The 230,686-nt window shown below is 43.1% G+C and carries 167 protein-coding genes, 6 tRNA genes, 3 rRNA genes, 7 pseudogenes, 1 riboswitch and 1 other annotated feature (2 of these 185 running past the window's edge); of the genes and pseudogenes, 76 read left to right on the top strand and 107 right to left on the bottom strand.

Annotated elements, in window-relative coordinates:
* Window positions 1-1,146 carry the 5' portion of an assimilatory sulfite reductase (NADPH) hemoprotein subunit gene (cysI, locus tag B0X70_RS03980; RefSeq protein ID WP_217470927.1) on the bottom strand. The gene continues 585 nt to the left of window position 1, outside the view, so the window shows 1,146 of its 1,731 coding nt (coding positions 1-1,146); the start codon lies at window positions 1,144-1,146; its stop codon lies off the left edge, out of view.
* Window positions 1,146-2,948, bottom strand: a complete 1,803-nt coding sequence (gene cysJ / locus B0X70_RS03975) for an NADPH-dependent assimilatory sulfite reductase flavoprotein subunit (RefSeq protein ID WP_040151620.1) — start codon at window positions 2,946-2,948, stop codon at window positions 1,146-1,148. The genes cysI and cysJ overlap by 1 nt, the downstream gene beginning before the upstream one ends.
* 267 nt (window positions 2,949-3,215) lie before the next feature.
* On the opposite strand from cysJ, the gene queD reads away from it, so the two are divergent.
* Window positions 3,216-3,578, top strand: coding sequence for a 6-carboxytetrahydropterin synthase QueD (queD, locus tag B0X70_RS03970; protein ID WP_036808482.1), 363 nt, complete (start codon window positions 3,216-3,218; stop codon window positions 3,576-3,578).
* Window positions 3,579-3,622: 44 nt separating this feature from the next.
* On the opposite strand, the gene queE is transcribed toward queD, so the two are convergent.
* Window positions 3,623-4,294, bottom strand: a complete 672-nt coding sequence (queE, locus tag B0X70_RS03965; protein ID WP_036808583.1) for a 7-carboxy-7-deazaguanine synthase QueE — start codon at window positions 4,292-4,294, stop codon at window positions 3,623-3,625.
* Window positions 4,295-4,464: 170 nt separating this feature from the next.
* Between queE and B0X70_RS03960 the strand changes: the two genes are divergently transcribed.
* Window positions 4,465-5,850 carry an L-histidine transporter HutT gene (locus tag B0X70_RS03960; protein ID WP_036808484.1) on the top strand — a complete coding sequence of 462 codons (1,386 nt, stop codon included), beginning with the start codon at window positions 4,465-4,467 and terminating at the stop codon, window positions 5,848-5,850.
* Window positions 5,851-6,120: 270 nt separating this feature from the next.
* Here B0X70_RS03960 and B0X70_RS03955 read toward each other — a convergent pair whose 3' ends face one another.
* The 8 genes from B0X70_RS03955 to gmhB form a co-directional block, all read right to left on the bottom strand.
* Window positions 6,121-6,903 (bottom strand): endonuclease/exonuclease/phosphatase family protein, encoded by a 783-nt coding sequence (locus tag B0X70_RS03955; RefSeq protein WP_217470926.1) that lies wholly within the window; start codon window positions 6,901-6,903, stop codon window positions 6,121-6,123.
* Between the two features lie 138 nt (window positions 6,904-7,041).
* A tRNA-Asp gene (locus B0X70_RS03950) sits at window positions 7,042-7,118 on the bottom strand.
* A 203-nt stretch (window positions 7,119-7,321) separates the two neighbouring features.
* Window positions 7,322-7,437: ribosomal RNA gene (gene rrf, locus B0X70_RS03945) — 5S ribosomal RNA — on the bottom strand.
* Window positions 7,438-7,583: 146 nt separating this feature from the next.
* Window positions 7,584-10,635 (bottom strand): 23S ribosomal RNA (locus B0X70_RS03940).
* A 168-nt stretch (window positions 10,636-10,803) separates the two neighbouring features.
* Window positions 10,804-10,879: transfer RNA gene (locus tag B0X70_RS03935), tRNA-Ala, on the bottom strand.
* A gap of 129 nt (window positions 10,880-11,008) precedes the next feature.
* Window positions 11,009-11,085: transfer RNA gene (locus tag B0X70_RS03930), tRNA-Ile, on the bottom strand.
* A 68-nt stretch (window positions 11,086-11,153) separates the two neighbouring features.
* Window positions 11,154-12,699 (bottom strand): 16S ribosomal RNA (locus B0X70_RS03925).
* The 16S, 23S and 5S rRNA genes sit together here with 3 tRNA genes alongside, the layout of an rRNA operon.
* A 379-nt stretch (window positions 12,700-13,078) precedes the next feature.
* Window positions 13,079-13,645, bottom strand: coding sequence for a D-glycero-beta-D-manno-heptose 1,7-bisphosphate 7-phosphatase (gmhB, locus tag B0X70_RS03920; RefSeq protein ID WP_217470925.1), 567 nt, complete (start codon window positions 13,643-13,645; stop codon window positions 13,079-13,081).
* Between the two features lie 196 nt (window positions 13,646-13,841).
* Between gmhB and metN the strand changes: the two genes are divergently transcribed.
* The 6 genes from metN to proS all read left to right on the top strand — a co-directional run bounded on the left by metN (window position 13,842) and on the right by proS (window position 19,489).
* Entirely contained in the window at window positions 13,842-14,873 is a 1,032-nt protein-coding gene (gene metN, locus B0X70_RS03915; RefSeq protein ID WP_046397443.1) for a methionine ABC transporter ATP-binding protein MetN, read from the top strand.
* On the top strand, window positions 14,866-15,519 hold the full coding sequence (locus B0X70_RS03910; RefSeq protein ID WP_040154155.1) for a methionine ABC transporter permease MetI: 654 nt from the start codon (window positions 14,866-14,868) through the stop codon (window positions 15,517-15,519). Before metN ends, B0X70_RS03910 begins: the two co-directional genes overlap by 8 nt.
* Before the next feature lie 65 nt (window positions 15,520-15,584).
* Entirely contained in the window at window positions 15,585-16,400 is an 816-nt protein-coding gene (locus tag B0X70_RS03905) for a MetQ/NlpA family lipoprotein (protein WP_217470924.1), read from the top strand.
* Between the two features lie 193 nt (window positions 16,401-16,593).
* The gene (gene rcsF, locus B0X70_RS03900) at window positions 16,594-16,941 is read left to right on the top strand and encodes an envelope stress sensor lipoprotein RcsF (RefSeq protein WP_418889052.1); all 348 of its coding nucleotides are present in this window, start codon (window positions 16,594-16,596) and stop codon (window positions 16,939-16,941) included.
* Entirely contained in the window at window positions 16,938-17,645 is a 708-nt protein-coding gene (gene tsaA / locus B0X70_RS03895; protein WP_036812087.1) for a tRNA (N6-threonylcarbamoyladenosine(37)-N6)-methyltransferase TrmO, read from the top strand. The genes rcsF and tsaA overlap by 4 nt, the downstream gene beginning before the upstream one ends.
* Window positions 17,646-17,770: 125 nt before the next feature.
* On the top strand, window positions 17,771-19,489 hold the full coding sequence (proS, locus tag B0X70_RS03890; protein ID WP_217470922.1) for a proline--tRNA ligase: 1,719 nt from the start codon (window positions 17,771-17,773) through the stop codon (window positions 19,487-19,489).
* Window positions 19,490-19,596: 107 nt separating this feature from the next.
* Here the strand turns inward: proS and nlpE are convergent, their stop codons facing one another.
* The gene (gene nlpE / locus B0X70_RS03885) at window positions 19,597-20,262 is read right to left on the bottom strand and encodes an envelope stress response activation lipoprotein NlpE (RefSeq protein ID WP_105395282.1); all 666 of its coding nucleotides are present in this window, start codon (window positions 20,260-20,262) and stop codon (window positions 19,597-19,599) included.
* 334 nt (window positions 20,263-20,596) lie between these two features.
* On the opposite strand from nlpE, the gene rof reads away from it, so the two are divergent.
* Window positions 20,597-20,863 carry a Rho-binding antiterminator gene (gene rof, locus B0X70_RS03880; protein WP_036781226.1) on the top strand — a complete coding sequence of 89 codons (267 nt, stop codon included), beginning with the start codon at window positions 20,597-20,599 and terminating at the stop codon, window positions 20,861-20,863.
* Between the two features lie 32 nt (window positions 20,864-20,895).
* Here rof and tilS read toward each other — a convergent pair whose 3' ends face one another.
* From tilS to rpsB, 18 genes are all read right to left on the bottom strand, one after another.
* Window positions 20,896-22,224 (bottom strand): tRNA lysidine(34) synthetase TilS, encoded by a 1,329-nt coding sequence (gene tilS / locus B0X70_RS03875; protein ID WP_046397440.1) that lies wholly within the window; start codon window positions 22,222-22,224, stop codon window positions 20,896-20,898.
* A gap of 209 nt (window positions 22,225-22,433) precedes the next feature.
* Window positions 22,434-23,393, bottom strand: a complete 960-nt coding sequence (accA, locus tag B0X70_RS03870; protein WP_036812094.1) for an acetyl-CoA carboxylase carboxyl transferase subunit alpha — start codon at window positions 23,391-23,393, stop codon at window positions 22,434-22,436.
* Window positions 23,394-23,405: 12 nt separating this feature from the next.
* Window positions 23,406-26,888, bottom strand: a complete 3,483-nt coding sequence (gene dnaE / locus B0X70_RS03865; RefSeq protein WP_036781234.1) for a DNA polymerase III subunit alpha — start codon at window positions 26,886-26,888, stop codon at window positions 23,406-23,408.
* Window positions 26,889-26,945: 57 nt separating this feature from the next.
* Window positions 26,946-27,536, bottom strand: a complete 591-nt coding sequence (rnhB, locus tag B0X70_RS03860) for a ribonuclease HII (RefSeq protein ID WP_217470921.1) — start codon at window positions 27,534-27,536, stop codon at window positions 26,946-26,948.
* Window positions 27,533-28,717: a lipid-A-disaccharide synthase gene (gene lpxB, locus B0X70_RS03855; protein ID WP_217470920.1), complete on the bottom strand. Its 1,185-nt coding sequence runs from the start codon at window positions 28,715-28,717 to the stop codon at window positions 27,533-27,535. Before lpxB ends, rnhB begins: the two co-directional genes overlap by 4 nt.
* Before the next feature lie 4 nt (window positions 28,718-28,721).
* Window positions 28,722-29,510: an acyl-ACP--UDP-N-acetylglucosamine O-acyltransferase gene (lpxA, locus tag B0X70_RS03850; protein ID WP_036812098.1), complete on the bottom strand. Its 789-nt coding sequence runs from the start codon at window positions 29,508-29,510 to the stop codon at window positions 28,722-28,724.
* 3 nt (window positions 29,511-29,513) lie between these two features.
* Window positions 29,514-29,966 (bottom strand): 3-hydroxyacyl-ACP dehydratase FabZ, encoded by a 453-nt coding sequence (gene fabZ, locus B0X70_RS03845; protein WP_036781244.1) that lies wholly within the window; start codon window positions 29,964-29,966, stop codon window positions 29,514-29,516.
* A 154-nt stretch (window positions 29,967-30,120) separates the two neighbouring features.
* A complete protein-coding gene (gene lpxD, locus B0X70_RS03840; protein WP_036812099.1) occupies window positions 30,121-31,149 on the bottom strand; it encodes a UDP-3-O-(3-hydroxymyristoyl)glucosamine N-acyltransferase in 1,029 nt (342 codons plus the stop codon).
* A gap of 3 nt (window positions 31,150-31,152) precedes the next feature.
* Window positions 31,153-31,650 (bottom strand): molecular chaperone Skp, encoded by a 498-nt coding sequence (gene skp / locus B0X70_RS03835; RefSeq protein ID WP_036812315.1) that lies wholly within the window; start codon window positions 31,648-31,650, stop codon window positions 31,153-31,155.
* 110 nt (window positions 31,651-31,760) lie between these two features.
* Entirely contained in the window at window positions 31,761-34,154 is a 2,394-nt protein-coding gene (bamA, locus tag B0X70_RS03830; protein WP_036812317.1) for an outer membrane protein assembly factor BamA, read from the bottom strand.
* Window positions 34,155-34,188: 34 nt separating this feature from the next.
* Window positions 34,189-35,544, bottom strand: coding sequence for a sigma E protease regulator RseP (gene rseP / locus B0X70_RS03825; RefSeq protein WP_217470919.1), 1,356 nt, complete (start codon window positions 35,542-35,544; stop codon window positions 34,189-34,191).
* 28 nt (window positions 35,545-35,572) lie between these two features.
* Window positions 35,573-36,421 (bottom strand): phosphatidate cytidylyltransferase, encoded by an 849-nt coding sequence (gene cdsA, locus B0X70_RS03820; RefSeq protein ID WP_036812101.1) that lies wholly within the window; start codon window positions 36,419-36,421, stop codon window positions 35,573-35,575.
* 9 nt (window positions 36,422-36,430) lie between these two features.
* Window positions 36,431-37,126, bottom strand: a complete 696-nt coding sequence (gene ispU, locus B0X70_RS03815; protein WP_228999042.1) for a (2E,6E)-farnesyl-diphosphate-specific ditrans,polycis-undecaprenyl-diphosphate synthase — start codon at window positions 37,124-37,126, stop codon at window positions 36,431-36,433.
* A gap of 283 nt (window positions 37,127-37,409) precedes the next feature.
* Complete coding sequence (ispC, locus tag B0X70_RS03810) at window positions 37,410-38,606, bottom strand: 1-deoxy-D-xylulose-5-phosphate reductoisomerase (protein ID WP_036812102.1); 1,197 nt, start codon at window positions 38,604-38,606, stop codon at window positions 37,410-37,412.
* Window positions 38,607-38,747: 141 nt separating this feature from the next.
* Entirely contained in the window at window positions 38,748-39,305 is a 558-nt protein-coding gene (gene frr, locus B0X70_RS03805; RefSeq protein WP_036781275.1) for a ribosome recycling factor, read from the bottom strand.
* 119 nt (window positions 39,306-39,424) lie between these two features.
* Window positions 39,425-40,153: a UMP kinase gene (gene pyrH / locus B0X70_RS03800; RefSeq protein WP_036781253.1), complete on the bottom strand. Its 729-nt coding sequence runs from the start codon at window positions 40,151-40,153 to the stop codon at window positions 39,425-39,427.
* A 153-nt stretch (window positions 40,154-40,306) separates the two neighbouring features.
* On the bottom strand, window positions 40,307-41,158 hold the full coding sequence (gene tsf / locus B0X70_RS03795) for a translation elongation factor Ts (RefSeq protein WP_105398868.1): 852 nt from the start codon (window positions 41,156-41,158) through the stop codon (window positions 40,307-40,309).
* 150 nt (window positions 41,159-41,308) lie between these two features.
* Window positions 41,309-42,034: a 30S ribosomal protein S2 gene (rpsB, locus tag B0X70_RS03790; protein WP_036781258.1), complete on the bottom strand. Its 726-nt coding sequence runs from the start codon at window positions 42,032-42,034 to the stop codon at window positions 41,309-41,311.
* Window positions 42,035-42,462: 428 nt separating this feature from the next.
* Between rpsB and map the strand changes: the two genes are divergently transcribed.
* The 4 genes from map (at window position 42,463) to B0X70_RS03770 (ending at window position 47,518) form a co-directional block, all read left to right on the top strand.
* Window positions 42,463-43,260, top strand: coding sequence for a type I methionyl aminopeptidase (gene map, locus B0X70_RS03785; protein ID WP_217470918.1), 798 nt, complete (start codon window positions 42,463-42,465; stop codon window positions 43,258-43,260).
* Between the two features lie 136 nt (window positions 43,261-43,396).
* The gene (gene glnD / locus B0X70_RS03780; RefSeq protein ID WP_217470917.1) at window positions 43,397-46,045 is read left to right on the top strand and encodes a bifunctional uridylyltransferase/uridylyl-removing protein GlnD; all 2,649 of its coding nucleotides are present in this window, start codon (window positions 43,397-43,399) and stop codon (window positions 46,043-46,045) included.
* A gap of 47 nt (window positions 46,046-46,092) precedes the next feature.
* Window positions 46,093-46,917, top strand: coding sequence for a 2,3,4,5-tetrahydropyridine-2,6-dicarboxylate N-succinyltransferase (gene dapD / locus B0X70_RS03775; protein WP_046394361.1), 825 nt, complete (start codon window positions 46,093-46,095; stop codon window positions 46,915-46,917).
* 214 nt (window positions 46,918-47,131) lie between these two features.
* Window positions 47,132-47,518, top strand: a complete 387-nt coding sequence (locus B0X70_RS03770; protein WP_036781518.1) for a DUF3461 family protein — start codon at window positions 47,132-47,134, stop codon at window positions 47,516-47,518.
* 57 nt (window positions 47,519-47,575) lie between these two features.
* Here B0X70_RS03770 and B0X70_RS03765 read toward each other — a convergent pair whose 3' ends face one another.
* Complete coding sequence (locus B0X70_RS03765; protein WP_110086589.1) at window positions 47,576-48,025, bottom strand: flavodoxin; 450 nt, start codon at window positions 48,023-48,025, stop codon at window positions 47,576-47,578.
* A 500-nt stretch (window positions 48,026-48,525) separates the two neighbouring features.
* On the opposite strand from B0X70_RS03765, the gene B0X70_RS03760 reads away from it, so the two are divergent.
* Both B0X70_RS03760 and B0X70_RS03755 read left to right on the top strand, forming a co-directional pair.
* On the top strand, window positions 48,526-49,146 hold the full coding sequence (locus tag B0X70_RS03760) for a hypothetical protein (RefSeq protein WP_217470916.1): 621 nt from the start codon (window positions 48,526-48,528) through the stop codon (window positions 49,144-49,146).
* Between the two features lie 58 nt (window positions 49,147-49,204).
* Window positions 49,205-49,597: a hypothetical protein gene (locus B0X70_RS03755; protein ID WP_217470915.1), complete on the top strand. Its 393-nt coding sequence runs from the start codon at window positions 49,205-49,207 to the stop codon at window positions 49,595-49,597.
* Window positions 49,598-49,711: 114 nt separating this feature from the next.
* Here B0X70_RS03755 and truC read toward each other — a convergent pair whose 3' ends face one another.
* Together truC and B0X70_RS03745 are read right to left on the bottom strand one after the other, a co-directional pair.
* Window positions 49,712-50,482, bottom strand: a complete 771-nt coding sequence (truC, locus tag B0X70_RS03750; RefSeq protein WP_217470914.1) for a tRNA pseudouridine(65) synthase TruC — start codon at window positions 50,480-50,482, stop codon at window positions 49,712-49,714.
* A 1-nt stretch (window position 50,483) separates the two neighbouring features.
* Window positions 50,484-50,816 (bottom strand): YqcC family protein, encoded by a 333-nt coding sequence (locus B0X70_RS03745; RefSeq protein ID WP_217470913.1) that lies wholly within the window; start codon window positions 50,814-50,816, stop codon window positions 50,484-50,486.
* Between the two features lie 746 nt (window positions 50,817-51,562).
* Here B0X70_RS03745 and B0X70_RS03740 point away from each other — a divergent pair.
* Window positions 51,563-51,742 (top strand): annotated as a pseudogene (locus B0X70_RS03740) (IS481 family transposase); the annotation flags it as partial.
* An 836-nt stretch (window positions 51,743-52,578) separates the two neighbouring features.
* Window positions 52,579-53,712 carry a hypothetical protein gene (locus B0X70_RS03735; RefSeq protein WP_217470912.1) on the top strand — a complete coding sequence of 378 codons (1,134 nt, stop codon included), beginning with the start codon at window positions 52,579-52,581 and terminating at the stop codon, window positions 53,710-53,712.
* Window positions 53,713-54,043: 331 nt separating this feature from the next.
* Here B0X70_RS03735 and syd read toward each other — a convergent pair whose 3' ends face one another.
* On the bottom strand, window positions 54,044-54,598 hold the full coding sequence (gene syd, locus B0X70_RS03730) for a SecY-interacting protein (protein ID WP_217470911.1): 555 nt from the start codon (window positions 54,596-54,598) through the stop codon (window positions 54,044-54,046).
* Window positions 54,599-54,745: 147 nt separating this feature from the next.
* Here syd and queF point away from each other — a divergent pair, with 147 nt between their 5' ends.
* The 3 genes from queF (at window position 54,746) to xni (ending at window position 57,906) form a co-directional block, all read left to right on the top strand.
* A complete protein-coding gene (gene queF / locus B0X70_RS03725; protein WP_217470910.1) occupies window positions 54,746-55,594 on the top strand; it encodes an NADPH-dependent 7-cyano-7-deazaguanine reductase QueF in 849 nt (282 codons plus the stop codon).
* A gap of 122 nt (window positions 55,595-55,716) precedes the next feature.
* Window positions 55,717-57,084, top strand: a complete 1,368-nt coding sequence (gene ppnN, locus B0X70_RS03720) for a nucleotide 5'-monophosphate nucleosidase PpnN (RefSeq protein ID WP_217470909.1) — start codon at window positions 55,717-55,719, stop codon at window positions 57,082-57,084.
* Between the two features lie 63 nt (window positions 57,085-57,147).
* Entirely contained in the window at window positions 57,148-57,906 is a 759-nt protein-coding gene (gene xni / locus B0X70_RS03715) for a flap endonuclease Xni (protein WP_217470908.1), read from the top strand.
* A 15-nt stretch (window positions 57,907-57,921) separates the two neighbouring features.
* Here xni and B0X70_RS03710 read toward each other — a convergent pair whose 3' ends face one another.
* From B0X70_RS03710 to B0X70_RS03675, 8 genes are all read right to left on the bottom strand, one after another.
* Window positions 57,922-59,295, bottom strand: coding sequence for a TolC family outer membrane protein (locus B0X70_RS03710; RefSeq protein WP_105395270.1), 1,374 nt, complete (start codon window positions 59,293-59,295; stop codon window positions 57,922-57,924).
* Between the two features lie 2 nt (window positions 59,296-59,297).
* Entirely contained in the window at window positions 59,298-60,626 is a 1,329-nt protein-coding gene (locus B0X70_RS03705; protein WP_181150161.1) for an HlyD family type I secretion periplasmic adaptor subunit, read from the bottom strand.
* Window positions 60,627-60,702: 76 nt separating this feature from the next.
* Window positions 60,703-62,433, bottom strand: a complete 1,731-nt coding sequence (locus tag B0X70_RS03700) for a type I secretion system permease/ATPase (protein WP_217470907.1) — start codon at window positions 62,431-62,433, stop codon at window positions 60,703-60,705.
* A 60-nt stretch (window positions 62,434-62,493) separates the two neighbouring features.
* Window positions 62,494-62,898 (bottom strand): protease inhibitor Inh/omp19 family protein, encoded by a 405-nt coding sequence (locus B0X70_RS03695; protein ID WP_217470906.1) that lies wholly within the window; start codon window positions 62,896-62,898, stop codon window positions 62,494-62,496.
* A 53-nt stretch (window positions 62,899-62,951) separates the two neighbouring features.
* Window positions 62,952-64,412 (bottom strand): serralysin, encoded by a 1,461-nt coding sequence (prtA, locus tag B0X70_RS03690; protein WP_264302089.1) that lies wholly within the window; start codon window positions 64,410-64,412, stop codon window positions 62,952-62,954.
* 1,106 nt (window positions 64,413-65,518) lie between these two features.
* On the bottom strand, window positions 65,519-66,619 hold the full coding sequence (rlmM, locus tag B0X70_RS03685; protein ID WP_036781560.1) for a 23S rRNA (cytidine(2498)-2'-O)-methyltransferase RlmM: 1,101 nt from the start codon (window positions 66,617-66,619) through the stop codon (window positions 65,519-65,521).
* On the bottom strand, window positions 66,612-67,007 hold the full coding sequence (locus B0X70_RS03680; RefSeq protein ID WP_036781562.1) for a DUF423 domain-containing protein: 396 nt from the start codon (window positions 67,005-67,007) through the stop codon (window positions 66,612-66,614). The genes rlmM and B0X70_RS03680 overlap by 8 nt, the downstream gene beginning before the upstream one ends.
* Window positions 67,008-67,070: 63 nt before the next feature.
* Entirely contained in the window at window positions 67,071-67,991 is a 921-nt protein-coding gene (locus tag B0X70_RS03675) for a transcriptional regulator GcvA (RefSeq protein WP_046394375.1), read from the bottom strand.
* Between the two features lie 554 nt (window positions 67,992-68,545).
* Between B0X70_RS03675 and csdA the strand changes: the two genes are divergently transcribed.
* Together csdA and csdE are read left to right on the top strand one after the other, a co-directional pair.
* Window positions 68,546-69,799 carry a cysteine desulfurase CsdA gene (gene csdA / locus B0X70_RS03670; RefSeq protein WP_217471668.1) on the top strand — a complete coding sequence of 418 codons (1,254 nt, stop codon included), beginning with the start codon at window positions 68,546-68,548 and terminating at the stop codon, window positions 69,797-69,799.
* A gap of 20 nt (window positions 69,800-69,819) precedes the next feature.
* The gene (csdE, locus tag B0X70_RS03665; protein WP_217470904.1) at window positions 69,820-70,299 is read left to right on the top strand and encodes a cysteine desulfurase sulfur acceptor subunit CsdE; all 480 of its coding nucleotides are present in this window, start codon (window positions 69,820-69,822) and stop codon (window positions 70,297-70,299) included.
* On the opposite strand, the gene tcdA is transcribed toward csdE, so the two are convergent.
* Window positions 70,271-71,083: a tRNA cyclic N6-threonylcarbamoyladenosine(37) synthase TcdA gene (gene tcdA / locus B0X70_RS03660; RefSeq protein WP_217470903.1), complete on the bottom strand. Its 813-nt coding sequence runs from the start codon at window positions 71,081-71,083 to the stop codon at window positions 70,271-70,273. The genes csdE and tcdA overlap by 29 nt on opposite strands.
* Before the next feature lie 48 nt (window positions 71,084-71,131).
* Window positions 71,132-72,228, bottom strand: a pseudogene (gene mltA, locus B0X70_RS03655) (murein transglycosylase A).
* Between the two features lie 224 nt (window positions 72,229-72,452).
* Between mltA and B0X70_RS03650 the strand changes: the two are divergent.
* The 5 genes from B0X70_RS03650 (at window position 72,453) to B0X70_RS03630 (ending at window position 73,533) form a co-directional block, all read left to right on the top strand.
* Window positions 72,453-72,529 (top strand) — tRNA-Met (locus B0X70_RS03650).
* Between the two features lie 28 nt (window positions 72,530-72,557).
* A tRNA-Met gene (locus B0X70_RS03645) sits at window positions 72,558-72,634 on the top strand.
* A gap of 29 nt (window positions 72,635-72,663) precedes the next feature.
* Window positions 72,664-72,740: transfer RNA gene (locus tag B0X70_RS03640), tRNA-Met, on the top strand.
* A gap of 272 nt (window positions 72,741-73,012) precedes the next feature.
* Entirely contained in the window at window positions 73,013-73,222 is a 210-nt protein-coding gene (locus B0X70_RS03635) for a type II toxin-antitoxin system RelE/ParE family toxin (protein WP_472853261.1), read from the top strand.
* Between the two features lie 11 nt (window positions 73,223-73,233).
* A complete protein-coding gene (locus B0X70_RS03630) occupies window positions 73,234-73,533 on the top strand; it encodes a helix-turn-helix domain-containing transcriptional regulator (protein ID WP_036812155.1) in 300 nt (99 codons plus the stop codon).
* Window positions 73,534-73,610: 77 nt separating this feature from the next.
* Here B0X70_RS03630 and amiC read toward each other — a convergent pair whose 3' ends face one another.
* Window positions 73,611-74,855, bottom strand: coding sequence for an N-acetylmuramoyl-L-alanine amidase AmiC (amiC, locus tag B0X70_RS03625; protein ID WP_217470902.1), 1,245 nt, complete (start codon window positions 74,853-74,855; stop codon window positions 73,611-73,613).
* A 245-nt stretch (window positions 74,856-75,100) separates the two neighbouring features.
* Between amiC and argA the strand changes: the two genes are divergently transcribed.
* Window positions 75,101-76,435 carry an amino-acid N-acetyltransferase gene (gene argA, locus B0X70_RS03620; RefSeq protein ID WP_214039821.1) on the top strand — a complete coding sequence of 445 codons (1,335 nt, stop codon included), beginning with the start codon at window positions 75,101-75,103 and terminating at the stop codon, window positions 76,433-76,435.
* A gap of 1,940 nt (window positions 76,436-78,375) precedes the next feature.
* Here the strand turns inward: argA and recD are convergent.
* From recD to B0X70_RS03580, 8 genes are all read right to left on the bottom strand, one after another.
* Window positions 78,376-80,229, bottom strand: coding sequence for an exodeoxyribonuclease V subunit alpha (recD, locus tag B0X70_RS03615; protein ID WP_036812167.1), 1,854 nt, complete (start codon window positions 80,227-80,229; stop codon window positions 78,376-78,378).
* Entirely contained in the window at window positions 80,229-83,834 is a 3,606-nt protein-coding gene (gene recB, locus B0X70_RS03610) for an exodeoxyribonuclease V subunit beta (RefSeq protein WP_418889064.1), read from the bottom strand. The genes recD and recB overlap by 1 nt, the downstream gene beginning before the upstream one ends.
* A complete protein-coding gene (gene ptrA, locus B0X70_RS03605; RefSeq protein WP_217470900.1) occupies window positions 83,834-86,722 on the bottom strand; it encodes a pitrilysin in 2,889 nt (962 codons plus the stop codon). Before ptrA ends, recB begins: the two co-directional genes overlap by 1 nt.
* Window positions 86,722-90,144: an exodeoxyribonuclease V subunit gamma gene (recC, locus tag B0X70_RS03600; RefSeq protein ID WP_217470899.1), complete on the bottom strand. Its 3,423-nt coding sequence runs from the start codon at window positions 90,142-90,144 to the stop codon at window positions 86,722-86,724. Before recC ends, ptrA begins: the two co-directional genes overlap by 1 nt.
* A complete protein-coding gene (locus B0X70_RS03595; RefSeq protein ID WP_036812175.1) occupies window positions 90,122-90,508 on the bottom strand; it encodes a prepilin-type N-terminal cleavage/methylation domain-containing protein in 387 nt (128 codons plus the stop codon). The genes recC and B0X70_RS03595 overlap by 23 nt, the downstream gene beginning before the upstream one ends.
* Entirely contained in the window at window positions 90,505-90,966 is a 462-nt protein-coding gene (locus B0X70_RS03590; protein ID WP_217470898.1) for a YgdB family protein, read from the bottom strand. The genes B0X70_RS03595 and B0X70_RS03590 overlap by 4 nt, the downstream gene beginning before the upstream one ends.
* Window positions 90,967-90,971: 5 nt before the next feature.
* Window positions 90,972-91,559, bottom strand: a complete 588-nt coding sequence (locus tag B0X70_RS03585) for a prepilin peptidase-dependent protein (RefSeq protein ID WP_217470897.1) — start codon at window positions 91,557-91,559, stop codon at window positions 90,972-90,974.
* Between the two features lie 167 nt (window positions 91,560-91,726).
* On the bottom strand, window positions 91,727-92,242 hold the full coding sequence (locus B0X70_RS03580; protein WP_217470896.1) for a prepilin peptidase-dependent protein: 516 nt from the start codon (window positions 92,240-92,242) through the stop codon (window positions 91,727-91,729).
* A gap of 373 nt (window positions 92,243-92,615) precedes the next feature.
* Here B0X70_RS03580 and B0X70_RS03575 point away from each other — a divergent pair, with 373 nt between their 5' ends.
* Window positions 92,616-92,750, top strand: a complete 135-nt coding sequence (locus B0X70_RS03575) for a type II toxin-antitoxin system HigB family toxin (protein ID WP_082300797.1) — start codon at window positions 92,616-92,618, stop codon at window positions 92,748-92,750.
* Complete coding sequence (locus B0X70_RS03570; RefSeq protein WP_217470895.1) at window positions 92,747-93,169, top strand: helix-turn-helix domain-containing protein; 423 nt, start codon at window positions 92,747-92,749, stop codon at window positions 93,167-93,169. Before B0X70_RS03575 ends, B0X70_RS03570 begins: the two co-directional genes overlap by 4 nt.
* A gap of 133 nt (window positions 93,170-93,302) precedes the next feature.
* Here B0X70_RS03570 and B0X70_RS03565 read toward each other — a convergent pair whose 3' ends face one another.
* From B0X70_RS03565 to rppH, 6 genes are all read right to left on the bottom strand, one after another.
* Window positions 93,303-93,635, bottom strand: a complete 333-nt coding sequence (locus tag B0X70_RS03565) for a hypothetical protein (protein WP_052739388.1) — start codon at window positions 93,633-93,635, stop codon at window positions 93,303-93,305.
* Entirely contained in the window at window positions 93,632-93,898 is a 267-nt protein-coding gene (locus tag B0X70_RS03560; RefSeq protein ID WP_110085946.1) for a hypothetical protein, read from the bottom strand. The genes B0X70_RS03565 and B0X70_RS03560 overlap by 4 nt, the downstream gene beginning before the upstream one ends.
* A 125-nt stretch (window positions 93,899-94,023) precedes the next feature.
* The gene (thyA, locus tag B0X70_RS03555) at window positions 94,024-94,818 is read right to left on the bottom strand and encodes a thymidylate synthase (protein ID WP_217470894.1); all 795 of its coding nucleotides are present in this window, start codon (window positions 94,816-94,818) and stop codon (window positions 94,024-94,026) included.
* A complete protein-coding gene (gene lgt, locus B0X70_RS03550) occupies window positions 94,815-95,690 on the bottom strand; it encodes a prolipoprotein diacylglyceryl transferase (protein WP_036812191.1) in 876 nt (291 codons plus the stop codon). The genes thyA and lgt overlap by 4 nt, the downstream gene beginning before the upstream one ends.
* Window positions 95,691-95,765: 75 nt before the next feature.
* Window positions 95,766-98,012, bottom strand: coding sequence for a phosphoenolpyruvate--protein phosphotransferase (gene ptsP, locus B0X70_RS03545; protein WP_217470893.1), 2,247 nt, complete (start codon window positions 98,010-98,012; stop codon window positions 95,766-95,768).
* Window positions 98,013-98,021: 9 nt separating this feature from the next.
* Window positions 98,022-98,552 (bottom strand): RNA pyrophosphohydrolase, encoded by a 531-nt coding sequence (rppH, locus tag B0X70_RS03540; protein ID WP_036812197.1) that lies wholly within the window; start codon window positions 98,550-98,552, stop codon window positions 98,022-98,024.
* Window positions 98,553-98,665: 113 nt separating this feature from the next.
* Window positions 98,666-98,770: riboswitch (TPP riboswitch) on the top strand.
* Window positions 98,771-98,842: 72 nt separating this feature from the next.
* Here rppH and thiB point away from each other — a divergent pair.
* The 8 genes from thiB to rluA all read left to right on the top strand — a co-directional run bounded on the left by thiB (window position 98,843) and on the right by rluA (window position 110,762).
* Window positions 98,843-99,856 carry a thiamine ABC transporter substrate binding subunit gene (gene thiB / locus B0X70_RS03535; RefSeq protein ID WP_217470892.1) on the top strand — a complete coding sequence of 338 codons (1,014 nt, stop codon included), beginning with the start codon at window positions 98,843-98,845 and terminating at the stop codon, window positions 99,854-99,856.
* Complete coding sequence (thiP, locus tag B0X70_RS03530; protein WP_217470891.1) at window positions 99,832-101,442, top strand: thiamine/thiamine pyrophosphate ABC transporter permease ThiP; 1,611 nt, start codon at window positions 99,832-99,834, stop codon at window positions 101,440-101,442. Before thiB ends, thiP begins: the two co-directional genes overlap by 25 nt.
* Window positions 101,429-102,136, top strand: coding sequence for a thiamine ABC transporter ATP-binding protein ThiQ (thiQ, locus tag B0X70_RS03525; protein WP_217470890.1), 708 nt, complete (start codon window positions 101,429-101,431; stop codon window positions 102,134-102,136). Before thiP ends, thiQ begins: the two co-directional genes overlap by 14 nt.
* 118 nt (window positions 102,137-102,254) lie before the next feature.
* Window positions 102,255-102,734 (top strand): Hcp family type VI secretion system effector, encoded by a 480-nt coding sequence (locus B0X70_RS03520; protein ID WP_217470889.1) that lies wholly within the window; start codon window positions 102,255-102,257, stop codon window positions 102,732-102,734.
* A gap of 2 nt (window positions 102,735-102,736) precedes the next feature.
* Window positions 102,737-103,477, top strand: a complete 741-nt coding sequence (locus B0X70_RS03515; RefSeq protein WP_217470888.1) for a hypothetical protein — start codon at window positions 102,737-102,739, stop codon at window positions 103,475-103,477.
* Window positions 103,478-104,565: 1,088 nt separating this feature from the next.
* Complete coding sequence (locus B0X70_RS03510; protein ID WP_217470887.1) at window positions 104,566-106,914, top strand: DNA polymerase II; 2,349 nt, start codon at window positions 104,566-104,568, stop codon at window positions 106,912-106,914.
* A gap of 195 nt (window positions 106,915-107,109) precedes the next feature.
* The gene (rapA, locus tag B0X70_RS03505; RefSeq protein ID WP_036812217.1) at window positions 107,110-110,016 is read left to right on the top strand and encodes an RNA polymerase-associated protein RapA; all 2,907 of its coding nucleotides are present in this window, start codon (window positions 107,110-107,112) and stop codon (window positions 110,014-110,016) included.
* Between the two features lie 95 nt (window positions 110,017-110,111).
* Window positions 110,112-110,762, top strand: a complete 651-nt coding sequence (rluA, locus tag B0X70_RS03500; protein ID WP_036812219.1) for a bifunctional tRNA pseudouridine(32) synthase/23S rRNA pseudouridine(746) synthase RluA — start codon at window positions 110,112-110,114, stop codon at window positions 110,760-110,762.
* A 236-nt stretch (window positions 110,763-110,998) separates the two neighbouring features.
* On the opposite strand, the gene djlA is transcribed toward rluA, so the two are convergent.
* Complete coding sequence (gene djlA / locus B0X70_RS03495) at window positions 110,999-111,820, bottom strand: co-chaperone DjlA (protein ID WP_036776975.1); 822 nt, start codon at window positions 111,818-111,820, stop codon at window positions 110,999-111,001.
* 184 nt (window positions 111,821-112,004) lie between these two features.
* Between djlA and lptD the strand changes: the two genes are divergently transcribed.
* From lptD to apaH, 6 genes are all read left to right on the top strand, one after another.
* Window positions 112,005-114,329 carry an LPS assembly protein LptD gene (gene lptD, locus B0X70_RS03490; protein WP_217470886.1) on the top strand — a complete coding sequence of 775 codons (2,325 nt, stop codon included), beginning with the start codon at window positions 112,005-112,007 and terminating at the stop codon, window positions 114,327-114,329.
* Window positions 114,330-114,398: 69 nt separating this feature from the next.
* Window positions 114,399-115,700 carry a peptidylprolyl isomerase SurA gene (gene surA / locus B0X70_RS03485; protein WP_217470885.1) on the top strand — a complete coding sequence of 434 codons (1,302 nt, stop codon included), beginning with the start codon at window positions 114,399-114,401 and terminating at the stop codon, window positions 115,698-115,700.
* Complete coding sequence (gene pdxA / locus B0X70_RS03480; RefSeq protein WP_040151800.1) at window positions 115,678-116,697, top strand: 4-hydroxythreonine-4-phosphate dehydrogenase PdxA; 1,020 nt, start codon at window positions 115,678-115,680, stop codon at window positions 116,695-116,697. Before surA ends, pdxA begins: the two co-directional genes overlap by 23 nt.
* Window positions 116,690-117,508, top strand: coding sequence for a 16S rRNA (adenine(1518)-N(6)/adenine(1519)-N(6))-dimethyltransferase RsmA (rsmA, locus tag B0X70_RS03475; RefSeq protein ID WP_214039839.1), 819 nt, complete (start codon window positions 116,690-116,692; stop codon window positions 117,506-117,508). Before pdxA ends, rsmA begins: the two co-directional genes overlap by 8 nt.
* Window positions 117,509-117,520: 12 nt before the next feature.
* Window positions 117,521-117,898, top strand: coding sequence for a Co2+/Mg2+ efflux facilitator ApaG/CorD (apaG, locus tag B0X70_RS03470; RefSeq protein ID WP_036812231.1), 378 nt, complete (start codon window positions 117,521-117,523; stop codon window positions 117,896-117,898).
* 2 nt (window positions 117,899-117,900) lie between these two features.
* The gene (apaH, locus tag B0X70_RS03465; protein WP_040151805.1) at window positions 117,901-118,716 is read left to right on the top strand and encodes a bis(5'-nucleosyl)-tetraphosphatase (symmetrical) ApaH; all 816 of its coding nucleotides are present in this window, start codon (window positions 117,901-117,903) and stop codon (window positions 118,714-118,716) included.
* A gap of 55 nt (window positions 118,717-118,771) precedes the next feature.
* Here the strand turns inward: apaH and folA are convergent, their stop codons facing one another.
* Window positions 118,772-119,257: a type 3 dihydrofolate reductase gene (gene folA, locus B0X70_RS03460; protein ID WP_040151807.1), complete on the bottom strand. Its 486-nt coding sequence runs from the start codon at window positions 119,255-119,257 to the stop codon at window positions 118,772-118,774.
* 178 nt (window positions 119,258-119,435) lie between these two features.
* On the opposite strand from folA, the gene B0X70_RS03455 reads away from it, so the two are divergent.
* Window positions 119,436-120,050 (top strand): LysE family transporter, encoded by a 615-nt coding sequence (locus B0X70_RS03455; RefSeq protein WP_036812237.1) that lies wholly within the window; start codon window positions 119,436-119,438, stop codon window positions 120,048-120,050.
* A 97-nt stretch (window positions 120,051-120,147) separates the two neighbouring features.
* Here the strand turns inward: B0X70_RS03455 and carB are convergent, their stop codons facing one another.
* From carB to ribF, 8 genes are all read right to left on the bottom strand, one after another.
* Window positions 120,148-123,372 (bottom strand): carbamoyl-phosphate synthase large subunit, encoded by a 3,225-nt coding sequence (gene carB / locus B0X70_RS03450; protein ID WP_217470884.1) that lies wholly within the window; start codon window positions 123,370-123,372, stop codon window positions 120,148-120,150.
* Between the two features lie 15 nt (window positions 123,373-123,387).
* Window positions 123,388-124,551, bottom strand: a complete 1,164-nt coding sequence (gene carA, locus B0X70_RS03445; protein ID WP_217470883.1) for a glutamine-hydrolyzing carbamoyl-phosphate synthase small subunit — start codon at window positions 124,549-124,551, stop codon at window positions 123,388-123,390.
* Between the two features lie 434 nt (window positions 124,552-124,985).
* Complete coding sequence (dapB, locus tag B0X70_RS03440; protein ID WP_217470882.1) at window positions 124,986-125,807, bottom strand: 4-hydroxy-tetrahydrodipicolinate reductase; 822 nt, start codon at window positions 125,805-125,807, stop codon at window positions 124,986-124,988.
* A 119-nt stretch (window positions 125,808-125,926) separates the two neighbouring features.
* Window positions 125,927-126,880 carry a 4-hydroxy-3-methylbut-2-enyl diphosphate reductase gene (ispH, locus tag B0X70_RS03435; protein WP_105395234.1) on the bottom strand — a complete coding sequence of 318 codons (954 nt, stop codon included), beginning with the start codon at window positions 126,878-126,880 and terminating at the stop codon, window positions 125,927-125,929.
* The gene (fkpB, locus tag B0X70_RS03430) at window positions 126,861-127,331 is read right to left on the bottom strand and encodes an FKBP-type peptidyl-prolyl cis-trans isomerase (protein WP_036812248.1); all 471 of its coding nucleotides are present in this window, start codon (window positions 127,329-127,331) and stop codon (window positions 126,861-126,863) included. The genes ispH and fkpB overlap by 20 nt, the downstream gene beginning before the upstream one ends.
* Before the next feature lie 5 nt (window positions 127,332-127,336).
* Window positions 127,337-127,840, bottom strand: a complete 504-nt coding sequence (gene lspA, locus B0X70_RS03425; protein WP_046394813.1) for a signal peptidase II — start codon at window positions 127,838-127,840, stop codon at window positions 127,337-127,339.
* Window positions 127,840-130,653, bottom strand: coding sequence for an isoleucine--tRNA ligase (ileS, locus tag B0X70_RS03420; protein WP_217470881.1), 2,814 nt, complete (start codon window positions 130,651-130,653; stop codon window positions 127,840-127,842). The genes lspA and ileS overlap by 1 nt, the downstream gene beginning before the upstream one ends.
* A gap of 24 nt (window positions 130,654-130,677) precedes the next feature.
* A complete protein-coding gene (ribF, locus tag B0X70_RS03415) occupies window positions 130,678-131,622 on the bottom strand; it encodes a bifunctional riboflavin kinase/FAD synthetase (RefSeq protein WP_217470880.1) in 945 nt (314 codons plus the stop codon).
* 350 nt (window positions 131,623-131,972) lie between these two features.
* Between ribF and rpsT the strand changes: the two genes are divergently transcribed.
* The gene (rpsT, locus tag B0X70_RS03410; RefSeq protein WP_036777011.1) at window positions 131,973-132,236 is read left to right on the top strand and encodes a 30S ribosomal protein S20; all 264 of its coding nucleotides are present in this window, start codon (window positions 131,973-131,975) and stop codon (window positions 132,234-132,236) included.
* 71 nt (window positions 132,237-132,307) lie between these two features.
* On the opposite strand, the gene nhaR is transcribed toward rpsT, so the two are convergent.
* From nhaR to B0X70_RS03390, 4 genes are all read right to left on the bottom strand, one after another.
* Entirely contained in the window at window positions 132,308-133,222 is a 915-nt protein-coding gene (nhaR, locus tag B0X70_RS03405) for a transcriptional activator NhaR (protein WP_040151823.1), read from the bottom strand.
* 209 nt (window positions 133,223-133,431) lie between these two features.
* Window positions 133,432-134,598 (bottom strand): Na+/H+ antiporter NhaA, encoded by a 1,167-nt coding sequence (gene nhaA / locus B0X70_RS03400; RefSeq protein ID WP_046394811.1) that lies wholly within the window; start codon window positions 134,596-134,598, stop codon window positions 133,432-133,434.
* Between the two features lie 168 nt (window positions 134,599-134,766).
* A complete protein-coding gene (locus B0X70_RS03395) occupies window positions 134,767-135,030 on the bottom strand; it encodes a helix-turn-helix domain-containing protein (protein ID WP_036812259.1) in 264 nt (87 codons plus the stop codon).
* Between the two features lie 39 nt (window positions 135,031-135,069).
* Entirely contained in the window at window positions 135,070-135,231 is a 162-nt protein-coding gene (locus B0X70_RS03390; protein ID WP_181150158.1) for a hypothetical protein, read from the bottom strand.
* Between the two features lie 348 nt (window positions 135,232-135,579).
* On the opposite strand from B0X70_RS03390, the pseudogene B0X70_RS24975 reads away from it, so the two are divergent.
* Window positions 135,580-135,739 (top strand): annotated as a pseudogene (locus B0X70_RS24975) (family 1 glycosylhydrolase); the annotation flags it as partial.
* 137 nt (window positions 135,740-135,876) lie between these two features.
* On the opposite strand, the gene dnaJ reads toward B0X70_RS24975, so the two are convergent.
* Window positions 135,877-136,998 (bottom strand): molecular chaperone DnaJ, encoded by a 1,122-nt coding sequence (dnaJ, locus tag B0X70_RS03385; protein WP_105395230.1) that lies wholly within the window; start codon window positions 136,996-136,998, stop codon window positions 135,877-135,879.
* A gap of 108 nt (window positions 136,999-137,106) precedes the next feature.
* Window positions 137,107-139,017 (bottom strand): molecular chaperone DnaK, encoded by a 1,911-nt coding sequence (gene dnaK / locus B0X70_RS03380; protein ID WP_217470879.1) that lies wholly within the window; start codon window positions 139,015-139,017, stop codon window positions 137,107-137,109.
* 313 nt (window positions 139,018-139,330) lie between these two features.
* Between dnaK and satP the strand changes: the two genes are divergently transcribed.
* Window positions 139,331-139,900, top strand: a complete 570-nt coding sequence (gene satP / locus B0X70_RS03375) for an acetate uptake transporter (protein ID WP_046394807.1) — start codon at window positions 139,331-139,333, stop codon at window positions 139,898-139,900.
* Window positions 139,901-140,035: 135 nt separating this feature from the next.
* On the opposite strand, the gene galM is transcribed toward satP, so the two are convergent.
* From galM to B0X70_RS03360, 3 genes are all read right to left on the bottom strand, one after another.
* Entirely contained in the window at window positions 140,036-141,121 is a 1,086-nt protein-coding gene (gene galM / locus B0X70_RS03370; RefSeq protein WP_217470878.1) for a galactose-1-epimerase, read from the bottom strand.
* Window positions 141,122-141,129: 8 nt separating this feature from the next.
* The gene (gene galK / locus B0X70_RS03365) at window positions 141,130-142,290 is read right to left on the bottom strand and encodes a galactokinase (protein WP_217471667.1); all 1,161 of its coding nucleotides are present in this window, start codon (window positions 142,288-142,290) and stop codon (window positions 141,130-141,132) included.
* A 69-nt stretch (window positions 142,291-142,359) separates the two neighbouring features.
* The gene (locus B0X70_RS03360) at window positions 142,360-143,412 is read right to left on the bottom strand and encodes a UDP-glucose--hexose-1-phosphate uridylyltransferase (RefSeq protein ID WP_217470877.1); all 1,053 of its coding nucleotides are present in this window, start codon (window positions 143,410-143,412) and stop codon (window positions 142,360-142,362) included.
* Between the two features lie 370 nt (window positions 143,413-143,782).
* On the opposite strand from B0X70_RS03360, the gene B0X70_RS03355 reads away from it, so the two are divergent.
* Window positions 143,783-145,414 carry a sodium/sugar symporter gene (locus B0X70_RS03355; RefSeq protein ID WP_217470876.1) on the top strand — a complete coding sequence of 544 codons (1,632 nt, stop codon included), beginning with the start codon at window positions 143,783-143,785 and terminating at the stop codon, window positions 145,412-145,414.
* A 105-nt stretch (window positions 145,415-145,519) separates the two neighbouring features.
* Here B0X70_RS03355 and B0X70_RS03350 read toward each other — a convergent pair whose 3' ends face one another.
* The 8 genes from B0X70_RS03350 to B0X70_RS03315 form a co-directional block, all read right to left on the bottom strand.
* A complete protein-coding gene (locus B0X70_RS03350; RefSeq protein WP_105395226.1) occupies window positions 145,520-146,080 on the bottom strand; it encodes a chorismate mutase in 561 nt (186 codons plus the stop codon).
* Between the two features lie 233 nt (window positions 146,081-146,313).
* A complete protein-coding gene (locus B0X70_RS03345; protein WP_217470875.1) occupies window positions 146,314-146,763 on the bottom strand; it encodes a hypothetical protein in 450 nt (149 codons plus the stop codon).
* A gap of 48 nt (window positions 146,764-146,811) precedes the next feature.
* Window positions 146,812-147,852 (bottom strand): IS630 family transposase, encoded by a 1,041-nt coding sequence (locus tag B0X70_RS03340; protein WP_217470874.1) that lies wholly within the window; start codon window positions 147,850-147,852, stop codon window positions 146,812-146,814.
* A gap of 330 nt (window positions 147,853-148,182) precedes the next feature.
* Window positions 148,183-148,965 carry a class I SAM-dependent methyltransferase gene (locus B0X70_RS03335; RefSeq protein ID WP_217470873.1) on the bottom strand — a complete coding sequence of 261 codons (783 nt, stop codon included), beginning with the start codon at window positions 148,963-148,965 and terminating at the stop codon, window positions 148,183-148,185.
* 134 nt (window positions 148,966-149,099) lie between these two features.
* Window positions 149,100-149,675: a molybdopterin adenylyltransferase gene (gene mog / locus B0X70_RS03330; protein WP_105398607.1), complete on the bottom strand. Its 576-nt coding sequence runs from the start codon at window positions 149,673-149,675 to the stop codon at window positions 149,100-149,102.
* A 91-nt stretch (window positions 149,676-149,766) separates the two neighbouring features.
* Complete coding sequence (tal, locus tag B0X70_RS03325) at window positions 149,767-150,720, bottom strand: transaldolase (RefSeq protein WP_217470872.1); 954 nt, start codon at window positions 150,718-150,720, stop codon at window positions 149,767-149,769.
* 193 nt (window positions 150,721-150,913) lie between these two features.
* Complete coding sequence (locus B0X70_RS03320) at window positions 150,914-153,361, bottom strand: hypothetical protein (RefSeq protein ID WP_217470871.1); 2,448 nt, start codon at window positions 153,359-153,361, stop codon at window positions 150,914-150,916.
* Between the two features lie 492 nt (window positions 153,362-153,853).
* Window positions 153,854-154,945 (bottom strand): MFS transporter, encoded by a 1,092-nt coding sequence (locus B0X70_RS03315; RefSeq protein ID WP_236545765.1) that lies wholly within the window; start codon window positions 154,943-154,945, stop codon window positions 153,854-153,856.
* Between the two features lie 379 nt (window positions 154,946-155,324).
* Between B0X70_RS03315 and yaaA the strand changes: the two genes are divergently transcribed.
* The gene (yaaA, locus tag B0X70_RS03310) at window positions 155,325-156,101 is read left to right on the top strand and encodes a peroxide stress protein YaaA (RefSeq protein WP_040153928.1); all 777 of its coding nucleotides are present in this window, start codon (window positions 155,325-155,327) and stop codon (window positions 156,099-156,101) included.
* 56 nt (window positions 156,102-156,157) lie between these two features.
* Here the strand turns inward: yaaA and thrC are convergent, their stop codons facing one another.
* Genes thrC through thrA form a run of 3 tightly spaced genes read right to left on the bottom strand, consistent with a single transcriptional unit; the run spans window position 156,158 to window position 160,845 of the window.
* Window positions 156,158-157,450, bottom strand: a complete 1,293-nt coding sequence (gene thrC / locus B0X70_RS03305; protein WP_217470870.1) for a threonine synthase — start codon at window positions 157,448-157,450, stop codon at window positions 156,158-156,160.
* A 3-nt stretch (window positions 157,451-157,453) separates the two neighbouring features.
* Window positions 157,454-158,383, bottom strand: coding sequence for a homoserine kinase (thrB, locus tag B0X70_RS03300; protein ID WP_418889051.1), 930 nt, complete (start codon window positions 158,381-158,383; stop codon window positions 157,454-157,456).
* Between the two features lie 2 nt (window positions 158,384-158,385).
* Window positions 158,386-160,845 (bottom strand): bifunctional aspartate kinase/homoserine dehydrogenase I, encoded by a 2,460-nt coding sequence (thrA, locus tag B0X70_RS03295; protein WP_217470869.1) that lies wholly within the window; start codon window positions 160,843-160,845, stop codon window positions 158,386-158,388.
* Window positions 160,846-160,870: 25 nt separating this feature from the next.
* Window positions 160,871-160,990 (bottom strand) — a sequence feature (Thr leader region).
* Window positions 160,991-161,654: 664 nt separating this feature from the next.
* Between thrA and arcA the strand changes: the two genes are divergently transcribed.
* Window positions 161,655-162,371 (top strand): two-component system response regulator ArcA, encoded by a 717-nt coding sequence (gene arcA / locus B0X70_RS03290; RefSeq protein ID WP_036777051.1) that lies wholly within the window; start codon window positions 161,655-161,657, stop codon window positions 162,369-162,371.
* 73 nt (window positions 162,372-162,444) lie between these two features.
* Here arcA and creA read toward each other — a convergent pair whose 3' ends face one another.
* Window positions 162,445-162,930 carry a protein CreA gene (gene creA, locus B0X70_RS03285; RefSeq protein ID WP_036777052.1) on the bottom strand — a complete coding sequence of 162 codons (486 nt, stop codon included), beginning with the start codon at window positions 162,928-162,930 and terminating at the stop codon, window positions 162,445-162,447.
* A gap of 381 nt (window positions 162,931-163,311) precedes the next feature.
* Here creA and robA point away from each other — a divergent pair, with 381 nt between their 5' ends.
* A complete protein-coding gene (gene robA, locus B0X70_RS03280; RefSeq protein ID WP_036777055.1) occupies window positions 163,312-164,187 on the top strand; it encodes an MDR efflux pump AcrAB transcriptional activator RobA in 876 nt (291 codons plus the stop codon).
* Here robA and gpmB read toward each other — a convergent pair.
* Complete coding sequence (gpmB, locus tag B0X70_RS03275; RefSeq protein ID WP_217470868.1) at window positions 164,184-164,831, bottom strand: 2,3-diphosphoglycerate-dependent phosphoglycerate mutase GpmB; 648 nt, start codon at window positions 164,829-164,831, stop codon at window positions 164,184-164,186. The genes robA and gpmB overlap by 4 nt on opposite strands.
* Window positions 164,832-164,885: 54 nt before the next feature.
* On the opposite strand from gpmB, the gene yjjX reads away from it, so the two are divergent.
* On the top strand, window positions 164,886-165,416 hold the full coding sequence (gene yjjX / locus B0X70_RS03270; RefSeq protein WP_036777059.1) for an inosine/xanthosine triphosphatase: 531 nt from the start codon (window positions 164,886-164,888) through the stop codon (window positions 165,414-165,416).
* Between the two features lie 35 nt (window positions 165,417-165,451).
* On the opposite strand, the gene trpR is transcribed toward yjjX, so the two are convergent.
* Both trpR and sltY read right to left on the bottom strand, forming a co-directional pair.
* Window positions 165,452-165,772: a trp operon repressor gene (trpR, locus tag B0X70_RS03265; RefSeq protein WP_011144939.1), complete on the bottom strand. Its 321-nt coding sequence runs from the start codon at window positions 165,770-165,772 to the stop codon at window positions 165,452-165,454.
* A 59-nt stretch (window positions 165,773-165,831) separates the two neighbouring features.
* Window positions 165,832-167,747: pseudogene (gene sltY, locus B0X70_RS03260) on the bottom strand (murein transglycosylase).
* Window positions 167,748-168,118: 371 nt separating this feature from the next.
* On the opposite strand from sltY, the gene ettA reads away from it, so the two are divergent.
* Window positions 168,119-169,786, top strand: a complete 1,668-nt coding sequence (ettA, locus tag B0X70_RS03255; protein WP_036812304.1) for an energy-dependent translational throttle protein EttA — start codon at window positions 168,119-168,121, stop codon at window positions 169,784-169,786.
* A gap of 38 nt (window positions 169,787-169,824) precedes the next feature.
* Here ettA and B0X70_RS03250 read toward each other — a convergent pair whose 3' ends face one another.
* The 4 genes from B0X70_RS03250 to serB form a co-directional block, all read right to left on the bottom strand.
* On the bottom strand, window positions 169,825-170,571 hold the full coding sequence (locus B0X70_RS03250) for an ABC transporter ATP-binding protein (RefSeq protein WP_036812306.1): 747 nt from the start codon (window positions 170,569-170,571) through the stop codon (window positions 169,825-169,827).
* Window positions 170,572-171,246: 675 nt separating this feature from the next.
* Window positions 171,247-172,482, bottom strand: coding sequence for a multifunctional transcriptional regulator/nicotinamide-nucleotide adenylyltransferase/ribosylnicotinamide kinase NadR (nadR, locus tag B0X70_RS03245; RefSeq protein ID WP_036777067.1), 1,236 nt, complete (start codon window positions 172,480-172,482; stop codon window positions 171,247-171,249).
* Between the two features lie 13 nt (window positions 172,483-172,495).
* Window positions 172,496-173,878, bottom strand: coding sequence for a DNA repair protein RadA (gene radA / locus B0X70_RS03240; protein ID WP_036812308.1), 1,383 nt, complete (start codon window positions 173,876-173,878; stop codon window positions 172,496-172,498).
* A gap of 22 nt (window positions 173,879-173,900) precedes the next feature.
* Window positions 173,901-174,878: a phosphoserine phosphatase gene (serB, locus tag B0X70_RS03235; RefSeq protein WP_036812309.1), complete on the bottom strand. Its 978-nt coding sequence runs from the start codon at window positions 174,876-174,878 to the stop codon at window positions 173,901-173,903.
* Window positions 174,879-174,993: 115 nt separating this feature from the next.
* On the opposite strand from serB, the gene B0X70_RS03230 reads away from it, so the two are divergent.
* The 10 genes and pseudogenes from B0X70_RS03230 to B0X70_RS03130 all read left to right on the top strand — a co-directional run bounded on the left by B0X70_RS03230 (window position 174,994) and on the right by B0X70_RS03130 (window position 199,029).
* Window positions 174,994-175,638, top strand: a complete 645-nt coding sequence (locus tag B0X70_RS03230) for a YtjB family periplasmic protein (protein WP_036812311.1) — start codon at window positions 174,994-174,996, stop codon at window positions 175,636-175,638.
* A gap of 468 nt (window positions 175,639-176,106) precedes the next feature.
* Window positions 176,107-177,771, top strand: coding sequence for a ShlB/FhaC/HecB family hemolysin secretion/activation protein (locus B0X70_RS03225; protein WP_217470866.1), 1,665 nt, complete (start codon window positions 176,107-176,109; stop codon window positions 177,769-177,771).
* A 59-nt stretch (window positions 177,772-177,830) separates the two neighbouring features.
* Window positions 177,831-178,607 carry a two-partner secretion domain-containing protein gene (locus B0X70_RS03220; RefSeq protein WP_217471665.1) on the top strand — a complete coding sequence of 259 codons (777 nt, stop codon included), beginning with the start codon at window positions 177,831-177,833 and terminating at the stop codon, window positions 178,605-178,607.
* Between the two features lie 94 nt (window positions 178,608-178,701).
* Window positions 178,702-185,169 (top strand): annotated as a pseudogene (locus B0X70_RS25890) (beta strand repeat-containing protein); the annotation flags it as partial.
* Between the two features lie 1,887 nt (window positions 185,170-187,056).
* A pseudogene (locus tag B0X70_RS25885) lies at window positions 187,057-190,774 on the top strand (hemagglutinin repeat-containing protein); the annotation flags it as partial.
* A gap of 1,074 nt (window positions 190,775-191,848) precedes the next feature.
* Entirely contained in the window at window positions 191,849-192,373 is a 525-nt protein-coding gene (locus B0X70_RS03150; RefSeq protein ID WP_236548281.1) for a hypothetical protein, read from the top strand.
* 209 nt (window positions 192,374-192,582) lie between these two features.
* Window positions 192,583-195,807 carry a hemagglutinin repeat-containing protein gene (locus tag B0X70_RS03145; protein WP_246593423.1) on the top strand — a complete coding sequence of 1,075 codons (3,225 nt, stop codon included), beginning with the start codon at window positions 192,583-192,585 and terminating at the stop codon, window positions 195,805-195,807.
* A complete protein-coding gene (locus B0X70_RS03140) occupies window positions 195,807-196,247 on the top strand; it encodes a DUF6392 family protein (RefSeq protein WP_246593422.1) in 441 nt (146 codons plus the stop codon). Before B0X70_RS03145 ends, B0X70_RS03140 begins: the two co-directional genes overlap by 1 nt.
* A 140-nt stretch (window positions 196,248-196,387) precedes the next feature.
* Window positions 196,388-198,652: pseudogene (locus B0X70_RS26080) on the top strand (VENN motif pre-toxin domain-containing protein); the annotation flags it as partial.
* Window positions 198,652-199,029, top strand: coding sequence for a DUF6911 family protein (locus B0X70_RS03130; RefSeq protein ID WP_217470865.1), 378 nt, complete (start codon window positions 198,652-198,654; stop codon window positions 199,027-199,029). The pseudogene B0X70_RS26080 and the gene B0X70_RS03130, both read left to right, overlap by 1 nt.
* A gap of 428 nt (window positions 199,030-199,457) precedes the next feature.
* On the opposite strand, the gene B0X70_RS03125 is transcribed toward B0X70_RS03130, so the two are convergent.
* Both B0X70_RS03125 and B0X70_RS03120 read right to left on the bottom strand, forming a co-directional pair.
* A complete protein-coding gene (locus B0X70_RS03125; RefSeq protein ID WP_217470864.1) occupies window positions 199,458-199,649 on the bottom strand; it encodes a hypothetical protein in 192 nt (63 codons plus the stop codon).
* A 110-nt stretch (window positions 199,650-199,759) separates the two neighbouring features.
* Complete coding sequence (locus tag B0X70_RS03120) at window positions 199,760-200,224, bottom strand: avidin/streptavidin family protein (protein WP_052105826.1); 465 nt, start codon at window positions 200,222-200,224, stop codon at window positions 199,760-199,762.
* A 491-nt stretch (window positions 200,225-200,715) separates the two neighbouring features.
* Here B0X70_RS03120 and B0X70_RS03115 point away from each other — a divergent pair, with 491 nt between their 5' ends.
* The 3 genes from B0X70_RS03115 to B0X70_RS03105 all read left to right on the top strand — a co-directional run bounded on the left by B0X70_RS03115 (window position 200,716) and on the right by B0X70_RS03105 (window position 203,865).
* Window positions 200,716-201,729 carry an IS630-like element ISPlu10 family transposase gene (locus B0X70_RS03115; RefSeq protein ID WP_217470863.1) on the top strand — a complete coding sequence of 338 codons (1,014 nt, stop codon included), beginning with the start codon at window positions 200,716-200,718 and terminating at the stop codon, window positions 201,727-201,729.
* Window positions 201,730-203,194: 1,465 nt separating this feature from the next.
* Complete coding sequence (locus tag B0X70_RS03110; protein ID WP_040150445.1) at window positions 203,195-203,449, top strand: FitA-like ribbon-helix-helix domain-containing protein; 255 nt, start codon at window positions 203,195-203,197, stop codon at window positions 203,447-203,449.
* Entirely contained in the window at window positions 203,446-203,865 is a 420-nt protein-coding gene (locus tag B0X70_RS03105; protein ID WP_217470862.1) for a type II toxin-antitoxin system VapC family toxin, read from the top strand. The genes B0X70_RS03110 and B0X70_RS03105 overlap by 4 nt, the downstream gene beginning before the upstream one ends.
* Before the next feature lie 95 nt (window positions 203,866-203,960).
* On the opposite strand, the gene B0X70_RS03100 is transcribed toward B0X70_RS03105, so the two are convergent.
* Together B0X70_RS03100 and B0X70_RS03095 are read right to left on the bottom strand one after the other, a co-directional pair.
* The gene (locus B0X70_RS03100; RefSeq protein WP_217470861.1) at window positions 203,961-206,006 is read right to left on the bottom strand and encodes a hypothetical protein; all 2,046 of its coding nucleotides are present in this window, start codon (window positions 206,004-206,006) and stop codon (window positions 203,961-203,963) included.
* Window positions 206,007-206,008: 2 nt separating this feature from the next.
* The gene (locus tag B0X70_RS03095; RefSeq protein ID WP_217470860.1) at window positions 206,009-210,496 is read right to left on the bottom strand and encodes a hypothetical protein; all 4,488 of its coding nucleotides are present in this window, start codon (window positions 210,494-210,496) and stop codon (window positions 206,009-206,011) included.
* A 463-nt stretch (window positions 210,497-210,959) separates the two neighbouring features.
* Here B0X70_RS03095 and B0X70_RS03090 point away from each other — a divergent pair, with 463 nt between their 5' ends.
* Together B0X70_RS03090 and B0X70_RS03085 are read left to right on the top strand one after the other, a co-directional pair.
* Window positions 210,960-212,327, top strand: a complete 1,368-nt coding sequence (locus B0X70_RS03090) for a pyridoxal-phosphate dependent enzyme (protein WP_217470859.1) — start codon at window positions 210,960-210,962, stop codon at window positions 212,325-212,327.
* A gap of 18 nt (window positions 212,328-212,345) precedes the next feature.
* Window positions 212,346-213,500, top strand: coding sequence for a trans-sulfuration enzyme family protein (locus tag B0X70_RS03085; protein WP_217470858.1), 1,155 nt, complete (start codon window positions 212,346-212,348; stop codon window positions 213,498-213,500).
* Between the two features lie 90 nt (window positions 213,501-213,590).
* On the opposite strand, the gene deoD is transcribed toward B0X70_RS03085, so the two are convergent.
* From deoD to B0X70_RS03060, 5 genes are all read right to left on the bottom strand, one after another.
* Complete coding sequence (gene deoD / locus B0X70_RS03080) at window positions 213,591-214,307, bottom strand: purine-nucleoside phosphorylase (protein WP_036811781.1); 717 nt, start codon at window positions 214,305-214,307, stop codon at window positions 213,591-213,593.
* 78 nt (window positions 214,308-214,385) lie between these two features.
* The gene (gene deoB, locus B0X70_RS03075; RefSeq protein ID WP_217470857.1) at window positions 214,386-215,609 is read right to left on the bottom strand and encodes a phosphopentomutase; all 1,224 of its coding nucleotides are present in this window, start codon (window positions 215,607-215,609) and stop codon (window positions 214,386-214,388) included.
* Between the two features lie 71 nt (window positions 215,610-215,680).
* A complete protein-coding gene (gene deoA, locus B0X70_RS03070) occupies window positions 215,681-217,003 on the bottom strand; it encodes a thymidine phosphorylase (protein ID WP_036811773.1) in 1,323 nt (440 codons plus the stop codon).
* A 73-nt stretch (window positions 217,004-217,076) separates the two neighbouring features.
* Window positions 217,077-217,856 (bottom strand): deoxyribose-phosphate aldolase, encoded by a 780-nt coding sequence (deoC, locus tag B0X70_RS03065; RefSeq protein ID WP_217470856.1) that lies wholly within the window; start codon window positions 217,854-217,856, stop codon window positions 217,077-217,079.
* Between the two features lie 460 nt (window positions 217,857-218,316).
* Window positions 218,317-219,582 carry a NupC/NupG family nucleoside CNT transporter gene (locus tag B0X70_RS03060; RefSeq protein ID WP_217471662.1) on the bottom strand — a complete coding sequence of 422 codons (1,266 nt, stop codon included), beginning with the start codon at window positions 219,580-219,582 and terminating at the stop codon, window positions 218,317-218,319.
* A 497-nt stretch (window positions 219,583-220,079) separates the two neighbouring features.
* Between B0X70_RS03060 and B0X70_RS03055 the strand changes: the two genes are divergently transcribed.
* Complete coding sequence (locus tag B0X70_RS03055; protein ID WP_217470855.1) at window positions 220,080-220,736, top strand: phosphohydrolase; 657 nt, start codon at window positions 220,080-220,082, stop codon at window positions 220,734-220,736.
* 25 nt (window positions 220,737-220,761) lie between these two features.
* Here the strand turns inward: B0X70_RS03055 and B0X70_RS03050 are convergent, their stop codons facing one another.
* Window positions 220,762-221,655, bottom strand: a complete 894-nt coding sequence (locus B0X70_RS03050) for a LysR family transcriptional regulator (RefSeq protein ID WP_036811763.1) — start codon at window positions 221,653-221,655, stop codon at window positions 220,762-220,764.
* Between the two features lie 176 nt (window positions 221,656-221,831).
* Here B0X70_RS03050 and B0X70_RS03045 point away from each other — a divergent pair, with 176 nt between their 5' ends.
* The 6 genes from B0X70_RS03045 to B0X70_RS03020 form a co-directional block, all read left to right on the top strand.
* A complete protein-coding gene (locus B0X70_RS03045) occupies window positions 221,832-223,349 on the top strand; it encodes an MFS transporter (protein ID WP_044467079.1) in 1,518 nt (505 codons plus the stop codon).
* A gap of 335 nt (window positions 223,350-223,684) precedes the next feature.
* On the top strand, window positions 223,685-224,992 hold the full coding sequence (locus B0X70_RS03040; protein ID WP_110085985.1) for a 3-dehydroquinate synthase II domain-containing protein: 1,308 nt from the start codon (window positions 223,685-223,687) through the stop codon (window positions 224,990-224,992).
* Window positions 224,993-225,001: 9 nt separating this feature from the next.
* Window positions 225,002-225,790 carry a class I fructose-bisphosphate aldolase gene (locus B0X70_RS03035; RefSeq protein WP_217470854.1) on the top strand — a complete coding sequence of 263 codons (789 nt, stop codon included), beginning with the start codon at window positions 225,002-225,004 and terminating at the stop codon, window positions 225,788-225,790.
* Between the two features lie 56 nt (window positions 225,791-225,846).
* Window positions 225,847-228,282 carry an AMP-binding protein gene (locus tag B0X70_RS03030; protein WP_217470853.1) on the top strand — a complete coding sequence of 812 codons (2,436 nt, stop codon included), beginning with the start codon at window positions 225,847-225,849 and terminating at the stop codon, window positions 228,280-228,282.
* A gap of 27 nt (window positions 228,283-228,309) precedes the next feature.
* A complete protein-coding gene (locus tag B0X70_RS03025; protein WP_110090891.1) occupies window positions 228,310-229,005 on the top strand; it encodes a methyltransferase domain-containing protein in 696 nt (231 codons plus the stop codon).
* A 40-nt stretch (window positions 229,006-229,045) separates the two neighbouring features.
* Window positions 229,046-230,686, top strand: partial view of an FAD-dependent oxidoreductase gene (locus B0X70_RS03020; RefSeq protein WP_040150430.1) — the 5' portion only. 21 nt of this gene lie beyond the right edge of the window; only the first 1,641 of its 1,662 coding nucleotides appear in the window; its start codon is at window positions 229,046-229,048; the stop codon falls past the right edge of the window.

Below are 230,686 nucleotides of genomic sequence, written 5' to 3'. Positions count from 1 at the left end.
AATTTCAGCAATGCCACTTTTCAGCGGTCTATCTGGATAGTCCAAAAGGCGACCATTCTCAATAAACAGCGTCAAATGCCATTTATCATCGATACCTTTCAGCCAGCCAATTTGATCTCCACGACCAGTAAATTCATAAGGCCGGATGGCCTCAAATTTCACGCCAGCGCGTCTCTCCACCTCTTCTTTAAAAGTATCAACACCCACCCGCTCCAAGGTATATTTGGTTTTGGCGTTCTTACGCTCAGTCCGATTGCCCCAGTCACGCTGAGTTGTCACCACAGCTTCCGCAATCGCCAACGTATGCTCAAGGGGAATATAACCAAACTCACTCGCCATACGTGGGTAAGTATTTTTATCGCCATGAGTCATCGCCAAACCACCACCCACCAGCACGTTAAAACCCACCAGCTTGTTACCTTCTGAAATGGCAACAAAGTTCAGATCGTTAGCATGTAGATCAACATCATTTTGTGGAGGAATAACCACCGTGGTTTTGAACTTACGCGGCAAATAAGTCGGCCCAAGAATCGGCTCTTCATCGGTCGTTGCGATTTTCTCCTCATCTAACCAGAGTTCAGCATAAGCTCGGGTACGTGGCAGTAAATGCTCTGAGATTTTCTTCGCCCATTCGTAAGCTTGCTGATGTAATTCTGATTGAATAGGATTCGAGGTACAAAGTACATTCCGGTTAACGTCATTTGCCGTCGCAAGTGAATCCAGTCCAACCTGATTCAGCAATTGATGCGCAGGTTTTACATTTCCTTTTAGAATGCCATGAAATTGAAATGTCTGTCGGTTCGTCAAACGGATACTGCCATAAAGGGTATTTTCCGCAGCAAACTTATCAATACCTAACCATTGCTGTGGAGTAATCACGCCACCCGGCAGACGACAGCGCAACATCATTGCATGACGTGGCTCCAATTTTTGCTCTGTACGTTCGGCTCGGATATCACGATCATCCTGCTGATACATGCCATGAAAACGAATCAACAGGAAATTGTCCCCTGCAAAACCCCCCGTTAAACCATTAGTTAAATCTTCGCTAATCGTACCTCGCAGGAAGTTACTTTCCCGCTTCATACGCTCACTGTCAGCCAGTTTACCTTCAACAATCAAAGGACCATGTTGTTTATTGTTCATTAGTACACATCCCTCTGATAACGGCGCTCAAGACGCAGTTCACTTAAAAATTCATCTGCCTGTTCGGTATCCATGCCGCCATGCTCAGAAATAATATCCAGCAACGCATGTTCCACATCTTTCGCCATGCGGTTTGCATCACCACACACGTACAGATGTGCTCCTTCTTCTATCCAACGCCACACTTCTTCACCTTGCTCACGCAGTTTGTCTTGAACATAAATTTTATGCTGCTGATCACGGGACCATGCCAGATCAATACGGGTTAACAGGCCATCTTTGACATAACGCTGCCACTCCACTTGATAGAGAAAATCTTCCGTAAAATGTGGATTACCAAAGAACAACCAATTTTTCCCTTCTGCGCCATCAGCCTCCCTTTGCTGCATAAATGCCCGAAATGGCGCAATTCCGGTTCCCGGCCCAATCATGATGACAGGCGTGCGTGGATCGGCAGGCAGACGAAAATTATCGTTATGCTCAATAAAAATACGAATATCGCCATTTTCCTGTAAGCGATCGGCTAGATAGCCAGATGCGCCACCGGTGCGGACCCGTCCGTCAATTTCATAACGAACCACACCAACGGTAAGATGAACTTCATTTTCCACTTCCGCCTGAGAAGAAGAAATTGAATAGAGCCTTGGTGTTAAAGGCCGTAGCAAATCAATAAATTGCTGAGCCTCCGGTTGAGAAGCAGCTTCTCTTATCATATCGGCGATCGGTTTATTGTGAGCGTATTGCTGTAATGCTTGTTTATCAGCAATCAAAGAAAGTAATTTTTCATCTTTCGCAAGAACAGCGTATTTTTCCACAATCACACTGGTATTTTGAGTTAACTCAACATGACCGATCAGTGCTTCCCTTAATGGCAATTTCTGACCATTAACCTCAATCTGTTCTGTTCCTTTCAACCAGAGCAAATTCAACACTTCATCCACCAGCTCCGGATCATTTTCAAACCAGACGCCCAGAGCATCACCTGGCTGATAACGCAGTCCTGAATCACCCAGATCAATTTCAATATGGCGAACATCTTTATCAGAACCACGTCCCGTTATTTTCTGACGGGTAGCTAAAGCAGCAGTCAATGGCGCCTGTTTAGTATAAGAAGTTGAGAAAATTTCATTTACCGATCTGTTCTGTGCAGAAACAATCACAGTCCCTGTCCCGGCCGGAATACGCTGTTTCAGGACTCCAGTTAATTGTTGACGCCACTGAGCCGCAACCTGTTGATATTCCACATCACCATCTACACGCTCCAGAAGCCGTTGAGCACCTAACTCATTCAGACGATTATCGAAATCTTTTCCGGCCTGGCAGAAGCGCTCATAAGAGGTATCACCCAAACCAAAAACCGCAAATGCCGTACCATCCAGCTTCGGGGCCTTTTTAGAATAGAGATATTTATATAATGCAACCGCTTCCTCAGCAGGTTCTCCTTCACCTTGAGTAGAAGCAATAATTATCAGCGCCTTCTCTTGAGCAATTTGTTTGAATTTATAATCACCGGCATTGACCAAATTGACATTGAGTTTTTCTGCCGACAAATCATCACGGAGTTGTTCAGCCAAACGACGAGCATTACCAGTTTGTGAAGCTGAAATTAATGTAATCGTCTCCTGCGCCGGAACTGCCGGAGCCACAACCTGAACTTGTGGTTGCTGATTTACCATTCCCCAAAAATAACCAGACAGCCAGGCTAATTGAGTCGGTGAAAAATCCCCAATTGCCGACTGCAAACGCGCTAGCTGTTCAGGTGAAACCGGAAGAAGTGAAATTGAAGGTGGTTTTATGCTCATTGTCCTGTGCTGCCCTTTACGATTACCAATGTCCGTTATTTTTAGTAAATAAAATAAATAGGGATGGTTTGTAAGGTTATCTCAGCGACTTGTTACTATTTAAAGAAACTATCGCAATATCAAATAACCAAAACGCCTAACCATATTTACAGATTTAATATATCTATAAAACAGTTAATAAGAGCGGTTGCAAAAAAATGAAAAAGTCAGGTTTAATTCAGAAGATCGGGTAGAATAGCGGGTTTTTTGAAGTCAGGGAGAACCACTATGAGCACAACGATTTTTAAAGATTTTCAGTTTGAAGCCGCCCACCGTCTGCCACATGTCCCAGAAGGTCATAAATGCGGTCGCCTGCATGGGCACTCATTTATGGTACGACTGGAAATTACCGGGGAGGTCGATCCTCATAGTGGCTGGATTATGGACTTTGCCGATTTAAAAGCCCTATTCAAACCCATTTGGGAACAGCTAGATCACCATTACCTGAATGATATCCCCGGACTGGAAAATCCAACCAGCGAAGTATTAGCTGCCTGGATTTGGGATAAAGTTAAACCAACAATTCCACAACTCAGTGCCGTTATGGTGAAAGAAACCTGTAATGCGGGAGCTATTTTCCGCGGTAAGTGAAACAACTTACTGCACCAGGAAACCTCCAGTGCAGTAAGCTTTTCTCAGGCGATATTCAAATATTTATGTGTTTGCATAGAAAACCGCCAATTACGGGCAATACAGGTTTCAATACATAAACGAGTAGCGTCTTCTTTCTGGCTAATAGGTTGCAGTGCAATAATACGCGATGAGTTGTCATCCAATGTCGCTAATAACTCATCCAATGCTTCAATATCTCTTTCCCTAGCAACCGGATATTTTATTTCATTAGCCCTTAGCAAAGCCTGCTGCAATACTTGGTACCCACCACGCATGTTAACTTTTGGTGAAACTGTCACCCAAGTAGTATCAGAACATTTAACATGATACGTACCACTGGTTTCTATCTGACATTGGTAGCCAAGGCTTTCTAACTCTTCGATCAGAGGTATAAGATTATAAAGGCAAGGCTCACCACCAGTAATAACAACATGACGTGCGGTATATTTCTGTTGAACAAACAGCGCTGCAATTTGCTTAGGAGATGCTTCACTCCATTCATTGCTTTCACTCGTCTTCAGCAAAATTGTTTCCAATGTCCGTTGCTTTTCCGCTTCTTTCTCCCAAGTGTGTTTAGTATCACACCAGCTACAACCAACCGGACACCCTTGCAGACGAATAAAAATTGCCGGGACTCCGGCAAAAAAACCTTCTCCCTGCAATGTCTGGAATACTTCGTTAATCGGGTAAAACATAAAAATCTCTGGTTTCATTAGGCAAGGGCGCATTATTGCAGATATCTATCCCGCGAACATCAATCTTTATGGTAAGGTACGGGGTTTGCTTCGCTTGGCTAACGTGCGACTTGTCGAGGCATTGTGTGCTTAAAATATATCTAGCACTGAGAAAGTGACAGGAATAAATAATGCAGAATAATGAAACTCAGCTGAAACGGGGTCTAACCGGGCGGCACATCCGCTTTATGGCATTAGGCTCCGCGATAGGCACAGGGCTGTTCTATGGCTCGGCAGCAGCTATTCAGCAAGCTGGACCAGCCGTATTACTCGCCTATTTAATCGGCGGTGCTGCCGTATTTATGGTGATGCGTGCATTAGGCGAAATGGCTGTTCACCATCCAGTATCCGGTTCTTTTTCACACTATGCCAGCCATTATCTCGGCCCTTTAGCCGGATTTCTAACCGGATGGAATTATGTATTCGAAATGCTGATCGTTTGCCTGGCTGACGTTACTGCATTCGGTTTCTATATGAAACTCTGGTTCCCCCATGTGGAACAATGGATCTGGGTGTTAAGCATTGTCTGCTTTATTGGCGCAATTAATCTTTGCCATGTAAAAATTTTCGGTGAAATGGAATTCTGGCTTTCGATTGTGAAAGTCACTGCAATTATCGCTATGATTATCGGCGGCATGACTATCATGATCTATGGATTCGGCCAAGAAACAGATCATGCAACCGGCATTGCCAGTTTGTGGGAATATGGCGGTTTTATGCCTAATGGCATCAGTGGCGTGATAGCTTCACTCGCCATTGTAATGTTTGCTTTTGGGGGTATTGAAGTCATTGGTATTACTGCCAGCGAAGCCAAAAACCCCGAAAAAACGATTCCAAAAGCAATCAATGCTGTCCCTTTCCGTATTCTACTGTTCTATGTACTGACTCTGTTTATTTTAATGTGTATCTATCCGTGGAATCAGATCGGTCAAGAAGGTAGCCCATTCGTACAGATTTTTTCTAGCTTAGGTATCAATTCTGCTGCCAATATTCTCAATATCGTGGTAATAACTGCGGCAATTTCAGCGATCAATAGCGATATTTTTGGTGCTGGCCGTATGATGTATGGCATGGCACAAGAAGGGCAAGCGCCTAAATCATTCACCAAGTTGAGTCGTAATGGCGTACCTTGGATGACTGTAATCGTTATGTCAGCAGTTTTGTTAATTGGAGTCATACTCAACTATCTGATTCCAGAAGAGATTTTCGTTATCATTGCCTCTATCGCAACATTTGCTACTGTATGGGTATGGTTGATGATCCTACTTTCTCAAGTTGCTATGCGCTGCAAAATGAGCAAAGAAGAAGTTAAAACCCTGAAATTCCCCGTTCCTATGTGGCCAATAGCACCTGCATTAACTATTATCTTTATGGTATTTGTTATTGTATTACTAGGCTATTTCGAGAAAACCCGTATTGCATTAATTGTGGGAATCGTATGGGTAATCTTATTATCAGTCACCTATTTCTTTAGTATAAAGAAAAATATTTTTCAAACACATCAGATAAACAAATAATTTTTACTCATAAATGCCAGATTACTCTGGCATTTATTTTAATTTATTCATAAAAGATATATTTGATATTTATTTAAATATCAATTTTACATATTAATTAAAATAAATCTTATTTTTGAAATATAAATTCATCGCAATATATAATAAATAGTTACAATAAATCAACAATGATATAATATTTTTTTAGTTATAAAATAATATTCATTTATAATGAATTAAATAAGAATTTAATTCATTATAAATAGACCAATATATTCTTATAACAAAGAATTAATGAAAATTTACAACAAGAGGGTTATGATCGGAAGCATCAGTAGGTACCACAATAGCATCAGCAATATTTAACTCTCGATAAAAAATAAAATCCAAAGGCTTACCAAACGCGATTGTCCGATAGTCATCAGTAAAAGATACCTCTTCAAGGTGTAAATATCTGGTAAAACGTTTCAAAGCATTTAATCGTTGCTTACTCCACGCATTAAAATCACCAGCCATAATTACTGGACCATTATGTAAACGAACATGAGCACCAATATTATTCAATTGGCGACTATACACATCCACACCAAAACTGAAATTTATCGCATGTACATTAATAACCATTAATTGACGATTATCCTGTAAAAGATAAACAGTGATGAGAGCTGATTTAGATAAACGTAAAAGAGGCTCTTTCTCTCTCAATGGGCAACAATAGACAGGATGAGAAGTTGCTAACGTCATTACACCAGAGGGGTGTTGTGGTAATAGAAATGCGGGAACTTGATCAGCTATCAGATAATTTGAAGTAGCAAATTCAACTAAATCAGGAGTTGTCTGCGCTTCTTGTAATAAAATCAACTGACTTTCGTTAGTTAGCTCCTTTAGAACCTTTCTCCATGAAGGACGCTGCTGCTTATAGATATTCCATACAACAACCCTAAGCTCATTTGTGCCAGTGATCAAAGGAGTACCTACAGGTAATGCATTCCCAAGCTGATGAGTCGACATAGGAAAAACACGTTCAACAGGCTGGCCCGCGACATACCTTATCGCATAGGTTTTTTTTACCACGTAAAAAACCTCTTAAATACAGAATAACTATAAAAACTATCCGATTTTATCAAATAAAATAAGGTAATTATTGATTTTAATACTCATAAACGACAAAAAACCCTGAGATTTCTCTCAGGGTTTCTCTGCAAATTAAGGTGGCGGTGCGGACGGGGCTCGAACCCGCGACCCCCGGCGTGACAGGCCGGTATTCTAACCAACTGAACTACCGCACCACCGAATTCTCTGTGATTTATATCGCTTGCTACGATATAAAACTTACATACCAACTTTTGCAGTTTACCGAACAGCTTGCTTGCCATTCACCCTTCGGACCGCCGCCCCTCGCGACGCTCAAATCCATCTACAACAGATTTGTCCTACTCACTGCTATTTGTGCTTTATGCTGCGTTTCATCGCAACACAACGCTAAAGTCAAGCCTGGCAGTGTCCTACTCTCACATGGGGAGACCCCACACTACCATCGGCGCTACGGCGTTTCACTGCTGAGTTCGGCATGGGGTCAGGTGGGACCACCGCGCTATCGCCGCCAGGCATATTCCGTTTTATTCCAACCCTTGTCTGACTCTAAGTCACCACAACCATTGGAACCAATCTCTGAACAAGCTGAAATCTGTCTCTCTTCCGGCCGCTGTCTTCTGACAACCGCCCTCTGTACGCCAAAACCCCTTCGGCGTTGTAAGGTTAAGCCGCTCGGTTCATTAGTACTGGTCAGCTCAACGCATCGCTGCGCTTACACACCCAGCCTATCCACGTCTTCGTCTTAAACGTTCCTTCCGTGACTAAAGTCAAGGGAAGACTCATCTCAAGGCAAGTTTCCCGCTTAGATGCTTTCAGCGGTTATCTCTCCCGCACTTAGCTACCGGGCGATGCCATTGGCATGACAACCCGTACACCAGCGGTGCGTCCACTCCGGTCCTCTCGTACTAGGAGCAGCCCCTTTCAATCTTCCTGCGCCCACGGCAGATAGGGACCGAACTGTCTCACGACGTTCTAAACCCAGCTCGCGTACCACTTTAAATGGCGAACAGCCATACCCTTGGGACCTACTTCAGCCCCAGGATGTGATGAGCCGACATCGAGGTGCCAAACACCGCCGTCGATATGAACTCTTGGGCGGTATCAGCCTGTTATCCCCGGAGTACCTTTTATCCGTTGAGCGATGGCCCTTCCATTCAGAACCACCGGATCACTAAGACCTACTTTCGTACCTGCTCGAGCCGTCACTCTCGCAGTTAAGCTGGCTTATGCCTTTGCACTAACCTCACGATGTCCGACCGTGATTAGCCAACCTTCGTGCTCCTCCGTTACGCTTTGGGAGGAGACCGCCCCAGTCAAACTACCCGCCAGACACTGTCCTCAGCCCGGATAACGGGCTTAAGTGAGAACATCGAACATTCAAGGGTGGTATTTCAAGGATGGCTCCATGCAGACTGGCGTCCGCACTTCCAGGCCTCCCACCTATCCTACACATCAAGGCTCCATGTTCAGTGTCAAGCTATAGTAAAGGTTCACGGGGTCTTTCCGTCTTGCCGCGGGGACACTGCATCTTCACAGCGAGTTCAATTTCACTGAGTCTCGGGTGGAGACAGCCTGGCCATCATTACGCCATTCGTGCAGGTCGGAACTTACCCGACAAGGAATTTCGCTACCTTAGGACCGTTATAGTTACGGCCGCCGTTTACTGGGGCTTCGATCAAGAGCCTCGCCTTGCGGCTAACCCCATCAATTAACCTTCCAGCACCGGGCAGGCGTCACACCGTATACGTCCACTTACGTGTTTGCACAGTGCTGTGTTTTTAATAAACAGTTGCAGCCAGCTGGTCTCTGCGACTGGCTTCGGCTCCGGGCGCAAAGCCCCTCACCTACCGCCAGCGTGCCTTCTCCCGAAGTTACGGCACCATTTTGCCTAGTTCCTTCACCCGAGTTCTCTCAAGCGCCTGAGTATTCTCTACCTGACCACCTGTGTCGGTTTGGGGTACGATTCAATGTCACCTGATGCTTAGAGGCTTTTCCTGGAAGCCGGGCATCAACCACTTCACTGCCGTAGCAGCTCGTCATCACGCCTCAGTGTTACAGAAGAGCGGATTTGCCTGCTCCTCCCACCTACACGCTTAAACCGGGACGACCGTCGCCCGGATGGCCTAGCCTTCTCCGTCCCCCCTTCGCAGTCACATTCAGTACAGGAATATTAACCTGTTTCCCATCAGCTACGCCGTTCGGCCTCGCCTTAGGGGTCGACTCACCCTGCCCCGATTAACGTTGGACAGGAACCCTTGGTCTTCCGGCGAGCGGGTTTTTCACCCGCTTTATCGTTACTTATGTCAGCATTCGCACTTCTGATACCTCCAGCGGGCCTCACAGCGCCACCTTCAACAGCTTACAGAACGCTCCCCTACCCATTCAGAGAACAGACGTCAGAATACAGCTTACAGATGACGTCCCAGTCCGGTCAGCATTTTCGCTATGGCTTCACAGCCACAGACGATTACTATCCAGAACCTGATTAATCAAACCCTTCAAGACATCATTCCGTCCTCTGTCGTCTGAAATCTGTCCTCTGAATGCCGCAGCTTCGGCGCATGGTTTAGCCCCGTTACATCTTCCGCGCAGGCCGACTCGACCAGTGAGCTATTACGCTTTCTTTCAATGATGGCTGCTTCTAAGCCAACATCCTGGCTGTCTGGGCCTTCCCACATCGTTTCCCACTTAACCATGACTTTGGGACCTTAGCTGGCGGTCTGGGTTGTTTCCCTCTTCACGACGGACGTTAGCACCCGCCGTGTGTCTCCCGTGATAACATTCTTCGGTATTCGCAGTTTGCATCGGGTTGGTAAGCCGGGATGGCCCCCTAGCCGAAACAGTGCTCTACCCCCGAAGATGACTTCACGAGGCGCTACCTAAATAGCTTTCGGGGAGAACCAGCTATCTCCCGGTTTGATTGGCCTTTCACCCCCAGCCACAGGTCATCCGCTAATTTTTCAACATTAGTCGGTTCGGTCCTCCAGTTAGTGTTACCCAACCTTCAACCTGCCCATGGCTAGCTCACCGGGTTTCGGGTCTATACCCTGCAACTACTTCGCCCAGTTAAGACTCGGTTTCCCTGCGGCTCCCCTATGCGGTTAACCTTGCTACAGAATATAAGTCGCTGACCCATTATACAAAAGGTACGCAGTCACCCTGACGAATCAAGGCTCCCACTGCTTGTACGTACACGGTTTCAGGTTCTCTTTCACTCCCCTCGCCGGGGTTCTTTTCGCCTTTCCCTCACGGTACTGGTTCACTATCGGTCAGTCAGGAGTATTTAGCCTTGGAGGATGGTCCCCCCATCTTCAGACAGGATTTCTCGTGTCCCGCCTTACTCGTCGAACTCACAGCCATGCCACCTTCGAGTACGGGGCTGTCACCCTCTCTCGCCGGCCTTTCCAGACCGTTCCTCTGATGGCATCGCTGATGCTGGTTCTGGGCTGCTCCCCGTTCGCTCGCCGCTACTGGGGAATCTCGGTTGATTTCTTTTCCTCGGGGTACTGAGATGTTTCAGTTCCCCCGGTTCGCCTCATTAACCTATGGATTCAGTTAATGATAGTGCAACGTATTGCACTGGGTTTCCCCATTCGGACATCGCCGGTTATGGCGCTTCATATCAGCTTACCGACGCTTTTCGCAGATTAGCACGTCCTTCATCGCCTCTGACTGCCTAGGCATCCACCGTGTACGCTTATTCGCTTAACCTCACAACCCGAAAAAGTCTCGGATTGTTCAGCTTGAGAGACTCCCCAATAATACCTTGTCGATATTACTGAGTGTTTCAATTTTTCAGCTTGTTCCAGATTGTTAAAGAGCAAAATAATTCGCAGCATACTGTCGCCAATATACTCTGAACTACATTTAGTATGAGTATGGTGGAGCTAAGCGGGATCGAACCGCTGACCTCCTGCGTGCAAGGCAGGCGCTCTCCCAGCTGAGCTATAGCCCCATACAGAAATAGACCGTCATCGTCTGTTCAATCAACTCGCTTAGCCGCCGGGTATTTCAACGCGAGTAACGCAGTGTGCGCCAGCACATGAGTCACGCAGCGTCTGAAAGACACCAGGATAAGTAGAGTTGGTAGGCCTGAGTGGACTTGAACCACCGACCTCACCCTTATCAGGGGTGCGCTCTAACCACCTGAGCTACAAGCCTATTACGATAACCTATTCTCTTCTTTCATCAGACAATCTGTGTGAGCACTGCACTTAACCTATCTCAGGTAAGGAGGTGATCCAACCGCAGGTTCCCCTACGGTTACCTTGTTACGACTTCACCCCAGTCATGAGCCACAAAGTGGTCAGCGCCCTCCAAAAAGGTTAAGCTACCGACTTCTTTTGCAACCCACTCCCATGGTGTGACGGGCGGTGTGTACAAGGCCCGGGAACGTATTCACCGTAGCATGCTGATCTACGATTACTAGCGATTCCGACTTCATGGAGTCGAGTTGCAGACTCCAATCCGGACTACGACAGACTTTGTGTGTTCCGCTTGCTCTCGCGAGGTCGCTTCACTTTGTATCCGCCATTGTAGCACGTGTGTAGCCCTACTCGTAAGGGCCATGATGACTTGACGTCATCCCCACCTTCCTCCGGTTTATCACCGGCAGTCTCCTTTGAGTTCCCACCTCGACGTGCTGGCAACAAAGGATAAGGGTTGCGCTCGTTGCGGGACTTAACCCAACATTTCACAACACGAGCTGACGACAGCCATGCAGCACCTGTCTCTCAGTTCCCTAAGGCACTTCGCTGTCTCCAGCAAATTCTGAGGATGTCAAGAGTAGGTAAGGTTCTTCGCGTTGCATCGAATTAAACCACATGCTCCACCGCTTGTGCGGGCCCCCGTCAATTCATTTGAGTTTTAACCTTGCGGCCGTACTCCCCAGGCGGTCGATTTAACGCGTTAGCTTCGGAAGCCACAGCTCAAGGCCGCAACCTCCAAATCGACATCGTTTACAGCGTGGACTACCAGGGTATCTAATCCTGTTTGCTCCCCACGCTTTCGCACCTGAGCGTCAGTCTTCGTCCAGGGGGCCGCCTTCGCCACCGGTATTCCTCCACATCTCTACGCATTTCACCGCTACACATGGAATTCTACCCCCCTCTACGAGACTCCAGTCAACCAGTCTTAGATGCCGTTCCCAGGTTGAGCCCGGGGATTTCACATCTAACTTAATTGACCGCCTGCGTGCGCTTTACGCCCAGTCATTCCGATTAACGCTCGCACCCTCCGTATTACCGCGGCTGCTGGCACGGAGTTAGCCGGTGCTTCTTCTGCGGGTAACGTCAAGGCCCAGCCCTGTTCAGGCTCAACCCTTCCTCCCCGCTGAAAGTACTTTACAACCCGAAGGCCTTCTTCATACACGCGGCATGGCTGCATCAGGCTTGCGCCCATTGTGCAATATTCCCCACTGCTGCCTCCCGTAGGAGTCTGGGCCGTGTCTCAGTCCCAGTGTGGCTGGTCATCCTCTCAGACCAGCTAGGGATCGTCGCCTAGGTAGGCCATTACCCTACCTACCAGCTAATCCCATCTGGGTTCATCCGACGGCGTGAGGCCCTTTCAGGTCCCCCACTTTGGTCTCGCGACATTATGCGGTATTAGCCACCGTTTCCAGTGGTTATCCCCCGCCCTCGGGCAGATCCCCAGACATTACTCACCCGTCCGCCGCTCGTCAGCAAAAGCGCAAGCGCTTTCCTGTTACCGCCCGACTTGCATGTGTTAGGCCTGCCGCCAGCGTTCAATCTGAGCCATGATCAAACTCTTCAATTCAAAGCTTGATGCTCAAAGAATTCTGACTAATTAGTTCGTAATGAATTAACTGTTGTTCACTCTTCAAGACTTTAAAACGTATTTTTTTGTGATACGGTCTTGTGAGTGCCCACACAGATTGTCTGATTAATTGTTAAAGAGCAGGCTGAATCAAAAAATCACATTCTCGTTCAGCCGGGCTGCGTATACTACGCTGTTCGCCCGCAGAGTCAAGCGCTTATTCGCTTTCCTTCTGCCTGACCTCACAATGTTTATCAGCGTTGTGTCGGTCAGTGGTGGCGCATTATAGGGAGTTCTTTGACGCTGGCAAGCATTTATTTGAAAAAAACTTTCATTTGAAGATTTTTTCTTCAACATGATGACATAAAGAACAAAAAGCCTATTTTTTGATGCCTTTAATTGCTTTAGGTAAGTCTGCAAGACTATTTATTATCAAATCAGCCGCTTGTTCAGCTTCAGTGTTAACGGGTTTACCTGTGCGAACTAATACCTTAGTGCCAATTTTTGCCAACGTCGCGGCTTGCATATCTTCGATTTTGTCACCAATCATAAAAGAAGCCGTCATATCGATACCAAGCTCCCTCTGCGCATCCAGCAACATACCCGGCTGCGGTTTACGGCAGTCACAACTCTTCTTATATTGTTCTTGAGTTGCATCTGGGTGATGAGGGCAATAATAGATGCCATCCAAATCCACACCACGATCTGCTAGCGACCAATCCATCCATTCCGTCAGTTGCAAAAACTGCTCTTCATCGAAAATGCCACGGGCAATACCTGACTGGTTTGTGACTAATACCAGTGCATACCCCATCTTTTTCAATTCAATCATGGCTTCAATGACACCATCGATAAATTGAAAATCATCTATTTCATGTACATAACCATGATCGATATTTATTGTTCCGTCACGATCTAAAAATACGGCAGGAATACCTTGTGTCACCCGATTGCTCCAAGAATGTTAAGAAGCCCTCAGTATCGCACGATTTAGCCATGAATGAGAATGCAGCAATTAATTTATTCACAGTTGACTTAGACGTCTAGACACCTTAACATCCGATCCAACGGGTGGTTTGCTTTCTCAAAAATGTTCAAGCTATCAATTTTCAAAATTTTTATAAAAACAAATAAGAATAAAAATGATAAAACTGTCTCATATCAATAAAATATTCCAGCAGGGTGCCCGTTCTATTAACGCGCTTTCAGATATCAGCCTGCATGTTCCGCAAGGGCAAATTTACGGTGTCATTGGCTCATCCGGCGCAGGTAAAAGTACACTGATTCGCTGTGTAAATATGCTTGAACGTCCAACTTCCGGGCAAGTACTGGTCGATGGTCAGGATTTAACTATCTTATCTGATGGTGATTTAACCCGTGCACGTCGTCGTATCGGCATGATTTTCCAGCATTTCAATTTGCTGTCTTCAAGAACAGTATTTGGCAACATAGCTTTACCTTTGGAATTAGATAACATTCCAAAGGCCGAAATCAAAAAGCGGGTAGACGAGTTATTGGAGCTTGTTGGTCTTACAGATAAGCATGATGCTTATCCAGCAAATCTCTCTGGCGGACAGAAGCAACGTGTTGCTATTGCTCGTGCTCTGGCTAATTCACCTAAAGTACTTTTATGTGATGAAGCAACCAGCGCTCTAGATCCCGCAACAACACGTTCTATTCTGGAATTATTGAAAGACATTAATCGCCGTCTGGGGCTAACCATTCTGTTGATTACACATGAAATGGATGTCGTCAAACGTATTTGTGATCAGGTAGCCGTTATTAGCGGCGGGCAATTGATTGAACAAGACATTGTTAGTGAAGTGTTCTCTCACCCCAAAACACCTATCGCTCAGGCATTTATTCAGTCAACTTTGCATCTGGATATCCCTGAAGATTATGTACAAAAAATGCAAAGCCACCCAGCACCAGATCTTAGTCCATTATTGAAATTAGAGTTCACCGGTCAGTCTGTAGATGCTCCACTAATTTCAATGGCTGTACGTCGTTTTGATATTGATATGAATATATTAAGTTCTCAAATCGACTATGCCGGTGGCGTAAAATTTGGTGTGATGCTAGCGGAATTACACGGTGAAAATGGCAGCGTTGAATCAACGATTAAGTTTTTACAAGATCATCATGTGAAAGTAGAGGTTCTCGGTTATGTCTGAAGGAATGATTTTATTACTGGCTAAAGGCGTCTGGGAAACTCTAGTAATGACTTTTGTTTCTGGTTTCTTTGGCTTCATTATCGGGTTGCCGATAGGTGTATTGTTATATGTCACCCGTCCCGGTCAAATTATGGAAAATAGCAAGCTCTATCGTTTTCTTTCAGCGGTAGTCAATGTTTTCCGTTCTATTCCATTTATTATTTTACTGGTGTGGATGATTCCTTTTACCAGACTAATTGTGGGAACATCGATCGGTTTACAAGCTGCCATTGTCCCATTAACCATAGGTGCTGCGCCATTTATTGCTCGTATGGTGGAAAATGCTTTATTAGAAATTCCATCGGGACTAATTGAAGCCGCCAGAGCAATGGGAGCAACCCCATTCCAGATTATAAAGAAAATTCTGTTACCTGAAGCATTACCTGGTTTGCTCAATGCAGCCACAATTACCCTCATTACTTTAGTCGGTTATTCCGCAATGGGAGGTGCTGTAGGTGCAGGTGGATTAGGGCAGATTGGCTACCAATACGGTTATATCGGCTATAATGCAACAGTAATGAATACCGTGTTAGTATTACTGGTTATTTTAGTTTATTTAATTCAATTAAGTGGTGACCGTTTAGTCAAGGCCACAACACATAAATAATAAGATCATTTTAATAGCAGTACCTGTGTCGGTACTAATAAATCAGTGTTCTATAGGGGTAAAGTATGTCTGTTAAATTAAGAACAATCGCAACTATCAGCGCTCTTTTAGGTTCATTAATTTTGGCGGGTTGTGGGCAAGAAAAACAAGACCCAAACCATATTAAAGTCGGCGTTATCGTCGGCGCAGAGCAGGAAGTTGCTGAAATTGCGAAAAAAGTTGCTAAAGATAAATATGGTCTTGATGTAGAGTTAGTAACCTTTAATGATTTTGTATTACCAAACGAAGCGCTGAGTAAAGGTGATATTGATCTGAATGCATACCAGCACAAACCCTATATGGATCAGCAAATCAAAGACCGTGGTTATAAGATGGTCATAGTTGGCAACTCTTTTGTTTATCCAATTGCGGGTTATTCCAAAAAAATGAAATCTTTGGATGAATTACAGGATGGTTCCCAAATTGCGTTACCAAACGATCCAACGAACTTAGGCCGTTCTTTATTACTGTTACAGAAACAAGGTCTAATTAAACTGAAAGATGGCATAGGTTTATTGCCAACAGTTTTAGACATTGTTGAAAACCCTAAGAATCTAAAACTAGTCGAACTGGAAGCTCCACAATTACCACGTTCACTGGATGATCAAAAAATTGCTCTGGCAATCATCAACACAACATATGCCAGCCAGATTGGCCTGACTCCAGCAAAAGATGGTTTATTCGTTGAAGATAAAGATTCTCCATATGTAAACCTACTGGTTAGTCGAGAAGATAATAAAGATGCTGAAAACGTTAAGAAATTCGTTAAGGCATATCAATCCGACGAAGTTGATGAAGCTGCCAATAAGATCTTTAATGGTGGTGCTGTGAAAGGTTGGTAATCTTTCATATTACGCTCATCGATATTAGAATAATCAGGCGGACAGATTGTCCGCCTGATTTATTATGGCATCATGTTTTCGGTATTTTTTGTTAACCTGATCTACTCGCTTAACTCTAACAGTAAAAATTCGAGGATCTATAATGCGTAGGCTACTTGCCTCTTTGTTAGCACTGTCCATAACAGGATGTTCAATGCAACAAACAACATTTACTGACTCTTCCCAGTTATCAGATATGAGACTCACAAAACTATCAACTGGCGAAAAAGAACATTTTTCCTCATCCGTAAAGCTATATACCAAGAGTGAAGAATTATTAGGTGCCTCATTTAAAGATTTAGGGATTGTTTCTGGTCAATCATGTCGCAGCTCCTTACAAGATCCACCAGCGAATATCACCGTGGCTCGCAACCAGATGATAACCAAAGCAGCTTATTTGGATGCTAACGCTGTTTTATTGCATCAATGCGAAATATTATCAGGCCAAGGATGCTACCAGATAGCGATATGTGAAGGTTCAGCCCTGCTTATCACCCAATGACCGATTTCCATTTCACGCAGATAGGGGTTATCCACTCCCCTTATAAAGAAAAATTTGCCGTTCCCCGCCAACCAGGTCTTATTGAAGATGGTGGTGGGAAACTGCTACTTCTTCCTCCCTATAATCAACCGGATGCAGTTCGTGGTCTGGAACAATTTAGTCATCTGTGGGTTATTTTTATCTTCCATCAAACAATAGAAGGCGGCTGGAAGCCAATGGTGCGTCCTCCTCGTTTAGGCGGCAATGCAAAAATGGGCGTATTCGCAACCCGTTCGACTTTTCGACCAAATCCAATTGGTATGTCTCTGATTGAACTTAAAGGGATCGAATACAAGAAAGGTCAAGTTACTCTGGAACTTGGTAGCCTGGATTTAGTTGATGGTACGCCTGTTATTGATATTAAGCCTTATTTACCTTTTGCTGAATGTCAGCCACATGCAGTGGCAGGTTTTGCACAGCAAGCCCCTTCTACCGATATGGAAGTGATATTTTCGCCTGCCGCTGAGCAACAGCTCATCTCAGTTCAAAATATTTACCCGAATTTACGCCGTTTTATCAGTCAGGTTTTGGCTCAAGATCCTCGTCCTGCTTACCGGAGAGGAGAACAGGAAAATCGGGAATATGCAGCTCATTTACTGGATTTTAATGTACGCTGGAGAATCTGTGACACATTAACCGAAGTGGTCTCCATAGATCCCCATTAAAAATCAGCATATACCCTTTTGGCATCTTAAACTCACTGGTAGACTAAAGGCTTATTTTCGTTTTTTTATTGGCTGGCAAATTTTTGCCAGTCAGAAGCAATTTGCTGCTCTAATGGAACCTAACAATGCGTACTAGCCAATATCTGCTCTCTACATTAAAAGAGACTCCTGCCGATGCGGAGGTTGTCAGCCATAAGCTGATGCTGCGTGCGGGCATGATCCGTAAACTCGCTTCAGGTCTGTATAATTGGATGCCTACAGGTATCCGTGTACTCAAAAAAGTCGAAAAAATTGTTCGAGAAGAGATGAACAATGCCGGAGCGATTGAAATATCTATGCCCGTCGTACAGCCGGCAGATCTATGGCAAGAAAGTGGCCGTTGGGAACAATATGGTCCAGAGTTACTGCGTTTTGTTGACCGAGGTGATCGTCCTTTTGTACTAGGTCCAACTCATGAAGAGGTCATCACCGATTTGATCCGCAATGAAGTCAGCTCATATAAGCAGTTACCACTGACTTTATTCCAGATTCAGACTAAATTTCGCGATGAAGTTCGCCCTCGTTTCGGTGTGATGCGTTCCCGTGAATTCCTAATGAAAGACGCTTACTCTTTCCATGCTACCCAAGTATCATTACAAGAAACTTACGACAACATGTACGAAGCCTACAGCAAAATTTTTACCCGTATAGGTTTAGATTTTCGTGCTGTCCTGGCAGACACCGGTTCCATCGGTGGTAGTGCTTCCCATGAGTTTCAGGTTCTGGCAGCCAGTGGAGAAGATGATATCGTTTTCTCAACTGAATCCAATTACGCAGCTAATATTGAATTAGCCGAAGCTATTGCCCCCGTTCATGATCGCGCAGCACCAATAGAAGAGATGCATCTGGTAGAAACTCCAAATGCAAAAACAATTGCAGAACTGGTTGAGCAATTCAATCTGCCAATTGAGAAAACCGTTAAAACCCTGATGGTTCACGCAACAGAAGACGCAGGTCATAAATTGATTGCCTTACTGGTTCGCGGCGACCACGAACTTAATGGAATCAAAGCAGAGAAATTATCTTTAGTTGCCAGCCCACTGACTTTTGCTACCGAAGAAGAGATTCGCTCAATTGTTGGCGCAGGCCCAGGTTCATTGGGACCTGTCAATCTGCCAATACCCGTTATTATCGACCGCAGTGTGGCAGTAATGAGTGACTTTGGCGCAGGCGCCAATATCGATGACAAACACTATTTCGGCATCAACTGGGAGCGTGATCTGCCGCTACCAGAAGTTGCTGATATCCGTAATGTTGTTGAAGGTGATGCCAGCCCAGATGGTAAAGGGACATTACTCATCAAACGTGGTATTGAAGTTGGTCATATCTTCCAACTCGGCACCAAATATTCTGATGCTATGAAAGCGACAGTGCAAGGCGAAGATGGCCACAATCAGATAGTCACTATGGGCTGTTATGGTATTGGTGTTACTCGTATTGTCGCCTCAGCGATTGAACAAAATCACGATGACCGCGGTATCATCTGGCCTGATGCAATTGCACCATTCCAAGTTGCTATTTTGCCAATGAATATGCACAAGTCATACCGTGTTAAAGAAGTTGCAGAGAAACTGTATGCCGATCTACGCGCTAGCGGTATTGATGTTATTTTTGATGATCGTAAAGAACGCCCAGGCGTGATGTTTGCCGATATGGAGCTTATCGGTGTACCACACACTATCGTTATTGGTGACCGTAATCTTGATAATGGCGAAGTAGAATATAAACATCGTCGCGGTGATGAAAAACAGATGCTGAAACTAGACGATGTTGTTGATTGCTTGAAGCAACAACTAGGTTGTTAATTAGGATTATTGCAGTAATTTATTGAATAGTATGGTGATAATGGTCATATCGCAACAGAGCATTTTACGTTTCTTGCCCATTATCACCATATATACTGAAACTAGAATTATTTCTTCATATTACAAGATTTCGATTTATCGAAATGGATTTTACCTGTCTGAATCAAAGCGGAATCAAATTGCCCATCTTCCATTGAAGGACGGACGCTGTAATAACCTTCAACTTCAACATAAACCGGCGTTCCACCTTCCACACCGACTTGGTGATAGCCTTGCTCCAAATCCAGACTTTCCGTTACAGCATACCGCTTACCTGTACTACAATCTGTAAACAAAGCAGCATCAGCCATATAACTGTACTCACCCGCCAGTTTCTTCGGTTTTACCCGTTGCAGTTCATAATTGAATGATGATTCAATTTTATTGCCTTCAATATCGAGCATTACCAGGTTTTCACCTTTCGGCAGATAATAAGATTTCTGGTCATCTGATTTTGTCAGGTGAATTTTCTCTCCATCTTTCGCCCATAGACCGGATTCAAAGAATGACTGGTCACCATCACGAGTATCAAGATAAGTTTGTTCCAGAATATAAGTACCGTCATTATCCAATAACAGTGTGGTATCAATACCAGAACAATCAGCGCAAGGAAGAGTACCATGAAAAGTCTGATCTACTGGCTGTGAACCCGTTTGCTGTGCTGAGTTACCTTTACATCCCATCAAAGCAGATACGCCCACTGCAACTAACGCTGTCAAAAGTTTTTTATTCACATTTATCTCCACACAGTATAATGAACTCTATAATTCTCATCTTATAAGTAACACAAGGAACATAGCGACTATTCAAGCCTAATAGCGTAAGTACTGTCCTTCTTAAGGATGTTACCCAATAATAGTAAAATAACGTGGGCTGATTTTAATACTTTTGTCAGGAACTTGCTGTGAAATAAGACTTTTATTTATTTACTGTTCAGAATGAATAACCAAAGTTATTCATTAATCACGATTGATTTCCTGTGCTATAGTCATTAACAGTGCTTTTGAGTTACAATTTTTAACAACCACGGGCGGCAATAACCGCCACTAACCATAGTGGTGAGCGAATATGTCTATAAATACTGAATATCAACCAATTAACTGTGACGACTACGACAATCTTGAGTCAACTTGCCAACATCAGCTCCATCTCCACATAAAGTTGCGGGGCGGGGAAGTTATTGAAGGAAAAGCCTGTGATTTGGTTTTAAGAAAAAAAGTTGAATACTTGATAATTGAAACAGAAGGTAAACCCCGTGAATTGCGGTTAGATCATATTGCCAGTTTCAGTCACCCTAAAATTGGCACTATTACTATTGAACACTCTGAATCTTGATAGAAAACAGCCGCCTTTGGCGGCTTAACGTTTTATTTTAACAGCGTTTTATGCCAGTTAATTGTTAACTTTTCTCTTCCTTCTGCCGCTTCACTTCCCTTGGTAACAAAAACACCTAACGCTGCTATCAATTGTTCGTTGTAATAAAGCAATGGAATTCGTTCTCTAAACCACGGAGCGACCCCAAGCTCTTGCCACAATTTTTTACTATGCCGGGAGTGTTGACGCCCCACAATACTTATCATTCCCTGGACACCAAAGCGAATAGTCACTCGTTCATTATCAGCCGGGACCCTCACTTGAATACCGCAATCAGAAATATTCAATTCTCCTAAGCGATCCGGTAATACCAAAGTATTGCAAATATCCCACTCAAGAATAGTCTCTCTCAACGATTGACACTGAGGAACCAGCCAGAGTTTTTGCTTATAACGGCGTACATCATATTTACCAAATTGTAACCGAGGCTCAGCATCAGTACGAGCAAGAGCCACCTCATGCCAAAGCCGGCTAAGCTGTTCTCGTGAAGGCATTTTCATCTCATGGTAACCAAACCAACGGCGTAACAAAGCATTTCGTTTGGCTTCTGAACATACAACCAAAGACGAAATACCCAAAGCACCATCTTGGGTTATCAGCTCTTTCAAAGACTCATTCAGTAATTCATCTAGAAGCTGTTCTTGTTCACCACATAAACTTGCACTACGAGCAGCAGATTGAGGGAAATGCGGCCAACGTTGATTCAGTAACGGCATGATATGTAAACGCAGAAAATTTCTGTCATAACGATCATCTTGATTACTGTCGTCTTCAATCCAATTCAGACGATGTTTACTGGCATACATTTCCAATTCATTCCGGCTATAGTCAAGTAACGGACGTAACAATAATGTATCAGCAAATACAGCGATTGAAGGCATAGAAGCAAGACCTGCCGGACCACTACCTCGCTTTAATGCCAGTAAAAAAGTCTCCGCCTGATCATCAAGATGTTGAGCGGTTACCAAAATTTCGTCTTTTTGTAATTCGCGCTTGAATACCTGATATCGAGCCTCGCGAGCCGCAGCCTCAATCCCCTTTTGACGAGCATCTATCGTGACTCTTGCAGAATGAAACGCCACTTGCCAGTCATCACAGATCTGCTGGCAATGTTCAACCCATTGATCTGCTTTTAGGTTTAAACCGTGGTGAATATGCATTGCTCTTAGTTGAATTTCCTGATTATGTTGATTACGCCAATTAACCAGCAAATGAAGCAAAACAGAAGAATCTAACCCACCACTGAATCCAACCAGAATTTTCTTATATTCACCAAGCTGTTTAGCCAAAGTGAAAAATAGTCGCTCATTAATGTTTGTCATTACAGATTCAAGCGTTCTCTAATGTGCAATAATATAAATTCGTTATCGCCTATTTTATTCAGTTTAAGATCACTGCCCGTTAATAACACTTTCCGTCACTTTCATTAAAAATACAAAATAAATAAAGCAGAAACAGCAAGGGATGGAAGTAGCTGAAATTTATCAGTTACAATCATTTCCATCCCTCATTCAAACAATGAGTTCAGATATCAACAATAACCATATTGCATTAAGCGCTGATATCGGCGGTCAATTAACTCTTCAGATGTCAGATGATCAAGCTCTGCCAGATCAACCAACAACTGAGCTTTCAACGACGCGGAGATTGCTTCATAGTCACGATGGGCGCCACCTAATGGCTCTGAGATCACAGTATCGATCAATTCCAATTCTTTCAAACGAGATGCGACAATCCCCATCGCTTCTGCCGCCAAAGGTGCTTTTTCCGCACTTTTCCACAAAATTGAAGCACAACCTTCTGGGGAGATAACAGAATAAGTACTGTATTGCAGCATATTCACTTTATCACCAACACCAATCGCCAATGCACCACCAGAGCCGCCTTCACCAATCACAGTACAAATAACAGGCACAGACAGGCGGGACATTTCACGCAAGTTGCGAGCAATCGCCTCAGATTGACCGCGCTCTTCTGCACCAACCCCTGGATATGCGCCAGGAGTATCAATGAAAGTAATAATTGGCAGTTTAAAGCGCTCGGCCATTTCCATCAGGCGCAAAGCCTTACGATACCCTTCTGGCGCCGGCATACCGAAATTACGGCGAATTTTTTCTTTGGTTTCACGGCCTTTTTGGTGACCAATAACCATCACTGGACGCCCATCAAGACGAGCCAGACCACCCACAATTGCTTTGTCATCAGCATAAGCACGATCACCCGCAAGCTCTTCAAAATCAGTAAAAATATGCTGAATATAGTCCAACGTATAAGGACGACGTGGGTGACGGGCAAGTTGAGCAATTTGCCAGGCACCTAAATCTGAAAAGATTTTGCGAGTCAATTCCAGACTTTTTTCCCGCAAACGTTGTACTTCTTCATCCAGATTTATATCTAATTTTTCACCTTGACGGCTAACTGCGGTTAGCGAATCAATTTTCGCTTCCAGCTCGGCAATCGGCTGTTCAAATTCAAGAAAATTCAGACTCATAACATTCCTATTTTAGTCAAATTCTAATTCTACCTGCTCATTACCCAGCAGAGTTCGCAAATCTGTCAGAAGGTTATCCGTTGGCGTTACCCTCCACGTCGCACCAAATCTTAAACGGGCGCGGGCGTCTTCCCTCTGGTAATAAAGATGAACTGGTATCGTTCCCGAACGATGTGGTTCCAATGCACTACGAAGACGGTTCAACAATTGATCATCAATTTGCCTGTCTGACAGCGAGATAGCAAGCCCACGCGCATATTTTTCACGCGCTTCACTAATATCCATTAATTCACGAGCTGTCATTTTAAGACCGCCATTGAAGTCATCAAAGCTGACCTGCCCTGTAGCAATTAATATCCGGTCTTGTTCTAACAAATGCCGATATTTCTCCAAGGCATCGGAAAATAACATAACTTCTAGACGTCCTGAACGGTCATCTAAGGTACAAATACCAATCCGGTTACCCCGTTTGGTTATAATCACTTTGGATGCTAACACTAACCCTATCACAGTCGTTACCTGACCGCGCGGTGTTGGATTCACATCTTTTAACCTCAATCCATTAGTATAGCGCTCAATTTCTTTTAAATAACGAGTAATAGGATGCCCGGTTAAATAGAGACCCAACGTTTCCCGTTCACCGTCAAGAACAATCTGTTCCGGCCATTGAGGAATATTGGCATAAGAGCGTTCCACTTCTTCTGGCTCTTCAGCTAATACACCAAACATGTCAGTCTGACCAGTAGCTTCCGCTTTAGCATGTTGATCCGCCGCTTTTAGGGCATCTTCCAGCGTAGACATCAGTGCTGCACGGTGCGGCCCCAAACGGTCAAATGCCCCTGACATGATCAGTTTTTCCATCACTCGGCGACTTAACTTCTTGATGTCAACACGGGCACATAAATCAAACAGTTCTCTAAAATAACCACCTTTCTGACGAGCTTCGATGATCGCTTCAATCGGCCCTTCACCTACCCCTTTAATTGCACCGATACCATATACGATCTCCCCGTCATCATTAACGTGGAAATGATACAAGCCACTATTGATATCAGGTGGTAAGATTTTCAACCCCATGCGCCAGCATTCATCAATCAAACCAACAACTTTTTCTGTATTATCCATATCAGCAGTCATTACCGCAGCCATGAATTCAGCCGGGTAATGTGCTTTCAACCATAAGGTTTGATAAGAAACCAAGGCATACGCAGCAGAGTGAGATTTGTTAAATCCGTAACCGGCAAACTTTTCTACTAGGTCAAAGATTTTCATTGCCAGTTGGCCATCAATACCCAGTTTTTTTGCTCCGTCTTCAAAGACAGAACGCTGCTTAGCCATCTCCTCCGGTTTTTTCTTGCCCATCGCTCGTCGGAGCATATCTGCACCACCGAGAGTATATCCTGCCAATACTTGAGCAATCTGCATCACTTGTTCTTGATAAAGGATAATGCCGTAAGTTGGCTCTAATACTGGCTGTAAAGATTCGTGCTGCCACTGTATATCCGGGTATGAGATCTCTTCCCGGCCGTGTTTGCGGTCAATGAAGTTATCCACCATGCCTGATTGCAAAGGACCTGGACGGAATAAAGCAACAAGCGCGATCATATCTTCGAAGCAATCGGGACGCAGACGTTTAATCAGATCCTTCATACCACGGGATTCAAGCTGAAATACCGCTGTTGTTTCAGCGCGTTGCAACATATCAAAGCTTTTAGCGTCACTCAGCGGAATTGCTGCAATATCAATCGGCTCCAGACCTTTCTTCGCTCTACGCGCGTTGATCATCTCTAATGCCCAGTTGATAATGGTCAGTGTCCTCAATCCGAGGAAGTCAAATTTCACCAACCCTGCATATTCCACATCGTTTTTATCAAACTGAGTAACCGGGTTCAAACCTTCTGGGTCACAATAGAGAGGCGAAAAATCGGTGATTTTAGTTGGAGCAATAACCACCCCACCCGCGTGTTTCCCGGCATTACGAGTGACGCCTTCCAATTTACGCGCCATATCTATCAGCGCCTTAACTTCCTCATCCGCTTCATAGATTTCAGGAAGTTGTGGCTCCGCGGCAAATGCTTTCTCCAGCGTCATACCTGGATCAAGCGGTATCAATTTGGAAATCCGATCAACAAATCCGTATGGATGCCCTAGCACTCGGCCAACATCCCGGATTACCGCTTTCGCTGCCATTGTTCCGAATGTGATGATCTGAGATACGGCGTCACGGCCATATATATCAGCCACATGATCAATCACCAGATCGCGTTTTTCCATACAGAAATCGACGTCAAAATCAGGCATCGAAACACGTTCAGGGTTTAGGAATCGTTCAAATAGCAGGTCAAATTCCAAAGGATCGAGATCGGTTATTTTCAGGGCATAAGCCACCAAAGAACCAGCCCCCGAACCACGTCCAGGACCTACAGGAACACCGTTGTCTTTCGACCACTGAATGAATTCCATCACGATCAGGAAGTAGCCAGGAAATCCCATCTGGTTGATAACCCGAAGTTCAACATCGAGTCTCTCATCATATTCAGGACGTTTTTCTGCACGTACTTTAGGATCCGGATAGAGAAATGCCAAGCGTTCTTCCAACCCTTGTTTAGATCTATCTATCAGATAATCTTCAGTACTCATTTCTCCCGTAGGGAATTGCGGCAGGAAATATTCACCAAGGCGAATAGTGACATTACAGCGCTTAGCAATTTCTACACTGTTCTCCAGCGCTTCAGGAATATCAGCGAATAGTTCACACATTTCCTGTTCACTACGCAGATATTGCTGAGGACTGTAATTTTTCGGGCGTTTGGGGTCGGCCAAAGTATAGCCATCATGAATCGCTACGCGAATCTCATGTGCATCAAAATCTTCGCTATCAATGAAACAAACATCATTAGTTGCAACGACTGGCAGGTTTTTTTCCGTTGCCAGTGCAACTGCGGCATGAAGATAACTTTCTTCATCTGCACGCCCAGTGCGGATCAACTCCAAATAATAACAGCCGGGAAAATGCTCCTGATAAAACTCAAGGCATTGGTCCACCATGACCTGATTACCACGTAGCAGGAATTTACCCACATCCCCCATACGGCCACCAGAGAGTAAGATTAGACCTTCTTTATGGTTTATCAGCCATTCTAGTTTAATTGTCGGACCAATCGCACCATATCCCTTCTGATAAGCCTCTGATATCAGCAACGTCAGATTATGATAACCGGTATTATTGCGCGCAAGAATGGTGAGGCTAGCGTACTCATCACCAAGCAGTTCACTTTCTACATAGAAATCAGCACCAATAATCGGTTTTACTCCTGCTCCATGAGCACTGCCGTAAAATCTCACCAACCCACACAAATTAGTAAAATCAGTGATCGCAAAAGCCGGCATACCTAACTGCGCAACCTTTTTCACTAAAGGGCTGGTTTTGGCTAAGCCATCAATCATTGAATAGTCGCTGTGAACACGTAAGTGCACAAAACGGGGTTCGGCCATATATTTATCCAGATGATATCAATTTGAAGAATAGCGGTATTCAGTCAACCAGTTTACTTAAAAGCCAATCGCTCTCTTAACTGGCGCAAAGCTTTTACGATGATGTTCTGTCGCTCCCAACTGCGCCAACTTTTCTAAGTGAAATGCTGTCGGGTAGCCTTTATGCTTAGCAAATCCATATTCGGGAAACAGTTGATCAAGCTCAGCCATTTCCCGATCTCTGGTAACTTTCGCCAAGATAGAAGCGGCACTGATTTCAGCAACCAGTCCATCGCCTTTTATCACCGCCTGTGCTGGCATGGGTAATTTAGGGCAACGATTACCATCAATCAGCACATATTCAGGAGAAATAGGCAAATTCACCACCGCCCTCTGCATCGCAAGCATAGTCGCATGCAGGATATTCAATTGATCAATTTCTGCCGGTTCTGCACGTCCTAAACTCCAGCACAATGCTTTTTCTGTGATCTCCAGATACAGTGCCTCACGGCGTTTTTCACTCAGTTTTTTAGAATCAGCCAAACCCACTATCGGCCGTAACGGATCTAAAATCACAGCCGCAGTTACAACCGCCCCCACTAACGGGCCTCGACCAACTTCATCAACCCCAGCAATCAGACCCACCTGAGGATATATAAATTCCATCATTTTCCTGCCAATTCCAACACGGCTTGTGCTGCTTGTTCGTCAGCATTACAACGAATGCTTTCATGCAAATGCAAAAATGTCTGTTTCAATACTTCAACTCTTTCATTGCCTTGTAATAACGGCAACAACTCATCTGCAAGTTTTTGCGGCTGACATTCTTCCTGCAATAATTCTTTAACTAACTCTTCACCGGATAATAAGTTAGGCAATGAAACATAAGGCGTTTTTACCAGACGTTTTGCCAACCAGAAAGTTAATGGCTTCATCCGGTAACCAACTACCATTGGACATTTTGCCAACATACATTCCAAAGCAGCGGTACCAGAGGCCAAAAGCGCGGCATCACTTGCGATCATGATTTCTCGCGCTTTGCCATCCACAAGATGAACATTCAGTTCTGGCGCAACTTCCTGCTTAATGCGCTCAAATTGTTCACGCCGTTTAGCATTCACCAACGGCGCAAATACATGCAGATCTGGTATGCTTCGCTGCAATAACTGAGCAGTTTTAAGAAAATCCGCACTCAGCATCTCAACCTCAGAATGGCGACTCCCCGGTAATAAAGCCAAGCAAACAGCCTCTGGCGGAATACCTAATAGTTCACGCGCCGCTGCTTTATTTGGTTGCAATGGCATGGCATCCGCCATCGTATGTCCAATAAACCGGCACGGAACATTAAACTTATCGTAAAACGCTTTTTCAAAAGGTAAGAAAGCGAGAACCATATCTGTGGCTTTACCAATTTTGAAAACACGTTTCTGCCGCCAAGCCCATACCGACGGACTAACATAATGAATCGTGCGAATGCCCCGCTGTTTTAACCGACCTTCCAAGGTGATATTAAAATCCGGCGCATCGATGCCCACAAATACATCAGGTTTCAGTTCAGTGAAACGGGTTGTCAGATCCTTACGTATTTTCAGCAAACGAGGCAAACGTTCGAGAACTTCAACAACCCCCATTACTGCTAGCTCTTCCATCTCATACCAAGCTTCACAACCTTCAGCCTGCATAAGAGGACCCGCCACACCGACAAAACGGGCATTAGGTACTTTTGCTTTTAAAGCACGAATCAAACCTGCACCAAGGATATCACCGGAGGTTTCTCCGGCGATTAATCCAATAGTCAGCGGACGCAGACTATCAATAGAAGAAATGGTAGCCAAAGGAGTATCCTTCATCTACTTAACGGATAATGCCGCGGGTAGAATTTGCCAAAAAATCACTGAAAATCTTTACATGCTGATTATTTTCAGCCAGCTCAGCAATTTCTTGTTGTGCTTCTTCTAACGTTTTTCCGTTACGATACAAAATTTTGTACGCATTTCTAATTGCATGCAATGACTCTTTATCAAAACCACGGCGTTTCAGACCTTCGACGTTGGTGCCAAAAGGTGTTGCATGATTCCCCTGAGCAATAACATATGGCGGAATATCCTGTACCACTCCGGAACACCCTCCCACCATAGCATGAGAGCCTATCTGACAGAACTGATGAATCGCACTCATACCACCAATGATGACATAATCCCCCAGGATAACATGCCCCCCTAAAGTACCATTATTCGCAATGACACAACGATCACCAACAATACAGTCATGAGCGATATGGGCATTAATCATCAACAAATTATCATTGCCGATTTTCGTTACACCGCCACCTTGCACGGTGCCACGATGAATGGTGACACTTTCGCGGATACGGTTACGATCACCAATTTCAACTCGGGTTGGTTCACCGTGATATTTCAGGTCCTGATTCATTTCGCCAATAGAAGCAAATTGAAAAATCTGGTTATCACGACCGATTTTGGTTATTCCATTGACAACAACATGAGATTTCAGCTCTGTACCTTCGCCAATTTCAACCTGAGAACCAATACAACAAAACGGTCCAATACGAACATTAGCACCGATAACCGCGCCATCTTCTATAATAGCGCTAGGATGTATATAAGCGGTTTCATCAATCATAGACTAGACCTCACGACGGCGAGCACACATCATTTCTGCTTCGCAAGCTACTTCTCCATCGACTTTCGCTACGCCTCTACAACGCGCAACCCCTCGACGCTCCTTAATAAATTCTACTTCTAATATCATTTGATCCCCAGGCACTACCGGACGTTTAAAACGGGCACCATCGATAGCGGCAAAATAATAGAGCTCATTTGGCTCTAGTTTACCCACACTCTTAAATGCCAGAATCCCGGTAGCCTGTGCCATAGCTTCAAGGATCAGAACGCCAGGGAAAATAGGTTTGCCGGGAAAATGTCCCTGAAAGAAGGGTTCGTTAAAAGATACATTTTTTACTGCACGTAAGAATTTACCTTCCTCAAAATCAAGAACGCGATCCACCAATAAAAACGGATAACGATGTGGAAGTAGATCTAAAATTTCTTCAATGTGCAGAGTATGATTATCACTCATCTAAATACTCTTCCTGTCAAAAAGGACTAATTGTATTAACGACACGGCCCGCTTAAACCCCAAATCCAGAGTTCCCAGGCAGGCCGCAAAATAAAACACAACCAAAAATAAAAATATAGTGCAATTAAATCTAGTACAATTAAATATAGTGCAATTACTCGTTTTCGCCTTCCAGTTTACTCTCCATTGACTTAAGACGTTTATTCATTTCATTGATATTCATGACTAAAGCTGCCGTCTTACGCCAAACTTTATTTGGTTGTGCCGGAATGCCAGAGGAGTATACACCAGGTTCAGTGATAGGACGCATCACCATACTCATTCCCGTGACTGTTACCTTATCACAGATTTCCATATGTCCATTAATTACACTGGCGCCGCCAATCATACAGTAACAACCAATTTTCAGACTACCAGCCATGATCACACCGCCAGCAATCGCCGTATTGTCACCAATGATAACATTATGAGCAATCTGACACTGATTATCGATAATGACGCCATTGCCGATAATAGTATTATCCAAAGCTCCCCGATCGATCGTCGTACAAGCGCCAATCTCAACCCGGTCACCAATAATAACTGAACCTAATTGAGGGATTTTAACCCACTTACCACGATCATTCGCATAGCCAAAACCATCAGACCCAATCACTGCTCCTGATTGGATCAAACACTGTTCACCCATTTCAATATTGTGATAAACAGAGACATTCGCCCAAAGACGACTTCCCGCGCCAATACGCGTATTTTTACCAATAAAGCAGCCTGCGCCGATAACCACATTGTCACCAAGCACAACGCCAGACTCGATAACCGCATTGGCTCCAACAGCAACATTCTTACCCAAAGTCGCCAGAGGTGAAATCACCGCAGAAGGGTGAATATCCTGTGCGGGAACCGGTGTTGTATCCATAATCTGAGCCATATAGGCATATGCCAGATAAGGATTGGCGACAACCAACGCAGGAATATTGCAATAAGGAAGATCTGACGCCTGGAGAACGACAGCGGCTGCCTGACATTCACCTAAACGCTCACGGTAACGACTGTCAGACAAAAAAGTGATCTGCTCGCTATTGGCAGAATGCATTGGTGCAATACTGGTGATAACAATATCGCCATCACCATGTAATTGTGCATTCAACTGCTGAGCTAAATCAGCCAATCGAATTGAAGACATCTATTATTTAACCTGTTTCAATACACTTGCAGTAATATTTTTGCCAGATACTGAATAAGCAACAGCATTCGCATCAATAACGACATCATAGCCTTCTTTGCCAGCAACTACTTTGATCGCGTCCTGAATACGACTTAGAATTTTGTTGCGTTCTTCCATCTCGCGACGACGGTGATCTTGTTCAAAAGCTTGAGCTTTCTTGGCAAATTCTTCACGCTTAGCCATCACATCTTTTTCCAGCTTAGTACGCTCACTGGATTTCATAGTGGAACCATCACGCTGTAATTTCTGGATCTTGGATTGCAAGTCAGTTTCCATCCGTTGCAATTCAGATGCGCGGTTTTTAAACTCATTTTCCAACTGCTTCGCAACAGCTTCGCGGGCTGGCAATTGCTGGAAAATCTCGCCAACATTTACAACGGCAATTTTGTCTGCTGCCTGAACGCCAGCAGAGAAAGCTAATGCAATACCAAAGCTTGCTGCACACAACCATTTTTTCACTATAAACTCCTTAAACCACGCTATCTGTAACCTATTGGAAAACTTAGTCAATGCTCTGAAACCTACGATTTCAGAGCTTGCTCTATCAATAATAAGATAAAAACGCATTATCACCAGGTTTTGCCAATATTAAATTGGAATTGCTCTGATCTATCACCTTCGTAGTCTTTGATCGGCTTAGCATAAGAGAATACCAGCGGACCTAAAGGAGACATCCATTGCAATGCAATACCCGCCGAAACACGGATATTACCTGGTTTACTGTAATCAGGTATGCCTCTGCTCTTCATAGCAGCAGAATCATTCCAATAGGTATCCCAAACCGTACCTGAATCAATAAAGAATGAAGTTCGGACAGAGTTCGAATACTTACTATCAAGGAACGGCGTTGGAGTAATCAGCTCAAGGCTAGCTACCGCCATTGCATTCCCCCCCACGGCATCGCGAGATGGGCTATCTTTCTTAGGATCATCTTTTCCATTCAGATAAATCGCTTTAGGCCCAATATTGTTAGAACGGAAACCGCGAACCGTACTGGAGCCACCTGCATAAAAGTTTTCATAGAATGGCAACTCTTTACCGCCTAATCCATCCCCATAACCTAAACGACCACGCCCTAAAATCACCCAAGTATGATCGTCATTGATCGGATAATACGCAGAAGTATCAAGAGTCACTTTATAGAATTCGTTATCCGAACCAGGAATAGTCACTTTACCATTCAGAGTCGATTTCACGCCGGATGTTGGGAAGAAGCCACGGTCAAGGTTGTTATATGTCCAACCTATATTCAAAGCAAAGTCATCCGCTTTGAACTCAGCTTTACTTTTATAATCTGGTTTCTCACCCATAGAATTCAGATAGCGCCACATAGCTGCCTGAGGAAGCATATCAGACAGTGAGTTATGCACATAATTTAACCCAAAACGCAGGGAGTTATTTTCATTAACCGGGAAACCGAGGAAACCATCTATACCATAACTTTGGTTGGTATAGCCGGATAATTCAGCATCATCGGCTCTGAAATCATTGTAGAATACCCGGCCACCAAGACTCACTCCGTTAACTGTGAAGTATGGGTCAGTGAAGGAGAGCTCTGCATAGGTTGAATAATCGTTCTTACTAGCATTAATCCCCACAGCATTACCTGTACCTAACCAGTTATCTTGCTGAGCGCCAACCTGGAAACTAACGCCGCTTTCTGTACCAAAACCAACACCAAAGTTCAAAGAGCCGGTATTACGTTCTTTAACTTTATAAACGACATCTACCTGATCAGGGCTGCCTGGTACACGCTGAGTTTCAACATCTACCGTTTCGAAATAACCCAAACGGTTAAGACGCTCTTTACCCAGTTCAACCAGATCACTCCCTAACCATGCTCTTTCCATTTGACGCATTTCACGACGCAGAACAGAATCTTTAGTGGTGTCATTACCAGAGAAACGAATTTTACGAACATAGAAACGGTTACCCGCATCAATATTGACATGCAGTTTTACTGTCTTGTCTTGATCATTGATTTCAGGTTGCGTCATCACTCGTGGGTAAGCATAACCATAGCGACCAAGCAAATTCTTGATGTCATTTTCCATTTTAGTCACCTGAGTCCCGTTATACAGAGATCCAGGCTCAATGACAGCCAGTTTAGTAATTTCTGACTGATAACCCGCCATATTACCGTTCAGGTCAATACCTGATATTTTGTATTGATCCCCTTCAGTTATATTTATCGTGACATAAATACCTTTTTTATCTGGCGTCAAACTGACCTGAGTCGAATCAATGTTAAAACGGGCGTAACCGCGATCAAGGTAAAAACTGCGCAATGCTTCAAGGTCACCAGTCAGTTTTTGTTTCTGATATTTCTGATCGGCAGTCAAATTCCACCACGGCACATCATCTCTAAGTTGGAAACGATTCAATAACTCATCAGAAGAAAATGATTTATTACCGACAATGTTAATTTGCTGGATTTTTGCCGAAACACCTTCAGCGAAAACCAGTTTTAAATCGACACGGTTACGTGGAAGTGGCGTAACAACCGCTTTTACACTGGCGTTGTATTTACCCACACTGTAATAGAAATCCTCTAATCCTCTTTCGATATTGGACAGCATCGTGCGGTCAAGGGCTTCTCCGACTCGAACATGAGATGCTTCAAGGTTTTGTTTCAACATGTCATCTTTCACCGATTTATTGCCGGAGAAAGTGATGCTGGCAATAGTCGGCCGTTCTTTTACCTGAACAATAAGTGTATTGCCATCACGCAGGACACGAACGTCTTCAAAGTTACCAGTAGCAAATAGTGCATGAATGGTACGACCGATATCTTCATCGCTGACCGTATCACCTACGCGAACTGGCATATTCAATAATGCTGCACCTACGGCGACGCGTTGAAGACCTTCAAAGTGAATGTCCTGAACTACGAATCCGTCTGCACCGTATGCAGTGGCGCTGCCGAACAGCAGCGACGCTATGAGTAACTTTTTCATCGCCATCGTTGTAATGCGTCTTCCTAACCAGTCTTCCGCTTTAAAAACGGGAGAAATCATTGAAAAGTGCAAGCCCCATCAATAACACCAGTATCATGGCACCGATGCGATAGCTGAAGTCTTGTACACGCTCGGAAACCGGCCCGCCTTTTATCTTTTCGATAAACAAGAAGAGCAGGTGTCCACCATCTAACACAGGTAATGGGATTAGGTTAATAATCCCAAGATTGACGCTTATCAGCGCCAAAAACATCAAATAATACACCAAGCCGGAATCAGCCGACACCCCCGCTCCTTTGGCGATAGAGATAGGCCCACTCAGGTTGTTAATTTTCACATCACCAACGATCAGCTTACCAATCATACTGACAGTTAATCGCATCAGTTGCCAAGTCTTATCTCCTGCCTGATACATGGCAGAGAAAGGCCCGTATTGCTGAACGATTCTATATTCATCGGCTAATGGCACAACTCGCAGTTCCACACCGGCAAAACCAACTTTCCTGCCACCAGATTGTTGTCTTACTTCCGGCGTCATAGAGAGAGAAATAATATGACCAGCCCGATCCACGGAAAGTTCCAGCGGGACATTAGGATTATTACTGACAAAGGATGTAAAAGTATGCCAAGCATCTATTTCCTGGTCACCGACTTTAACTATCCTATCCCCCTTTTGCAAACCCGCCTTTTCCGCTGCGGAGCCAGGGATAACTTTTTCCACCAGAGAATCCAAATGAGGACCGACAGGCATAATCCCTAGAGACAATACAGGGTCCTGCTTATCAGGATCAAAGCTCCATTGCCGCAAATCCAGAATTTTCTCTACCGGATATGATGAACCAGGAGAGATAACCTGAACGGTCATATTATCGTCACCTATCTTGCCCACCAGAGCAAAACGAACTGAATTCCAATCAGGCGTTTCGATACCATCTACGGATTTTAGTTCCATTCCCGATGAAATATTTGCTTGCGCAGCGATAGAATCTGATTTGATATCCGCAACAACAGGACGTATTGCCGGCACGCCAATAATAAACACTAACCAATAAACCACAGCCGCCAATAAAAAGTTAGCAATTGGCCCAGCACTGACAACCGCGGCACGTTGACCAAGTGTTTTATTATTGAATGCCATATGACGGTGTTCAGGAGAAACAGGTGAAACACGCTCATCAAGCATTTTCACATATCCCCCCAATGGAATAAGGGCTATAACATACTCCGTTCCCTGGCTATCCATACGCCGCCATAGCGCTTTACCAAAACCAATGGAGAAACGTTCAACGTGAATACCACACTTTCTGGCTACCCAAAAATGACCGAACTCATGCACAGTGATCAATATGCCTAGCGCAATAATAAAAGCCGCCAGATTCCAGAGAATTCCCATCATATTTTTTAAACGCCGTCAAACAGAGAGATCAAAACACCAGCAATATCATGCCGGCAAAGACAGGGATCGCAGCAGTCAAACTATCAATACGATCCATAACACCGCCATGCCCCGGAATTAGCTGGCTGCTATCCTTAATACCTGATTCACGTTTGAACATACTCTCAGTTAAATCACCAAATACAGAAGCGATAACAACAATAGCAGAACACAACATAAGTTTTTCAGGCATTGCAGGTACTGGAGCATATTTCCCAAACAACCATGAAATAATGGCCGCTGTCATTAATCCTCCGATTAATCCTTCCAGCGTTTTTCCTGGAGAAACTTTCGGCGCCATTTTACGTTTACCTAAAGTACGTCCGAAAAGATAAGCACCAGAATCCGCCCCCCATACCAGCAACATGACATACAGTAACCACCATGCGCCATAATATGAATTATCACCATATCCTTGGGTCCGTAAGACCATCATTCCACAGTAGAACGGCACTAATGTCAGGATACCAAACAAAAGGCGCAATAAAATGGATTTCTTCCAAATTGCAGCGGAAGAAGGGTAGGTAACAACCAGAAGCGTCGCGACAATCCACCAAATCATCCCCCCCCATAGGGCAAAAGTGATTTGCGGCTGTCCAATCAAATCAGTGAAATCTGGCAGAGTATACTGTAGGGCTAATAAACCAATAGCAAACAGAGCCGCCAGAATAGCCCGTTTCGTTTGGCTGAATAAGCCAGCGAATTGCCCCCATTCCCATGCGGCAAGGGCTGAAACAGCGATAATAACCAGCCCAAACGCTACTGGCGGCAGCAAAAACAGAGCGGCAATCACAAGAGGGATTAATATCACAGCCGTTATAAGGCGGTACTTCAGCAAGAGTTCCTCCTATGATCCCACATCGGCATCGTCTGGTATTGTTCCGCCAAACCGGCGTTCTCTTTTAGCAAAGGCATTAATTGCACCTTCAAAAACAGTTTCATCAAAATCAGGCCAGAGTATATCGGTAAAATAGAATTCTGCATAAGCTATCTGCCATAACAGAAAATTACTGATACGATGCTCACCTCCGGTTCTGATGACTAAATCAACCTGAGGCTGCTGGCTTAGATTCATATAATTATTAACTAATTCTTCAGTAATATCCTGTGGCTCAAGGGAATTATCTTTAATCTGTTGAGCAATTTTCTGAACACTTTGAACTATATCCCAACGACCACCATAATTTGCAGCAATATTAAGTCGCAGCCCCGTATTATTAGCAGTCAACTTAACTGAGCGACAGATACGATCCCGTAAACGCTCACTAAACCGGCTGATATCGCCAATAACAGATAATCTAATATTATGCTTATGTAAACTTTTGACTTCGCTATCTAGTGCAAAAATAAATAATTCCATTAAAGAACTGACTTCTTGCTCCGGTCGATTCCAGTTTTCACTACTGAAAGCGTATAGCGTCAGTGACTCAATTTTATGTTTAGCCGAGAAACTCACCGCACTCCGTACCGCTTTAATCCCCGCACGATGACCAAAGGCTCTTAATTTCCCTCGCTTCTTTGCCCAACGGCCGTTACCATCCATAATAATAGCAACATGTTTAGGTAATAATGACGATAAATCGTTCTGATGATGATTGCTGGATAATATCACTCAATTAATCCTTTACTGGTCAGGGTAATTCTCTTACAAGTTCAGGCATCCAAACGTAAAAAAGCCGTGTCTGGTATCCACGGCCTGGGTAAAAGCCTAATTATCTGGAAGAGAACTTCCAAAATCTGGACCGTTAATTGTATCAACCAACAGTTATACGCAAACTATACCATCAGGTAAAAATGCGGACAAATACCCATTTGCCAATCCAAGACTACCTGATAAATGAACGAATAGTCTTCATAGCCAACTCTCTTGCGAGATTATCAATCTGTAAGACCTCCTCAATGCTCTGAGGTTCCGGCAAATTTAATTTTTCTACAACCTGCCGGTTTATAATTGCAATATCTGTGAAAGAGATTCCATTTTGTAAAAAAACCTTAACGATCTCTTCATTCGCTGCATTCAAGGCTGTCGTTGCAGCCTGGCCTGCGTGGCAAGCTTCAATAGCCAGTTTCAAACATGGATACCGTTCATAATCTGGTTTCGAGAATGTCAGTGTACCTAAAGAATAAAAATCAAGAGGTTCAACACCAGAAGCAATACGATTTGGGTACGCCATTGCATAGGCAATTGGCGTACACATATCCGGCGTTCCTAATTGAGCAATAACGCTGCCATCCTGATAACGGACCATAGAGTGAATAACCGATTGAGGATGGATTACCACTTCCATTTCCGCCGCAGATGCATTGAACAAGCAACACGCCTCAATATATTCCAACCCCTTATTCATCATTGTCGCAGAATCTACCGAAATCTTACGCCCCATCGACCAATTCGGATGAGCACAAGCCTGGTCCGGTGTAACAAAAGCCAATTGCTCCAAAGGAGTATGACGAAAAGGCCCGCCAGATCCTGTCAGAATGATATTAGCAATTCCGTGTTGTTTTAGATCTCCGCGTCCAAGGTTTCGCTGTATGACTTCAGGTAAGCTCTGGAAAATAGCATTATGTTCACTGTCAATGGGTAATAGTTGAGCATTATGTTGCGCCACCGCATCCATAAAAAACCGACCACTGGTAATCAGCGACTCTTTATTAGCAAGTAAAATCTGTTTACCCGCACGGATGGCCGCCAGCGTTGGTAATAAACCGGCAACACCAACAATCCCAGACATCACCTGATCAACATCATTCAACGCAGCCAAATCACACGCAGCCTGTTCCCCGAAAAATACTTCGGTTTTACAGCCTTGTTCAATGAGCAACTGACGCAACTCTTTTGCGGAAACTTCGTCCGCCATTGCAGCATATTGAGGCCGAAATTCCAGACATTGCTCAGCCATAACCTGGATATTTTTTCCTGCGGCAAGCGCTGTTACTTTAAATTTATCCGGATGATTGCGAACTACAGTAAGTGTACTTTTGCCTACGGAACCTGTGGAACCAAGGATGGTCAACCTTTTCATACTGATGCTCTGAATTGTTTTATTTGGTGTGTATTAATACTTGTCTGATTTGCCTGGCTATGAACGCTCATGACTTCAGAGAAATGCCGAATAAAAATAGCGCCGCAAGATAGCAGCGCTCAATATATCTCACGAAAGAGATTAGAACTCCATCAGTTCTTCTTCTTTCTTCGTTAAAGCTTCATCAACTTTTTTGATGAAATTATCCGTCAGCTTTTGAATATCATCCTGCGCACGACGCTCATCGTCTTCACTGATCTCTTTGTCTTTCAACAGCGCTTTGATTTTGTCGTTAGCATCACGACGAATATTACGCACAGAGACACGCCCCTGCTCAGCTTCGCCACGAACCACCTTAATCAAATCTTTACGACGCTCTTCTGTCAATGGTGGCAAAGGAACGCGGATTGTTGTCCCCGCAGAAGATGGATTCAGCCCTAAATCAGAAGCCATGATTGCCTTTTCAATCGCCGGCGTTATAGTACGATCAAATACCGTGATAGCCAGGGTACGTGCATCCTCAGCAACAACGTTAGCAAGCTGACGCAAAGGCGTTGGCGCACCATAATACTCAACAGTGATACCATCCAGCAGACTAGGAGAAGCTCGGCCGGTACGAACCTTGCTAATTTGGTTTTTAAGTGCTTCGACGCTCTTTTCCATACGGTCTTGTGCGTCTTTTTTGATTTCATTAATCACGTTACAAACCCTTGGGAACTGGTTGTTTTCAAGCCATAAATCATTATGACCATGATTTGTTAAATTTGGCGTATCAGGCGACTCATCATACCGCCAAACATCTCTGGTGTCTTTGAACATTACTCATGAGAAATCAGGGTACCTTCATTTTCCCCCATCACCACACGACGTAACGCCCCCGGCTTATTCATGTTAAATACGCGAATGGGTAAGCTATGATCACGAGCCAGAGTGAATGCCGCCAAATCCATAACTTTCAATTCACGCTCTAATACCTGCTGATAAGAGAGCTTATCGAACAATACCGCTTCTGAATCTTTCGCCGGATCAGCCGAGTAAACACCATCTACTTTAGTTGCTTTTAGCACAACATCTGCTTCAATCTCAATACCGCGCAAACACGCTGCCGAATCTGTAGTAAAGAACGGATTGCCGGTACCCGCAGAGAAAATAACAACACGACCATGACGTAGCAAACTAATCGCTTCTGCCCAACTATAGTTATCGCAAACGCCATTTAAAGGAATTGCAGACATTAGACGGGCGTTCACATAGGCGCGGTGTAATGCATCCCGCATTGCCAGACCATTCATTACTGTTGCCAACATGCCCATGTGGTCGCCGACTACACGGTTCATTCCTGCTTCTGCCAAGCCAGCACCACGAAACAGATTACCACCGCCAATGACGACACCGACCTGTACGCCTAACTCAACCAGTTCTTTGATCTCCTGAGCCATGCGATCTAAAACGCTGGCATCTATACCAAAACCTTCTGCACCTTGCAGGGCTTCGCCACTGAGTTTAAGCAGGATACGCTGATATACGGGTTTTGCATTGGTTGCCATGATGTTCTGTCCTAAGCAGAAAAGTATATTGGGGATTTACATACATCCGGGTCATTCTGACCAGATGCAAAAACTCAATGCCTACTGGGATAGGCAGTTTAGATTAGATAAAACAGAACCGCCATTTGGCGGCCCTGTTTGTAAAAATTAAGACTATTTACTCATTGCAGCAACTTCTGCTGCGAAATCAGTCTCAACTTTCTCAATACCTTCACCCACTTCATAACGGATGAAGCTGGTCACTTTAGCATTGTTTTCTTTCAACAGATCACCGACAGTTTTGCTCGGATCCATCACGAAATTCTGGCCTGTCAGAGAGATCTCGCCGGTGAATTTATTCATACGGCCAGAAACCATTTTCTCTGCGATTTCACGTGGCTTACCAGACTGCATTGCGATATCCAGTTGGATTTGGTGCTCACGCTCAACAACGTCAGCAGGTACATCGCTTGGGTTAACATATTCTGGCTTGCTTGCAGCGATGTGCATAGCCACATGCTTAATCAGCTCTTCATTAGCGCCTTCAGCCGCGACCAGAACACCGATACGCGCACCATGCAGGTAAGTACCCAATTGTTCGCCTTCTAATACAGAAACGCGACGAATGTTGATGTTTTCACCGATTTTAGCAACCAGTGCGGTACGCTGCTCTTCGAACTTAGCTTTCAGCGTTTCAATATCAGAGACTTTATCAGCCAATACTGTCGCCATAACTTCTTTACCGAAAGCGATGAAGCCAGCATCTTTAGCAACGAAGTCAGTTTCACAGTTCAGCTCAACCAAAGCGCCGAATTTACCATCAGCAGCCACTTCCGTCAGGATGATACCTTCAGCAGCGACACGGCCAGCCTTCTTAGCCGCTTTCGCCTGACCTGATTTACGCATGTTGTCAATCGCTAACTCGATATCGCCATTAGCTTCAACCAGCGCTTTTTTACATTCCATCATACCTGCGCCAGTACGCTCACGCAGTTCTTTTACCAAAGCAGCGGTAATTCCAGACATTTGTTTTATTCCTCGATGTATCCCGCAGGAAGAGAGTATTCCGCATGGATAGTTCTTATATTAGATACGTAAAAGGGGGCCATAACAGGCCCCCCTAACCAATATATTTCAATACCTGGTTAATAAGGGCTCAATAATGAGCTTGCCTTATTATTCAGCTTCTACAAAGCTTTCTTCTGCCTGAACAGCCAGATCTTGAGAACGACCTTCACGAACAGCAGTAGCAACAGCACCTAGATACAGTTTTACTGCACGGATTGCGTCATCGTTACCAGGGATGATGAAATCAACGCCATCTGGATCAGAGTTAGTATCAACAACCGCAAACACTGGGATACCCAAGTTGTTTGCTTCTTTGATAGCAATGTGTTCATGTTCAGCATCGATAACAAACAGAGCGTCAGGTAAGCCGCCCATATCTTTGATACCGCCCAGACTATTTTCTAACTTACCAAGTTCACGAGAACGAATTAACGCTTCTTTCTTGGTCAGTTTGTCAAAAGTACCGTCCTGAGACTGTGCTTCTAAATCTTTCAAACGTTTGATGGACTGACGAACGGTTTTCCAGTTAGTCAACATACCGCCTAACCAACGGTGATTAACGAAGTATTGATCACAGCTCTGAGCTGCTTCTTTAACCGCTTCGCTCGCAGCACGCTTAGTACCAACAAACAGAATTTTGCCTTTGCGTGAAGCAATTTTGTTCAGTTCAGCTAACGCGTCATTGAACATTGGAACAGTTTTTTCCAGGTTGATGATATGCACTTTATTGCGAGCGCCAAAGATGAATGGTTTCATTTTTGGGTTCCAGTAACGAGTCTGGTGACCGAAGTGAACGCCCGCTTGCAGCATATCGCGCATGGAAACAGTTGCCATTGTAAACCTCTGTAAAATATTAAGTTGGGGTTATGCCTCCACGAGCCCCATAACACCGACTCCTTAGCTGCATGTTCTGCATGAGAGCACCCCGGTGTATGTGCCGACTCGTGTGTGTTATTACACAGTGAGTATATTTAACGCCACTCTGTTTTGCCTCAGTGGCAAATACAGAGAACGCCGGCGCGCTTTATATCATAAACCCACCTAAGACACCAACTTTTGTTGTCACTTTCCGATAGCTCAATGTGAAAAGAAAGGCAGGGTTACGGAAGGTATTCTTGATAGGCAAAAAGGTAACGAGGGAAATAGGGCTGCCAACTGTTATTGGCAGATATTCTGTAGGCTGATACCATTAGTTCAATAATTTTTTCCTTGTTGAAAAACATACAACCAGCAGATTCGCTGGCATTGAATGGACAAGTTTCATGGCAATCTCAATTAAAACCTCTGAAGATATTGAAAAAATGCGCGTCGCCGGTCGACTGGCGGCAGAAGTGTTGGAAATTATTGAACCTTACGTCAAACCCGGTGTAACAACAGGTGAATTAGATCGTATCTGCCACGATCACATTACCAATAAACAACAAGCTGTCTCTGCCTGTCTTGGTTATCACGGTTTCCCAAAATCCGTTTGTATTTCTGTTAATGACGTAGTGTGTCACGGTATCCCAAGTGATGATAAAGCATTGAAAGATAGCGATATTGTTAATATCGATGTGACTGTCATCAAAGAGGGCTTCCACGGTGATACATCAAAAATGTTCATTGTCGGTAAACCAACCATCCAGGGCGAGCGCCTATGCCGCATCACTCAGGAAAGCCTCTATCTGGCCTTAAAAATGGTGAAACCCGGCATTCGTCTACGCACTCTTGGTAGAGCCATCCAACAATTTGTTGAAGCCAACGATTTTTCTGTGGTCCGTGAATATTGTGGTCACGGCATCGGCGAAGGCTTCCATGAGGAACCACAAGTACTGCACTACGACGCCGATGATGGTGGTGTTGTTCTGCAAAAAGGTATGGCTTTCACTATTGAACCAATGGTTAACACCGGTGACTACCGCATCCGTACCATGAAAGATGGCTGGACAGTCAAAACGAAGGACCGCAGCCTGTCCGCACAGTATGAACATACCATTGTTGTTACTGATAACGGCTGTGAAATCATGACATTGCGTAAAGAAGAAGAGCCAGAGCTTTCCGCAGTCTTGGTAAATGAATAATTAAAATAGCAAATCACGAAGCCTTGCTGAAATCATACAAGGCTTCTCATCTCTTCTCTGCAATATCCTCTTGTTTAACCCCCTACTTTCTCAGTAATCTGGCCTTATGATTCGCCCTTCTCATAGGTTTATGCTTATGCCAGCAGATATCGCCACAATTCGGGCCCCTATCCCGCCACTTTCTCCCGCTGATTTTTCTAGTGAAGAACTTCGCTACCCTGTGTTGAAACAGCACCTCGAAGAATTTCAACTTTGGCTAGAGCATGCATTTAAAGCGGGGATTTCCGCAGAAGCCTTGATTTCTGCACGCAGTGATTACATAGATCAGTTATTACACCAATTATGGTATGCCTATGGATTTGATAAAATTTCATCACTTTCATTGATTGCCGTCGGCGGATATGGCCGACGGGAACTGCATCCGCTATCTGATATTGACGTGCTGATACTCAGCGAGCAGCCGCTCACACCGCCTCAAGCTCAGAATGTTGGACAATTTATCACTTTGCTATGGGATATCCGACTGGAAGTCGGCCATAGTGTTCGCACACTCGAAGAGTGTTTGCTGGAAGGGCTGTCAGATCTAACTATCGCGACGAATTTAATCGAATCACGATTAATTTGCGGCGATCCAGCCATTTTTTTTCAATTACAGCAAAATACCTTCAGTGATGGTTTTTGGCCTTCTACTGACTTCTTTGATGCCAAAATTGTTGAACAACACGAACGCCACCAGCGCTATCACAGTACAAGTTATAATCTGGAACCTGATATCAAAAGCAGCCCCGGAGGGTTGCGAGACATTCATACCCTACTGTGGGTTGCCCGTCGCCATTTTGGTGCAACCTCCATAGATGAAATGGTCGACTTTGGTTTCCTAACAGTGGAAGAACGTAATGAATTAAATGAATGCCAAAGCTTCCTTTGGCGTATCCGCTTTGCTCTTCATCTGGTAGTCAACCGTTATGATAATCGCTTGTTATTTGATCGCCAGTTCAGTATTGCTCAATTATTAGGTTATCAAGGGGAACGTAATCAACCGGTAGAACGAATGATGAAAGATTTCTATCGGATGACACGCCGCGTTAGCGAACTCAACAATATGCTACTGCAACTGTTTGATGAAGCTATTCTGGCACTGGAAACCAATGAAAAATCCCGCCCACTGGACAGTGAATTCCAGCTACGGGGGCAACTTATTGATCTAATCGACGAAACCCTGTTTATCAAAGAACCCGCAGCTATTATGCGGATGTTTTATCGCATGGCAGAATATGAAGAAGTTCAAGGCATTTATTCTACTACGTTACGCCACCTCCGTTATGCGCGCCGCAACCTGTCTCAGCCATTGTGCGAATTGCCGGAGGCTCGCCAAATCTTTATGGATATTCTACGTCACCCCAGGGCGGTTGAAAGCGCATTTGTGCCCATGCATCGTCACAGTGTTCTTGGCGCTTACACACCGCTTTGGGGCAATATTGTCGGTCAGATGCAGTTTGATCTGTTTCACGCCTATACCGTTGATGAACATACCATCCGCGTACTGAGAAAATTGGAAAGTTTTGCCGATGAGAATAACCGTCCAGCCCATCCACTCTGTGTTGAGCTATACCCTCGTCTGCCTCAACCTGAGCTTCTACGTCTTGCTGCGCTATTTCATGACATCGCCAAAGGGCGTACTGGCGACCATTCTGAACTTGGCGCTGACGATGCGCTAGCGTTTTCACTGCAACACGGGCTTAACTCACGAGAAGCTGATTTGGTAGCCTGGCTGGTTCGTCATCATCTGTTAATGTCAGTCACAGCTCAACGACGAGATATTCAGGACCCAGAAATCATCAAGCAATTTGCCCATCAAATCCTCAATGAAACCCGGTTACGCTACCTAATCTGCCTGACAGTCGCTGATATCTGCGCAACCAATATCAATCTATGGAACAGTTGGAAACAGAGCTTGTTACGGGAGCTCTATTTTTCTACAGAGCATCAATTACGCCAGGGAAATACACCAGATTTTCGTGAACGTATCCGCCACAACCGTTTTCAGGCACTTGCTCTGTTACGCCAAAATAATATTAACGAACAGAAACTTCATCGGCTCTGGAGTCGTTGTCATGCAGATTATTTCCTTCGCCATACGCCAAAACAACTTGCCTGGCACGCCCGTCATCTAGTGCAACATGATTCTCAAGAGTCACTGATACTGATAAGTACCAAGCCAACCCGCGGCGGTACAGAAATTTTTATCTGGAGCTTAGATCGCCCTTCCCTGTTTGCGGCAGTTGTCGGCGAACTGGATAGACGTAACCTGAGTGTTCATAATGCTCAAATATTTACCAATCGTGATGGTATGACAATGGATACCTTTGTGGTATTGGAACCCAATGGTCATCCTCTAGCATTGGATCGCCACGAAATAATACGTAACGCACTTTTACAAGTCGTTCTGGACCCTCATACCAAAACACCGAAAACGCGAAAATTACCAACTAAACTGCGCCACTTCAACGTACCAACAAAAGTGACCTTCTTACCTACCCATAACGAACGACGAACCTATATGGAACTATTTGCCCTGGATCAACCGGGATTACTGGCAAGAGTCGGTAATATTTTTGCTGAAATGGGGGTTTCACTACATGGCGCACATATCACCACCATCGGTGAACGTGTCGAAGATTTTTTTGTTCTGGCGGATAAAGACCACAAAGCATTAAATAAAAAAGTCAGAGAAGAATTATCAGAAAGGTTGACAGCAACCCTAAATCCAAAGGATAAAATATAACTCAATATAAGCCCATGATTCGGACGATAACCAAGGAACCCGATGCAATGCAGCAATTACAATCCATTATCGAAAGTGCATTTGAAAACCGCGCAACGCTTACTCCAGCAACAGTCAACCATGAAACTCGTGATGCTGTTACTCAAGTCATCAACCTGCTGGATAGTGGAAAACTGCGCGTTGCAGAGAAAATTGACGGTCAGTGGGTCACTCATCAATGGCTGAAAATGGCTGTACTGCTCTCTTTCCGTATTAATGAAAATCAGATCATCGACGGCACAGAAAGCCGTTATTTCGATAAAGTTCCGATGAAATTCTCTGATTATGATCAGTCAAGATTTGAAAAAGAGGGCTTTCGCGTGGTACCTCCTGCGGCAGCACGTCAAGGGGCCTTTATTGCCCGTAACTGCGTACTGATGCCTTCCTATGTCAACATCGGCGCTTATGTTGATGAAGGGACAATGGTAGATACCTGGACGACTGTCGGCTCCTGCGCCCAAATTGGTAAAAACGTCCATTTATCCGGTGGCGTCGGCATCGGCGGTGTATTGGAACCATTGCAAGCGAACCCAACCATCATTGAAGACAACTGCTTTATTGGCGCCCGTTCTGAAATTGTGGAAGGTGTCATTGTCGAAGAGGGTTCAGTGATTTCAATGGGTGTCTATATCGGTCAAAGCACCAAAATCTATGATCGTGAAACAGGCGAAATCCATTATGGCCGCATCCCTGCCGGTTCCGTTGTTGTCTCTGGCAACCTCCCATCAAAAGATGGTAGTTACAGCCTGTATTGTGCTGTCATTGTCAAAAAAGTGGATGCCAAAACACGAGGAAAAGTGGGCATTAATGAACTACTCAGATCGATAGATTAAACTTTAAAATAGCGGATAATAAATAAGTCCGCTATTTTTTTGCTTTTTATCATCATTACCGACCTCAGTCAGTGTTATTAATATAGGGAGTTTGAATGCGGACAACGTGCACAACCCGAAACGTACACAGAGTACGTAAGGCGTTTAGCGACGCTCTGGATTCAAAATGACACATAAAATAACCTACTGGGAAAAATACCCTTAAGGTGGTGCTATGTACGATAACTTAAAGAGCCTGGGGATCACATATCCCGAAGAAATTGACCGCTATAGTCTACGTCAGGAAGCTAACAACGATATTCTGAAAATCTATTTCCGCAAGGATAAAGGTGAATTCTTTGCTAAAAGCGTGAAATTCAAATATCCGCGTCAACGCAAGACTGTAACTGCAAACAATACAGAGCAAGGATACAAAGAGATCAACGAAATCAACACTAACCTACGTTATGTGATTGAAGAGTTAGATCAAATTTGCAAACGCGACCAAGCAGAAGTCGATTTGAAACACAAAATTCTTGATGACTTACGTCATCTTGAACACGTTGTTGCCAACAAGATTGCCGAGATTGAAGCCGATCTGGAAAAACTAACCCGTAAATAAAACGGTTCTATTAATTACACCGCCTATATCTTATTTGGTATAAGCGGTGTATTGAGGTTATTCAATTAACTCTCCCCATTGCTTGATCCAAGGCTGAGCAAAAACTTCCGGTTCAGCTTCTTCCACCGCATCCACCATCAAAACTTCACCGATTCTTATCGCCCCTTGTTCTTGTAGCAACTCATCAAAAGTGCGCCCACCACCACAAAAATTTTCATAACTGCTATCACCCAAAGCGATCACGCCATAGCGTAATTCAGGCTGATACCCCAATTCATCTCGCAGGGAATGGTAAAGAGGCCGAATATTATCGGGCAAATCTCCTTGCCCGGTAGTTGAAGTAATAACCAAAACCATTTGATCAAGATAGGATTGCCATTGTTCCAGCTCCCCTTCTTCAAAAACTTCTACATCATGACCTTGTTGTTCAAGGATCTGCTGTGCTTCTTCTGCAACAGCAAGCGCGTTACCATAAACAGTACCAACGAAAATACCTATCTTTGCCATAACTTATTATCTCTTTTTAAAGGAATTATTAGTTATCCTCGCTGGCAACAGCAGAAAACTCAACCCTTCCCAAATCAGGGATAATTACCTTTACCAGCTAAGTCGTCGTATCAAATCAAATATTGCCACTATTAAGCTCATTCTGTCATGTAAACAGTATCCCATCAGCACTAATGACTAATCATATATCTGTTAAACTAATTACGAACAGACGTAGCGATCAATAACTGTGGTTATTCTACATAAAACGGTAACAGATAATCATCAAAAGCCTCGTTTTCTGTGACAACCAAGATAAAGTAACAGAAGTTATGTCGTCTTAGATCAAGTTATTTAACCAATAATAATTCAGTATTAAAATCATTTTTTTAAACAACTTTAACTGATATTATTGATATTAATATGAAAAATGACCATATACTTTATTTCAAGATGAGAAATAGTATTATGAGGTTAATAGAATGGCACAAATAAGCACTAAATAAAGGAAAACGATCACCATGTTTAACAATAGAGCTGTTGTGCTGAGTATACTATTAAGTACCGCAAATATTACCGGCTCATCGGGTCTAATGATTTGGGTAGATACCGTGCTTAAAGATGGAGGCATGATTTTAAACGCTTACGTTCCTGTTTTTTCCTATTTATTGGGATTATCTCTGGGGTGTATGACCATATCCTTTTTTATTCGAAAAATGAATATTGTTTTTTTTGAAAGAAATATTTTTGGCTTCTTCTTATTATTAGCAACGATAAACTGCACTCTCTTTGCAAGAGAAACAATACTTATTCCAGTTTGGTTGGATACTCTGCATAGAATATTATGGGGAGTAATAAGTGGATTTATTGTCATAATGGGAAGAAATATCCTTATAACCGCAGGAAATGAAAAGAAAACTAATAGTGATTTTTCTATTTTAAGCCTGGCGTTATTAAGCCTGCCATTTTTAATTCCAGTTATTTTCTCTCTTTTAAGTCTAAATTCCCGCACATCAGCAGATTTTTTTGCTGCTTTTATTTATTTTATTTGCCTTTTCCAGTTTAGTTATCATCAATGTTTGCTTTTTTCTATCCTTAATGATTATGCCAGCAATGCGAACAAAATATTTTTAACATATTGACATGACTCAAATGTATATCATATTACTGGTTACATGGTTCCCCTGTGCAATTGGCATCATGAAAATCATTAAATCCGCACTTTTAACCAAAAGAATCATGATAGGTAATATCCTACAATTATTTTCTCTCGGATTCTGCTTACTTAGCATTATGATAAATTCTGGCATACTCTATTTGCTATTTACAATTATGGTATTTTTAGCTAATACCATTATACAACCTGTTTTTTTCTCTTATTTGGGATTGTATTCAAAAAACTCTCTTTATACTTTGGGTATGCAATCAGGTATTTATGTCTTTATTACTATGATCATTCTTTTTTATACTATTTGTTCAGGTGTTGGCGTTGAAAAAATCATTGCTGTATTTATAATATTATTAATTTCTTCAATAGTTATCTCAACTATTTTTCTTTCAAGAATCAATTCAAATAATAACATTGACCAGTAAAAACCAATAAATTCATATATTACCAATCTTTACTAACAATATATAAATGTTGCCTTTATCTCTTAATTATCTCAATTAAGAGATAAAGACTAATGAGTATTCTTTGAAAATATCCTAATCTACGAAACTTTCTATTTTACTCGCTTCATCATATTCCAAATCCGAGATAATACCTTGCCAGCCAAATTGTTGTATCAAATGCTGCCATGACGCATCCCATTTTGCCGTAAGCGATAATTTCTCACCCGTAACAGGGTGATCCAACTCAAGACAACTGGCATGAAGCATCAACCGACTGGTTTGATAATGAGTGGTAACTCCTCTGTTTTGCCGTAAATCGCCGTGTGTCGTATCACCAATAATTGGGTGACGAATATGTGCCATATGGCGTCTTAATTGATGTTTTCGGCCTGTTTTCGGTGTCAATTCCAACAAACTAAAACGTGATGTAGGGTAACGACCTATCTCTACCGGACATTCCACCGTTGCCAGTGGTCGGTAATAAGTCACGCAGGGCTGAGCCTCTTTCTCACCCTGTGCAAATTTATCCGCGATCTTATCCAGCTCCTCAACCAGAGCGTAATCAATAATAGCTGCTTCCAACACATAACCGCGCACGACGGCATGATAAGTTTTTTGTAACTGATGATGTTCAAACTGTTGAGAAAGCTGACGGGCAACATCACTGGAAAGCGCCATCAGCAATACACCTGACGTTGGTCTATCCAGACGGTGTACCGGGAAAACATGCTGACCAATCTGATCACGTAATGTCTGCATGACAAAGAGAGTTTCGTGACGCGCCAACCAACTACGATGAACTAACCATCCCGCAGGCTTGTTAACTGCCACAATATAATCATCCTGATATAACACTTCCAACATATCAGACGTTATCCTGTATAAATAAGCGGTCCAACTCACGAAGATGTTCAAATAGTCGCTGGTAACGCCCAGTAGTATCTTCTTTATAAGATTCCTCAAAGTAAGGCGCGATAGCAAATGCCGTAGGCAACGCCAATCCCTGTTCCAATAATGCATACATTCTCGGAATCAATACCCACTGTAACCACTCTTCAGCTAACATCGTATCAATGGAAAATGGCTCAATACTTTCGAAAGCTTTGGGTTTAGGCGGATGGCTCTGCCACAGGTCAATTTCCCTCATGGCTTCTTCAATTAACTGTAATTTATGCAGAATTTGTTTTGCAATACTCATATTTTCAGCCTGACTCAGTTTTTACTCAAAACAACCAAGTTCGCAAGAATACCATCGATACCCCTTAAGCTGAAAATTTGCTTGCTCCACCAAATAAGAGAAGGGAGCGAACAAGCGCTCCCCTTAAGTTGATTTTATAGCAGTCCCGCTAATAATATGCTCCCTGCTCACTCCTTGACAAATTGTCCCTGTTGGTTATCCCTTACCCATCATTTTATTTATGTTGCATACGATCCTGTTATGCATTGTGTCATCCTGACCATCATCACTTATCTGTCCTTGAGAAATTGTGCGTAATGATTCCTTTCCTGCTGAGGACAGCATGAATTAATTTGTTCGATGAAACAAGCTACACATAATGGAACCAGTAAGTGAGGATAAGGAATAAAATCTGTAATTATTTATAGCCTATTGAAATAAAATGAAAATAATAAACTAATGTGAAACTCACAAAAGTAAACAATGATATCTCTTACATGAAGTGTAAGAGATATCTCACAAATGTAGAGTTAAAAATCCGGGCGTAACTGTAGCAACCTGCATTTATCGTGTTTTTCAACCCACAATAACTGAAAATGAAATCTATAACCTGTTGTGGCCTCGCAGAAAATGAATCCCGTGTCAGAGCGTAAGCGAGGTGTGTTTACCGTTGTACAGCTCCCCATACGCCATCCAGTAAGTCACTGTTTTGTAGATAAAGAATCGCGCTCATCACGATAGACCGTCAACCCGCAACACTGGGTTACTGGCAGTTTGATATGCCACCTTCCGATCTGAAACACATTGATGTACTGGAGTGGATTGATCCGGATAAAGGCTAACCTACCTTGATGCTGTTCAGTGGGATGGATGATCGGAGCGGCACAGCTTATCAGGAATACCTCTGCATTTACGGTGAGGATGCCGAGTCGGCCCTGAGTCTAATAAACCATCAATACTAAAATAATTCCAAGATTAATTGCGAATACACCTAAATATGACGATTGTTAGGATGGTTAATTCTATTAAAAATAATAATAATAAGCATGACATAATATTATCCTGTTTATATTTCTTATCGATGCAAATAGAACAATGATTCACTAACTTTATTTTGAAAACCAAATAACTTTATTGGCTTTCCATATATCAACATGAAGGTTAATAGGATGTTATTAAATAATCTTAAAATTTAGTGGAAATAAATAGATCTTTAGCTATACTTAATTAATGACATGACAGATAAAAATAGTAATGTCTTTTTGAGAATTAAGGATAAAACTTATCATCAATAGTCAACTTAAAATTTAATTAGATGAGCAAAGGTTAGTTTATTGAATTTTTTAATAAAAATATTAATGTTATTAAAAATTTCATCGCAGCCTATTAATATAATAGGTAAATAAAATAATAGAAAAAACAATTGGCATTAATCATGTTGTAAGTCCCTAATAATTTAAAATCAAAATATATTTTACTGTGGTTAATTATTTTCCACCTTATACACGGAGGAAAAAATCCCAGTGCCCATTTTAAAGGACATTAATTCCCTAGAACAAGTATGGCTTAAAGTCGATTATTTTCGAGTCGATATAAGTTTTCACTTGTAGATATTGCGGGCCGGGAAAAAGGGCGGCAATAAACTATATGGTTCTCACTTAACAACCATTCTGCCAAATGGTCGCCGGCTGTGCAGAAATAATTTCGATTAAGCTTTATATCCCGCCGGGGAGACGCTTTACCAGGCAGAGTCTGACACACAGATAAGACAACAGAGGTTATTATGACAGTAATGACGATTTATTTCTGCGGGACAGCAGCCACCAAGTTTGATGATTCAAACCCTAATTATTGGAACGGGGAATTGGTTTCCACTCTGGCGTCCCATAACTTGGGACGCGAGTTTGCCGAATGGTTAATCATCGATGGTCCAGGTAGCGGCAACCTTCAGGATGATGAACTTTGGGAAAAAAGCGGGGAACATTACGACTGGGCAGGCAAAACACTCGGCTACGGCTGGGAAGAAAATGTCAAGCATGCCGCCCATATTATTAAAGGTAGTTTCGGCTGGCAACGCGAAAAGTTAACTGAACAACAATATAATAAGCTCAAAGAATCGGGAGTTCCAATTCAGGATGTTGAAGTCACAGGTTCCTTTTTCTGGCGACACTATGACTATGGCAAACGAAAAGTTACGCAGCAACAACTACAGCAGCAAATTATTAAAACTTTTCGTAAGGACGGAATACTTCCAACACAGGTCAACCTTATAGGCTGGAGTCGGGGAGGAATAAGTTGCCATATGCTCGCCAATTCGATGCTTGAAAATCCTGACTTAGAAGCGATCCCGGTGAATATTTTTGTAATAGACCCAGTACCTGGCCTAGGGAATTTCCAACAAGAAAGGGTTTCTTTAGGAAAGAACGTCAGAGAATACGTGGCATTTTATGCAAAGGATGAACGTTCAAAAGGTTTTTCTTGCGTGATCCCGGAAACGGATAAATCAACGGCTGTACATATTTATCCAATGCCCGGCCGGCACGCCACACTTGTCGGTAACGCATCCCTTGATGGGATCAGCAGTGGTAAAGTTTTGTATGAGCCAGGAATGATTGTCCGTCATTTTGCCGAAGTATGCCTGACAAGATGGGGATGCAATCTGGATAAAAAGCTTAATTTGGATGATGCGCAGCTACTGGAACTCCATAAAGCCATGGAAAGAAATGCAGACCTGTATACAAAAATGCATAGTAATTCTTATACTTTAATTACCGAAAGCAATAAAGGGGAGCGCCAAGTTTCTCATGGCACAAGTAACGCCAACTTTTCTTCAATAAAGGGGAGTCCATTTTCACCGGCTTCAGGACTGGCTTCCAATTTCCTGAATGAAAAATCGATCTACGACGTCATTAAATAATCCAAGTGACGAGCATCAGCCTCCAGCAAACGAGGATTCTTTGAACATTAATGACTTTGCATATTTTTTGCCAAAAATTGCGACATTTGGTGTTCTTTTACAGTGTTCATTTTTCTACGTCCCATTACATCGAACCTTGACGCGATAATGAAGTATTTTTTTCATTTGCAAATAATCTAGGTTGGCCGGGATGGAATGCAGATTTAGGGGCAAATAATGTAGATTTATTGTCATTTATTCTGGGTTGGAGGCTCGGTGAGAATTACTTAATATGAACTGAAAACCGCTGTTGATTACAGGTCGAGCGGTTTTCAATTGCAAGTCGTTACATCTAACGAATAAAGACAGGCTCAATTGCACCAAGAAACCCAATTAAGTCGGTAAATAACCGCGTTCGTTTATGGCTGCCAAATTGTTCCAAGATAACTTCACCGGTCAAATTACACAGAGAAATCATCCCCATATCATCTGATTCCATCGTCGCAATAAACGCCGTTGGCGACAGTTTCAGCCGCTTCTGCGTCACCAAATGTCCTATCAGATTTTCCTGTAAACGGATAAAGTCATCTTCACTCCAGACCTGAATCAAACTAAACCGCTGACCTTCAAACATGGCCGTCATATCACCGGCCAATTGTGATGTATAAAAATCATGAATTGCCGGTTGTAATTGAATATCCAGTGCAACTTCGACGCTATTCAGCTTATCCTCTAAAGGAAAAGGCTGTGGAAGCCAATAAACCATGTTGTCACCAGTCTGGGTAATACAAGGTGATGGTACACCATAAAGTTCACGGCTGGCAGGGGGGGTTCTGGTTTCCTTTTGCCACAAATCAACATAACAACGGGTAAAATTAGACAACGCTTCTGTAACATTATAAATCATATTATTTTCAACCGGTAACTGTTAGGGTGTACTTAATAATTTTATACTAAACCAAAGATAATGAACTGAGCGAATAAATAAAATTCAGACAAACGCGCTAACTTGCTAAACTTAAGCAATCACTAATATCAGATTTTGAGGAATAACATGTCGTTATATCGGGATCACCAAGCTCTTGAGCAGCTTACTCTGGGTAAAACCACTTTATATCGTGACCAATATGATGCCAGCTTATTGCAAGCTGTACCCCGCAATATGAACCGTGAACCGCTGGAAATTTTCCCTGATAATTTGCCGTTTCACGGCGCTGATATCTGGACGCTATATGAGCTGTCATGGCTGAATAGCCGTGGTTTGCCACAAGTTGCTGTCGGGCATGTTAGTTTAAATGCAACAAGTAAAAACCTGATTGAATCTAAAAGTTTTAAGCTCTATCTGAACAGCTTTAACCAAACTCGCTTTGAAAACTGGCAAGTCGTTGAAGAAACACTACAGCGCGATCTGACTGCTTGTGCTGAAGGCAAGGTGGAAGTGACTCTTCATCATTTAGATCATTTCAATAATCAGCCAATCTCCGCTTTTACAGGTGAATGTATTGACGATCAAGACATTGAAGTGACTGAATATGATTTCAATCGTCATTATCTGCAAGATGCAGCACAAGGCCCGCAGGTAGAAGAAGTTTTGGTTAGCCATCTGCTGAAATCTAATTGCCTGATCACCCATCAACCTGACTGGGGATCTGTCCAGATTCACTACAAAGGGGCAAAAATCAATCGGGAAGCGTTGCTACGCTACCTAATATCATTCCGGCATCACAATGAGTTTCACGAGCAATGTGTCGAACGTATCTTCAACGATTTACAACAGTTATGTGCACCAGAAAAGCTTTCAGTCTACGCTCGTTATACCCGTCGTGGGGGATTAGATATCAACCCGTGGCGCACAAATAGTGCAAGCTTTATTCCAGCTATAGGCAGACTGGCACGTCAATAGATCTGCTTTAAATCTGTTTTCCTAAGCGCAATTTCTGAAAAATAAGCTGAAATAGAGTATGTAATACATTCAGTTTAGTGCTATTGATATGTAATCCATACACGGTATACAAGGAGTCATTCTTGATCACACATATCAACCCACTCGGCTCGATGGATTTATTATCTCAACTTGAAGTAGATATGCTAAAGAGTACCGCAAAAAGTGATCTGTATCGCCTGTTCCGTAATTGCTCACTGGCCGTACTCAATTCAGGTAGCCAAACCGATAATAGTAAAGAACTGCTCTCTAAATACACCGATTTTGAGATTAACGTACTGCGCCGTGAGCGTGGAGTAAAACTGGAACTGATAGATCCACCAGAAGACGCATTCGTTGATGGAAAAATTATTCATTCACTACAAGCTAACCTGTTCGCAGTGCTGCGGGATATCTTGTTTGTCCATACACAAATTACCGATCCAGGACAACCGGATTATTCCGATTCAGAGAATAGTGCGCATATCACCAACAGAATATTCTCTATTCTGCGCCATGCCAGAGCGCTGCATACCGATGACGATCTCAACATGATCGTCTGTTGGGGAGGCCACTCAATTAGTAAGCAAGAGTATCAATATGGCCGTAAAGTCGGTAATCAGCTTGGGTTACGTGGACTGAATATCTGTACTGGCTGTGGCCCCGGCGCAATGGAAGCACCGATGAAAGGCGCGGCTGTCGGCCATGCCCAACAGAATTATAAAAATAGCCGTTTTATTGGTATCACCGAACCCTCAATCATTGCGGCGGAACCCCCAAATCCATTGGTGAATGAGCTGATTATCATGCCAGACATAGAAAAGCGTCTGGAAGCTTTTGTTCGTATTGCTCATGGTATCGTTATTTTCCCTGGTGGCGTCGGTACAGCGGAAGAATTACTTTATTTGCTAGGCATTCTGATGAACCCGGAAAATCAGGAGCAAGTACTGCCATTAATTCTTACCGGACCAAAGGAGAGTGAGGACTATTTCCAGGTTCTGGACGAATTTATTGTTCATACCTTGGGCGAAGATATACGACGCTACTATCACATCATCATTGATAATGCGCCCGAAGTTGCCAGAATAATGAAAGAAGCGATGCCATTAGTGAGAGATAGCCGCCACAGTACCGGTGATGCATATAGTTTTAATTGGTCAATGAAGATCAATTATGATTTGCAACAGCCGTTTGAACCATCCCATGAAAACATGGCTGATCTTAATCTCCATTCTGATCAACCATCTGAAAAACTGGCAGCGTCACTGCGCCGGGCTTTTTCCGGGATTGTTGCCGGTAATGTGAAAGAGGTGGGTATTCAAGCGATTGAAAAACAGGATCCATTCAAAATCCACGGGGATGTTAAAACAATGCGCCATATGGATAAGCTATTGAAAGACTTTGTGGAACAGCATCGAATGAAACTACCGGGAGGCACTGCCTACGAGCCTTGCTACGAAATTATTAAATAAAGTTACCTGAAAAAATATTCGCGCTCCACGGATGGAGCATTGTGCCATTTAAAGTGATTCCATATGATACACCTTCTTATTGTTGATGCTCTTAACCTTATCCGACGCATTCATGCTGTGCAGGGCAGTCCATGCATTCCTGCCTGTGAACATGCGCTAAGGCAGCTTATCCAACATACTCATCCCACACATGCCGTCGCAGTATTCGATGAAGAGAATCGCAGTCACAGTTGGCGTCATCAGATATTACCGGACTACAAAGCCGGCCGTTCTCCCATGCCTGACAATCTGCAACAAGAAATGCCACAAATAAGAGCATCATTTGAGCAACAAGGGGTCGCCTGCTGGCATGCCGAGGGACACGAAGCTGACGATCTGGCAGCGACACTGGCGGTAAAAGTGACTTCTGCTGGTCACAACGTGACTATTGTTTCTACCGATAAAGGGTATTGCCAGCTACTTTCACCCAATATCCGTATCCGTGACTACTTTCAAAAACGCTGGTTGGATATGCCATTTGTTCGGCAAGAGTTTGGCGTTTTACCAGAACAACTACCTGATTATTGGGGTTTGGCTGGGATAAGCAGCAGTAAAATTCCGGGGATTCAGGGGATCGGGCCGAAAACCGCCGCCACTTTACTGCAACAGGCCGGTACACTGGATAATCTGTTCCAGAACCTCGACCAACAACCCGATAAATGGCGCAATAAACTAGAATCCAATAAAGAAATGGCGTTTATCAGCCGGGAAGTTGCATCATTACGTACCGATCTAGATTTAAATGGTAATCTGCAACAACTCCGGCTGACAACATTAACCTAACGGAAATACTTCAACCTAACGAAAATACTTAGCTATCTTATCCAGATGTTCGCCTTTTAATTCTCCGGCCTCATTAAGCAGGCCGATCCAAGACTTAATATAATTATATTTTGCTTGTGAGAGATCACGTCGAGCGGTATATAACTGCTGTTCAGCATTCAAGACATCCACATTGACCCGCTGTCCAAGCGCAACACTTTTACTGGTCGCGTCTACCTGCAAGCTAGCTGATTCAACCGCCATCTCATAAGCACTAATCCGTTTTTCACTATTTAAGTACTGATTATAATTGCGACGTAATGCATTGAGGATTTCTCCGGCCTGAGCATCAAGATCATATTTAGTCCTGCCATAGTTGGCCGCCGCCTGACGTACAGAAGCAGACGTCGCGCCACCATTATAGATATTCATGCTCATCCGCAAGCCAATGGTATCGGTTCGATATTTTTGATCTATGGTATTATCGCTACTGGATTCGTTTTCAGAATGGGAAGCGTAGAACTCCAGCTTGGGTAAATAGCCTGCCCGGTTACGCTGCACTTCATGGTACGCGGCTTGCACTTCCTGACGAGAAGCAGCCAAAACCGGGTTGTTAGCCAATGCCAATTTTTCCCACTCCTCATAACGCTCAGGCAACAACCTCAATATCTGAAAACGCTTTTTATCTGATAGCCGTTGCACAGGCAAATCAATAGGGAGAGGAACACCCACAATGAGCTGTAAACTTCGGATCGCCGCATCCAAATCGTCTTTGGCGGCTATCTCATCGGCAATCGCCTGACTGTAACGGGATTGCGTTTCCACCACATCAGTACGTGTCCCTTCACCAGAAGTAAACAATTTCTTATTCAGTTCCAGTTGCTTTTCATAAGCCATTTTCTGGCTTATCACTAAATCGATTTGATCCTGTGCATAAGCCACATCTACGTAAGCATTCACGACCCGAACAGCCAGTTGCTGAAAATCTGCCCGAAAACGCTCATTGCTCATCAAAGTGTGAGCCTGGCTGGCTTTATAACGAGCCCATATCTCAAAATCGATCAATGGCTGTGTCAACACAATAGCCGCGTTATAACTGTTATATTGGCGATCCCGGCTGCTAGTTGTTTTCCTGCCCCAGAAGTCATAGCCAACAGACTCCATATGTTGCCAATTCCGTGGTGAATTCTGATAAGACATCATTACCTTAGGGAACAGTTCTGCCCTGCCGAGCTTTTCATACTCTTCACCGCCTTCCCGCTCTTTCACGGCAGCGAGAAAAGTGGGATCATTTTCTAACGCCAGCGCATAGGCTTCCGTCAAACTCAATGCCCATGTAGGAAAAGAGAACAAACTGACGCTAAAAAGAATCAGCAAACCAATGGATAAAGAAGCATTATTCAATTTCATAATCACTCCTCTATCAACGATGTTGAAGCCCGATCCCACAATGGCTTAAACAGATAACTTAACAGAGAGCGGGAACCCGTTTTGACAAACACCTCAACCGGCATCCCTGGCCTGATATCCAACCCTTTTAATTTTTCCATTCCCTCAGGAGAGACAACCACTTTCATATGATAATAAGGTTGACTGGTTACTGGATCGACCAACCTATCCGCGGAAACCATCGCGACTTTACCTTCAACCTTTGGCGTACGATTCTGGTTAAAAGCGGTGAACATCAGGTCCACATCAAACCCTTTACTAATCTTATCCGCCAAATTAACCGCCACACGAGCGTCCACTTCAAGCGCCACTTGGGTCGGCAGAATTTCCATCAGTTTTTCGCCGGGGGCAACAACCCCACCTTGGGTAAAAACATTCAACCCCACAACAGTACCGTCAACCGGCGCGACAATTGAGGTATGAGTCAGTTCAAACTGTGCGGTATCCAACTTATTTCTATATTCACTGGCGGAAACCTGCACCTCCGCTAATTGCGTACGCACTTCCCGCTGATAGTCTGCTTTGCGCTGAATAATACGCTGTTGTGTTTCCTGTAACTGTTTTTCAAGCTGACCCGCTCGTCCTGCCATTTCCGCCGTGCTGCTGTTTAGTTCAGCCTGTTCACGCAGAAGTTCCAGATAACGATTACGCGGAAAATAGCCCTCATCCGCTAAAGATTTTAGATTTGTTATCTGCTCCTTAAGCGCCCCCTGCTGCATGCGCTTACTGAGAAGGGAAGATTTCAGCCCTTTAATTTGAAAATTTATTCCTTCGACGGACTGCTCAAGCCCTTCCAGGTCGCTTCTCAATACTTCACGGCGTGATTTAAAAAGTTGTTTTTGCAGTTCGGTTATCTCATTCACCCGCGGTTCAGATTGTAATTGCTGTAATATGTCGGGGAAAATTAACACTTCATCACCATGCTGCTCGGCTAATAAACGGGCTTCCGTTGCCAACGTGGTATACAGTTGATCCTGAATCGCATCGACCTGTGCCTTTGCCTGTACCTGACTGAGCTGGACGAGTGTCTGACCCGCTTTTATTGTTTCTCCCTCAACAACCTTAATCTGGCTGATAATACCGCTTGCCGGGGCCTGAACTGTTTTACGATTACCATCCACAACCACCACACCCGAAGACGCCACCCCTTTATCCAACGGCGCTAATGCTGCCCAAATGAGAAATCCCAAGATCCCCACACCAATCACTAACCATCCTAGTCGTAAAAAATGCCTTTCTTCCAAAGGCAATAATCCTTTTTCATCTCTTACCGGCGTAATCTGATCAGACATATCCACTCCCGGACAGAAATCTCCGTCTCAGCTATTTGATATTATTATAATTAAATGCACATTTACCTATTGTTACCTATGATGCCTGCGCGACGGCTTTGGTTGCAGAGTGTTCCTGACTGTTATTTCTTTGTGATAAAGCGGCTATCACCTGCTGAGATGAACCGAACATCTTCATTTTCCCCTGAACCAGTAACAATATTTTGTTTGTCTGTGATAACAATGAGGTACGGTGAGTAATGACAATCACCGTTTTTCCTTGCGCTTTAAGCTGAGAAATCGCCTCATTCAATGCTCTTTCTCCTGCCTCATCCAGGCTGGAATTAGGTTCATCCAACACCACCAATGACGGCTCATCATATAGTGCACGCGCAAGGCCAATTCGCTGTTTCTGCCCCCCAGATAACCCAACACCTCCAGCACCAATTACGGTGTCATAGCCTTTATCAAGTTCTAATATCAGCTCATGAACGCCCGCTTTTTTTGCCGCCTGTACCACCTTCTCCGGCTCCACTTCATTAAAACGAGCAATATTTTCAGCGATCGTGCCGCCAAATAACTCAATATCCTGTGGTAAATAACCGATTGAAGAGCCTAGTTCATCTTTATTCCACTGATAAATATCTGCATTATCCAGACGAACAACCCCTTCCTGTGCAGGCCATATTCCGACTAGTAACCGGGCAAGAGTCGATTTGCCAGACGCACTGGGGCCAATTAATCCCATCACATCACCGGCATCCAACGAAAAGCTAACATCCTCTAACACAACCTTACTGTTTCTTCCCGGAGGCGCTGCGGAAACTTTATCCACGGACAAATTGCCTTTTGGCGCGGGCAATGACATGCCCGGTTTGCGTTCCGGTTGTTGTTCCAACAAGTTGGTTAACCGTTGCCATGACAAACGAGCGCCACTCCAGCCTTTCCAGGCTTGGATCAATTGTTCAATCGGTGAAAGTGCGCGTCCCATCAAAATTGAAGCCGCAATCATCATGCCCGGCGTAATATGCCCACCAATCGCTAACCAGCCTCCTAATCCGAGGATCAATGACTGCAAGGCCAAACGCACTGTTTTAGTGACTGAATTAATCACCGAAGCCCGCTCACTGGCAATGCGCTGGAAATCCAAGAAACGCTCATGTAACCCAAACCATCTCCGACGTAGTACCGGTAACATACCTAACGCCTCTATGACTTCGGCATTACGTAAATTAGTACTGGCAAGACTCGCTGAACGTAGAGAAAGTTTACTGGCTTCGGATAACGGCTGACTTGATAACCACTGATTCAGCACAGCCAAGGCAATCAATACCAGCGCGCCTCCCAGTGATAACAGACCAAGCCAAGGGTTAAAAAGGAAAATGACCAGCAGATAGATTGGAAACCAAGGGGCATCAAAGAAGGCAAACAAGGCGTTACCCGTCAGAAACTGGCGGATATTTGCCAAGTCATTAAGCATCTGACCTGCATCAGTGGTGCCATTTTTCAGATTTGATTCATAAGATGCGGTATAAACCCGGTTATTCAGCTTCATATCAAGCTGACTACCAATGCGGATGACAATCATGCTACGGATATATTCCAGCATTCCCATCATGGCAAACATGCCGAGGGTAATCAGAGTTAACATCAGCAAAGTGATTTCATTGCCCGACGGCAATACTCTGTCATAAACCTGCAACATATAAACAGACGGAACTAACATCAGCAGGTTAATAAAGGCAGTGAACAACCCGATAGCCCAAAATACCCGGCTACGAGCACGAATGACATCAGTAATTTCATCCTTCGGGAGCAGTAATTTCACACTATTTCCTTATTTTTATTTTTTTAAAAATATAACTATCTGATGTTAATGTTTTCCTTTTTATTCATTTTTCTTATTAGTCTTATTGGGCTTTATCATTAATTCCCGACCATCGGCAAAGCGGGCAAACCAGCCATCTGGCTCATTAGCAAAGAAAGCCAAACTGCTACCCTGTTCATCAGTAATTGTGAGGCCATCTGGCGTAGGCCGCCAACCGGCAGGCACTTCGCCAAACATATACGCCAAACAATCGTTATCACCACTAAGTGACCAAATTGATCCCTCCGGTAAGGGTTGGTCAGTCAATGACACATCGCATTGTTGATGTTTATCCAACAGTTGCCACACGCCTTTCAATTCACTGGCGTGTGGGAGAACAAGACTACTTGCCATACTTCCTCCGATAATGCTGAATGTAAGAGCAACAAAGAATGCAAATTTCAGATACCAAGCTGCAAAAACCATGCCGCCTCCAAACGAATAACCGCATCTAAATCAGATGCGGTTGTGTTGTTGTGTTATGCAAGAATGAAATCAGACTCTAATATTGGCTCTCCGACAATCTTCACCCAAAAATCATCGTAGGAAAATTTACCGCCCAAATTAATGGCAAAATCATTCACCTTATCAACCGTGTTATAACGAAGCACCGCTTCTCCGACTTCACCCGTGAATTCCCTTACAAACTTGACGCCCCCCTTCCCGGCTTCACCCAGATCGAACAATGACACATCAATCTTGTCTTCACCTGAAACAAAGTCATGAATCCAATCACGCTCAAGCGGCGGTGATTCCTTGGCGCTCAGGTAGACAAAGGTATCTTTGCCTTCCCCGCCCCAAAGATTATCTGCTCCCAAGCCACCGTAAATGATGTCATCACCCGCTCCACCTTTCAGAGTATTGGCGGCATCATTCCCGATCAAAACATCATTACCACTGCCGCCAATCGCATTTTCAATCGTGACGCCACGGGCAATAGAGACGTTACCTTTCAGTCCACCGACATCAGAGAAAGAGGCTTCATTCAGATTGATGTGTTGATCCTGAGTAAAACCAGAGAAATCAAACGTATCATTGCCACCTGTATCCCAAGCGGTGAACAACAGTTTGCTGTTCTCATCTTTTGCGGTATAGAAGTCACGATCTGTGTTGGAATTAAAGCCATATACTGTGTCATCAGCACGGATTGTATTATTCGCGCCATATACCGCCTGAATGGCAGAAATATCGTTAAGTAATGGCGCAGAAGAATAAATACCTTTAAAGTCCTGACCCGTATTTTTCTCACTGAAATAACTCATGACGGTATAAGCACGGCTATCTTCAAAATAAGTAGCGCTGTTCTTATAAGTTGGGCTTACCTCATCAGACGCATTATAATCAGCCGGATGTTGTAACCCCAGAGTATGGCCAATTTCATGAGTAAACGTTTGACGGCCATAGCCATTCACATCAATATCATTGTTTGAGAAAGTACGGCTTTTGGCGTTATACCAAGTCCCTAACTGCGTCTTCTCTGGCCTTGGCAGATAAGCAAATGCATAACTCCCCGTCAAACTAACATCAAAGAACCCAAAAGTGATATTTGCCTCTTTGGCATCAGTGGTTTCAACGAAATTGATATTAGCCACATCAGCCCAAGATTGTATTGACAGTTTCGCCGCAGCTTTTTGTTTTTCATTAAATGCTGAAAATTCAGAAATATGCCACGGCATATCATCCGGCTTACTCTCCAGAAAAGTATACTTTAATTGGAAAGCTTTAGATTTATCGTCGTCCTGATGCCCCCAACGATAATCACCCCGGATTAATTCTTTAGCAGCATCTTTACTGGGCTCATGTTCAACAACAATATTAGAATCTTTACCTGGTATATAAGCCTGTAACCATTTCAGCAACTCATTTGCCTTCTCTGAACCGCTAACGTCTTTGTCTTCCGAGTATGAAATTTTCTTCTTTAAAGACATATATTTCTCCATAAATTCAGGACTTAGATATAAAAATCTTTTTATTTTATTAAATACAAGTCAATAAAACCTGAAAACCACAGACCGACCCTGGTCATACAAATTAACAACTAAAATCCCTTTCACATAAACGTAACATTAAAGTTAATTATGTAAAAAGCAATTAACATATTTTTTTAATATAAACGTGATAAAAATAACATAAAACAAATAAGCGATTGTTTTATATAACATAACTATTTAAGGCGAAAAGAATACCGCTAATTTCATAGCGGTATTTTCTTACGAATTAATTATCTATTTATTTAACTATCCATGAAGTAAACTTTAAAAAATTTATAGCATTATTACTGATAATTTTAATCAGCAATTATCCCAAGCCGTTATATGAATAGGCAAAATCAGAATAATCTACCACCTTCGACTGAAATATTGAACGATATGACATATATGGAAAGACTCTAAACCAGTAAACACCTATATATTATTAAACAAATTAATAGCAACTTAATTAAATCAATAAAAAACATATATCACAGAGCAGTTAATATTTACTTTATTCTAAAGCACTTTTCCCAATATAATTAAATTATATTCGTAATTTTTTAACATAAAATAATAATAGCAACATCTATTAATAATTGACAAATATAAACAATAAATTTAATTTTGATATAATTAAAATATTGTTTTCATTTAATATCATAATTAAACCCATTAAAAACACGATCTATTTCACTATTTCAATTTTATAATCTTAATTTATTAAGTTGTTTCACACTAATTTTACGTTTAATTAAACGATTATAATAATATATTCATTTCGCTATTTACCTTAAGTCAAGTGAAAAAATCAACAATTTTAAGACGCAAATCATACAATAATTCACTGTCACATTAAATAAAATCACCTCATAACAGAGCATTATGTGATACTTTCTTAACTGAAAAAATGAATTAAATCCTTCTAACACACTCATTTTACTCCACACAGTAATGAGGGACAAAATGCAATAATGTCATTCAATATTGAAAAAAACGCCTCAGAATATAACTGAGGCGCTTTAGGAAAGCTTATTTTATCGGTTTATTCCAGAATGATGATGAACAATCGTGAATTAGTAATCATTCCGGCTAGCTGCATAAGCAGACCAAATACGACGGACATGAACCGTTATTTCTTCCCTGTCATGATAAAGGTGTTTTGCCTGAATTTGTGCATTTACACCACCCTCTTTTAATTGCAAGTTCATTTTCTGCAAATTATGAGCAACTTCTTCATAACGCTTTTTCATCGGTAATTTAAGATTAAAAATGGCTTCCCGGCACCAGCCATTAACCAACCAATCTGCCATTAACTGCGTCACTTTTGCCGGTTTTTCCACCATGTCGCATACCAGCCAATAAATGTTTTTTGTCGAAGGTTCAAACTTAAAACCATCAACTTTGTGATGTTTAACTTGCCCCGTATCCATCAAACTTTCCGACATTGGGCCATTATCTACCGCATGCACCATCATACTACGTTTCACCAGTTGGTAAGTCCAACCACCCGGACACGCACCTAAATCAACCGCATATAAACCGCTAGCTAATCGCTCTTCCCATTCGTCATATGGGATAAAAACATGAAACGCTTCTTCCAGTTTTAATGTTGAACGACTTGGCGCATCCGAAGGAAACTTCAACCGGGGAATACCCATATAAAATGGCGAGTTATTGTTACTGTAAGAATAACCAACATAACAGCAACCCGGAGCAATAAAGAAAACGTGTATCACCGGGCGGTTAACATTTTCCCGAATCAGCAAGATCTTTTCCTGCCGCATAGCACTACGCAACGGAACAGTAAATTTTCGGCAGAATTTTAATAACTCTTTACTTTCATTAGTATCAGGCACCTCAACCCGTAACTCGCCTGCACGCTCAATGACACCATGCAGCATACCAATAATCGGACTTATCCGATCTTCAGGAGGCAAATCTCGCAATAATTCACCCACAACCAGCATCTGGCGGGCAAAAATCAGCTCGCGAAATGGGATCTCACGAATCAGCCGATCAGCATCTTCATGTTGATAACACTCAAACAGGACATAGCCACTGTTATCTTTCACCCGGGCAAAACCGTAAATCTCTTTTTGCCCCGCTTTATCAGTGATTTCTGCTGCACACTCTTTTTCAAAACCAGGGCGGCAATATAAAGCAATTTTATTCATGGCGAAGCGCCGATTTCCTTAGACGCAAAGCGCCAATTAATACTAAAAACCAGCCGATAAGAAAGCTGAACCCTCCAACTGGCGTAATATAAGTGAAAAATTTAACCTGCAATAAGGCCATACAATAGAGACTGCCGCTAAACAACAAAATACCTACTGCAAAAAAGACGCCACTCCAGTAAAACCAGAGCACAACTTTACGCATTAGCATGGCAGACATCGCCATCATTGCCAGAGTGTGAATCCCCTGATATTGCAGACCGAGATCAATCCAACTTATCTGATATTTTTCCATCATCGGAGATAATAAATGTGACCCTACAGCCCCAAACGCCACGTAGAAAAAACCACTGAAACCAGCAAAGATAAGCATTAAGCGACTATTCACTGTTATCTTCCTTTTTCATATTCTATCTGAGAGCTCTTACAGCCCGAATGCCTTATTCCGTTCTTACTCATTGGTAATAAAGCCCAATTTCTCCTGCTCACTGGCTGCCTGTGCCAAAACCCATTGTCTGAATGCGGCAATTTTCCCCAATTCAGCCTGACTGTCATGACAAACAAGGTAAAATGCATTCTTACTCACTAACACATCATTAAATGGGCAAACCAAGCGCCCCGCATCAATTTCAGTCCGAGCCATGACATTATTCGCCAGTGCAATACCCTGCCCGTGAACAGCGGCTTGGATCACCATTGCACTGTGGCTAAATATCGGTCCTTGCTGAACATTTATCTGCTGCTGCATATCAAGCTGGCGCACATACGCTTGCCAATCACGACGAGAAGAATCATGTAACAACGTATGACGCGCCAAATCTGCGGGGGTTTTCAAAGGATTATCTCCAGTCAGTAACGAAGGAGAACAAACGGGAAGCAAGTATTCTGCGTAAAGACGATCAGTACGTAACCCCGGCCAATTTCCACGGCCATAAAATATGGCAACATCAACATCATCAGCAAGTTTATCTTCTTCTCTGTCTACCGCCTGTATTCTGACATCAATGCCAGGATACGCTAAATTAAAACTGGACAGCCTTGGAACCAGCCACTGGATAGCAAAGCTAGGTGAGAGGCTAACCGTCAAAGCTCCTTTGGCACTTCTGGCTTGAAGTTTACGTGTTGCTTCATTTATCGCCGTGAATATCTCTTTAATGTCCAAATAGTAGCTTTGACCTTCTTCAGTCAACAATAGTGAGCGATTGCGACGACGAAACAATTTCAACCCAAGAAAATCCTCCAGACTTTTCATCTGATGGCTAACTGCGGCCTGAGTCACAAATAATTCTTCTGCCGCCTTAGTAAAACTTAAATGGCGCGCTGCGGCATCAAAAACCCGCAACGCATTAAGTGGTGGTAAACGTTTGGACATGTGAGCCCTTATGTAATGTTGGCGATACCGGTAACTCTTTATATTTAGTTATTAGTTTTTGTAATCCGAATCATTATAAATTGTCCATTGAGGATACTCCAGTAAATCCCTATAGTGGCGCCACTTCCTAAGCCGGAACGAAAAGTGAATCAGCTTAACGCTATGAAACTTTTGGCTTTGTGGTTGTGATGTTGTGTTTGCAAGTTGTCTGGGAAACCAGACCCTGTAGCTTAAGCTACTGTTTTTTTTCACTTCCTGTACATTTACCCTGTCTGTCCATAGTGATTTTTTAATGCACCGCAGTTGCGGTGCTTTTTTTTGGCATAAAGACCGGAACATGGCAATATTATTCAATGTAATAACCTATACCCTATGGATTTCAAGATGCATCGCGGCGGCAAGGGAGCGAATCCCCGGGAGCATAGATAACTATGTGACCGGGGTGAGTGAGTGCAGCCAACAAAGAGGCAACTTGAAAGATGACAGGTATATCCATTTTCAGCCAGAAACAAATGGTTAAGCACCATAACCACCAAAACAAAATTAATATATCTATGAAAAAGTTCGAACCAGAACAGTTCCGCCAGCAATTTCCAGCGCTACAACAGCTTCCAGCACAACAATTTCCATCACAACAATTTTCTACACAAAAACAGACAGTATTTCTGGATAGTGCCGCCACCGCACTCAAACCACAAGCCATGATAAAGGCAACACAAAATTATTATCAAAACAGTAGCGCTACCGTACATCGTAGTCAGCACCAAGCAGCGCAGGAAATCACATCCCGCTATGAACTGGCCCGGCAGCAGGTTGCCGAACTCATCAACGCGCCACAAGCTGAAAATATTATCTGGACAAAAGGAACAACGGAATCCCTCAATCTAGTTGCTCAAAGTTATTTCCGTACTCATCTCCAGCCTGGTGACGAAATTATAGTGAGTGAACAGGAGCACCATTCCAACCTGATCCCTTGGTTAATGTTGGCAGAACAAACCGGCGCCAGAGTTATTAAATGGCCTCTAGGCAATGGTAAAGTGCCTGATATCAACATTCTGCCTGAACTGATAAACAAACATAGTCGACTGATAGCAATCAGCCAAATGTCCAACGTGACTGGCGGAACAGTTGATCTCACTGCAATAACAGAAATAGCACACCAACACGGTTGTCTAGTCGTTGTCGATGGCGCACAAGGCGTTGTTCACAATCCCATTGATGTCCAACAATTAGATATCGATTTCTACGCATTCTCTGCTCACAAACTCTACAGCGCGAACGGCGTTGGTGTACTTTATGGTAAAAGTGAATTACTTAATGCCATGTCTCCCTGGCAAGGCGGCGGAAAAATGCTCTCCCACACTTCATTCAGCGATTTTATACCAGAAGCGGTGCCTTTCCGGTTTGAAGCAGGTACACCGAATGTTGCAGGTATTATTGGTTTTTCTGCCACGCTGGAATGGTTGAAAGATATTGATATTGCCAAAGCCGAAACCCATGCGGTCACACTTGCCGATTATACCGAAGAACAACTCTCCGCTTTACCCGGATTTACCAGCTATCGCATTGCCGGTTCTAGCTTATTGGCTTTTAATTTTACCGACATTCATCACAGTGATCTGGCAGCTATTCTGGCAGAACAAAATATTGCCTTACGCTCCGGTCAGCACTGTGCCCAACCACTGATCGAAGCTTTAGGTATCAGAGGCTGTTTGCGCGCCTCCTTTATGCCTTACAACAACCGGCAAGATGCCGATGCCTTAATTCAAGCAGTAAAATTTGGCCTTTCTCTATTACAGGATGAATGAATTACAAGATGAATGACATTATGACTCAAACCGCTGAAAACCGGATTGCACCACACCCATTTGGCCGGGAAATCAGCCAACAACAGCTTATTGCAACCTTTAACCAATGTCGCCAGTGGGAAGATCGTTATCGCCAGTTAATCTTACTGGCAAAGAAACTGCCCGCACTGCCTGAAAATTTAAAACAGCAAGACACTGAAATGTCCGGCTGTGAAAACCGGGTTTGGTTAGGGCATCAATTACTGCCAGACGGTCATCTGCATTTTTATGGCGACAGCGAAGGCCGCATTGTAAAAGGCCTGCTAGCAGTGCTCCTGACTGCCGTAGAAGGAAAAACACCGGAACAAGTTTTGGCAACCAACCTGTTGGCGCTATTCCATCAACTTGGGCTGGAACAACAGATAAGCGGCTCACGGTTGAATGGCGTCAAGTCGCTGATTAATACCGTACAAAACGCCGCAAAATCTTATATCAAAGATCACCCTGACGTTGCGCCTTAGCTACCATCTTTTTTAGGGCATGGGAAACCGCAACAAACCCAAATGTCGCCGTGACCATCGTTGCGGCACCAAAACCAGAAGCGCAATCCATACGTTTAGTGCCCTCTGCGGTACTTTTCGCGGTGCAAACAGAGCCATCACTCTGCGGATAAACCAATTGCTCAGTTGAAAACACACAGTCAATGCCCAATTTACCTTTACCATTCTTCACAACACGATAATCAGATTTCAACCTTTCGCGCAGTTTAGCCGCTAAAGGGTCCTGAACCGTTTTCGCCAAATCAACAACCTGAATCTGTGTCGGGTCAAGTTGCCCACCAGCGCCACCGGTTGTCACCAGCGGAATTTTATGGCGACGACAATAAGCCAACAGCGCCGCTTTTGGTCTGACACTATCGATAGCATCAATCACATAACTGAATCCAGCAGCCATCATCTCTTCAACATTATCGGGTGTGAGAAAATCATCAACACAGGTCACTTTACACTCTGGATTAATCGCCAGAATACGTTCGGCAATCACTTCGGTTTTTGGTTGCCCAATATGCTGTTTTAAAGCATGTAATTGGCGGTTGGTATTGGTGATACAAACATCATCCATATCAATCAAAGTGATAGCACCGATTCCTGTACGAGCCAAAGCCTCCGCCGCCCAAGAGCCCACACCACCGATACCCACAACACAAACATGAGAATGGCAAAACAAAGAAAGCGCTTTTTGTCCATATAAACGGGCAGTCCCGGCAAAGCGCTGCATATATGCATCAGAAAGAGAAGTTTGCATTACTGAATATCAACCCTGAAAACCTGTTATAAAATTTTTGAATAGCAATCACTGATTTACCATCAGCATGGTAGGCCGCGCTTTTTTTAACACCCAAACCCGACCGTAGTGGTTATAGAAACCTGCTTTTATGCCTGCCTCATCACCAATACCATGATAGATATCGAAATGATGGCCTTTTATTGCTCCACCAACATCTAACGCAACCATCAGGCGCATTTGGTACTGACCGGTAAATTTACCCTCTTTATCCAACAAAGGAATCTCTACCAACAGCGTTGTTCCTGGTGGAATAAGCCTTTTATCAGCAGCTACGGAAGCTTTTGCAATTAAAGGAACACCACTCGCCCCCCGTACCGGCGCAAGGTCTTCAGGTTTAAAAAAAACAAATGATGGGTTCTGCTCCAACAGTTCACGGACTTCTGCCTCACTGTGAGATTCTGTCCATTTACGAATCGCTAGTATAGAGATATCTTCTTGCGCGATTTCTCCACGCTCAATCAGCAACTTACCAATGCTCCGGTAAATATGCCCATTCTTACCGGCATAACCCAAAAAGTCAGGGGCCCGCCATCACCAAAATCGACATAACCACTACCCTGAACCTCCATAATATAATTATCAATCAGTGAACGACTATAACCAATAATCAAACTAGGGCTAAGAGCGCCATTATATATTTCAGTTCGGCTTGGTAAGCGATATTTACTCTTAGGCGGCATCCGGTACAGAGGATATTTAAATTCCCCCTGTTTAACGCGGCGAGCTTGCAACACTGGCGTATAGTAGCCGGTAAATTGGACGTTACCGTAATTATCCACACCTTCCATCTGGTAAGCGCGTAAATTAAACAGATTCAACTTACTGGTTTCACCGCCCGCTAACATCCAGTTTTGAACGGCGTCAAAAGTTAAGCTATTACGATTATATAGACGAGGAGCGACCTGATTAATCAGCGCAACCTGCTCTGAAAAATCCTTTGCATTAACTGGCTTACCCTGCGCATTGGGTTGATTAACCAGCAGTAAATCCTGAGCAATATGACCATCTCTATATTGTTGGCCTTGTGCTGTTGGGCGAGAATGACATCCAACCAACAGTGAAATCACGGTTCCACACAGCAGATACTTACCCCAGTATTTCATTGTTGTCTTCTCTACACTTGCCAACATGACCCAACGGCAAACCATACCAAACCAATAAAAATAATGAAACCTACCATAAAAAAATAACTTAACAAAACAACGACACAAACGAATAAAAAAACTCCAACATGCAGAGTAACCCATCAAAAAAGTAACGAAACAAACAATTTTTAATAAAAAAACTTGCAACGGCTCTTATCCTGAGTATAGTGCCCGCTATCGGACGCGGGGTGGAGCAGCCTGGTAGCTCGTCGGGCTCATAACCCGAAGGTCGTCGGTTCAAATCCGGCCCCCGCAACCAAAGCAATAAAGTAGTTCGATAAAACGGACGCGGGATGGAGCAGCTTGGTAGCTCGTCGGGCTCATAACCCGAAGGTCGTCGGTTCAAATCCGGCTCCCGCAACCAATTTTCGCTATTCAAAATATCAAAACGGACGCGGGGTGGAGCAGCTTGGTAGCTCGTCGGGCTCATAACCCGAAGGTCGTCGGTTCAAATCCGGCCCCCGCAACCAATTCTCTATGCGTTTCAGCATATAAACTCCCAAAAGCAACTTCATAATGACTTTTAGATAATTTTTTCGTCATCGTATCTGCTCTCAGTTTAATGATAAATATCCACATATAGTCATTTCTGGCTTGACAGATTATCGTTTATAAACGATAACAAAGCTATGAATGAGATACGACACTATATCGACAACAACGGACGTGATGTCTTTGAAGAATGGCGAGAACAAATACGTGACACCAAGGCTCAAATTGCCATTGACCGACGCATTATCGCATGGAACTGGGTAACTTTGGCGATCACAAACCCTTGTCCGAGGGTGTCTGGGAACTGCGCATTGACATAGGGCCGGGGTATCGGGTCTATTACGCCACATCTGGCTTAACTGTAGTTCTTCTGCTCTGTGGCGGCGACAAACGTAAGCAAAACGCAGACATAGCCAGAGCATGTGAATACTGGCGTGAATGGAAGAGTAGAAACAGATAGGAGAACAAATAATGAAAGATAGATCACACGACGACGCAATGGCCGAGGTGTTCCGCAAAGACCCGGCTTACGCGATTGAGCTACTAAACAGCATCCTTGAAGATGGCGAACAAGCCGAGTTACTGATTGCCCTTCGCCAAATGACCAAGGCTTTCGGCGGAGTTCGTAACGTGGCCAAGGAAGCTGAGTTGAATCCGAACCAGCTCTATCGCACCTTGTCAGCCGAGGGCAACCCGGAAGTTAGAAGTCTAAGCGCGATTCTGCGTGTCATGGGCTTGCGCCTGGCAGTTCAACCTATCACTACCCACTAAATAGGGCGGGGAGTATAGGCTAAAGGAAAATAGCCTCCTTCCCTGTTTAACAGCAAAAATTACCCATAGCGGCAAGCTCAAATTGCCAAACTACCGCCATTCTTAAAATAAGCTTTGATACCCGCAAAAATTGACTCTGCTACTTGCTGCTGGAAATGCGCGGTTTTCAGTTTCCGCTCCTCTTCCAAATTGCTAATAAAAGCAGTCTCTACCAGAATCGAGGGGATATCCGGCGCTTTCAGTACCGCGAATCCAGCTTGATCCACCCGGTTTTTATGCAGTTTATTCACCTTGCCCATGTGCTTGAGCACTTCACCACCAAATTTAAGGCTATCATTGATTGTCGCAGTCTGTAACAAATCAAACATCGTGTGATCCAGATACTTATCACCGCTTTTACTTACTCCGCCAATTTGATCAGCTTCGTTTTGCGTCTGGGCTAGAAAAAGTGCGGTATTACTGGTTGCGCCTTTAGTAGAAAGCGCAAAAACCGAAGAACCACGGGCCGCTCGGTTAGCAAAAGCATCAGCATGAATAGAAACGAATAGATCAGCTCGCATTTTACGCGCTTTTGCCACCCGAACTTTTAATGGGATAAACACATCTTCATTACGGGTCATATAAACTTTCATACCCGGTTCACGTTGAATAAGCGTTTTCAATCGACGGGCGATTTTCAGAACAACGTCTTTTTCACGAGTTTTATATTTACCGATAGCGCCGGGATCTTCCCCTCCATGTCCAGGGTCAAGCATGATAATAATCGGCCTGTCTTTACCTGCTTTGCCTGGCTTTGGCCTTTCCACTGGCAGATCCTCGGCCAAATGACCTTTATTGTACTCTTCGAGTAGAGCAAGCAATGGATCATCATTCGTATTAGCCCCCGCAGCGGGATAAATATCCAATACCAGACGATGTTTAAATTCTGCCACTGGCTTCAAAGTAAACATATGCGGGCTGACAACTTGTTTAACTTCGAACACTAAACGAACGGTTTTAGGATTAAACTGCCCTACCCTGACCAGTTTAAGATAAGGATCGCGGGATTGAATCTGCCCGTCCATTCCGTTCAAGGTATGATTTAGTTGTACACCTTCAAGATCAACGACAATTCTATTTGGGTTCTTTAACACAAATTGGCGATATTTGAGTGGAATATTAGATTCAAGAGTCACACGGGTATAACTGGATGCCGGCCAAATACGTACTGCTATAACTTTTGCTGACGCTGCGTAACCCACCTGACTAACACTAAGCAACCACATCGCTGCGGCTCCCTGCAACAAACGACGTCGCGACAGATTATGATCTGAATGACTCATCTACTTAATATTCCATTCATAAAATACAAATATTCAGGGTGATATTCACCAAATGAAACGATCAAATGAAAAACTTTAACCAATCAGCATTATGCTGTCATCAATAAACAGCATTTTATATTTTGCAAATTATTAACGTCTACAGGTACATGAAAATGTTTTTATCTGAATTGCCTCTTGCCATTTCTTCTCAAAAGGAATAAAAAAGCATAAATTACGAATAAAAATTCAATCGAGAGTCTGTTATGAAAGAACGCAGCACCGAATTAGTTGAAGGATTTCGTCATTCTGTTCCGTACATCAATGCACACCGTGGTAAAACCTTTGTGATTATGCTTGGTGGAGAAGCTATTGCTCATGAAAATTTCTCTAACATCATCAACGATATAGGATTACTGCATAGTTTGGGCATCCGCCTAGTCGTCGTTTATGGCGCCAGACCTCAAATTGAACAAAATCTTGCAGACCATCATTACAAACCGGTTTACCACAAACATACCCGTGTAACCGATAATAAAACATTAGAATTAGTCAAACAATCTGCTGGTTTGCTGCAACTGGATATTACCGCACGTCTTTCTATGAACCTGAATAATACCCCGTTACAAGGAGCCAATATTAACGTTGTCAGCGGTAACTTCATTATTGCTCAACCTCTTGGTGTTGATGATGGTGTGGATTATTGCCACAGCGGCAAAATTCGCCGTATCGATGAGAATGCCATAAATCGTCAATTAGACAATGGCGCAATCGTGCTAATTGGCCCTGTCGCGGTTTCTGTCACCGGAGAGAGTTTTAATTTGCCATTTGAAGATGTCGCCACCCAATTAGCTATCAAATTACAGGCTGAAAAACTGATTGGTTTCTGTTCTACTCAAGGCGTACAAGACAAAGACGGAAAAATTCTATCAGAAGTTTTCCTTAATCAAGCACCAGAGCTGATTAAAGAGCTAGAAGTTAAAGGTGACTACTATTCAGGTACAATCCGTTTTTTACGGAGTGCAGTAAAAGCTTGCCGTCGTGGCGTTCGTCGCAGCCATTTATTAAGTTATCAGGCTGATGGTTCTCTACTTCAAGAATTATTCTCCCGAGATGGTATTGGCACTCAAATAGTGATGGAAAGCGCAGAACAAATACGCCGAGCTAATATCAATGATATTGGTGGTATTCTCGAACTTATTCGCCCACTGGAACAACAAGGTATTCTGGTTCGCCGTTCAAGAGAACAACTTGAAAGAGAAATTGATAAATTCATCATTATCGAACGCGATAACCTGACTATCGCCTGTGCTGCGCTTTACCCTTATCCTGATGAGAAAATTGGCGAAATGGCTTGTTTAGCGGTTCACCCTAAATACCGCAGCTCTTTAAGAGGTGAAGTATTACTGAATCGCATTGCGGAGCACGCCAAACAGTTCGGACTGGAAAAACTGTTTGTTCTGACTACCCGCAGCATTCATTGGTTCCAAGAGCGAGGTTTTGAACCCGCAGAACTCTCAATGCTACCGATTCAGAAACAAGTGTTATACAACTATCAGCGCCGTTCTAAAATCCTTATGTTAAGTTTGGAACCACAGTAATAAATATATTCATGCCGAAAGGTTTACATTACCCTTAAACTCAGCGGTAATGATATTAAACCTACGGCATCCTACCTCTACCTTAGTCTGTTAATTCAGTGATTAATCAAATGAATAATTCTTATCTTTGGTTTTGTAAATGGTATTTTATATCTGCATTGCTTATTGCGAAATATCGGTACTTTGCATGGTATAACTCACAATAATTTGGCTACACCATTTCCCCGTCATCTAACTTAAATTTTAAAAAATCGGTCCGCTAGAAATTTACTTTTACCTGGCTGACTATTTAATGCACATGAGGAATTTTTAAAAAATAATTTTTAATCGAAAACATGCAATACCAGATTTCCATTTCCCTGGCAACAACCATCATAGATGAATATTTCCTATCGTTTAATTAACGGTATTATAGATGAATTTATTTTTGATATTTTCAATATTAAGCTTGTGAGAATCCCTCCATAGAAGCCACTCACCTCCACTACCAATAAAACCATTACTGACTTGACTAGCATTAACATTAGCAAATAAACAAAAATCTTTATCCTCTGACGAGGTTAAATTATTTTCAACATGTAACATAGAATCATTATTAATTGAGGAAGTCTGATTTATATTCCATTACTGTAATATTTTCATCTATTTATAGATAATTCTGAGCTTTAATAATCATTACTATATTTACAGATCATTAAACACACTTACTTTCATACTATTTATCCCTTTACATACAAAATACCTAACCACCTGAAATATAAATACATAAAATTATAACAAAATCAAAAACGCATGCAATAAAACAAGAAAAAGTGACAACTTTGTCATTCTCTTATCTTTAAAAATGAGAGATAACCCCGTAATTACAATCACTTAAATAAACCAAGAAAATTCAAAGAAATAAAAGAAAGAATCAATGACTTATTTAACATTAACTCATTATCTTTCCCTTAAACTTTCACTCAAGTAAACATGTAACGAACTAACAAAATAATCAATCATCCGAAGATCATCCACTTTTAATTCCGTATTCACTAGCATCCTCAGTGATAATAGGAGATATGGTTTTTGGGATATAATCCGTCACCCCATGCAATCTATATTATTCACCTAAAGCTACCAAAATAGTATCAGTATTTTAAAACTTTAGAGAATTTAAAATAAACTTCACTTCTTAACGTTATATACTATTTAGATCAACTCAAGAATGTATCTACCTTCATAAAAGTTCTTCTTTAAATTTACACACATAATGAATTACCCACAACATGTACGTATCTCATCAAAAAAAATCAAAACCATCCGCTAAGTAAAAAAATACAACCCACGTAATTAAATATTTATACCGTCAAACAATAATAAACCCCACCCAATATATTAACAATCAATGACATTAGACACAGAATAATATTAACATTTATCAAACTTATAATGCTGTCGTTTGCATTAAGGACAAAATATAAGAATCAACAATCTGATTCAGTAATTGCAACTACTCTTGAATTAGTGAAATTAAGATATAGATCAATCTATAGCCGTCATAATGAAACTAATCAGTATTTCTGATTGAACATTACGGCTAATAATCACTCAATTCAAAAAACCAAGAAAAGATATTAAATTAAAAACCAGCCAAAATTTGGCATATAGAATAGGTTTAAGATACATTTATCTTGCATAGGTCAATGTAATCTCTAGTTCACTGCACGAGAATTTTTTAATCACCTAACCGATAACTTTTTACAAAAACAAAAAGGCGTATTTACCGAAGTCAGCACGGCAAATCAGAAATCTCATTAAAGGCATTAATGATCTGATTGTCGGGCTTAAAAGCCCATCCAACAACCGAACAAATCACGATCAAAAAAATGTCAGAGAAGATATGGCAACATCATTAATATATAAATTTTTTTACACAAGTCCGTTTATCAGAGCAAGAGTTAATCCACCGGTAAGCTAAGCCGCTCTGCTAACCCACTTCGCCTTTGAGTTGGCGTCTGGATTGCCTGACGCAATACCGCTTCATGTGCATAAAGAGTTAGTTTTTCTCTGGCCCGGGTTATCGCTGTATAAACCAATTCACGGCTGACAACCGGCACAAACTGCGTCGGCAATACCAAAGCTGTATGGTCAAATTCCGAACCCTGTGATTTATGTACGGTCATCACATATGCAGTTTCATGTTGTGGTAAACGACTTGGCTGGATTCCTTTAATCTGTCCATCAGGCAACTGAAAATAAGCTCGCAGTTCATGATTTTCGTCTCTGAGCATAATACCAATATCACCATTAAACAGACCCAGTGTGCTGTCATTACGCGATATCATGATGGGTCGGCCTGCATAACCTCGGCTGAAAGTCCCGACAGGGCGACGAATAAGCCCCTGACGATGTAATAGCTGTTCTATACGCTCATTAAGCCCACTGACGCCAAACGGTCCTTCTCTAAGAGCACACAACAAACGATAGCGGTTAAATTCATCTAAAATCTCTTTGACTGGTGCCTGCTCTGCCACCAGACGCAAATAGGCGTGATAACCCGATACCGTTTCTGTCAGCAATCGCTGATAATCTTCATCGTCAGACAATGGGTAAAAACAGATATCCTTCAACGGTTGCTGCAAAATAGAGAGAGCTTGTCGACTCTTTCCCTGATTAACTGCCGCAGCTAACTGACCAATCCCCGAATCCATATTAAAGCGATAACTTTTACGTAGAAGACACAAACGATCACGAACTTCTGGGATATTTTGCTGATCACCAGCATCTAACCGACATCCCGTTAATCTGCTTAACTGTTGCGCCCTCGTTATGCTGTATCCCAGTTCTGCAAAACGGCAAATATCACCCAACACCGCTCCAGCCTCCACTGATGCCAATTGATCTCGGTCACCAAGCAGAACAATTTTCGCTTTCGGTGGCAATGCATCAATCAACCTAGCCATCATGGGTAAATCCACCATTGAAGCTTCATCCACCACCAGCACATCCAGACTAAGTGGATTATCTCGATCATAGCGTAATCGCTGGCTATCAGGCTGCGCTCCTAGCAAGCGATGAATCGTCTGCGCCTGATCCGGCATATATGCAAACTGTTTCTCCGTCAGAGGCAATTTTCTGACCGCGCTATTAAGAGATTCGGTCAATCTGGCGGCTGCTTTTCCAGTCGGAGCCGCCAGTTGGATAACCTGCTTTTTATCAGGATTAAGTTTGATTAAGGCAGCCAATAACTTAGCAACTGTCGTTGTTTTCCCAGTTCCCGGTCCGCCAGAGATAACCGAAATTCTGCTAGTCACCGCGACAGCCGCAGCCACCTTTTGCCAGTCCACCGTTTCCTCAGGCAGCATGAATAATTCATCTAAAACAGTTCTCAGTTGCTGTTCCTGAATATTATCGGTTGGTTGATTGCCGGAAAAGAAAGCCGCCACCTGACATTCACTTTGCCACATTCTCTGCAAATAAAGCCGGTCATGGGAAAACACCACAGGCGTTGGTTGAAGCCCATCACTAACCGCAGCACAATTTTCCAGCGCTATCAGCAAACTCTGCTCATCAGGTTTTCCCGCAGCTCGCCATAATTGCTCTGCAAATTCACGATGTCGCCCATCAAAAAAATATTCTGGCGTTATCCGATTAACCGGCAGACAAACATGCCCAGTACCAGTTTCAGCGCTCAACAACGCCATCACCAACAACAAAACAGGATCTTTATCCTCAATCAATGTATGAGCAAACTGTAAGTCCAATGAACGCAAAAGCCTGAGGTTTACTGCCTGTTGTAATAACGAAATCATCAATTTTTCTCTTTTTCAGACTGTTCATTACCACTGAAAAGCAGATCCAAAGCATCGACAAATTCAGCCGATGGCCGACAACTAAAAATACCATTCCCCAGCTGTTGTTTATCTATCCCCCTGAGAAACAGATAAATCACGCCGCCGAAATGTTGTTGGTAGTCATAATTAGCCAACCTGTGACGCAAGTAACGATGCAGCGCCAGTGTATAAAGCTGATATTGCAGGTCATAGCGATGCTCAATCATGGCTATTTCCATTGCCTGTTGAGTATAAAACTGGCTCTCCTCTCCCAACCAGTTTGATTTGTAATCCAGCACGTAGAATTTGCCTTGCCAACAGAAGACCAAATCAATAAACCCTTTCAGCATTCCTTTCACCTGCTGAAATTCCAGTTGGGGGCAACGAGCAGAAATCGGGTCATAACGACGCATTACCATATCCAATTCCTGAGATCGCAAAAGTTGTTCAACCGGCAGATAAAACTGCATTTCATCCTGTTGATGATGCAGCGGAATTTTTGCAAGCTGCATTCCTTCATCATCCAATGGAATGGTAAAAATATCGGTCATCCATTGCTGTAATGTCCCACTCCAGCGTTCATCAAATCCGGCTGATTGCAGTTGTTCTGCCAACCATTTTTCATCAGGTCGTTGGCTGAAACTAATTTCTTCTAAAATAGCGTGTAAAAAAGTCCCTGCCGAGGCTCCCCGAGGAAATGTATGTGGCGTCATTTCAGGTTGTTCTGCTAACTGCTTTTCACCACTAGCATCAACATCAAGCTTTGGCGCAATAGACTGGACAATCACGTCAATCGATTCTTCTCCCGCAAAATAAGCAGAAGCATTGCCACGATGCACCACAGAGTTTCGTAAACCAGAATAACTGGTAATACGCCACTCATCCTGAACTCTGCGTTTAAATTGCCTGGCCGATAGGACTAAATCATTTTTACTTTGCAATTGCCAGGGATGACCATCAGTATCATTAATTGATGATACAACGATGCCATCTCCACTTAATTCTTTAAGCGATGTTGCCAGAAAATCAGCATCCCCTTTCACCCCCTTTTGCAACAGGTAGCCTAGAGCACACTGATGCAGATCCGTATCCCCGATCTTTTTCTTATTGCCTTTTATCAGCGGAGCCACGCCGACACTACAATGGTAAACAGAGCGCGTCAATGCGACATAGAGTAAACGCAAATCCTCTGCCAATCGCTCTTGTTCCGCCAGCTTAATCGTCTCGTCGTCAGGAAAGATATCAAGGCAAGCATTAAAGCTTGTACGATCATGATATATCGCCCGCTTCTGCTCCCTGAAATTACAGATAAATGGCAGCCATACCAGCGGATATTCCAGACCTTTAGATTTATGGATAGTGCAAATTTGTACCAAATGACGATCACTTTCCAACCGCATCTGCTGGTTTTCAGATTGTGGATCAGGATGAGAAATTTGTTGAGCCAACCAGCGGGTGACTGCATGTTCACTATCAAGTTGTAAAGATATCTCCTGCAACAACTCACCAATATGCATCACATCCATCAAACGCCGTTCACCGCCATAACTGGCAAGCAAATTCTCAGCAATATGATGGTTGGCGATTACCGCCCGTAACATAGGCAACACACCACGGCGTTGCCACAGACGAAAGTAGCCATCAAATTCATCAACTAACTGATCCCATCTCTTTTCATCATGATTCAACTTGTCTATCTGACAGGCAGTCAGACCAAATAAACCACTCGCCAACGCACTTCTCAAAACCCGTTCTTTTTCCGGGGATAACACCGCTTGCAGTAACCAGAGAATATCCTTGGCTTCCGCGGTAGCAAATACACTTTCTCGGTTAGAAAGAAATACGGAAGGAATAGATAACAAGTTAAGCGCATTACGGATCAATGTAGCTTCCTTTCTGCTACGCACCAAAACCGTAATATCAGCCGCCGTCACAGGTCGAGAACCTTCACTTTTATGTAACAAAGCCCGCCCTTCACTACCTGCCTGCAACCAATCTCGAATTTGCGCAGCACAGAGCCGTGACATCGTTTGCTCATAATCTCCGGTAGAAACGCCTTCTCCCGGTTGTAACCAGAAATTCAGTGCGGCCTGTTCTTCACCGTCATAGCTAAAAGAGAGCTCTCGATTTTTTTCTGCCGCAGAGACTTCAATAAAAGGGATCTGCTCAAACAAAAATGGCTTTTCCGAACGCATAAACAGTTTGTTTACTGCCTGTACCATTGAGTAAGCAGAGCGCCAATTTGTTTCCAGAGTATAGTGAGCACTTACCTGAGAGCGGGCGCGAATATAAGTGAAAATATCTGCGCCACGAAATGCATAAATAGCTTGTTTGGGATCACCAATAAACAGCAATCCATTTTCAGGTTGAGTGCCATAAATGGTATGAAAAATCCTATATTGCTGTGGGTCGGTATCCTGAAATTCGTCGATCAACGCAATCGGATAGCGCCGACGAATAGTCTCAGCAAGCAAATCGCCGCCGGGACCTTTCAGCGCATCATCAAGACGGGTAAGTAAATCATCAAACCCCATCTGACCACGTGTTAATTTTTCCTGACGGATTGATTGGCGAATCTCAATAATAGCTCTGGAGATAATCAAATCACGTAAAGTAAGTGGTTGCTTATATAAATCATCTATTGCAACAAAAAGTGAATGTTCAGGTACCTCACCTTTTTTTGTCTTTTCTGCCAATACCGACTGCCGGAATTTCTCCAACGCTTTTGGCAACAGATAATCCTCTGTAGGCGCCTGAGCCCAATCCGTGACACTATTCAGCCAATTTGGTAAGTGCTTACTACTGTAACTTCTTTTATCGACACCAGAACCCGCAATTAAATCGTGCAACTCTCCGGCAACTTCATTCCATTGGTATTTAACATCGCTGATCAACTGGGTAATTTTTTCATGGCGACTTAACAGTGTTTCATCACTGTCCGGTTCATTAACGATATATGGCATATCCCCTTGTAAATAAGGGTGTAATTCAGCCAACAAGGCTTCCGGCCCACTCCACTCCTGGCTGATTACCCGTGCCATTGATAACGGCAATGGATAACAATGGCGCCGCCAGAAATCGGCACACCCCTGCCGTTCTAATGGTTGTTGATCCTGAATTAATGTCTGTTCAAACAAGATCCCAGATTCAAAAGCATTATGTGCCAACATCCTCTGACAAAAACCATGAATGGTATAAATCGCGGCTTCATCCATTTGTCGCTCTGCGGCCAGTAACCAGATAGCCGCCTGTCCTTTATCCGGGATTTCATCCAATAGCTGTTGATAGGCAGGTTCTGCATCTTCTACTTCGTCTCGAATACAAGCAAGGCGAAGTTTATGAATATTTTCACGGATACGCCCACGTAACTCATTTGTTGCTGCCTCAGTAAAAGTGACCACCAGAATTTCTTCCACGCTCAAAAGTCGTAAAAAAGCGGCATCTTTCCCCAGCCCAAGCAGAAGACGCAGATATAAGATACCGATAGTGTAGGTTTTACCCGTTCCGGCCGATGCTTCGATCAGCCGCTGACCATTCAGCGGCAGAGTTAATACATTAAGCCTGTGAACAGATGTCTCTGTGATCACCGATCTCTTACCTCAACAGGTAACCGTTTCTGAAATTGAGTTACATTCTGATAGGTTTTCCAACCTTTCAATTTCGCATATCCATCCAAGCTTCCTGATTTACCAATCACTTGTGAAATCAATGACAGCCCTCGATGTTTGATTACCGCATTCCGATAGAAATTAATCAACTGCTGCTGTGTGGTTTTCTTTAGAATCTCAAGCATTTTATCTCTGCTATCAAAACTAAAGTTATTGCGGCTAAAATCACGAGAGAAACGGGCAACTTCGGCATAGAAAGTTTGTGGCGGCTGCTGCTTTTCATTAATCAGCGCACTCTTGTATTGTTCAAAATCAGCTTGAGACATTGCTTTCAATTTATTACCGGCGTTCTGATAGAAATCTCGATAACGCTGATTCAAATATTTCGGTTGTTTACTATTACTTTGTAGCAGGAACCCTAATCCCCACTGCTCCCCCACACTGGTATTGAAAGCAAACACCGCATACCCTAGTTGCTCTACTGTTCTTAACTGCTCATAGAACCACGGCTGGAGCATATTGCTCAACAAACTGGAATAAACATAACCCTCTATACGGTTATAACCCGTCGGAATATAAACCTCTGCTAAAGCGCCATCTGTGCTACTGCCCACTCGCTGGAAATTAACCGAGTAATTTTTATCGATCACCACCTTATCCCCAATCCACCAGCCATTTCCTTGATTGACCAGTTGGTTATGGGCAGATTCAGCAATCACTTTGCTCTGCTGTTCAGTCAAGTTCCCAATGATCATCATTTGCAAAGCAGCATTTTTTATCATTTCATGACGATACGTAACAATATCCTGAACCGTGATAGTCTCCAGCGCTTTTAAACGAGTGGACTGTTCAGTGTAAGGCACCATAGAAAGGCGCTTCAACGGCTGCATCGCCATGTCATAAGCTTTAGCGTTATTAGAAACCTCTATCTGCTCACGATACCAAGACTTAGCCTGTGCCAGTTGATCCTCCGTTGGAGTGAACGCCATGTAGTTACTGATTAAAGAGGTTAAAAGCGCCGACAGATTTTGAGTGTAACCGCTTACTCCCAGTTGCAGTCCCTGTGATGAACTAGTAGAAATATTCATTCCGGCAACAGAAGCCTGATAACTAAGCTGGTCAAGGGAAAGATCTGCTAAATAATCAAGCAAAGAGGAAGTCACCTGCTCACGGGCACTATCAAAACTGTTCGCATTACGTAAATCAAGCGTAATACTGGCCTTAGGCTCATCAGCAAAATATTGGCTCGGCATATAGAGTAGGCGGACATTCTGCTGTTCAAGGATCATCTCTGGATGTTTTTGACTCTTACCTGCTTTTATCAGCTTCAAATCGTCAGGAATATAAGGATTTGGCACAGGCAAAGAAAAATTCATCCGCGCCTCTAACTGCTGCCATTCCATTCGTTGCTGTGATGTGATTCGATCAACCTGATAAGGCGCCTGAACAAAATAAGCCTGTTTATCGTGCGGCTCTTTTGGGCTGATATACCAGATTCTTGCATTTTCAGGCGTCAACTCGGCAAGCCGGTTGGCAATTGCTTCCGGGTCATAGTTATCAGCCAAATAACCAGCATTGAGTACATTAGAAACAGGAACTCGCAACATAGCATCCGATAACCATTCGATATAGTGCATATCACGAACAATGGAGCCATATCGGAAAGACAGATTCAAAACCTTCGCGATTTCATCAAAATAACTTTTCTGGATGCCTTTTTGTTTTAACAAATTAATATAAGCAAAAATGGCCGCAATAACCTGCTCCCGTTGTGCAAGCCCTTTATCTGTCAACGTCACATAAATAAAAAAGATACCCTTGTTACGATCAACCATAGGCTCCGCACCAGCACTAATACTTTCTGCGAGTCCTTGAGTTTGTAGCCAATCTGATAATGTATTCAGGCTACGGTTGCCAATCATATAACCAAGATATTCATCGGTTTTACTGCGGAAATCGGCACTGTTATTGTCAATACTGAACTCCAATTGCAATGCCTTTTGCGGTTGGGCAGGAACATAATGGATGATAATCCCTTTCTCTTTTTCCGTTACTGCCGGAACAGTAATCGGCGGCACTCTCGCTTCTCTGTCAGGTATCCGACCAAAAGTATCAACTGCAATTTGAGTCAGTTTATCGATAGGCTGATTACCGTAAATGACTCCTTTCATCAAATTGGCCGAATAATAACGCTGATAGAAATCCACCAGTTCTGTCTGTAATTTACTCCCTGGTTTATCTTTCAATGTTTCTAGATTGCCACCAGAAAAACGGGCATTGGGATGCTTAGGATTCAAGGTTTCTGCCCGTATTTGAGCCACCCGCATCCCATCACGAGAACGCGCCATTGTCAGCTCTGCATTCACGGCGTTTCGCTCCCGATCTGCATTCACTGGATTAAGTAACGGCTCAGCCAATGCATCAGCCAGACGATCTGTAGCCTGAGCTAACGCCTCATTTTCTACTTCAAGGTAAAAAGCCGTGCGGTAAGAGGCTGTGCTGGCATTATAGCTACCACCATGCTTTTGCAAAAATTCAGACAAATCACCTGACTGTGGGTAACGTTCAGATCCCATCAGAACCATATGTTCCAGATAATGTGCAAGCCCAAGCTGGCTGTCAGGGTTTTCCATACTACCAACCGGAATTGCTACCGCTGCCAGAGATTTGGTTGCCTTCTCATCAGATACCAACAAGACCGTCATATTGTTTGCCAATCTGATTCCCTGATACTGACGATGATCATTTTCGCTTTTATAAATTGTCTCTTGCAGTCGCTGCCACTGTGATGTTTGCGCATAACTTACTGTTCCCCAAAAGAGCAGGAACATCACAGTAATCATGCGAACAAAATGTTTATGCATTATCCGATATTCTCCCTATGTTTCTGATTTCGCGCCATCGGTAACAAATAATTGAGCGCTTCCTGTTTAAGTTTTGCTAAAAATGATTCATCGATTTGCCTGAAAGCCCGCTGAATATAAGGATCATCCCCTTCGCCTGTGCGTCCCTGATCTCCAAGCCATGCCTTCAATAGCTGGCTTTCAGCTTTTGATTGAATTTCATTGCTATCATCAATCTCACCCGTTTCTTTATTCACACATGTTGAAAGCCACGCCCAACCACTTTTACAAAACAGTGGTAAAGGCGCTGATATTCCTCGTTGATAACCTTCAATCAATTGATTCAGATAATCTTTCGCTTGTTCTGAAGACACAGAAGCAAAACGCCATTCGCTGCCATCACGCCCATAACTGCGGCTTTCACCCTCCCCCCCGGCAAGACAGTAAGCCAGATGCTCAATCCACAATTGCATGCCATCATTGGCTGTTAAGCTGGCCGGCCGCCAACGCAGCAAACCATCCGGTTGCGCCTTATTAATTTGTCCTGTCAGAATCATTTGGCCTAAATCATGATGTAAATCAATAGATAAAGTTTCCATCTGTTGTTCACGAATTTTATCCGCCAGAGGCTGCATCTCTTTTTGTTGCTTCAACCAATAAACCTCACCAAAAGCACCAAAAGGCAACCCGCCAGCAGCACGAAGCCGACTGAAAAGCGGCTCAGGCGATTGCTGTTCAATTAGTGCACTCAACAATAGCTGATTAAACTGATAACGTTGAAAGTTATCTAAAACGAAAGGCTCTTCCTCTGGTAATTCCGTTTCTTCGATAACGAAATTGACTTTCAAGCAACGTTGGAAAAAAAACCGAACGGGATGGCGGTAAAAACTGCTCAAACTATCAAGTGTAATTTCTTGAATTTGCGCCGTTTCAATAGATTGGCAAAATTCAGCGTATGCGGCACCTTGCTCAGTTGCCGCCGGTAACCACTCCCCGGCATAGCTTTGCTGATAACTGCCCGGTATAAAATTTTCCGGTGCAAATGGAACGCGGGAATGAAGATACAACAGATGTTCTCTGACATGAATAGCACTTTGATCAACATTCAGTTTTTCATTTCCCGGTAAACAAAAACTTTGGCAAACATAATCCAGTAATTCATTCACCAACACCGAAGGGTTACATTCCGTATCATCACGAATGGACTTACCAATATAGCTGATATAGAGAAACTGTTCGGCAGATATTAAGGCTTCAAGGAATAGATAACGGTCATCATCCCGCCGTTTTCTGTCCCCCCTCTGACCTTTTTCCGCCATGAGATCAAATCCAAGCGGTGGAATTGAACGGGGGTAGATACCATCATTCATTCCCAATAAACAGACAACCTTAAAGGGAATAGAACGCATCGGCATTAGAGTGCAAAAATTGACAGATCCGGCGAGAAAACGCTGACTGATTTTTTCATTATCAAACTGAAGCGCCAATTCATCTTGTAATAGAACCAATGGCACATTTTCTTGATAACGGGCATTCAAGCCGTTGACTATAACTTTCTGCCATTGCTGCTCTATCATCGCCAGTACTAATTCAGTTTCACTATCTGATGCAAAAAATGTCTCCAGCAACTCCTGGCAGATAGGTAACCAGCCCGTTAATGTTCGGCTCTCGCCCAGAATCTTGCGCCAATAGCTCAATTGCATTAAAAGTTCAGCTAATTGACCGGCAAGCTCTGCGGCTAAACCGCTGGATTCATCATAAGGCAATACCTCTTTCCAAGGGCCAGACCGACTATCCATTGCATAACCCAATAACATTCGAGTGAGTCCAAAACGCCATGTATGCTGACCTGTTACCGGCAAAGATAGTTCTTCTACATTATCGTCATCCAGCCCCCAACGAACGCCTGACTCTTCAACCCAACGCCTTAATAAACGCAAACCATCTTCATGAATGTCAAATTTATTCGCCAGCGCGGGTACTTCCAACAATGCTAAAACCTGTTCCGTCGTAAAACGACTTTGAGGTAAATCAAGCAGTGTAATAAATACCTGTAAAACCGAATGTGCCTGACGAGCCTTACGATCAGAAATAGCAAATGGAATATAACGTTCAGCAGAGACATTACCAAATACTGCCTGAACATAGGGAGTATAATTGTCAATATCCGCGACCATCACAATAATATCCCTTGGCGTCAACGATGGATTATCTTCCAATAATCGCAATAACTGGTCCTGTAAAACTTCCACTTCACGTTGAGGGCTATGGCAAACATGGAAAGACAAAGAGCAATCCAACGGATCAAGTACTCTTTTTCGCAGGCTATTTTCAAATGTCTCTTTTGTTGAACCAATTTGGGCATGATCTTCCAGATAGAGAATATCCCTTTGCAATTGATGTAATAGATTATCCTGTTCTAATTCAACAAAGGCGTGAACATCCGAACTCTGCTCAAGCTGCGATAATAAATAGAGATTATCACGACCCAACCGTCCCCACGATGCCAACAAGGGATTACTGACTTCTTGTTCACCATCATCGTTAAACAGTGATTGAGCATTACCAGGGTCTTTAAAATGTTCCAGCACCTGTTCGTTCTTATAATGACGTGGTTTACGGCTGCTCAGTTTTGCCAGAAAAGCATAATTCTGAATATCCCCCCAATAATATTTACATGGATTGGTAAACATCAGGTGAATATCAATATGCCGCGCCAATGCCTGCAAAGCTTGTAAATAGACCGGTGGTAAGGCAGAAATACCACAGATAAATACTCGTTTTGGTAAACAAGCTGAAAGCTCAGTACTATTTTTCAGTTCAAGACTATTTCCCAGTTCAGGGCTATTTTCCAGTGTCGAAATGAAACGCTGATACAAATTAGCACGATGCCATTGGGGTTGTTGTAACTGGTGAGTATATTTCGTCAGTTCCAGCCATAACCTTTTCTGCCACAACTGATTATCGCTCAAACCATCAATAAGCTGACCTTGTTGCCAACTTTCCAACCATTGCGGACGATAAACTAGATATTGGTCAAACAGATCAGCAACCCGCCCAGCCAATTGATGAATCTTCCGTTTATCAAAATCTTGATCAAGGTAGTGCCTGAGCGCGACAAACTCCGCTTCTGGCAATAATTGAGGCAATAACGCCATCAATTTCCATGTCATAGCATCTTTACTAAAAGCACTTTCTTTAGGAATATCAGGCAATACTTTGGTAAACATATCCCAAATAAACGTAGCGGGAAGCGGAAATGAAATATTGGCTGATATGCCTATTCTTTCAGCCAGTTGGATTTGCAACCACTGTGACATACCCGGGCTTTGCACCAAAATGACTTCCTGAGCAAATGGATCAGTCAGTGGATTATCCCCGATCAATATTGCTATCAATTCCTTAAGAAGATCTAATTGATTAGAATGATAAACTTTGAACATCAGAACTCCCACTTGAACAAATCCATCGGCTTGCTTTACTTTGCTGATTATAAGGTGTTGTCACTATAACTTTAAGCTGATAGCAGCCAGACAACGGATATGCTGTCTGAAATTCAGCGTGCCACCCCGGTGGTAATATTATTTCTGGCAAAGGGTTTTGACCTGCGATTAATTCATATTGTTCCAGATACTCATAAGATAATTTATCCGCCTTTGATTGCTGCCAATGTTGCTGAAACCCAAATAATAACCCCTGATGATAACGCATTAATCCCAATAGAGAGACCGAAAAGACCATAACAGCAATCATTACTTCGGGCAAACTCATACCTGATTGATGCTCATAAAAAAGCTCTGACTTCATGAACAAAATCCCACATCTACCTCAGGACAAAAATCCAGCCAACCACTTTCTACCGGGATAAGAGAATCTCTTCCACCAGCAGAAAGTAATTTCATCCATTGATATAATCCAACAGATTGCCCAGATGCCACATCAGCCATACCTTTTAGTAGAAAAAAATGACTCGATTGCCTTTTTAAGCAACTGGTCAAATGAAATTCTTGCTGTTGCTGGCAATACCACTCTTCTGTTTCATCAAGTGACCATGACTGAGCGATTCCCCATGCCAATGAAGATTCTGCTTGCTGAAAAGCCTTTAGATATCTGCGTTCATCGACCATCATGATTAAAGCGTTATCTAGATGATGATGCAAAGCCTTTAACATCATCAGGCTCACTGCCAACAATATTAGCACTGAAATTAGCAATACATTACCTTGCTGATATTGAAAACAACCATGCGGAGAATGCTCAGCCACGGTACTTATCCCCTGATATTGCGCAAACGTATTACTGACTGATATTGGTAGTTTATCGATGGATGTTTAAACCAATGTGCAATAAGCGTTAATTTGATAAAAACTAAGCCATCTTTTGCCGGTAATTTTTCGGCTTTAAAGGAATCTACCACTATTTCATTTGGATCAAACAGCCTTTCCCAACCACTTTCTTGACAGTTACCGGCACCTCTTTTCCACTCTACTGACTTATTACTAAGGCGATAGCCAAAGAATTCCGATTCACTGTGTTCTGGCGGTTCCCATTGGTTATTTGTGTTAAGATCATATGCAATAATCAGGCATGAATCCTCACTCTCATCACTTTTATTACTGATTACTATCGGCTTGCCGTCACAATAATGCTGACAATATCCAGCACGGCGAATATCTTTCTCTATAATATGTAATGTTTGTTTAATAAAATAGCCTAAACGATATCTTTGATATAACTCCATTATTTGTTTAGTTAAAATAGGATAACTTTTAGCAATTGCCAGTAAGATAATACTACCAATAGCCATTGCTACAATAACTTCTAATAATGTCATTCCAGATTGGTTTTTATTTTTCATTATTCCAATAAAGCATCTCTTATTTTAATGAAAAAAGCATATACCCGTCATCTTTCAAGTTGCCTCTTTGTTGGCTGCACTCACTCACCCCGGTCACATAGTTACCTATGCTCCCGGGGATTCGCTCCCTTGCCGTCGCGATCCATCTTGAAATCCATAGGGTATAATTAATCACAAGCTGGAATTTGATTAAACTTATTATTACTACATGATCTCATCCTACCCCGAGAAGAAAAAATAATAGATATTTCTCCTGCGGAATTCGCTAAAGTAAAACTCGCGGGTATCATCGTATTTCTTATTCCATGAAATTCTATCTGATCCTTCGTTGCCGAACTGATAATAACATCTTGATGGGGAGAACTTATTCCCTCAACATTTTCCAAATCACAATCAGACAACACCGAATTAGAGAGCGTTATGCACCAGCCTTTTCCCGTTTTCAACCACAGCATTACCCTTTTATTCAGATAATTTGCCAAAGATTGTTGCCTGGCTATAAATGTCAATATCTTCTGTGCTGATTCCTGTAATCTAGCTCTTTCCTGGTGATATCCCCATTCCTGTACTCCCCATAAAGAGAATATTGAAACCAAAACAATAACGACCATCAATTCCAATAAAGAAAAACCTAATTGATTATCAATATTATAATGGCTAATTATATTAATGTTATTTCCCATTGATAATTCCTTATATCCTTTCGTAAAACATTTTATTCATTTTAAAAACAGAATAAATACATAATTAAATTTTATGCGAGAGCGCATCAATAAAAAAATAACAATCTACCATCGTTACATTTAAATTGCGTAGAGCTTCGCAAAAATCAACGAGAATAGTTATTTTTGTTTCTTATTATTGTCATACATTGTAAGATTATATGGCTATGAGGAAGAAGCTTCATGAATATAAGATCAAACGCTTTTATATGATAATGTCATTTTTATTAACTTATTCTAAATATAAATAATATCAGACCAGAAAATAATTAATTGAGAAGATTGTTTTAAGTATAGTGATCCAAGTGTTAAGTATCATGATCAATAGTGGTGTATCGATATTGGTGGTAATAATGTTCGGTTACTGACCTTTATCGAATTTTCAATGGAGCACTGTTACATTAAATACATCGTATCCCACGCAGAATACGACAAGTTAACCGACTACTACCGGAGAAACAGAGAATGATAAATTTTGCAGTCGTTCAGGAACGAGCTCACGCTCTGTTTTCAGAGATCCCTTGGCTGACCTACATCGATACCTCAGAACAGTACAAAGAAGCGATGGATTTAATTGATGAGCTTTTCAAAGACTATGACAACAACAAAGGGTTAATTGAGATTCTAGCTACAACAATTGAACGCTATGAAGATACTGCCCCTGAATTTGCAGAATTTAACCAGGCTATTGAAAATATTCCTACGGGGATTGCAACCCTACGAGTTCTAATGGATCAATACGGTCTTACGCCAGCCGACCTTAAAAACGAAATCGGAGAAGCTTCTCTGGTATCACAAATTCTGAGTGGAACAAAGTCACTGACAGTAACCCATATAAAAGCCCTGAGTAAACGTTTTAAGGTTTCTAGTGCAGTTTTTATCGATTAGCTTTATCTATTTCCACAACTGATTGAGTAACAAAAAGATTTTTTAAGATCTTTCATAATTGCTGTCTTAGGTCGGGTTTAATGCCGATCCTAACCTGACTCTAAGACTAATACACCATAAAGTGTTTTTACTATCAGTGTACGATCAGTAGTTGGTACAAGAGGGTAATTAAATCTTGGTTTGTGCTTGCGTATGCTAATATTTGAATTTCACCCCCGACTACATCATAAATGGCACGGAATTGCCGATCTTTGGAAAACCACTGGTGAAATTGTATTCCTTTATCCAGTAACATTGAGGAATAGCCGTATGCTAACGGGTTTTCCCCAATCAATCTCGATGATTCAATCAATAAATCATCTACCAAATTTTGAGCCGCTTCCAACCCTATTGTGTAAGCCTTGTAGTCTTCAATAATAGAAAGTGTCTGGTAGGCTGTTTCAGCAACTTGAACTTTATATATCACGTCCGACATTCCCTGCGTCTACGAAGTGCTTCTTCAGGAGTCATTTTTCTACCATCCATGATATCTTTCTTAGACAGCATAGCGATTTTAAGCAACGCCATCGCCTGTCTTTCTGCGTTTCTATCGGCTTGCTCCCTCTCACGTTCTGCTATCGGTTGAATAAACAATTCAGATACCCCATTTTTGGTAATAAACACGCCGCCCTCGAAATTCTCTGGGTTACTGAGTAGATCCCTAGCTTTTTTTTGAGAAAAGGTATTCATGGTCTTTTTCCTCCTACTTCTATGTATCTGTATACTATACCACCAAAATGAAAAGGGGAACAATTTATAATAAATTGTTCCCCAGAATGTTGACAAACATAGAAGAGCTATTTTAACCACAACCGTTAAATAGCAACCGGAGCCTTTATTCCTGGATGCGGGTCATAATCAACTATTTCAAAGTCATCAAATTTATAATCAAAAAGTGATTCCGGTTTACGCTTTATCACCAGTTTTGGCAGTGAACGCGGTTCACGACTGAGCTGTAAATTTGCCTGCTCCATATGGTTGCTATAAAGATGGGTGTCGCCACCGGTCCAGACAAAATCGCCCACTTCCAGATCACACTGTTGCGCCATCATATGCACCAGCAATGCATAGCTGGCAATATTGAACGGCAAACCAAGGAATACGTCACAAGAGCGCTGGTAAAGCTGACAGGAAAGTTTGCCATCCGCGACATAAAACTGGAAGAAAGCGTGGCATGGCGCTAATGCCATCTGCTCCAATTCACCAACGTTCCAAGCCGAAACAATGATCCTACGTGAATCTGGATCGCTTTTAAGCTGTTCCAGTACGGTTTTCAATTGGTCAATCTGACGGCCATCTGCGGTACCCCATGCACGCCATTGCTTACCATACACAGGCCCCAAGTCACCATTTTCATCCGACCATTCATCCCAAATAGTCACCCCATTTTCATGCAGATATTTAATATTGGTATCACCATTCAGAAACCAAAGAAGTTCATGAATAATTGAACGAATATGGCAGCGTTTAGTTGTAACTAGCGGAAAACCCTCCTGCAAATTGAAACGCATCTGATGCCCGAAAATGGAGAGAGTCCCCGTCCCGGTACGGTCTGCCTTCGGAGTGCCCTTTGCAAGCACTCTTGTCATTAAATCCAGATACTGTTTCATTTTACCTTTTGTACCTTATTACCTTGGTGTTTGTATGCCCATATCATCATTAAAATTCCCGCCAGAATCATTGGGATAGAAAGAATTTGCCCCATGCTGATCCCGTCGAATAAACCCAATTGTGCATCCGGTTGGCGGAAAAATTCGACTATCACTCGGAAAATACCGTAACCAATTAAGAATAAACCAGAAACACTGCCCATCGGCCGAGGTTTACGGATGTATAAATTCAAGATAATGAACAGAACGATCCCTTCCAACGCCATTTCATAAAGTTGTGAAGGGTGACGTGGCAGAACACCATATTGTTCAAGTACCGATAGCAATGAAGGCTCCGTTGCAGCCAGGGCAATATCTTCACTACGGGAGCTTGGGAACAGCATTGCCCACGGCGTATCCAAGGTGACGCGTCCCCACAACTCGCCATTAATAAAATTACCGATTCTCCCCATGCCTAAGCCAAAAGGGACTAACGGTGCAATGAAGTCGGCAACTTGTAAGAAATGGCGTTTCGTTCTGCGACCAAACCACCACATTGCGCAGATAACCCCCATCAAACCACCGTGGAAAGACATGCCACCGTCCCAAACTTTAAACAAATAAAGCGGGTTGTCGAGAAAGGCAGGGAAATTATAAAACAGGACGTAGCCCAAACGGCCGCCAACAAATACGCCAGCAAAACCTGCATAAAGTAAGTTCTCTACTTCGTTTTTCGTCCAACCACTATTGGGTTTCGCTGCTCTGCGTGTCGCTAGCCACATGGCGAATACAAACCCAACCAAGTACATGAAACCATACCAATGGAGGGCTATTGGACCTATTGAAAAAATAACCGGGTCAATATTAGGAAATGCCAGGTAGCTGTTACTCATCTTTCCCCACTTAATATTTAGCGTTAATGCCCTAAGGCAAGTGATTGAGAATCATAGCACAGGCGGTTAAACGGATTAAATGCTACCTCTGACCAAACCGCCAACCCCATGCTGCTCCATAAATGTTGCTGATAGCTCCTTTACTCTTAGGCTGGTTTCAGCTTGTAATATTTCGGCCATTAATTTTTCAACCTGAGCCATCTCCAGATGACGCAATAAATACTTAATTCTTGGCACACTACAACCACTCATACTCAGGCTACGATAGCCAAGACCAATCAATAATAACGCACCCATCGGGGTTCCTGCCATTTCACCACAAATACTGATCGTAAGACCTACTCGTTGGCTATTTTCAAATACCAGTTTTAATGCCCGAATCACCGCCGGATGCAAACAATCATAAAGAGAGGCGACGTAGGTGTTATTCCGATCCACCGCCAATAGATACTGCGTTAGGTCATTGGTGCCAATAGACACAAAATCAACTCTGTTTTTGAGTTGTGGCAACAGAAAAATCATCGAAGGAACCTCAATCATTACACCAAGTTGAGGCATAGGTATTTGACACGCCAGAATTTGCTCGACTTCCTCTTTCGCCCTGTCTACTAATCGCTTAGCTTCATCAATTTCTTCTACATTCGTCACCATTGGCAACAGGATTTTCAGATTGCCCGTGTCAGCATTAGCTCTGAGCATTGCCCTAAGCTGAATAAGAAAAATCTCCGGTTGATCCAACGTCACCCGTATACCACGCCATCCCAAACAAGGGTTATCTTCGCTAATCGGCATATAAGGCAGTTGTTTATCCGCACCGATATCAAGTGTACGTAATACCACCGGTTTATCGGGAAATAATTGCAACATTTCCTGATAACGCGCTTTTTGTTCATCTTCTGACGGGAAACCACTGTGCAACATAAAGGGTATTTCGGTGCGATAGAGTCCAACACCATCAATACTGCTACTGATTTGTAACTCATATTTCAGGCTTAAACCTGCATTAAGCTGAACCAGAATGCGTTCACCACTTTTGAGCCGCGCTTCCTGATCAACATCCCCCTCAGCCAGTTTGCTCAGTGCTTTTTCTTCCTCAATAATCTGTTTATATTCCTGCGAAATCAGTGGTTCAGGTTCAATAAAAACTTCTCCACGGAAACCATCAAGAATCAGCATACGATTGTGCAGGAGTTCCGGCTGGATATCTGCCCCCATAATGGCCGGGATACCCATTGCACGTACCAATATGGCAGAGTGTGAATGGGTAGCGCCATCACGAACAATAACTCCTGCTAATCTTTCTTGCGGCACTTCTGCCAATAGGTTGGCACTCAGTTCATCTGCAACCAGAATAAACCATTCAGGCCATTGATGGCTGGCAGTCAGTGAATCATCAAGATGAAATAGTAATCGCTGCCCAAGCGCCCGTAGATCTGATGCCCTTTCCCGCATATAAGCATCCTGCAAGCTGGCAAATTGTTCTGCGTATTTCTCAATAACTTGTTTAACCGCCCATTGCGCAACAGATCCCTGTTCAACACAGGAGAACAGATCTTGTTTCAACTGAGGGTCATTCAAAAGGTAGGAATAAAGATTAAAAATTGCAGCACTCTCTTTTTGAGAACCCGCGGTAAAACGTTTACTGAGCCGACGACATTCTGCTGTTGCATCTTCAAGTGCCTGAATCAAACGAGAACGTTCTGCTGCATGATCAAGGGTTGAAGCTTCAAAAATTTGGTCAAGTGAGGGTTGGGAACAATCTTGCCATCCCTGAGCCATCACGATGCCATTGGAAATTGCCAGCGCTTTAATTCTGGTTTGCCGATACTGACCAAACAATCCCTTAGTCTGAGCTTGAACAAGGATCACCGCCAGTTGTGTCGCAAGAGTCACCATAAAGGACTCTTCGGTTTCATTAAACAGGCGTTGTTCCTGCTGCTGAACGACTAAAACACCTTGCAACTGGCGGCGATAGACCACCGGAACGCCCAAAAACGCGCGGAAGCTATCCTCTTTCACTTGAGGCAAATATTTGAAACTTGGATGGCTGCGAATATCAGCCAGATTAATCAGTTCAGACAATTGACCAACTTGTCCGACGACTCCCTCACCAAAAGCCAAACTGACAGCCCTTCCCCGGGGTTTCCTCAACCCTCGGGTTGCCATCAGGTAATAACACCGCCGTTGATGATCAGCAAGATAGATAGAACAGACATCCGTGTTCATCGCCAGACAGGTCTCGTTCACCAATAGCTCAAGCGCTTCGGCCAGATTGGTTGCCATAGCAACTTTTTCAACAATTTCCCGTAAGCGCATGAGCATAGAACTCACCTAACTTCTTTTGCGACGATAAGAATACGAAGAACGTGGCAGAGATGAGCTTTCCTGCATTGGCATGACAACCGAAGAAAACTCTTTCATCACGCGCCGATAAACATCACGCTTAAAAGAGACAACCTGCCGGACAGGATACCAATAGCTGACCCAACGCCAACCATCGAACTCCGGGGTATTACTGTGTTGCACATTAATATCTTCTTCATTACAGAGCAGTTGTAATAAAAACCACCGCTGTTTTTGACCGATACAGACAGGTCGAGTATCCCAACGCACCAAACGCTTGGGTAATTTGTAACGCAACCAATTACGAGTAGAAGCCAGAACGCGTACATCTTTCCGACCTAAACCCACTTCTTCATACAGTTCCCGGTACATAGCCTGTTCTGGTGATTCCCCCGGATTAATGCCCCCTTGAGGAAATTGCCAGGAATGCTGCCCATAACGCCGCGCCCACAAAACCTGGCCTTGCCGATTACAAATTACAATTCCTACATTCGGGCGGTAGCCATCATCATCGATCACCAGACTACCTCGATAAACTAAATTTGAAAGATGACTAATTGTTTCACACTACCCTCAAGTGGTAAACCTCTATCATTGGACTTTGCAGTCGCTAGCTAAATCTCTACAATAGCGCCATCTCAACGGGGTGCTGGCTGTTTAAAACAGCCTTGCTGAGAGTAAACCCGCCGAACCTGATCCGGCTAATACCGGCGTAGGGATTTGAGCTGCTAACTATTTCACAAACGTTATTTTGCCGTTTAGCGCTTCCTCAAATCCTTTGCCAATCCTCTTAATGTAAGGAGAGCAAAGTGTTTAAGACGTTATTTTCCAAATTAATCGTACTGACGGCCCTATCAGCCCCTATGTTGCTATTGAGTCAGGTTGTACAGGCTAAGCCGGTATTAACGGTCTATACCTATGACTCTTTTGCCGCAGAATGGGGTCCCGGACCCGCAATTAAAAAAGCCTTTGAAGCTGAATGTGACTGTGAACTGAAACTGGTTGCTCTGGAAGATGGTGTTTCTTTGCTCAATCGCCTAAGAATGGAAGGAAAGCGTACTGCTGCCGATATTATTCTTGGGTTGGATAACAACTTGATTCAAGCAGCTCAACAAACGGGGCTGTTCACTGAAAGTCAAGTGGATATCAGCAAGCTGGCGCTGCCGGTGTCATGGCATAACCAGATATTTATTCCTTATGACTATGGCTATTTTGCTTTCATTTACAACAAAAAGAGTTTGCCAAATCCGCCAAAAAGCATGGATGAGCTAATCAACAGCCACAATAATTGGAAAGTGATCTATCAAGATCCTCGCACCAGCACACCGGGGCAAGGTTTGCTGCTATGGATGCAGAAAATTTATGGTGATGATGCCCCACAAGCCTGGAAAAAACTGGCAAAGAAAACACTAACTGTTACCAAAGGCTGGAGTGAAGCTTACGGTCTGTTCCTGAAAGGAGAAGGCGATCTGGTACTAAGCTATACCTCTTCACCGGGCTACCACCTCTTATCTGAGAAGACAGACGATTATGCTGCCGCTACCTTTAATGAAGGTCATTACCTGCAAATCGAAGTGGCCGCACAACTGGCCTCCAGTAAGCAACCAGAGCTTGCCCAGAAATTTATGCAGTTTATGCTGACCCCAGCTTTCCAACAGGAAATTCCAACCACTAACTGGATGTATCCGGTCATTGATATCCCACTTCCAGAAGTGTATTCACAGCTTTCAATACCTGAAAAATCGCTGCAATATCCCGCAGAAGAAGTCGCAAAATACCGTAACCAATGGATTCGTACATGGCAAAGCGCTGTCAGCCGATGATTGCTCGATGTCTGTTACCGGGGGCCATTGCCTCCGGTCTTTTACTATTGGTCGCCTTACTAGCGTTCGGTGCACTTTGGTTTAATGCACCTGAACGTAATTGGTCTTTACTGGCGGAAGATAGCTATCTGTGGCATGTGGTGGGTTTTACATTCTGGCAGGCTTTTTTATCGGCGCTGTTTTCTGTTATCCCGGCTATTTTTCTTTCCAGAGCCCTCTATCGCCGTCATTTTCCAGGCCGAAATCTATTTCTCCGCCTATGTGCTATGACGCTGGTTTTGCCTGTATTGGTCGCTCTATTCGGCATTCTGACGGTCTATGGCAGAGCCGGCTGGCTGGCTCAGTTCTGTGAATGGATCAGCATCGATTACCATTTCACCCCTTATGGTCTACCAGGAATTTTGCTGGCACATATCTTCTTTAATATGCCACTAGCGACACGGCTTTTACTGCAATCACTGGAAAACATCGCGGTGGAACAACGGCAATTAGCGGCTCAGCTAGGTATGAATGAATGGCAACATTTCCGTTTTGTTGAATGGCCTTATCTACGCCGCCAAATCCTGCCCACTGGCGCACTGATTTTTATGCTCTGTTTCGCCAGTTTTGCTACCGTGCTGGCGTTAGGTGGCGGACCTGCTGCAACAACTGTCGAACTGGCAATCTATCAGGCGTTAAGCTATGACTACGATCTCAACCGCGCCGCATTACTGGCGTTGATTCAGATCACCTGCTGCCTTGGCCTTGTGCTCCTCAGCCAGAAGCTTAACAGTGCTCTATCTGTCGGCTACAGCAACCAACAGCAATGGCGTAATCCACAGGACACTTTGTTGAGAAAAATCTGCGACAGCCTGTTAATTATCGCAGCATTATTACTGCTCGTGCCGCCATTATTGGCGGTTATCTTGGATGGCCTGAACAGCGGGTTGCTTAACGTATTGCGCCAGCCTGCATTGTGGCAGGCATTTATCACCTCAGTGGTGATTGCTTTAGGCGCGGGGTTATTATGTGTTTTATTCACTATGATGCTGCTGTGGAGCAGCCGTGAGTTGTACCTGCGTCATTCCCCCCATTGGGGACAAGCAATGGAAATGAGTGGTTTGTTGATCCTTTCTATGCCGGGCATTGTATTGGCAACAGGATTCTTTCTGTTGCTCAACGATACCGTCGGCCTGCCCCGTTCACCCTATGGTCTGGTAATTTTAACCAACGCACTAATGGCAATTCCCTATGCGCTGAAAGTTCTGGATAATCCAATGAAAGATCTGGCGGCCCACTATAATCCACTGTGTCGCTCCCTGAATATTCAAGGTATTAACCGACTACGCTGGATTGAACTAAAAGCACTGAAAGTTCCTCTGGCACAAGCGCTGGCCTTTGCTTGCGTCCTTTCCATTGGAGATTTTGGCGTTGTCGCTCTGTTTGGTAATGAAGATTTCCGTACACTGCCCTTCTATCTCTACCAGCAAATCGGGGCTTACCGGAGCCAGGATGGCGCAATCACTGCTTTATTGCTGTTATTGTTATGTTTTATGCTGTTTAGTTTACTTGAACGCTTACCGAGACTACGTAATGCTCAAACTTGAAAATCTGACTTACCGCTATGAACATCTGGTGATGCGCTTTGACTTGCAAATTAAGGCCGGAGAACGTATCGCAATCCTAGGCCCCAGTGGGGCAGGTAAAAGTACACTGCTAAACCTGATCGCCGGTTTTCAAACAGCAGAAAAAGGCTCCCTATGGCTGAACGAGAAAAATCATACCAGTACGTCACCAGCTCAACGCCCGGTCTCCATGTTGTTTCAGGAAAATAATCTCTTCTCTCATTTGACAATTGAGCAAAATATTGGACTAGGCTTACATCCCGGGTTACGCCTTAATAGCACGCAGAAACAGACATTACAGCAAATAGTCTCTCAAGTTTCGTTGGAAGATTGCCTGACTCGTCTGCCTGCTCAACTTTCTGGTGGGCAACGGCAGCGGGCAGCATTAGCCCGTTGCCTGGTACGCCAGCAGCCCATTTTATTACTTGATGAGCCTTTTTCTGCCCTAGATCCGGCACTGCGTAATGAAATGCTGATATTACTGGAACAAATTTGCCATGAACGCCAGCTTACATTACTGATGGTTTCCCATAATCTGGATGATGCCGCTCGTATAGCTGATCGCGCTTTATTAATCGTTGATGGCAATATCCATTATGACGGCTTAACAAATACACTGGTTGCCGGCACTGTTCCTGAAGCTGCTATTTTGGGGAGGAAAGTCGCTTCTATTTAGTACTTCGATTATTTCCTTCTGTGACCAAAGTCTATATTTTAAAAATAAAACTGGGTAATATAAATCTTTTTTGTTATAAGTGTTTTTTATGTGTTAATTTTTCAGAAAGGATTTAATAATGTCTAATTTGATTTATGCGACCATAAAAGGAAAGAACCAAGGGTTAATTTCAGCTAGCTGTTCTACTTTTGATTCTATTGGTAATAAATATCAAGAGAACCACCGGGATCAAATACTAGTTTACTCCGCTACACATTCTTTAACTCGAGTACAACATGTAAACCATCATCCTTTTAATATCATAAAACCCATCGATAAATCCTTTCCTTTACTTGGACTAGCAATTTCAAACAACGAAGAACTTCATATCCTGTTAGATTTTTATAGAACTTCGTCAGAAGGCGCTCAAGAAAAGTTTTATTCAATAGAATTAACAAAAGCAAAAATAAATGCTTTTCATACTAATTACCCCCACTCTTTAACTCATGCAGAAAATCAGCCAGAAGAGAGTATTTCTGTCATTTATCAAAATATAACTTGGAGTCATCACATTGCTGGTACTTCTGCTTATAGCATCAGAGATGATGAGGTTTATTAAGAATGAATAAATTGCGTGACAGGGTATTAAGTAATAATTTTTGTACATATAACTCAAGTTCTAGGCCATCTTTTAGACGATGGGATGAAATAGATGCTTCAATTTATCTTCTTAATCAATTTATTCCAGGCTCAGTAAATTATCTGGATGGTTATAAAGATGCATATGTGAAATATAACAGAAACCTAATTTTAAAATATGCCCATATAGAACAAATCCCACCAAATCTTTTGGCTGGTGTTGCCAGAATAGAAGCGGGCGGTAAACCAGATATGTGGAAGTTAAACACTATTACAATGAGGCAATGGCGTGAACAGGCTTTTAATCTTGATAAAACTCGCTCAAAAGGCTCAAATGAAACTTCTACGGGTATAGTTGCAATACAGATAAGACATGTAGCAGATATGATGGGTTTCGACTCAAATACATTAACAACAACAGACCAGTTAGAAATTGCAACTTGCCTTCAAATTGATGAATTTAATATTAAAATGGTTGCTCGTCATTTAAGAGATTTAATTCTCTATGATTATCCTAATGCAGATACCAAGAACTTAACAAAAGAACAATATATCATGGCTGGTTCTAGATATAACCGTGGCATAACAAGAAAAAAGGGAGATTTCATAAGAATAATGAATACTCCGCCTGAATTAAGCACTACTGATGAAAAAAAATGGATTTCTTACGGAGTAAGTATATATAAGCGGCTGGATTATTTAGATAATTTACTTAAAGGATAAAAAATGAAAATATCAGATATATTTACATTTTTTATGTTAAGTTTTTTATCCTTTGGATTAATTAACTCATTCGCTTTTCCTAGGGTTACAGACTTTTTTGACTTCAACTCAATTGATTGTGATATATGGCAATATGAAGATGGAGGTATTGATATAATCACTTCCATATTTATATTAATCCCACTTAGTCCTTTTTATATAGCCTGTTTTTACAAGTCATATGCTTTATTTAAAAACAATAAAATTAGATCAATAAGCTATTTTATTTTTGCCTCCACTTTTATTCTTTATTGGTTCTATACTTACTACGCTAGATTTATGTTTTATTGCTAGATAAGATAAGAAAAATAGCTCTGGTTGAATTATGAAATATAAAAACCTATCTCAATAGTGATTATCCATCGTAGATTATCATCCATAACTCATCTCTGGCGAATTTTTGTAAAATGAAACATTTTATTCCTACCCATAAAGCCAGCCGCTCTCTCGAACGTTACCAGATGGGTTACTAGTCAGATAAAATCTAAATATTCTCAAACAATTTTTTCTACTAATAATAACCATATTTTAATAACCATGATTTTTAAAAATTTAAATAAATAGTTATTTAGAGTATTAAATATTTAGGTTCGTCAGACGTGCCTGCAAATATTTCTATTCTATATTCCGCCGTACCTTGTGCCGAAAATTATTATATATTAGCCAGATAAATGGGTGGTGATTATAAGGCAATGACATTTATTATCACATGGAATACGTTATTATCCATCATTACTGTAACTTTAATTATTGGTAGTGTTTAATTATATAAATACACTCAAGAATAAAGCTATATAATATTGAAATCGTATTGAAAATAACGAATGAAATACATTTTCTACGACTATACTCTTATAGATATATTCAATAATACCTGTCTATTTCATTAGAGCTATTTATTTTCCATTCTTTGCAATTAATTCGGCAATGTTTCGATTATCATTTATGCACCACATCACAATATAGTGAGATTAGGCAACTGTATAAATAACCATGATTCAATGCTATAATTGTAGTTATTTTCAACAAATATAAGCGCCTGCCTCTATATGCAACAGAATCATGCTGAACAAGGTTTTATACTGACACGCCATTGGAGGGATACTCCCTCGGGTATTGAGGTGGAATACTGGCTGGTGACAGATCAGGGGCCACGTCATATAAAAATTCTTCACCAACAAGCTGTTGCTTTTATCTTGCAAGCTAATATGCCGCAGGTAGAAAAAATTCTGGCGCAAGAGCGCAACTACCATCTCCGCCCACTGTCATTGAAAGATTTCAATCGCCAGCCTGTTGCCGCGCTTTATTGCCAGCAATATCGCCAATTACAACGGATTGAGAAAGTGCTACAGCAACAGGAAATTCAAGTTTATGAAGCAGATATCCGTCCACCAGACAGGTTTATGATGGAACGTTTTATCACTGCTCCCATCTGGTTCAGTCAGGCGCCTAATGGTAGCTATCAGATGAAACCCAACCCAGCTTATCGCCCAACATTGAAATGGGTATCCCTAGATATTGAAACCAGCCGACATGGAGAACTCTATTCCATTGGATTAGCAGGACGTGCTCAGCAAAAAGTATTTATGCTTGGCCATGCTAACGGTAATGAGCACCCGGTAAACTTTGATTTGGAATATGTAGCAAGTCGTCCGCAAATGCTGGAAAGACTCAACGAGTGGCTGGAAAAATATGACCCTGACGCCATTATTGGCTGGAACCTGATTCAGTTCGATCTGCGGATTTTACAAAAACATGCTGAGCGCTACGGTGTTCCACTGAAATTTGGACGGGCTGGAGGGTTACTGGAGTGGCGGGAGCATGGCTTTAAACCGGGGCACTTTTTCGCTTCCACGGCCGGTCGGTTGATTATTGATGGTATTGAAGCACTGAAAACCGCTACCTGGAATTTTCCTTCTTTCAGTCTGGAATATGTCTCGCAAGAACTACTGGGCGAAGGCAAAGCCATTGATACACCCTATCAGCGTATGGATGAGATTGACCGCCGTTTCCAGCAAGATAAGCCCGCACTGGCGCAATATAACCTGCAAGACTGTATTCTGGTAAACCAGATTTTCGATAAAACCCACTTAATGAAGTTCCTGTTGGAAAGGGCAACAGTTACCGGTCTCGCCGTAGATCGCAGTGGCGGTTCAGTCACCGCTTTCACCCATCTTTATATGCCAAAAATGCACCGCATCGGTTATGTCGCCCCAAATCCAGGCGGGAAGCCTGAAGATAACAGCCCCGGTGGTTTCGTAATGGATTCTCGCCCCGGCTTGTATGATTCAGTGATAGTGCTGGATTATAAAAGTCTGTATCCCTCGATTATCCGCACTTTTCTTATCGATCCTGTCGGTATGGTGGAAGGTCTGGCACAGCCGGACAGCAAGCATGCGGTTCCCGGTTTTCGCAATGCCTTCTTTTCCCGTACTCAGCACTGTTTGCCTGATATCGTGACGCAAATCTGGCATGAACGTGACGCAGCAAAAAAACAGCATAACGCCCCATTGTCACAAGCATTGAAGATCATCATGAACGCTTTCTACGGCGTTCTTGGGGCGGAGGGCTGTCGTTTCTTCGACCCGCGCCTGACCTCTTCCATTACTATGCGCGGCCACGAAATTATGCTCCAGACCAGAAAGCTGATTGAATCTCAAAACTATCAAGTTATCTACGGTGATACAGATTCTATCTTTATATGGCTGAAACAAGCGCATGAAGAAGAACTGGCTCTCAGTATCGGCAAAGAACTTGCGCGATTCGTTAACCAATGGTGGCAAAAACACCTGCAAGAACATTTTGGGCTTAAAAGCACCCTTGAGTTGGAATTTGAAACTCACTATCGCCGTTTTCTGATGCCAACCATCCGTGGGGCTGAACAAGGCAGTAAGAAACGTTATGCCGGTCTGAGTGGTGACCGCATAGTCTATAAAGGTCTGGAAACAGTACGCACTGACTGGACACCTCTGGCGCAAAATTTCCAGAAGCAACTGTATTCACTGATTTTTCATGAACAGCCTTACCAAGAGTTTATCCGTGGTTATGTTACCAGTACCCTAAAAGGAAAATTTGATGATAAACTAATCTACCGTAAAAGGTTGGGCCGTAAGTTGTCTGACTATCAGCGCAATGTACCACCCCATGTGAGGGCAGCAAGGCTGGCAGATGAATACAATCTGCAACATAACCGGCCCTTGCAGTACCAAAATGGAGGTTGGATAAGCTATGTCATGACACAATCCGGGCCGGAACCACTGGAAAATCTGCATTCATCACCAGACTATGATCACTACATCAATAAGCAACTTCAGCCTATCGCTGATGCTATCCTGCCGTTTTTACAGGATGATTTTATAACTTTACTCACCGGACAGATGGTAATGCCTTTTGGCTAATTACTATTTGGCTGATTACTATTTTTTGCAGGTGACGACCGGCTTTGCTTCCATTAACATATCGCCCCTTTGACGAGTGATAAGGGAATTAACGGGGTGTCTTGCTGTCTGCCCATTATCTCCGTTAGACCAAATAAAAAGCTGTCGTCCTTCACCTATGAATAACATTATCTAACAAAAACTGAGTTAAAATTTATGCCATTTACCCTCGGTCAACGCTGGATCAGCGATACAGAAAGCGAACTTGGATTAGGAACCGTTGTTGCACTGGACGCACGAATGGTCACTTTGCTCTTTCCTGCCAGCGGCGAAAACCGTCTCTATGCACGCAATGATTCTCCTATTACCCGTGTTATGTTTAACTCGGGGGATGTTGTCACCAGCCATGAAGGCTGGCAACTCAAAGTGGATGAAGTCCAACAAGAAAATGGCCTGCTGATTTATACAGGCACACGGCTTGATACTCTGGAAGAGAATATCAGTCTGCGCGAAGTGCTCCTTGACAGTAAACTTACCTTCAACAAACCACAGGATCGCCTGTTTGCTGGTCAGATTGACCGTATGGACCGCTTTGCCTTGCGTTTTCGCGCCCGTAAATATCAAAGCGAACAATTTAAACTGGCTGAAAGCGGTTTGCGGGGTATCCGCGCCAGCCTGATCCCTCATCAACTTCATATCGCTAATGAAGTCGGCAAACGCTACGCGCCAAGGGTTCTATTGGCCGATGAAGTCGGTTTAGGTAAAACCATCGAAGCCGGGATGATCATCCACCAGCAATTGCTGGCCGGTCGTGCTGAACGCGTTCTGGTGATTGTACCCGATAGCCTTCAACATCAATGGCTGGTAGAAATGCTACGCCGTTTCAACCTGCGTTTCGCCCTGTTTGACGATAGCCGCTATACCGAAGCACGACATGACAGTGATAATCCATTTGAAACAGAACAATTGATACTCTGTTCACTGGATTTTGTCCGCCGTAATAAACAGCGTTTTGAGCATATGCTTGAAGCTAGCTGGGATCTGATGGTGGTGGATGAAGCTCACCATCTGGCCTGGAGCGAGGATGCTCCTAGCCGTGAATATCAGGTTGTCGAACAATTAGCTGAACAGATCCCAAGTGTACTGCTATTGACTGCAACACCAGAACAGCTAGGGCAAGAAAGCCATTTTGCCCGTCTACGTCTACTTGATCCAAACCGTTTCCACGATTATCAGGCTTTTATCGACGAACAACAAAAATACCGTCCAGTTGCCGATGCTGTCACACTGCTGTTATCCGGTGAACAACTTAATAATAATCAATTAAACCTAATGGGTGAATTGATTAGCGAGCAAGATATTGAGCCTCTGCTGAAAGCCGCCAATAGTAATAGCGATGAAAGTGAAACCGCACGTCGTGAACTGATTTCCATGCTGATGGATCGTCACGGCACCAGCCGTATTCTGTTCCGTAATACCCGTAATGGCGTAAAAGGCTTCCCCCGTCGCGAACTGCACCAGATCAAGTTGCCTCTGCCATCCCAATATCAGACCGCTATTAAAGTCTCCGATATTATGGGTGCTAAAAAATCACTGGAAGCACGCGCATGGGATATGCTCTACCCAGAACAAATTTATCAGGAGTTTGAAGGCGAAAACGCTACCTGGTGGAACTTTGATCCCCGCGTAGAGTGGCTACTTGGTTTTCTGATGGCAAATCGTCATGAGAAAGTGCTGGTAATTTGTGCTAAAGCAACCACTGCTCTGCAACTGGAACAGGTACTACGTGAGCGCGAAGGGATTCGTGGCGCTGTTTTCCATGAAGGTCTATCACTGATTGAACGTGATCGCGCCGCAGCCTATTTTGCTTCCGAAGAAGAAGGAGCTCAGGTATTACTGTGTTCCGAAATTGGCTCAGAAGGCCGCAACTTCCAGTTCGCTAACCAATTAGTGATGTTTGATTTACCATTCAATCCAGATTTACTAGAACAACGTATCGGACGCCTGGATCGTATCGGCCAAAGCCGTGATATCCAGATTAGTGTGCCTTATCTGGAAAATACCGCCCAAGCTGTCCTGATTCGTTGGTATCACGAAGGTTTGGATGCATTCGAGTATACCTGCCCAACCGGTCGTACTATTTATGATCACTATTATGAAACTCTGCTGAACTATCTTGCCAAACCCAATAGTCAGGAAAAATTTGGTGAATTTATTGATCAGTGCCGCCAGCAACATGAGCAACTCAAACAGCAACTGGAGCAAGGCCGTGACCGGCTGCTGGAAATGAACTCCAACGGTGGCGAACATGGTTTGCAACTGGCAGAAAAAATTTCAGAGTATGATAATGATACTGATTTGGTGAACTTCTCACTCAACTTATTTGATATCGTTGGTATTAATCAGGAAGATCGCAATGACAACATGATAGTGCTGACACCATCCGATCATATGCTGGTCCCAGATTTCCCTGGGTTACCCAAAGATGGTTGTACTATCACCTTTAATCGTGAACAGTCCCTGTCTCGTGAAGATGCTCAGTTTATCAGTTGGGAGCACCCAATTATCCGTAATGGATTGGATCTGATCCTTTCCGGCGATACGGGTAGCTGTGCGGTATCCCTTTTGAAAAATAAAGCATTACCTGTTGGAACCCTGCTGGTAGAACTGATCTACGTAGTTGAAGCTCAAGCCCCGAAACACCTGCAATTGACCCGTTTCCTTCCACCAACGCCATTGCGGATACTGATGGACCTGAAAGGCAATAATCTGGCTGGTCAGGTGGAGTTTGAAAGCTTTAACCGCCAACTTAATGCAGTGAATCGTCATACTGCAAGTAAACTGGTCAATGCGGTACAAAAAGAAGTTCACGCTATTTTGCAACAGGCCGAAGGTTTAGTAGAAACTCAGGCTCAATCATTGATTGAACAAGCGAAACAGCAAGCAGATGAAAATCTCACTGCTGAACTTTCCCGTTTGGAAGCCTTGAAGGCCGTCAATCCAAATATTCGTGATGATGAATTGGAAGCCATTGAATCCAATCGCCAACAGTTGCTGCTTAACTTAAATCAGGCAGGCTGGCGTCTGGATGCTATTCGCCTTGTTGTCGTTACGCATCAGTAAATATTAGCAATACCCGGAGGCTAAACCGGAATGGGGTAAACTTTACTAAGCACCCTATTCCATGCCTCCCCTAATATTCAGCTACCGGAGCCTCAATGGAAGCTTATAACCCTCCTACCGATCCTTGGTTACATGTGCTTTATCAGGATCAACATATCATCGTAGTCAATAAACCCAGCGGGTTACTCTCTGTTCCCGGTCGGGCAGAAGAACATAAAGACAGCATTATGACGCGGATACAACAACAGTTTCCCACGGCAGAATCTGTTCACCGACTAGATATGGCAACCAGCGGCGTAATGGTAGTTGCATTAACCAAAGACGCAGAGCGTGAATTAAAACGCCAATTCCGTGAACGAGAACCGGAAAAAACCTATATTGCGCGGGTTTGGGGACGTCTGGAACCAAAAACTGGTCTTGTCGATTTACCGCTGATTTGTGACTGGCCGAATCGACCAAAGCAGAAAGTGTGTTTTGAAACCGGGAAATCGGCTCAAACTGAATACGAAGTACTCGCTTACGAAGATGAGGCAACGCGAGTAAAACTCTCACCGATAACCGGTCGTTCACATCAGCTCAGAGTACATATGCTAGCACTTGAACATCCGATTCTGGGAGATCGGTTTTATGCTCACCAGCAGGCAAGAGCAATGGCGCCTCGCCTGCAATTACATGCACAAGAGTTATATATCACACATCCGGCCTATGGAACGCCAATGCATTTTCAGTGTAAAGCCGATTTTTGATTAATAGACAAATACAGTAACCGAATCCAATGAAGCCAATATCAAACATAAGGCCAAGCCACAACAAGCCAAAAGAACACGGATATTTGCCATTTTTTGCCTTCCTCCTAAATTAAAACAAAATAAAACATAAAATATTCTAATATTTTAGAGAAATAAAAAATAAACTCAACAGCCGTAGGGGATGTTATTCCCCTATATATTTAGTGGCATGTTTTTAAAGATAAAAAAATAGCCTATTTAAAACCCTTCTCTTTTTTAATGAGATCATAGGCAGCCTGAATTGATTGGGCCTTTTGTTTAGCAATCTCCATCATTTCCGGTGGTAAACCTTTTGCCACCAGCTTATCCGGATGGTGTTCACTCATCAATCTACGATAGGCACGTTTAATTGTCGTCGCGTCATCCTTTTCACGCACACCTAACACCTTACAAGCGTCCGCAAGTGTTGGCCCCTGTGCGGCCCTCTGATAACCGCCATACTGCCGTTGCCGCCACTCTCCTCCATCACCGAAATTGCGGCCACCTTCCATCATGGCAAGGAATTGTTCAAATTGGTTACGAGAGATCCCAAGTTCATCAGCAATAATAAACAGCACCTTCCTCTCATTCGGATGCAATTGCCCATCAGAAAATGCAGCCTGTAATTGGATCTCCAAAAACATGCGAACTAAGTCAGACCGGCCAAAACAGGCACGACGCAATTGTCTTAGTGTCTCACGCAAAGGAAAATTGGGCTCTTTACCTTCACGAAAAGCCTGCTGTGCTGCTATCCTGGCTTGTCCGTGAAGTTGCATGCGATCCATTAACTGGCTCGCAAGACGAATATCTGTTTCAGTCACCCGCCCTTTTGATTTAGTAATATGCCCCAGCACCTGAAAAGTACTACTGAAAAATAGCAATTGACGAGACTGATTATTTGCAAAAAAACCTTGGTTTCTCCGTGCACTCGCCCTATCAAGCATATGACCAATAAACAGACCAATGACAATACCCCAAAAGCCGGCCCCAGACACAACACCAAAAATCAGCCCAAGCAATTTTCCCCAATAATGCATATACTCCTCAATTCACCAATGCTCTGAGTGTCGTTTTGCATTATCATACTATTCATTCAGCTCCGTGCCTAACGGCAAGATAAGTAAAGGCATGACTTTACACTGGCGCATATTCATCGAGTGCGCTAGTCTCTTGAGGTTTGCCCGGCATAATGCCACTGATGATGGAACCGCATAAATATCTATGAAGAAATGTTATCCAACTTTGCTGGCCACAACGGTATGGGCCGCACTTTATGGTCAGCATGCACATGCTGATCTCGCAGCACAGTGTATGCTGGGTATACCTGTTTATGATCAGCCAATAATTAATGGCGATCTCAATCAACTTCCTATCAATATTCTGGCAGATGATTCACACGCAGATTATCCGCGTTCTGCTAAATTTATCGGTAATGTTAATATTAAACAGGGTAATAAGACCCTAACCGCAGATAAAGTACAACTTGATCAAACAGAAGATGAAGTTCCGTTAAGAACCGTGACTGCAACGGGTAATGTTCATTATGATGACCCTCTGATTATTCTAAAAGGGCCACGTGCCTGGTCTAATTTAAATAATAAAGATACCGATATGTATCAGGGTGATTATCAGATGGTCGGGCGTCAAGGACGCGGCACCGCGGACAAAATGAAACTGCGTGGTGAAAACCGTTATGCCATTCTGGATAATGGTACTTTTACCTCCTGCCTGCCGGGTAATGATAGCTGGAGCGTTGTCGGTTCCGAAGTCATTCTCGATCGCGAAGAAGAAGTGGCCGAAATATGGAATGCCCGTTTCAGAATGGCTAACATTCCAGTATTTTATAGCCCGTATCTTCAATTACCGATCGGTAATAAACGCCGTTCAGGGTTTCTTATTCCTAACGCCAGCTATTCCAAAAAAGCCGGCTTTGAATTTCAGCTGCCTTATTACTGGAATATTGCACCGAATTATGATGCGACGATTACACCGCACTATCTCAGTAATCGTGGTTTAAAACTGGATAATGAATTCCGCTACTTAACCAAAGCTGGCACAGGTACCCTTGCTCTCGACTGGCTGAATAACGATGAGCAATATGTCAAAGACAAAAAGACAAACACACGTACCGCCAGAGAGAGTGATAATCGCTGGTTATTTTATTGGAGACACAGTGGTGTGATGGATAGGGTATGGCGTTTTAATATCGACTATACCAAAGTCAGTGATCCCGAATATTTTTCTGATTTCAGCTCTCAATATGGTTCCACCACTGATGGCTATGCCACACAAAAATTCAGTCTGGGCTATGCTCAACAGAACTGGAATGCCACGCTATCAACTAAACAATTCCAGATTTTTTCTAAAGATACCAGTAGAAAAGCCTACAGAGCTGAACCACAGTTAGATTTGAACTATTACAAAAACGATCTGGGGCCATTTGACCTGAAAGTCTATGGTCAGGCGGCAAAATTCACCAGTGTAGGTAAAAACAACCCGGAAGCAACCCGCTGGCATCTGGAACCCTCCATTAACCTGCCACTCTCCAATGGCTGGGCCAGTATGAATAATGAAGTTAAGCTGATGGCGACTCACTATCAGCAGGATATTCCTAAGGCTCTTGAGAATGCTGAATATAAAGAATCTGTTAACCGGGTTCTGCCACAGTTTAAAAGCGAAGCCAAAATGGTGTTTGAGCGTTCAACATACCTGAACAGCAATTACACTCAAACGCTAGAACCGCAGGTTCAGTATCTGTATGTGCCATACAAAGACCAAGATAATATCAACAACTTCGACTCATCTTTACTACAAACCGACTATACCGGCCTGTTCCGTGACCGCTTTTATGGTGGCCTGGACCGTATTTCATCTGCCAATCAAGTGACTACCGGTCTCACTACCCGTCTTTATGATGAAGGTTTAGTTGAACGTTTTAACCTGTCATTAGGTCAAATCTATTACTTTGAACGTCCACGCACCGGTAAAGAAACCATCATCAACAGTAAAGATAATACAGGTATGATGACCTGGGCAGGTGATACTTACTGGAAAATTAATGATTCCTGGGGCTTGAAAGGTGGCATGCAATACGATACTCGCCTAGGTAGCGTAACGATGGGAAATGCAGTGCTAGAATATCGCCGTGATGAAGACCGACTTGTGCAATTGAACTATCGTTTTGTTGACAGAGATTATATCCAAGCTACAGCTAAGAGCGCTCCGGCTTTCCAGCAAGGGATTTCTCAAGTCGGTCTGGTTACAAGTTGGCCGTTAAGTGAGCGCTGGGGTTTCGTAGGCGCTTACTACTACGATACTAAAGAACAGCAACCGGCAAGTCAGTTAGTGGGTTTGCAGTACAACACTTGTTGCTGGGCAATCAACGTTGGCTATGAACGCAAGATCATTGGTTGGAAAGACAGCGATAGCGAATATGACAACAAATGGTCATTTAACTTTGAACTTCGTGGCTTAAGTAACAATCATAGTTTGGGTAGCCAGAAAATGTTGAAGTCTGGCATCATGCCATACCAACGAGCATTCTGACGCCAAGAACATTTTGATATTAAACACGATAAATCCGCTATTGCGGAACCTACATATGATGGGAAAAGTATGAAGAACTGGAGAACTCTCATTTTCGGATTGATGTTTTCAGTGAGTACTGCCTTCGCTGCACCTCAACAAATGGATAAAATTGCTGCGGTCGTTAATAACGGAGTGGTACTGGAAAGCGACATCAACAACCGATTACAATCTGTCAAACTGGATGCGCAACATGCCGGCCAGCAAATACCGGATGAACAAACACTACGTCATCAGATCCTTGAACGTCTGATTATGGATAATATCCTGCTACAAATGGCAAAACAGATGGGAATCACCATTCCTGATCAAGCATTGGATTCTACAATTGCCAATATTGCAGCTCAGAACCACATCACTGTGGAACAAATGAAACATCGCATTACTGCTGACGGAATGAGTTTCGATACTTACCGTGATCAAATCCGTAAAGAGATGATGATAGCAGAGGTGCGCAATAATGAAGTTCGCCGTCGTGTCACCATTTTGCCTCAAGAGATCGACGCCTTAGTTAAACAAATTAGCAACCAGAATACTAACGATACAGAACTGAATATCAGCCATATTCTGATCCCATTGCCAGAAAACCCAGATCAGGCGCAAATGGAAAAAGCCATGACGGTAGTGCAGAAAATTATGTCTGAACTTAAACATGGTGTTGATTTCGGTAAATTGGCTATCGCTTACTCTGCTGATCCACAAGCGCTGAAAGGCGGTAATATGGGTTGGAGTCGGCTTGAGGAATTACCAACTCTGTTTGCTGAACAACTGCAATCAGCTCAGAAAGGAGCCGTTGTTGGCCCAATCCGCTCCGGTGTTGGTTTCCATATTCTCAAAGTCAATGATATCCGTGGCGGTAACCCAACCATCGCCGTCACTGAAGTTCACGCCCGCCATATTCTATTGAGAACTTCCCCTGTCATGACCGATGATCAAGCGCACACCAAGTTGCAGCAAATCGCCAGTGATATTCGCAGCGGAAAAACTGATTTTGCCGATGCCGCAAAAGAGTTTTCAGACGATCCTGGCTCAGCCCTACGTGGTGGTGATCTCGGCTGGACTACCCCTGATATCTATGATCCTGCTTTCCGCGACGCGTTAATGCGCCTGAATAAAGGTGAAATCAGTCAACCTGTTCACTCATCTTTTGGCTGGCATCTAATCCAACTATTGGATACCCGCAAAGTTGATAAAACAGACGCCGCTCAGAAAGATCGCGCTTACCGTATGTTGTTCAACCGTAAATTCACCGAAGAAGCACAAAGCTGGATGCAGGAACAACGCGCCTCAGCTTATGTGAAAATTTTAGATGGCAGCGATGCACAACAATAAACCGATTATTATCAATAAACCAATTGTTATTACCCCCGGCGAGCCTGCCGGGGTTGGACCCGACTTAACGGTTGCTCTCGCTCAACAAAGTTGGCCAATGCAATTGGTCGCTTGCGCAGACCCCAACCTGCTTCTCGACAGAGCCAAACAACTTAATTTACCTTTGCAATTACAAGAATACTCTGCTGACAAAACCCCCGAACCACAAGCTGCCGGGACGTTGACAATATTGCCAGTTCCTCTTCATGCCCCCGCAATCGCCGGCGAATTGAACCAAGAAAACGGCAGATATGTCACCGAAACACTGGCCCGAGCCTGTGACGGCTGTTTAAACGGAGAATTTTCAGCATTAGTCACAGGACCGGTTCATAAAGGGAATATCAACGATGCTGGCGTGCCTTTTATCGGCCATACCGAATTCTTTGCCGATCGCAGTGGATGCCAGCGAGTTGTCATGATGCTTGCAACAGAAGAACTTCGGGTTGCCCTGGCAACGACTCATCTGCCTATTGTTGATGTACCAAAGTCCATCACTTTCGATAGTCTTCGGGAAGTGATTACTATTCTTAACCATGATTTGAAAACAAAGTTTGGCCTGGCGAAACCCTGTATTTATGTTTGCGGTCTGAATCCCCATGCGGGAGAGGGCGGCCATATGGGACGGGAAGAGATTGATGTCATTATTCCTGCATTAGCCAGTCTGAGAGCAGAAGGCATTGTGCTGGAGGGTCCTTTACCGGCAGATACCCTGTTTCAGCCTAAATATCTTCAACATGCAGACGCCGTGCTCTCGATGTATCATGACCAAGGATTACCCGTGTTAAAATACCAAGGTTTTGGCAGAGCAGTGAATATTACATTAGGCCTGCCGTTTATCCGTACTTCGGTCGATCATGGCACAGCACTGGAACTGGCCGGGACAGGTCAAGCTGATGTGGGAAGCTTTATCACCGCATTGAATTTAGCAATTAAAATGATACAAAACAGTAATGAATAACAGAGTCCACCAAGGGCACTTTGCCCGTAAACGCTTCGGGCAAAACTTCTTAACCGATCAATTTGTCATTGATAGTATTGTTGCCGCTATCAATCCACAACCTGGCCAAGCTGTGTTGGAAATTGGCCCCGGTCTTGGTGCATTGACAGAACCGGTCGGCGAGCGCATGGATAAAATGACCGTGGTTGAACTCGACCGCGATTTAGCCGCTCGCCTACAAATTCATCCAAAATTAAAAGATAAACTTACCATTATCCAGCAAGATGCCATGACGGTTAATTTTGGCGAATTGTCTCAACAAAGAGGGGAGCCTCTGCGTGTCTTTGGTAATTTACCTTATAATATTTCCACGCCGTTAATGTTCCACCTTTTTAGTTATACTGATGCTATTGCCGACATGCATTTTATGTTACAAAAAGAGGTGGTGAACCGTCTGGTAGCTGGCCCCGGAAGTAAAACTTTCGGGCGTTTGAGTGTCATGGCCCAATATTATTGTCAGGTTATCCCTGTGCTGGAAGTACCACCAAGCGCGTTTGCTCCCGCACCTAAAGTCGATTCAGCCGTTGTACGTCTGATACCGCACAAAAGCATACCTCACCCCGTCAAAAATATTCGTATGCTGAGCCGGATCACGACTCAAGCTTTCAACCAACGGCGTAAAACCATCCGTAACAGCCTCGGTGATCTTTTTACTGTAGAACAGCTAACAGAACTTGGTATCGATCCAAGTACTCGTGCCGAGAATATTTCTGTTGAGCAGTACTGTAAAATGGCAAACTGGCTATCAGAACAACCTGAAATGCTGTCATAACAGGAGTCAATTATGATTAATACGCCCAGGGTTTCTATTCAGGTACAAAGTGTTTATGTAGAAAGTCAATCGTGTCCCGATCAACGGCGTTTCGTTTTTGCCTATACAATCACTATCCGAAATCTTGGGCGCGAACTGGTTCAATTAATTAATCGTTACTGGCTAATTACTAACAGTGATGGTCATCAAACAGAAGTTCAGGGGGAAGGTGTTGTTGGTGAACAACCCATAATCCAGCCAGGGACCGAATACCGTTACACCAGCGGCGCAATATTGGAAACACCCTTGGGTACTATGGAAGGCCATTATGAAATGGTCGACCACAATGGCGAACCATTCCGCGTTGCCATTCCGGTTTTCCGTCTGGCTATCCCAACGCTGATTAATTGATTATGTCTACATATCTCATTGGCGATATTCACGGCTGTTATCGTGAATTACGAGCTTTATTAACTAAAGTCGATTTTGATCCTAAAAATGATACGTTGTGGTTAACAGGAGATTTAGTTGCCCGCGGCCCAGACTCTCTTAACGTTCTCCGGTATGTTAAACAGCTAGGCTCAGCCGCAAAAGTGGTACTAGGCAATCACGATCTCCATTTATTGGGAGTTTATGCCGGGATCAGCCGTAATAAACCTAAAGATAAAATTGATTCGTTACTGTCTGCGCCAGATGCCGATGAATTAATTAATTGGCTACGCAAACAACCGTTACTACAGTGCGATGATGATCTAAAACTACTCATGACACACGCTGGCATTACGCCTCAATGGGATTTGGAAACAGCCAAAATGTGCGCTAGCGAAGTTGAAACTATGCTCAACAGTAGCAGTTACCCTCTGTTTCTCAATTCCATGTATGGAGATATGCCAAACAATTGGTCACCAGAACTCTCTGGACTGGCGCGTTTACGTTTCAGTACCAATGCATTGACACGCATGCGTTACTGTTTTCCAAATGGTCAATTGGATATGTTGTGCAAAGATAAACCCGAAAACGCGCCTGCGCCGCTAAAACCCTGGTTTGAACTGCCACGCCAGATCCCATCAGGGTATGGCATCGTTTTCGGTCACTGGGCATCATTAGAAGGCCAGGGAACACCCGACGGATTTTATGCATTGGATACAGGGTGTTGTTGGGGAGGAAAACTGACAATGCTACGTTGGGAAGATAAACAATATTTCACACAATTATCGTTACCGCAGTAAAACAGCATTAAAGCCAGACACGCCGTGAAAAAAGCTCATCGGCGTGTTCTATCAATTAGAGGCGGCGTTGTAAAATCTCAAAACAGTAGCTGTGAGAATTTAATTCATCGGCATCATGGTATTCAGTAAACTCAGAATCCCACTCATCCGGTTCATAGTCAGGAAAATGCGTATCACCTATCACTTCTGCATCGATGTGTGTCAGGTACATACGATTCGCTCGTGAAATAAATTGGTCATAAACTTTCCCACCCCCCATGACCATAACCTCTTCTGCATCACCCGCCACAGCCAGCGCTTCATCAACTGAGCTTACCCAAGTTACACGTTCATCATTACCCGGCTGATTACTCAATACAATATTGAGCCTTCCAGGTAACGGATGACCTATGGATTCATAAGTCACTCGTCCCATAATAACAGGTTTATTCAATGTATTACGTTTAAACCAGGCTAAATCCCCCGGCAGATTCCACGGCATTTTATTCTCCATGCCGATAACCCGATCCATAGCTAAAGCAGCGATCAAGCTGATATTCATTAAGCCACCTTATAGGCAAATAGTATAAAAATTGATGACACTATACGGAAAGGGATGTACCCAGTCGATAGGCTCAACACCTTCTTAAGTACAAAAAATTAATTTATACTCGGTTTATTACTTAAGACATTTATTGATCAAAATAATAACAAAACTAATATTAACTATAGGGTACATTATGCTGGAAACATCACTAGTCGTCATCACTATCTCAACGCTGGGTATGCTCTCTCCCGGTCCTGATTTCTTTCTGGTAGTCAAAAATGCCATACGTTACCAACGTTCTGCCGCCATGATGACAGTTATGGGCTTAATCGCCGCTATCGCTTGCCATATGGTTTACTGTGTCGCCGGGTTGGCGATTGTTATCACCACAACACCGTGGCTATTTAATCTGATGAAATATGCTGGAGCGGCTTATCTTATTTGGATTGGGATCAATAGCTTGTTTTCTCGCGGAGGGAATACTCTCACTCTCGATGCTCAACCACGACAGATCGTCACTTTCAAAAAAGCGTTTATGCAGGGGTTTTTATGTAATTTGCTCAATCCCAAAGCAACGTTGTTCTTCCTGGCAATATTTACTCAGTTACTAAATATCAATTCTGGTGTTGGTGAGAAATTGTGGTATGCCTCTATTATCTGGGGACTGGCGGTTATCTATTGGCCACTGTTAGTCATATTAATTCAAAGCGCACCAGTACGCCGCGGATTAGCTAAAACTCAGAAAGTTATTGATAAACTACTAGGTATTGTTTTGATTGGCTTAGGTGTCAAAGTAGCTCTGGGATAACAGACAGTGATTCTTTCTCTTTAATTTTTCAATAAACATAAAAAAGTGCGCTTAACAGAGCGCACCTTTTTATTACTTCAATTAATCAAAATATAGACTAACTTTTAATCGCCGCATGCATTTCCTGTACAGAAATCACCTGCTCAGTTGGATCTGCACTCAGTGCCATCGTTGTCGCAAATCCACCATTCAATGTGGTGTCATAATGCACTTTATATTGCAGTGCACTACGGCGAATAAGTTTGGAATCCTCAATTGCCTGACGACCCGCAGTCGTGTTTACAATATAGCTATATTCACCATTTTTAATTCTATCCTGAATATGCGGACGCCCTTCATGAACTTTATTCACCAGACGAGGGTTAATCCCCGCTTCACCTAGTACAACCGCAGTACCATGAGTCGCATCCAGTTCAAAACCCTGTTTCAGCAATTTAGCGGCCAAATCCACAACCCGGCCTTTATCACCTTCACGCACTGACAGAAGCGCCCTACCACTTTGTGGCATTTTAGCGCTACACCCCAATAGTGCTTTTGAGAAAGCTTCGGCAAATGTACGCCCAACGCCCATTACTTCTCCGGTTGACCGCATTTCAGGCCCAAGAATCGGATCTACACCTGGAAATTTGTTGAAAGGCAATACAACCTCTTTCACCGAATAGTATGGTGGGATGATCTCCTGAGTTGCACCTTGCTCAGCCAGAGATTGACCAACCATCACTCGAGCTGCAACTTTCGCTAGTGGTAAACCGGTCGCTTTAGAAACAAATGGCACAGTACGAGCTGCACGTGGGTTAACCTCAATTAGATAAACCTCGTCATTCTTGACGGCAAACTGGACATTCATTAAACCACGCACACCTAATTCAAATGCCAGTTTTTCTACCTGCTGACGCATAACATCCTGAATTTCCTGACTTAAGGTGTAAGCAGGCAGTGAACAAGCTGAGTCGCCGGAATGCACTCCAGCCTGCTCAATATGTTCCATAATGCCGCCGATCAAGACACGCTCACCGTCACAAATAGCGTCAACGTCCACTTCCACTGCATCATCAAGGAAACAATCAAGCAATACCGGGGCATCATTAGAGACACTGACCGCAGTCTGGAAGTAACGACGCAGGTCAATTTCGTCATATACGATTTCCATCGCGCGGCCACCCAAAACATAAGATGGACGAACCACCAGCGGATAACCAAGAATGTTTGCCTTCTCAACTGCACGTTCTATCGTGGTTACTGTGGCATTTTCAGGCTGTTTCAAGCCAAGACGATTTACTGCCTGTTTGAAACGTTCACGATCTTCCGCACGATCAATCGCATCCGGGCTGGTACCAATAATTGGAACACCGGCGATTTCCAGTTCACGAGCCAATTTCAGCGGAGTCTGACCACCATAATGCACAATCACCCCTTTTGGTTGTTCAACACGTACAATCTCAAGAACATCTTCCAAAGTCACCGGTTCGAAATAGAGACGGTCCGAAGTATCATAATCTGTTGAAACAGTTTCTGGGTTACAGTTCACCATGATGGTTTCATACCCATCTTCACGCAGTGCCAAGGCTGCATGAACACAACAATAGTCGAATTCAATCCCTTGCCCGATACGATTAGGGCCACCACCCAATACCATGATTTTTGGCCTATCACTATTCGGATTAGCCTCACACTCATCTTCATAAGTGGAATACATGTATGCAGTATCAGTCGCAAATTCTGCCGCACAGGTATCAACCCGCTTATAAACCGGATACAAATTATATTTGTGGCGCAGCTTGCGGATCTCTTTTTCGGCCACACCGACCAGTTTTGCCAAACGCGCATCAGCAAAACCTTTACGTTTCAGATGACGCAGGAAGTCGGCCGTCAAGCTGTTAATTCCCTGCTCTGCCACCTGCTCTTCCAATCTCACTAGTTCTTCAATTTGCACTAAAAACCAGCGATCAATATCAGTCAGGTTAAACACACCATCAACAGACATACCCGCACGGAAAGCATCGGCGATATACCAGATACGCTCAGCACCTGCATCTTTTAATTCGCGACGAATTTTAGTCAACGCTTCTGGATCATCTAAATTGACTTTCGGATCAAAACCGGTTGCCCCGATTTCCAAACCACGCAATGCTTTTTGCAGAGATTCTTGCTGAGTGCGGCCAATCGCCATCACCTCACCAACAGATTTCATTTGGGTTGTCAGACGATCATTGGCGCCAGCAAATTTCTCGAAATTAAAGCGAGGAACTTTAGTGACTACATAGTCGATAGAAGGTTCAAAGGAAGCTGGCGTGCGGCCACCAGTGATATCATTCATCAATTCGTCAAGGGTATAACCCACAGCCAATTTAGCGGCAATTTTAGCAATCGGGAAACCGGTCGCTTTCGAAGCCAACGCAGAAGAACGGGAAACACGTGGATTCATTTCGATGATAACTAAACGGCCATTTTTTGGGTTCACCGCAAACTGTACGTTAGATCCCCCAGTTTCTACACCGATTTCACGCAATACCGCCATCGAAGCGTTACGCATGATTTGATACTCTTTATCCGTCAGCGTTTGCGCCGGGGCGACTGTGATGGAATCACCGGTGTGAATCCCCATCGCATCAAAGTTTTCAATGGAGCAAACGATAATGCAGTTATCGTTTTTATCCCGCACAACCTCCATTTCATACTCTTTCCAACCAATCAGAGATTCATCAATCAAGAGTTCGTTGGTTGGTGAAAGATCCAAGCCACGCTCACAAATTTCCTCGAATTCTTCACGGTTATAGGCGATGCCGCCACCGCTTCCTCCCATAGTAAAAGAGGGGCGGATAATACAAGGAAAACCGACTTTATCAACAACTGCCAGCGCTTCTTCCATTGAATGGGCGATACCAGAACGCGGAGTTTCCAAGCCGATCTTTTTCATTGCTATATCGAAACGGCGGCGATCTTCCGCTTTATCAATCGCATCTGCGGTAGCACCAATCATAGTAACGCTAAACTCTTTCAGAACTCCCTGACGCTCCAATTCTAAAGCACAGTTGAGTGCGGTTTGCCCGCCCATTGTTGGTAGAATCGCATCAGGACGCTCTTTTTCAATGATTTTACGCACCACTTCCCAGTGGATCGGCTCAATATAAGTAGCATCGGCCATCTCTGGATCAGTCATAATGGTAGCAGGGTTCGAATTCACCAGAACGACACGATAACCCTCTTCCCGTAACGCCTTACAGGCTTGTGCTCCTGAATAGTCGAATTCACAAGCCTGACCAATAACAATTGGGCCAGCACCCAGAATCAGGATACTTTTAATATCAGTACGTTTTGCCATTTTATTTTCTCCTGATTACTTGGTGTTATGACGATTATTTTTCTGACAATACTGTTCAATTAGGTCAATAAAGTGATCAAATAACGATGCTGTTTCATGTGGACCAGGGCTGGCTTCTGGGTGCCCCTGGAAACTGAATGCGGGTTTATCTGTGCGATGAATCCCTTGCAACGTACCGTCAAACAGAGATTTATGAGTAATGTTCAGATTTGACGGCAGTGATCTTTCATCTACAGCAAAACCGTGGTTTTGGGCAGTAATCATAACAACATTACATTCAAGATCTCTTACCGGATGGTTAGCGCCATGATGGCCGAATTTCATTTTCATGGTTTCCGCGCCACTCGCCAATGCCAGCAATTGGTGTCCAAGACAGATACCAAAAATTGGAATCTCTGTCTCAAGCAGGGTTTTAATTGCTTCGATTGCATAGCCACAAGGTGCCGGGTCCCCCGGTCCATTAGATAAGAAAATACCATCTGGATTCAGTTTTAGTACATCTTCAGCCGGTGTCTGGGCAGGAACAACTGTCAAGCGGCAGCCACGATCCACCAACATTCGCAAAATATTTCGTTTTGCACCAAAGTCATAAGCAACAACATGATAAGGCAGATCCTGCTCTTGCTTATCTTCCGGTAATCCCTCCGCCAACGTCCAGCTCCCCTGTAACCACGGATAAATCTGTTTAGTTGTCACCTCTTTTGCTAAATCCATCCCTTCCAACCCCGGAAATGCTTGCGCTTTTTCCAGAGCAACCTGAGCGTCAACCTGCTTACCTGCTATAATACAACCATTCTGCGAACCCTTTTCTCTTAACAAACGCGTAAGTTTACGGGTATCGATATCTGCTATCGCAACAATATTATGGCGTTTAAGGTAATCGGAAAGCGTTTCTTCGCAGCGGAAGTTACTGGTCAACAGAGGTAGATCACGAATCACTAGCCCTTGAGCCTGTACTTTTAGTGATTCTTTATCGACTGAGTTAACACCGACATTACCAATATGGGGATAAGTAAGAGTGACAATTTGGCGGGAATAGGAAGGGTCTGTGAGAATTTCTTGATATCCGGTCATCGAGGTATTGAAAACCACTTCCCCAACTGCCGCCCCTTCCGCACCGATGGCACGACCGTGGAATTGGGTTCCGTCTTCCAGAACCAATATAGCTGACTTAATCAAAACACCCTCCAAAGAATAATTACTCGCAATTAGTGCATATTAATTCAGATCTGTTCCTCAAAATCAATGCCAAAGCTGCTTTTTAGGCAAAATTTTGGCAAATTGCGCGCATTCTAATGATGAGAGGGGGAGTTGTCTACAAAAAATGTTACTTTTCTTATTTTTTTACACATTTCACTGAGTGAATTAATAAAATAAGACTAAAAACAGCAACAAAACTAATTTAGAAAACAGTAATCAGCATAGAAAACTTGATTCTCAGATGAAAAGCTGAAAATAATCATAAAAAGGAGAAAAAAGCAGAAAATTAAGGTTGGAAATAAGACAAAAATAGAAAAAACAAACCAAAAAATAACAAAATTAAACAAAGAAATCTAAAATCGCATAATAAAATATTTAATTATGCGATATCAATAAGTTGAAAAAATTTTCTTTCAAAGTAAATCAAGATTTAGCACATCTTTCATATCAAAAAGACCGCTATTTTTACCCCTTAGCCATAAGGCAGCCTTTACAGCGCCGTTTGCAAACGTCATCCGACTGGAAGCCTTATGAGTTATCTCTACTCTCTCCCCAATATCGGCAAATATAGCGGTATGCTCGCCCACAATATCCCCGGCACGGATAGTCGCAAAACCAATACTTTTCGGATCACGTTCACCGGTATAACCTTCACGGGCATAGACAGCGCACGTTTTAAGATCCCGCCCCAAAGCATGAGCAATAGATTCTCCCATTGCTAAAGCTGTTCCTGATGGCGCATCCACTTTATGGCGGTGATGCGCTTCGATAATTTCGATATCGCTATACTCCCCCATCACTTTCGCTGCTTTTTCTAATAACTTAAGTACCAGATTCACACCCACGCTGAAATTCGCAGCAAAAACAATCGGGATATCAGCAGAAGCCTCTTTAATTGTCTGCTTACCAGCCTCATCAAAGCCAGTTGTACCAATCACTATCGCTTTACCGTTCTGGCGACAAATTTCAAGATGAGTCAACGTTCCTTCCGGACGGGTAAAATCGATAAGAACATCAAAATCATCAACGATATTTTTCAGGTCATCACAAACAGTCACACCTGTATGACCAATACCTGCTAACTCTCCAGCATCTGCGCCAATCAGAGAAGAACCGGAACGTTCCAAAGCTGCACCAAGAGATACCCCATCTAATTGATAAATAGCCTGAATCAACTGACGTCCCATACGCCCACCAGCGCCAACAATAGCAACACGAATATCTGTATCAGCCATAAGCCCTCACTATGAAGTTAGTCCTTTTCCTGATTAACACGATGATCAGTCAGATGAATGTTTTAGATAAAGATCATATACACTATTTTATTCTTACTTACCTTAGAAACTTAGACTATTTATCTAATTTCTTTGACTTCAACACGTAACTCTTTCGGTACTTCAAACACAATATTTTCTTCCCGACCATGTAATTCCCTGACGGAATCAGCCCCAAGATTTTTCAGGCGTTCAATAACTTGCTGAACTAAAATATCCGGTGCTGAAGCGCCAGCGGTTACACCAACCAAGGAGGTACCGGTAATCCACTCTTCTTTAATATCCTCAGCAGAATCTATCAGATAAGCAGGCTTACCAACTCGCTGAGCTAACTCAGCAAGACGATTAGAGTTAGATGAATTCTTCGAACCCACAACCAAGACAACATCAGCATCAGACGCCAAATCCCGCACTGCTTCCTGGCGGTTAGTCGTCGCATAGCAGATATCATCTTTACGAGGACCAACAATGTTTGGGAATCGCGCATTAAGTGCATCAATCACTTCTGAAGTATCATCAACGGATAACGTGGTTTGAGTCATAAAACACAAGTTGTCTTCATCTTTGACTTTCAAGTTCCATACATCTTCCGGAGATTCAACCAGATACATTCCACCTTCTGCATTGTTGTACTGACCCATCGTACCTTCAACTTCGGGATGTCCAGCATGACCAATCAGAATCGCTTCTTTACCCTTGCGGCTGGCTCTTGCTACCTCCATATGGACTTTCGTCACTAAAGGACAAGTCGCATCGAACAACATGGTCAAATTGCGAGAACGCGCTTCTGCACGAATAGCCTGTGAAACACCATGTGCCGAAAAAATCAGAATCGCATCATCCGGTACTTCTGAAATTTCTTCAATAAAGATAGCACCCCGCTTGCGCAGGTTATCTACAACATAACGGTTATGCACAACTTCATGACGAACATAGATTGGCGCACCATATAATTCCAGTGCGCGTTCTACAATACTGATAGCACGGTCAACACCGGCACAAAAACCGCGAGGGTTAGCCAGCAATATCTGCATGGTTTTCCTCCAATTGTGGATCAATTTCCAACACTTCAATTTCAAACGTGACGTTCTGATCAGCTAACGGGTGATTGAAATCAACAGTCACAGATTCTTCCGTTACGGCTTTGACTATACCCGGCATTTCACTGCCATTCATCGCCGTAAATAACATTATAGTGCCAATTTCAGGCATACCCGTTTCAGCAAAATCACGCGGAGTAAAATATTGGATCAGATCAGGGTTTGGTTTACCAAATACATTTTCACCAGCCAGAGTAAAACTATGTTTATCTCCCTCTGTTAGCCCAGTAAGCTGCTGTTCTAAAGGTGAGGAAAGGGTTCCATCACCTAAGCGGAATAATGCAGGTTTACCCTGAGTGTAAGTGGAGTCGGCAATGGAGCCATCTTGCAGTTTTAAAGTGAAGTGCAGTAAAACTGCACTATCCTCCTGCACCTGGTTTGACATATTACTTATCCCACTTTGATTGTCTTTTCATCCGGGCTTAAAAAGCTATCAATGATAACCAATCCAGCCCCGATGCATATCGCCATATCGGCAATATTAAAAGTTGGAAAGTGCCAATCACCGACATAAAAATCAATAAAATCGATGACAAAACCATGAACCAACCGGTCAAACAGATTACCCAATGCTCCACCAATAATCAGGGCATAAGCGATATTACTCAGTTTCTTCTTTGCACTGGCACGATACATCATCACCGTCAACACAACTGAAATGGCAACGGCAATGAATGCAAAGAACCAACGCTGCCAACCGGCTTTCTCTGCAAGGAAACTGAAAGCCGCCCCAAAATTCTGGGCATAAGTCAGATTAAAATAAGGTATCAATGGAACGGATTCATACAGATGAAAGTGTTGCAACACTAGCTGCTTACTACCCAGATCCAGAATCAATACCACAACAACTAACCAAAGCCAGCGAAGGCCGGTGGAGCAAATGGGTTTATTCATCAGGCAAACTTACGCTCTTCGCCGTTACCGGCAACATTAGTTACACAGCGGCCACAAAGTTCTGCGTGTTCCGCCACCAATCCCACATCTTTAGCGTAATGCCAGCAACGAGGGCATTTTTCGCCATCCGCTTTACGGAAAGCAATTTTCAGGCTACCGATTTCGCTTTGTTGCGCATCTTCACCAGCCTGCTCATAACCTGCAACAACAACCTGAGATGTTAGCAGAACGAAACGCAATTCATCTCCGAGGCTATTGAGTTTGTCCGCCAGTTCATTATCAGCGTACAGCGTCACCGCAGCCTCCAATGAACTACGGATATGTTTGTCTGCGCGTGCCTGCTCCAGCACTTTGTTAACTTCACCACGCACTGCCAGCAAATCAGCCCAGAAAGCATCATTCATTGCTTCGCCTGCGGCCAGACCAAACAAACCGTCATACCACTCTTCGGTAAATACATATTGAGCACGTTTGCCAGGCAACTCATTCCAAACTTCATCGGCAGTAAAGGAGAGGATAGGCGCCATCCAGCGAACCAACGCTTCCGCAATATGATACAGCGCAGTCTGACAACTGCGACGCGCCAGACTATCGCTCTTAGCGGTGTACTGACGATCTTTAATGATATCGAGATAGAACGACCCCATCTCCACGGAGCAAAATTGCATCATACGCTGAACAACAGTGTGAAAATCATATTCATCGTAGGATTTTGCAATGTCCGCCTGTGCCGCCTGAGCACGCCCCACAGCCCAACGATCCAGCACAGCCATCTCTTCTGGTTCAACCCTATGTTGTTCAGGATCAAAACCATTCAAGTTTGCCAGCAGGAAACGCGCCGTGTTACGGATACGGCGATATGCATCAGCAGAGCGTTTCAAGATCTCATCGGATACCGCAATTTCACCGGTGTAATCGGTAGAAGCAACCCATAGACGCAGAATATCCGCCCCTAATTTACTTATGACATCCTGCGGACTGATGGTATTACCGATAGATTTAGACATCTTACGGCCTTGACCATCCACAGTGAAACCGTGTGTTAACACCTGACGGTAAGGCGCTTTACCTTTTATTGCTGTTGAGATCATCAGGGAAGACATAAACCAGCCACGGTGCTGATCTGAACCTTCAAGATAGATATCCGCGGCGTTACCTTGGAATTCAGGGCGAGCATCAACCACCGATGCGTGAGTTGATCCCGAATCGAACCATACATCCAACGTATCAAAAATTTTGACATAGTTAGCTTCGTCATCACCTAGCAATTCGGCTGGTTCCAGATCCCACCACGCCTGAATACCGTCAACTTCAACACGTTTTGCCACTTCTTCCATCAATTCAATAGTACGTGGATGAAGCTCTTCTGTCTCTTTATGGACAAAAAGAGACATCGGCGTGCCCCAAGTACGTTGACGTGAAATACACCAATCAGGGCGGTTTTCAACCATTGCCTCAATACGAGCCTGACCCCAACCCGGAATCCACTGAACGCCTTTGATCTCTTGCAACGATTGTTTACGCAAACCACTTTGCTCCATGCTGACAAACCACTGCGGCGTGGCACGGAAAATGATAGGCGTCTTGTGACGCCAGCAACAAGGATAACTATGCTGTAATTTTTCCAAATGCAACAAAGCATTATTTTCACTCAGGATATTCAACACGACATCATTCGCCTTAAAGACAAACATGCCATCCAGTGAAGGATAAGTACCGGGCAGATAGCAACCATTAGGGCCAACCGGATTTGCAACTTCCAAGCCATATTTCTGACCAAGAACAAAGTCGTCCGGGCCATGACCTGGCGCCGTGTGCACAGCGCCGGTACCTGCATCCAGAGTCACATGATCACCTAACACAACCGGTGACTCAAAATCCATAAACGGATGTTTGAAGCGCAGCAGTTCCAGAGCGGAACCCGCACAATGCCCTAGCACTGTCCACGAAGTTATACCCGCACGCTGCATCACACTTTCTACCAAATCAGCGGCCAGAATCAGACATTCGCCCTCAGTCTGCACTAATTGATAGCTAAATTCAGCATGCAAAGCGATCGCACGGTTAGCTGGCAACGTCCACGGCGTGGTTGTCCAAATAACTAGAGAAACCGGTTGTTCTGGCGCCTGCACACCAAATTTCTCACAAACGGCCGCTGCATCAACCGCGTTAAAACGCACGTCAATCGATGGCGAAGTTTTATCGTAATACTCGACTTCCGCTTCGGCCAGTGATGAACCACAATCAGCACACCAGTGAACAGGTTTAGCGCCTTTCAACAAATGACCATTAGCGATAATACGGCTCAGTGCGCGAATAATGTCGGCTTCGGTCTTAAAGTCCATCGTCAGATATGGACGTTCCCAGTCACCTAATACACCCAGACGAATAAAGTCTTTCTTCTGACCTTCAATCTGCTCTTTGGCATATTTACGGCACTCGGCACGAAATTCAGCGGCGGAAAATTTTTCCCCGGGTTTACCAATAATCTGCTCAACCTTAAGCTCAATAGGTAAACCGTGGCAATCCCAACCAGGAATATATGGCGAGTCATATCCCGCCATCCCTTTGGATTTAATAATAATATCTTTGAGAATCTTATTGACTGAGTGACCAATATGAATACTGCCATTCGCGTAAGGAGGGCCGTCATGCAGAATAAATGTTTTTTTACCGGCTTTTGCTTTACGAATTACCTGATACAACTCATCTTTGTACCAACGTTTTAACATATCTGGTTCGCGCTTTGCTAAATCTCCACGCATTGGAAACCCTGTTTCTGGCAGATTCAGGGTGTTTTTATAGTCACTCATTCGATTCTCAATTCCAATTTTCCGCTAGATACATGACACAGATCGCTGTTTAAAAAATTCCTTCGCAGCGACCAAATCATTAGCAATTTGCTGCTTGAGTGCATCAAGGGAAGCAAACCGCTGCTCATTACGCAATTTTTTGCGTAACACCACATCAATATAACGCCCATAGAGATCCATTTGGGTATCAATTAGATGTACTTCAAGTTGTTGACCCTGACCAGAAACTGTTGGACGTGTACCAATATTGGCAACACCCGGCAAGGGCTTGTCTCCTAAACCATAGACTTCAACAACATAAACACCTTGTACAGGAGCCACTAATCGTTTTAACGGCAAATTCGCTGTTGGAAAACCAATAGTGCTCCCTAGTCGTTTACCGTGAACAACCCGGCCACAAATGCTATATGGATGCCCTAATAATGTTTCGGCTAATACCAAATCATCATTTTGCAATGCTTGACGAATAGCTGTGCTGCTGATCCGCAAACCATTATCACAAAAACTTTCACTGTTGGTCACATCAAAGCCGTATGTTTCACCGGCTCGCTGCAAAAAGGCAAAATCACCACTGCGAGCTTGACCAAAACGAAAATCATCTCCTACAGCGAGAAACTTAACACCCAATTTTTCCACCAGCAACCGTGAAACAAAAGCTTCTGGCGTATTTGCCGCAAAATTTCTGTCAAATTTCACGCATAATAAATAATCCACTCCACATTGAGCGAGATATTTGGCTTTATCCCTCAATCTCGTCAGACGCGCAGGAGCATTGCCCTTAGCAAAAAACTCCAAGGGTTGTGGCTCAAAAATCATGACCATTACTGGTAATCCCAGACGCTGCCCTTCGTGTTTTAAGTGTTTCAGTAGTGCCTGATGACCTCTGTGGACGCCATCAAAATTACCAATCGTCAACACGCAACCGCGGTGACATGTCCGGATATTACGTATACCGCGAATTAGCTCCATAGCTGGCTCAATACCCTGGAAATTGCCAAATTATACCTTGTACAAAGCTCAAGGTTAACCCACCATCATAAGATGATTTAAATCAATAGCCCTGATTCATACAACAAAAACGAGCAGGAATCCCGAAAAATATTCATTTTATTTCTATCTGGACTATTCAATGAGATTTTTATTGTGAAAGACTGTATTCCCGCTAAGTAAGCTGATAAAATCCTGCGCCATCACAACGAAACAAGTTGCCGCGGTACAACGGCGCTTATTTGCACAAATCCATTGACAAAAGAAGGTTGAACAGGCATATTCCTCGGCCTTTGAATTGTCCTCGATAGAATATATTTGGGAGTTGGACCTTGGCTAATATCAAATCAGCTAAGAAACGCGCCATACAGTCTGAAAAACGTCGTCAGCACAACGCTAGCCGTCGTTCTATGGTGCGTACCTTCATCAAGAAGGTATATGCTGCTATCGCTACTGGCGATAAAGAAGCTGCACAGAAAGCATTTAATGACATGCAACCTATTGTCGATCGTCACGCCTGTAAAGGTCTGATCCACAAAAACAAAGCAGCACGTCATAAATCTAATCTGACAGCTCAAATCAACGCAATGCAATAATTTGCGTTTGGATTACTGAAAAACCGGCCTACGCCGGTTTTTTTGTGTTTGCAGTTATTATCAATTATTTTTTAAGCGCGCTTCTTAGGTGGCACATTAAACAACGCAGAAAAATCTTTATTACATACCCTTTGAACAGCCGGGTGTTGAATCATTCGTTCAGCAAAAATCACATAATACTCTTCTTGTACCGCATCCAACCGACCAATTTCAGCAATATCATTATCTGCAAAAATATCATTGGTATACAAAGATGGCGCTACAAAAATCGCATTATGATACATACCAAACGCTTTCATTAACGCGGCATCATCAAATTCACCCAATACTTCAACCTGAAGATTTTTATTACGTATCCAAGTCAACAACTTACGCCCCAACATAGAACGGCGTCCTGGAACCAATAAGCGACGTTCCTCCAAACATTCCGGGAAAGGTTTTTCCGGGATAGGTTGTCGGCAGAAAAAACTCACATTACATTCACCCAGTTTTACTGAAAATAGCCCTTCCTGCTGGGAAGAATCCACCGGACAATCAGACAATATCATATCGAGTTTGTGCTGGCTGAGTTGTTCCAGCAACAATTCATGAGTTGATTCAAAACAACGTAGATGGATCTGTTCATGCTCCACAACCGCCGTTTCCAATACCTGACTAACCAGACGTTTGGACAGTGCATCAGCAACACCAACATCAAATAAAAGGTTAGATTCACGGCTGTAGTTAACGATATCCAACATCTCCTGGCTCAGCATAAACATCTTATCCGCATAGCGGAAGATAAGCTGTCCTAGTTCTGACGGCACCAGACCCCGACCTTGACGTTTGAACAGCTTGCCTCCCAGACGCTCCTCCAGCGCCTTTATCTGTCCGGTGATCGTCTGAGGTGTTAGATAAAGCGCCTCTGCCGCCCCAACCACAGAGCCTTCTTTGCAAACATGCCAGAAATAATAGAGATGATTAAAATTCAGATGTGACACCCGCATATATTTTTCCTTGTGTATCGCTTTCGTCTAACAGACTACCTAGCCATACATCTCTAATTTACCGTTTTACGGCGATTTCCTGTTTTTCACTACATAAAGTATCCGCGATACCATTTTATTATTGTACCGCGAGTACAAAAATGAGAGTCAGTTCGGAAATTCTTTCTGAAACTACCGGCTAAATTAATGAATTTACCACGGCTCTGCCATCACTTTTTCTTTGGTAAGACCATTCGTAACAAGCCATAACCCATAAACGCAGCGATGGTTGAACCCATCAGAATGCCAAGACGAGAATAGATACTGAAAGATTCATCTCCCCCTTCAAAGGCCAATCCTGAAATAAAGATAGACATAGTAAAACCGATTCCACAAAGAACGGAAACCGCAAATATCTGTTTAAGATTAATCTGCTGTGGCAATTTAGCAAATCCGATCTTAATGGAAATATAGCTAAACAGAAAAATTCCCAACGGTTTACCAAGAAACAGAGCGGCAGCAATACCTAGCGGTAATCTATCGGTCAAACTATTTAACGTCACGCCATTCAGGACGATACCTGCATTGGCAAAGGCAAATAATGGCAAAATAAGATACGCCACCCAAGGATGCAAACCGTGCTCAAGTGATTCAGATGGTGAATGACCATTCCGGCTATGCAGAGGGATCAGAAAACCAACGATAACCCCTGCCAGTGTTGCATGAATACCCGATTTCAGGATGCAAACCCAAAGAATAGCGCCAATAACCATATAAGCCGATATTTTTTCGACACCACGCCAATTCATCCAAACCAGCAAAGCCGTCATTGCTACTGATAATCCAAGCGCCACAAGGGAAACTGTTTTGGTATAAAACAGAGCGATAATCACGATAACGCCCAGATCATCAATAATCGCTAGCGCCAACAAGAAAACCTTGAGTTCTGTTGGTACTCGTTTAGACAATAGCGCCATCACACCCAAAGCAAAAGCAATATCGGTTGCCGCAGGAATAGCCCACCCCTGACGGGTAAATTCATCATTGCCATTAAATAGCAGATATATTAATGCCGGAGCGACCATACCACCTATCGCCGCTATCACCGGAAATACTGCCTTATCACGCCCTGCCAAAGAACCTTCCAGAAGTTCCCGTTTGACTTCCAGACCAACAATCAAAAAGAAGACCGCCATTAAGCCATCATTAATCCACAACAATAAAGGCTTATTGATCTCCAGTGCAGCGAATTGCATTACCACTGGAAGATTAAGAAATTGCTGATAAATACCCTGTAATGGTGAATTTGCCATCATCAGCGCAATAATGGCAGCGATGATAAGAAGGAGCCCTCCAGCCGCTTCTAATTTCAGGAATTGACGAATAATTGCTGTCACGATGATTAACCTCTGAAATTGATCGGACTTAAATGGTACTCTAGCGATGGTTTCGAAAAAAATCGATTTTATAACCAGAATAATTCGCTATAACCGATCTATTGATGATCTACATCTCAATAAAATAGATTATCAATCAGAGGAAATCGTTAAATGGAGAGGCCCTATTTATCTTACATTAGCACCAATTTCCCGCATCTTAGCCAAAATGCGGTTTAAATCATCTTCTGATAGTGTTAACTGTGTTGCTATATAGAATAGAATATGCGGAGAAACAACGCGTGGCATTTTCCCACCCGTGTATTTTCTCCATTGGTTGTTCCCGGAAACTCCCGCTAAATCGGCCATTTGTTCTCCTGTGAAACCTAATTCTTGTTTGAGCTTAATGAGATCTTCTGTAGTAGGAGGAGAATAATTGCCGATCAGTCGCATAAGTATTCCAGAACAAAGCCCCTTAACGGGACCAATTAATTAAATGAATTTGAGCAATAGAGTTGTGATGGTAGCTACTGCACCAATAAGACCAGAAGCGACAACAATCGGATACCATGTAGCCTCACAATTTATCTTTGTCGTTTCTGCCATTAATTTTGCTATTTCAGCGTGGATTTTTTCGAGTTCAGAAGTAGTCATTTCAGTAATACTTATCGTTCTTCCTTTTTAGGGATGCCAGGCTGCGGCCATTCCACTACCTTACATTATTACACGATAAAAAGTAGCCCTTTTGAAGCTAAATTGTCAATGTCAATCGATTAATTTTTCATCTAAAAACATTAGTGTTCAATATGATTTCATATTATGCAATATATATTTCTTTCAGAATTTATATAACCAGATAATTTCTAAACGTTCGACAGATAAGATAAAATAAGACAATAATAACGAGAAAACAGCACAAATAATTAATTTAAACTCTGAGAGGAGAAATCATATTAAGAGGATATCTTCCAAGTTTAACGAGCAATTAATAAGAGGAAAATCATGAAAAAACAATTTCCAAATAACTTCCTTTGGGGAGGCACGCTGGCTACAAATCAGGTTGAAGGAGACTATCAATATAGATGGGAAAGGGTTATCAACCTCAGATATGCAACCCCACAGAGTCATTGGTCACAGCATAGAACGCAATTTAAATGATGCCTATAATTTACTCACACAAATTACTTCAGTTTATAATTCTCAACTCAAACAAAAAGTCCTCATTTAAACGAGGACTTTTTACCAGTAATTCGAGCGTTATTTAGCAATCCAGCCCTATATATGTGGAGATATAGACTGTTACTTGGTCAAATCATCAAAGAACTTCTTTACACCATCAAAGAAACTTTTAGAACGTGGGCTATTCGTTTCTTCGCCAGTACCACCGAAAGATTCACCCAATTCGCACAGTAATTCTTTCTGTCTTTCATTCAATTTAACTGGCGTTTCTACCACTACCCGGCACAGTAAATCACCCTGAACACCACCACGGACAGATTTAACACCTTTGCCTTTCATGCGGAACATTTTACCTGTCTGAGTTTCAGCAGGTATTTTCAGTTTCACACGGCCATCGAGGGTTGGAACTTCAATTTCTCCGCCCAGTGCCGCCATTGCAAAGTTAACCGGCACCTCACAATAGAGATTACTTTCTTGACGCTCAAAAATATGGTGCGATTTCACCTGTACCTGAACATACAGATCACCTGCCGGTGCGCCTTTTGCTCCTGCTTCACCCTCACCACTCAAACGAACGCGGTCGCCGGTATCAACACCCGCCGGGATCTTAACAGATAGGGTTTTGTATCTTTCAACTCGCCCATGACCATGACATTTATGGCAAGAATCCTTAATGATCTGACCACGGCCATGACAGTGTGGACAAGGTTGCTGAACGGTGAAAAACCCCTGACGCATGTGAACCTGACCAGCACCTTTACAGGTTGAGCAGGTTACAGGACTAGTTCCTGCTTTAGCACCGCTGCCATGACAGGTATCACAGGTTTCCAATGTCGGGATGCGGATCTCTTTGGTCACACCACGAACCGCTTCTTCCAGCGTCAACTCCATGCTGTAACGCAAATCAGCACCGCGACTTGGACGCTGCTGACGACGACCACCGCCGAAGATATCACCGAAAACATCACCAAAGATATCACTAAAATCAGCGCCGCCACCGCCACCCATACCGCCTTGTTCAAAAGCAGCATGACCATATTGGTCATAAGCAGCTCGTTTCTGAGCATCCGTCAGAATTTCATAAGCTTCTTTAACTTCTTTGAATTTGCTTTCCGCATCTTTATCGCCCTGATTACGATCAGGGTGATATTTCATTGCCAGCCGCTTATAGGCTTTTTTAATCTCTTTTTCGTCCGCTGTTTTGGAAACACCCAAAACTTCGTAACAGTCTCTCTTTGCCATCTCTTATTTTACCCTTAACATACGCGCACGGGCGCAGAGTTCCCTCAACGCCCGTGCCGGTTAATCAGCAACAATTGTCATAACTATCGCCGCGCCCGCTAAGGGCAATTATTTTTTATCTTTAACTTCTTCGAATTCAGCGTCTACAACGTCGTCATCTTTCTTCGCACTGTCGCCAGCGTCTGCGGTCGCACCAGCTTGAGCCTGCTGCTGGGCAATTTCCAACAACTTAGCGGAAGCCTGAACCAAAGCCTGAATTTTCGCTTCGATATCCGCTTTGTCTTCGCCTTTAGCAACTTTTTCCAACTCAGCCACAGCGCCTTCAATCGCGGTTTTATCTTCTGCCGACAGTTTGTCACCGGCTTCTTCTACTTGCTTACGCGTACCGTGAACCAGTTGATCTGCCTGGTTACGGACCTGTACCAACTCTTCAAACTTACGATCAGATTCCGCGTTCGCTTCCGCATCACGAACCATCCGTTGAATTTCTTCTTCATTCAAACCGGAAGAAGCCTTAATAGTGATCTGCTGTTCGCGGCCACTATTTTTGTCTTTAGCAGACACATGCAGAATACCATCAGCATCGATATCAAAAGTCACTTCAATCTGAGGCATACCACGAGGCGCAGCCTGAATACCATCCAAATTGAACTGGCCCAGAGATTTGTTATCACCGGCACGTTTACGCTCACCCTGCAACACATGGATAGTTACCGCAGACTGATTGTCCTCTGCTGTAGAGAACACCTGGCTGTGTTTGGTTGGGATCGTGGTGTTTTTCGCAATGAGGGAAGTCATTACGCCACCCATTGTTTCGATACCCAGAGACAATGGTGTAACATCCAGCAACAATACATCTTTCACATCACCGGCCAAAACACCGCCCTGTACCGCAGCACCCATTGCCACCGCTTCGTCAGGGTTCACATCTTTACGTGGCTCTTTACCGAAGAAGTCAGCGACGACTTTCTGTACCATTGGCATACGGGTCTGACCACCCACCAGAATGACATCGTTCACATCAGAAACTGACAGGCCAGCATCTTGCAATGCAACTCGTACAGGCTCCATAGAACGTTTAACCAGATCTTCTACCAGTGATTCCAGTTTCGCACGGGTCACTTTGATGTTCATGTGCTTAGGACCGGTTGCATCTGCGGTGATATATGGCAGGTTAACATCGGTCTGTTGTGCAGAAGAGAGTTCAATTTTTGCTTTCTCTGCTGCTTCTTTCAGACGTTGCATTGCCAGTGGGTCATTACGCAGATCAATGCCCTGATCTTTCTTAAATTCGTCAACCAGATAGTTGATCATACGGCTGTCGAAGTCTTCGCCGCCCAAGTGAGTATCACCATTGGTCGCCAGCACTTCATAGGTTTTTTCGCCGTCAACTTCATCGATTTCGATAATAGAGATATCGAAAGTACCACCACCGAGGTCATAAACCGCAATAGTACGGTTACCCACTTCTCTATCCAAACCATAAGCCAGCGCCGCGGCCGTTGGTTCGTTGATAATACGTTTTACTTCCAAACCTGCGATACGGCCCGCATCTTTGGTCGCCTGACGCTGAGCATCGTTAAAATATGCAGGTACAGTGATTACCGCTTCAGTAACTGGCTCACCCAGATAATCTTCCGCTGTTTTCTTCATTTTCTTCAAAACTTCAGCAGAAACCTGAGGAGGAGCCATTTTCTGGTCTTTCACTTCCAGCCATGCGTCGCCATTATCTGCCGCAATAATTTTGTATGGCATGATAGCTACGTCGCGTTGCGCTTCTTCATCTTGGAAACGACGTCCAATCAGACGCTTAATAGCAAACAACGTATTTTGCGGGTTAGTAACAGCCTGACGTTTAGCCGGTTGACCAACCAGAGTTTCACCATCCTGGGTATAAGCAATGATAGAAGGGGTTGTGCGATCACCTTCGCTGTTTTCCAGCACACGAGCTGTCGTGCCATCCATAATAGCTACACAAGAGTTGGTAGTTCCCAGGTCGATACCAATAATTTTACCCATCTAAACGCCTCCAAAGAAATTCGTAATCAGTCAAGTTGCTAATCAATATGAGGATAACTTTCTGCTTTTCAATGGCACCCATTTTTATGCCTCTATGCGATTCCTCACCTTTGCTTATATATACCGGCTGTATAGGACAACGATTAGCAACTGCGGTTGATTATAAGATGGGGTCGTTAAAACTATCATCAAGGGGGGATGTGAAAAAAAAACCTTTTTATTATTTCAAAGGTCATTGTTTCCTTGCTGACAGATCATTATGATTCGCCACCTTTGCTATTTATGACTTTTATGATTTTCTTTCAGAGGACTTATGAGCGCGAATCAATTGGCTAATCCCGGCCCCTTAGGTTTGATGGGCTTCGGCATGACAACCATTCTTCTGAATCTGCATAACGCAGGTTTCTTTCCACTGGCATCCGTTATCCTGAGTATGGGCATTTTCTACGGCGGCCTGGCCCAAGTGCTAGCAGGACTTTTTGAATATAAGAAAGGCAATACCTTTGCCGCAACTGCTTTCACCTCTTATGGGTTATTTTGGCTCAGTCTGGTCGGGTTACTGTTTCTACCTAAAATGGGACTGGCGGAAGCCACCAGCAGCCAATATTTAGCAGTATATCTTGGCCTGTGGGGTGTGTTTACCCTGTTTATGTTCTTTGGCACCTTCAAGGCTAACCGCATGCTACAGTTTATCTTTGGCGGCCTGACTCTGTTGTTCGCTCTGTTAGCGATTGGCAACTTTACCGGAAATACCACTCTTCTGACGATTGCCGGTTATGAAGGGATAATTTGTGGCGCCAGCGCAATTTATCTGGCAATGGCGGAAGTGCTGAATGAACAATATGGACGCACTATTCTGCCTATTGGCGAGATAAAACCGTAATAAACTGCGGGTTGGAAGAAGGCAAATTTTTTCGTCCTCTTCCAGTCCGTTATGAACGTAGAGAAAGAGCCGATGATATTTACCCCGACGCTAATCAGACGAATGTCCGTTGAATGTGTATCAATTTAGCCACAATTATATTGAACCAATATTGTGAATCTCGAATTGATAGCAATTACGGTGCTTATAGCGTTGGTTAGGACGAAGTATGCAGCTCTCTTGCTCCCATTCAGGATGATTGGGAGAATCCGGTAAAAATTGTGGCTCAAATGCCATGCCCGCATAGTTCTCATATCGCCCACCATCACGGTTAAACACTCCACCTAACCCATTGCCTGTGTAAAACTGCACAGCCGGTTTTGTGGTGAAGATTTTCATTGTAATTGCTTCATCGGGGGAAGTAATTGAAATTGCATAATCCGAATTCAAACGAGCGGCTTGCAACCAAAATGAATGATCATACCCATTCACAATCTGTTGCTGTTTATCCAGCATAAAGTGACTGTTAATTACTTTAGGTTTTCGAAAATCAAAACCCGTATTATTAACCGAAGCCAGTTGGCCCAACGGAATACCATATTCATTGATCGGTAAATAGTCGTCGCTTTTCACCTCTAGGCGATGCGATAAACATGTTTCTCCAGAGTCCGCCCCCAACAAATTAAAATAAGCGTGATTAGTCAAATTAATGGGCGTCGCAGCATCTGTATGGGCTAAATAATCCACGATTATGTGATTATCATTGGTTAATATGTAACGAACGGTCACAACGACATTACCAGGAAAACCCTGATCACCATCTGGTGACTGTAATGTAAAACTCACTGAATAGGCATCTCTTGCAGTGATTGTCCAACGCCGCTTATCAAAACCCTCAATCCCACCATGCAAACAATTTCCCGCCTGATTGACATGTAATTGATAAGTTTTACCATCAAGATTAAAACATCCATTTGCAATACGGTTAGCGTATCGCCCCACGGTAGCACCTAAATAGCTGGTCTGTTTATAAAAGTCTTGTAAAGTGGCAACACCTAGTAAAACTTCTCTTTTCTCCCTATTTAAAGGTACACGGCAACTCAGCCAAGATGCGCCAATATCCATCAACACAACGGAAAAACCCGAAGCATTGGAAAGGCAGACAAGATTTGCTTTTTTTCCATCCAAAGCAATATCTTGTGTCATTGAAGCATTCAATAATTCAAAGTAAGCATCTGCCATTTTATTACCTACCGTGTTTCAACCAAACTTGCACCGTCCGAAGCCTGACACACATAAATAGTCTCTTTCAGACCTGTCAACGCAAAATAGTGTTGCTCTACCGCGCGTTTAACCACATCAACCAAAGTTTGGGGGACTAAAACCACCACACAGCCACCAAATCCACCACCGGTCATTCTCACTCCCCCCTGTTTACCAATGGCTTGCGTCACAATATCAACCAAGGTATCGATTTCAGGTACGGTAATTTCAAAATCATCACGCATTGACTGATGTGATTGCGCCATAAGTTCCGCGATTAATGACATATCACCCTCCGCTAATGCTTTTGCTGCCAGAAGTGTACGTTCATTTTCTGTAATTACATGGCGAGCACGTTTAGCCACTATGCTATCAAGCTCAACACTCCGTTTTTCAAATTCATCTAATGTCACATCCCGCAAAGCTTTAACCCCAAATAATGCCGCTGCTTGTTCGCATTGATCCCGGCGGATATTATATTCACTGCCAACCAATTCCCGATTCTTATTTGAATTAATAATCATAACTGTAATATCTTTCGGCATAGATACGGTTTGCGTGGTTAAATCGCGGCAATCAATTAATAACGCATGTTCCTTCTTACCTTGCGCGGAAATTAATTGATCCATAATGCCACAATGGCAACCGACAAATTCATTTTCAGCTTGCTGCCCATTTAACGCTATTTCCGTTTGGCTAATAGCTAAATGGTAAAGTGTTTTTATCGTTTCACCAATCACTGTTTCCAATGCTGCCGATGAACTTAACCCCGCCCCTTGTGGCACATTACCCGCTACCACAATATCTGCCCCGTTAAATATATACCCACGACTGAGCAAACACTTTACAACACCGCGAATATAATTGACCCACATTTTATTTTCGTCAAATTTAATAGGCTGGCTAATATCAAACTCATCTAATTGATTATCACAATCAACCGAAACAACACGAATAATACTATCTTCCCGCTTCGCTGCTGCAACTATAATGTAGTAATTAATAGCACATGGCAATACAAAGCCATCATTATAATCCGTATGCTCCCCAATTAAATTAACCCGACCTGGCGCATGAATAATATGTGTCGGCATATAATGAAATACTAAATCAAAAACATCTTTAACACGATTAATTAAAGTTTCCATCATTTTATTCTCAAATAAGGTATTAACTGAACGATACTTTTCATGAAATATCCTGCCAGATAATTAACATTATTGCGCTTTATAATGTACATCGCTCACCGCACGTAAAAATTGAGCCGCCTGTTCTGCGGTTAAATCACGTTGTGTTTCAGCAAACATTTCATAGCCCACCATAAATTTTCGCACAGTAGCCGATCGCAATAATGGCGGATAGAAAAGTGCATGCAGCTGCCAATGTTCAACATCAGTACCTTGGTCAAAAAACGGTGCAAAATGCCAACCCATTGAATAAGGAAAAGAGCTATGAAATAAGTTGTCATAACGACTGGTAAGCTTTTTAAGCGCGACCGCCAAATCATCGCGTTGTTCATCCGTTAATTCATTCATACGACGAACATGAACTTTAGGTAACAACATGGTTTCATAGGGCCATGCTGCCCAATAAGGCACAACCGCCAACCAATGGATTGTATCGACCACCACTCGTTCACCATCAACTAATTCAGCCTGAACATAATCCATCAATAAATTGGAACCCTGTTCCTGGTAATAAGCACGCAGTTGTTTATCTTTACGCTCAATTTCGTTTGGCAGAAAACTATTCGCCCAGATTTGCCCGTGAGGATGAGGCTGAGAACAGCCCATTGCTTCACCCTTATTTTCAAAAACCTGAACCCAAAGATATTCTTTACCCAACGTTTCAATGTGTTCATTCCAGGTATCAATTAATTGACGAATTTGTTCAACCGGCAATTCAGGTAACGTTTTACTGTGATCCGGAGAAAAACAGACTACACGACTTAATCCTCGTACTCCTTGTATTTTAAACAATGAGTGAGACGATTGAGGCACATCAGGTGAATCTGGTATTAAAGCCGAAAAATCATTATTAAAAACAAAGGTTCCTTGATAATCAGGATTTTTATCACCGGAAATACGCGTGTTTAATGGGCAAAGAAAACATTGCTCATCATAGCTTGGAATATCGTCTATCAATGATTTCTCATCCTGCCCATGCCACGGCCGCTTTACCCGATGGGGAGAGACCAAAACCCATTGCCCGGTTAGCGGATTATAACGACGGTGGGGATGTTCAGCAGGATTGAATACAATCTTGGACATAACAGTCTCTACCTCATTTATATTTTCCAATACCGATTGTGAAAATCTTTATTCACACTCAGGCTGGACACAGTTTAACAACGAGCATTAATACTAATCTGAGATACCAATCACGTAAATGTAAACAATTACACAAGAAGCTTAGATATAAACCTAAAAGACAGATTAAGGTGTTCAACTTCGACATATTCTGCAAACATGAGTTAAAGTCACAGTAAATTTACTTAATCTATTAATTAAAACAAATTATTAAGAATTAAGATAAATTACAAATACGATATTTAATAACAATTTTGTGATTCTGATTACATCTCCACCAAATGGTAACGTTTACAATTCAATATCAAATAAACTAACCAGGAAAAGAAACATGTCCACTATAGAACACGGTTTAAGCTTGGTAGATATATTGGTATTTATGTTCTATGTCGCCATTATCATCAGTGTGGGGCTCTGGGTATCCAGGGATAAAAAAGGCTCGGACAAAAGCACTGAAGATTACTTCCTGGCAGGTAAATCCTTGCCCTGGTGGACAATAGGCGCCTCACTGATCGCGGCAAATATTTCTGCCGAGCAATTTATTGGCATGTCTGGCTCCGGTTATTCCATTGGTTTAGCAATAGCTTCTTATGAATGGATGGCGGCAATTACATTAATCATCGTAGGTAAATATTTCTTACCTATCTTCATTGAGAAAGGCATTTATACTATCCCAGAATTTGTGGAACAACGGTTTAATAAAAATTTAAAAGCCATTCTGGCGGTGTTCTGGATCTCACTCTATATTTTCGTCAATCTGACCTCTGTGCTTTATTTGGGTGGCTTAGCACTGGAAACCATTCTGAATATTCCATTGATCTATTCCATTATTGGGCTTGCAATATTTGCCTTGGTTTATTCTATTTACGGCGGCCTCTCGGCTATCGTCTGGACCGATGTTATTCAAGTCTTTTTCCTGATATTAGGGGGATTGCTCACAACACTTATTGCCGTCAGCTATATTGGCGGCAGTGAAGGAATAATGGCCGGATTTGCCAAAATGGTTGATGCAGCACCAGGACACTTTGAAATGATTTTGGATAAAAGTAATCCTCAATTCATAAACTTGCCTGGTATTGCTGTACTGATTGGCGGTTTATGGGTTGCTAACCTCTATTATTGGGGCTTCAACCAATATATTATTCAACGTACCCTTGCTGCCAAGTCAGTGCAGGAAGCACAGAAAGGAATTGTTTTTGCCGCTTTTCTGAAACTTATTCTGCCTTTCCTGGTTGTTGTGCCGGGCATTGCCGCTTATGTGATCACAACCTCCCCTGAATTAATGGCAGGTTTAGGCGACCTTGCGCTAAATAACGTGCCTGATGCAACGCATGCAGACAAAGCTTATCCGTGGTTAACCCAATTTCTACCTGTCGGTTTTAAAGGCATCGTATTTGCCGCATTAGCAGCCGCTATCGTTTCATCATTAGCGTCGATGCTCAATTCGACCGCCACCATTTTCACTATGGACATTTATAGGGAATATATTGCACCTGATTCAAGCGACCACAAACTGGTTAATGTTGGTCGTATTTCTGCCACTATTGCCCTGATTATCGCCTGTTTTGTTGCGCCAATGCTTGGCGGTATTAACCAAGCATTCCAATATATTCAAGAATATACTGGTCTTGTCAGCCCCGGTATTTTAGCCGTGTTCTTACTTGGGTTATTCTGGAAAAAGACGTCCAGTAAAGGGGCGATAATTGGTGTGGTTTTATCGATCCCCTTTGCCTTATTTCTGAAATTTATGCCGTTTGCAATGCCATTTATGGATCAAATGCTCTACACATTACTCTTTACACTGGTCATTATTGCATTCACGAGTTTAAGTACATCGGCTAATGACGACGATCCTAAAGGCATTGTATTGGTTTCATCTATGTTTGCGACGGACCGCAGTTTTAATATTGCATCTTATGCCATTATGATCATTCTGGCTGTATTGTACGTTGTTTTCTGGTAGTCAGTTTCTTTGACAGCCTCTACTAATAGAGGCTGTCACAAAAGGCCAACGTTTCTTACGAAATGGCGAAAATAAACAACATACAAAAGAACAAAATACAGCAACTTATTTTAATTTCACTTTCTCAAGCGCCGCAAAAATTTGCTGCTTATCTGAATCCCTCAAGTTATGTTGTTGAATATTCCTCATAAACATTTCTTTGTCAGAAGCGCCTATCTTCTCTCCGGCTTTAAGCAAAATCGCAATTTGTTGGAAGATTTCCGTATTCAGCCCGCTAATTTTAATCCGAACATCACCTAACGGCTTCGGTTGCCAACCATTTTCAGGGAGTGACAACCAATCAGCCCGATAGCGATATTGAATCGCCTTTGCAGCATCCATCTGGATTATAATAAACGGTCTAACTGATTCCCCGCTTAACCCGAAAGATTCAGCCTCACTTATTGATTTAGCAAGAACCTTATCTTCTTGAGCCAAAACCTCAACAGGTAGATGGTTTTCAGCCTTGTATCCCGCTACGTCTTTCATGTAAGAAAGGCGCTGATTAATCAACTGAGCTACCGTCGTCTTTGCCTCCATTGCTAACGTCACCGTTGGCGCCATTGCGCTCATAATCAATGCCAAACCAGCAATAAAGCCAATCCTTACTTTTTTTGACCATTCCATTTTTTCACCTCAGGGTTTATTCCAGATAAAAAATTCGCATGCCAAGTAAATTTTTTACTAAAGTTAATTGTCCTTCGAAAAAAGACCATCATTTACAAAATATTTTTTAGAAAAGGAAAGTCTTTCTCATACGCTATACAAACTCTTTTATATATATTTTCATCTCCTTCACTATGAGACCCAAGTGTTAAACAATAGTTTTCACCATTATATTTTTGAAAAACAATCCATTCTCAAGTCATATTTTTTATTTCAATCTTTTCATTATACGCACCGACAGTTAACTGATGGCATATATATTTAAATAAATCGTCATCGGCATATCCTGAATTATTTTTATTAAATCCCTCATCTACTACTTTATATATATAATCATCACCATTCAATTTATTTATAATATTTTTTAAAATAAACCTCGCATCAGCAAAATGAACTTTCATCAGCCATTTTAATGGATTATATCTAAATTCACTCTCATTTTTAATGGACGAGTTTTTTCTTATCCCCTCTAGGGATTCAATTTTATTTGTAACATTAAAAACATTTATGATTCTTCCGTAATATAATTGCATAATTTGGGCAATAAATACAGAACTTATGCGTGATAAATCAACATAACAAAATCCTGGCAAACTATTAGCGAAAGCTAATAATTCACTTCTAGATAAAGACACATTTATCATTATTCCACCTAATTAATCTATTCATAAGTTAGTATTTTAAATAAGATTTCATAATAGTGCTACACTCATTTTTTGTCTTCCTGGTTTTTGCTGTGATGAAAACGATGCCAAAAAGGCATCAACATAATTAAGCAACTGCCACATAAATTGACAACGGTGATTTCGCGTTATTGTCTCATGGAGCGATTGCCATAACCGTTCTATTTTATTTAGCCACGGTGAATAGACGGGTAAAAACAACAGGGTAAATTTGGGATGTCGTGCCAGCCACTCCTTTACCTTCTGACTTTTATGAATACCGTAGTTATCTAAGATTAATGTGAGAGTTTCCGCATGGGGATATTGATGATTCAGTTCATCTAACATTTTGATAAATAAATCAGAGTTCTTTTTTATTCCTTTAACATAGGTGACTTGCTCTGTCTGAGCATTGAGGCAACCCGCAAGGTAATGTTTTTCATTTTTTCCCGGGGTGATAACCCGTTTTTGTTGTCCTTTGAAACACCCGTCCGCGCCGATTTTCGGGTTGAAATCAATATCCACCTCATCTTCATAGAAAACGGGATGTTTTTCTGAAATATTCGCTTTGGCTTCTGCGATCTTTGCCATTTTCTCCTCATGTTCAGGATCAGGTTGTTTTACCGTGGGCGCCGCTCTGCGCCAGACAATTCCCACCTGAGCAAAATAACGATAGAGGACACTTTGTGTCAGAGAGAGGTTGAGTAATTCATTAAGGGTATGAGTCATAAGCTCAAGGCTCCAGCGAGAGCGAAGATAGCCGAATTCTTGGGGAGATTGCTGTAATAAGAAAAGCAACAGGCTATAGAGAGGGGTGAGATCCCAGACAGCAGGTCGGCCAGCCGGTAAACTTTTGAGTCCTTCGAGTCCATATAATGTAAACCATTCAACCCAGCGATTGATGGAAGAGCGTGCGGCATGAAGGGTTTTGGCGACATAAGTCACCGTCAATCCCTCATTGAGCATCAATAACGCCGTCAATCGACGGGAATAGTTCTTATCACGGGTTTTATGGATAAGTTTTCTCATTTTCAGGCATTCATTTTGAGGTATGGGTGCTATGATAGGCATCACTCAGTCCGTGTTGAGGTTTGGGATTTTTGGCAATTGATCAGATCGCAAAAATCGGACTGAGTTCCCTTCCAGTGATCTATTATTTTGAAAATTTATTTAATTCTCACTTTATTTTTATAGAGACAATCTCCAATCAAAAAAATTCTCACCTAATTACTATAATACTTAGTAATTCAAATAAATAGATATCCATATGTTGAATGTTTGTCACGTTGATCTTAAAACACTTTTATATAATCGGATATCAAACTAATTACTTCCCTCATTGTTTGTAATATTTTTCCTCCATATTATCTCTATTTTCAGTATATAGTAAAAACTCTTCATCTATTTATAGCTCCTTGATTTACGCGCGATGACTGCCCAGACACGATGAGGTATAAGCAAAGGCTCTTGAGGAAAGTTCTTTACGAGTAATTCCTGATGTTCTTCATCAAATTTATGAACACTTTCTTTATTTAAACTAGCAGAAACACCTGCGCTAGCTCTAATACGCCCACACCAACGTTCATGGGTATACGGAATATCTAAATCAAAACTAAAAGTCTCTATACTAACAAAACCACTTTTGGCTAAATCTTCCAACCAGCGTGGATAAATTCCTGCCCCACCAGACATATTCCATTTCGAATTATGCTTTAATATTAAGTTCTCTGTAGCTTCTACAACATTACCCGGCAAAGGAAGCCAATCGAAATGACAAATTACCATAGTGCCGCCATTACGAAGGACTCGAAAACATTCACTACCTGCTTGCTCTGGATTAAACCAATGCCAACATTGACCAGCGATGATAACATCTTGAGTCTCATTTTGTAGCGGAATGTCTTCTGCCTTTCCTAGCTTATAATCTACAAAAACCTTTGCCTTAATATCTAAAGCCCTAGCCTGTTTCAGTAATGGTTCAGCGATGTCCATTCCTGTTACTTCAGCGCCTACTTGCGCTAATTGCCTGGCTAAAGTCCCTGTTCCTGTTCCAAGGTCCAAAATTCTTTGACCAACTATTCCAACCCCATAGGGTTTAAGGCGAACCAACAGAGCAGGAGGAAATCCCTCACGATGTATTGCATAATCCAGTACTGTTTTCCCGAAATCAATTTCAGTATCCATTGAACTTTCCCACTAATTTTTTAAGTATTAATAGTTGGAACAATTTTCTTTCTATTCCAGCTTGTCACTGTGATGTGTAATACCGCCCATTATTAGTGGGCACATTCAGGGAGCAATTAATTCGATAAGCTCATTCAGCGCCGAGCACTTTTCGGCCTAAAAGCCGCGACTACCTTATCATCAGTCTCCACATACGGGCCATCCAGCAATTGGATACAATATGGCACACTGGCAAAAATACCGGATACCAGAACTTTGCCGTTTTCGTCTTTCAAGCCTTCCAACGTTTCTGCGATTGCTTTTGGCTGCCCCGGCAAGTTCAAAATCAGCGCCTGTTTGCGGATCACACCAACCTGACGGGATAAAATTGCCGTTGGAACAAATTGCAAACTAATCTGACGCATCTGTTCGCCATAACCCGGCATTTCACGGTCTGCAACCGCTAATGTGGCATCAGGCGTCACATCTCGGCGGGCCGGGCCGGTTCCACCGGTGGTTAAAACCAGATGACAGCCGATTTCATCCACCAATTCACACAAGGTTTGTTCAATGATGATCTGCTCATCCGGGATCAGGCGAGTCTCTATCTGAAAAGGGGTGGTAATCGCCCTTTTTAGCCACTCCTCCAATGCCGGAATCCCTTTGTCCTGATAAATACCGCTTGATGCACGATCAGAGACGGATACCAAGCCAATGCGCAGTTCATTCATATAAACCTCAATTAACACAATTAAACTAAATAGCAAAAAGGCGGCCAATTATGCCGCCTTTAACGCTAAAAGAATAGTTTATAGCCTATCATTACAGCAGATCAGCGATCATCTTCTCAAGTTTGCCCTGATCAATAGCAAATTTACGGATACCGTCCGCCAGTTTTTCTGTCGCCATTGCATCCTGATGATGTTCCCAGTAGAACTGAGCTTCATTCAATGGCTCTGGATGCGCTTTAATTTCACCGGTATAACCCAGTTTACGTTCAACTTCACCCTGAGCTTCGGACAGCTCTTTCAACAGCGCAGGCGCAATAGTCAAACGATCGCAACCCGCCAATTCCAAGATTTCACCGGAATTACGGAAACTTGCTCCCATAACAACGGTGTCATAGCCATGTTGTTTGTAGTATTGGTAGATTTCAGTCACAGAAATGACGCCCGGATCTTCGTGTGGAGCGAACTCTTTCTGATCGCTGTTCGCTTTATGCCAGTCAAGGATACGGCCAACAAATGGTGAAATCAGATAAACCCCGGCTTCCGCACAAGCACGCGCCTGAGCAAAGGAGAACAGTAATGTCAGGTTACAGTTAATCCCTTCTTTTTCTAGCTGTTCAGCCGCGCGGATACCCTGCCAGGTTGAAGCCAATTTGATCAGAATCCGATCATTGCTGATACCGGCCTCGTTATACAGCTTAATCAGGCGTTTAGCTTTGGCAACACTGCGTTCAGTGTCATAAGACAGACGGGCATCAACTTCTGTCGAAATACGGCCAGGGATCAGTTTGAGAATTTCCAAGCCAATATTTACCGCCAATTTATCACTAGCATCCACAATCTGCTGCTCGCGGGAATCGCTCTGTTCGCGCGCCCACGCAATTGCTTCATCAATTAGTTTACGGTATTCAGGAATCTGTGCCGCGTTAAGGATCAGAGATGGGTTAGTTGTCGCATCTTGTGGCTGATAAAGTTTCATCGCCGCAATATCCCCGGTATCTGCTACTACTGTTGTCAGTTTACGCAGGGAGGTTAGTTTATCGGTCATTTTGTCATATCTCATCGTTATGCGTGAAATTGTGGCATTGTTCTTGAGCCATCCACTGATAATAACACGGTAAGACCTTGCTGCAAGGCGGTAAAAACGATCACTCGCAGTCACTCACTCTGTAGCCAATCTTTTCATACCACTTCGCTAATGTTCAATATTGAACCAATAGTTTCCATGTGTGAAACAACGATTATTTTCTTATTTTATCAATTCTATCTATTAATTTCCTACAATCAAATTCATCAAATATAATTACCTCTGAATCCGAGTTATTGAGATAATCTAAAAATCTATCATTTGCTAAATAGGAATCAAAATTATGGTCTACATATATGTATCCTTTTATTTCAGATAATTTCTTAAGAAAACAGGTCTTACCACTGCCATTATTCCCTACTAATTGTATAATTCTATCTTTTTTCAAACTTTGCTCTAAAATTAATAACTTAGAAGATAAGTTTATTTCTTTATAATAAACATTGTCGTGCTCAGTTATCCTTTTAATAGATACAGTTTCTGACAAATATCCAAATATAGCGAAATAAAAAATGACGATTCTATTATCTAAGTTTATAGCAGCCGTCATATTATCTGATTCAAAATTGGGATATAAAGAATAAAAAATTATCAAACTAGATATTACAAGACCTAATATAGAAGCCAAAGAATTAATTAAATATCGTTGTGATGCTACGGTATATAAACTACGTATTCCAGATAAAATAGCGTCACGACAAAAACGGTTAGCCGGACCACATTGAGGTAGTTTTTTAATATAAGAAAAGCGAATTGATAAAGCATGTAGCTCTTTATAGTGTTTATTTCTATTATCCTTGTATATAGGATACAATAAATAAACGCTAGTAAGAAATATAAACATGGCACCAAACACAATCATAAAATTGTCAGAATTAAGAAATAAAAATACAGTACCGACAAATATCGAACCAAACCAGAAAACATCCTTGGCATACATGGTAAATCTATTTATTATTACATTGTATTCATGCTTAAATAAATTGAAACCTTCCACTCTAAAGTTACTTTTAATAGAGTTATATATGTCTTGCCTTACTCTTTTTCTTATCTTAAACTCTATTAAATATGATCCCACAATCAATGAAATCATACCTAATAGAGATACAGATATTATCTTATAGGTTTCACTATCATATTCATTGTATGTCACTCTTCCTAACTCGAATAACGAAAGACTAGCAATGAACAAGAGTATAATTCCAATTACAGAGTTATAACTAAAAATATATAGAAGTTGAGCAGTTTTTGATTTATTAATCTTACAATTTTCTGCTAATATAACTCCATTATCTGACGTTGATTTTATAGATTTATTTTTTATTTCCAACTCAATATTATTAATTTTATGAGAAAATAACAATATAACATCAATTTGGTACTCTATTTTTATTTTTAAAATTATATCTTTTAAATCAAATAATAATTTAGAATCCCAACCAGTCTTATTTGTATCAAAATAAATATGGCCTTTGTAATTATCAATTATGGCCATATATACACTCCTTACAGCAAAAATAAGATTTAATTGTCCTCTTGATAAATCACAAATGTTTGAGCTCATATCAATATATTTATTAATCTGGAAAATTTCATAACTTAATTTATTTAATATACTTCTATTGATTAGCTCTTTTGATAAATATATATTTCCCAGAATAGTTTTCTCAACAAAACTTTGTGTACCATCTAAATCATAATACTCTTCTGGCTTAGAGCGATAATTTTTATATCTACTAATAATTGATAATTTTGCCAGATAGCCATCATAAAATGGCATTAATAATCTAACTAAACCAAGATATTCACTAACCAAAATTAGAGAATATAAAAGAATAAGTAGTTTATCACTATTATCTATTTCCTTACCAATCATAATGAGAAGAATAACAGGAATAACTTTTAAAAATGCATTTGAGGAAATATCTACAGCTCTCCACAATGAATCAATACGTTTTACTGTTTCTTCAATGTTAATAATTCTGTTCAAACTTAAAAGTTTCCCTCCCTGGTATCCAGTTAACAATATAGCAGTCAAGGACTCAAAGTTATCTCCAATAAATCCGTATCTTAATTTCCTTATCTTTGCTAGTTGTTTAGAGAGATAGGCTCGCTTTTTAAATAGAAAAAAGGATAATGGTATCAATATAGAACACAAAGATAATAAACCAACTGTTCCCCCTTCAACATTAATGACCATTAGAATGGAGAGATAAATGAAACAAATTACCTTAGATATAATCAAAACCACACTAGTATCATAGGTGGAATAATTTACAATATCGTGCTCATTCTGCTGAACCTCTTTTTTACTGGTGAAACAGTTATCAAATATTGAGAGAATATAAGCCTGCTTTTTAGTAATGAGAAATAAACTTAGATTATTAATCACACTCAAAATAGGTCTCAATATTACAATTAAGAAGATAATCAGCCAGACACTCCCCGCTTCTAAACCCTCAGTCAAAGGAAGTGTTATTATGTAAATCAATATAAAAAATGAAAAAAAAGAAGATAATAAATTAATTATTACCTCAACGGGAAATAGAATTAAGGTACTATATTGCTTTGTTATATTATTCTTAATTGAAGAAATGTTCATTTGCTACCTTATTTTTTAATAGCTAAATTAGGTCTTCTTTGCTCCCTGCATTACTTATAAAAATGATAGCAGTTCCTGAAAATTCACTCTTAAAACCTTTATTTTCGCTTATTTGTTTAAGTAAACACACTAATTTAGCTGTTTATTACTCACACTTTTCTCATTCAAATGACGAATATTTAAATTATTTCAATATAGTTGGTCAATAATAATCTGTCAGATATGAGGCAAATGTCGCATAAATTATGCTTTATATACTTATACTCAAGCAACGACTTTTCTGTGTCGTGAATATTAGAAAAAACACCGAGGGAGATAATTCACTGAATTCAATAAATTGAAACTATTGCCAATAATTTCATTCAAAATGAATTACTTTAATGTTAGTTTACTCTCAACGTCAGCGCTTATTTTCTTTGCAACAAAAACTGAACTCAAAGAACACATTGCAAAAAAGACAAATAAAACACTACTTCCTAGCAAAGGGATTAACTATATTATTATAATACCAAAGGCTGACTGGTAACTTCTTGAAATTGCATCCGAAGACGATATTATTTTCGCAAAATATTTTTCTGGCGTCAGCTCTTGCCCTGATGTATAGAGAGATATCCTTAAAAAAGAGAGTCCGACAAAAATAAGCATAGTGCCTAATGTATAGTATAATAGGACAATTCTTGACAAAGGCATGGCCCAAAAAATAGATCCAACAGCAATCAAAAGAGAGCCAAGAAAGAAAGATTTTTTTAATTTACTTATATTAAAATAACAACCAGATAAATAAGATCCAAATAACATTGAAATAGAAGCTAAAAAGGAAAAATAAGCAACCAAATCAGAAAAAGAAAACGAATATAATCCACTAAATAAAGAGACAATTGTTGTATAGTTAGAAGTCATTATATAGGTTGAAATCACTTGGTATGACACCATTGCAGTTAAAATACTTATCCTGAACAATAATATATTTCTCTGGGTATTATTCTTGATAATATATTCCAACCCACCATATTTCATAGAAATATCTTTTTCCTTTATTTTAGTTCCCCAATCACTGATAAAGAAGAGAAATATAATTGATAAAATAAAACACATTGATTCAATAAGAAACAAGGATCGTATTGACATCATATTTATCAAAAAACCGGCTATCAATGGAGAAGATATAGAGAGTAACCCATAATAGAATTGTTGCTTTGATATAAAAGCAACTCTTTCTTCTGAGCTGACAAATACCTGGTATGCCGCTGACCTTATCGATATATTTAAACCTGAAAAAAATGACAGCAGGAAAGATATGAAAAATAATAAATATATATTATTCACAAATACAGCAAGGAATATTGTTACTGCCCGAAATAAATCCGAAGAAATACAAATAGCCCGCATATTAAACCGAGCCGTTAACCCGCCAATAACCACAAAAACTAATATACTCGCCATTAGCCTCACAGATACCATTAAAGACGTATCTATCTCCGACTTGGTAATTGAATATACAAGTGAAAGAAGCACTATTTCACTTATTCCTGTACCAAAGATAGATATTATATCAGAGGATAATAGCTTGTTTTTATTCTCCATGTTTTACCCCATTTATACATTTTTACCCATTCGATTCCAATCAAATAAGAAACTGGTAATATTGTACACTTTCTTACTTTTAGCATAATTACGCTATTAAAATCCAAGAAAAATCGATCAAATTAACAAAAATTAACATTTAAACAATCAAGAAAACTTTATTTATGTTTATATATAAAATTAAATTAAAATATACCATGATAAATTATTTAAATATTATTCTCATTAAAGGTAATATCGGTCAATAAAATGGAGTGTAAAATTATCAGTTTGTTACCCCATAGATATTAAATACACAGTTTCCGCTATCATTGTTACTCATTCTTTATTATCCTATCTTTTGTTAAATTAACTTAATCTGAACAATCTGGACAATATTATGCTTATTACTATTTCACCTGCAAAAACCCTTGATTATGAAAGCCCGCTTACCACGGAAAAATATAGTCAGCCAGCATTACTCGACCAGTCAGAACAGCTAATTAGCATTTGCCGTAAACTAACGCCTACCCAAATTGCGAATTTGATGAGTATCAGCGATAAACTTGCCGGCCTGAATGCCGCTCGTTTTGGCGAATGGCATGCTGATTTCACGCCAGAAAATGCCCGTCAGGCTATTCTGGCATTTAAAGGTGATGTTTATACCGGTATGCAGGCTGAATCTTTCTCCGATAAGGATTTTGATTTTGCTCAGAATCATCTGCGTATCCTGTCTGGCCTTTACGGTGTACTTCGTCCGTTGGATCTGATGCAGCCTTACCGGCTGGAAATGGGGATCAAGCTGGAAAATAAACGTGGTAAAGATCTCTACGCTTTCTGGGGAGATTTGATCACGGAAAAGCTCAATGAGGCGCTGGAACAACAAGGTGATAATGTGTTAGTTAATTTGGCTTCCGATGAATATTTCAAATCCGTGAACACGAAAAAGCTAGCCGGTAAAATTATTAAACCCGTCTTTCTTGATGAGAAAAACGGTAAATATAAGATCATTAGCTTCTATGCGAAAAAAGCCCGTGGGCTGATGAGCCGGTTTATTATTCAGAATCAATTAACCCAAACTGACCGTCTGGTGGAGTTTAATCTGGATGGCTACGCCTTTGATGAATCACTGTCCAAAGGAAATGAACTGGTATTTAAACGCCCTGAACAACATTAAGGCTTTTATTATCAGCCATAAACGCCGCATGATTTGTGCGGCGCCTACTCTCATCGCTATTTAGGCAATCTTTCCATCAGGAAAGTACGTAATTCAGCAAAATTTGCCGGTAAATGATGGGATAATAAGCTTAAATCAGCCCGTTCCGCCAAAGCTTTGGGCAATGGTAATTCCCCACCCAGAATTTGCTCTACGCTCTCTTTAAATTTCGCTGGATGCGCCGTACCGAGAAATAACCCGTATTCACCGTCTTGTAATTGATCGCGCAGAACACGATAAGCAACCGCGGCATGAGGTTCAGAGATGTAACCCAGTTTAGCCAGCGCCTTAATCGTCTCTTTTGTCACGTCATCACAGACTACGCCATATCCCAATTCACTTAACGACCAAGATTGACGACGAAATAGCTCTTCAATACGTGGCCAATTGTTTGGCTGGCTCACATCCATTGCGTTGGAAAGCGTGGCAACCGTCTGGTGAGGCAGCCATTTTCCATCCTCTAGATAACGTGGAACCGTATCGTTAACATTAGTGGCAGCGATAAGGCGTTTTACCGGCAATCCCATCGATTTTGCCAATAAACCCGCGGTCAAATCACCAAAATTCCCACTCGGTACAGAGATAACCAGTTGTTCACGTTTATCTTCTGGTAGTTGAGCAACCGCTTCAAAGTAGTAGCAAATTTGCGCCAACAAGCGGCTGATGTTAATTGAGTTGGCTGAATTGAGATACAGAGCTTGTTTCAACTCCTGATCATCAAACGCCTGTTTAACCAACGCTTGGCAATCATCGAAATCGCCATCAATTGCCACCGTGTGAATATTACCGCCCAAGGTACAGAACAGTTTTTCCTGTAACGGACTGATTTTGCCCTGTGGATAGAGGATCACTACCTGTACATTATTCAACCCATAAAAGGCATGCGCTACTGCTGCCCCCGTATCGCCGGAAGTCGCCGTCAGGATAGTTACTGGCTGCTCACCAGCAACTTGTGCCAGTATTTGCGCCATGAAACGACCACCAAAATCCTTAAATGCCAGAGTCGGGCCGTGGAATAATTCCAGTGTTGCAACATCATTTTCCACTTTGGCAACAGGCGCCGGAAAAGTAAAAGCATGCTTAACCCGTGTCGCCAATTGTTCCGGCGGAATTTCATCGCCGATAAACGCCGAGAGGATGCAACCGCTGCGAGTAACAAAATCCAGTTTCAATAGTTGGTCAATTTCTTCCCGACTAAATTCGGGTAAATCTTGCGGGAAGAAAAGCCCTTGCTGTTTGCCTAATCCCTGTTTGACTGCCTGTGCAAAACTTACCTGCTCGCTGTTGTCTTTCAAGTTATACAGTTTCATCAGTTACCCTATCTGTCGTGCGCCTGCGAGATCCAGACGGCAAATGTGTACAAAACCTTCATCATTCTGAACATAATGCTGTTGCAGCCACTCAACCATTTCTTCTGCGGTCGCCATATCATTACAAATGGAGAACAAGGTCGGGCCAGAACCAGAAATACCACACGCCAATGCTCCTATCCGTTTCGCGGTTTCACGCGCCTTGGCAAAACCCGGTAACAGTTGGGTACGATACGGTTCAGCAACCACATCTTTCATCAATCTGGCTGCTAGATCGGGTTGCCGTATATGACAAGCATGAATAAAGCCAGCAAGAAAACGGCCATGATCGATAACATCCTGCTTCGAATAGTTCGCAGGCAAAATCGCTCTGGCTTCTGCGGTAGAAACTTTAATGCCCGGATAAGCCATCACCCATAACCACTCATCAAACGAGGGTACCGGCTGACAGATGATATCCCCCTGTTCCATAATCAGTTGTAAACCGCCGAGATAACATGGAGCGACATTATCGTAGTGAATACTGCCGGAAATGCGTCCTTCCAGTTCCCCCATCATTGCCAGTAATTGGCTTTCACTAAACGGAAGACCTGCAAATTCATTCAGCGCCATCAAGCCGGCAACAACAGAACAAGCGCTAGAGCCAAGACCAGAGCCAATTGGCATATTTTTTTCCAGCGTCATCGCCACAGGTAATTGTTTACCCAAATGCTGACAGAATAATTGCCAGCATTGATAAACGATGTTGTGCTCCAGTTGTTCAGGTAACTTCCCCACAAACAGCCCTTCATTACGCAAACTAAAGCTCTCCGCTGCCCGGACAGTAACGCAATCACCTAATAAATTACCATCAACCGGAGAGACCGCCGCTCCCAGCACATCAAACCCAACACTGACATTGCCAATAGATGCAGGCGCATAAACTTTAATCACAATTAAACTCCCTGTTTCCAGGACAAAGTACGCAGCATATCTGCGAACACACCTGCGGCAGTAACATCATTACCCGCCCCGTATCCCCGCAGTACCAGCGGTATTGGCTGATAGTAACGCGTGTAGAATGCCAACGCATTTTCGCCATTTTTGACTTTATAAAGTGGATCATTGCCATCTACTGCGGCAATTTTCACCTTACAACGGCCATCTTCAATTATGCCAACATAGCGCAACACTTTTCCCTGCCCTTTGGCTTCTGCCACACGCTGGCTGAAAACCTGATCAAGAGAGGGTAAACGCTCAAAGAAAGTATCCACGCTGCCACTGTTATCAAAGGAAGCCGGCAGTACAGACTCCACATCAATATCATCCAGTTCAAATTCATAACCTGATTCACGCGCGAGGATCAACAATTTACGAGCAACATCCATCCCGGACAAATCATCACGCGGATCGGGTTCGGTATAACCCTTCTCTTTCGCCAGTAACGTCGCCTGAGATAGTGACATTCCTTCATCCAGCATACCGAAAATAAAAGAGAGAGAACCGGAAAGAATGCCATTGAACTGAACCAGTTCATCACCCGCATTAAGCAGGTTTTGTAAATTCTCAATAACCGGCAGACCAGCCCCGACGTTAGTGTCATACAGGAATTTGCGTTTAGATTTCTCTGCTGCCTTACGAATCTGGTGATAATAAGCCATCGACGATGTATTGGCTTTTTTATTCGGCGTGACCACATTGAAGCCATCACTCAGAAAACTGGCGTATTGATCGGCAATTTGTTGATTAGAGGTACAATCCACTATCACCGGGTTCAGCAAATGGTACTCTTTCTCCAAACGGATCAGACGACTCAAACTAAAAGGTTCTGTGGCCTCTGATAAACATTGCTGCCAATTATCAAGGCAAATGCCTCTCATGTCCGTCAGCATCGCCCGTGAATTAGCAATACCACATACCCTTAAATCGATGTGCTTTTGTTTCAACCAGGTTTGTTGACGACGGATCTGCTCAATTAAAACACTGCCTACACCACCAACGCCGACAACAAAAACTTCGATCACCTGATCGGTATTAAATAACATCTGATGGCACAGACGAACGGCTGTCGTTGCCACTTCATTATCGATAACCGCAGAGATAGAACGTTCAGATGACCCCTGTGCGATAGCAACGATATTGATATTACCGCGCGCCAATGCCGAGAAGAAACGGGCAGAGATGCCACGCAAGGTACGCATACCATCGCCAACAACCGAGATAATGGAAAGATTTTCCATCACATCCAAAGGATCAAGTACGCCCTCTTTCAGTTCAAGATAGAATTCTTCACTCAGCGCCTGACGCGCACGTTCCAATTCACGTTGAGGCACACAGAAGCTGATACTGTATTCTGAAGATGATTGAGTAATCAGCACAACAGAGATCCCTTTGCGAGACATGACAGCAAATACCCTTGCCGCCATACCCACCATCCCTTTCATGCCAGGGCCTGATACGTTAATCATCGCCATACTGCTCAGGTTAGTAATCCCTTTTACCGGCGTACTTTCATCTTTCTGCCCGTCACCGATAAGTGTTCCCGGCGCATCTGGATTAGCAGTATTCTTAATCAAACAGGGGATCTGAAATTGAGCAATCGGGGCAATAGTCCGCGGATGCAACACTTTAGCGCCGAAATAAGAGAGTTCCATCGCTTCTTGATAGGACATGCCTTTTAGTAGCCGCGCATCCGGCACAATTCTGGGATCACAGGTATAAACACCATCCACATCAGTCCAGATTTCACAACATTTAGCCCGCAAACAAGCCGCCAAAACCGCGGCGGAATAGTCAGAACCGTTACGCCCTAGGACAACCAGCTCCCCTTTCTCATTCCCGGCCGTAAATCCAGCCATCAGGATAATATGGTCATCAGGAATATTCAGAGAAGCAATGCGCTTGGTAGATTCGTTGATATCTACCGTAGATTCAAGGTAATGACCTTGTGCCAGCAGATTTTTCACCGGATCAATCACCGTGACTTTATGACCACGCGCCTGCAATACAGACTCCATGATGGCAATAGAGAGTTTTTCACCACGACAAATCAGGGAAGCGTTAATGCCGTCCGGACATTGACCCAGTAACGAAATACCATGCAGAACCTGTTTCAATTGCGCAAGTTCTTGCTCAACCATCATTTTTAACCGTTCATAAGCAAAACCAGGTTGCGCCTGTGCCAATCCCTGTAATAAATCAGCAAAGATCTGCTCAGCATCATGCATATGGGTAATGATCTCTTGCCCGGAGACTGTTTTTTCAATCATCGCCACTAAATGATTGGTAATTTTTGCCGGTGCGGAAAGCACCAATGCAACTCCTCCCTGAGAAAGTTTTTTTTCTGCAATATCGGCAACGCTCAGCACACGTTGGTAATTAGCGACCGAAGTTCCTCCAAATTTAAGCACTCGCATTAACATTTTTCTCCTGATTCCGCGCCAAAAAAAAGCCCGCATCTGATTTGGATGCGGGCTTTTTTCTCTGTTTTATGTATGCGTCAGCCCGCCCCGCAACCTGTGGTTCCGGTGGTGATAATAATTGTGGTTTTCAGGCTGATAGTTTGCATAAGTTCCTGTCTGTCATTTAATGGGTTCGACCCTATATTGGTTAAATGAATCTGTGCACAAAGTCAAACATTTTCTCTAAACAATCTTATTTTTTCGATATTTTTAGTACTGGAATAATTCATCTCATGGTCATCAAGACAAACAAATATTTCTCGTTGAAGCCAATTTTTTAGTTGTTAAATCCATTTTTAACAAAATTAACAATATATTTTATCTTTTCGTAAAAATCAGCTATTTTTGTTCACTGCCAAACTCAAAAGAGATTATTTTCCGTACAAAACCACTCTGTGCGTTAACAGAAATTTGTCATTTGCATGACAGAATACAAGGTATAAAATAACCAATATAAATAATATTAACGTGCTACAATCAATTTTGATGTACGTCAATAAAAGGTAGTTTTTTTAGATGGTAAATGCATTGCAAGCTGTTATATTGCTGTTAATGGACTAACATAACACTGTTTAACCAGTTTTTTGGGTATATACCCACCAAAGGAAAAGCAACTTTTACTTTCAGTGTAAAACATATCAATAAATGTTATTACTGATTTAAGCTATAATTTCAGTGATGACAAATAATAACCAGTAAATATCCTGAGATAAGAGTAGTTTGAATCATTCTGATTTATTTTTAAGCGATTCTAGGTAGCAACCATGCAAACCCCGCACATTTTGATTGTTGAAGACGAAATTGTCACTCGCAATACCCTAAAAAGCATTTTCGAAGCTGAAGGGTACATAGTTTATGAAGCCACTGATGGTTCAGAGATGCACCACATTCTGTCAAACAATGACATTAACTTGGTGATTATGGACATTAACCTTCCAGGCAAAAATGGCTTGTTACTTGCCCGCGAACTGCGTGAGCAAGCAAATGTCGCCCTGATGTTCCTGACCGGCCGTGATAATGAAGTAGACAAAATCCTTGGCTTGGAAATTGGTGCTGATGATTACATCACCAAACCATTTAATCCGCGTGAATTAACTATTCGCGCCCGCAACCTGCTTTCTCGTACCATGAATCTGAGTAATGTCAGCGAGGAACGTCGCCAGGTTGAGAGTTATAAATTCAATGGTTGGGAATTAGATATCAATAGCCGTTCTCTGATCAGCCCGGCGGGAGAGCAGTATAAATTGCCACGTAGCGAGTTCCGCGCCATGCTTCATTTCTGTGAAAATCCAGGCAAAATCCAAACACGCGCAGATTTACTGAGAAAAATGACAGGTCGTGAATTGAAACCTCATGACCGTACCGTTGATGTAACGATTCGTCGCATCCGTAAACATTTCGAATCAACGCCAGATACGATGGAAATTATCGCCACCATTCACGGTGAAGGCTATCGTTTCTGTGGTGATTTGGAAGCATAACTTGAACTGTCAGTGTCAGTAAGCCTCTAAAAATGACAGGATGGGACATCCCTGTGGGACCCCATCCTGCCCCTCAATTTTCTACCGTCTTCCACGGCATAATCGGTACAGCACTGATCGCATTCTTCGGTGAACCGTCGATCATCTTATCGGAATATGTCAGATAGACTAATGCATTACGGTTTGCATCATAGAAGCGGACAACTTGAAGCTTTTTAAACACCAGTGAAGTTCGTTTCTGGAAAACCACCTGACCTTTTTTGCCGCTCTTTTTAATCTTGTCTGCTAGTTCAATCTCCCCAACCTGCTGACAAGAAATCGCCGCATCAGAAGTATCTTCCGCAAGCCCTAAACCCCCTTTTATTCCGCCTGTCTTTGCCCTGCTCAGGTAGCAAGTCACATTTTTAACATCAGGATCATCAAACGCTTCCACGACAATTTTGTGATCAGGCCCGATAAATTTGAAAACAGTGTCTACCGAACCAATCTCTTCTGCCTGAGTCGCCACAGGTATGAACAACAATGTTGTCGTTACTAGTATCTTTATGATTTTTAACATATAGTCTCGTGCCTTAATTAATTCAGCGTAAAATTTCACCACCAATATACCAAATAGTCGGTAATACCCTCTAATAACAATAATTACTTATTAGAATAATTTCACAAAGTAATGAGTGAAATAATAATACGAATAAGTATCCTATTGTAAATATAAGACTTGTTTTACACTTAGTGCTTATATCCAGTAGAGTTATTGTTGAATGCCACGCTTGTCAATAAATTATGAACACCAACAGCACACAGATACCAAAACAGATATGCAATACATAGGAATGATTCGTTTTACTTACTCTGTGGGCCTGTTCAAATGGCAAACAAAATAGCCTAGTAGTATAGGTTCTTATATTGTTCTTTCTGGTCTTAACGACTAAGGAGATGTATGGATCAAACCGGCATCATTCGTGATTTATTACGTTGGCTAGATAATCATTTAGACCAACCGTTATCACTCAATAATGTTGCAGCTAAAGCAGGTTACTCTAAATGGCACCTGCAACGTATGTTTAAAGACATTACCGGCCAGGCTATTGGCTCCTATATCCGTGCCAGAAGGTTATCACGGGCAGCCGTTGCTTTACGTTTAACCAGCCGCCCTATTCTGGATATTGCTTTACAGTACCAGTTTGACTCCCAACAAACTTTCACTCGCGCATTTAAAAAACAATTTAATAAAACACCTGCACTTTATCGTCTCAGTGAGGAGTGGTGCGCCACGGGTATTTGCCCGCCCATATTGCTGGATAAAAGGTATATTCCCGAAGCAACCTATCTCACACTGGAGGAACAGCCACTGGTTGGTATAGAACAGACCTGTTCTTATACGCTGGAACAATGGTCCAGTTTTTGTACTGAAATGCGACACAATTTCTGGACATATTATCTGCAAAATGCAGAAGTGTTACCTCCTGTACTTTATGGCCTTCATCATGCGACTCCCAATCCAGAAAAAGAAGATGAACAAACCGTGTTGTACACAACGGCGGTAGAACCCCAATATGCCCAGTTTGATGTGGCAGGCAGCCAACCTGTTACATTACCGGCTGGAGAATACGTCTCATTTAGTTACTACGGCACCAAAGATGGCTTACAGGATTTCCTGTTTACCGTCTACGGTATTTGCCTGCCAATGCTAAACCTGACGCGTAGGAAAGGATACGATATCGAACGATATTACCTTACCAATACCAATGATAGGGATAAGGAAGCGGCGAACCATATCATCGAATTTCAGTATCTCATTCCTATCCAGCATTAACGTTGTAATTCATCCAGTGCGGGCGTATCCAGATGTGTGATATCGCCTGCCGTTTCTACAATCCAGCCTGACGCCAGCCACGGACTTTGTTGATAATCCACTCTGGACAGAGAGCAATTTCGCAGGCGAAGACGACGTTCAGCATGCGCGGGCAATCCCAGTATGGTGCTAACCAAACATCCCAAAGCGATGCCATGACTGACTAACAACGGCCGGCTACCAACCGGCAACTTACGGCAGCTTTCCAGCGCAGCTCTCATACGCACAGCGAGTTCATCCATTGATTCGCCTTCGGGGATACGTCCCCCTGGCGTGCCATCAAGGACTTTCTTACGCCAGTTCTCCTCTTCCGAGGTCAAGGAATCAATATTTCTGCGTTCCAGCACCCCCATGTGCAATTCGCGCAAACGTGGCTCCAGAATAATTTCACAACCACAAACCTCAGCAATGATCTCTGCCGTTCGACGTGTCCGTCCAAGATCGCTGGTAATAATATGGGTAATACTTTCAGATTTTACTCTTTGCGCCACTAATCTGGCTTGATGTTCGCCTGTTTCGGTCAAAGGGCTGTCAGATTGTCCCTGAATACGATGTGCCGCATTCCATTCGGACTCCCCATGCCGAACAAGATATACCTGTAACATTTTCATTTTCCGTTATACTGCGTAAATACTCGTTCAAAGGATAACTCATCTATTATGTATCACGTTATTGCCGCAACCACCAACCCTGCAAAAATTAAAGCCATTAGTCTCGCCTTTGATGATGTTTTTGGGCCAGGTACTTATCGGATCGAAGATATCAATGTAGACAGTAGCGTCCCACAACAACCTATTGGTAACACAGAAACCCGTACTGGCGCCCGTCAGCGTGTCATGGCTGCCAGACAAGTTCGTCCTGAAGCAGACTTTTGGGTCGGTGTGGAAGCGGGTATTGAAGACGATATGACCTTTGCCTGGATGGTGGTGGAATATCAGCAAATTCGCGGAGAATCTCGTTCAGCCAGTTTAATGCTGCCAGAAAAAATTCTTGATGGCATTCGAGAAGGTCGGGAATTAGGCCATGAAATGGCTTACCTTACAGGCATCAATAACATCAAGCAGAAAGATGGGGCGATTGGCTTTTTTACTGATGGCATCCTGACTCGTACCAGTGTGTACCACCAAGCTCTGATACTCGCTTTGGTGCCGGTACATCATGAAATTTATAAAGAACTGAACGCCCGTTAAACAGGCGTTCACCATAGGCCGCAGTCGGCGGCCTGCTATTTTAGTAGTTGCTGTTCCAACCAAGCCTTCACATCGTTTGAGGCAAATTTCAGGCTATTAGAGCCGCGCGTAATCGTCGCAATACCCACTCCAAGTTCATTTTTCAGCTCACGTTGACTCATTTTTCCACTCATCAACTCTTTGATGATTCGTACCCTGGTAGCCAGCGCTGTCCGTTCATCTGGCGTCAATAATAACTGTAAAATCGGATGCTGTAGATTTTCAGCAAAAGCCTGTTGGAGTAATGTCACGAAACATTGCCAATCTTCATGATCTTGCGGCGAAAGTGCCGGGTCTGTCAGATGATTCGTCGTCATAATCAATCAGTCATCATACTATTTAACTAGTACAGCAGCATAACATAGTTTGCCATAAATCAATAACGCCTTTGCCACTCCGCGTTAGTCAGCATATTTGATGACTTACCCATGAAATGACTGTAGAAGAGATCATAAACCAAAACATTTTTGACATAATTGCGGGTTTCAGAAAATGGAATGCTGTCAATAAAAGCTATCGCATCCAGTCGCCCATCACTGTTAGATAACCAGCGCTCTACCCGAGTTGGTCCGGCATTATAGGCAGCGCTGGCAAGTATCCGATTATTTCCAAAGCGCTGATAAACTGACTCAAGATAAGCAGTACCGATTTCGATATTCGTCAGCGGGTTTATAAGTTGGCTACTGTTTACATATCCTTGAATGCCATTTCGCTTAACCGTATCCTCCGCCGTTTTTGGCATCACCTGCATTAACCCAATGGCCCCGACTGGCGAACTGGCCTGCGGATTCCAGGCACTTTCCTGACGGGCTATCGCCATCGCATAACTTTGAGAAATGCCTTTATTCGCAGTGAAATGACTAAATTCCCGCAGCCATGCCAATGGAAAACGTTCTTCAAGGTAGTCCCACATTTTTCCAGCTATTGTCGCCTGTACACTCAGAGCCGCCCATTTTTGATCGAAAGCATAACGCGCCAGTTGCTGTTGTTTTAATTTATCTTGGCTGGCGACCAGGTAGCTCCACTCTATGCGAGCAAGATTATCCATTTGCCAATATAGTAGTTCTCTCACTCTCTGTACTTCGGGTATTAAAGCAATAGCAGCATCTGGCTTTTTTGCGCGATTTATCACCAGCGGATAGCTGACATTCAGTTTCTGCGCAGCAACCATTGGATAAAAACCACGGCCTTCTGTCAGCTTACGCAATATCGCCTCACCTTCGCTTTTATTACCCTGCGCCAATAGAATGTTAGCTTGCCAATAACGCCATTCTTCTTTGCTCTGCTTCTCTAACGGTAGCAATTTTATCCATTGAGCCACACCACGCTCATCTGCACGACCCAACGCCAAACGAACACGACGCTCAAGCAATGCAACAGATTGGCTCTCGCGAATCGCATCATCACGCCACTTCTCTTGTTCATCGCTCACATCGCCCATTAACTGCCAAGCAACAATCTCTTTTAATCGCTGACGTTCACTTGCATTCATCTTTTGCACTCTGACAATTGATGGGATGATCGCTCTTGCCTGTTCCGGATCTTGACGTGCAAAACGCGAGAAAGCCGCTAAAGTGGCGACACGAGTAAAATCAGTCGGCCCGGTATGATTAGCAAAATCCGCTACAGTCGCAGGATCATCCTGCAATTTAATCAGGCCCTCACCGATACTTTTGTATCCCTGTGGCAATTGTTTAGCGAGGTAACTGACCAGTGACGTATTCCCCGCTTTTAACGCCAGGCGAATACGCTGTAATATCAGTTTCGTTGATAAATGGCCGGTTTGCTGCCAAACATCAAATAATTTATCGCAACTGGCTGGCAAAGAACGACCATTCAACCAAACCTCTTTCGCTCCCTGCCAGGCAACCTGTTCCTCGCCCGTAGCCCATTTAGCAAAATAGTAATGACAGCGGGCGGTAATAGATTTCGGTGCGGCAGGAGTGAACGCCAATACCTCGCGCCAATCTTCGCGGCGTGCAAGCTCATTGATAAAACGAGATGATAAAGAACGTGCGGGAGGCAGATTAGGATGACGATCCATAAAATCACGGATCTGCGTTGATGTAGCAAGTGACAGATCCTGAGTCAGCTCCCGGTATTGCAGATAAGGATAAAGCGGATAGTCTTTCAACGTTGGCATCAGCCTCGCGATTTCAGCCTTATCGCCAACATTCCACGCTTGTTTAATTTGCTGATATCTCTGCCGCTGATTTTCCAGAGAATCAGCGCTTGCTGATATAGAGATAAAACCAACCCTATAGCTACCGCAAGGTATTGCCACTTAGCCATTATCACGCTCCTTCCGGAGATCAAATCAAATAGGTTAATATTACGAATGTATAAACAGCATAATAATATAATTACCACCGATTACCACATTAATTTACCATATGATGAAACACTTAACTCTATATTTAGAGAGGGTAAGTTTTTCATCCAATAAATTGATTTACCTTAACAAACTCAAGCCAGGATCATTTTATTCGAGCAATTGGGTTATAGAGTTTATTGACTTAAATCGGGTAAACTGTGACAAATCGTGTTCAGATGAACATCAATAACCTAAACAGATATAATCAGGCATCAACGCGCCCTGTCCATGCGACTTGCTTCGCAAAACAGGCATTATCACCATCAGAGATAGCGAGGCTTATAGCAACGTGGCTCAATACGTCTACACCATGCATCGGGTCGGTAAAATTGTTCCCCCGAAACGTCATATTCTGAAAAATATCTCCTTGAGTTTCTTTCCGGGAGCAAAAATTGGTGTTCTTGGCCTAAATGGCGCCGGTAAATCGACCTTACTGCGCATTATGGCTGGCATCGATAAAGATATCGAAGGGGAAGCTCGCCCACAACCAGGAATTAAAATTGGCTATCTACCACAGGAGCCTAAATTAAACCTTGAGCACACTGTCCGCGAAGCCGTGGAAGAAGCGGTTAGCGAGGTAAAACACGCGCTGACTCGTTTGGATGAAGTCTACGCAGCCTATGCTGATCCTGACGCTGATTTTGACAAACTGGCTAAAGAACAAGGTGAACTGGAAGCGATTATTCAGTCCCACGACGGCCATAACCTTGATAACCAGCTTGAACGCGCCGCTGATGCCCTGCGTTTGCCGCCGTGGGATGCAAAAATCGAGCATCTGTCCGGAGGGGAGCGCCGCCGTGTGGCACTCTGCCGCTTACTGCTGGAAAAACCCGATATGCTGCTACTGGACGAGCCCACGAACCACCTTGACGCCGAATCTGTCGCCTGGCTGGAGCGCTTCCTGCACGATTACGAAGGTACTGTTGTCGCCATTACCCACGACCGCTACTTCCTTGATAACGTTGCCGGTTGGATTCTGGAACTTGACCGTGGTGAAGGTATTCCGTGGGAAGGTAACTACTCTTCCTGGCTGGAACAGAAAGATGCTCGTCTGGCTCAAGAAGCCGCAACAGAAGCCGCGCGTCGTAAATCCATTGAGAAAGAGCTGGAATGGGTTCGCCAAAATCCGAAAGGCCGTCAGGCAAAAGGTAAAGCACGTCTGGCCCGTTTTGAAGAATTAAATAGCGTTGAATACCAGAAACGTAACGAAACCAGCGAACTGTTTATTCCACCTGGGCCACGCCTGGGCGACAAAGTTCTGGAAGTGGAAAATCTAACCAAATCCTATGGCGACCGGGTTCTGATTGATAATCTGAGCTTCTCTCTGCCAAAAGGGGCGATTGTTGGGATTATCGGGCCTAACGGCGCCGGTAAATCTACCCTGTTCCGTATGATCTCCAACCAAGAACAGCCCGATTCCGGCGCTATCACGTTAGGTGAAACCGTCAAACTCGCTTCTGTCGATCAGTTCCGTGACAACATGGATGATAAGAAAACCGTTTGGGAAGAGATTTCCGGTGGTCAGGATATCATGCGTATAGGTAACTTCGAGCTGCCAAGTCGCGCCTATGTTGGCCGTTTTAACTTCAAAGGCGTTGATCAAGGCAAACGTGTCGGTGAGCTGTCTGGTGGCGAAAGAGGACGGCTGCATCTGGCTAAACTACTGCAAGTTGGCGGTAACATGCTGTTGCTCGACGAACCAACCAACGACCTGGACATTGAAACCTTGCGCGCACTGGAAAACGCCTTACTGGAATTCCCAGGTTGTGCGATGGTTATTTCCCACGATCGTTGGTTCCTTGATCGTATCGCAACCCACATCATTGATTATCAAGATGAAGGTAAAGTCACTTTCTTTGAAGGTAACTTTAGTGAATACGAAGACTATAAGAAGCGGACTCTCGGAGCAGAAGCACTGGAACCGCATCGCATTAAATATAAGAAAATCAGCAAATAATCATATTGAAAATGGCCTGGCAACAGGCCGTTTTCCGCTCAATTATTTAGATATAAACTCATAGTTTTATTCATTATGCTATGTGTAAGATACGTGTCATGGATAATCTTTCCTTCTTTCAATGTAATAATACGATCTGCATGCTTGATAAGCCTATTATCCTGTGAAGCCACAACAACCGTACCTCTTTGGTTATGAGCAATAAAATTTAAGATATCAATCGCTATTTGGCAGTCATAATTATCAAGATAACGGGTTGGCTCGTCAGCAAACAAATACCGAGGACTTTTCACAATGGCGCTGGCTATTGCCACCCGTTGTTTTTCATTATCACGTAATTCCTTGGGATATATATCTTTCTTGTGTTTCAAGCCAACAATATTCAGTGCCTTGGTTGCCCTGACTGTTGCTTCCTGATGAGAAGTCGTGATTCCACAAGAAAGAGATAATAGCAAATTATCCAAGACCGTAAGTTCATTAGATAAATTAATTCTTTGAAAGATAAAACCACAATTTATCAAATGAAATCTATCTAACTCGAAGTTATTCATCCTCCCCAATTCATTATCAGCAATTAATATTTTTCCTCCGTCGAGAGGCAATAACCCAGAAATCATTGCCAGCAAAGTACTTTTTCCTGAACAGAGATCCCCATTAATCAAAGTAAATTCACCTGGAAAAATAGAAAGAGTGATGTCTGAAATCATTTTCTGGTTAGCTTTACTTTTCGAAAAACCATATGAAATATCAATGGCTTCAATCGTAGCGATTTGATTCAAATTCATTATCTCAGCATAATTAATAGTGTAAGAAATCTGGCATTATCAGTAACTCTTACAGCCAGAGCAATCCGTAAAAATACAGATATTCATCATTATAAGATTACACAAACGAGGGAAAATCATATAAGAAATATCTCAATTGAAAGTATATCAATATTTCTACCAGTGACTATTTCAAATGACTATCTGCATGCTAAAATCAAAATTTTACTAAACAAGAGCAACCCATTCCTACCAACCATTCATTAACAATAGGCGACTATCTTGTTAGTACAAATAAAAAAATAACATCAGACAAATAATTTTTTATAGATAAAAACACCTTAATATCATAACAACATGTTAAAATTAATATTTAATCATCATAATAACAGCTACACATCTAACATTAAATTATTAATAAAAAGATCAACCCTCTCTTATTCTCCAACCAATCAAAAATTCAAAAACTTTTATTTATAAATCAACCGGGAAGTATTTAATTATTAATTTTGTTTTTATTCAAGAAATAAATAATCAATAGAAGTATCAAAAATATTAATAGCTGTTATATATTTTATTACTTACAGGAAATAAAAATATCCATCCACAATGCATATTGTGATTGGATATATATTTATTAATTTATCATATAAAATATTATATATAAATCTAATTACAAACGATTCAACTAGCGTGTCATTTAGGATTAGCCGCTAAAAGTTGCTGAATAAGTTCAATACAACGTAGGAAACGCTGATCATAATCAGGTGAATCCACATTGACATATTCAATATTATTACTTTTCAGCATATCCTCCAACAGTTGCTGGAACTCTTTACGATCCTGTTCGCTGCCAAGACTACGCAAACCATCAGCAACCCAAGGGGTGTTGTTTTCCAGTAGAATGACCAAATCAAATCGATATTCATCAATTAATGCCTGAACAAACGGATGTTCACGTCCTTCATATCGCTTACAGAATGCTTGGGTAGTGACAAAATCGGTATCTATAAATGCAACTTTATTCGCATATTTTACGGCAAAATCAATATACTGGGCTTGTCCTAATGCAATCTTGTCATAGTCCGAATATTGCAGCGCCATCTCATCGCCCCCCAGATGAGAAAAAACATAATCACGACCATATTCCCAAGCGCTTGTCGTATTAAAAATATTTGCCAATTTGTTAACTAACGTAGACTTACCACTGGATTCTCCACCAAGAATCGCTACGGTACGAACAAAAAAAGGTTTCACTTCCGTAGGAATATATTCCCAATGGCGGAATGGGTCCTGGCGAATATGCCGACCACTGATTTTCATAAATGAGCGTTGTGGATCGATAAGAATTGTCTCAATTCCTAAATGCTCTTTATATCGGCAAGCATCCTGAGTTTCACTGGAATATATATAAGTTGGATTAATGCCTTTTTTTGCCATAAAGGCTTTCATTCCTTCACTCCACACACCCCAACCATGTGGATAGGGTTCAATTCCCTGTTCATCAAAAGAGTGAATATGAATATTTTTCTGATATTTAAACGTTTGCAGCAACCAGCGCAGACGATCACTCACCGTGGGTTGCTGAGACATAGAACTGCTTATAAACAGCTCCCGATCTCTCGGCTCATCATGGCAAAGAATAATATGCAGCTCATCCACCTGACTACAGGCCCGTTGAATTAGATAGATATGCCCGGTATGCAATGGATAGAACTTGCCGAATACCACACCGACAGTTTTATTTTGTACAGGATATTGCAACCTCAGATAGTGATGGAGAGCAGCCAGTTTTTGAGCGCTGGGACTTTTAATTTTGTCATTAATTAATTGACTGAGATAGCCTTTGGTCATACCACTTGCATCGGCAACCTGTTGCAACGTATAACCAGTCTGTTTAATCGCTTCTTTAAGGTAGTCAAATTGGCCCATATCTCCTCCCTGTTTAATCAAAATCATCCATAACAGATAACGCATCCGCCAACTTTTTCACACCAAAAACTTGCATCTCTGGCAGCGCTTTTTTTGGCATATTGGCATAAGGCACTATCGCCCGTTTAAAACCATGTTTAGCGGCTTCGGATATGCGTTCCTGCCCACTGGGAACAGGGCGGATTTCTCCTGCCAACCCGACTTCGCCAAATACAACTAAATCACGGGGTAACGGCCTATCCCGAAAACTGGAGACTAAAGAGAGCAGTAAAGCGAGATCCGCGCTAGTTTCCGCGACCTTAACGCCCCCCACCACATTCACAAACACATCCTGATCGGACATTTGCAAACCTCCGTGACGATGAAGAACCGCCAACAGAATAGCCAGCCGGTTTTGCTCCAACCCCACAGCCACGCGCCGCGGATTAGTCATCATGGAATGATCCACCAGCGCCTGAATCTCTACCAACAGCGGACGAGTCCCTTCCCACACCACCATGACAGAACTGCCCGCGGTAACTTCATCGCCACGACTCAGGAAAATCGCTGATGGGTTACTCACTTCACGCAACCCTTGTTCTGTCATGGCGAATACGCCAAGCTCATTAACCGCCCCAAAACGGTTTTTATGACTACGTAAAGTGCGAAAGCGGGAATCCGCTTCACCATCAAGCATCACAGAGCAATCAATACAGTGTTCCAACACTTTCGGCCCCGCCAACGAACCATCTTTGGTCACATGACCAACCATAACAATGGCAACACCGCGAGTCTTAGCAAACCGAGTCAGATAAGCGGCGGTCTCTCTCACCTGAGCGACACTCCCCGGCGAAGATTGGATGTCCGCCATATGCATCACCTGAATGGAGTCAATCACCATCAACTTTGGCTGCTCCTGCTCCGCAATCAGACAAATTTGTTCAATGCTGGTTTCTGACAACATATTCAGATTATCAGCCGGCAACCCCAACCGGTGCGCACGCATTGCAACCTGCTGTAACGACTCCTCCCCGGTGACATATAAAGTTTTCATCTGCGCAGACAACTGACACATCGTCTGCAACAACAAGGTACTTTTCCCGGCTCCCGGATTACCGCCGATCAGAATCGCGCTACCGGGAACAACCCCGCCGCCAAGCACCCGATCGAACTCTTTAAATCCGGTAGAAAAACGAGGAAGTTCTTCCAGACTAATCTCTGATAATTTCTGAACCCTGTTGACACCAGCATCTCCCGCATAACCACTGAACCGCTCATTACGGGAGGAAGGTGCTGCGGCTAAGCGCACCTCAGTAATGGTATTCCAGGCATGACACGCACTACATTGCCCCTGCCAACGCGGATAATCCGCTCCACACTCATTACAAACAAATGCCCGCTTTGCTGCTTTAGCCACTTTGCACTCCTAAAAGACCCTATTAACGCTCTTCGTGTTTGAGACCGCAACTTAACACACACAATACTCCCATGAGATCAGCATGACGGATGGTCACTTTCGACTGTGCATAAACTTTCGGTTTAGCATGGTAAGCGATACCTAACCCTGCTTTGCGGATCATCTTCAAATCATTAGCGCCATCACCAATCGCGACAGTCTGTTCCAATGGGATATCCAGTTTTTTCGCCAACTTCACCAATGTAGCAGCCTTATATTTAGCATCAACAATTGGCCCGATAACCTTACCTGTCAACTTGCCATTTTTTACTTCTAACTGATTGGCTACCGCAGCCATCAAACGTAAATTTTGACGTAAATGGTCAGCAAAATAGGTAAAACCACCCGACGCGATTGCCACATGCCAATCAAGGGATTGCAACTTACGCACCAAACTGGTCAGCCCCGGCATAAGTGGTAAATTTTCGACAACCTGCCGCAGAATATCAGCATCAGCCCCTGCCAACTGAGCAACTCGTTCCCGCAAACTATCAGAAAAATCCAACTCTCCTTGCATCGCTCGCTCGGTAATTTCAGCGACTTTATCACCTACGCCAGCCAAACGGGCTATTTCATCAATACATTCAATTTGAATTGCCGTTGAATCCATATCCATCACCAGCAAACCCGGTGACCGCAACCTTGGGATCTGCCCCAACGGAACTACATCCAACCGACATTCATCGGCTAGCCGCTTAATACGCGTAGTCAAATTCCCGGCAATACGTACAACCTGATAATCATCAATGCGCCATGAAGAGACGATAACAATAGCGGCGCCGAGCCGATGCTGAAAATTACTGATACGTTGTTTATCCAGGCCACGACCATATATCAACCAGCCACTGTCACCAGCCCGGTAATCCAATGGCATAACTTCTTCGCCACTTAACGAAAGTGGTAATCCCGGCCACTTATGGACCTCTTCCGGCAAATAGTGATAAGCCAGGTTATTAGACATTAATCCCTACTCCTGTAATCCCACATGATTTAACAGCAAAAAATTGCGCTTCAAACTATCCTCTCTGTACTGCATCTGGCAACATGGCGTTGGCCAAAGCTTGGAAGAGATAACGATGATCAAAGCTAAATTAAAATTCCGACTGCATAAAACAGCTATTATATTGATTTGCATTGCTTTATTAGTATTTCTAATGCAGGGCGTTTCTTATTTTAGCCGTTCTCACCAACAAGCCCAGATGGATCAATTTGAGGAATTGGCAAAAACCTTGGCAAAACAAGTCGCATTCAGCTTATCTGATTATATGGAGAGTGGCAGCAAAGATCTTAATAATGAGCGAATACAGGCTAATTTGTATCATCTAACGACAAACAGCCGCATACTTGATGCCAGTGTCTATCTTAACAATGGAACACAAGTTGCTCATAGCGGAGAGGACGTCTCGGTGCGGGATCGTCTATCTTTGGATGGTAAAAAAGCCGGCAGCTATTTTAACTACCAGATAGTCACTCCCATTCCGGGAAAAGAGGAGCCAAAAGGTTTTCTACGCCTGACACTGGATACCCACAAACTGGCAACAGAGTCCAAGCAGGTGGATAACACGACTAACTTACTTCGGATCATGATTTTACTCGCTTTAGCAATTGGTTTTATTCTGGCACATAACCTATTGCAATTAGCCCCAAGCCGCTGGCAGCAATCGCCTTATTTACTGACAGCCAACAGCAAATCAAGTGAAAAAGAGGAGAAATCAGAGTAAAAACTTTTCGTTAAATCATTATTTCACCTTGGTGATTAATTATGACAATCACCAATAATTTAACCCATTCGCATATTTGCCAAGAAACAAATATCCGACAATTAATAAATAATCCAGAGAAAACAATATTCACCATTCACTCAATACCGAAAAAAAATAATTTCAACCGTTACTTTAACCACAATTAAATAACAATATTCTTAGTGATGCACATCACATATTTATCAATATATAAAATTAAATTATAAATATCTAACATTATCCATATAACTCATTAATTAATAAAGCATTTTCCATTCTTTCTCATTTTTCAACAAAAACACATCTAGTTGTTTTTTATTATAATTTTAAAACAAGCCGTATTTCTCAATAATATCAGTACGTAAATCCACATATTGATTGTTAAGTCAAATTCATGACTAATAGCGCCCCAAAAATTATATGATGCGTGCGGGATGCAAAAGGATAATGCAAAAAAAAGTCATTATTTTCACTAGCTTTCTTTTTATTACTACCGGTGTTAAAGCCGCCGAAATTTCAGATCAACAACTTATTCATCAACAGGAACGGCAGAAAGCCCTAGAGGCTCAATTAGCACCGCCGCCAGAGGATATTCGTCTGTCTGTTCCTGAAACAGCAGTACCTTCTGAATTTCCCGTCGATACGCCCTGTTTTCCTATTACGCGTGTCGTTCTTGAAGGCACCGAACATTTTCCTCACTGGTTACCTTTAAAACGCTTAGCTCAACAGGGAGAAAATCACTGCCTGGGTACCCAAGGGATTAATATATTAATGACTCGGATACAAAACCGATTAATTAATCATGGCTATGTTACTAGCAGAGTATTAGCTCCCAGTCAGAATCTTAATTCCAAGACATTAAAGCTGATGATTTTACCGGGAAAAGTTGGACATATTCGCTATACCGCTGAAAGCGGCAATTATATCCAACGGATAACCACATTCCCTCCCCGTGAAGGAAAATTGCTTGATTTACGGGATATCGAACAGGGATTAGAAAATTTACAACGTTTTCCTACCGTTCAAGCCAACATGGAAATTGTACCGAATGAGCAGTTAGGAGAAAGCGATATCGTACTGGACTGGCGTCAGTCAAGACATTGGCGGCTAGCCTCCTATCTGGATGATTCTGGTTCTAAAAGTACCGGGCGTTATCAAGGCGGGTTAACTTTATATCTGGATAATCCCCTCGCGTTGAGTGATCTATTTTATATCTCTGGTGGGCGCGATATTCACTCCCCTTCTGGCCGCAGCAGCAAAAACTACACCATCCACTACTCCCTACCGGTGGGATACTGGATGGCCGGCATCACCGCCAGTAATTACGATTACAACCAAAAGGTTGCCAGGCCAAGTAAAGACAACAAATACAGCGGTGAAAGCAAAAACCTGAATGTCCAACTCAGCCGAATCCTGCATCGTAACGCCAGTCAGAAAACTGTGGTTAACGGCGAAATTTATCGTCGTACATCCAAGAGTTTCATTAATGACCTAGAAATCGATGTACAGCGCCGGGAAACGGCTGGCTGGAAATTAGGATTATCTCATCGTCACTACATCGGTAGTGCAACCGTGGATACCGGAGTGACTTACCAACAGGGAACACGCTGGTTTGGGGCTCAACCCGCACAAGAAGAGGTCCGCGGTACAGCAACCGCCCTACTTAAAACAACCCAGTTTTCTGCGGCACTTTCTGCACCATTTACCCTATTTTCTCAACCATTCATCTACAAAACCCAGTACCTGCGCCAAATAAGCTCCAGGCCATTGACGCCACAGGATCAATTTTCAATCGGCAACCGCTGGACCGTACGCGGATTTGACGGCGAACGCACGCTAAATGGAGATCATGGTTGGTACAGCCGTAATGAATTGGAATGGCAAACCCCACTGAATGGTCAATCCCTGTATTTGGGCATGGATTATGGCGAAATCGGCGGGCCGGGAAATGAGCAACGTCTGGGAAAACATCTGGCAGGCGGCATTCTAGGCTATCGCGGCAGTCTTAAAGGCGTGAGCTATGACCTGTTTGCCGGTATCCCGCTATCCAAACCGGATGGCTTTCAAACCTCATCAGTCACCACCGGATTCAGTTTGTACTGGCAGTACTAATTCAAAATAACAACGCAGCCAAAGTTATCACAGATAAAAAGTGTTAGTGGAGAAAAACAATGAACAAGCATCTGTATCGTATTATCTTTAACAAAGCCCGGAACATGCTGATGGTCGTGTCTGATATTGCCACCTCCGGGCAAGGTAGTACGGTACGCCGCCGTAGTCGTCGGCAATCATCACAATGCCTGTGCCGGTTAACGGCGTTAAGACTCAGTTTATTGTTAGCCACTGGCTGCATCTCCCTAACAACGCAAGCAAATATTGTGGCCGACGGACAAGCGCCGGGTAATCAGCAGCCGACTATCCTGAACAGTGCGAACGGTACGCCACAAATCGATATTCAAACCCCTAACGCCGCGGGTATCTCGCATAATACCTACACCCAATTTGATATTGATAAACGAGGCGTCATTCTTAACAACAGTCACGATGCTGTCCAAACTCAGCTGGGCGGCATGGTGGCAGGAAATCCGTGGCTCGCCAAAGCAGAAGCCAAAATTATTCTCAATGAAGTGAACAGCATTAACACCAGCAAACTCAATGGCTGGATAGAAGTCGCCGGACAAAAAGCCGACGTTATTATTGCCAACCCGGCCGGTATCACCTGCAACGGTTGTGGATTCATTAACGCCCATCGCGCAACACTCACCACGGGACAGGTCATGATGGAACAAGGCCGGCTGAAAGGCTTTGATATTGAGCGGGGAGAAGTACGCATTGAAGACCTGGGACTGGACAGCTCACAACAAAATTACAACCGAAATTATTGCCCGCTCGGTGGTAATCAACGGCAAACTGCACGCGAAAGATCTAAAAATCACAACCGGACGTAATATTGTTGATGCAGCTCACCAGAATATTGAGAAAAAAACTGCTGACGGCAGCAAGAATCCATCATTTACGCTGGACGTAGCCGCACTCGGTGGCATGTACGCCAATAAAATCGTGCTGGTGGGTACCGAGTTTGGCGTAGGGGTACGTAACGCCGGCCACATCGGAGCAACCGCCGGTGACGTCCGTATCACGGTTGATGGACAGATTGAGAACAGTGGCACAATCGCTGCACGAAGTAACACCACAATCAAAGCGGAGTCGATACAGAGCGCCAAAGGCAGTATTCTGGCCGCCGGAATTGATGATAAAGGGAAAGCCACGCTGCCCGGATCGCTGACACTGACCGCCAAACAGCAAATTCAGGCCAATGGAAAAAATCTGGCAACCAATACTCTGGAAGTACAGAGTAAAAAGATTGATCTCAGCGGCAGCCAAACTTCTGCCAACAACATTCAACTCACTGCCAGTCAGCAAGAGATTAGCACCGCCAACGCTACAGTCACCGCTGACCGCTTTACAGCCAAAACACCAAGCCTATTTAACAATGACGGCGGCACACTGGTAGCACGAGAAATCAACTTAACTACTCCAGACTTATCCAACAAGCAGGGGAAAATTAATCAAACCGGCAACGGCGAGCTGGTACTGAACACCCAAACACTGAATAACCACAGCGGGACCATTCTCAATGAAGGGAAACGACTGGCTATCACCACAAGAAATCTGGACAACAGTCATGGAAAAATCGCCAATAACGGGAATGATCTGAACCTAATCGTCCACGAGAAAGCGGACAACACGGAAGGAGGGACAATTCAACTCGCCGGTAAAGGTAAACTGTCACTCAACACCCATCAGTGGCTAGGTGACGGAGGCAAACTGCTCTCCAATGGTGAACTGGATGTACAAGCCCACAACCTGCAACTGAACAAAAAAGCAGTCACTACCGCCGACAAGATTACAATAACAACAGACACATTAAGCCATCAGAGTGGAGTAATGCAGCAACAGGGTAAGGACAGAATGTCCCTTACTGCCAAGACTCTGAATAACCAAAATGGCGAGATTAAAGGTAATGGCAACCTGAAAATCGATGCCGCCACCTTGGATAACAGCAAAGGCAAAATCATAGCAGCCAAACAAGGCGCCTTGGAACTGACTGTTGATGACGCTCTGAATAACCAAGATGGACAGCTAGAAGCCGGTCAAGATATCCAACTCACAGCAACACAGCTTGATAACAGCCGGGGCAAAATCGCTGCAACCGGTGGCAGCACAGAACTGATCATTGGGAAAAACATTGAAAACGTTGACGGACGAATCGAAGCCAAAACGACGCTCACCACAAAAAGTCAGGCGTTAAATAACCATCAAGGATCATTACTGGCTCAGCAGATAGACAGCCAAACCAAAGGACATAAATTCACCAACACCGCAGGACAAGTCATTGCCCAAGAAAAACTCACCCTAAACAGCGGTGAGCTGGATAACACGTCTGGTTTGTTACAATCTGGCAGTGACATGATAGTCAATACTCATGGGCAGAAACTGACTAACACGAAAGACACTAAAAATGGTGACAAAAAAGAGACTCAAAAAGGCACCATATTAAGCAAAGGCAATCTGGAACTCCGTACCGGGGATATCAACAACACCGCCGGCATTATTTCCGCTAAAGGAAAAACCACCCTTAACGCCGGTAGCGTTGACAATACCGATGGTCAACTCTTATCACAACAGATGGCGGAATTGACCACACAGGCATTAAATAACACTCGTGGACAGATCCAATCAGAGTCAAGCCTGTTGCTGGATACCCAAAACCAAACTCTGACCAATACCGACAGTGGCAAAACTGGCGGTATCATTGCCAAAGACTCATTACGCATTTCCAGCGGTAAACTGACTAATGACGCAGGCGTTATCCTTGGTCATGGCATCAACATTGATACCCATCAACAAGCACTGAGCAACCAAAGTGGCGCCATATCCAGTAAGAAAAACCTAAAACTCGATAGCGGAGAACTCAATAGTACAGGCGGGAAAATAGAATCTACCGGCGATATGATACTGGACACGCACGGAGAAAAACTGACCACCGCCAAAAGCGGTGATACCGGTGGCGTTATCAGCGAGGGAACACTGACCTTAACCACAGGCGAGATCGACAACCACGATGGCACTATCACTGGAACAGGGACGACAACGATAACGGGTAGAAACCTCCACAACCAACGAGGAAAACTTGTCAGCAAAACCGGCCCCCTGACATTAACGGTAAACAAAACTGACAACAGCGGTGGACTACTGCAATCCGCGGGTGATCTGACACTGAATACGCGGGGAGGGCTACTAACCAACACCAACAGTGGCAAAGACCGGGGCATAATCAGCATAGGCAACATGAAGCTGACGACCCAAGGCGTTAACAACGATGCTGGCCTAATCCATGCGGGAAAAAACCTGATCCTTGACGGGCAGAAAGGAACCATAACCAACCGCGACAGCCAGCCTAATCAAGGTATCCGTAGCTCAGGAGACTTGACGCTGACGGCAAGCGCTATTGATAACCATCAAGGATCTGTAGAAGCTGATAAACAACTCACCGTGACATCCGGGACAGTTGACAATACCGGCGGCCTGTTGAAATCCGGCACAACCCTGTCGCTCAACACCCAAGGCCAGAAACTGACTAACGCACAGAGCGGAGAAAAAAGTGGTATCCGCAGCGGCAGTGATCTGACACTGGAAGCCGGTGAAATTGATAACACCGCTGGCCTGATAGATGCACAAGGTGAAACCACGCTAACTAGCCAAAACCTCAACAACACCGGCGGTAAAATCCTCTCGCGGAAAAAAGCCGATCTGACAACACAAGCGGTCAACAACCAAAGTGGACAGATACAATCCGCAACCAGTCTGAAATTAGATACACAACAGCATGAACTGACTAGCACCGGCGGCAGGATCATCGCGGAAAATGACTTGGAACTGGCTACCGGTAAATTGATCAATGACCGCGGATCTATCCGTGGCGATCAAACCCACATTAACACTCATCAGCAAGCGCTACATAACGTGGCTGGCACCATAACCAGTAAGAAAAACCTAAAACTCGATAGCGGAAAACTCAACAGTACCGGCGGGAGAATAGAGTCCGCCGGTGATATGACGCTGGACACACACGGAGAAAAACTGATCACCGCTAAAAGCAGTAAAACTGGTGGTGTTTTCAGTAAAGGGACAATGACCCTTACCACTGGCGAGATCAACAACCAAGATGGTTTTATCAAAGGTACAGGAACAACAACCGTAACCGGCGGTGAACTGAAAAACCAAGGCGGGACCCTCGCCAGTGAAACCAGCGCACTCACATTGACCGTGAAAAAAACCGATAACAGCGGCGGCCTGTTGAAATCTGCGGGTGATCTGACACTCGATACACAAGGTGAGCTACTGACTAACCTCAACAGCGGCGAGACCGGGGGCATAATCGGTGCAGGCAATGTCAAGCTGACCGCTCAAGGCATCAATAACAAAGCTGGCTGGATCCATGCGGATAAAAACCTAACTCTAGATGGGAAACAAGGCAAAATAACCAACCGCAACAGCCAGCCTAAACAGGGGATCTCAAGCCAGGGAGAGTTGGCAATAACCGCGGGCACCATCGATAACCAGCAGGGAAGAGTCATCGCCGATAAGCAGCTCAACGTGACATCAACAGGAGCCGTTGATAATACCAGCGGCAAAATGCTCAGCCAGCATCAACAACTCACCATGAATACCGGTGAACTGAATAACACGAGTGGTTTGCTGCAATCCAAAACAACTCTTTCACTCAACACTCACGGCCAAAAACTGACTAATACACAAAGCGGGAATGACCTCGGCATACTCAGCGGCAGTGACCTGACTCTGGAAGCCGGTGAAATTGATAACACCGCCGGCAAGATAGATTCACAAGGCGAAACCACGCTAACTAGCCAAAACCTCAACAACACTGACGGTAAAATCCTCTCAAAGGGAAAAGCCGATCTGACAACACAAGCAGTCAACAACCAACGTGGGCTGATACAATCCTCAGCCAGTCTGAAATTAGATACACAACAGCATGAACTGATCAGCACTGGCGGTAAGATCGTCGCGGAAGATGCTTTAGAACTGGCTACCGGCAAACTGATCAATGACCACGGCGATATTCGTGGTAACGAAACCCGCATTAACACTCACCAGCAAGCACTAAACAACGTGGCTGGCACCATATTCAGTAAGAAAAACCTACAGCTCGATAGCGGAGAACTCAATAGTACAAGCGGAAGAATAGAATCCACCGGCGATATGACTCTGAACACGCATGGAGAAAAACTGACCAACGCCAAAAGCGGTGAGACCAAAGGCGTTATCAGTAAAGGAACCATGACGCTGACCACCGGTGAAATCGACAACCAAGATGGTTTTATCAAAGGTACAGGAACAACCATCGTTACCGGTGGTGAACTAAAAAACCAAGGCGGAACTCTCGCCAGTGAAACCAGCGCACTCACCTTGACCGTGAAAAAAACCGATAACAGCGGCGGCCTGTTGAAATCTGCGGGTGATCTGACACTCGATACACAAGGTGAGCTACTGACTAACCTCAACAGCGGCGAGACCGGGGGCATAATCGGTGCAGGCAATGTCAAGCTGACCGCTCAAGGCATCAATAACAAAGCTGGCTGGATCCATGCGGATAAAAACCTGACTCTAGATGGGAAACAAGGCAAAATAACCAACCGCAACAGCCAGCCTAAACAGGGGATCTCAAGCAAGGGAGAGTTGACAATAACCGCGGGCACCATCGATAACCAACAGGGAAGAGTCATCGCCGATAAGCAGCTCAACGTGACATCAACAAGCACCGTTGATAATACCAGCGGTAAAATGGTCAGCCAGAATCAACAACTCACCATGAATACCGGTGAACTGAATAACACGAGTGGTTTGCTGCAATCCAAAACAACTCTTTCACTCAACACCCACGGCCAAAAGCTGATTAATGCACAAAGCGGAAATGACCTCGGCATACGCAGCGGCAGTGATCTGACACTGGAAACCGGTGAAATTGATAACATCGCTGGCCTGATAGATGCACAAGGTGAAACCACGCTAACTAGCCAAAACCTCAACAACACTGATGGTAAAATCCTCTCGAAAGGAAAAGCTGATCTGACAACACAAGCAGTCAACAACCAACGTGGGCTGATACAATCCTCAGCCAGTCTGAAACTGGATACCCAACAGCAGAAACTGACGAATACCGATAGCGGAAAACTTAACGGAATCCTCGCACTGGATAGCCTAAAACTGATTACAGGTGAACTCATCAATGATCTCGGATATATCCGTGGCGATGAAACTCACATCAATTCTCATCAACAGACATTAAGCAATCTAACCGGCACTATAGTCAGTAAGAAAAACCTACAACTCGATAGCGGCAAGTTAGACAGTACCGGTGGACTAATAAAGTCTGGCGGCAACATGACGCTAGATACTCACGGAGAGAAACTGACCAACGCCAAAAGCGGTAAGACCAAAGGCGTTATCAGTAAAGGAACTATGACACTGACCACCGGTGAAATCGACAATCAGGATGGTGCAATCATCGGTACAGGAGCAACAACAGTTACCGGCGGTGAACTGAAAAACCAAGGCGGAACACTCATCAGCGAAAAAGATGCGCTGACATTATCAGTGAACCAAACTGACAACAGCGGCGGCCTGTTGCAATCCGCAGGTAAACTTACTCTCGATACACACGGTCATTCACTGACTAATAAAAACAGTGGTGATCAGGGCGGTATCCGCAGCCAGGACGACATGTTAATTACCAGCGGTGATTTACATAATCAGGCTGGTACGATTACCAATCGCAAAATCGCAACCGTAAATAATCTCCAAGACACCATTGTTGGCACCCAACAGATAAAGCTGATTACCCAAGCATTTAATAACCAGCAAGGCACGATCCATTCTGATGGCAACCTGAACCTCAACACTCAAGGCAAACGCCTGAATAATACCGGCGACAAAGATAAATCAGGCAAATTCTCTGCTCGCGGAGATTTGACACTGGATATCAGTGAGTTCAACAACGACGCTGGTTTTATCGCCGCGGATGGCAAAACTAAGATTACCAGTACAACCCTTACCAATAAAAAAGGACTGATTGCTGGTAACAGTGGACTGGAGATTCATAGCCAGACGCTTATTAACAACAATGGCTCATTGAAGTCAGCAAAAACCGTCAATATTGACACAAACGGGCAGCTACTGGACAACCAGCATGGCCGTATTATTGGCGATGACAACACCACCGTGACCAGTGGCAAACTGAATAACCAACACGGACACATTCAGGGTAAAAAACTCACCATCGACACAGGGCAAGCCGATACGGATAACCAAGACGGTAAACTGTTGTCAGCAGACACCATGAGCCTGAATACCCTACAGCTCGACAACCGTCGCGGACAGGTCAAAGCCATAGGTGACGCGACGATTAACGCGTCGAAACAAACGAACAATACCGGCGGCCTTATCCACAGTGACCAACAACTGACACTAAAAACAGCAGAACTCATTAACCGGGAGACTAATCACCCTGACCAAGGTACCGAAGCTCAAGACCTGATAATTGAAGCTCAACAGGTGGATAACACCCAGGGAACATTACAGGGAGCCAACCGTCTGCAAGCTATCATTAATCAGTCTCTAAAAAACGAACAAGGGCTAATCTCCGGTGGAAGACAATTCACCATCGAAGATAAAACCCAGAAACTGACGGTGAATAACCAGCAAGGCACACTGACTGGGAGTGAAAAGGTCAAAATTAAAGCCAACGCCTTGAGCGGTGACGGTCAAATCTTATCGCAGGGCGATATAGAGGTGAAATTAAAACAAGACTTCCACAACACCGGCAACATCGCCGCCGATGGCAAGCTGTCTTTGGAAACCGACGGCAACATTATCAATGACAGCAAAATTAAAGCCGAACAGGCGTACCTGGAAGCCCTAAATCTCACCAACACCCAAGCTGCGGAAATCAGGGCCAAGCAAACCGAAGTCAACGTCCGAAACACGCTGACCAACACCGGGTTAATTGACGGCGAACTGACCCATCTCACCGCCAACAAAGTACTGGACAACACCGGAACCGGACGTATTTACGGTGACCAAATAGCCCTCAAGAGTGGCACTCTCAATAACACAGCAAAAGATGGCAAAGCCGCCGTCATTGCCGCTAGAGATCGACTAGATATCGGCACCGGGACCCTCAACAACAGTGACCATGCCCTGATTTACAGCGTGGGTGACATGCGCATTGGTGGACAACTGGATGAGAACCTGACTGCTACCAGTCAAGCCGGGATGCTCGACAACAACGCGGCAACCATTGATGCCGGAGGTAACCTAAGGATTGATGCCGCTATTATCAAAAATACCAATAAAGGTCTGGTCACCCAGATCGTTGAAACAGAAAAATCTCAACATCATGAAGCGGTACTCAGTGGTCACACCACCCGCTATGACTGGTCACAGGTGGACACCTCCTATCGAAACAGATATGGCATACGCGATGCCATTATGCCGGACGGCAGCAGAGATAATGAATTTTACGAGTATCAGTATACCCGAACCGTTACAGAGACCCAGATAAAAGAGAGCGACCCAGGTAAGATTCTGGCCGGCGGTAATATGACCATCAATAGCACGATGCTGACCAATAACGACAGCCAGATCGTAGCGGGTGGAATACTAGGGGGTGACATTGACGAATTACACAATAACGCCACTAAAGGCGAACGTATCACCGCAGATGCAGGCAGTGAAATCCGCTGGTACCCTAAAAAGAAAAAACGTCGACTGAGAAAGAGTAAAAGATCCCAAGGAAAAGACTGGAGTGATTATCGCCCAGCACCGATAGTCGAAACTATTGACCTAAAAGCCCTAGCCTGGCAGGGCAATACTCGTCCAAACTCTACTGGCATAACAATAGGTGACAGGCAAACAAGCCGTGTTCAAAGTGCACCAACCGGGATTAATCTGACTTCAAGAATGGCAGAAGCCGGTGAAGTTACGTTCACAAATGCCACTATCAACGCCATCACACTACCGAACAGGGACATACCGACTGATCGCCCATTACTTTCACCTACCGCTCAACAGACTGAGCAGATATTATCATCCAGTACAGTGGCACTACCAAACCGGGACGCACTGCCTGAACACCCCACACTTCCGTCTACCAGTCAACAGACTGAGCAGATATTATCATCCGGCACAGTGGCACTACCAAACAGAGATGAACTCACTGAACACCCGGTACTTCCACCAGTTCAACAAACTGAACGGGTACTCCCCCCTGCCACTGTCACCCTACCAAACAGTGTTACATTAGATGAGCGCCCGCTGGTGTTACCAACCGGCCAACAATTTGAACTGGCACTACCGTCTGATACCGTCCAAGGCCAAAGCATCGAACCGCTTATCCGCATCGTTGCCCCAGACACCCGCCTGCCGGACAACAGCCTGTTTGTCGTACAGCCGGGCAGTGACAGCCATTACCTAGTGGAAACCGACCCTAAATTCACCCAGTATAAAAAATGGCTGGGTACGGATTATATGCAACAACAGTTAACCCTTGACCCGACACTGGCACATAAACGCCTGGGAGATGGGTTCTACGAACAGCGTCTAGTGCGTGAGCAAATCACCCAACTGACCGGGCAGCGTTATCTGGCCGGACACAACAACGATGAAACTCAGTTCAAAGCACTAATGGAAGCTGGCGTTGCTTTCAGCAAACGGCAACAACTTACCCCCGGTATTGCACTGAGTCCGTCACAGATGGCACTGCTCACCTCAGACATTATCTGGTTGACCAACCGGACCGTGACTCTGGCAGATGGCACAAAACAGACCGTGACCGTGCCACAAGTCTACGCTCGCGTGAATAAAGGCGACTTGACCGGTAACGGCGCCCTGCTCTCCGGCAAAAACATGACAATAAATAGCCGAGGAGATATCACCAACAGCGGCGCCATCAGCGGACGTGAAATCACCAAACTGACAGCAAACAATCTGACCAACAGCGGCTTTATCCAAAGCGGCAAAGTGGATTTAACCACCCGGCAGGACATCACCAACCTCGGCGGACAAATTCGGGGCCACGACCACGTTTCCGCACGGGCAAACCGGGATATCATCAGTACCTCTACCCTGCGCGGAGAAGGTGCTGACCGCTGGCTGGACCGACAGGCGGGTATTTATGTCCAAAATGACAACGGCGCCGTGTCGTTGAAAGCCCTCAACAACATCCGCCTCACCGCTAGTGAAGTCGATAATGCCGGCAAAGACAGCCAGACAGAGATAACCGCGGGACTCGATCTGACTCTGGACACCCTGCGTACTCATCGCACGGAAAACAGTGACTGGGGGAGCGACAACTATCGCCATCTGACACAACAACATGACGTTGGTAGCCAGATAAGCACTGCCGGCAACCTAGCCCTGCGAGCGGGCAATAACCTCAATGCCACCGCAGCTAACATGAACGCCGGTCAGCGACTGACGGCAAGGGCCGGAAACAACCTCACTCTAGATGCCGGTACCGCTTCATCCGACCTGATAGAACACAGCAAACAGACCAGTAAAGGTTTACTCTCCAAATCCTCCGTCGAAACCCACGATGAAGTGCATGAACGCCGGGCGCAGAGCACCACGCTCAGCGGCGACAGCGTGACTGTACAGGCCGGGAATGACCTAAACATCATCGGCAGTAACGTGGCAGGCACTCAGGATGTTAATCTGGCCGCCGGCAATCAGCTCACCGTCACTACCGCTGATGAAGCCCGTCATGAAACGCACTTCAAGCAAGAGAAAAAATCGGGACTGATGGGCACCGGGGGTATCGGCTTCACCGTCGGCAAAGCCAGCCAAAAATCCACTACCGACATCGACAGCAACCTCAACAAAGGCAGCACGGTAGGCAGCAGCCAGGGCAGTGTGACATTCAGCGCCGGAAAACAACTCAAACTTCACGGCAGTGATGTAGTGGCGGGCCGCGATATGCAACTTTCCGGTCAAAACATTAATATCACCAGCGCGGAAAACAGTCACACTGCTGTCACCAAAACCGAACAGAAACAAAGCGGCCTGACCGTGGCCCTGTCCGGCACCGCAGGCGGGGCCCTGAATTCCGCTGTTCAAACAGTTCAAGCGGCCAGAAGTGAAAGTGACAGCCGAATCAAAGCCTTACAAGGCACCAAAGCCGCCCTTAGCGGAGTACAGGCAGTCCAGGCTGCCCGTCTGGCCAATGCTAAAGGCGGTGACGACAAAGCCAACAACAACCTGGTGGGTGTCAACCTCTCCTACGGCAGCCAGTCCTCCCGGTCAGAGCTGAAACAGCACCAGACCACTCAACAGGGCAGCAGCCTGATGACCGGAGATAATCTCACCCTCACCGCTTCCGGCACACCAGACCAAAACGGAGATATTCGTATTCAGGGCGGTCAGTTGCAGGCAGGCAAAGACCTGCAACTCAATGCCAGCCGGGATATCCAGCTCTCATCCAGCCAGAACACCGAACAGACCACCGGTAAAAACAGTAGTCGTGGCGGTTCACTAGGCGTCGGTTTCACTGCCGGACCGGGGGGCACGGGTATCAACCTCTCCGCCAGTGTCAACTACGGCAAAGGCCGTGAAAGCGGCAACGGCGTCAGCCATAATGAAACTACGCTGGATGCGGGGCAAACCGTCACCCTCAACGCCGGTCGGGATGCGACGCTCAAAGGCGCCCAGGTCAGCGGCGAACAGATTGCCGCCGACGTCAAACGCCACCTGACACTCAGCAGCGAGCAGGACAGCAACCGCTACGATATGAAGCAACAAAACGTCAGTGCCGGCATCAGTGCCAATGTCGGTCCGGGTTCAGGAGGCTCATTGAACCTCAGCGCCAGCCGCGACAAAATCCACAGCAACTTTGACTCCGTACAAGAGCAGACCGGACTGTTTGCCGGTAAAGGCGGCTATGAAGTCAAAGTAGGTGAACACACCCAGCTTGACGGTGCAGTCATTGCCAGTACCGCAGACAAAGACAAAAACACCCTCGATACCGGCACTCTCGGCTTTGGCGATATCAAAAACAAAGCGGATTTTAAAACCGAACACCATAGCGTGAGTATCAGCACTGGCGGCTCAGTAGGCGGCATGTTACTCAGTAATATGGCGGCCAATACCCTGGGCGGCGCTAACCGGGAAGGCCACGCCCAAAGCACCACCCATGCCGCCGTCAGTGACGGCACCCTGATTATCCGGGATAAAGACAACCAGCAACAGGATATCACCACCCTGAGCCGGGATACCGACCATGCCAATAACGCTCTCAGTCCTATCTTCGACAAAGAGAAAGAACAGCAACGACTGAAACAGGCCCAACTGATTGGCGAAATCAGTGCGCAGGTGATTGACATCGCCAGTACTGAAGGAGCAATTATCGCCACCAAAGCGGCCCACGCCAAACTGGAAAACATCAGTGACCCGGATAGAGAAGCGGCCCGAAAGAAACTGGAAAACGCAGGCAAAACCAACATTACGCCTGAGCAAATTAAAGACCAGATTTACAAGACCGCCTATAACCAGGCATTGAATGAGTCTGGCCTTGGCACCGGAGGGAAATACCACACCGCTTTACAGGCGGCTACCGCAGCTATTCAGGGATTAGCAGGGGGGAATATTGGTCAGGCACTGGCCGGCGGCGCTTCCCCTTACCTGGCCGGGGTGATTAAAGACCTGACTACCGACCCGAAAACCCATCAAGTCGATGTCGTCACCAATACTCTGGCCCATGCAATTCTGGGGGCAGTGGCCGCCGAAGTCAGTGGTAACAATGCGCTGGCGGGTGCGGCCGGAGCGGCGGGCGGTGAACTGGCCGCGCGAGAACTGATGAAGCATATTCATGGTGAAAATGTTAAAGTCAGTGACTTAAGTGAAGAGGAAAAACAGACCATCAGCACCCTCTCCACTCTCGCTGCCGGGCTGGCCGGCGGCATTGCCGGTGACTCCACCGGAAGCGCCGTTACCGGTGCCCAGGCCGGGAAGAATGCGGTGGAGAATAATTTCCTGACAGCCAAAGATGTCCACGAACTGAAAGAAGAACTGCTGGAAGCGGAGAAGACTGGCGCAAACAAGCAGGTGATTTACGACAAGTTTAAGGAGCGTAGCGAGAAAAACCGTCAGGAAGGTGTCTCGGATGACTGCTCCCATAACCCGGGCTGTGTGGTGTCCGTCTGGGAAATGATGAACTCGGGAACAGACGCCGCCAGTGGCCTGAACCGGACTTCGTTCTTCTCCAGCCTTAGCAATGAGGAGATGACACAATTAAACCGCTTTGTGCAGGCGGAAAATGCGGAAAGCGCCCAGGCGATTTACCAGTCGCTGCCAGATGTGGTAAAGAAGGTTGTTGAAGGCAAGGAGTTCGCAGAACAGTTTGGTATAATACCAAAAGTGGGCAGCAGTAGTGGGATGATTGGGCTGGGGATAGCCGGGAAGAAGCCTGCGACAAAAGATACAGACAATACGGGTACAAAAGGCTCGGGGGCATCAGAAACATCACAAGGTAATGCGGAAACAAAAGGAGCTAGCCCATCTGTAAACCAGCCAGTTAATGCAACCAAAGGAACAACAGGGAATTACCGTGTTCATGATTTGAATCAAGCGCCTGATCCAGCGTTAGATCTGAATAAGATCCGGCAAGAAACTAAAACTCACCTCAAATCACGCCAACAAATGGATGATGCCGCAGTTAGTTATGCTGCGGGATCAGTAACTGTCAATGGCAAAACAGAGTATTATTTATCAGTGAGTGGTAAATCTTGGTCTGGTAATTCACCTACAACTGTAAACATTGGTGGTGTAAATTATAAGGTAATTAAAAGTGACAGTCAGAGCGTACCCAGTGTAGAAGTTGAGGCAGGTAAAACTAACTTAAACCACGCTGAACAGAAATTATTCAGTCACATTCAGGATACTTACAAAGGACAAAAAGCAGATGTAAATATCTCTATCCAAAATACATCTGCAATTTCTCCTGGAATGTGTAAAGGATGTGGGAGTACAAGCCAAAGCTTTGCCGAGAATAACAAAGATTTTAATATTAATATTTATCACGGTACAACAGGTACAACAGGTAGAAAAAAAGATGATTAATGAAGCACTAATAAACTATTTGCACTCAGTTTATCCTGAGCTAGAAATCGATATCAACTATATGCGAGGTTATTCTGCTGAAGAAATCTCGAAAATTGAACGCCTTTATGATATTGAAGTTAAAGGTCAGCTGTATGATTTTTTAATTTGTATGGGACGCTGTAGTGGCGGGCTTTTCGGTGATTTCCCTTTAGTTTTTTACAGGGAGCAAAAAACCCTTCGAGGTAGCCTATTATTTCAAACTGGCTTAAGAGAAGAGTTAGCTGAGATTCAACGCCATGATTTGCTTAAACAAAGACCATTTTTTATATCGGTGGAAAGTTACACTCAATACTATTTCGTATTAACTGAATCAGATAACCCTGACTTGGTTTATCGTTATGATGAAAACGAAGAAGTTGTTCAGGATACGGGCTTAATCCTAAATGATTACTTGAAAAGTGTGGTAGATACAGAAACACGTAATTATAAGTACAAAGCACCTGTCGATTATTCTGGTGATTTACTTATCATCTAGTTTTTTCAGTGTCATATATTAAAGACCCCAGCCAAATGAACTGCCCCCGAAAGTTGGACACCCAACAAGTAGGGGGAAGTTCTCCATGAAGAAGTACAGGAAGCATTTGTCACATTTAAGTAGACACCGCTTCATCCGACCTGATAGAACACAGCAAACAGACCAGTAAGGGCTTACTCTCCAAATCCTCCGTCGAAACCCACGATGAAGTGCATGAACGCCGGGCGCAGAGCACCACGCTCAGTGGCGACAGCGTGACCGTACAGGCCGGGAATGACCTAAACATCATCGGCAGTAACGTCGCAGGCACTCAGGATGTTAATCTGGCCGCAGGCAATCAGCTCACCATTACCACCGCTGATGAAGCCCGTCATGAAACGCACTTCAAGCAAGAGAAAAAATCGGGACTGATGGGCACCGGCGGTATCGGCTTCACCGTCGGCAAAGCCAGCCAAAAATCCACTACCGACATCGACAGCAACCTCAACAAAGGCAGCACAGTAGGCAGCAGTCAGGGCAGTGTAACATTCAGCGCCGGAAAACAGCTCAACCTTCACGGCAGTGATGTGGTGGCGGGCCGCGATATGCAACTTTCCGGTCAAAATATTAACATCACCAGTGCGGAAAACAGCCACACCGCTGTCACCAAAACCGAACAGAAACAAAGCGGCCTGACCGTGGCGCTGTCCGGCACCGCAGGCGGGGCCCTGAATTCCGCCGTTCAAACAGTTCAGGCGGCCAGAAGTGAAAGTGACAGCCGAATCAAAGCCTTACAAGGCACCAAAGCCGCCCTTAGCGGAGTACAGGCTGTCCAGGCAGCCCGACTGGCCGACGCTAAAGGCGGTGGCGACAAAGCCAACAACAATCTGGTGGGCGTCAACCTCTCCTACGGCAGCCAGTCCTCCCGGTCAGAACTGAAACAGCACCAGACCACTCAACAGGGCAGCAGCCTGATGACCGGGGATAATCTCACCCTCACCGCTTCCGGCACGCCAGACCAGAACGGAGATATCCGTATTCAGGGCGGCCAGTTGCAGGCGGGTAAAGACCTGCGACTCAATGCCAGCCGGGATATCCAGCTCTCATCCAGCCAGAACACCGAACAGACCACCGGTAAAAACAGCAGTCGCGGCAGCTCACTGGGCGTCGGTTTAACTGCCGGACCGGGGGGCACGGGTATCAATCTCTCCGTCAGTACCAACCGCGGTAAAGGCAGTGAAAGCGGCAACGGCGTCAGCCATAATGAAACTACGCTGGATGCGGGACAAACCGTCACCCTCAACGCCGGTCGGGACGCGACGCTCAAAGGCGCTCAGGTCAGTGGCGAACAGATTGCCGCCGACGTCAAACGCCACCTGACACTCAGCAGCGAGCAGGACAGTAACCGCTACGATATGAAGCAGCAGAATGTCAGTGCCAGCGACAGTACCACTTTCGGCCCACAACCGGGCGGCTCATTGAACCTCAGCGCCAGCCGCGACAAAATCCACAGCAACTTTGACTCCGTACAAGAGCAGACCGGACTGTTTGCCGGTAAAGGCGGCTATCAAGTCAAAGTGGGTGAACACACCCAGCTTGACGGCGCGGTCATTGCCAGTACCGCAGACAAAGACAAAAACACCCTCGATACCGGCACTCTGGGCTTTGACGACATCAAAAACAAAGCGGATTTTAAAACCGAACACCATAGCGTGAGTATCAGCACTGGCGGCTCAGTAGGCGGCATGTTACTCAGTAATATGGCGGCCAATACCCTGGGCGGCGCTAACCGGGAAGGCCACGCCCAAAGCACCACCCATGCCGCGGTCAGTGACGGCACCCTGATTATCCGGGATAAAGACAGCCAGCAACAGGATATCACCACCCTGAGCCGGGATACCGACCATGCCAACAATGCTCTCAGTCCTATCTTTGACAAAGAGAAAGAGCAACAACGGCTGAGACAGGCCCAACTGATTGGCGAAATCAGTGCGCAGGTGATTGACATCGCCAGTACTGAAGGAGCAATTATCGCCACCAAAGCGGCCCACGCCAAACTGGAGAATATCAGTGACCCGGATAGAGAAGCGGCCCGAAAGAAACTGGAAAACGCAGGCAAAACTAACATTACGCCTGAGCAAATTAAAGACCAGATTTACAAAACCGCCTATAACCAGGCATTGAATGAGTCCGGTCTTGGCACCGGAGGGAAATACCACACCGCTTTACAGGCGGCTACCGCAGCTATTCAGGGACTCGCGGGCGGAAATATTGGTCAGGCGCTGGCAGGTGGCGCTTCCCCTTACCTGGCCGGGGTGATTAAAGACCTGACTACCGACCCGAAAACCCATCAAGTCGATGTCGTCACCAATACTCTGGCCCATGCCATTCTGGGGGCAGTGGCCGCCGAAGTCAGCGGTAACAATGCGCTGGCGGGAGCGGCAGGAGCAGCTTCCGGTGAACTGGCCGCGCGAGAACTGATGAAGCATATTCATGGTGAAAATGTTAAAGTCAGTGACTTAAGTGAAGAGGAAAAACAGACCATCAGCACCCTCTCCACCCTGGCGGCAGGGCTGGCAGGCGGCATTGCAGGTGACTCCACCGGCAGCGCCGTTACCGGCGCCCAGGCCGGGAAGAATGCGGTGGAGAATAATGCACTGAGTGATATTGTCGAACGTCAGTTATCTGGCGAATCACAGACTGACAAATACCAAAAGGCGTTAAAACAGATTGTAGCGGCAGAGGCCGAGCTTAAAGTACAGCACTGTGCGGGGCTTAGTTCTGATGCTTGTTCGGCCAAAATAGATGCTTACCGGGCAGAACTCTTTAAAGGAGCAACTTCTTTCGGAATTGATTTCGTTCCGATTGCCGGTGATATCAAGAGCTTTGCGGAAGCCCAGAGTGCGATAGACTATCTAGCAGCAGTTGTCGGTTTGGTACCTGTTGCAGGTGATGCCGCAGGTAAAGCCATCAAAGCGGCAGAAAAAGCCTTGGCAAAAGGGGATGTTGCCGAAGCCTCTAAGTTAATTAACAAAGCCAGTGATGATATCCAAGCTGTTAAGGCGCTCGACGTTGGCTCCTACAAGGAATTAAAATCTCGTGCAGTCGTCGGGGATGGACTAGAGCATGATCATATTCCGTCATTTGCAGCACTTAGAAAAGCAAAAGAAAATGAATTGGGAAGAAAGCTAACCCCCGCAGAGGAAAAAACTTTATATCAAAATGCAACGGCTGTTGAAATTCCACGGGATGCACATAAAGCTAGCCCGACTTATGGAGGTAAAAACACTCCAGTTCAAGTTCAGAAAGACGCACAGGATCTTTGTGGTGCTGTATGCCGTGATACCGAAGCTTTGAGACATAATATGATAGAACGTGGTTATGACCCTAAATTAGTTGATGATGCGGTACGACAGATCGTAGAACGTAATCAAAGTAAAGGAGTAATGAAATAATGTTGAAATTACAAGAAATTATAGCTTTGCTTGGATGCTCGAAGCTTGATCGTCGTTTTGTTTTATTAGCTCAAGAAATTAATGAGATGCCAGATGTTTCCCCTGACATTTTAGAAGAAAGAATTTATTATTCTTTTTATAGTTCAGGAATTTTACTTTTGCTAGAGAATAATATTCTAGATCAAATTACTTTCTTTATAGAACCTAGTGAAGGCTTTACTGGTTATATCGGCGAGCTACCAGAAGGTATAAAACTAAAGGGAAAGGACTTAGAAATTATTGAAATCATGGGAACACCAACTTCAAGTGGGGGAGGCAAACCAGATATGCTGTTGGGATACATTAACCGATGGGTAAAATATGTAAGAGATAATTACATATTACATATTGAATTCAATAAGAGAAACTTTATAAGTAAGCTTTCTCTAATGCTTAAATAGTATTAATCCCGGCCAATTGAACCGTCCCCCGAAAGTTGGACACCCAACAAGTAGGGGGAAGTTCTATTGAAGAATTACAGTAAGCATTTTTCACATTAAAATAGGCACCACTTCATCAGATTTAGTAGAACACCGAACAGACCACCGGCAAAAGCGCCCAAATTAGTGGAGAACAACTTACCGCTGACGTCAAACGCCACCTGACACTCAGCAGCGAGCAGGACAGTAACCGCTACGATATGAAGCAGCAGAATGTCAGTGCCAGCGACAGTACCACTTTCGGTCCACAACCGGGCGGCTCATTCAACCTCAGCGCCAGCCACGACAAAATCCACAGCAACTTTGACTCCGTACAAGAGCAGACCGGACTATTCGCCGGTAAAGGCGGCTATGAAGTCAAAGTAGGTGAACACACCCAGCTTGACGGCGCGGTCATTGCCAGTACCGCAGACAAAGACAAAAACACCCTCGATACCGGCACTCTGGGCTTTGACGACATCAAAAACAAAGCGGATTTTAAAACCGAACACCATAGCGTGAGTATCAGCACTGGCGGCTCAGTAGGCGGCATGTTACTCAGTAATATGGCGGCCAATACCCTGGGCGGCGCTAACCGGGAAGGCCACGCCCAAAGCACCACCCATGCCGCGGTCAGTGACGGCACCCTGATTATCCGGGATAAAGACAGCCAGCAACAGGATATCACCACCCTGAGCCGGGATACCGACCATGCCAACAATGCTCTCAGTCCTATCTTTGACAAAGAGAAAGAGCAACAACGGCTGAGACAGGCCCAACTGATTGGCGAAATCAGTGCGCAGGTGATTGATATCGCCAGCACCGAAGGAGCAATTATCGCCACCAAAGCGGCCAACGCCAAACTGGAGAATATCAGTAACCCGAATAGAGAAGCGGCCCGAAAGAAACTGGAAAACGCCGGCAAAACTAACATTACGCCTGAGCAAATTAAAGACCAGATTTACAAAACCGCCTATAACCAGGCATTGAATGAGTCCGGTCTTGGCACCGGAGGGAAATACCACACCGCTTTACAGGCGGCTACCGCAGCTATTCAGGGATTAGCAGGGGGGAATATTGGTCAGGCACTGGCCGGCGGCGCGGCAGGAGCGGCGGGCGGTGAACTGGCCGCACGAGAACTGATAAAGCATATTCACGGCGAAAATGCTAAAGTCAGCGACTTAAGTGAAGAGGAAAAACAGGCCATCAGCACCCTCTCCACTCTGGCGGCAGGGCTAGCGGGTGGAATTGCCGGTGACTCCACCGGCAGCGCCGTTACCGGTGCCCAGGCCGGGAAGAATGCTGTGGAGAATAATTTCCTGACTGTCAAAAAGAATGATGCGTTGATCAAAGCTCTTCACGACCAAAAGGCAGGTAAAAACCTCTTGGAAGCTTCACAAAATATCGTCAGACTCACCAATGAAGACAAAGCCAGTAATGTGATGTTAGACAAATATCGCAAAGGTACATTAGATGAGAAAGGAAAACAGGAGCTGTCTGTTTTGCTCAATCAATATAGCTATGAATTGCAGACAGAATATGGTTTTTCAGGAAAAGAAGCTGCGGCTGCAATTCAGAATTTAGTTAACGGGGGCGCATTTGTTGCGGCTGCCGCAGATGCGAAAGCCTATAATGAAGCATTAAGCTATCTGAAAACGTACAGCGTACATTCAGGGCAAGCTGCTCTCGGAACGGATGCATTAACGATATTACCCAGCACGCCAGGAACACTTATTCGGGGAAGCATTGTTGCCGGAGGTTCATATCAGGCTGGTACGGGTATTGGGCAGGTTATTGACGGAAAATATGGTAGTGGCGTAGCAAATATGAGTCTGGGTTCACTAGCTATATTTGGAGGTGTTGCCGGTAATAAAGCCATAACCAAGCCGACAGAAGGAATCGTCTCACCAGATAAACTCACAATTCAGGAAAGTAGTAGAGTTTTAGATAAAAAAACTCATACCTCCATTCCTAAGGTCACAGCAGAGTTAACTGATAAAGAAACCGGGAAAAAATTTACTGATACTAATCAGGGAAATCGACCAGATTACTATCTTGGTGATCAAAGTCGTCCTACACTAATCAATGATATGGTACAGGTGAAAATAGATAAGCGCCCAGACAAAAATTACCCGAATGGAAATATGGCAACTGCTCATGCCGAAGTTGGAACTATCCAGCAAGCATATGAGCAAGGAATGACTCAAGGGCGCAATATGGAAATGTCAATTAGAGGCGAAAAAATTTGCACATATTGTCTCAGTGATATCAAGTCTATGGCAGAGAAATCAGGTCTTAAATCACTAACACTGCATGAGGAAAAAACAGGAAGGACACTATATTGGGAAAAAGGTACGAAAGGTTTCCGTGTGAAGGATAATGATTAATGGATAATTTATTACTATCTTGGTCTATTTTGCAAAATGGAGGGAGTGAAAAATACCCCTCTTGGGAGAGAGTAAATAATTTATTACATTCTCTGAAAATAAACTCAGGTTGTGTAACTATTGATTATTTAGATAATGAAGGATACTTATTATCAGAGCTTCAGGTTAGGATGGATAATGGGATTTATTTAGTTACTATGCTAGATGAAAATGATGAAATATTCACATTTTGGGATCCAACTCAGTCAAATGATAAAATAGATATACTTGGCGATTACTGGCCTGCTTGCCAGCTCACAAAAGATTTCGATTTTGTTGTGAAAGTATTCAAGGAGTTTTTTGATACAGGCAATGTGTCAAAAGAACTTTTAAATTAAGTAACCAACCCCGGCCATTCCAAAACCAGGGTTATTTTTACCACCAGCATTAATCCGGCAGGATAATATCAAATTAATTCAAATTCTTTAGGGGGGAGTTCTGCATGAAGAATTACAGCAAGTGTTTGCTCACATTTAAGTGGGTACCGCTTCATCAGACCTAGTAGAACACAGCAAACAGACCAGTAAAGGCTTACTCTCAAATCTTCCGATGAGGTGCATGAACGTCAGGCACAGAGCACCACGCTCAGCGGTAACAGCGTGCCCCTACAAACCGGGACATTGACAGTAACGTGGCGACACTCAAGATGTTAATCTGACCGCGGGCAATCAGTTCACCATTACCACGCTGATAAAGCTCGTAATGAAACACACTTCAAACAAGGGATATCCCCCCAGTCAACGGCAATCACGCCCAAGGAGAGTTGTCAGGTTAACACCGAGATAATACGGTTAAAAATCAGGGGAATATCATTATGAAGTGACGCACTCCCCAACAGACAATATACACGTTTTATTTTGTTTTTAACCTGAGTCCGCCCCGGTAAAAATCGCCCGCTCCTAGCCGATGTCAGTGATGCCCCTCTGGTCAACATGGATGTGGCTTGACGAACAGGCATAGCGGTTATCTCGCTGAAATTATTTGAGCTATCAGTAGATCACATCACGTTATGCCTGCCCCATTTTTTTCTGGGTATTCCTCAACGCACGGCGGCGGGGAGATTAAGTTTTATTTGTTTATTCTATGGAATGTATCCGTTCCTGAGTTTATTGATGCCCATTGGTCTTTAATATCATCAGGTCTACTGGTCATCATCCATAAGGTAGTAATTTTTTCTGGAAAACTATTTTTAGCCGTTGTTGGCTGCGTTGTTACAATGAAAGGTGAATTTATATCAATTTGACCTACCCATGAAGTTATCGCAGCATATTCATCCCAATTCACAAGAAAGACAATGAGGTTTCCACATATGTTCCCTGTGATACTTCCTGTCGTTGAACCTCCTCCGGCGCTTACAGCGCTAATATATTTACCTGTAAAAAATACGCTTTTATTTGGTTGTATAATTTCTATTGTAGAACCAAGTTCGTTAGCCCATTTTCCTGATATGTCCACATTGTTATTATCTATGTTATCTAAGCCGATCATTCCCTTTGTCGCGACAGATTTTCTAATTATTTCTTCAAGTAACATAGGTCCTCTCCACTAAGTATGATTGAACTTTTTTTGGTGTCTTAATGACAATTATAAGTATAATTCATATCTTTTATCTTTCGTGTTGTTTTGTTGAAGAAAATTAATTTGCTGATATATATGGTTTTATAATCTAATGACACGCTGATAAATATATATTATGTAGAGTAATTTATTATATAAATAATGGCGGAATGGTTTTATTTAATTAGAAAATTATTTTTTCCATAGTCGGAATGAAACATTGATTTTTTTAGCGATTAAATATGTTTCACTTATTATGTGAATCCAAGCACTCTTTTTAATCTGAAAATAGTTTTATGAATTTATTACCTTAGTTTATTTTTTTAATATTTTTGAATATAATGTGCGTTAATTGATTTTAATCCTAAATAACTTTTCAAAATAGTAGAACACTTGGAGGGAACTCAGTCCAATTTTTGCAATCTGATCAATTGTAGATAATCCCAAACCACTAAACGGACTGAGTTATGCCTATCATAGCACCTATACCCCGCAATGAACGACGCCAGATGAAAAAAATTATCCAGAACACCCGAGATAAAGATTATGCTCGCAGGCTCATGGCCATATTGATGCTGCATCGAGGCGAGTCTGTCTCTCTGGTCGCCAAAACCCTTTGCGCCAGTCGTTCTTCTGTCTATCGCTGGATAAACGGGTTGACTTTATATGGTCTGGAAGGACTCAAAAGCCTGCCTGTGGGCAGACCCGCTGTCTGGAATTTAATCCCGCTTTATCCTTTACTGTCTTTTTTATTGCAATCTTCTCCCCAGCAATTGGGCTGCCTGCGTTCTCGCTGGAGTCTTGAGTTTTTTATCATTAAAATCAATGAATTATTAAACATAAAATTATCCATCAGTACCTTCTATCGTTACTTACATAAAATGGGTATCGTGTGGCGAAGGGCAGCCCCGACGCTTAAATTACCCGATCCCGAGTACCCTGAAAAAATGGCGAAAATTACCGAGGCATTGTCAAAGTGTTCAGAAAAACATCCCGTTTTTTATGAAGATGAAGTCGACATCGAGCTGAATCCAAAAATCGGGGCTGACTGGTATTTAAAAGGGCAACAGAAACGTATAGTGACACCAGGAAAAAACCAAAAACATTATTTTGCAGGTTGCCTGAATGTTCAAACGGGAAAAGTGACTTATGCTGACGGGTTAAATAAGAATTCTCAGTTAGTTATCAATGTATTGGAAGAACTTGAACGCCAGTATTGTCATGCTGAAACCCTCACTTTGATTTTGGATAATTACAGTATCCATAAAAGCCGACGGGTCAGAGATTGGCTGGCTTGTCATCCTAAATTTAATCTGTTGTTTTTACCTGTTTATTCACCCTGGCTGAATAAAATTGAGCGTCTGTGGCAATCCTTACATGAAACGGTGACACGAAATCATGGCTGTCAGTATATGTGGCAATTGCTTGAGAAAGTGAAAACGTTTTTAAATTCATGTCCCTACAGGAATAGCAGAGAATAAAAAGAGTGAGTGTATTATAATTATGAAAAGTTATTTAGATCACATTAAAGACATAAAAAGCAGCATAGTTTAAATCAAATCGTAGGCTAGACTGATTAAAACAATGTAAAGCCGTTTAATTCAGCGTATTTTACAGTTTTACATAATAAATGAAAAACAATAACACCGCAATTAACCAGATTTGTATTCTGTTAAATCATTCACTTGAACTTTTTTATGATCGATTATTTAACTGGTTTATGGCAAAGTTTATACCATTTAAAAACGTTATTAAAATCCATTCCTTTGGGAAAATAGATTGTCTGATTAAATTATTCATATGATTACCTTACTTTTTTCCATGAATATTAACAAAACAATTTTTTTCTTGTTTTTCACTAAAAGATTTATGATAGGCAGGTTTTAAACTACTATTAAAAGTCATTTTTTAATCTCCAGTTTTAATCGACATAAGATTTCAACAGTTTTTTTACCTTTTCCGCATTTTATTTTCACTGACTCTATTTTACTGGTAATCCTGAGTAGTTTTTATAAATCAGCCAGTAAATAGCCTGACGACATTAAAGATATCCCTTGATGTTTTCTCGGATAAACCCTCTTTTTTAAAAAAGCTTAAATCCTGCCAAATTAACCGTTTTATCTCTTTTTTATTGCATTATTTTTATAGCTTAAGTCTTAAAATGACGGTGGAGAAAACATCTAATTTTCAGTTCATTAAAAACTTTCCCTATCGTGCTGATTTCTTTTTAACTTTCCGTTAATGGTTAATGGATTTCGATTAAATGTCATTAACCATTCTGCCAAAAAGTGGAATTTATCACTTTAAATCAATATGTTATACAATACCTCTAATCTATCCGCATTCGTATTTTCAAATGGTTATGGCCGTAATCACTCTATGCCTTTTAAAAATCTGGCATTAATAGAGTACCTGTTTTTTTACCCCTTAGCTGATTAATCACCGATAAAAAGGATTTTACGATCTCTAGAAAAGATTTAATGAATGGTATTTACGTTTTATAGCCCCTATTTACCCTCCCCGTTTTCATTAAATTGTCATTCAGTTTTCTCGTTTTTCCTTTTCCTGTATTTTATTTTTCAGGTTTAAAACCATAGAAGGTAACAGATCAACTGATGGTATTAAGATCAAAACCCATTTTTTAAAGCATTTTTAAAATCCGGTTAATCCTGTTAAATGTTTTGAATCAGTTCAGGGATATGTAAACACTAAGGTTTTTCAAAGATTAGCTGATGATGTTAAAAATCCTTTTGAGAATAGTTCATTATGTTTTTTCCTTAATTAAATGAAAGTCACAGAAAACAGGAAAAACTTCATAAACTATGTGAATAAAACACGTTTCCGTTTAACTCGAAGGCCCTCTCCCGTTTATCTATGAGGTTGCTTGCCAATCTGTATTCATTTTATTATATTGAATGCATTGTATGCAAATATAGGAGATGAATTATGGCAATGATGACTGTCAGGAACATCCCTGATGAAGTACACCGTGCTTTACGAGTACGTGCTGCTATTCATGGCCGCAGTGCTGAAGCCGAAGTACGCGCCATTCTGGAAGAATCCGTAAAAGCCGAAGGTCGGATCAAGTTAGGATCGATGCTAGCTGAGATTGGCCGCCAATCCAAGTTAACCGATGAGGAGTTTACAGCCATTGAGCAAATACGTGACAAAATTCCTGCTAACCCGATGAATTTTGAATGATTATACTGGATACTAACGTGATTTCGGAACCACTGCGTCAGGCTCCTGAATCACGTGTCATTAAGTGGCTAGACGCACAACCGATTGAAACCCTATATCTGTCGGCAATAACCGTAGCCGAACTGCGCTTTGGTTTGGCTTCACTGCCCATAGGGAAACGCCGCGATAAATTGCAGGAGAACCTGGAAAAGCAGGTATTACCCTTGTTCACCGGACGTGTATTATCATTCGACATGTCAGCGTCACAATCTTATAGTGAACTTATGGCAAAAGCCCGGATCGCCGGTTTGGCAATCAACGTGGCCGATGGATATATCGCTGCAACTGCCGCCGCAAATGGCATGATAGTTGCCACACGAGATGTTAGCCCGTTCGAGGCAGCTGGTGTGAACGTGATCAATCCCTGGGAGAATTAGCAGGCAACTTTATTTGGCACCGTGACTTTTAGCATAGCCTCGGTGCCGCCGGTGTGATCCTTCCGCTTTTTCGGAGAAAATCTTTTAATTTCCACTTAGTTTTCAATGTATATCTTAGCTATTTTCTCAAATAAAGAGCTTTTACTAACTTCCCTTAACCTTAATATATCGTTGGTAAAAGAACGTAGGAAAATAGATGTGATATTTTGTTCCATAGCATTTATCTGTTTGCCCTCTTTATCCATAGTCAAAATATTGTAAATTAAGTTCTCTTTTGCAATCGTTTGACGAGGTGAATTACAGGGTGATACAAAATACAATAAGTCATCTCCCCTCGGTTGAAAATAAATATGTTCATACTGACTATTCTGTTTAGGCGCTAAGTAATAGGGCAAAACTGTTTCAATCGGATTACATACTCTATTTACTAAATTTTCATCTTCCAAAGCATATTCAATATTATCTATTTTCTGATTACCGACGATTCTAGGAATTCTATCTGAGTGATATCGACTAAGAATAACTTCTTCAACATTATCAATCAAATAAAAAGAATCATTATAAAGACTTGATATTTTCTTCATAAATTCGCATTTTTCCTTAAGGGCCGTATGACTCTTTACAAGTGAATGTCCATTGATGAAAATCGTTTTATTATGAATATTAACATCAACTATTGAAGCCAATATTTCCTTATTTTTCTTATATTCTTCTGGAATCCTAATATACACAAGAGTTATCTTTAAATCTGGAAGGTCAATATTTTCAATTTTTTTCTCTTTAAAAATTCTCTCTTTTAGCCAAAGTTCACTCTTGATCTTTTGTATCTTTGTACGTATTTTATTGCTTAGTTTTTCCAGGCCAGTCTCCTTATCGTTTTCCACAATATTATTATCTAAATCTATACCCTGAATAACTGTTTCACCTTGCGCTTCAAACCTATAGCGTTTCAATTTCGAATAGTAATCCAATTCAGCATCTTCTATTTCCTTTTCTCCAATATGCTTAAATGCATCCCATGTCGTGTTTTTAATTTCACCTTTGACCAATATACTGGTTTTAGCTCCATCATCCAATGAATTAAGAACCAAATAGTTTTTATTTTTATCCAATAAATTAAAATCTTGAACAGGAGAATCAGTTAATTCTTGTAGTTCAAATACTTCCTTAATCTCTTTTTCCAAGAACATTTTTGATTTATTATCAGCAGAATGCTTTGTAATTCTGGCATCTATTAATACCAGAGGGTGTAATAAATTTTTATTAACCGTGATAAAGTCATGAAGGACATAATCAGCTTTAAAGTATCTTTCACTAAAAGAGATCTCAGCATGATTTAGTAGTTCTTTTATTTTTTGTATAATCAAGTTTTGAACATAATTTTTACTATTTCGATATCCTTTCATGAATCGCATGAATTTTTTCTTAGAGTGTTCATTGGTATTGATGTTATCTATGACCTGAAAATTATTTTCTTTAGTTCTAAATAACAATTGAATTTCTTCTGTGTTGTATGAACCCACATTGTATGAATCCACTTTTTTTTCAATTCTAAAAGCCTTTCTATGTAAATTTACGACTAACTCCTTTTGAATAAAGAAATGAAAACGCGGATAAAAAGAATCAATTATATTACCACGCTTTTCTGCTGATAAATAAATTCGTGAATTATAAAATTCAGGCTCTATTTCATAATTCTCTTCAAGCTCTTTTAGAAAAATTCTTTTAATATGCAATCCCACAATCGCAGAAAAAACATTGCATAAAAATTTGTTATTTTCTTCAAATTTATCAATAAACCCTTTTATGTCATATTCCTGGTCGGAAAGATAAAAAAAGTGAACTGCTTTACTACTCCAAAAACTATCGTAAAACACTTTTTCTGATGGATTTAAATTTAGTTTTTTCCTTATGATTTTTTGTATTTCCTTATCTACTTTAGCATAGAAGTCTTTGTCTCTTTCTCCCTTTTCTTTAACAAAGCTCTTTTGACCATGAGTAATATATAATCCACTACCATCATCTACTTCAAATAGCTTCTCTATATTACCAGAAATACTCCCGTCAATGTCTAAAATGTTAGTTTTAGCTACAGGAGAAACGTCAGAACAATCTTTAGCAATATCAGCTAACTTTATCATTATCAATCACCTTGTAATAAATTTAAAATTTGTTTATTAATACGAACTTCTTTAACTAACTTACTTCCTGGACCTATACGAAAATCTTGGTCATAATCTTGCTTTTTATTTTCATACCCAAAGTACTCTTTAAATAAGTTAAGATAATAAATTTTACTATCCGGAGATATTTCTTGCTCAAGATTTAATGGATTATTTTCCATGCGAGTATTTAAATATACGAACTTAACTGATTCATATTTATTATCAATATAACTTAAAATAGTTTCAGCTTTTCCTTGAGCATTATTATGCGTTTTTAATGATTGGTATCTTTTATCTAAAGTAGATGACCAATTCTTTGTATCAACACAAATTAAATGTTTATCCGCCTCAATATAAAAATCAAACAATTCATAAGCTTTTTTTCCTATTTTTTCACTCAATAATTTAGGATCTATTGGCTGACAATTATGTTGTCTATCTAAAAGTAGGGTAAATAAATATTCACCAATATTCCCTTTGAGCAATGGAATGAAAAAAGGATGTGGAATGCAATCTTTAAACACATTCTTGCTTAGAATTGCAATTTCTTTTAAAAGATGTGTGACATGTTCATCTTTTCTACCATCAACTCGATTACCAATACCTGAAAATATCCATTCTTTAGGATGATATATTGAATAACCATGTTCAATATCCGTTAACGTTACTATCCCATCTTCAAGATTTTTAATACTTAACTTCAACTGTGGAGTAGTAGATATATCAATATATAATGCATCAACCGCCTCCATCATTGCCTGGTATTTTTTGACATGGGGATTTGATTTCAGTTTTTTTACATAACTTGATGGCGATATCAAACTTTCAATAGATCTAAGATGTTCATTGAATATAATCGCTTCGGCATTATCTTTCCTTGCAACGGAGAGCACCTCTGGAACAAAATCTTCAAAAAACTCTTTAAGTAAAGCCGAATTTCTAGCTATTTTTTCCTCAAATAATTCTCTCTCTTCACATGATTTAAAACTACACATCATTCTTTCTTTTTCGCATAGCCGCATAAAATGATGATTTAATAAAGACATACTCTCTAATATCGGACGATTTCTTTTAATTCGAGTAAATTGATTAAACAGAACTATTCCATCCTCTACAGCACTATCTGGAATAAATATCTCTGTATTTATCTTCGTATCTTTACGCTCAACACGACCAATAGCTTGCATTAAATCTTTTAGTTTAGAGATCCTATGTTCACGCATTAAGAACTGGTAATCTTCACCACTTGATAAATTGATATCAAAATCCTTTAGAAATTTTTCCTCATCTGAATCAGAACATTGTTTCATTAACAGCAGATAGTTTTGTAATGAGTGGAGTGTCCTATCATTTGTTTTTTCATCCTTAATGATTGCACTCCAGAATGGCGTACTCGTTAATACTAAACGCTCAAAATCTTCCTCAAATAAATCCCCACCTTCTTCTGGATAAGTAAGAAAATAATTTAACCCTGTACCGGCACTTTTATAAGAGGAGAGTAATACAATTTTCGTATTTTTATCCTTTATATGGATGAAGTCTCTAATATTACACTCTTTACGTAATTCCGCATCAAATAAAATCACACGTATCTTAGGTTTATTTGCAAAAGGTAAATACTCAAATATTTTCCATGAATTATGCACTTTTTTGATATTCTTAATTTTTACTTCTGTTCTGGAAAAATATTTTTTCAATTTGCGCTGAAAGCGGTTACTCAATGCCAAACTCATCGTATGCTTGCCTTGATAAGCAGCAAGGAGCATAGAACAAAGCTGACGTTCAAATTCTATTTTTTGATAGTTATTTAAACTCTTTTTAAAATTTTTATCCAAACCATAAAGTTCGTCCCTAAGAAAATTAAATTTTATTTTAAAACTCTCATCAAAATCCTTGCAAAAATCAAATAAAGGAAGATCTGAATTAAATACACCAAAGTCGATAGTTCTCAGTTCCGCTCGTTTATCCCGCAGAGAAGCCAATAACGCAATATCAGTACCACTTCGCTCAATGATTTGAATAGCTAAGTTATTTGGTTTACCCGCGCAAAATCGTCGCAAGAAATTACGATTATATTGCCCTGAATAAGTTTCAGCAAAACCTGTCGTCGCACTGAGACAAATTACGCTGTTTCTTGTGTTATAGAGACTACGGAGCAAAGCCACTTCGGGCTGCTCTTTAATAAGATCAAGAGTAAAATTTATATACGTGAGATGACTTAATGTTTCGTCTTGAAACTCTAATTCTTTCATCCGCTCTATGGTAAATACGGTTTTAGACTGAAAATATGTATAAAAGTGAGAAATCAACATTTCTTCCGACGCAGGATGTTCGAACATTTGTTTCAGTTCATTCCTGATTTTTCCTGCTTTCTGTATAAATTTATACATCAAAAAGTTTTGACTACTATCCCCCGCCTGTTTAAGTGATTTCGCAAATTGTGAACGACTGGAAATCTTCGCAGCAGCAGCCAGTACTACCATCGCAAGTTGATAAGTATCGTGAAGAGAAGGATTTTTATCTCGATTATCCGTAGAATAATATAGTTGACAACCACTTCCTCTATGCACAAATTCAATTTTCACTTTCTTTAGTGATTCTTCATTAAAAAAACGTTTAGGAGAAAAACTAAATACATTTCTGGTAATATTAATGACTTGTTCAATATCATCACCCTTAATTTGAACAAAATCGATATTACCAGAAAAAAGTTTAAGTAAAGACTCCAAGTTTTGTTCAATAGTGCCTTCTAAAGATAGCTCGCAATTTTTTTCCAAATACGCCTTGATATCATGAATAAATTCATTTTTCTCAGAGAGAAAAGGTAAATATGACATCTTAGTAACATCAATATCTTTCACTTGTTGTAATAGACGGTAAGTTACCGCAAAAACATGAACAAGTTGTACTTTATCATCAATTAAATTCACACTACGCGAATTTGAGAAAATTCGGTAAGCCTCATGTTCTTCATCAATCACTAATGTAAAACTGATATTGTGTTTTCTAAAATAGTTTTCGTCGTCGATCTTAAAAAACTCTGTCTTTAAATATTCAATCTGTTCTGCAACAGGAGATTCTAAAAAAGCACTTAATGTATTGTCCGTCAGTTTCTTTTTCCCACCAATTAAGTAATCAAAAGGTATCGATTTTACAATATATTTACCTAGCTTATTTATCCGTGGCATTTTAATCGGCCTGTCAAATTTGCTAGTCGTCGCCAGCAGAATACAAGGCGAAACCATCGCTGCCGCCATTGGTATACAATGAAAGATAATTTCTTTACGCAACAGTTCAATCTTATTCTCTGCTCCCATAATAGCAGGTAGATTAATGGCCGACTCTTGTCGGTTTAAAGCAGCCTCAGATAACTCATCAAGCACCCTCGTTAAATTAGATTTACACTTTTTAAGCTGATCTTCATGATCCTGAATAAGATCAGCGTCATCACCTTGCTGTTTTTGTATTAGAATTTGCTTTTCAATATTCTCTATCGTTTTAACAATAACAGCTAAATTATTGGCTTTCGATGCTAGCGGTGAGTTTTTCGCTCTTTTTTCCCATGTTAAATAACGTTTTTTATTCTCAATAATTTCTCCATTGCAATCTTCAACCCAGTTTACAAAGTTCAAGTCTCTCAGATCTTCCTGGCTGTAAAGACCAAGAAACTCAATGCCTTTTTTCTTCGCCTTTTTAATCAGTTTCTTGTCAAAATCAATCTGTGATTTCTGGGGAGTAACAAATAAAAAATTGGTAAAATCACTGTCTTTCGCATTAACAGTAACCGATTCAATGTAACGATTAAGTACTCCATAGCTCTTACCAAAACCCGTTCCGTCATTTGAAAATACCAGTGTTGGGTGATTATTTTGATATACGTTATACAACTCAGATAATTGAGATCTCAGTACATTAATGTCATCTTTAAGATGCTGTGGCGCTCTCTTATTCGCTAAATAATTAGCAAGGCTAGATTGTTCTAACTGATGAACCATGCCATATGGCTGATATTCCCCATCTAAGAGAATAATCAATTTTTGGCGATACAATTCTTGTATAATGTTTCTTTTCGATCGATTTAATTGCTGCGAAAAGTGAGCAACAACATCATTTACCAACCATCCCGCTCCAAAAAGTTGATTAGCTTCTAAAAACGCCTCTTTATCTCTCTTTGTTAACGTTTTATAAGATACACATAATGTAAAATCGTCTTTAGAAGCTGTTTTGTCTTTCATCGGCAAAGCGACTTTGCGTGCCTTATCTCTACTTCTTTGATATAGGAATCCCATCTTTGCAAGCTCAAACATAATTGCAATAGCTGTCGCCTCATCATGTTTAAGATCTTGTCTGATATCCTCCAAGATCTCAGCATGTTCATCAATAACACCATCTAATCTTTTAAATAATTCCAATTTCTCATACGCAATATCAAAAAGTTTTTCTTTTAAGGTTTCAGACCACCTCATTCATGAAGTCTCTTCTGTTTTATTTTTGCACGATCAAACTCTACACAAAATGCATATGATTTTCCAGAGTAAATACAGAGGACAGAAGAAAACAGGAGGATGTTATTTTAAAATCATAACAGAGTCTAAAAGTAAATAAGATGAAAATAGCTATCATCTTATTTATGGAATATTTTTAAAACCTGAATACTTCTTAGATTAATAACTAAGTTATCGAAGTATAATTTGCTGATAAAAATCATCGTTTTTATTCTGATTAGCTCCTGACTGTAAATTAAATGATTTTATTTACCTCACTCTTTAATAAATCGGGAAATCTAAACGTCTATACTTCTTAACATCTAAAATAAAACTAATATATTCCTTTTGGCTATATATGGTTGCTATTCATTCTTTCAAACAAATACATATACAGAGTTATCCTCCATAACTATCTGAATACAACGGATTATCTGGATATGATATGACCACATCACGCTCTGTTCTCGATATGATTGGCAATACCCCATTGCTGGAGTTAACGCATCTGAATACCGGTCCGTGTCAATTATTTATTAAGCTGGAGAATCAAAATCCCGGTGGCTCTATTAAAGATCGCGTCGCTCTTTCCATGATCGAGCAGGCGGAAAGACAAGGGTTACTTCAACCTGGTGGTACGATTATCGAAGCTACCGCCGGCAATACCGGCATCGGGTTGGCACTGGTCGCCGCCCTGAAAGGCTATAAATTGATTCTGGTTGTTCCAGATAAGATGAGCCGGGAGAAGGTGTTTCATCTGCGTGCACTGGGCACCGATGTACGTCTTACCCGTTCTGATGTCAGCAAAGGTCATCCAGAGTATTATCAAGATTACGCCCTACGTCTGGCGCGAGAGATCCCCGGTGCTTTTTATATCGATCAGTTCAACAATCCAGCTAACTCAGCAGCGCACACGACCACTACCGGACCGGAAATCTGGCAGCAAATGGACCACAATGTCGATGCAGTGGTGATCGGTGTCGGGTCCGGCGGTACGCTTGGCGGCTTGAGTCACTATTTCGCTCAAGTTTCGCCGGAAACTGAGTTTGTTCTGGCCGATCCAAATGGTTCTATTCTGGTGGACTATATCGAACACGGTAAATATGGTGAAGCCGGAAGCTGGCAGGTAGAAGGCATCGGCGAGGATTTTATCCCTCCTCTGGGCGATTTTAGTCGCGTACGCCACGCATACCGTGTCAGTGATGCAGAAGCTTTTTCCAGTGCCCGTGATCTGTTATTAAAGGAAGGTGTGCTGGCAGGCTCTTCCAGCGGTACTTTGCTCGCCGCCGCACTGCGCTACTGCCGTGCGCAGACCACTCCCAAACGTGTGGTTACGCTAGCATGTGACAGTGGAAATAAGTATCTGTCAAAAATGTTTAACGATTATTGGATGCTGGAGCAGGGATTCCAATCTCGTGCGCCGCAGCACGATCTCAGCGACTATATTACTTATCGCTATCAGGATGGCGCTACGGTTTTTATATCGCCAGAAGATACGTTAAGAACCGCTCATACCCGCATGCGCTTATATGAAATTTCACAATTACCGGTGCTGAAAGAGGAGCAAGTGGTCGGTATTATCGACGAGTGGGATTTAATGCATACCGTTCAGGCTGATCCACATAATTTTAGCCTGCCCGTTAGCCACGCTATGACTCATCAGGTGAAAACGCTGGATAAAAGCGCTTCTTTGCAACAATTGATGGCAACTTTCGACGCCGGACATGTGGCGCTGATCGTCGATAATGGCTGCTTTCTTGGGCTGGTAACTCGCACAGATGTGCTGAACGCATGGCGTCAGCAACTTAATTGATTTTTTAGGAATGATTTTATGACCAAGTTTGATACCAAAACTGTTCACGCTGGCTATACACCGGATCACACTGGCGCAATAATGCCGGCAATTTATGCAACTTCGACTTACGCCCAATCCGCCCCCGGCCAGCACACGGGTTATGAATATTCCCGCAGCGGCAATCCGACACGTGACGCTCTGGAAAGCGCGATAGCCGAACTGGAAAACGGTAGCCGAGGCTACGCTTTTAGTTCAGGGCTGGCTGCCAGTTCCACAGTGCTAGAACTGTTGGATAAGGATAGCCATGTGGTGGCCGTCGATGATCTGTACGGCGGCACCTATCGGCTACTCGAAAAAGTACGTAGCCGCACTGCCGGTTTGCGTGTCACTTACGTGGAAGCCCATGATATTACCGGCCTTGAAGCAGCCATTCGTCCCGACACAAAAATGATTTGGGTGGAGACGCCCACCAATCCGTTGCTGAAACTGGCTGATCTGGCGGCTATCGCACAAATAGCGCAACGGCACGGTATTATTAGTGTGGCGGATAACACTTTCGCCTCGCCGTATCTCCAGCGCCCACTTGATCTGGGATTCGATATCGTTGTGCACTCCGCAACTAAATATTTGAACGGTCACTCTGATGTGATCGCAGGGCTGGCTGTCGTCGGAGAAAATGCAGAGCTAGCAGAAAAACTTGGTTTCCTGCAAAACTCTGTCGGCGGCGTGCTCGATCCATTTAGTAGTTTCCTGGTATTGCGCGGAATACGGACACTCGCGCTGCGTATGCAGCGCCACATCGACAGCGCATCAAAGATCGCACACTGGCTGGAACAACAGCCTCAGATCGAAACCGTCTTCTATCCCGGCCTCGTTTCCCATCCACAGCATGAACTGGCGAAACGTCAAATGAAGGGTTTTGGCGGTATGATTTCTGTTCACTTAAAAGGTGATGATGATTATGCCCGCCGGTTAATTCAAGAGCTAAAGCTATTTACCCTGGCAGAAAGTCTGGGCGGGGTGGAGAGTCTGATCGGCCAACCATTTAGTATGACCCACGCGTCTATTCCATTAGAAAAACGCCTTGCTTCCGGGATTACACCACAGTTGATACGTATTTCTGTAGGTATAGAGGATGCCGAGGATCTCATCGCCGATTTAGCTCAGGCGTTGGAAAAAGCCGCTCAATAAAAGAGCAATGCCAGCCAATTTTTTCAACTGGCTGGCATTTAAATAAAAAGCGGCTCTTTTTATGCAATCAAAAGCAAATGTAGAACCGGATTATTTATCACCCAACAGAACAGACTCCAGGGCGATTTCAATCATTTCATTGAAAGTTGTCTGGCGTTCCTCGGCGGTCAGTTTTTCATGAGTACGGATGTGGTCAGAAACGGTACAGATAGTCAGCGCTTTTGCGCCATATTCAGCCGCAACACCGTAAAAACCCGCGGCTTCCATTTCTACGCCCAGAATGCCATATTGTTCCATTACATCAAACAGTTGTGGATCAGGTGTATAGAACAGCTCCACTGAGAAGATGTTGCCTACACGCACATTGATGTTTTTTGCTTTAGCCGCATCAACCGCGTTACGGACCAGATCGAAATCAGCAATTGCCGCAAAATCGTGATCTTTAAAACGTATACGGTTAACTTTGGAATCAGTACATGCCCCCATGCCAATAATTACGTCACGCAATTGAACATCTTGACGTACCGAACCACAGGAACCGACACGGATAAGAACTTTAGCGCCGAAATCGGTGATCAGTTCTTTCGCATAGATAGAGCAGGATGGGATACCCATACCATGCCCCATCACAGAAATCGGGCGGCCTTTATAAGTACCGGTAAACCCCAACATGCCGCGTACGTCGTTTACCTGCCGTACATTTTCCAGAAAAGTTTCAGCAATATATTTCGCACGTAATGGATCGCCAGGCATCAGAACAACGTCTGCAAAATCACCCATCTCAGCATTAATATGAGGCGTGGCCATATCAAATTCCTTATTTTTTTATTTAATGGTTATTTTAGTAGTCATACATGGCTGCCCAAAAGCAGCCAGTAAGTAGGTTCAGAGCATTGATTTGCCATATTCCATTGGCGACAGTTCAAAGTATTCAGAAACTGTCTGTCCAATATCAGCAAAAGTTTCACGATGCCCTAATGAACCGGGTTGTACTTTTGGTCCATAAATCAGCACCGGAATGTGCTCACGAGTATGATCAGTACCAGCCCACGTTGGATCACAACCGTGGTCGGCAGTCAGGATTAAAATGTCATCATCTTTCACCAGTTTCAGCATTTCAGGCAGACGACGGTCAAACAGTTCCAAGGCCGCCGCATAACCCGGAACATCACGACGATGACCATAAGAAGAGTCGAAATCGACAAAGTTAGTAAATACGATGGTGTTGTCACCCGCTTTTTCCATTTCCACCAGCGTCGCGTCAAATAGTGCATCGATGCCGGTCGCTTTTACTTTTTGTGTAATGCCGACATTCGCATAGATGTCGGCAATTTTACCGATAGAAACAACTTCGCCATTTTTCTCATCGACCAATTTTTTCAGCATGGTAGGAGCAGGCGGCTCTACAGCTAAGTCATGACGATTACCGGTACGCTGGAAGTTACCCGCCTTGTCTCCAACAAATGGACGCGCAATCACCCGACCAATATTGTAATCACCATCAGTCAACTCTTCACGGGCGATTTCGCACAGTTCGTACAGGCGATCTAAACCGAAAGTCTCTTCGTGACAAGCAATCTGGAATACCGAGTCAGCAGAGGTATAGAAAATCGGTTTACCCGTTTTCATATGCTCTTCACCCAGTTTATCCAGAATAACCGTACCAGAAGAGTGGCAGTTACCGAGATAACCGGGCAGATTTGCGCGTTCTACCAGTTTATCCAACAATGCCTGCGGAAAGCTGTTCTCTTCATCTTTGAAGTAACCCCAGTCAAACAGCACCGGGACTCCGGCAATTTCCCAGTGACCTGACGGTGTATCTTTACCGGAAGAGAGTTCACTGGCGTAAGCGTAAGCGCCAATAATGTCCGCGTCTTTATCCAAACCTACAGGGAAAGTTCCACAGGACTCCTCAGTCGCCTTACCCAAACCTAAACGGCTTAAGTTCGGCAAATACAGAGGCCCTTTGCGACCGACATCAGCATCACCACGGGCGCACGCTTCCGCGATGTGCCCCAAAGTGTTAGATCCTTTATCACCAAATTTTTCGGCATCTTCACTGGCGCCAATGCCAAAAGAATCCAATACCATGATGAATGTTCGTTTCATAAATTTTCTCCTGCGTCAAATCACACTAAAAATGCGAAAATGCCACCATTATCTAATAATAAGTATGGTTATTATTCGCCAATTTGGCGATAAACCATCGGTGTGGCTGGTTTGGCTTCTGTACCCAGAACGATAGCTTTACGTACTGCCTCCGCCGCTTCCTGCCACTCATTCTCATTGTTGGCATGAATAATAGCTAAGGGTGTACCACTATTAACTTCTGAACCCAGAGCAACGATATTACTCAGCCCCACGCTGTAATTAATGGGATCTGCGGCCTTACGGCGCCCTCCACCAAGGGAAACTACAGACATCCCTAGAGCACGGGTATCCATATACGTAATAAATCCATGCTGTTCAGCCAATACGGGTTTGCTGAAAACAGCAGTTGGCAAGTAGCTGTCATAACGCTCGACGAAATCGGTCGGGCCTTGTTGTGCAGCGACCATGCGACCAAAGATTTCGACTGCTTTGCCGTTATCTAAGACAGACTGGAGTTTATTGCGAGCGTCTTCACGGCCTGTTGCCAAATGACCGGATACCAACATTTCAACACCTAGCGCCATTGTCACTTCAAGTAAACGTGGATTGCGATTTTCCCCCGTTAGAAATCGAACAGCTTCACGAACTTCAAGCGCATTACCCGCGCTGGATGCCAGAACCTGATTCATATCCGTCAACAGCGCGGTCGTTTTACAACCCGCGCCGTTAGCCACGCTAACAATTGATTCCGCCAGTTGCTGTGACGCTTCATACGTTGACATAAACGCACCAGAGCCAACTTTGACATCCATTACCAGTGCGTCCAGCCCCTCAGCCAGTTTTTTGCCAAGGATAGAGGCGGTGATCAAGGGAATAGAATCCACCGTCGCGGTAATATCGCGAGTTGTATAGAAGCGTTTGTCTGCCGGCGCCAATGAATTAGTCTGGCCGATAATCGCCACGCCAACATCCTGAATAATGTCACGAAAACGCCGCTCATCAGGAAAAATATCAAACCCCGGAATCGCTTCCAGTTTGTCCAGCGTTCCCCCGGTATGGCCTAAACCACGACCGGAAATCATCGGAACATAACCACCGCAGGCCGCCACCATCGGGCCAAGCATCAGGGAGGTCACATCACCAACACCGCCGGTCGAATGTTTATCCACAATCGGGCCGTTCAGATTCAGGCTTTGCCAGTTCAACACGGTACCGGAGTCACGCATAGCCAACGTCAGGGCGACACGTTCTTCCATCACCATATCCTGAAAGTGGATAACCATCGCCAGCGCGGCAATTTGTCCTTCGGAAACGGTATTGTCACGCACGCCATTGATGAAGAAGCGGATCTCTTCTTCGCTCAGTGGATATCCATCACGTTTTTTACGGATAATTTCCTGTGCCAGAAACAAAGCATTCTCCTAATCATGATTAAAATCGGGAAAAACTCAGTGGTTACGCACCAACCGATGCAGTATACGATTCTCAGTAATTACTGCTTTGCTCTTGATTCTGATGCCCCAGAGTGGTTAGCAAACTGCCCAACAAGCTGGAAGCCCCAAACCGGAAATGACGGGCATCAGCCCATTTGCCACCCATAATATGATCAGCTAATGCCAGATATTGTGCAGCCTCTTCCGCGGTACGCACGCCACCAGCCGGTTTGAAACCAACTGTTTCACCCACGCCCATCTCATGAATCACCTTCATCATGATTTCAGCACTTGCCAGAGTGGCGTTAACCGGCACTTTCCCCGTAGAGGTTTTGATAAAATCCGCACCCGCGTTGATTGAAATTTCAGACGCCTTACGGATCAGGGATTCCTCTTTTAGTTCACCGGTTTCAATAATGACTTTTAGCAACACCCCCGCTTCTGCGCAGGCGGCTTTACACGCTTTTACCATGTCAAAACCGACTTGTTCATTACCGGCCATCAATGCACGGTATGGAAAAACCACATCGACTTCATCAGCGCCATAAGCGATAGCCGCTTGGGTTTCGGCTAAAGCGATATCAATATCGTCATTGCCGTGTGGGAAGTTTGTCACTGTTGCAATGCGGATTTCAGGTGTGCCCTGTTCACGTAATACCTTACGCGCCAAAGGAATAAAACGAGGATAAATACAGATAGCCGCGGTATTACCCACCGGGCTTTTCGCCTGATGGCAAAGCGCCGTCACTTTTTCATCGGTATCATTATCATTGAGTGTCGTTAAATCCATCAAACTCAGCGCACGCTGCGCTGCTGCGGTTAAATCGGTCATAAAACTCTCCAACGTTATTATCGCGGCCAGCTTCTGCTAGAACCACACATTCTGTTAAACGATTGTTTGTTGGCGAGCGGACTTGTTCCCTAAAGATGTCGCGATAGTATGCCTACCACGACGATTGAATTCCTTTTCACCGCACTATGCTCTCTTCGGCTTATGGTCCTTAATGCGAGCCTCGCCTTGATCCTTGAAATTTGGCATATCTTATATTTGAACATTTCAACGTTCAAAAAATTGTGCTAACAATCACACTAACTACATGTAATTTGCAAGATAATAATTTCAAATGTGATTTTTATCACATAAGACTATATTTATCATGGGATTTACCGGCAAATCCAACTTACTTATCGTCAAATAATACACGACAAAAAATATAACTCACGAATTAAGGATAAACCGGTAGGAAAATAGATTGCAGGCGGGATTATCCCACCTGCCTATTTCAACAACGTTACAGAGCCAGGAAAAAGCCTGCGATAGTTGCACTCATTAAGTTGGATAATGTGCCCGCTATAATGGCTTTCATTCCCAAACGAGCAACATCTCCGCGGCGGCTCGGCGCCATACCGCCCAAACCACCTAGCAGGATAGCAACGGAAGAAAGGTTAGCGAAGCCACACAATGCGAAGGAAATAATTGCTTTGGTGTGATCTGACAGCACCTGCAAACCAGCGGCCGCAACCACATCATCCGGTTTCAAATATTCACCGAAGTTCATAAAGGCAACAAATTCGTTCACAACCAGTTTTTGACCGATGAAAGAACCCGCAACGGTTGCTTCATTCCACGGAACACCAATCAGGTAAGCAATCGGCGCACAAATCCAACCCAACATCAGTTCAAGAGAAAGTTGTGGATATTTAAACAAACCACCGATACCACCGAGAATACCATTTAACAATGCAATCAGGGCCACAAACGCCAACAACATTGCACCGACGTTCAATGCCAATTGCATACCAGAAGCGGCGCCAGAAGCGGCTGCATCAATAATGTTAGCAGGACGTTCCTCTTCAGAAACCAGTGACATTGCATCAACGGTATCAGATGTTTTTTCAGTTTCAGGCACCATTAATTTAGCGAACAACAGGCCGCCTGGCGCCGCCATAAAGGAAGCCGCAATCAGATATTCCAAAGGAACACCCATTGATGCATAACCCGCCAGTACCGAACCCGCAACGGATGCCAGACCACCACACATTACCGCAAACAGTTCAGATTGAGTCATAGTAGCAATATAAGGGCGAACAACCAGCGGCGCCTCAGTTTGGCCCACGAAAATATTGGCTGTCGCAGACAAAGATTCTGTACGTGAAGTGCCGAGAATTTTTTGCAGACCACCGCCCAATATTTTGATAACTAGCTGCATAACGCCAATGTAGTACAACACAGCGATCAATGAAGAGAAGAAAACAATAATAGGCAGCACACGCAGGGCGAAAACAAATCCCCCGCCACCAAACAGTTCAAACATTTTGGGGGAAACTAATCCACCAAAAATAAAATCCATTCCTTTCTGACCATATTGGATAACACTGGAAACTCCCTCAGACATCCCTATTAATATCTTCTTACCTGCGGGAACATAAAGTACGAAAGCACCGATAGCGACCTGAATCAAAAAGGCGCCAAGGACAGTACGAAGTTTAATAGCACGATAATTACTGGAAAAGAGTACTGCGATCAAGATCAGCACTGCCATCCCGACCAGGCTCATAAGGAGTTGCATTGGAAGAATCCCTGTTCACTTAATAATAAATTAAATATGCCAGTTGAATGTAAATCATTCACTGACGATGAGTCGGCGCTGATTATACTCAGTCATCGGAATGAACAAGCTATTGACATCACAAATATCTACTGAAAAAAGCGATAAAAAAATGATAAATGTGATGCAAATCACACAAATTACAAAAATAATCTGCAATGAATAATCTAATCTCGGAATGGCAAAATAATCGACAATTAAGGAATAATTATCAGGTAAGCGCAATTAAAGGATAGTCGTTATGAGCCGCAGACAACAACTCTGCCATATATATTCATATCTATAGATAAGCAGACACAGCAATGTTTCAAGATAAATCTAAGAAAAGAAGCCCATATTTAAATTACGAGTGATTCTTCTATGGAGATAACAATTTATTTTTTTGAATAACAATCAAACGGTTGTATAAAAACAATTAATTCAATATCTTTAGGTAAGTGAAAATAATGAAAGTTACTATTTTAGAAGAGCGCTTGAGAGCGTTTTTAAAACAGCGACTCACACATTCTAATGATAATGCTCATGATATTGGGCATCTGATCCGTGTCGCAAATAATGCGAAAAGAATCATGGAGAAAGAAGGAGGTGAGCCTTTAATCATCATTGCCTCAAGTTACTTACATGACATCGTGTCATTACCAAAGAATCATCCAGAGAAAAAACAGTCCTCAAAGCTTGCAGCACAGGAAGCCGCCAGAATTCTGTCTACTGAATTTCCAGAGTTCCCAAAAGAACTTTATGATGCGGTAAAACATGCCATTCTAACCCATAGCTATAGCGCAGCCTTAACTCCAGAAACAATAGAAGCGAAGATACTCCAAGATGCAGACCGATTAGATGCGCTAGGAGCCATCGGACTCGCCAGAGTATTTTATGTAGCAGGTATGCTCGGCCACGGGCTTTTTCACCATGATGATCCCTTTGCGCTTAATCGCCCCTTGGATGATAAATCCTATGCAATCGATCACTTTCAGACCAAGCTATTGAAGCTCCCTGAAAAGATGAACACCACCGAAGGCAAGAAGATCGCACAATCGAACGCCCAATATTTGGTTGATTTTTTGAGCAAACTCTCAAGCGAAATTAAAGGCGACTTAATTTAATGGATTAATTTTTTAATCAATATTTCTATCGCCCTTGTGGGAATAAGTTATCTGCCATGAAATCGACAAAAGCTTTGACTTTGGGGAGTACCCAGCGGTTAGATGGCCATAGGACACGGAAAGTACTCGAAGTATCAGACCATTTATCCAACACGGCCAACAATGTACCGTTGGCTAATGCTTGTTTAACGGTAAAATCAGGCAAACAGGCGATGCCGTGACCTTGAAGTGTCATGTAAAGTAGTGTTTCGACATGATTGCAGGTCATCTTTGCTTGAAGATGTATATCTACCCCGGATGCTCCTAAGCATAGCGGCCATTTTTCCAAAAGATTGGTTGTTGGAAACCGGTGCATCAAGCATGCATGATGGAGTAAATCTTTAGGTTGTGATGGCTTACCATATTGTGCAAAGTAACTGGGAGCGCCAACGTATAAAAAACGGCTAGATCCGATACGTTTGTTCATCAGTCGTGAATCATTGAGTTCTCCTGTTCGCACCACGGCATCAAACCCTTCATCAATGACATCCACAAGTCGATCACTAAAGTCCAAATCCAATTCTATTTGTGGATAACGCATAGTAAAGGCTGACAATACGGGCAGCATCAAGCTGCTGACTAGCGGCAGACTCACCCGCAAGCGGCCTTGAGGCGCAGAGATAGAACTCAATAATTCGTTTTCCGCCGAGGTGATTTCGTCCAAGATGCGTTTGCAACGTTCAAGGAATAGAGTGCCTTCTGTCGTTAAACTGACGCTACGAGTGCTGCGTTGGAGCAAGCGTACACCTAACTTCTCTTCTAACCGGGAGATGCTTTTACTGATGGACGAAGGGGATAGCCCAAGTTGATTGGCTACGGCAGTGAAGCTACGAGCTTCGGCTACACGAATGAAAATCATGAATCTACTCAAACTATTCATCTGGGTTTCCTGGGCTTTTTTACATCACGATTAATGACAAAATAGTCACTTCAGAAATGATTATAAGCCTATTTATCTGCCATTAGTGAATCTGTAGTATGAAATAAAATACATCTTGCTCTAGCTGCTATACAGCGACAAGCCATACGTACTCAGGGCAGAAAATCGAAATGGTGATGAAATCTCAAATAAATATTGGATCAAGCGCAAATAAAGCGCCGCTGGTCTTGACTGCCTGTCTTACCGCCGCTGTGATTCCTTTGAGCATTGCAGGACCTGCCGTCGTGGTGCCTTCGATCAACAAAGCCCTTGGTGGAAGCGCGGTGGAACTCAGTTGGGTAATTAATGCTTACATTCTTACTTACGGCAGTGCAACAATGGCTGCGGGTAGCTTAGCCGATACTCATGGGCGCAAGAAACTCTGGCTATTCGGTTTATTTCTCTTTGCTGTTGTTACTGCGGCGATACCTTATATGCCATCCGTTTTTTGGGTTGATATTTTACGGCTCATACAGGGGTTGGGAGCGGCGGCAGCCTTTGCCGGTTCAATGGCAGCGTTGACTCAGGAATTTGATGGTCATCAACGTACACGCATTTTCAGCCTGATTGGCACAACATTTGGGGCAGGAGCAGCTTTTGGTCCTTTTTTGGCCGGGCTACTTATTGATTCGTTAGGATGGCCTTGGGTTTTTTGGCTACCGGCTTTAGTGGCATTAGTTGCCAGTATATTAGTGAGTCTTTATGCACGAGAAACGCGCGATCCCAACGCAGAAGGGCTAGATTGGCCCGGCGCAATAACATTTACCTCATCTTTAGCGGCCTTCACTTATGGGATCATTCTGGCTCCTGAAAAAGGATGGGGAGACAGTACGGTACTTGCGACACTGATCTGTTCCATTATTATTTTCATCATATTTATTATTATTGAACGACAACGTTCAAGGCCCATGTTAGATCTCTCGTTATTTGCCAATGCGCGCTTTGTCGGTGTGCAACTTCTCGCCATCGCGCCAGCCTATGCTTATGTTGTGTTGCTCGTTATATTGCCGGCACGTTTTATTGGTGTCGAAGGGTACAGCGCATTCGAAGCGGGCCAAATGATGATTACCTTGTCCGCGCCGTTGCTAATAGTCCCCTTTATTGCCGGTCAATTAGCTCGCTGGATTAATGTCGGCATCATTTCAGGTATGGGACTTATCATCGCTGCTGGTGGCTTATTCTGGCTAGGTTATGGGATCTCTGGCGATACAACGGCTGAAAGATTATGGCCAATGTTGATTATCGGCATCGGAATTGGCCTGCCTTGGGGATTGATGGACGGTTTGGCGGTGAGTGTCGTACCTAAAGAACGAGCGGGTATGGCGACTGGGATTTTCAATGCTGTCCGTTTAGCCGGAGATGGTATCGCCTTAGCGGTGGTAGGGGCTATTCTCTCTGCTCGTATATCTTCGGGTTTAAGTACATTAAGCAATATTCCGGCTGATATTTTATCTGAAATATCTACACGTCTTGCAATGAGCGATTTAAGTAATGCTGTCGCTATTTCCCCTTCATTAGATAAGTCATTGCTCCATAAGGTATACGAAGAAGCATTTCGATATCAATTCATTGCACTTGCAGTAGCGGCGGCAATTACCGCAATGTTAGTGTTTATTTTATTGGGTAAAGTAAAATCCCACGGTGAAAGTAAATAGAAAAAACAATTGATATTAATAATAAAATCACTAAATGTTAATTATTCTGTAATTTGAGAAACTTTATTTTATCATCAGGAGAAATGCCGACACTATCTATTACCCTTGCAAACAGAATTAAGTTTTCCTACACACTTTCCCACATTGGAAAAATAACAAACAACACATTCAGGAGAATATAATTACACACCTTTATGATATTATTAAATAAAAATTTAAAGTTTGGGTGTTTATCGATATGAAAAAAACCGAAGATATGATAACAATTTATTACTATTTATTAAAAAAATTACCAATTGAAGAAATTATCTTATATTTTACGGGGGATTTTTAATATGAGCAAAAATATCGTTAGCGTACCAAAGGAGGCAGTGAGTATCGCGTCTGGAAATTTTGAAACGCCTGAAATGATTGCCAAAAGAGCGTCTATAAGATTAAGCAGCCCAGGCAAAGAGTATAATTCTAAGCGTGAAGATTTAAATGGACCAGTCATTTGGTTTGATACTGCAAAACTATCAGCCCAGAGGCCAGACGATACTATTTTCATCAGGGTGATAAATTCTCTTTATAGTGGTATAGTTTTATATCCAAATAATATTTCAACTTTCATTAATGCAATACCCAAAAGAATGCAAATAGTTCTGAAAGTGAAAACCCATGAAGAGCTTAATAAATTTAAAGAGAGCGAACATTTCGCTTTATTTAAACCTTCTGATACCAACTCAAATAAATGTATTTGCTCCAATGACATAGCCACTTTGAAGAAACTTAAAGCAGAGTCTATTGCGACTTGCTATGAAAGTTATGTTGATGATCAAGATAGTCTGCTTAAAACAATCAATGAAGGAATGGAATTCAATTTTCTTTGGATTCTTTTTCGTGATCCAACTAATATTCCTCTTGAGCTGGTCATTGCATCATTACAATCTACCGGGACTATTTTATTAAAAGAAATTAGCGATCCTGATGATGTCGATGATGCAATAGTCTCTTATGGTGTGATGGAATATGGTGCTGAAGGTGTTATTTTCTCACCCAATAAACATGATGTTATGAGCGACTTTATCGATCGTTTATCATATAACAAAAAAGAATCACTGCAACTACAAGTCGGAATTATTACAGAAAGTCGTCCTGTCGGTATGGGATATCGAGCTTGTATCGATACATCCACATTATTCAGCGAGAACGAAGGCATGCTGGTAGGCAGTACCTCCCAAGGCGCCCTGTTGTGCTGCCCGGAAGTATTCTTTCTGCCTTATATGGAACTGAGACCATTCCGTATTAATGCCGGAGCGATACACTCCTATGTATATAACTTTAATAACCGAACCGATTATATGAGCGAGTTAAAAGCCGGCTCATCGGTAATGGCAGTCAATTCAAAGGGGGAAGTACGGCATATAACGGTTGGTCGCGTAAAAATAGAGCAACGCCCTCTTCGATTAATTGAAGCAGAGTTTCCAGGGAAAAAACGGGTGAATGTTTTGATGCAAGATGATTGGCATGTGAGAATTTTCTCTAGCGAAGCAAAACCTTTAAACATCTCTGAACTTAAACCTGGAGATAAGGTGCTTGGTTATATTACAGAGCCGGGTCGTCATGTTGGCATTAAAATTAACGAATCTATTATTGAAAAGTAGGTGATGATTATGGGATACATCGGAAGAAAATTACGAGAAAGCAGACTGTTATTTCCCAAATCAAGCCGAGGATTAATAGTGCCGATTGATCATGGGTTAACTATGGGGCCTATCTCTGGTTTACAAAGTGTTTATGCGGTTGAATCGTGGATCAATAGCAACTATGTAAGCGCTGTTCTGGCCCATAAAGGGATATTGGAAAAGCTCATTCTGCGTGGAATGTTACGCCCTTCAACAGGTATTATTCTCCATATGAGCGGCATGCCAATAATATCAGAATCACCGGACACGAAAATATTAGTGGCGAGTATAGAAGCCGCTCTCCAGCTTGGTGTGGATGCTGTTTCTATACAGGTAAATTTCACTGAAACAAATTTCGAACATAATTTATCTATATTGGGTTCTGTCACAGATATCGCGCATGAAGCCGGGCTGCCTGTACTCACAATGCTATATGATAAAGTTGTTTCCGAATCGTCAGAAATAAAGATGGAAAGGCTTCACCATCTGATAAGAATTGTCACCGAACTGGGATCTGATGCAATAAAAATAGGCTTCCCTGATTCGGAGTCCGCTATTGCAGAAATCGTTGACCTTCATGGTTCTGATATTAAAATTTTCTTCGCCGGGGGAGAAAAAACATCTGACGAAATACTGATTAATAATACCAAAGCCGCTATTTCGTCCGGAGCTTGCGGGTTATGTGTTGGCAGAAATATTTTTCAAAATCTCAACCCACAATCCCTGCTTCACCATTTATATGAATGTATAAATTCAGAGTCAATATCTTTGGCTTAAAAAAAGCCTATATATCATAGATTTCATGCAGTTGAATATGACTAAAAGGGTTTATCATGGAACTCGCTATCAATACTCAAAACGAACCTAAAAAAGAAACAGGTTATTCTTTATCACCATTATGGGAAGACATTTTTTCTAAAGAGCTATTGGAAGAAATTAATACCAATGTATTTTTGGTGACTTGCCGCTCCGGGAAAGCCAGCCAGAATTTACTCAGAAAATTCATGATCCAGCACCAGTACTATTCACAATATTTCACCCGATATCTGTGCTCGCTGATGGGAAACTTAGTTGATCAAAATGATTTTACGCTCCTTTCTCATAATTTGCTGGAAGAGCTAACAGGAACCGATGCTGCAAAGATATCTCACGTAGAGTTATATAAAAAGGCGATGGCGGCGATTAATGCGGTTCCTAAAAGTTATCCGATTCTTAAAAGTACTCAGCAATTGATTAATATTATGTTTGAGCACTGCCGAAGTGATAATTCTTTAAGGGGACTCGCGGCTCTGTGCTTAGGCGCCGAGGCAATCGTACCTTTAATTTATGGTCCAGTTTTGGATGCATTGCGAGCAATGAAAGCGCCTGATGACGCATTGCATTTCTTCAAAATCCATGTTGAGGAGGATGAAGAGCATGCCATAGTGATGAGGAAAATTATTGATCGCATGATTGCAGGAAATCCTCACGGCAAGGCAGAAGTTATGGCTTTTGGTGAAGCAGTAATATATTCTCGGATGGCGATGCTAAATGAGATATATCAAAGTAGCGTCGGAGTAGATTCGAGCGTGACGACTCTTTTATCTGAACGTGATTTAGCCTGTTTGCGTAATGATAACATGTTAGGTAGCGGTAATTTTCTTGACCGCTGTTTATCGCTAAGTAGTACCCCGACTGTGGATTTTATTTTTACAGATAAACCTATAACCATTGCCAGTCAACGTAATATCCAACAATTCAGCCTGGATACCTTGGCAAGTATTAGACGTGAGCTTGCGGGTTGGTATTTGGCTAATGGGATTAAAACCGGGGATGTCGTTGCTGTTTGTGTGCAAGATGGAATTGGTCCATTTCTGCATTACATTGCAATCACGAGTATCGGCGCTACAATCGCGTTAATTAATCCGGCGATGCCGTCAGATATTGGCATCTCTTATATCAAAGAGAACGGTTTTAATAAACTCGTCACCGATGAATCTTCTCTTAATCATAATTCACTGATAAAGAGTTTACGGAATGCCGGTGATATATGTGAAATTCTCAATGTTTCAAATTTCAATACCGAGGTGGAATATAATTTGCCTTCTTGGTGGCCGTATATTCCCGTGGATACAACATTACTGATGTTGAGCCATACTTCTGGTACGACAGGCGTTCCTAAAGCGGTAAAATTTGAACATCGTCAATTTTTTATGGGAAAACGCGCAAGACTTGGGCGTTTTGTCGAATCACCAGATGAGCGTTTGCTGACCGTTTTGCCGCAGTCGCACTCCTCTGCTATCAGCCATCTTGAAACGGCTATATTGCATGGTCTCCCAACTTATGTCCTCAGTAGCCAGGAAGGGGAATCGGTAAGAAAAGCGATAAAAGATTTTTCGCCTACGACGGTTGTTGCATTTCCCAAAAGCTACGTTTCTTTGCTGGAACGCGAGGTATCGTATGCTGAATTCCCGTCAATACGGCGCTGGTTTAGCATGGGGGATGCCGCCCATCAGAGTCACATTAGCCGTTTACTGGCGGGTTCGCCGGGTGCGCGTTTTATCGATGCGTTTGGCAGTTCGGAGCTTGGTATGGCTTTGTTTCAAAGTGTATCCACGGCTGATCGAATTGCACCGTCTCGTTCAATTGGGCGTCCTGTTGATATCGTTACGGCCAAAATAGTGGACATGGCTTCCGGTGATGAAATGCCGCAGGGAAGTGTCGGAGCGCTCGCGGTGTGTTCACCAACAATTACTTCTGGCTATTGGAAACAGAACCAAAAAACCGCTGATACATGGCGAAATGGATATTTCTTGACCGGAGATATCGGATATTGCAAAGACAATGTTTTTTATCAAATTGATCGTGTGGTTGATGTTGTTCATACCCCTGACGGCTCGCTGTATACCCTTCAACTGGAAGAGACGATACAGACAATCGAAAGTGTATATGATGTAACAATTATAGGATTAAATTTACCTTATGCTGAAAATGGAAAAATAACATTACTTGCCTTGATTCTATTGAGTAAGAAATTAACTGAGGATGTCGATATTGTTGCAGAAAAAATTCTTCAACTCATGCAGGAAAAGAATGGAATAGAGAACTCTATTGGAGAATATATTGTTATTGTTGTTAACAGTTTCGATCAGATTCCCCTTGGCGTAACCGGTAAAGTTTTGAAACGCAGATTAAGGGATCTTCTGCCCAATATTCTTGAGAAATATAAAACAAGTAGAGAAATTCCAAAAGGAATTCTAGCAATCACTCGCTATATACCCACTAATTAACATTAATAATAAAGAAGGTAAATTACAGTGAATGAAGATCTTTATGAAAAACCGGTTATCGCCGCTATAAAACAAAAACTGACTCTTGCTGAATCCTCCGGTATTTCTGAGTTTGAATGTATGGGAAGGCTATTTAATATTCATAAAAATGTGTTTCCACCCACTCATTTTCAGTCCACCGGTATTTTTACCCGGCATATTCCTTATGTGCGAAATAGCTCTTTTTTAGAATTAGGCTGTGGTGCGGGAGTAACCGCTATTACAGCAGCGCTAGAAGGATGTTATCCCGTTGTTGCTTCTGATATTAGTGAGGAAGCAGTGAAAAACACCTTATTTAATGTGACCCGGCATCGGGTAAATAATTTAATTTCTGTCAGGCATGGAGATTTATTTGACATATTAAAAGACAGTGAAAGTTTTGATATTATTTTCTGGAACTCTAATTTTTTGTTTGTTCCTGAAAATTACACTTTTAAAGAAGAAATTTATCACGCATTTTACGATCCGGGATATATAACTCATAAACGTTTCCTTCAGGATGCAAGAAAATATCTTAATCCTCAGGGAAAGATACTCATCGGGTTTAGCAGCCAGGGCAATGAAGCCGCATTTAGTGAGTTACTCTCGGAGCATGGCTACAACTATGTTGTTTTATATGAGGAAAAAGGAAAAGGTGAAAATGCCCAGATATATAAAATCTTCCAGCTAACATCTTTAATCTAAACAGTTTATTACCACGGGTCATGGTTAAGGAGGGTTAATTTTGACTTTAGAAAATGAATCACCAGTAGCCATCGTCGGCGGCGGACCCGTTGGCTTAATGCTGGCTTTATTTCTGGATTTATACGGTATTCGTTCCGTTATTTTTAATTTAGATGAGGAAACTCGATGGCGCCCTAAGGGTAATACCCATAATGCTCGCACGATGGAACATTATCGTCGCTTAGGGATATCTCAGTCTATTCGGGCATTAGGATTGCCAAAAGAGTTTCCTCTGGATATATCATATTTTACCCGGCTTAATCGATGGGAACTCGCCCGTATCAATATGCCGTCGGGAATGCAGAAAATATCCAGACTCAAACATGCTATTTCGACCGATCCGGTTCCAGAACCATTGATGCGAGTCAATCAAATGTATGTCGAAAAGTTTTTACTACAGCATGCCCGTAGTCGTCCAAATATCACCATGAGATATGGCTGGCGCGTTAAAGATTTTATTCAGTTTAAAGATCAAGTAAAACTTTATGCGGAGTGTATTAAGGGAAAACATTCCGATGAAATCTGGCACACCAGTTATATGATTGGCTGTGATGGTGGGCAAAGTTTTGTTCGTTCCAAGCTTGGTATCGCCTATGAAGGAACGGTTGAAGCCAAAATAGGTTTTCTGACTGGCGGCATGATATCCAGCTATATCCGTATCCCTGAGCTTCACCAAGGGATATTAAAAGGCAAAGAATCTTGGATGTATAATATTATCTCCCCCATGTTGAGAATGTTATTTATCAGTCTGGATGGCAAAGATGATTTTTTACTGATGACTCAGAGTGAACATGGAAAGGCTATCAATGAGTCGGAATTAATTCGCATAGCTCAGGCAGGAATAGGCTCAGATATTGAAGTATCCGTTCTGAGTAATTCGGTATGGAAAGGTGGCGTTGCCCTTGTCGCTGAAAGATTTTCTGACGGCAAAATATATTTGGCGGGCGACTCCGCTCATCTATTTTCTCCTACCGGCGGTTTTGGCATGAATACTGGAATCGATGATACGAGTAATTTAGCCTGGAAAATTGCTGCGTCTCTCAAAGGTTGGTCAGGTAATGCGTTAATGGATTCTTATGAAAGCGAGCGCCGTCCAATTGCGCTGAGAAATACCGCTGCCGCACGTTTTTTAACGCAGCGGGTTTCATCATTATCCATACCGGCAAATCTAGAAAATGCAGATTCCGCTGGGAATTTGGCCCGTAAAAAAATGGGGATTGAGCTGAATACATTCCGCAGTCAATTTTCTTCTATCGGTGTTGAACTTGGCGCCCGATATGACCATTCTCCTCATATTATTAATAGCGCGCCAATACCGGATGATGACTTTATTCATTATCAGCCAAGTCATGTGCCAGGAGGCCGATTGCCGCACCTGTGGCTCACACCTGTTCCTGGAACAAGAATATCGCTATTCGATATTTTAGGCACTGGCTTTAGCTTACTTCGGGTAGGGACTTATTTTCCAGCGATATCCGAACTATTAGATCAGGCATATCAACGTAAAATTCCGATCAAAATTATTGATCTTTCCGGTAATGATGCCTGGCAATTATATCAAGCAAGGCTCCTTTTGGTACGTCCTGACCAATATATCGCCTGGAAAGGCGATAAGGTGCCGAATAATATAGGTTCAATACTG

The organism is Photorhabdus akhurstii (genome assembly GCF_019090985.1).
GTDB lineage: Bacteria > Pseudomonadota > Gammaproteobacteria > Enterobacterales > Enterobacteriaceae > Photorhabdus > Photorhabdus akhurstii.
This window is presented reverse-complemented; position numbering and strand designations above follow the sequence as displayed.

What these genes read in the sequence shown, in the direction of transcription:
- cysJ (WP_040151620.1), bottom strand. Translation starts at nt 2,948, where the DNA reads ATGAGCATAAAACCACCTTCAATTTCACTTCTTCCGGTTTCACCTGAA.
- queD (WP_036808482.1), top strand. Translation starts at nt 3,216, where the DNA reads ATGAGCACAACGATTTTTAAAGATTTTCAGTTTGAAGCCGCCCACCGT.
- queE (WP_036808583.1), bottom strand. Translation starts at nt 4,294, where the DNA reads ATGTTTTACCCGATTAACGAAGTATTCCAGACATTGCAGGGAGAAGGT.
- B0X70_RS03960 (WP_036808484.1), top strand. Translation starts at nt 4,465, where the DNA reads ATGCAGAATAATGAAACTCAGCTGAAACGGGGTCTAACCGGGCGGCAC.
- metN (WP_046397443.1), top strand. Translation starts at nt 13,842, where the DNA reads ATGATAAAACTGTCTCATATCAATAAAATATTCCAGCAGGGTGCCCGT.
- B0X70_RS03910 (WP_040154155.1), top strand. Translation starts at nt 14,866, where the DNA reads ATGTCTGAAGGAATGATTTTATTACTGGCTAAAGGCGTCTGGGAAACT.
- B0X70_RS03905 (WP_217470924.1), top strand. Translation starts at nt 15,585, where the DNA reads ATGTCTGTTAAATTAAGAACAATCGCAACTATCAGCGCTCTTTTAGGT.
- rcsF (WP_418889052.1), top strand. Translation starts at nt 16,594, where the DNA reads ATGCAACAAACAACATTTACTGACTCTTCCCAGTTATCAGATATGAGA.
- tsaA (WP_036812087.1), top strand. Translation starts at nt 16,938, where the DNA reads ATGACCGATTTCCATTTCACGCAGATAGGGGTTATCCACTCCCCTTAT.
- proS (WP_217470922.1), top strand. Translation starts at nt 17,771, where the DNA reads ATGCGTACTAGCCAATATCTGCTCTCTACATTAAAAGAGACTCCTGCC.
- rof (WP_036781226.1), top strand. Translation starts at nt 20,597, where the DNA reads ATGTCTATAAATACTGAATATCAACCAATTAACTGTGACGACTACGAC.
- tilS (WP_046397440.1), bottom strand. Translation starts at nt 22,224, where the DNA reads ATGACAAACATTAATGAGCGACTATTTTTCACTTTGGCTAAACAGCTT.
- accA (WP_036812094.1), bottom strand. Translation starts at nt 23,393, where the DNA reads ATGAGTCTGAATTTTCTTGAATTTGAACAGCCGATTGCCGAGCTGGAA.
- dnaE (WP_036781234.1), bottom strand. Translation starts at nt 26,888, where the DNA reads ATGGCCGAACCCCGTTTTGTGCACTTACGTGTTCACAGCGACTATTCA.
- rnhB (WP_217470921.1), bottom strand. Translation starts at nt 27,536, where the DNA reads ATGATGGAATTTATATATCCTCAGGTGGGTCTGATTGCTGGGGTTGAT.
- lpxB (WP_217470920.1), bottom strand. Translation starts at nt 28,717, where the DNA reads ATGAAGGATACTCCTTTGGCTACCATTTCTTCTATTGATAGTCTGCGT.
- lpxA (WP_036812098.1), bottom strand. Translation starts at nt 29,510, where the DNA reads ATGATTGATGAAACCGCTTATATACATCCTAGCGCTATTATAGAAGAT.
- fabZ (WP_036781244.1), bottom strand. Translation starts at nt 29,966, where the DNA reads ATGAGTGATAATCATACTCTGCACATTGAAGAAATTTTAGATCTACTT.
- lpxD (WP_036812099.1), bottom strand. Translation starts at nt 31,149, where the DNA reads ATGTCTTCAATTCGATTGGCTGATTTAGCTCAGCAGTTGAATGCACAA.
- bamA (WP_036812317.1), bottom strand. Translation starts at nt 34,154, where the DNA reads ATGGCGATGAAAAAGTTACTCATAGCGTCGCTGCTGTTCGGCAGCGCC.
- rseP (WP_217470919.1), bottom strand. Translation starts at nt 35,544, where the DNA reads ATGATGGGAATTCTCTGGAATCTGGCGGCTTTTATTATTGCGCTAGGC.
- ispU (WP_228999042.1), bottom strand. Translation starts at nt 37,126, where the DNA reads ATGGATGGTAACGGCCGTTGGGCAAAGAAGCGAGGGAAATTAAGAGCC.
- ispC (WP_036812102.1), bottom strand. Translation starts at nt 38,606, where the DNA reads ATGAAAAGGTTGACCATCCTTGGTTCCACAGGTTCCGTAGGCAAAAGT.
- pyrH (WP_036781253.1), bottom strand. Translation starts at nt 40,153, where the DNA reads ATGGCAACCAATGCAAAACCCGTATATCAGCGTATCCTGCTTAAACTC.
- tsf (WP_105398868.1), bottom strand. Translation starts at nt 41,158, where the DNA reads ATGTCTGGAATTACCGCTGCTTTGGTAAAAGAACTGCGTGAGCGTACT.
- rpsB (WP_036781258.1), bottom strand. Translation starts at nt 42,034, where the DNA reads ATGGCAACTGTTTCCATGCGCGATATGCTGCAAGCGGGCGTTCACTTC.
- map (WP_217470918.1), top strand. Translation starts at nt 42,463, where the DNA reads ATGGCAATCTCAATTAAAACCTCTGAAGATATTGAAAAAATGCGCGTC.
- glnD (WP_217470917.1), top strand. Translation starts at nt 43,397, where the DNA reads ATGCCAGCAGATATCGCCACAATTCGGGCCCCTATCCCGCCACTTTCT.
- dapD (WP_046394361.1), top strand. Translation starts at nt 46,093, where the DNA reads ATGCAGCAATTACAATCCATTATCGAAAGTGCATTTGAAAACCGCGCA.
- B0X70_RS03770 (WP_036781518.1), top strand. Translation starts at nt 47,132, where the DNA reads ATGTACGATAACTTAAAGAGCCTGGGGATCACATATCCCGAAGAAATT.
- B0X70_RS03765 (WP_110086589.1), bottom strand. Translation starts at nt 48,025, where the DNA reads ATGGCAAAGATAGGTATTTTCGTTGGTACTGTTTATGGTAACGCGCTT.
- B0X70_RS03760 (WP_217470916.1), top strand. Translation starts at nt 48,526, where the DNA reads ATGTTTAACAATAGAGCTGTTGTGCTGAGTATACTATTAAGTACCGCA.
- B0X70_RS03755 (WP_217470915.1), top strand. Translation starts at nt 49,205, where the DNA reads ATGAAAATCATTAAATCCGCACTTTTAACCAAAAGAATCATGATAGGT.
- truC (WP_217470914.1), bottom strand. Translation starts at nt 50,482, where the DNA reads ATGTTGGAAGTGTTATATCAGGATGATTATATTGTGGCAGTTAACAAG.
- B0X70_RS03745 (WP_217470913.1), bottom strand. Translation starts at nt 50,816, where the DNA reads ATGAGTATTGCAAAACAAATTCTGCATAAATTACAGTTAATTGAAGAA.
- B0X70_RS03735 (WP_217470912.1), top strand. Translation starts at nt 52,579, where the DNA reads ATGACAGTAATGACGATTTATTTCTGCGGGACAGCAGCCACCAAGTTT.
- syd (WP_217470911.1), bottom strand. Translation starts at nt 54,598, where the DNA reads ATGATTTATAATGTTACAGAAGCGTTGTCTAATTTTACCCGTTGTTAT.
- queF (WP_217470910.1), top strand. Translation starts at nt 54,746, where the DNA reads ATGTCGTTATATCGGGATCACCAAGCTCTTGAGCAGCTTACTCTGGGT.
- xni (WP_217470908.1), top strand. Translation starts at nt 57,148, where the DNA reads ATGATACACCTTCTTATTGTTGATGCTCTTAACCTTATCCGACGCATT.
- B0X70_RS03710 (WP_105395270.1), bottom strand. Translation starts at nt 59,295, where the DNA reads ATGAAATTGAATAATGCTTCTTTATCCATTGGTTTGCTGATTCTTTTT.
- B0X70_RS03705 (WP_181150161.1), bottom strand. Translation starts at nt 60,626, where the DNA reads ATGTCTGATCAGATTACGCCGGTAAGAGATGAAAAAGGATTATTGCCT.
- B0X70_RS03695 (WP_217470906.1), bottom strand. Translation starts at nt 62,898, where the DNA reads ATGGTTTTTGCAGCTTGGTATCTGAAATTTGCATTCTTTGTTGCTCTT.
- prtA (WP_264302089.1), bottom strand. Translation starts at nt 64,412, where the DNA reads ATGGAGAAATATATGTCTTTAAAGAAGAAAATTTCATACTCGGAAGAC.
- rlmM (WP_036781560.1), bottom strand. Translation starts at nt 66,619, where the DNA reads ATGAATAAAATTGCTTTATATTGCCGCCCTGGTTTTGAAAAAGAGTGT.
- B0X70_RS03675 (WP_046394375.1), bottom strand. Translation starts at nt 67,991, where the DNA reads ATGTCCAAACGTTTACCACCACTTAATGCGTTGCGGGTTTTTGATGCC.
- csdA (WP_217471668.1), top strand. Translation starts at nt 68,546, where the DNA reads ATGAAAAAGTTCGAACCAGAACAGTTCCGCCAGCAATTTCCAGCGCTA.
- csdE (WP_217470904.1), top strand. Translation starts at nt 69,820, where the DNA reads ATGACTCAAACCGCTGAAAACCGGATTGCACCACACCCATTTGGCCGG.
- tcdA (WP_217470903.1), bottom strand. Translation starts at nt 71,083, where the DNA reads ATGCAAACTTCTCTTTCTGATGCATATATGCAGCGCTTTGCCGGGACT.
- B0X70_RS03635 (WP_472853261.1), top strand. Translation starts at nt 73,013, where the DNA reads ATGGAACTGGGTAACTTTGGCGATCACAAACCCTTGTCCGAGGGTGTC.
- B0X70_RS03630 (WP_036812155.1), top strand. Translation starts at nt 73,234, where the DNA reads ATGAAAGATAGATCACACGACGACGCAATGGCCGAGGTGTTCCGCAAA.
- amiC (WP_217470902.1), bottom strand. Translation starts at nt 74,855, where the DNA reads ATGAGTCATTCAGATCATAATCTGTCGCGACGTCGTTTGTTGCAGGGA.
- argA (WP_214039821.1), top strand. Translation starts at nt 75,101, where the DNA reads ATGAAAGAACGCAGCACCGAATTAGTTGAAGGATTTCGTCATTCTGTT.
- recD (WP_036812167.1), bottom strand. Translation starts at nt 80,229, where the DNA reads ATGATTTCGTTATTACAACAGGCAGTAAACCTCAGGCTTTTGCGTTCA.
- ptrA (WP_217470900.1), bottom strand. Translation starts at nt 86,722, where the DNA reads ATGCATAAACATTTTGTTCGCATGATTACTGTGATGTTCCTGCTCTTT.
- recC (WP_217470899.1), bottom strand. Translation starts at nt 90,144, where the DNA reads ATGTTCAAAGTTTATCATTCTAATCAATTAGATCTTCTTAAGGAATTG.
- B0X70_RS03595 (WP_036812175.1), bottom strand. Translation starts at nt 90,508, where the DNA reads ATGAAGTCAGAGCTTTTTTATGAGCATCAATCAGGTATGAGTTTGCCC.
- B0X70_RS03585 (WP_217470897.1), bottom strand. Translation starts at nt 91,559, where the DNA reads ATGAAAAATAAAAACCAATCTGGAATGACATTATTAGAAGTTATTGTA.
- B0X70_RS03580 (WP_217470896.1), bottom strand. Translation starts at nt 92,242, where the DNA reads ATGGGAAATAACATTAATATAATTAGCCATTATAATATTGATAATCAA.
- B0X70_RS03570 (WP_217470895.1), top strand. Translation starts at nt 92,747, where the DNA reads ATGATAAATTTTGCAGTCGTTCAGGAACGAGCTCACGCTCTGTTTTCA.
- B0X70_RS03560 (WP_110085946.1), bottom strand. Translation starts at nt 93,898, where the DNA reads ATGAATACCTTTTCTCAAAAAAAAGCTAGGGATCTACTCAGTAACCCA.
- thyA (WP_217470894.1), bottom strand. Translation starts at nt 94,818, where the DNA reads ATGAAACAGTATCTGGATTTAATGACAAGAGTGCTTGCAAAGGGCACT.
- lgt (WP_036812191.1), bottom strand. Translation starts at nt 95,690, where the DNA reads ATGAGTAACAGCTACCTGGCATTTCCTAATATTGACCCGGTTATTTTT.
- ptsP (WP_217470893.1), bottom strand. Translation starts at nt 98,012, where the DNA reads ATGCTCATGCGCTTACGGGAAATTGTTGAAAAAGTTGCTATGGCAACC.
- thiP (WP_217470891.1), top strand. Translation starts at nt 99,832, where the DNA reads ATGGCAAAGCGCTGTCAGCCGATGATTGCTCGATGTCTGTTACCGGGG.
- thiQ (WP_217470890.1), top strand. Translation starts at nt 101,429, where the DNA reads ATGCTCAAACTTGAAAATCTGACTTACCGCTATGAACATCTGGTGATG.
- B0X70_RS03520 (WP_217470889.1), top strand. Translation starts at nt 102,255, where the DNA reads ATGTCTAATTTGATTTATGCGACCATAAAAGGAAAGAACCAAGGGTTA.
- B0X70_RS03515 (WP_217470888.1), top strand. Translation starts at nt 102,737, where the DNA reads ATGAATAAATTGCGTGACAGGGTATTAAGTAATAATTTTTGTACATAT.
- B0X70_RS03510 (WP_217470887.1), top strand. Translation starts at nt 104,566, where the DNA reads ATGCAACAGAATCATGCTGAACAAGGTTTTATACTGACACGCCATTGG.
- rapA (WP_036812217.1), top strand. Translation starts at nt 107,110, where the DNA reads ATGCCATTTACCCTCGGTCAACGCTGGATCAGCGATACAGAAAGCGAA.
- rluA (WP_036812219.1), top strand. Translation starts at nt 110,112, where the DNA reads ATGGAAGCTTATAACCCTCCTACCGATCCTTGGTTACATGTGCTTTAT.
- djlA (WP_036776975.1), bottom strand. Translation starts at nt 111,820, where the DNA reads ATGCATTATTGGGGAAAATTGCTTGGGCTGATTTTTGGTGTTGTGTCT.
- lptD (WP_217470886.1), top strand. Translation starts at nt 112,005, where the DNA reads ATGAAGAAATGTTATCCAACTTTGCTGGCCACAACGGTATGGGCCGCA.
- surA (WP_217470885.1), top strand. Translation starts at nt 114,399, where the DNA reads ATGAAGAACTGGAGAACTCTCATTTTCGGATTGATGTTTTCAGTGAGT.
- pdxA (WP_040151800.1), top strand. Translation starts at nt 115,678, where the DNA reads ATGGCAGCGATGCACAACAATAAACCGATTATTATCAATAAACCAATT.
- rsmA (WP_214039839.1), top strand. Translation starts at nt 116,690, where the DNA reads ATGAATAACAGAGTCCACCAAGGGCACTTTGCCCGTAAACGCTTCGGG.
- apaG (WP_036812231.1), top strand. Translation starts at nt 117,521, where the DNA reads ATGATTAATACGCCCAGGGTTTCTATTCAGGTACAAAGTGTTTATGTA.
- apaH (WP_040151805.1), top strand. Translation starts at nt 117,901, where the DNA reads ATGTCTACATATCTCATTGGCGATATTCACGGCTGTTATCGTGAATTA.
- folA (WP_040151807.1), bottom strand. Translation starts at nt 119,257, where the DNA reads ATGAATATCAGCTTGATCGCTGCTTTAGCTATGGATCGGGTTATCGGC.
- B0X70_RS03455 (WP_036812237.1), top strand. Translation starts at nt 119,436, where the DNA reads ATGCTGGAAACATCACTAGTCGTCATCACTATCTCAACGCTGGGTATG.
- carB (WP_217470884.1), bottom strand. Translation starts at nt 123,372, where the DNA reads ATGGCAAAACGTACTGATATTAAAAGTATCCTGATTCTGGGTGCTGGC.
- dapB (WP_217470882.1), bottom strand. Translation starts at nt 125,807, where the DNA reads ATGGCTGATACAGATATTCGTGTTGCTATTGTTGGCGCTGGTGGGCGT.
- ispH (WP_105395234.1), bottom strand. Translation starts at nt 126,880, where the DNA reads ATGCAGATATTGCTGGCTAACCCTCGCGGTTTTTGTGCCGGTGTTGAC.
- fkpB (WP_036812248.1), bottom strand. Translation starts at nt 127,331, where the DNA reads ATGTCAAACCAGGTGCAGGAGGATAGTGCAGTTTTACTGCACTTCACT.
- lspA (WP_046394813.1), bottom strand. Translation starts at nt 127,840, where the DNA reads ATGAATAAACCCATTTGCTCCACCGGCCTTCGCTGGCTTTGGTTAGTT.
- ileS (WP_217470881.1), bottom strand. Translation starts at nt 130,653, where the DNA reads ATGAGTGACTATAAAAACACCCTGAATCTGCCAGAAACAGGGTTTCCA.
- ribF (WP_217470880.1), bottom strand. Translation starts at nt 131,622, where the DNA reads ATGGAGCTAATTCGCGGTATACGTAATATCCGGACATGTCACCGCGGT.
- nhaR (WP_040151823.1), bottom strand. Translation starts at nt 133,222, where the DNA reads ATGCGGGTGTCACATCTGAATTTTAATCATCTCTATTATTTCTGGCAT.
- B0X70_RS03395 (WP_036812259.1), bottom strand. Translation starts at nt 135,030, where the DNA reads ATGCGACTGATCGGCAATTATTCTCCTCCTACTACAGAAGATCTCATT.
- B0X70_RS03390 (WP_181150158.1), bottom strand. Translation starts at nt 135,231, where the DNA reads ATGACTACTTCTGAACTCGAAAAAATCCACGCTGAAATAGCAAAATTA.
- dnaJ (WP_105395230.1), bottom strand. Translation starts at nt 136,998, where the DNA reads ATGGCAAAGAGAGACTGTTACGAAGTTTTGGGTGTTTCCAAAACAGCG.
- dnaK (WP_217470879.1), bottom strand. Translation starts at nt 139,017, where the DNA reads ATGGGTAAAATTATTGGTATCGACCTGGGAACTACCAACTCTTGTGTA.
- satP (WP_046394807.1), top strand. Translation starts at nt 139,331, where the DNA reads ATGAGCGCGAATCAATTGGCTAATCCCGGCCCCTTAGGTTTGATGGGC.
- galM (WP_217470878.1), bottom strand. Translation starts at nt 141,121, where the DNA reads ATGGCAGATGCTTACTTTGAATTATTGAATGCTTCAATGACACAAGAT.
- galK (WP_217471667.1), bottom strand. Translation starts at nt 142,290, where the DNA reads ATGGAAACTTTAATTAATCGTGTTAAAGATGTTTTTGATTTAGTATTT.
- B0X70_RS03360 (WP_217470877.1), bottom strand. Translation starts at nt 143,412, where the DNA reads ATGTCCAAGATTGTATTCAATCCTGCTGAACATCCCCACCGTCGTTAT.
- B0X70_RS03355 (WP_217470876.1), top strand. Translation starts at nt 143,783, where the DNA reads ATGTCCACTATAGAACACGGTTTAAGCTTGGTAGATATATTGGTATTT.
- B0X70_RS03350 (WP_105395226.1), bottom strand. Translation starts at nt 146,080, where the DNA reads ATGGAATGGTCAAAAAAAGTAAGGATTGGCTTTATTGCTGGTTTGGCA.
- B0X70_RS03345 (WP_217470875.1), bottom strand. Translation starts at nt 146,763, where the DNA reads ATGATAAATGTGTCTTTATCTAGAAGTGAATTATTAGCTTTCGCTAAT.
- B0X70_RS03340 (WP_217470874.1), bottom strand. Translation starts at nt 147,852, where the DNA reads ATGCCTATCATAGCACCCATACCTCAAAATGAATGCCTGAAAATGAGA.
- B0X70_RS03335 (WP_217470873.1), bottom strand. Translation starts at nt 148,965, where the DNA reads ATGGATACTGAAATTGATTTCGGGAAAACAGTACTGGATTATGCAATA.
- mog (WP_105398607.1), bottom strand. Translation starts at nt 149,675, where the DNA reads ATGAATGAACTGCGCATTGGCTTGGTATCCGTCTCTGATCGTGCATCA.
- tal (WP_217470872.1), bottom strand. Translation starts at nt 150,720, where the DNA reads ATGACCGATAAACTAACCTCCCTGCGTAAACTGACAACAGTAGTAGCA.
- B0X70_RS03320 (WP_217470871.1), bottom strand. Translation starts at nt 153,361, where the DNA reads ATGAACATTTCTTCAATTAAGAATAATATAACAAAGCAATATAGTACC.
- B0X70_RS03315 (WP_236545765.1), bottom strand. Translation starts at nt 154,945, where the DNA reads ATGGAGAATAAAAACAAGCTATTATCCTCTGATATAATATCTATCTTT.
- yaaA (WP_040153928.1), top strand. Translation starts at nt 155,325, where the DNA reads ATGCTTATTACTATTTCACCTGCAAAAACCCTTGATTATGAAAGCCCG.
- thrC (WP_217470870.1), bottom strand. Translation starts at nt 157,450, where the DNA reads ATGAAACTGTATAACTTGAAAGACAACAGCGAGCAGGTAAGTTTTGCA.
- thrA (WP_217470869.1), bottom strand. Translation starts at nt 160,845, where the DNA reads ATGCGAGTGCTTAAATTTGGAGGAACTTCGGTCGCTAATTACCAACGT.
- arcA (WP_036777051.1), top strand. Translation starts at nt 161,655, where the DNA reads ATGCAAACCCCGCACATTTTGATTGTTGAAGACGAAATTGTCACTCGC.
- creA (WP_036777052.1), bottom strand. Translation starts at nt 162,930, where the DNA reads ATGTTAAAAATCATAAAGATACTAGTAACGACAACATTGTTGTTCATA.
- robA (WP_036777055.1), top strand. Translation starts at nt 163,312, where the DNA reads ATGGATCAAACCGGCATCATTCGTGATTTATTACGTTGGCTAGATAAT.
- gpmB (WP_217470868.1), bottom strand. Translation starts at nt 164,831, where the DNA reads ATGTTACAGGTATATCTTGTTCGGCATGGGGAGTCCGAATGGAATGCG.
- yjjX (WP_036777059.1), top strand. Translation starts at nt 164,886, where the DNA reads ATGTATCACGTTATTGCCGCAACCACCAACCCTGCAAAAATTAAAGCC.
- trpR (WP_011144939.1), bottom strand. Translation starts at nt 165,772, where the DNA reads ATGACGACGAATCATCTGACAGACCCGGCACTTTCGCCGCAAGATCAT.
- B0X70_RS03250 (WP_036812306.1), bottom strand. Translation starts at nt 170,571, where the DNA reads ATGAATTTGAATCAAATCGCTACGATTGAAGCCATTGATATTTCATAT.
- nadR (WP_036777067.1), bottom strand. Translation starts at nt 172,482, where the DNA reads ATGGGCCAATTTGACTACCTTAAAGAAGCGATTAAACAGACTGGTTAT.
- serB (WP_036812309.1), bottom strand. Translation starts at nt 174,878, where the DNA reads ATGTCTAATAACCTGGCTTATCACTATTTGCCGGAAGAGGTCCATAAG.
- B0X70_RS03230 (WP_036812311.1), top strand. Translation starts at nt 174,994, where the DNA reads ATGATCAAAGCTAAATTAAAATTCCGACTGCATAAAACAGCTATTATA.
- B0X70_RS03225 (WP_217470866.1), top strand. Translation starts at nt 176,107, where the DNA reads ATGCAAAAAAAAGTCATTATTTTCACTAGCTTTCTTTTTATTACTACC.
- B0X70_RS03220 (WP_217471665.1), top strand. Translation starts at nt 177,831, where the DNA reads ATGAACAAGCATCTGTATCGTATTATCTTTAACAAAGCCCGGAACATG.
- B0X70_RS03150 (WP_236548281.1), top strand. Translation starts at nt 191,849, where the DNA reads ATGATTAATGAAGCACTAATAAACTATTTGCACTCAGTTTATCCTGAG.
- B0X70_RS03140 (WP_246593422.1), top strand. Translation starts at nt 195,807, where the DNA reads ATGTTGAAATTACAAGAAATTATAGCTTTGCTTGGATGCTCGAAGCTT.
- B0X70_RS03130 (WP_217470865.1), top strand. Translation starts at nt 198,652, where the DNA reads ATGGATAATTTATTACTATCTTGGTCTATTTTGCAAAATGGAGGGAGT.
- B0X70_RS03125 (WP_217470864.1), bottom strand. Translation starts at nt 199,649, where the DNA reads ATGCCTGTTCGTCAAGCCACATCCATGTTGACCAGAGGGGCATCACTG.
- B0X70_RS03120 (WP_052105826.1), bottom strand. Translation starts at nt 200,224, where the DNA reads ATGTTACTTGAAGAAATAATTAGAAAATCTGTCGCGACAAAGGGAATG.
- B0X70_RS03115 (WP_217470863.1), top strand. Translation starts at nt 200,716, where the DNA reads ATGCCTATCATAGCACCTATACCCCGCAATGAACGACGCCAGATGAAA.
- B0X70_RS03110 (WP_040150445.1), top strand. Translation starts at nt 203,195, where the DNA reads ATGGCAATGATGACTGTCAGGAACATCCCTGATGAAGTACACCGTGCT.
- B0X70_RS03105 (WP_217470862.1), top strand. Translation starts at nt 203,446, where the DNA reads ATGATTATACTGGATACTAACGTGATTTCGGAACCACTGCGTCAGGCT.
- B0X70_RS03100 (WP_217470861.1), bottom strand. Translation starts at nt 206,006, where the DNA reads ATGATAAAGTTAGCTGATATTGCTAAAGATTGTTCTGACGTTTCTCCT.
- B0X70_RS03095 (WP_217470860.1), bottom strand. Translation starts at nt 210,496, where the DNA reads ATGAGGTGGTCTGAAACCTTAAAAGAAAAACTTTTTGATATTGCGTAT.
- B0X70_RS03090 (WP_217470859.1), top strand. Translation starts at nt 210,960, where the DNA reads ATGACCACATCACGCTCTGTTCTCGATATGATTGGCAATACCCCATTG.
- B0X70_RS03085 (WP_217470858.1), top strand. Translation starts at nt 212,346, where the DNA reads ATGACCAAGTTTGATACCAAAACTGTTCACGCTGGCTATACACCGGAT.
- deoD (WP_036811781.1), bottom strand. Translation starts at nt 214,307, where the DNA reads ATGGCCACGCCTCATATTAATGCTGAGATGGGTGATTTTGCAGACGTT.
- deoB (WP_217470857.1), bottom strand. Translation starts at nt 215,609, where the DNA reads ATGAAACGAACATTCATCATGGTATTGGATTCTTTTGGCATTGGCGCC.
- deoC (WP_217470856.1), bottom strand. Translation starts at nt 217,856, where the DNA reads ATGACCGATTTAACCGCAGCAGCGCAGCGTGCGCTGAGTTTGATGGAT.
- B0X70_RS03060 (WP_217471662.1), bottom strand. Translation starts at nt 219,582, where the DNA reads ATGAGCCTGGTCGGGATGGCAGTGCTGATCTTGATCGCAGTACTCTTT.
- B0X70_RS03055 (WP_217470855.1), top strand. Translation starts at nt 220,080, where the DNA reads ATGAAAGTTACTATTTTAGAAGAGCGCTTGAGAGCGTTTTTAAAACAG.
- B0X70_RS03050 (WP_036811763.1), bottom strand. Translation starts at nt 221,655, where the DNA reads ATGAATAGTTTGAGTAGATTCATGATTTTCATTCGTGTAGCCGAAGCT.
- B0X70_RS03045 (WP_044467079.1), top strand. Translation starts at nt 221,832, where the DNA reads ATGAAATCTCAAATAAATATTGGATCAAGCGCAAATAAAGCGCCGCTG.
- B0X70_RS03040 (WP_110085985.1), top strand. Translation starts at nt 223,685, where the DNA reads ATGAGCAAAAATATCGTTAGCGTACCAAAGGAGGCAGTGAGTATCGCG.
- B0X70_RS03035 (WP_217470854.1), top strand. Translation starts at nt 225,002, where the DNA reads ATGGGATACATCGGAAGAAAATTACGAGAAAGCAGACTGTTATTTCCC.
- B0X70_RS03030 (WP_217470853.1), top strand. Translation starts at nt 225,847, where the DNA reads ATGGAACTCGCTATCAATACTCAAAACGAACCTAAAAAAGAAACAGGT.